The sequence below is a fragment of the Devosia sp. P1_H9 genome (assembly GCF_056405135.1).
Window position 1 is genome coordinate 56,204 of record NZ_JBFUCQ010000001.1, and the last position, 220,161, is coordinate 276,364.

Sequence of the window (220,161 nt, forward strand, 5' to 3'; positions counted from 1 at the left end):
CACCTTCTTGCCGCCGGCATAGGCCTTGGACATTCCGTGCATGTGATAGATGAACTGGCGCGCCATGAGGGCACTGCTCCCGCCGCTAAAGCTTGAAATCGAGCGCCGTATGTAGGGGAAGCGGTCCGCTGGGGCAACACCACCTTCGGCTCCTGCCCCGAGGCACCGCATTGGCCGTCGCGATTCCGGCTAGCCAGCTCGCTGCATTATCGTTAATACGATTCAGCGCCAGAAGAGCACTCCCGGGAGGATATCCGTGCCGTCGAGACCCAATTTCGCCCGCCGCGGCCGCAGCCTGCTGCCGGGCCAGGTGTCAGAGCTGACTGTCATCAACATCGATGGCAGCGGCCGAGAGGTGCTGTTCACCGCCGACGAGATCATCGAGGCACCGAACTGGACGCCAGACGGCAAGTCGCTGGTGTTCAACGCCGGCGGCGAGCTGTGGAAGATGGCCGCCGACGGGACCGGCGAGATCGAGAAGATCGACACCGGCGACCTCGACGACCTCAACAACGACCACGTGCTCTCGCCCGACGGACGGATGATCTATGTGAGCTCGGACGATGGCCACCTCTACGCGCTGCCGATCACCGGCGGCATGCCGCGGCGAGTGTCGAACACCTACCCGCACCGTCACCACTATTACCTCCACGGCATCTCGCCGGACGGCAAGACGCTGTCCTATGTCGGCGTCAACGCCGTGGGCGATAACCAGTGGGCCAAGGTGAACATCTGGACCATTCCTGCGGCCGGCGGCCCGGACACGCAGCTGACCGACGTGCTGGTGCCCAATGACGGCGCCGAGTACTCGCCCGATGGGCAGTGGATCTGGTTCAATTCCGAGCAGGCCTCGCCCGGTCACGCCCAGATCTTCAAGATGCGCACCGACGGCTCGGAGCTGACGCAGATCACCTTCGACGAGCGGGTGAACTGGTTCCCGCACTTCTCGCCAGATGGGAAATCGATCGCCTATCTGAGCTATCCACCTGGCACCAAAGGCCATCCCGCCGACAAGGACGTGATCCTGCGCTTCATGCACCCGGACGGCACCGGCACTCGCGACATCATCGGCTTCAACGGCGGCCAGGGGACGATCAACGTCAACTCCTGGGCCCCCGACAACAAGCGGTTCGCCTACGTGGCGTATCCGCTCGGCTAGAAATCAAGTGGCCGGTTGTCGGCCACTTCCTTCATCACGAAAAACGTCCGGGTCTGGCGCACGCCGGGCAGCGCGATCAGCTGCGTGCCGTGCAGGTGGTTGAAATGCGCCATGTCGCGCACCCGGATCTTGAGGAAGTAGTCGAAGTCGCCCGCCACTAGGTGGCAGTCGAGCACGAACTTCAGCTTGGTCACCGCCGCCTCGAATGCGGCAAAGCTCTCGGGCGTCGACCGATCGAGCACGACGCCGACCAGCACCAGTGCGCCGAGCTCGAGCTTGTGCGGATCGATCACGCCGCGTACGGCTGAGAGATAGCCCGCCTCGAGCAGCCGCTGAGTCCGGCGATGGCAGGTCGCGGCGCTGACACCGACCTCCTCGGCAAGATCGGCGTTGCTGATCCGTCCGTCGCGCTGGAGCGCACGCAGCATCTTCATGTCGATGCGGTCGAGATCGGCGTCGGAAGATTCTTTCATCAGGTGAGGTCTCGCTCAATCACTATCTGCACTCTCCACGACGTTTCCGCTGTTCTGGCGCAGCGTGAACATAGAGTTAGGAAGCACCTTTCGTGGCCGATTTGCTACCCTTTTGGTTGTGTTTCAACTCAAGGAGGGTACCCCGATGCTCGCCAAATTCCCCCGATACAAACTGACCTTCGGACCCACACCAATCGAGAAACTCGAGCGTCTCAGCGCCCATCTTGGTGGCGCCGTCGAGCTCTATGCCAAGCGCGAGGACTGCAACTCCGGCCTCGCTTTTGGTGGCAACAAGCTACGCAAGCTCGAGTACATCATCCCCGACGCGATCGCCTCCGGCGCCGATACACTGGTGTCTATCGGCGGCGTGCAGTCCAACCACACCCGCATGGTAGCGGCTGTCGCGGCCAAGATCGGCTTCAAGTGCCGGCTTGTGCAGGAAAGCTGGGTGCCGCACGAGGACGCGGTCTATGACCGGGTCGGCAACATCATGCTGAGCCGCATCATGGGTGCCGACGTGCGGCTCGTCGACGACGGCTTCGATATCGGCATCCGCGACAGCTGGAAGCAGGCGATCGCCGAGGTCGAGGCGGCGGGCGGCAAGCCCTACCCGATTCCGGCCGGCGCCTCGGTGCACAAGTTCGGCGGCCTCGGCTATGTCGGCTTTGCCGAAGAGGTGCGCGCGCAGGAGACCGAACTCGGGTTCAAGTTCGACTACATCGTGGTCTGCACCGTCACGGGCTCGACTCATGCGGGCATGCTGGTGGGCTTTGCGGCTGACGGCCGGGCCCGCAACGTCATTGGGATCGATGCCTCCTGCACGCCGCAGCAAACCCGCGCTCAAGTGCTGGAAATCGCCCAGCGCACGGCAGAACTGGTGGAACTCGGCCGGCCAATCACAGGGGACGACGTAGTCCTGCTCGAGGAATACGCCTACCCGGTCTACGGCGTTCCGTCCGCGGAGACCAAGGACGCCATTCGCCTGGTCGGACGGCTCGAAGGCATGATCACCGACCCGGTCTACGAGGGTAAATCCATGCAGGGGATGATCGATCTAGTCCAGACCGGCTACTTCCCTGGGGGATCGAAGGTGCTCTACGCCCACCTCGGCGGCGCCCCGGCGCTCAACGGCTACGGCTACGCTTTTCGCAACGGCTGATCAGCCCGCCACCTCGGCAATCAGCCAGCGGGTGATCGGGGCGGTGTTGGCGAAGTGCTCGATGCAGACGTCGGCGAAATCCGGCTGCGCGGCGGCGCTGGCTGGCAGCTCGATGCCGGCCGTCAGGCCCTCGTAGAGCAGGTATTCGGCACGGTCCGCGTCGGTTTCGAACCCCCGCGGCATCAGCTTGCGGGTCTTCTCGCCGATGCTGTAGGCGCCCTTCGCCTTCACTGCGGCCACCGCCGCGACCAGCGCCTTGCCGGAGCGCGGGTGGATCACCGACTGGCGGAAGCTCTCCAGCGTGTCCTTGTCGAAGCCGTACATGCCGGTCCCGAGGAACACCCGTTCGGCCTCGACGTGGACGTAGAAGCCGGGCCGATCCCAGCTGCGCCTGTCGCCGTGCCAGAACCATAGGGCGAGGTGCTGCTTGTAAGGCCGCTTGTCCTTCGAGAAGCGGATGTCGCGGTTGATGCGGGAGATCGAGCCGTTGACCTTGGGGTCGAACTGCACCTCGGGCGAGATCGCCTTGAGCCGCGGCCCGATCTCGGCGACGAAGACCTTTCCCGGCTCGACGTATCCGGCCTCGTAGAGCGGCCGGTTGGCGTCGAACCAGGCCTTCTCGTTGTGGGCCGCGATCCCCGCGAGGAACTCGAAGGTCTGCTTGGGGAAACCGCTCATTCGAAGGCTCCTACACGTGTGATGCGATATGCCTGCTTGGCTTCGAGGCCATCCAGCCAGGCATCGGACCAGCGCGGATGCCGAGCGAACTCCTCGGCTGCGATGGGTGCTATCGCAAAGCGGTCGCGGACGAAACTGCCGGGCGCAGCCTGTGCGGCAACCGTATCGAGGAACGCCGGATCGAAGACGATGGCGCCGTCGAAGTCGACGCTCTTGAGGTCGGCGCCGCTGAAGTCCGCCATGCCGAAGATGCTGCCGCGGAACGTGCTGCCAGCCATCGAGGTGCCGGCAAACGTCGAGTTGTGGACGATCCCGCCGTCGAAATTGATGCCGAAACCCCGGCTGCCGTCGAACGAGACGTGCTTGAGGATAGCCCCGGAGAAGTCGGTGCCTGAGAGCTGCGCTCCCTGCTTCAGCCCCTCGCCGCCGGTGATCGACGGCAGCTCGGCGGTGGTGAACTGAACGTAGTTGAGGTTGGCATTCCGGAACCGCGCGTGCTCGAGATACGCCCCGTCGAACTCCGCGCCGACGAGGAGCTGCCGGTCGAAATTCGCAAAGCGCAGCGACGCGAAGTGAAAGCGGAGGTTGCTGCCGGTGCTCGCGGCCCGCACCTCAGCGAAGCTGAAATCAGCCCCGTTGAGCTCCGAGAAGTCGGTGAGGCCGTTGGAGATCAGCAGCCCGACTATTTGGCCGCGCTCCGGTGAGAGCGGCCGATCCGACATCACGCCGCTCTGCTCGCCGGCGAACTGGACATTGCCATTCGCCGCATCTAGCTGCTGCCGGATCGTCGCGGACGCCGCCAGGTCCGTCCTGCGCAACAAGCCCGACGACATCAGCAGGTTCTCATCGAGATCGGTCAGCGGGTTGCGCAGGTACCGGTAGGGCCGCGCCGCGGTGGTCGCCGCGATGATGCGGGCGCGCAAACCCGGGCTGAGGCCGGCAATGGAGGGCTTGTCACCGGCGAAGGTGTTGAACCCCGCCACTTCCTGCGCCACCTGGGCGCCGATCTCTAGGATCTCCGGCACGATCGAGGTGGAACGCTGCGCCTCGCCTAGCTCGATCTGGCTCTGGATGAAGCGGTTCTGCTCGGCGATGCGCCCGTTCTGGTCCTGCATCAGGCCGATCTGGGTGCGCAGCAACTGGTTCTGCTGGAACAGCAGCGCCGAACCCGCTAGCGCTGCGATGGCCGCGATGAACGCCGTGATCGTCGCCATCAGCCAGCGACGGGTCGAGACCCAGGCGTAGCGCGCCAGCACCAGCTCGGCGAGATCGCGGGCGGACTCCGTCGCCTCGGCGACCTTCTGTAGCGCTGCGAAGCGCGCGACCTCGGAGAGCGGCCGGGCGAAGCGCTCCATCTCGACTTCGCCGCGTTTGAACAGGCTCTCCCAGATCTGGCGGCGGAAGATCATCAACACCGCGGTGACGACCAGCACCAGCACGAGGAAGCCGAACAGCAGGCCGAAGACCAGGCCGGAATTCGCCGTGATGAACTCCACCCCGAAGGTAGAGAGCGGGAAGCCGACAACGACGCCGATGATGAAGACGACGACCGCGATGCCCAGCATCGCCACGGCGGCGTTGAACGCCCGCGCCCGCTCGCCGGGGCGATCCACATCCCGCGGCGTTGCCTGTCCCTGCTTGTCGTCCGTCATCGCATCGCCCCCGCGCCCCGGGGAACATTATCCGAGTTCAGATAGCCGGCAATCCCGCCTGCTCACGCCTCGATCCAGATCGGTACTGACTTGAACGCCGGCGTCTTCGAGCGCGGGTCGACGGCGGTGCCGCAGAGCACATTGGCTTCGGGGTAATAGGCCAGCGCGGAGCCGCGCGGCAGGTCGAAGGCGGTGGCAGTGCCGGTCATCTTGCCGGTGTCGGACGCGATGGTGACGCGCTGGCCGTCGCTGACGCCGAACACTGCCATGTCCTCACGGTTGAGGAAGATGGCGTCGCGCCCGGCCTTGAAGCGGTAGCTGTCCTGCTCTTCGTAGATGATGGTGTTGAACTGGCCTTCCGAGCGCACCGTGGCGAGGGTGAGCGGTGCCGGAGCCTTGGGCAGCGGGGTGACGACGAAGTGCGCTTTGCCGTCCGCGGTGGCGAACTCGGGGGTGTGGAGCACGCGGTGCTTGATGTGGAACTCGCGCTTCGCCACGTCGATATCCGCCAGTTGCTCGAGGCCGGGGACGATCCGGGCAATTGCCTCGCGCACTTTCGAGTGCTGCTTGAAGCCGTTGAAATCAATTGGAGAATCCGGAACGAGGAGCTTGGCCAGATCGCAGAGGATCACCGTCTCCGGCCGCACATTGTCGAGCCGCTCGATGCCGCCGTCGGAGAGGCGGACGAAGTTGAACATCGATTCCTGGGTCGTCGGGGACCACTCCTCGTCGCGGGCGGTGACGGGGAGGATCAGCACCTCGCCCTCCCCTAACCCGTTGACGTGCCCGCGGTTTAGCGTGGTGGTGAGGAACAGCTTGAAGCCGATGGCGCCCATGGCGCGGCTGGCGAAATCGGTGTCCGGGGTCGCGCCCCACAGGTTCCCGCCCATGATCACGGCGCTGTCTATCTCGCCGCGGGCGGCCGCTTCGAGGCCGGCCATGGTATCGAAGCCCTTGGTGCGACTGAGTTTTATGCCGAACGCCTGCTCCATCGCGGCGAATACCTGCTCGGAGACGATGGGCTTGACGCCGATGGTGCCGATGCCCTGGACGTTGGAGTGGCCACGCAGCGGGAGCAGTCCGGAAAAGCGCTTGCCGATCATGCCTCTAAGCAGCGCGAGGTTGGCGATAGCCTCGACGTTTTCGACCCCGTGGAGGTGGTGGGTCATGCCCATGCCCCAGGCGAACACGACGTTCTGCCGGTTGGCATAGCGGGTGGCGACGCGCTCGATATCCGCCCTGGAAATCGATGTATTAGCCGCGATCTGTTCCCACGAAAGTTGGTCAAGATCTGCCTTTAGATCATGAACTTCTGCCGTGTGGTTTTCGATGAAGGTTTTGTCCTCGGCTCCCATTGCGAGGATCGCCTTCATCAGCCCTTTGAACAGCCAGATGTCAGAGCCGATCCGCGGCTGCAGGTAGTCGGACGCAATCTCGGTGCCACCAGACAGCATCGAGGTCGGCGACTTCGGCACCGCGAACTTCACCAGCCCCGGCTCCTTCGCCGGATTGATGACGATGACGTCCCCGCCGCGATCGCGGCAGTGCTTCAGCATATGAATGAAGCGCGGGTGGTTGGACGACGGGTTGGCGCCGATGACGAAGATCAGGTCGGCGCCGGTCAGGTCCTCGAGCTCGACTGTCGCGGTACCCTTGCCGATGGTGGTCGCCATCCCCTCGCTGGTCGCCTGGTGGCAATAGTAGGAGCAGTTGTTGACGTTGTTGGTGCCGAACACCCGGGCCAGCAGCTGGAACACGAAGCCAGCCTCGTTCGACGAGCGGCCTGAGGAATAAAAGAAGCTGCGGTTGGGGTTGGTGGCTTTCAGCTGCGCCGCCGCGTGGGCGATGGCGAAATCCCAGTTCACCGGCTCGAACCTGTCAGCGCCGACCGCTTTGAACAGTGGCGTGTTGAGCCGGCCGAGCCGCTCCATCTCGCGGCCGCTGAGCTGCTGCAGGTCGCTCACCGGATGGAGGAACGCCTCGTTCGGGATGGCCGGCTGGATATCGGTCGATTGCGCCTGGACAGACTTGTTGCAGACCGACGGAAACTCGCCGAGTTCATTGGTCATCCCGCCCTTCTGCCCGCCCATGCCATAGGCACAGGCCTTGCAGGTGTTCTTGGCCGTCAGGGCCTTCGCCGCCTTGCCGAGCCCGATCTTGCGGATGGTTTCGACGGTGTAGAGCAGCTTCTTGGGGCCGCCGCCAACGATCCGCGGCCTGTCGTCGATAGTCATGGGAACTCCTCGTTGTGGCGAGGTTAGCATGGCCGCGGGAACGCCAAAAGCGCCGGTGCTTGCCGACCCCCACCCCTGTCCCTTCCCCGCAAGGGGGAGGGAGACCAAAACACCGGCCTTTGTGCGGGCGTCTCCCTCCCTTTTGTGGGGAGGGGACAGCGGTGGGGGGCCACAGCCACCGAATGCAACCATGTCCTTTTCTGTCCGCTCCTTGACCTGTACGTGCCTTTCGCCGCAATCTGCGGCTCCGTACCTTCAGCCAATCACCACACCATGTGAGGCTAGAAATGTCCGACACCGCACTGCTCGTCATCGATGCCCAGGAATCGTTCCGGCAGCGCCAGAACTGGTTCGAGACCGACTACGCGACGTACTTTAGGAACCAGCAGGCGCTGATCGATGGGGCGCGGGCCAAGGGCTACGCCGTCGTCCGCGTGCTCCACGTCGAGCCCGAGGGGATCTTCTCGCTGGCGTCCGGCTTCGTGCGCCCGCTGGCCGAACTGCAGCTGACGCCCGATGCGGAGTTCCACAAGACCCGCCACTCGGCCCTTGTCGGCTCGGGGCTCGATGTCTGGCTGACCGAGAACGGCATCCGGCGGCTGATCGTGTCCGGCATCCGCACCGAGCAATGCTGCGAGACGACGACCCGGCATGCTTCCGATCTCGGCTGGCAGGTCGACTATGTCACCGAAGCGACCCACACCATGGCGCTGACCGACAAGACCGGCCGCACCTGGAGCGTCGAGGAACTGAAGGCCCGCACCGCCGCGGTGCTCGATGGCCGCTTCGCCCGCGTCTGCACTATCGCCGAGGCCCTCGCCGGGGCGCCCAAGGCCGCCGCCGCATGAGCCCTGCCCCGCGCCGGATCCCGGTCTATGTCGTGCTGCCGGCGCGGACGCTTCTGCTCGATGTCGCGGGGCCGATGGAGGCTCTGCGCAAGGCAAACCAGATGCAGTCGGAGGTGGCGTTCGATGTCCGCTATATCGGGGCGCTACCGACGATCACCAGTTCGATCGGGCTGACCGTCACCGGCATCGAGCCGCTACCCGCCAGTATCGAGGACGATGCGATGGTCGTCCTTTCCGGCGACACTGAACTCATCCTCGGTGCCGACCGGCTGGGGACGATAGAGGCGCCGCTCGAAGGTTCGGACGATGTGGTCGCATGGCTGCGCGCCAATATCCGGCCGGGCATCCGGCTGGTGTCGATCTGCTCGGGTGCCCTGCTTGCGGCTCGCGCCGGGCTGCTCGATGGTCGGGCCTGCACGACACACTTCACCGATTGCACGCTGCTCGCCGAAGCCGCGCCCACCGCCCGGGTGCTGGAGAACCGGCTCTATGTCGAGGATGGCGAGCGCTACACCAGCGCCGGCATCACCGCCGGCATCGACCTGATGCTGCACATCATCGGCCAGTTGACGAGCCCGGCAACGGCCGCGGCCGTGGCGCGCTACCTCGTCGTCTACCTGCGCCGCGCCGGCACCGACCCACAGCTGTCCCCGTGGCTCGAGGGCCGCAACCACATCCATCCGGCCATCCACCGCGTGCAGGACGCCATCACCGCCGATCCGGCCCGCGACTGGTCGCTGGAGACGCTGGCGCAAATCGCCATCGCCAGCCCGCGCCATGTCTCGCGCCTCTTCAACGACCACGCGGGCATGAGCATCCCAGACTACGTGAACCGGCTGCGCGTGGCCCTCGCCCAGCAACTGCTGAGCGAAACTCGCCTCGACATGGAGCGCATCGCCGAACGCTCCGGCTTCGCCTCTTCCCGCCAGCTCCGCCGCGCCTGGGGCAGGATTAACCCGACCCCGCCGAGCGCTGCGAGAACGCGAGAACCTGCATAAGCGTCTGCTCTGCGGCTGAATGGCCCGAGAAATTCTCTACTGCGCAGTCCTGCGCCGCCGCCCTGTGCCACAATATTGCTATCATGAACTATGAACTAGTATCGGCACTTGAGTACATGGGTACTTGGGGTACTGAGGGAAACATCCGTGAAAAATCTATTGCCGGCGGTGTTGATCGCCGTTGCGACGCTTGCTGCCACCGCCGCGGGCGCGGCCGAAGTGGGAACATTCGTCTCCGGCGCGACCGGGAGCGCCGTCGCCAAGCCCGACACCATGTTCTTCCAGATCGGCTTCAAGTCCGAGGGCAAGACACCGGAAGAGGCGGTTCACGAGGACGCCGTGCAGGCTCGAAAGGTGGTTGCGGTACTGCGCGAACAGGGTCTGCAGGACACCGACCTCGAGACCAACGGCTACGCTATCGAGGAAATCCTGGGGCCGGAGGGCTGCGGGCAGTCGTATCGCACCGACCAGCCGCTGGTTCCCTGCGAACTCGAAGGGTATCGCCTCAATAACAGCATCACAGTGCGCATCCGGAACCTCGACAATTATGCTGCGATCCTGACCGGCGCGATCGAGGCTGGCCTCAAGGACATCGGCCGCATCAGCTTCGCGGTCGCCGACGAGCAGCGCTACTATGACGAGGCCTTTGCCAAAGCCCTGCTGGCCGCAAAGGCCAAGGCGGAACTCACGGCGAAGACGCTCGGGTTCCGGCTGGGGAGGCTTGTCGACGTTGGAGCAAACATTGCGCCGGCGCAGTGGGACCACCAGTCGCCCGCCACGCTGGCCGACGGCCTCGAGGGGAGCTACGGCGAGGGTGGAGCCGCCGATCTCATGCTCGCCGCGCCGCTCATCAGCACCGGCGAGATGACCTTTACCCGAGAAGCCTCGGTTACTTTCGAGATCGTACCCGGATCTTGAGCCGCAAGGCGGCTAACCGCCTCTGTAGCGGCCATCCGGCAGCGCTGCTAGAACTGCGGCATGGCCACTCCCTCAGCGCTTCGCGCCGAAACCGCCGAGCGCCTTCACAGCATCGCTATCCGGCTGCTGCGCCGGGCTCGTGTAGTGGACCGCGAGGCTGGGGTTGGGCCGGCGCAGTTGTCCGCCCTGTCGGTCCTCTACTTCACCCCCGAGTTGCCCCTTACGGCGCTGGCCGAGGCCGAGCAGGTGGCGCAGCCGACCATGACGCGGATCGTCGCCTCACTGGAGGCGGCGAGCGCCGTCACCCGCGCCCGGTCCCAGACCGACCGGCGCGTGCAGATGGTCGCCATCAGCCCGGAGGGCAGGCGAATTTTCGAGGCAGCCCGGGCGCGGCGGCTCGAAGTCATCGAGGCCATGCTCGGCCCGCTGGACGACGCAACCATCGCCGCGCTCCGTCCGTTGCTCACCCCGCTGGTCGATGCGGTCAACCATCGCGACTAGTGGACAGCGTGCACCGGTTTTTGTATAGCAATGCTATGCAAATGGGAGGGGCGAATGACGGGCTTTTCTGACGGTGCTATGGTGCGATGATGAGCGCCACCGCGAACGATCCATTCGTATTGGTGACCAGCAACGATCTCGACCGCCTGCGAGCAGAGCTGTCGCATGATCCCGAGCTTGCGCGCGCCCGCCATCAGAGCGGCGCCTCGCTGGTGGCCTGGTGCGCATACATGGGCAATGTCGGCGCCATCGCCGCGGTGCGGGCGCTGATCACCGAGCTCGATCCGCACGAGGCCATCATTCTCAAGGATGGCGCACGGCTGGAAGCAGCGCTAGCCGGTGGCTGGGACCCCAATGAACTGTCGCGCGACGGCTTCACGCCGCTTGGGCTGGCGGCGTTCTTCGATAATGCCGAGGCCTTCGAGCTGCTGCTGCCGCTGACCCGCGACGTCAACGAGGCAGCACAGAACCCGCAGAAGGTCGCCGCGCTCCATGCGGCCACCGCCAAGCGCAACACCAAGATGGTGGAAAAGCTGCTCCGCGCCGGGGCCGACCCGAGCCAGCCGCAGGCCGACGGTTTCACCCCGCTGCATGTCGCGGCGATGCACGGCGACGCGGCGATCGTCGGGCTGCTGCTGCTGTTCGGGGCGGACCCGAGGCAGGCCAACGCGAAGGGCGAGGATGCCATCGCCCATGCGAATAATGGCGGGCATGCGTGGTTGGCAGAGCGGCTGGCGCGTTAGCTAGCGGCGAACGCCGGGGCTGGTTTTGCCGGCCTGCCACTCACCCCAACGTTACGGCGAGTTAATGTGCACCGGGGGATGGCGATGCTATCGTCCGGGCCGTTCTGCCCCTGATCCGGCTGGGGCATATCTCTTTGGGAATCGGTCGCTTGTTCAGGCAATTGCTGCTTTCGCTCGTCATTTTGGGAGCGGCCGCGGCCGCATACATCTTCCTTGTGCCCGGTGCGCCCCAGACGCTGGCCCGCTTCGGCATCACCCTGCCCTTCGGCGAGCCGGCTGAAGCCGCGACCAGCCCCGCCGGAGCACCGGCCCAGCAGCAGGCCAGCGGCCAGCGCGGCGGAGGTGGCGGCGGCGGACGCGGTGGCAACCGCACCATGGTGGTGGTGACCGCCCCGGTGCTGCTCGCGACCATCAACGACAAGCTGACCTCGATCGGCGAGGGCGCGGCGGCCCATTCGGTTACGGTGGTTTCGCCGGCGAGCGGCACGCTCACCGAGCTGCTGGTCAACCCGGGCGACGTGGTGGCGGCCAAGGCGGTGATCGGGCACCTCGATGCCGATGCCGAACAGATCGCCCAGGAGCGGGCCAAGCTCGCTTTCGACGACGCCCAGACAGCGCTCGATCGCACCAATGAGCTGGCCAAGGCCAGCACCACCACCACCGTGCAGGTCGCGGCGGCACAGCTGGCGTTCAACAATGCCCGGCTCGAGCTGCAGAATGCCGACCTGGCGCTGCAGAAGCGCACGATCTCCACCCCGATCGGCGGAACCGTCGGACTGTTCCAGGTCAGCCCCGGCAATACCGTCACGGCGCAGACCGTGGTGACCACCATCGAGGACACCTCGCATATCCTCGTCAGCTTCTGGGTACCGGAGCGCTACGCCTCGGCCATCGCCACCGGGATGCCGCTGACCGCTGCGGCCGTGGCGCTGCCCGGCCAGACCATCGCGGGCGAGGTCAGCGCCGTCGACAACCGCATCGATCCGGCAAGCCGGACGCTGAAGGTGGAAGCCGCGATCCCCAACGACGAGGGCCGGCTCAAGCCCGGTATGTCGTTCTCCGTGAGTATGAGCTTTCCGGGCGAGCAGTTCCCTTCGGTCGATCCGCTGGCCATCCAGTGGTCGAGCCAGGGGAGCTATCTGTGGAAGTTCGTCGACGGCAAGGTCGAACGCGTGCCGGTGGAGATCATCCAGCGCAACTCCGACGGGGTGCTGGTGAAGGCGGAACTCGCCGCGGGCGAGCAGGTGGTGACGCAGGGCGTGCAGCAGCTGACGGCTGGGGCCAGCGTGCGGCTGCTGGATGCGCCGGCGGACGGTGGTGGCGAGGGGCGGAAGCGGCAGAAGCCGGGCGAGGGGAACCCGTCGTGAGGCCGGTGGCTGTGGCCCCCCACCCCTGTCCCCTCCCCGCAAGGGGGAGGGAGACCCTCCCGATCAACTATCGTCCCTCACGCACCGAGCTTTCGGTTGGCGTCTCCCTCCCCCTTGCGGGACAGGGGTGGGGGCCGGCACGTGCCGGCGGCCGGGGGATACGCCAATGAGCATCCAATCCCAGAACGAGCGTGGTGGGGCCATTGCCGGGCTGTTCGTGCGGCGACCGGTGCTGGCGATCGTCGTCAGCTGCCTGATCATTGTGGCGGGGTTGGCGGCCTTCTTCGGCGTCGAGATCCGTGAGTTGCCGAGTGTCGAGCGCCCTACTCTCTCGATTTCCACCAACTTCCCCGGCGCCGCCGCCGAGACGGTCGACCGCGAAATCACCTCGGCCATCGAGGGCGTGGTGGCGCGGATCCAGGGCGTGGCGTCGATCTCGTCGGATTCGTCCTATGGCCGCAGCCGTGTGTCGATGACGTTCAACGACGGCACCAACCTCGACAACGCAACTTCCGATATCCGCGATGCGCTGGGCCGCATCACCAACCGGCTGCCCGATGGTGCCGAGACGCCGACCATCGTCAAGGCGGACTCGAATGCGCAGGCGATCATCCAGCTGGCCGTCACCTCCGACACCATGCCCAAGGATGAGCTGACGGCGCTGGTCGAGAACACCATCTCCGAGCGGCTGGCCGCCGTGCCGGGCGTTGCCGACGTGCAGATCAACGGCAGCCAGGACAAGAGCTTCGAGATCGATGTCGATCAGGTGAAACTCGCGAGTCTCGGGCTGACCGTCGGCGATATCCGCAACGCGCTCTCGACCATTGCTTTCGACAGCCCGGCCGGCTCGCTCAACGGCACCAACCAGAACATCGCCATCCGCGCCATTGCCGAGGTGAACACGCCCGAGCAGTTCGAGAACATCGTCATCAAGGGGACGACACGGCTCGGCGATGTGGCGAGCGTGGTGTTCTCACCCGGCGCCTCGAACTCGGGGCTGCGAGCGGACGGCAAGTCCGGCATCGGGCTCGGCATCGTCCGGCAGGCTCAATCGAACACGGTGCAGATTTCCGAGGGGGTGAAGAAGGCGGTCGCGGACCTGAAGAGCGCGCTCCCGCCGGGAGTGAACATCAACATCTCGTCCGACGAGTCGGTGTTCATTTCGGGCGCCATCCATGAGGTCGAACGCTCGCTGCTGATCGCCGTGTTCGGCGTCATCGTCATCATCTTCCTGTTCCTCCTGGATTGGCGGGCGACCATCATTCCGGCGATCACCATGCCGGTGGCGCTGATCGGCACCGTGGCCGGAATCTATGCGTTCGGATTCTCGCTCAACATCCTGACATTGCTGGCACTTGTGATCGCAACAGGCCTCGTCGTCGACGACGCTATCGTGGTGCTCGAGAACATCACGCGGCGGCGCGGCATGGGGCTTGGGCCCCGCGCCGCGGCGGTGCTGGGCACGCAAGAGGTGTTCTTCGCCGTCATCGCGACGACGCTGACATTGGCCGCCGTGTTCATACCGATCTCGTTCCTGCCGGGGCAGACGGGGCTGTTGTTCCGCGAGTTCGGCTTCACCCTCGCCATCTCGGTGGGGCTGTCGGCGGTGGTAGCGCTGTCGCTGGCGCCGATGATGGCGTCGCGGCTGCTGAAGCCGCATGTCGAGCGGCCGCCCAATGCGGTGCAGCGCTTCGGCGGCGTGCTGGCCGGGATTTACCGGCGCACCCTGCATCTGGCGCTCGACAATCCGCTGGTGGTGATCGTCATTGCGGTGCTGTTCGCTGGCGCCGCCTATGTGGCGTTCGGTACGCTGAAGCAGGAGCTGACGCCGCCCGAAGACCGGGCGTCCATCGCCATCAATGTCAGCGCCCCGGCGACGGTGAGCCTCGATTTCACCCGCACCCAGATGCAGAAGATCGAGGACCTCGTGGCGCCCTACAAGGCGAGCGGCGAGGCGACGAGCATCTTCTCGATTTCGGGTTTCGGCTCGAACACCAATTCCGGCTTCATCATCCTGACGCTGGCCGACTGGGAGCATCGCACCCGTTCGCAGCAGCAGATCGCCGCCGAGATCACCCAGTTGCTGACCCAGGTGCCAGGCGTCCGCGCCACCATCCGCCAGGGCAACAGCCTCGGCGTGCGCGGCGGCGGTGCGGGCCTGCAGTTCGCGCTGGTCGGCGACAACTACGCCACCCTCTCCGATGCCGCCAACAAGGTGAAGGCGGAGTTGGAGAAGGACGAGAAATGGGGCCGCGTCTCGGTCAACTACGAGACCACGCAGCCGCAGATGACGCTGACCATCGACCGCGAGAAAGCGGCGCAGCTGGGCATCGACATCAACGGCCTCGGCACCACCATGCAGGCCATGATCGACGGCTCGGATGTCGGCACGGTGTTCATCAACGACGCCAGCTTCTCGGTGCGCATGACCTCGACCTCGAGCCCGGTGAACGACCCCGGCGACCTCGAGTCGATCTTCTTGAAGACCACCGACGGCCGCTACGTGCCGATGTCGACCATCGCATCGCTGACCGAGGCGCCGATCGCGCCCTCGCTCGGCCGCGAGCAGCAGCGCCGGGCGGTCACCGTCACCGCGGCGTTGACCGATGGCTTTGCGCTCGGGGACGCCTATAACGAGGCGGTGACGATTGCCCAGCCGCTGCTGCCGGAGGGCGCGGCGATCATCCCGATGGCGGAGGCCAAGACGCTCGGCGAGAGCAATAACGGGCTGATCATCACCTTCGGCTTCGCGCTGATCGTCATCCTGCTGGTGCTGGCGGCGCAGTTCGAGAGCGTGTGGAGCGCCATCATCGTCATGGCAACGGTGCCGTTCGGGCTCGCCTGTGCGGTGTTCGCGATGCTGCTGACCGGGGTGACGCTCAACGTCTATAGCCAGATCGGGCTGGTGCTGGTGGTGGGCATCATGGCCAAGAACGGCATCCTGATCGTCGAGTTCGCCAACCAGTTGCGCGACCGCGGCCAGAACGTCCGCGAGGCGGTGGAGAACTCGGCCAACATCCGGCTGCGACCGGTGGTGATGACCATGATCGCCACGGTGCTCGGCGGCGTGCCGCTGATCATTGCGGGTGGCGCCGGATCGGAAGCGCGGGCGGCACTCGGCTGGATCATGGTGGGTGGGCTGAGCTTTGCCGCGGTTTCGACGCTGTACCTGACACCGGTGGCCTACCTGTTGCTGGCGCGGTTCTCGAAGCCCAAGGCGCTCGAGGAGGCCCGATTGCAGAGCGAACTGGCGGCTGCCGATGCGGCGGAGGGCGGAGCGCCCCCTGCCCCGGCGGAATAACCCTGCCAATAGGCGAAGGGCGCGGGGTTGCGGACCCGCGCCCTTCTTTCGAGTTCTGATCGTGGGGTCAGATCAGAACACGTACACCGTCAACTGACCGCCGCTGCGCGACACTGCGAAGACGTCGCCGGCGCTATAGCCCGAACCGCTGATGCGGGCTGAGAGGCTGGCGTTGCCGCTCACCGCGCGCTGCAGCAGTTGGACCTTGCTGCTCTTGCCGAACAGCTCTGCGATCTTGGCGCGTGTCGGCCCGCACAGCTGGACCGGCACGACCTTGACGGTGCCCACCCGCTCGAACAGGGCGCGGTTGAGCTGCATGTTGGATGCCAGAGATACGGCCTGACGGCCTTCCTGGATCGAGCAAGCCTGGCTGTTGATGAAGCCGCCGGCGCCGCCGTTGCTGGCTACGCGGACAATCGTTCCACCGCCGCCGTTGCCGCCGTTTCCACCGTTCCCGCCATTCCCGCCGTTACCGTTGCCGCCATTGCCATTGCCGTTGCCGTTGCCGCCACCGCCAATGGTGCCGAGGTCGATGTTGAGGTCGCCAAGGATGTCGCTCAGGTTGAGCAGATCGCCCAGGCCGAGATCGCCGACCAGGTTGCTGAGATCGAGACCACCCAGCCCGAGGTCGCCCAAGCCGCCGAGACCCAGGTCGCCGAGACCCAGATCACCCAGGTCGAGCAGGTCATCGCCAAGCCCGACGCCGCCCAGACCGACGTCGCCCAGGCCGAGGTCGCCTACACCGACATCGCCGAGGCCGAGGTCGCCGACGCCGAGGTCGTCCAGACCACCGAGATCACCCACCCCACCCAGATCGGCCAGGTTGCCGAGGCCAAGGCCACCGCCGAGCACGCCGTCTTCGCCGCCCAGATCTACGTCGCCGAGACCAACATCAAGATTGTCCAGGTCGATGCCACCGAGCAGATCGTCGCCCAGGCCGACGTCGATATCGTCCAGATCGAGGCCATCGAGGTCCACGCCGTCGAGATTCAGATCACCGAGCAGGCCGTCGTCACCACCCAGATCAAGGTCGAGGTCGTCGAGATCGACGTCGCCGATATCCAGGTTGCCGAGCAGCCCATCGCCGTCGTTGCCGCCCAGGTCGAGGTTCAGCAGGCTGTTATTGTCGTCGTCGTCCTCGCCGCCCAGATCGACATCGAGCACGCTGCCATCGTCATCGCCGCCGATGTCCACCAAGCCGCCGACGCCGCCAAGAAGGCCATCGTCGTCATCGTCGTCGTCGCCGCCAAGGTTGATTTCAAGGTTGGTGTCGCTGTCGGCGCCAAGGCCAACATTGACCAGCGAGTCATCGCTGGCGCCCCCGGTGTTGACGTCGACGAGGCCGCCGACGCTGACGTCGGAGTCGCTGTCGCCACTAAGTATCCCACCGAGAAGGCCAGCGGCCTGTACCGGGGCCACGTTGGTGCCCGCAACTAGTACAACTGCTGCCAATAGTGCAATCGCGCTGCTTTTCATGACTGTATCTCCCAGTTCGCAACTGAGCTGAACTTAGATACGTCAAGCTGACAGGACGCTGTCAGTTAAGCTTTCGCAAGGTTTGTCGCCGTCAATTTAGTTATCGCATTTCTCACGAGAACGACTCATTTTGAACAACTACACATTTTCACTTATCTCGACGTATCCATGTACTTACGCGAATGAAAAATGGCGCGGAGAGAGCTCCGCGCCATTCTCTAGGCCACGACCGAGAGGAGATCAGTACACGTAGACCACCAGCTGACCGCCCTTGCGCTGTACGGCGATCACGTCCCCGGCGTCGTAGCGTGTGCGACCGAGCGATGCGGTGATCAGCGCATCGGACATCACGGCCCGACGCAGCAGGTTGATCTTCTTGCTCTTGGCGAGGATCTGCGCGACCTGCTTCTTGGCCGCCGGGCAAAGCTTGATCGGGACCACCTGAACATTGGCGGCGCGCATCCATGCCTTGATCTCGGCACCGCTGAGCTTGCCGGCCGCCGCGATCTGCAGCAGCTGCCGCGTATTGTTGACGGCGCAGTTGATCACGAAGTTCTCGCCACCGAGGCTGCCGACCAGGATGCGGTTGCCATTGCCGCCCGCACCGTTGCCGCCGCCATTGCCATTACCGTTGCCGTTGCCGCCACCACCGCCACCGCCGATGACCTCAAGCAGCTCCAGGTTGACGCCGAGTTCGAGCTCGAGACCGGCAAGGTCGAGCGAAACCGTCGTGTTCTTCAGCAGCCCGTTGGTCGAGACATTGGCATTGACGAGCGGCTTGTTGCCGTTGCCGACCGCCGCGTTGAGGACATTGTTGCCGCCCCCCACATCGAGGTTGACCAGGGCATTGTTGCCTTGGTCGTTCAGCGACACCAGCCCGCCAACATTGGTGCCGCCACCGCCGCCGCCGGTTACTTCGTCGACCGTGTCGGTAACAGTGTCTACCGTATCGGTAACAGTGTCGGTGACGGTGTCGACAACCCCACCGAGCAGTCCGGCCGCACTAACGGGCGCAGCGCTCATCCCGACGACGACTGTGAACGTCGCCAAGGCCGCAACAACATTGCTTCTCATGACATACTCCCTGACATCCGCCGCCATTCTGCCGACGAATAGACACGTATGTGGACATGGCTAAGTTCCGCTCGAAAGGCCGTCAACTTGACCTTGGTTGTGTGATTCATTCCGATATTCAAGCAATTGCTCAAAATACGCACTCGCACTTACCAATGCATTTTGCGTAGCGCTTTGCGTACTAACGCGTAGGATATCGACAATTAGGTTGAACCTTGAGTTCAATGCGAATTGTCGCCGGGCATCGCGGGCGTGGATACTGGTCAGCACTTACCTCCAGATACATGTTTGAGACGACCTGCTCTGGGCCCAGGCGACGGGAAGGCCGGAATCCCATGGCGCCGGTCGCAGCCCGCGGGTGGCACTATTTACTTCTGGCGGCGAGCAACTCCAGTAAAGCGGGTACTATCGGAAGATGACAGACCGCTGACAGGTTTTCAGCACTTATGAACGCGGCCGAGTCGCCCCGACATTTACTCGACCAGGCTCGGGTAAATTGCCGCGAAGCCCTGCTCCGCGAGCAACTGCGTCCATGCCCAACGCGCCGTTGATGAGCGACTACGGATCACCACCGCACCACCCTCCAACAAATGCGTAGATTTGCGAGTTCGCCCACGGATGGAGGCAGAAAGAAGGCGCGAAGCCGAAGCTTCGCGCCCCACCGGCGTCAACGACAAGGGAGCGTCAGCCCTCACCGCATCGGCCGATATCTCTACCCACCGGCAAGTACCGGCGGCTCGTTCGGGTAACGGCAGGCGGGCGGAATGGTTGCGGGCTAAAGTGGCGATTGGCGAAGAAGCACTCGCCGGAGCGCAAAACCCCGCGCCGTTGCCGACGCGGGGCCGAGGGTGTGGTGCAAACAACCTCTGCCGGAAGCGAAACTTCCGGTGGAGGTTTTTTAGCAAGACTGCAAAGCGCGGTCATCCCAGGATGCATCGAGGTGGCTACAAGATGCACCGGTCAGTTCTGACGCCGCTCTCCGGGCTGCTCAAATCTTAAGCAGACACTAATTTGGCTGCTCAGAGAACCGGCAGCCAGACGCAGCCATTATGCAACGACCGGCTCGGGCAGACGCGGCGGCGCTCGGAAGATCCCAGCAGAGTCAGCGGCTTACCTGCGATTTTCACTGCTGGCACGGCGATTGCAACTTCCTCCCCGGTGCAAACAACCAAACTGTCGGAGGTAAGTATGACAGGTATCAATCGCATGATGGCCGGGATCGGCCTGGGGGTCGCGATGACTGCCGGGGCGCTCGCGCCCTTAGCTGCTTATGCTGAGGACACCATCAAGGTGGGCGTTCTCCACTCGCTGTCGGGCACGATGGCCATCTCGGAGACCACCCTGAAGGACACGATGCTCTTCCTCATCGACGAGCAGAACAAGAAGGGCGGCCTCCTCGGCAAGAAGCTCGAGCCGGTCGTGGTCGATCCGGCCTCCGACTGGCCGCTCTTTGCCGAGAAAGCCCGCGAGCTGATCGCCGTCGATAAGGTCGCCGCCGTGTTCGGCTGCTGGACCTCGTCGTCGCGCAAGTCGGTCCTGCCGGTGTTCAAGGAACTGAACTCGATCCTCTTCTACCCCGTGCAGTACGAGGGCGAAGAGTCCGAGAAGAACGTGATCTACACGGGCGCCGCCCCGAACCAGCAGGCCATTCCCGCCGTCGACTACCTGATGAGCGAAGAAGGCGGTTCGGTGAAGCGCTGGGTCCTCGAAGCCACCGACTACGTCTACCCGCGCACCACCAACAAGATCCTCGAGCAGTACCTCAAGGACAAGGGCGTGGCCGCGGAAGACATCAAGATCAACTACACCCCGTTCGGGTTCTCCGACTGGCAGACCGAAGTCGCCTCGATCAAGGAATTTGGCTCGGCCGGCAAGAAGACCGCCGTGGTCTCGACCATCAACGGCGACGCCAACGTGCCGTTCTACAAGGAACTGGGCAACCAGGGCATCTCGGCCGAGGACATCCCGGTCGTCGCCTTCTCGGTCGGTGAAGAAGAGCTCGCCGGCATGGACACTTCGGCTCTCGTCGGCCACCTCGCCGCCTGGAACTACTTCCAGTCCGTCGACAACCCGGCCAATGCCGAGTTCATCAAGAACTGGCACGCCTATATCGGCAACGACAAGCGCACCACGAACGACCCGATGGAAGCGGCCTATCTCGGCTTCAACCTCTGGGTCCAGGCGGTCGAAAAGGCCGGCACCACCGATACCGACGCGGTCCTCAAGGCCATCGTCGGGCTCGAAGTGCCGAACCTCACCGGCGGCACTGCCAAGGTCCTGCCGAACCACCACCTGACCAAGCCGGTGCTGATCGGCGAAATCCAGGCTGACGGCCAGTTCGAAACCGTGTGGCAGACCGAAGGCGACGTCCCGGGCGACGCCTGGTCGGACGTGCTGCCGGAAGACAAGGGCATCGAAGCCGACTGGACCGATCCGCTGACCGGTTGCGGCCACTTCGACACCGCCACCAAGACCTGCGGCGCTGCTCCGGCTGCGATGTAATCCGAACCTCCCGGCGACGGCGGCYCCCCGCCGTCGCCACCCACCTCGATTACGCCCCTCTTCTCTGGCGATAGAGCGACCACGATGGCCACCCGAATTCTCACTCTGATAGCCTTCCTGATCGCCGTAGCTTTCGCCCCCCTGCCCGCCCTGGCGCAGGACGACTTTGCCGCGCAGATCAATGCGCTCGGCCCCGGGAGCTTCGCCGATCGCACCAAGGCCATGGACGTTCTTGTCGCGACCGGCGACGAACGCGTGCCGCCGGTGCTGCAGGCGCTGAGCGACGGCAATCTCTACATCCGCGAGGCCGACCAGAAGGTGGTGATCGCCACGAAGGCCGGCGGCGACTTCGCGCTGGTTGACCCGGTCGACGGCACGGACCTCGGCACGGTGCCGAGTGGCGACCTCGATAAGATCAAGACCAACAATGGCCTCCGCGGCAAGATCCGCACCGCCATCGGCAAGATGACGCTGCTGAGCCCGGATCAGCCGACCCGGCTGTCGGCGGCGCAGAGCATCCTGAAGAACGCCGACCCGGCGATGCTGGAACTGCTCGATCAGGCGCTTGCAGCGGAAACCGACCCCGGCATCAAGAGCACGATGGAACTGGCCCGCGCCGTCATCGTGCTGAAGACCGAGGGGGCGCTGGAAGACAAGCGCGCCGCCGTCGAGACGGTGATTTCGCACAACGATCGCGCCGCGCAGAACGTGTTGGTCAACTCGCTGGCCGCGGCTCCGGACGAGCTGAAGCCGACCATCCAGGCCGGCATTGACTCGATCGGCCGGACGCTCGCCGTTTGGGATGTGGGTCAGAACCTCCTCTACGGCATCTCACTGAGCTCGGTGCTGCTGCTTGCCGCCATCGGCCTCGCCATCACCTTCGGCGTGATGGGCGTCATCAACATGGCGCATGGCGAGATGGTGATGCTCGGCGCCTACGTGACCTATGTCACGCAGCTGGTGATCCAGCAGGTGGCGCCGGGGCTGATGGAGTACTCCCTCGCCTTCGCGGTGCCCGCAGCGTTCCTGTTCACCGCGCTGGTCGGCGTCGGCATCGAGCGCGGCATCATCCGCTGGCTTTACGGCCGGCCGCTGGAGACGCTGCTCGCCACCTGGGGCCTGTCGCTGGTGCTGCAGCAGCTGGTGCGCTCGATCTTCGGGCCGACCAACAAGCTGGTGCAGCCGCCCAGCTGGATGAGCGGCACGTTCGATCTGTGGAACCTGAGCTTTACCTGGAATCGGCTCTGGATCATCGTCTTCGCCATCGCGGTGTTCATCGCCCTGCAGATCATCCTCAACCGCACGCCGCTGGGGCTCCAGATGCGCGCCGTGACGCAGAACCGGCGCATGGCCTCGGCCATGGGCATCCGCACCCCGTTCGTCGACGCCATGACCTTCGGGCTCGGCTCGGGCATTGCCGGCATGGCCGGCGTCGCGCTGAGCCAGATCGACAACGTCTCGCCCAACCTCGGCCAAGGCTACATCATCGACAGCTTCATGGTGGTGGTGTTCGGCGGCGTGGGGAACCTGTGGGGCACGCTGATCGGCGCGGTGTCGCTGGGCGTCGCCAACAAATTCCTCGAGCCCTATGCGGGAGCGGTGCTGGCGAAGATCGCCATCCTCATCCTCATCATCCTGTTCATCCAGCGCCGCCCGCGCGGGCTATTCGCCCTCAAGGGCCGGGCGATTGAATCATGATTACGCAAATGCTGTTCCGGGCCCTCGACAGGAAGGCCATCTGGCTCGTCGCGGCGCTTGTCTTCATCGCCATCGCGATTCCGGTCGCCAACCTCGTCATTCCCGAGGGCAACCCGCTCCACCTGCCGAACTACGCCGTGCCGCTGTTCGGCAAGTACCTGAACTACGCCATGCTGGCCTTGGCGCTCGACCTGGTCTGGGGCTATTGCGGCATTCTCTCGCTCGGCCACGCGGCGTTCTTCGCGCTCGGCGCCTACGCGATGGGCATGTACCTGATGCGCCAGATCGGGGCGCGCGGCGTCTACGCCAACCCGATCCTGCCCGACTTCATGGTGTTCCTGAACTATCACGACCTGCCGTGGTTCTGGCACGGGTTCGACCTGTGGTGGTTTGCCTTCCTGATGGTGCTGTTCGTGCCGGGGCTGCTCGCCTTCGCCTTCGGCTGGTTCGCCTTCCGCAGCCGCGTGACGGGCGTCTACCTGTCGATCATCACCCAGGCGATGACCTACGCCCTGCTGCTGGCGTTCTTCCGCAACGACCTCGGGCTCGGCGGCAATAACGGGCTCACCGACTTCAAGGACATTCTCGGCTTCAACGTGCAGGCGGCGACCACTCGAGCCGCGCTGTTCGCCGCGTCCGCCTTTGCGCTCGCCCTAGCGGTGATCATCTGCTCGGCCATCGTCAACTCGAAGCTCGGCAAGGTCATGGTGGCGGTGCGCGATGCCGAAAGCCGCACCCGCTTCCTCGGCTGGCGGCCGGAGAACGTCAAGCTCTTCGCCTTCGTCGTGTCGGCGGTGCTGGCCGGTATCGCTGGCGCGCTCTACACCCCGCAGGTCGGCATCATCAACCCGGGCGAGTTCGACCCCGCCAACTCGATCGAAGCGGTCATCTGGGTCGCGGTCGGCGGGCGCGGGACGATCATCGGGCCGATCATCGGCGCGGTGCTGGTCAATGCCGGCAAGTCGATCTTCACCGGCGCCTTCCCCGACTGGTGGCTCTACTGCCTCGGCGGCCTGTTCATCTTCGTCACCCTGTTCATGCCCAAGGGCATTGTCGGGCTGTTCCAGAAGTTGCGCACCCGCAAGGGCAAGGAAGCGAGCTCCGCCGCCGAAGCCGGCGAGGACCCATCCACCCTGCCCCAGACCAAGACCGCGCCGGAGCCCGCCGAATGACTCACGACAGCTCCGGCACCATGCTCTACTTCAACGGCGTCTCCGTCTCGTTCGACGGTTTCAAGGCGCTGAACCACCTGTCGATCATCGTCCACCCCAACGAGATGCTGGCGATCATCGGCCCGAACGGCGCCGGCAAGACCACCATGATGGACATCATCACCGGCAAGACCCGCCCCGACGATGGCGAGGTGTATTTCGACGGCCGCACCGACCTGACCAAGCTCGATGAGGCGCAGATCGCCAACCTCGGTATTGGCCGCAAGTTCCAGAAGCCCACGGTGTTCGAGAGCCACACCATCTGGGACAACCTGGTGCTGGCGCTGAAAAAGCCGCGCGGCGTGCTCTCGGCCCTGCTCAATTCCGAGAGCGCCGCCGACAAGGCCCGCATCGAGGAAATCCTCGAAACCGTCCGCCTCACCGCGAGGAAGGACGAACTCGCCGCCGACCTCAGCCACGGCCAGAAGCAATGGCTCGAGATTGGCATGCTGCTGGCGCAGGACCCGAAGCTGTTGCTCGTCGACGAGCCGGTGGCCGGCATGACCGACGCCGAAACGGTCGAGACGGCCAAGCTCCTCAAGGACATCGCCAAGACCCGCTCGGTGGTTGTCGTCGAACACGACATGAGCTTCGTCCGCGAACTCGGCACCCGCGTCACCTGCCTCGCCGAAGGCTCGGTACTGGCCGAAGGCACGCTGGACCAGGTCAGCGCCAACCCGATCGTCATCGAAAGGTATTTGGGCCGATGAGCACCGCTCTCTCGATCAAAGCCATCGACCTCCACTACGGCGCGGCGCAGGCGCTGCGTGGCATCACCATCGATGCCAAACCCGGCAAGATCACCGCCGTGCTGGGGCGCAATGGAGTGGGCAAATCGTCGACGTTGCGGGCGGTTACCGGCATCAACAATGTGTCGTCGGGCGAGATCGTCTTCAACGACGAGGTGTTGAAGAAGGCGCCGCCCTACAAGCGGGCTCGGCTCGGCATTGGCTATGTTCCGCAGGGCCGCGAGATCTTCGCGCTGCTGACGGTGAAGGAAAATCTCGAGACCGGCTACGCGCCGCTGAAAGCGGCGGACCGCAATATCCCGGATTACATCTTCGAGCTGTTCCCAATCCTCAAATCGATGCTCGGCCGGCGCGGCGGCGACCTCAGCGGCGGCCAGCAGCAACAGCTGGCGATCGGCCGGGCGCTTGTGACGCGGCCAAAGGTTCTCGTGCTGGACGAACCAACGGAGGGTATCCAGCCCTCGATCATCAAGGATATCGGCCGCGCGCTGCAGTTCCTGCGCGACCAGAAGGGCATGACCATCCTGCTGGTGGAGCAGTATCTGGACTTCTGCCGGGAAATCGCCGACGACATCTACATCATGGATCGCGGTGAAATCATGCATTCCGGCCCGGCCGCCGACCTCGACCTTCCCGAGGTACGCCGCCATTTGATGGTGTAGGCGTGTCGGCAGTTGAAGCCCTGCCCCGCCATCAGCGCGCTCGCGGCATTGGCCGTGTCGCGACGCAGGTGCTGGATGGCCGGACCCGGCTGACCACGCTGTTCCAGGAAGGCTGCGCCAAGATCCGGCTGCCGCATACGCATGACTCGGGCCTCCAGGCGGTGCTGATCAACACCGCAGGCGGGCTGACCGGTGGCGACGACGTTGCATGGGAGGCGAAGGCGGCGCCCGGGGCGAAGCTAGTGCTCACAACACAGGCCTGCGAACGCGTCTATCGCTCGCTCGGCGACGATGCACATGTGCGGACGCGGCTGGAGGTCGGGGCCGGCGCGCGTCTCGACTGGCTGCCGCAGGAGACCATCCTCTACGAGGGCGGCCGGCTGAACCGCAGCCTCGAGGTCGATCTCGCCCCGGACGCCAGCTTCTTCGCCATCGAGGCCATCATCCTCGGCCGCGAGGCCATGGGCGAAGCCGCCCGCGGCGCACAGCTCCGCGATAACTGGCGCATCCGCCGCGGCGGCCGGCTCATCCATGCCGAAGCGACGCGGCTGAGCGCCGATCCGCTGGAGCGGGACGGCCTGTCGCTGCTCGCCGGAGCCGGCTCCTTCGCCACCCTGCTCTACGTCGGCGCTGATGCGGAGCGAAAGCTCGAACCGACGAGAGCGCTGCTTAGCGGGCAATCCGGCGCCAGCGTCGTCGGCGAACGGCTGGTCGTGCGCGCCATCGCTGCATCCGGGCTTGCGCTTCGCAAGATCATCACGCCAATTATCGCCCAACTCTCCGGCGCCGGCGCTTTGCCGCGCCTCTGGCATCTCTAGGACAACTGATGAACCTGACGCCCCGTGAGAAAGACAAGCTCCTCATCTCCATGGCCGCCATGGTGGCGCGCCGCCGCCTCGAGCGCGGCGTGAAGCTAAACCATCCCGAGGCCATCGCGCTGATCACCGATTACGTCGTCGAAGGCGCCCGCGACGGACGTTCGGTCGCCGACCTGATGGAAGCCGGCGCACACGTGGTGAGCCGCGCCCAGGTGATGGAGGGCATCGCCGAGATGATCCACGACGTGCAGGTCGAAGCCACTTTCCCCGACGGCACCAAGCTCGTCACCGTCCACGAACCGATCAGGTGAGCCGATGGCCCTCATTCCAGGCGAAATCTACACCGTCCCCGGCGACATCGAGCTGAACGTCGGCGCCCCGCAGGTGACGATCGAGGTCGCCAATACCGGCGACCGCCCGATCCAGGTCGGCTCGCACTACCACTTCTATGAAACCAATGCCGGCCTGCGCTTCGATCGCGAGCAGGCTCGCGGCATGCGGCTCGATATCGCCGCCGGCACCGCCGTGCGGTTCGAACCGGGCCAGGCGCGCGAAGTTCGGTTGGTGCCGCTGTCTGGAAGCCGGACGGTGTACGGCTTCCAGCAGAAGATCATGGGCAAGCTCTAGCCCGGGGCTAACACAAGGGCGGGGCCGTCGAGCCTCGCCCTTTCCATTCCCGTCGATAATCGACGGCCGTTAGCCCAGCACGTAGATCGTCACGTCGGTCTCGTCCGTAGCAGTGAGGCCGACCACGTCATCGATCGTCGCGCCATAGCTCTGGAGTTGCGCCAGCAACTCTGGCTTCTGCTGGATGAGCGCCTTAAGCGCCTCGAGATCCACTGCGCCGTCACTATCGGCGCTCGTTACGATCTCCGAAGGGCTCGAGACAGTCTGGAAGCTCACGTGGCTAGCTGAAGTCAGCGCGTCAACGGCACTTTCAGCACCAATCGCCAAATTCGCGGTCGAGAGAGCGAGCGCCGTTGCGAGGGCAATTACCTTGAGATCAAACATCGTCCATCTCCATTGTCGTTAAACACAATGGGGATACGCCCCAGACGGGCAGAGGTTTCCTCCTGCCCGTTCACAGTATTTTGCGCGACCTGCGCGTAATTGTCTCGCTAAAGGTCGTTCGCGTAAAGCACGCCGCCGCCGTCGCCCGACACATCTAGTGAGACGATCTGGTCGAGCGTGACGCCGGAATTGCGGATCGCGCTCATTGCCATGGGGTTGATTATGAGGTTGCCCTGCAAGTAGTGCACGTCGCGCTCCTTGAGATCGATCGCCGCGTAGAGCCGCGACGCCGCCTGCTCGGAGCCAGCGAGGGTCGAGAGCCGCACGACGCGAAGGCCGGCCGCATCGCTGGCATGTTCCGCATCGCGCAGGAACTCCGAGCTGCCAATGCCGGCAATGATCGCGTTGATGTCCATGAACTGCGCATAGGCGAACTGCGGCGCCGCCATCAGCAAAGTTGCGGCGAGCGCGGCGACGAATCTCGATTTCATGTGAGCCTCCAAATGACTGGCGCGGATTAGAATATCGGGCTGTGGCGAAATCCCGGCCGAACCGCACACAGCTTTGGCAATCGCAGAAGATTTCGGTTAGGGATGCGCCGGTTTCAATGGGCAGGACGACGATGGCCACCAAGGAAGAAGACTTCAAAGACCGGTTCGTGGCCGTGCTGCAGGATCTGCGCGGCAATGGCGGCAAGGACCCCGAGGCGATGTTCCTGATCGGCAGCCTCGCCGCGCGCCTCGTCGACCGCGCCAGGCAGCCCGGCTGGGCCGCCTACAAGGCCAACATGACGCCGCCGGTCTATGCCAAGCTGCTGAGCGATTTCCAGCAGCAGGGCAACGACTTCCACAAGGAGGGCAAGGCCAAGCACGCCTACGCCATCCAGGTGCTCGCCATCTCGCTGATCGCCCGCAGCCAGAACGATGTTGATGTCCGTGCCGGCGACAGCCTGCTCGACGAAATCCTCGGCTTCCTCATCGCCGCCTATCGCAAGGCCAAGGCTGCCGATCCAAAGCTGAATTGAGCCAAACGTACTCGACTTCAATGCAATAGCGTCCGATCGAGCTTCCGCTTTCTTGAGGCATTCGCTGACGGCTTGGGGGCTCATCGGAGGCCGTTGCATGTGGAAATTCGTGCTCGTCCTGATCCTCGCGTTGTCGGCGCCGATCCCCGCATCGGCGCAGTTGGTTGGCCCCGGCTCGCCCCATATCGGGGGTAAGGTAACCGTCGCGCAGGTGGCCGAAATCCGGCCCGGCACTCGGGTGATCCTCACCGGCAATTTCGTCCAGCGCTATCGCGACGACGTCTATCGCTTCCGCGATGAAACCGGTGAAATCCTGGTCGAAGTCGACCGCCGGCTGTGGCGCAACCGATTGATCGAGCCGCATACATCGGTCCAGGTCACGGGCGAGGTCGAGCGCAGCCTGCTGCGTGCCAGACGGGTCGAGGCCGAACGGATCGTGGTGCTGGAGTAGCACTTCCCCGCCACCCCGCGCCTATCTGCGTAATTGCGCGCCAAATCGCTGGACAGCCTCAATCTTAGGCGGTTGAAATGGCGCCGTCGAGGCGGTCGAAACGACCGTCCTCAGCGTCGCCCGGAAGGACCATCATGCCCGCTCGCATCTCTCGCTCTACCTATGCCCAGATGTATGGGCCGACCACTGGCGACCGGGTGCGGCTGGCCGACACGGAGCTCTTCATCGAGGTGGAGAAGGACCTCACCACCTACGGCGAGGAGGTGAAGTTCGGCGGCGGCAAGGTGATTCGCGACGGCATGGGCCAGAGCCAGATCACCCGGGCGGCCGGCGCCGTCGACACCGTGATCACCAACGCACTGATCATCGACCACACCGGCATCTACAAGGCCGACATTGGCCTGCGCGACGGCAAGATCCACGGCATCGGCAAGGCCGGTAACCCCGACACCCAGCCCAATGTCGACATCATCATCGGGCCCTCGACCGAGGTGATCGCCTCGGAAGGCCGGATCATCACCGCCGGCGGCATGGATGCGCATATCCATTTCATCGCTCCGCAGCAGATCGAAGAAGCCCTGATGTCGGGCATCACCACCATGATCGGCGGCGGCACCGGCCCGGCGCACGGCACGCTGGCCACCACCTGCACCGGCGCCTGGCACATCCACCGGATGATCGAGAGCTTTGACGCCTTCCCGATGAACCTCGGCCTCGCCGGCAAGGGCAACGCCTCGCTCCCCGCCCCGCTCGAGGAGATGATCCTCGCAGGCGCATCGTCGCTGAAGCTGCACGAGGACTGGGGCACCACCCCCGCCACCATCGACAATTGCCTCGCTGTCGCCGACGCCTTCGACGTGCAGGTGATGATCCACACCGACACGCTGAACGAATCCGGCTTCGTCGAGGACACCGTGCGCGCCTTCAAGGGCCGCACCATCCACGCCTTCCACACCGAAGGTGCCGGCGGCGGCCACGCCCCCGATATCATCAAGGTGGCGAGCCTCCCCAACGTGCTCCCCTCCTCAACCAACCCGACCCGGCCCTACACGGTGAACACGCTGGCCGAGCACCTCGACATGCTGATGGTCTGCCATCATCTGTCGCCGTCGATCGCCGAGGACGTGGCCTTCGCCGAGAGCCGCATCCGCAAGGAAACCATCGCGGCGGAGGATATCCTCCACGATATCGGCGCGTTCTCGATGATCTCGTCCGACAGCCAGGCCATGGGCCGCGTCGGCGAGGTGATCATCCGCACCTGGCAAACCGCCGACAAGATGAAGCGCCAGCGCGGCCGCCTGCCCGAGGAAACCGGCGACAACGACAATTTCCGGGTGAAGCGCTTCATCGCCAAGTACACCATCAACCCGGCCATCGCGCAGGGCTTGAGCCGGCACATCGGCTCGGTCGAAGTGGGCAAGCGCGCCGACCTCGTGATGTGGTCGCCCGCCTTCTTCGGCGTGAAGCCCGAGATGGTGATCATGGGCGGCTCGATCGCCGCCGCCCCGATGGGCGACCCCAACGCCTCGATCCCCACCCCGCAGCCCATGCACTACCGCCCGATGTTCGGCGCCTACGGCAAGCTCCGCACCAACTCCTCGGTCACCTTCATCAGCCAGGCCGCCTACGACACCAACCTGCAGGCGACCCTCGGCGTCGCCAAAGGCATGCTGCCGGTCGAGAACACCCGCGGCGGCATCAGCAAGGCGTCGATGATCCACAACTCCGCCACGCCACATATCGACGTGGACCCCGAGACCTACGAGGTGCGGGCGGATGGCGAGTTGCTGACCTGCGAGCCGGCCACGGTGTTGCCGATGGCACAGCGGTATTTCCTGTTCTAGCGGCGGGGCGCTGCGCCGCCGTGAGCGCGCGCCGGTCTAGCCCGCCTGCCAACCTTGCGAGAGGATCAGGAGCACAACCGAGGCCACGAACGTCGTGATCGCCACGACGCCCACGGTGACCACGCTGCCCCTGTAGATCATGTCTGCCTGTTGGTGGTAAATCATTGGGACAACGATAAAAAACATCGCAAAGCAGCTGACGCAGGCCACCAGCAGAGTGATGACGGAGGCCATGAAGAGCTCAGGCCTTGCAGGCACCAGCAAGCCGCTAAACCGTAGATTGGTGGCAACCAAGAGGATTGAAACCGCGGTCGCCATCAGCGTCCTGAAGATCGCCAATAGTTCCTTGATCGACTCCTTGTCACCGTCGTTCATCGGAAGTAGGTCCTGAGCACGGCGACGACATCCACCTCTGCCGGCGACCACTTCCGGCGCCTCTTGTTTCGCTCGATCTTTGAGGACCTGACCGGCAGCGCCTGCGTTGCGCGCCGCTGTGTAACCGCCTCGACGCAGACCTCCTCGAGCCATGCGGCGCCGCTCATGGCCTCGGCGCACCGAATTGGTCGCGTCCAACTGATGGAGATCGAGAACGCATCGACTAACCGCGCCTGCATCTTCTGTAGTGCGTACGAGAATATTCTGGCTATTTCCTCTACGCACCAAGAAACCAGATCAGGAGCAGAATGATCATCGCCAGGATCGTTCAGTATCTGAACGATGACCTGAGTATAGTGCGAACCGACGTGACGAACCACGCCCGTCAGCAACTCATGAAAGTCCGAGCATTGGTCTCCGTCGACCTCGAACCCGTTCGCCCGGAGGGCATTTCGAACGACACCTTCGGAATACTGCTCGACGGTAGCAACTGCACGTCCACCTGGCCAAACCACGCTTCTTATTCCTCCGCGATAGCGCAATAGTACGCATCCCCAGGCGGCAATCAGCTTAGGAACAATGCGAATGTCTTCTCTCGAGTGGCAAACCTGGGATGCGGCCGGCACAGCGCACGCAAATAGGGAGTGCTGACCTGCGAACCGGCCGCGGTCCTGCCGATGGCGCAGCGGTATTTCTCGTTCTAGCGGCTACTTATCCCCGCATCTTTGTTCATGCTACGTTCTCATCGTTGAGTCGGGGAGGACAGCATGGCAGTCGATCTCACAGGCAAGGTATGCCTCGTTACCGGGGCGAGCCGTGGCGTTGGGCGGGGTGTGGCGCTGGGGCTGCTCGAGGCGGGTGCCATTGTGCACATAACGGGCCGGACCGTGCGGGATGGAGAGCACCCCGAGGGCCTTGATCGTGCCGGCTCGCTTGCCTCGGTGCTGAACGAATCTGCCCGCTATCCCGGCCGCTGCGTTGCGCATCGGGTCGACCATGCCCATGACGTGGAGACCGAGGGCGTCGTGCGGCGCGTGCTCGCCGATGAGGGGCGGCTCGACATCCTCGTGAACTCGGCCTGGCCCGGCTACGAGCGCATGGAGGAGGACAACCGCTTCACCTGGGTCGATCCCATCTGGCAGCAGCCGATGTGGCGGTGGGACGCGATGATCGGCGTCGGCGCGCGCTCCTCCTGGTGCGCTATCCGGGTCGCGACCGAGGCGATGGCACGGCAGCGCTCCGGGCTCATCGTCAACATCTCGTTCTGGGCAGCGCAGAAGTTCATGCAGAACGTCATCTACGGCGTCTCCAAGGCCGCCATGGACAAGATGGCAGCCGACGTCGCTCACCAGATGCGCGAGTTCGATGTGGCGGCCGTGGCACTCTACCCCGGCCTCGTCCGCACCGAGGAGGTACTGAAGCACGCCCAGTATTTCGACATGTCGAACTCGGAGAGCCCTGAGTTCCAGGGCCGCGCCGTGGCGCATCTCGCCGCCGATCCGGAGCTGATGGCCAAATCCGGCAAGGTCTTCACCAGCGCAGATCTTGCCCTCGAGTACGGCTATTCGGACATCGACGGTTATCAGCCGCGGCCGAACACGCTGGAGACGGCCTAGCCAGACGGGCCGGTTCTGCTACCCTTCGCTCCTCTGACTCGCGAGGAGGGATCGCCGATGGAAGAACTGGCTACAGCTGCGATGATGCAGAACGTCGACGTTTCCGCGCAGGTCGTTCTTTCGCTGCAGGGCAGCTTCGAGCGGAACATCGTCGAGTACCAGTGCGAGGGGCTCGAACCGTTCTCGGTGGACTTCGTCAATGCCAAGCCGAACTTCCTGGCCATCGTGCCGATCGGGCCCGAGCGGCTGGTGTTCGTCAACGTGATGTCCGGCTCGGGCGTGAAATACGTGTCCGGCCAGTATGAGTTCTGGACCAAGGGCACCGATGCGACGCTCACCGATCTGATGGCCGAGCCGCAGACGCCGGTGAACTGCTCGGAAGCCAACAACACCCCCTGAGTTGAACGATGGACACCAGCGTCGCCCACGATGTGTTCATCCACGTGCGCATCGTCATGGGGACGGTCGTAGGCCTCGGCCTCACCCGCCTGCTGATGGGCACCGCGGGTATCATCCAGCACCCGCAACGCGCCAAGCTGTCGCTCGTCCACCTGCTCTGGGTGCTATCGATCTCGATCGAACTCATCCTGTTCTGGTGGTGGGAGTACGAGCTCGCCGAACTCAAGGTCTGGTCGTTCGGCACCTTCGCCTTCCTGATCGGCTATTCGATTACGCTGTTCGGCCTCGCCGCCCTGCTCTTCCCCGATAGCCTGGCCGACTACGATGGATACGAGGACTTCTTCCTCAAGCGCCGCAAGTGGTTCTTCGCGCTGTTCGGCGCCACGTTTGTCCTCGATATCATCGACACCATCATCAAGGGCGAGCCCTATCTCGACTCCCTCGGCATCGGTTACCTGATCCAGGTGCCGTTCGGCGTCGCGCTCTGTGCCATCGCGGTCTGGACCACTAATCGCCGCTACCACTTGGCGCTGGTCCTGTCCCACCTCGCCTATCAATTCTGGTGGGGCGCCTTTCTCTTTGACGCGCGAGTCTAGGGTGCAGCGCATTCTCTTTGTCTGCAGTCGAAACCGCTTGCGCTCGCCAACGGCAGAGCGCGTCTTTGCCGACTATCCAGGCATCGAGGCTGCGTCCGCCGGCCTCGCTCCAGACGCCGAAGAGCGCCTGACGCCAGAGCATCTGGAGGGAGTCGATATCATCTTCGTGATGGAGCGCGCCCACCGGGCAAAGCTATCGCGTGAGTTTGGCAGGCGTATCAGGTCGGCGCGGATCATCTGCATCGATATCCCCGACGACTACACGTACATGCAACCGGAGCTGGTGGCTCTGCTGAAGGCGCGCGTGACACCGCATTTGCGATGACGGCCGTTGGTAGATAAGCTCGCGGCGAAGGTTGGGAAGCCTCGTTAGTCATTGTGAGTCCCCTATGCCGCAGACGTTCCGCGCGGTTGGCTATTTGCCGCCCGGTGAAGCCGGTACGCCCTTCGACCTCGCCATCCTGATGCACGATGAGCGCCGCGTGCGCCGTCGCATGCTGACGCTGGTGCATGGCGACACCGTGCTGGTCGATTTCCCCGAGCCGGTGACCCTGGCCGATCGCTCGTCGCTGAAGCTCGATGACGGCCGGCTGGTCGAGATCATCGCCGGCGAGGAGCAGCTTTACGACGTCCGCGGGCGGGACAAGGAACACCTGATGCGGCTCTGCTGGCACCTGGGCAACCGGCATTTGAAGACGCAGATCGAGGACGGCCGGGTGCTGATCCTCCGCGATCACGTCATCCGCGACATGCTGCGCGGCCTCGGCGCCACGGTGACCGACGTGACCGAGCCGTTCAGCCCCGAGGAAGGGGCCTATTCGCATAGCCATGAACCGGCCCATGCGCTGCTCAATCGATGACTGATCCCGCTGCGCTGCAGAAACTGGTGACCTGGCTGTCGCCGGCCTTCCCGGTTGGCTCGTTTGCCTGGTCGGCCGGACTTGAGACGGCGATTGCGGATCGTCGCGTAACCGATTCCGAACGCTTGCAGAACTGGATCGAGGGCGCGCTGGCGCATGGGGGCATCCGGACGGATGCGATCCTCTTGGCGCATGCGCATCGCTCCGCGAACGATGCGGCGCTGCTGAGCGAGTTGGCCGACCTGTCGTTGGCGCTCAACGGCTCGAAAGAGCGCTGGCTCGAAACCACCATCACCGGCGATTCCTATGCCCGGGCCATGAAATTCTGGCCGTCGCACGTGCTGGAGTTGCTGCCGCAGCCCTGCCCCTACCCGGTCGCCGTCGGCGCCCTTGCCGCCGGCCACGGGATCGACCTCGCCGACACGCTTCTCGCCTGGCTCACTGCCACCGTCCACGGCCAGATCTCGGTGGCCGTCCGCCTCGTGCCGCTCGGCCAGTCCGATGGCCTCCGTGTCCTCTCCACCCTCGAACCCCGCGTCGCCACGCTTGCGACGTCCGCGGCCACGGCGACCCTTGCCGATCTCGGGGCGATCGCCTACGCCGCCGATATCGCGCAGATGCGCCACGAGACGCTGGAACCGAGGATTTTCCGTTCATGAGCATGGTGATTGCCGCCCTGATCTTTGTCGTGCTGCTGGCGGTGGCGCTCGCGCATCTGCTCTGGTCGGTCGGCAGCCCCTGGCCGATCCGCGATCCGGAACTGCTGGCCCGCACTGTGATCGGCAAGCCCGGCGTCACCCGTGTGCCGCGTTTCGCCTCGCTGGTCGTCGCCATCCTGGTGCTCGCAGCGGGCGTCATCGCTCTGTCTCTCGCCGACCATGCGGCCGGCGGCGTCGGCCTGACGCTGATCGGCGTCGTGCTCGCCGCCGTGTTCCTCGGCCGCGGCGCCATCGGCTATACCGAGCGCTGGCGCACCGCCTTCCCGGTCGAGCCGTTCGCCACGCTCGACCGCAAGAACTATTCCCCGCTCTGCCTCGCGCTGGGCGCCGGCTACCTCCTCCTCGTCATCATGAGGCTCATATGAAATCGCTCAACGGTCCCCTCCGCGTCGGCATCGGCGGCCCCGTCGGCTCCGGCAAGACCACGCTTTGCGAAATGCTGCTGAAGGCGATGCGCGACCGCTACTCGATGGCGGTGGTCACCAACGACATCTACACCAAGGAAGACGCGCTGATCCTCAACCGGGTGCAGGCGATATCGGAAGATCGCATCGTCGGGGTCGAAACCGGCGGCTGCCCGCACACCGCCATCCGCGAGGATGCGTCGCTCAATCTCGCCGCGATTGCCGACCTCAATCGCAAGTTCCCCGACCTCGACATCATCCTGATCGAGTCCGGCGGCGACAATCTCGCCGCGACCTTCTCGCCCGACCTCGCCGACATCACGCTCTACGTGATCTCGGTGGCGCAGGGCGAAAAGATCCCGCGCAAAGGCGGCCCGGCCATCACTCGCTCGGACCTGCTGGTCGTCACCCACACGGACATCGCGCAATACGTGAACGCCAGCCTCGAGGTCATGGAAGCCGACACCAGGAAGGTGCGCGAAGGCCGGCCTTACGTCTTCGCCGACCTGCTGCGCCGCGAAAACCTCGACGAGATCATCAGCTTCATCGAACAGCAGGGTGGCCTAGCCCCAGCGCAGGCGGCGGAATAGCGGTTACGCGCCCACCGAGATCACGTGGGTGACGAGGTTACTGTCCTTGATGTGATGGACGAGCAGCCCCGGCGGATCGGTTGCCGGCATCTTCCGTCCACGCGCCGCGAGCCCGCCCATCGGCGCGATCGAGGGCGCCAAGGCCGCCGGCAGCCCGGCAAAGCGCGTGAACATCGGCCGGTGCAGGTGACCGCAGCCGATCCCGAGCACGGTGTCGCGGGCGTCCTCGATCACCGCAGCGAGCCCCTCCTTGTTGCGGCAGTCGATCGTCTCGTACTGATCCATGCCGCAATCGAACGGGTGCTGGTGGAGAAAGATCAGCGCCGGCGCGCCGCCCGAGTTGAGCCGTGCCTCGAGCCATCCGAGCACCGGTGTCGCATCGCCGTGTGCCGCGCCCGGCACGATCACATCGAGCCCGATCAGCCTGACTCTGTCGCCGACCTCGACGACGCGGTTGAGCGGTCCATCGGCCGGCCCGCCGAAAACCTCGCGCATTGCCTCGCGGCTGTCGACATTGCCCGGCACCACCAGCACCGGCGCGCCGAGCGCAATGAGGCGTGCTTTCACCAAGGCGTAGTTGGCGGGGTAAGAGTTGTTGGCGAGGTCGCCGCTGACCGCCACGGCATCAGGCCTGAGTTCGGCAACCCACCGCAGCACCCGGTCGAACCGCTCGAGCGAGGAGGTTCCGTCGAGATGAATATCGCTCAGCTGGGCGATGAGCATGTGCGGGACTCGCTGATGTTGCGGTGCGAACTTGGCCCGCGCTTCCCGCCAAGGCAAGCGAGCGCCGGGCGGTTGCCCGCCCGGCGTGCTGGATCAGTAGAGGAATATCTCCGGGTTCCCCTTGGGATCGGCCACCGCCACCACGCGGTTGATGTCGATGTTGTGGGTCTTGAACCAGCCAGTCAGCCCGGCATCACCCTGGATCGCAGCGCGGAACTTGGTGAGATCGGCGTTCTTGCTGGTCTCGGCGCTGGCGATCTTGGTCAGGTCGGCCGGCTGGTACAACTGCTTGGTGTCGAACACCTTGACGCTCGTCGCCTTGTCGAGGAAGGCGAGATCGCCCGCCGTCCACTCGCCGATCATGCTGACGAGGTTGCTCACCGGCAGCGCATCGGCTTTCGCCGCGCTGACCACGGTGGCACTGTCACTGGCGAGGGCCATCGCCGGCGCGGTCGAAACCAGCGCGGCGAGGACGAGGGCAATCGAGGTCTTGAGGTTGATGTGCATTTTAGTCTCCATACGGGTCTGTTTTGGGCCGCAGGGCTAGCTCATGCTGAGCGAGCGGTCATCGGCGTGATTAGCGCGTCGACGGCAGGGATATCGCTCCCCGACCGCGGCGGATGTTGGGGGGCATCGCGGAGTTATTTAGCCGGAACAACGACGAATTCTTGTTCGCCTTGAAATAGTCTAATCATTAACGATCGTTAATCTTCGTAAGCTTTATCACGAGAAGTAGAGTATGAGCGAGATAGCCGACTACATCTTGCTGCGCCGCGATCTCACGGCCTCCATCCCGCCCGCCCAGTGGCCAGCGGGCGTGACGCGCGTTGCCTTCGACGTGGCGGACGTAAAGGCCATCCACGTGCTGATGCAGCGGGCCTATAGCAGCGGTTTCGGTGGGGTCGTGCCGGACTGGCTCGACTGGTGGGAGACGCTGCGGGCGGACAGCGAGTTCGACCGCGGCCTCTGCTTCGTCGCCAAGGCCGACGACGAGGTGGCGGGTTTCTGCCTCTGCTGGACCTCGAGCTTCGTCAAGGACCTGGTCGTGGCGCCGGAATGGCAGGGACACGGGCTCGGCGCGGCGCTGCTGACGGACGCAATGTGCGCCCTACACGCCCGTGGCGCAACGGAGGTGCGGCTGAAGGTGGGCGACGGCAACGCCCGCGCACGACGGCTGTATGAGCGGATCGGATTTGCGAAGGCCTGACCGATAGTGACGGCCCCCTACTCCTTCGGCGTCTCTTCCGGCGGCACCTCGGGCGGCACCTCTTGCGGCGGAACGCCCGGGACCGTGTCCGGCTGTGGCGCCGGCTGCGGGGTTTCGGGCACTGGGGGCACTTCCTGGGGCGGCGGAGGCACTTCCGGCTTGGATGGCGGGATCTGGCCCTTCACCAGCGCTACGACCGAACGCGGCGGCAGCGTTGCGGCGCGATCTGCCAGCGGCAGCACCGCCTGATCGTCGGAAACCAGGCCCACGGTCCAGAAGCCTTCGGGCAACCGCGCCAATACCGGGTCGATACGGCGGTTGAACCACACGATGAGGTCCTCCTCTGCTGTCTGCAGCCGCATGCCCAACACCGAAGCGCCGGCATCGTTCCAGTCGCCCTCGTTCATCTCGCGGCCATCGGGGTGCAGCCAAGCTACGTCGCGTACGCCATGGCGGGTCTGGCCCGTGAGGAAATGGTCGTGCGTCAGCGCCGGGTGCATGCGGCGGAACTCGGCCAGCGCCGAGACGAAATCCACCAGCGCGCCGTCGGCGTTCTCCCAGTCGACCCAGGTGATCTCGTTGTCCTGCGCGTAGGCGTTGTTGTTGCCGTGCTGGGTGCGGCCGAACTCGTCGCCCTGCTGGATCAGCGGCAGGCCGCGGCTGAGGAACAGCGTCGCCAGCAGCGCCCGTACGTCGCGGCGGCGCGCGGCATTGATCGCCGGATCGTCGGTCGGGCCTTCGACGCCGCAGTTCCACGAGGCATTGTTGTTGTGCCCGTCGCGATTGTTCTCGCCGTTCGCCTCGTTGTGCTTGTCGAGATAGGAGACGAGGTCGGCCAGCGTGAAGCCGTCGTGCACGGCGAGGAGGTTCACCCCCGCGCTCGGCTTCCGCCCCGCGAAATCGAAGATCTCGGCCGAGCCGGCCACCTTGCCGGCCAGCGCCCCGATCTTCCCCTGGTCGCCGCGCCAGAACGAGCGCACGTCATCGCGATAGGTATCGTTCCACTCGCGGAATTCCTTGCCGAACTGCCCGAGCTGGTAGCCGCCCGGACCCGGATCCCACGGCTCGGCCACGAGGATGGATTTGCTGAGCACCGGATCGGACTTGATCATCTGCAGCATCCGGGCGTTCGGATTGAACCCCGGCTCGCGCCCAAGGATCGGCGCGAGGTCGAAGCGGAAGCCGGAGACCCCCATTTCCTCGACCCAGTAGCGTAGGGATTCGATCACCAGCCGCTGCGTCGCCGGATGGTCGCAGCGCAGCGTATTGCCGGTGCCGGCGTCGTTGACCAGGTGCTGCTTGCCGTCGACTTCGACGAACCGGTAATAGGTCCTGGCGTCGAGCCCCATCAGGCTCAGCATCGGGCCGTTCGCATCGCCCTCGCCGGTATGGTTGTAGACCACGTCGAGGATCACCGAGATGCCCGCCTTGCGGTAAACGTCGGTCATGTTGCGCAGTTCCTGCGGCCCCCGCGGTGCCAGCCGCGGATCGACCGCGAAATAGCTCACCGGGTTGTAGCCCCAGGCGTTGGTGAGGCCCATCGACGGCAGGTGGCCGTCATCGATGAAGGCCGCGATCGGCATCAGCTCGACCGTATCGACGCCGAGATAGCGCAGGTGATCGACCACCCTCTTGGTGGTGAGCCCGGCCAGCGTGCCGCGCAGCGGCCCCTGTACCGAGGGGTGGCGCATGGTGTAGCCGCGCACGTTGAGTTCGTAGAACAGCCCGGGAGCCTTGCGGCGCGGCGTGGCATTCTTGTTGTCGGCCGCGAGCACGATCGCCTTGGGGATCAGTGGCGCCGTGTCCACCGCCTCGTCGCGATTGAGGCGCAGCCGCGGCGAGCGCACGAAGGTGCGGTCGAGCCGGCGGGCATAGGGGTCGACCAACAGCTTCGCCGGATCGAAGAAATAGCCCTGGTCCGGATCGTAGCGGCCGTCGGCGCGCAGACCGTACTTGGCCCCTGCCCCGATATTGCCGATCAGCCCGAACCAGATGTGGTCCTTGTGCCCATCGAGCGCGATGCGCGCCGTTTCCCGATCGAGCTCGTCGTAGATCGAGACCCAGATCGCCGTCGCCGTCTCCGAATAGACGGCGAAATTCACACCCTCGGCGGCGATCGTGGCGCCGAGTTTCTCCGGGCTGCCTGCGCCCGGGATCAATACGGGTTTCACTGCAACCGGGCCTTCAAGTGATAACGCTGGGCGCGTCACGGCCGGTGCGAGCTTTGATGCCGGCAAGGCTTTCGGCGATGGAGATGAGGGGAGAAAGTGCGGACTGGGTGTCGAGATCGTGCTGTCCATGCGGGGGCTCATACCGTTCAAGGTACAGGCGCAACGTGGCGCCAACGGTCCCGGTTCCACTGAGCCTCACGACGATGCGGCTGCCATCGGTGAAGCCGATCCGCACCCCCTGTTTCCCGCTGGTCGAGCCATCCACCGGGTCGTGGTAGGTGAAGTCGTCGGCAAAGGCCACCGGACGTCCCTCGATCGACTGGCCGGCAAGGCCCGGCAGCCTGGCGCGAAGGTCGTCCATCAGCGCGTTGGCGGGCGCCGCGTCGACCTCCTCGTAATCGTGCCGGGTGTAGTAATTACGGCCGTAAGTGGCCCAGTGATCCTGTACGATCATATCGACGCTCTGCTGGCGCGCCGCGAGCACGTTGAGCCACAGCAGCACGGCCCATAGGCCATCCTTCTCGCGCACATGATTGGAGCCGGTGCCGGCCGATTCTTCGCCGCAGATGGTGACGCGGCCGGCGTCCAGCAGGTTGCCGAAGAACTTCCAGCCGGTCGGCGTCTCGTGCATTTCGATGCCGAGTTTCTCCGCCACGCGATCAGCAGCGGCGCTGGTCGGCATCGAACGGGCGATGCCCGCGATTCCTGCCGCATAGCCCGGTGCGCGCGGGGCATTGGCCGCGAGGATGGCGAGCGAGTCCGACGGGGTGACGAAGCGGTTGCGACCGATGATCAGGTTGCGATCGCCGTCGCCGTCCGATGCGGCGCCGAAATCCGGCGCCTGCTCGCTCATCATCAGGTCGTAGAGATCCTTGGCGTAGACGAGGTTCGGGTCGGGGTGCCCGCCGCCGAAATCCGGCGATGGCGTGCCGTTGACGACAGTGCCGGCGGGCGCGCCGAGGATGTCCTCGAAGATCTTGTGCGCGTAGGGCCCGGTCACCGCATGCATGGCGTCGAAGCGCATGGTGAAGCCCGCGGCGAACATCGCGCGGATCTTGTCGAAATCGAACAGCGTTTCCATCAGCTCGGCGTAATCGGCGACCGGATCGATCACCTCCACCACCATGCCGGCCGAATGCTGCGTGCCGATGCGGGAAAGGTCCACGTCGGGGGCGTCGACGATCAGGTAGCGGTCGATCTCCTTGGAGCGCGCAAACACTGCGTCGGTGATCTTCTCGGGCGCCGGGCCGCCATTCGACACATTGTACTTGATGCCGAAATCGCCATCCGGACCGCCCGGATTGTGGCTGGCCGACAGCACCAGGCCGCCGAATGCCTTGTGGTGGCGGATGACGTGGCTGGCGGCCGGTGTCGACAGGATCCCGCCCTGCCCGACCAGCACGGCGCCGAAGCCGTTGGCCGAGGCGATCTTGATGATCGTCTGGATGGCGACGTCGTTGTAGTAGCGGCCGTCGCCGCCGATCACGAGCGTCTTGCCCTTGATCCCCTCGAGGCTGTCGAAGATCGACTGCACGAAGTTCTCGACATAGTTGGGCTGGCTGAAGACGGTCACACGCTTGCGGAGCCCGGAGGTGCCGGGCTTCTGGTCCGCGAACGGTGTCGTCTCAATCGTCAGTATCGTCATCGAGTTTGTGCCCCAGGAGTGACGCGTAGAGGTCGGCATACTTTTCGGCGCTGAGTTCCCAGGAGACGTCCGACTTCATCCCCCGGCGCTGCATCTTGTGCCACACCTTTGGCCGCGCGTAGAGGGCGATCGTCCGGCGGATCGCCTCGCCCAGCGCTTCCTCGGTGGCAGGTGAGAATACCACACCCGTGGCGACGCCCGCCTCCACCGCGGCTTCGTTGGCATCGATGATCGTGTCGGCTAGCCCGCCCACCCGGCTCACCACCGGAATGCAGCCGTAGCGCAGGCCGTAGAGCTGGGTGAGGCCGCAAGGCTCGAACCGTGACGGGATCAGGATCGCGTCGGCGCCGGCCTGCACCAGATGGCTGAGGCCCTCGTCATAACCGATGATGGCGCCGACCTTGCCCGGATGGCGCAAGGCCGCGCGGGCAAAGCTGTCCTCGATCCACTTCTCGCCCGACCCGAGCACCACCAGCCGGCCGCCATGCCCGACGAGCCCGTCGATCAGCCCCGGCAGCATGTCGAGGCCCTTCTGCCCGGTGAGCCGGCTGACCACCGAAAAGATCGGCCCCGGTCCCGGCTCCAGCCCGAAGCGCTCCTCGAGCACCGCCTTGTTGGCGGCCCGCTGGAACACCGTGCTCGCCCCGTATGGCTGCGGCAGCACCGAGTCGGTCGCCGGGTTCCACTCGCCAGCATCGACGCCGTTGAGAATGCCCGTGACGGTATCGGAGCGCGACTGCAGCAATCCTTCGAGACCCATGCCGTAGGCGGCAGTCTTGATCTCATGCGCGTAGGTGGGGCTGACGGTCGTTACCTGATCAGCCAGCAGGAGGCCCGCCTTGAGGTAGCCGATATTGCCGAAATACTCGATCGAGCCGGTCCGCGCCGCCTCGTAGTCGAGCTTCAGCGCGTTGAACACGTCCCAGCCGAACACCCCCTGGAAAGCGATGTTGTGGACGGTGATCACCGTCTTTGCCGTGCTGCCGGGGTTGAACCGCACATAGGCCGGCACCAGTCCCGCCTGCCAGTCATGGCAGTGAAGAATGTCCGGCTGGTAGCCCTCGATCATGCCGCGCGAGATCTCGTAGGCGGCAAAGCTCAGCGCCGCAAAGCGCTGCCAGTTGTCCGCCCAGTCCTTGCCGTCCGGCCCGAGATAGGGATTGCCCGGCCGGTCGTAGAGGTGCGCTGCGTCGATGGCGATGACGTCGAGCCCGTTGGCCCGGCCGGCCACCAGCCGTGCGGTACCGCCGAACAAGTCCTCGAACCACAGCACCTGCCGGCCGCCCTCGAGCCCCGCCATCACCTTCGGATAGCCCGGCAGCAGCACGCGCATCGACACGCCATGTGGCGCCAGCGCCGCCGGCAGTGCGCCCACGACATCTGCGAGCCCGCCCGTCTTGATCAGCGGGTAAGCCTCCGAGGCGACGGACAGGACTTCGATCATGGGCGCCGCCAGTTACTTGCTCGCCAGGTACTTGTCGATCATCGGCTGGGTGACCAAGGTCACGCCCTCGGACGTGCGACGGAACCACTGCGCATCGAACTCCGGGTCCTCGCCGACGACGAGTCCCTCGGGCACGTGCACGCCGCGATCCACCACCACCTTCTTCAGCCGCGCGCCGCGTCCGATGGTGCAGTACGGCAGCACCACCGCCTCGTGCAGTTCGGAGTATGAGTGCACCCGGCTACCGGTGGAGAGCAGCGTCCGGTCCAGCGCACCGCCCGAGATGATGCAGTCACCGGAAACCAGCGAGTTCACCGCGGAGCCGCGCCGACCATCGAAATCGTGCACGAACTTGGCCGGCGGCGTGATCTCCGCGAAGGTCCAGATCGGCCAGTCGCGGTCGTAGAGGTCGAGCTGCGGGGTGACGTCGCAGAGGTCGATATTGGCCTTCCAGTACGCGTCCACGGTACCGACATCGCGCCAGTAGGCGACATCCTCGTTGGCCGAACGGACGCAGGAGCGCGGGAAGCGATGCGCCCAGGCCGAGCCGTTCTTGACGATGTAGGGAATGATGTCCTTGCCGAAGTCGCGCGACGAGCCTTCGGTGGCGGCGTCGCGGCGCAACTGCTCCATCAGGAAGCGCGTCTCGAACACGTAGATGCCCATCGAAGCGAGCGCCATTTCCGGCTTGTCGGGGATACCTGGCGGGTCCTTCGGTTTCTCGACGAAATCGACGATCCGGTCGCGCCCGTCCACATGCATCACGCCGAAGCCCGAGGCTTCCATGCGCGGCACTTCGAGGCAGCCGATGGTCACATCGGCTCCCGTGTCCACATGCTGCCGGAGCATGATTTCGTAGTCCATCTTGTAGATGTGGTCGCCGGCGAGCAGCACGATGTAGCGCGGGCCGTAATCCTCGATGATGTCCATGTTCTGGTACACGGCGTCCGCGGTGCCCTCGTACCACTGCGTCTCCGAGACGCGCTGGCTTGCCGGCAGCACGTCGAAACTCTCGTTTCGCTCAGTGCGGAGGAAGTTCCAGCCGCGCTGCAGGTGCCGGATCAATGAGTGCGCCTGATATTGCGTCGCCACCGAGATACGGCGAATGCCGGAGTTCAGCGCGTTCGACAACGCGAAATCGATGATGCGCGACTTGCCGCCGAAATACACCGCCGGCTTGGCACGCCGATCCGTCAGTTCGAACAGCCGGGTCCCCCGACCGCCCGCCAATACATACGCCATCGCCTCACGCGCCAGCGGCGACGGTGTCCGATAGTCAGCCATGCTTCCCTCCCTACACACCCAACTGGACGCCCCGCTTGGGCGGGGTCGTATTTCACCAACCCCGCCTAGGACGGGTCATACTTCAAGAACAGCGTCGACATCGGCGGCAGGTAGAGATCGGCATAGGGGCCGAGACCCTTCACCGTGCTCGCCTTGGCCACCACCCGACCCTGGTTTCCCTTGTTCGTGCCGCCGTACCAACCGGCATCGGTATTGAGCCGCTCGACCCAGTTGCCGACCAGCGGCATGGGCACGCGGTAGTTTTCCCGCGGCGCCGGTGTCATGTTCGAGATCACCACGACCGGCTGCTCGCCCGGCGCCTTGCGGGCCCAGGCAAACACAGAATTGCTCTGATCATTTCCGATCAGCCACTCGAAACCTTCCGGCTCATTGTCGCGGGCATGGAGCGCCGGCAACTCGCGGTAGAGCGCATTGAGGTCGGTAACGAGCCGCCGCATGCCCTCATGCGCCGGCGCTTCCAACAGCCACCAGTCGAGCCCCTTGGCCTCGTTCCATTCCTCGCGCTGCGCGTATTCCTGGCCCATGAACAACAGTTTCTTGCCCGGCCAGCCCCACATGAAGCCGTAATAGGCGCGCAGGCCCGCAAACTGCCCCCAGTCGTCGCCGCCCATCTTGGCCAACAGCGAGCCCTTCCCGTGCACCACCTCATCGTGGCTCAGAGGAAGGATGAAGTTCTCCGCGTAACCATAGAGCGCCGCAAAGGTCATGTCGTTGTGATGGTAGCGGCGATGGATCGGATTGCGGCTCATGTAACGCAACGTGTCGTTCATGAACCCCATGTTCCACTTGAAGCCGAAGCCCAACCCGCCGGCATCCACCGGCGCACTCACCCCGCTCCACGAGGTCGATTCCTCGGCGATCATCATTACGCCCGGATGCAGCCGGTAAGCCTCCTGGTTGACGCGCTTCAGGAACTCGACCGCCTCGAGGTTGTGATTGCCGCCGAACTGGTTCGGAATCCACTGCCCCGCCTGCCGCGAGTAATCGAGGTAGAGCATCGACGCCACGGCATCGACCCGCAGCCCATCGAGGTGGAACGCCTCGAGCCAGTAGAGGGCGTTGTTGACGAGGAAGCTCACCACTTCCTTCCGCCCGAAATTGTAGATCGCGGTGTTCCAGTCGGGGTGGTAGCCCTGCCGCGGGTCCGCATGCTCGTAGAGCGCCGTGCCGTCGAAAAGCGCCAGACCGTGCTCATCGGTGGGGAAATGCGCCGGCACCCAGTCGAGGATGACGCCGAGCCCGGCCTCATGCGCTTTGTCGACGAAGTGCGCAAAACCCGCCGGGTCGCCATGGCGGGCCGTGGGGGAATAGAGCCCGGTGGGCTGGTAGCCCCAGCTCGGATCGAACGGATGCTCGGTGATCGGCATCAGCTCGATATGGGTGAAGCCGCTGTCGGCGGCATAGGGGATCAGCTGCTCGGCCAGTTGCTCGTAGCTCATGAACGAGCCATCGGCCCGGCGGCGCCAGGAGCCCAGGTGCACCTCGTAGATCGACACGGGCTTCCGCCGCCAATCGGCCCTGGCGCGGTCCTTCATGTACTTGTCGTCGGTCCAGCTGAAGGGCTTGGGATCGGCAACCATCGAGGCCGTCTTCGGCCGCAGTTCCGATTGTCGCGCGAACGGATCGGCCTTGAGCGGCCGCAGTTGTCCGTCCGGCCCGACGATCTCGAACTTGTAGACCTCGCCCGGCCCGACATTGGGCACGAACACTTCCCATACGCCGGTATTGATCCGCACCCGCATCGGGTGCCTCCGGCCGTCCCACTCGTTGAACGGCCCCACCACGCTGACGCGCTTGGCGTTCGGCGCCCAGACGGCAAAGTGGGTGCCGTTGACGCCTTCGAACTCCATCGCATGGGCGCCGAGCTTGTCGAACAGCCTCAGGTGCGAGCCTTCGCCGATATAGTAATCGTCCATCGGCCCAAGCACTGGCCCGAAGCTGTAGGGATCGAGGACGTTCCACTCGCCGCCGTCATTGCGGGCGTGGTAGTTCACCGGCTGCAGCTTGGTAAGCTTCACCACCCCCTCGAAGAACCCGTCGCCGCGAGGCTCCAGCTCACCGAGAATGCGGTTGTCCATCGTGCGGGCCGACACCGATTCCGCATGCGGAATGAAGGTGCGCGCCACCCAGACGCCATCGATCTCGTGCAATCCGAGAATGCCGAATGGGTCGGAGTGACCACCCGCAACGATCGCGCGGACGTCTTTGTCGTCCGCTTGCCACTTGGACTTGGTCACGCACTACCCCCCGACAACCGGGACACCCCAGATTTCCTTGGCGTACTGGGAAATAGTACGATCCGAGGAAAACCAGCTGACGTGAGCAGTGTTCCGGATAGCCATCGAATACCATTTGCGAGGCTTGTTCCAGAGGTCATCGACGCCCCGCTGCGCCGCGGCATAGGCGTCGAAATCGCGCGCTACCATGAACCAGTCGTGGTCGTAGAGCCCGCCGATCAGGTCGCGATAGCGGTTCGGGTCATCGGGCGAGAACACCCCCGACGAAATCGCCTCCAGCGCCTCGCGCAATGCCGGTGATTTGTCGATGGCGGCACGCGGCACGTCGCTGCGCTGCCGGATCTCGGCCACCTTGTCGGCGGTGAGCCCGAAGATCACCATGTTCTCCGGCCCCACCTGCTCCAGCATCTCGACATTGGCGCCGTCGAGCGTGCCGATGGTGAGCGCGCCATTGGCCATGAACTTCATGTTGCCGGTGCCCGAGGCCTCCATCCCGGCCGTCGAAATCTGCTCGGACAGGTCGGCCGCCGGGATGATCGTCTCGGCGAGGCTCACATTGTAATTGGGCAGGAACACCACCTTGAGCAGGCCGCGCACGGCCGGGTCGTTGTTGATGACCTTGGCCACGTCGTTGATCAGCTTGATGATCAGCTTGGCATTCCAGTAGCCCGGCGCCGCCTTGCCGGCGAACACCTTGACCCGCGGGACCCAGTCCTTTTCGGGATGGGAACGGATCATCGAGTACTGCGCCACCGCCTCGATGACGTTGAGCAGCTGGCGCTTGTATTCGTGGATGCGCTTCACCTGCACATCGAACATGGCGTCGGGCGATACCGTGATCCCCAGCCGGTCCTTGATGACCTGCGCCAGCGCCACCTTGTTGGCCCGCTTCACCGCCTTGAACTGATCCTGGAAGGTCGGATCGTCCGCATGCTTGTCGAGCCCGGCGAGCAGCGAGAAATCGTCCTGGAACTCCGACCCGATCCGCTCCCCGATCAGCTTGGTGAGGCCCGGGTTGCACTGCAGCAGCCAGCGCCGCGGCGTCACGCCGTTGGTCTTGTTGTTGATCCGGTCCGGATAGAGCCGGTCGAGATCGGAGAACAGCGTCTTCTTGAGCAGTTCCGAATGGAGCGCCGAGACGCCGTTGATCGAGTGCGAGCCGACGAAGGCCAGTTGCCCCATGCGAACGCGGCGGCTGCCATGCTCGTCGATCAGCGACAGATTGGCGATCTGCCCGTCGGTGAAGCCACCCATCTTGCGGGCCTCGGTCAGCACCTCGGCGTTGATCGCGTAGATGATCTGCATCTGCCGCGGCAGCATCCGCTCGAGCAGCCCAACCGGCCAGGTCTCCAGCGCTTCGGGCAGGAGCGTATGGTTGGTGTAGCCGAACGTCGCCTTGGTCAGCTTCCACGCCTGGGCCCAGCCCATGCCGTGGATGTCGATCAGGATGCGCATCAGCTCGGCGATCGAGATCGCCGGATGCGTGTCGTTGAGCTGGATTGCCACCTTGTCCGAGAGCGAGCCGAGGTCGCCGTAGGCCTGCATGTGCCGACGCACGATGTCCTGCAGCGAAGCCGAGGAGAAGAAGAACTCCTGGCGCAGCCGCAGTTCCTGCCCGGACGGGGTTGAATCGGCAGGGTAGAGAACCCGCGTAACCGCAGCTGCCTTCGAGCTTTCTTCCAGCGCGCCGATATGGTCGCCGGCGTTGAACTTGTCGAGCAGGATCGGATCGATCGGCTGCGCCGACCAGAGCCGCAGCGTGTTCACTCGCTTGCCGCGCCAACCGACGATCGGGGTATCGAAGGCCACCGCCAGGAGGTGCTCGGCCGGGCGCCATTCGAGGCGGGTCGACCCATCGGGCTCCTGCACCGGCTCGACGTGGCCGCCAAAGCCGATTTCGTACGAACTCTCGCGCCGCTCGAACTCCCACGGGTTGCCATGGGCGAGCCAGTCCTCCGGCAGTTCGACCTGCCAGCCTTCGCTCATTTCCTGACGGAACAGGCCGTGGACGTAGCGAATGCCGTAGCCGTAGGCCGGGATGTTGACCGTCGCCATCGACTCCATGAAGCACGCGGCGAGGCGGCCGAGACCGCCATTGCCCAGCGCCGCATCGGGCTCGAGGTTGATCAGGTCGCCGAGGTCGACATTGAAGTTCTTGAGCGCGGCGCGCACCGGCTCCATCACCCCGATATTGCTCATCGCATCGCGCATCAGGCGGCCGATGAGGAACTCGAGGCTCAGGTAGTAGACGCGCTTGTTGGAGGTCCGCCAGGTCTCGCGGCTCGACTCCATCCACTGGTCGATGATCCGGTCGCGCACGGCGAGGATCGTCGCCTTCAGCCAGTCGTGCGGCCGGGCAACAATCGGATCCTTACCAACGGAGTAAGTGAGTTTTTCGAGGATCTCCGACTGCAGCGCTTCAGTGTCTAGCGCACGCCGTTCGGGAACCGGGGCATCCAATACGAGGGGTCTTTGCGGCATTGTCGCAATCCAGCATCATGGCGATGTATTCCCCTCTAGAGCGTCACCTTTGCATTGAATCGGACGCCTGGGAAGGCCTGTTGAGAACGCTTCTAAGGCAGCGTGCCTAAACCGTAGACGATTGTTGCTCGCAGGGTGGCCGGTTCCAGGTGACACTCTCCAACTACACCCCATGTCATCCCTGCGAAGGCAGGGACCCAACTCTCGGCTGGCGCGCGCTGCAGCATGGGTCCCAGCTTGCGCTGGGATGACATCGAGTCTGGGGGAGAGAATGGGGCTGAGCCCTATACCTTCGCCCCGTCCTGCTCGGGCGCGATGATCGGCTCGGAGGGGCCGGCGACGGTACCGCTTTCGCGGGCCTGATCCTCGGCGTTCGACCGTAGCAGGTCCCGCCCGGCCATCAGCCCGCCGACCATCTGGGCTGCGAAGCGCTGGCGATCGCGTTCGCGCACGGCCTCGATAATCTCACCGACCTCGACAACGTCCGAGCCGAGCTCACGGAGCGTCTCCGCCCCGAACTCCAGCGCGCTCTCGAACACTTCGCGCAGCTGGTAGTCGACGCCGGCTTTCACCAGTTCCAGCGAATGGCCGCGATCGAACGAGCGGGCGAAGACCCTCGCCAGCGGAAACTCCGACTTCACCAGCTCGACGATGCGCGTTGCCGATTCCTTCTTGTCGACGCAAACGAGGATCAGGTCCGACGTCCCTGCCCCGGCGGCGCGCAGGATGTCGAGCCGCGTGCCATCGCCATAGTAGATCTTGAACCCGAAGGTCTGGGCGACCTGAATCATCTCGACGTCGTTGTCGATGATGGAGATCGTGTGCTGGCCCTTGGCGATCAGCGGCTGGCTGGCGATCTGGCCGAAGCGGCCAAAGCCGATCATCAGCACGTTGCCGGTCAGCCCCTCCGGCTTTTCCACGCCCTCAAGCGACTGCACCGGCTTGGGAACGAACTTCAGCAGCATGGTCGAGAACGGCGTGAGCACCATCGAAATGATGACGGTCGCCGTGAAGATCGCATTGAGCTCGGCGTTGAGCAGCCCGCCCGCCGTTGCCGTGGTATAGAGCACGAAGGCGAACTCGCCGCCCTGCGCCATCAGAACGGCGCGCTCGAGCCCAGTCGCGTTGCTGCCCCCCAGCACGCGGCAGAGCGCGTAGATCGCGCCACCCTTGAGCAGCATGTAGCAAAGCACCGCCCCGGCGATGAACGGCCAGTTGGCGGCCACTACGGTCAGATCGAGCGACATGCCTACCGCGAGGAAGAACAGCCCCAGCAGCAGCCCGCGGAACGGCTCCACATCGGCCTCGAGCTGATGCCGGAACGTCGAGGTCGAAAGCAGCACGCCAGCCATGAAGGCACCCATGGCCATCGACAGCCCGCCGACCTCCATGATCAGAGCAGCCCCGAGGACCACCAGCAGCGCTGCCGCCGTCATCACCTCGCGCGCCTTCGACTCGGCGAGGATCTTGAACACCGGGTTCAGCACCCAGCGTCCGGCAAAGATCACCGCCACGATCGACGCCACTGCGACGCCGACGCTGATCCAGCGCTGCGTGGCGCTCGCGTCGGTATCGATGCCTGGCGAGAGAAACGCCACGACCGCCAGCAGCGGCACGATGGCGAGATCCTCGAGCAGCAGCACCGAGACGATCTTCTGGCCCGCCGGGCTCTGCAACTCGCCGCGCTCGGCGAGGATCTGCATGACGATGGCCGTGGAGGTGAGGACGAACCCCATGCCCGCGACGAACGCCACCGGCGGGGCCAGCCCCAGCACGAATATGCCGACCCCGGTCAGCAGCGCGCCGCAGAGCGCCACCTGCATGATGCCGAGCCCGAAGATCTCCTTGCGCAGGCCCCAGAGCTTGGCCGGTTCCATCTCCAACCCGACAATGAACAGGAACAGCACCACGCCCAGCTCGGCCGCGTGCAGCACCGCCTGGGGATCGTTGATCAGCCCGAGGCCGAACGGCCCGATCGCCAGCCCGGCCGCGAGATATCCCAGCACCGAGCCGAGCCCCAGCCGCCGGAATAGCGGTACGGCGATGACCCCAGCGCCGAGCAGTGCCACGACCTGCACCAGATCGACGCCGCCAAGTGCGGCTGCCTCCGCTGCATGCGCCACTGCTTCGCCGGCCATCGCTCACCTCTCGCAAATCGGAAAGAACGAACCGTGAGGCCTTGGGGCTGGAGCGTCAAGGCTACCTATGCGGGCAGGTGCAATGCACCGCCTAGGCTGCCCCCGCGGCCTTGGTCTTGCGTGGCGCCGGCTTGGGTTTGACCGGGGCTGCTGGAACCGTCTTGACCGTCGCCGGCACCGCAGCTGCTGTCGCGGCTTGGGACTCCACCGCATCCTGCGCGGCCTTCTGCTCCGCCTTCCGTCGCACCGCCAGTGGCGCGGGCATCCGCATCGGCAGGATATGCCTCGCCATCGAGGAGATCACCAGCAGCGACGGGACGGCGATGAAGCCGCCGACCGGTCCCCACGACCACAGCCAATAGGTGATGGCGATGAGGATCAGGAACGGGTTGATCAGCATCGTCCGGCCCAGCAGATGCGGCGTGACGAAATTGCCTTCGACGAAGTTGAGCAACAGATAAAGCCCGACCGGCAGCAGCGCGCCTTCCAGCCCGTTCAGCGTGCCCAGCCCCACCGCGAACAGGATGGCGACCATCACGGCCTGTCCGACGAACGGAATGAAGTTCAGCACCGCCGCCAGCGCCCCCCAGAGGATCGGGGTCGGCATGCCGATCAGCGCCATCAGGATCGCCACCCCGACGCCCATGCCGATATTGATGGCACTCACGGTGAGGAGGAACCGCGACACCTGCTCCTCGACATCGCGGAACACATGTGCCGTGCGCCACCGCATGCGGCGCGTCGCGCACAGTGACAGGACGAAAATGCGAATCTGGTCGCGCGTCGCCATGAAGAAATAGAGGCTCGCGAGGAAGATCAGGATCTGCGCCAGGAGGGCCGGCGCCGTGAACGCCACGTTCTGCACCGCACTGTCATCCTCGACGGTGACGGTGACGGTCGAGGGATCGGAGCCGAACACTTCCTTCACCTGCTCCTGCAGCGTGCCCACAGCCCCGAGCGGTTCCTTCCAGTTGGCCAGTTCCTGGCGGAACGCCTCCCAGATCACCGGGATGCGCTCGATGAGATCGCTCAGCGGCGCGGCAAACAGCAGTGCACTGAGCCCGATCAGCGCGAGGAACAACAGCACCACCACGCCCGCCGAAACGCTGTCCGCGATGCCGCGCTTGTCCATCATGTCGGCGATGGGACCGAACATCAGCCCCACGGTGACGGCGAGAAACACCGGCGCGAGCACTACTTCGCCCAGCTTCAGGGCGATGAGCATCGCCAAGAGGCCCATGAATACGAGGGCCAGTTGCGAGCTGTTGGACAGGATGCGTTCGAAATGGGTGTTCGAGATTTCCCTGAGCAGGCGGGGCGACGGACCGCGGCGCACTTTGTTAGGCATATGTTCCTCCGTCGCACTTAACTCGCAACGTCCCGGCCAGTTCCTCACATCGACGCAATGATGAACGCCCACTATCATGCCGGCGGAATCATTTTCTCAGGGGCTCGCGCTAAGCCAATGGCACGCAAGATCATTATCGACACCGACCCGGGTCAGGACGACGCCGTGGCGATCCTCATGGCGCTCGCCTCGCCCGCCGATTTCGACATCCTCGGCATCGTTGCCGTCGCCGGTAACGTCAGCCTGGCGCAGAACGCCCGCAACGCGCTGAAGGTCGTCGAGCTCTCGGGGCGTAAGGACATCGCCGTCTATGCCGGCTGCGAGCGTCCGATGCGCCGCACGCTGGTGACCGCCGAGCACGTACACGGCGAGACGGGCCTCGATGGCCCGGACCTGCCGCTTCCGAAGCTCCAGATCGAGGACCAGCACGGCGTCGACTTCATCATCGAGACGCTGCTGGCGCACGAGCCGGGCACGGTGACGCTCGCCACCCTCGGGCCGCTGACCAATGTCGCCATGGCGATGGTCAAGGAGCCGCGCATCATCGGCCGCATCCAGGAAATCGTCATGATGGGCGGCGGCTATTTCGAGGGCGGCAACATCACCCCCGTCGCCGAGTTCAACATCTATGTGGATCCCGACGCCGCCGATATCGTACTGCGCTCGGGTGTGCCGATCGCCATGCTGCCGCTCGACGTGACCCATATGATCCTGTCGACGCCCGACCGGCTTGCCCGCATCCGTGCGCTGGGCAACAAGGCCGGCGAGGCGGTCTACCAGATGCTCAGCTTCTCGGAGCGCTTCGATCTCACCAAATACGGCTCCAACGGCGCGCCGCTGCATGACCCCTGCGTCATCGCCTATATGCTGAAGCCCGATCTGTTCGTGGGCCGCCACATCAACGTGGTGATCGAGACCTCGGGCGAGCTCACGGTGGGCATGACCGTCGCCGATTACTGGGGCGTCACCGGGCGAGTGAAAAACGTCACCTACCTGCGCTCGGGCGACGCCGCCGGCTTCTATGAGCTGTTGACGGAGCGCCTGAGCCGCCTCCCGTAAACCTGCCGTTATGACGCCGAGGGCATCCTTGTCGGCGTTGTGGCGGTGGCAAGCGATGGGCAATAGCGCGCGACAGGCGAAGTACCCGGTTCTGAAACGCAAGCGCAGCCACGCCCCGGAGCGTCAGGCCGGGGCACCCGATGCCGCGCCCGTTGACGATGGGATCCGCCACTTCGTCATCGAGATGGGCTGGGCCTGCCGCCTCGTCGTTGCCGCCTTCGGCCTCCTTTACGCCATCGCGCTCATCTGGAAGGCGCTCAGCCTGATCAGCTGGCTCGGCGTCGCCGCGCCACTGCCCGGCGTCTTTCTCGTCGTCCTCGGCCTGCCCTGGACCCTCGCCGCCGCAACGGTGCCCGACCAGTGGCAACCTCTCGTCGCGGCCCTCGCGCCGGGCATCACTCTGCTCATTCTCCTCGCCCTCTGCCACCGCCGCCGCCATTCGCCCCGAGCATAAAAGATCCCCGGCTCCGTTACGGAAGCCGGGGCAAGTTCCCTCTTAGAGACGTGGCGTGTGCGAGGGAGGAGCTCTTGGCCGGGGCGCCAGGTCAGCGCGGCGCCCGTATGGCCTCATCTTGTGTGTTCGAGACGATCGGGCTTCCACACGCCGTCGAACCCCACGCGTGGAGATGGACCGACCGGCCCTGATCCGGGTGGCAAGCGCGTTGAGTAAGGGCTCGGCCGCCGCAACGACGTCGCCGGCTGCCGCGGATCGCGCGGGCTGCGCAATGGAAGGAAAGGGCTGCCTTGCGGCATGGTCGGCCTCCTCATGTCGAGCCCATCAATGCCTGGTCCAGGCATCGATCGTTGCGCGGCAAACGGGCCGAAGCCCGCTGTGAGGTGCCGTTTCGTGCCGCGAATCCGCAAGGGATCGGCGGCTGTTGAGCGACGCTAGCGCCGCCAGGATGTGGCGTCCGCTAAAACCGCCATCGCAATCCGCGGCAAGTTTTCCGACAATTGTCGCCGCTCGAACTGGGGCAACCGGTCCGCTTGCCGCCAAACTGCGACGGCGCTACACCCTTCCGCCACTCCGGAGTTCACGCCATGGACATCGTCACCCTCGTCGCCTTCACCATCGCCTACGCCATCGCGGTGATCGTTCCGGGTCCCGGCGTGGCGGCCGTGGTGGCGCGGGCCCTCGGCGGCGGCTTCCGGTCGGCCTTCCCGATGGTGCTCGGCATCCTCGCCGGCGATCTGGTTTACCTGGTCTTCGCGCTGTTCGGCCTCGCCGCCATCGCCACCTGGTTCGGCCCGGTGTTCGCCGTGGTGAAATGGGCCGGCGCGCTCTACCTGCTCTATGTCGCCTGGCAGTTCTGGAGCGCCAAACCCGGTTCCGAGCAGATCGGCGCCAAGCACGAAAAGAGCCGCTGGAAGACCTTCCTCTCCGGCTTCGCCCTTACCATGGGCAACCCCAAGACCATCGTCTTCTACCTGGCCCTGCTCCCCACCGTCATCCCGCTCGACAAGCCGATCACCCCTCTCGGCTTTGCCGAACTCACCGGCATCGTCATCGTGGTGCTGCTGCTCATCGGCTGCGCCTATGCCGGCCTCGCCGCAGCGGCACGAGATTTCTTCAGGAGCGCCAAGGCGCTCCGGTTCCTGAACCGCACGGCGGGCGTGATCATGGCAAGCGCGGCAGCGTTCGTGGTGGTGCGGGAGTAAGGCTCAGCTCAGGGCAAAGGCGGCATCGCGTACCGGCAGCTTCGCTGCTGGCACGGTCTTTGAGGCGGTGGAAACGGGCACACTCTTGACCTTCATCCGCACCTTGGCGCTCGTACCCTCATCTTTGCTCTCGAGGCAGGCAATCCGGTCGACCAGATCGCGCAGTTTCTTGCTGCCGTAGGTCGCGGGTTTGAAGCCTGGTTCAAGTTTCAGAGCTTGATGGTGTATCGTCTCGATTGCGACCCAACTCCCGCCAGCCCCCAACTCACCTAGCACGCGCAACAATAGGCGTTCGGCGTCGGCGACGGACGCTGCGGCCGCAACCTTCTTTGGGGCCGGCGCGGCCGGCTTCACGGCCTTGGCTACCGGCGCTGCTGGCTTGGCTGGAGGAGTCTTGACCAACGTCTCGATGTCGATGAACTCTCGACATGCCCGTCGAAAGCTCTCCGCCGTTTCCTTACGGCCGAAGCCGAAGACGTCCAGCCCGTTCTCTCGGATTCGCGTCGCCAACCGCGTGAAATCGCTGTCGGAAGACACGATACAGACCCCATCGAGTCCACCTCGATGCAGCCAATCCATCGCCCCGATCACCAGCGTGATGTCCGTCGCATTCTTGCCCGGCACATTCGGAAACTGCTGCTCCGGGACGATCGCGTGCTTGGCGAGCGCCGACTTCCACCCCTTCGCCTGCCCGCCGCTGAAGTCCCCATAGACGCGCCGTACGGTGGCGTTACCGAGTGTCGCAATCTTGGCGAACAGCCCATCGGCTATCTTGTAGGAGGCGTTGTCAGCGTCGATCAAGACCGCGAGACGAGGGAGTCCAGATAAGTTGGCCATCATCACTCCGGAAGCCAGGATAGGTAACCAGAACCGCATCTTGCGACGGGATGGAAGTAGATAGACCACCATTCCGAAGCAACGCGTTTCGATATTACTGACAAACGTACGCGGTTGAGTGCACGCGGGGATAAGTATGGCGAGGATGCCTGCGAACTTGGTCTGCCTTGGCCCGCCTCTGGGGTAGGTCAGGCCATCGCGCGCCTTACCAGGCGCTACCGCACCACCGCGCTCGCCGCCGCCAGTCCCCAGGCCAGCAGTTCCTTGGCCCGTTCCGGCGTCACGCCCTCGACATAGCACCTGAGTTCCGGCGCGTTGCCCGAGGCGCGGTAGTGCACTGTGTCGCCGGAGGTCAGCGCGAAGCGTGGGCCATCGATGGTCGAGACGCTTTCCACCTCGCCGACAGGGGCGAAGAACTCCTTGGCGTAGCCGGCCTGCTCGGTGAGGCCCTTCAGCAGCGCGGCGCTCCGCTCGTTGGCGACATGCGCCAGCCGGTCGCTGAGTGCGGCCCGAACTGGTAGGGTGCGGACCAGACCAGCGAGGCTTTCGCCAAGCTTCGCCGCTGTCCCCAATACCGCCAGCATCGGCAGCACCGCGTCGCGCGTCGGCAACGGGCTCAGCGTTCGGCCATTGATGCTCACCTCACTGCCCAGCAGCAGGCCGCCATTGGCCTCGAACCCGACCACGGCGCCAGGCGAGCCGGCCGCCGCGCTCTCCATGCCCGAAATCACATAGGGCGAGCCGACCTTGGTGCGCTCCACCTTGCCGAACCAGCCGACGCCTTCGATCGCTGAGTTCGAGGTCACCGGCGTCACCACGCGGTCGGCGCCGAGGAACCGCGCCGCCAGCATGCCCAGCACATCCCCGCGCACGAAATTGGCCTCGCCATCGACCACCAGCGGCCTGTCGCCATCCCCATCGGTCGAAACGATCGCATGGAGCTTGTGCTGCTCGATCCAGTCGAACCGGGGCTCGAACAGCACATCGGAGAACGCCTCGGTGTCGACCGCGACGAAGCTGTCCGAACGCCCAAGTCGCACCACATCGGCCCCTGCCCGCGTCAGGAACGACACGAGCATGTCGCGCGCCACCGACGAATGCTCGAACACGCCGATGCGCCAGTTCCGCAGTGTGCCCGCGTCGAGCAGTCCGCGATAGCGCTGGCGGTAGCGATCGGCTGCCGCCACGCTCCCATCCTCGGCCGTTCCCGTGCCCGTCGGCACTGCATCGCTCAACGCCGCGGCGATGCCCTGCTCGTCCGCTTTGGTGATTTCGCCCGATGCCGCGTAGAATTTCAGCCCGTTCCGGTCGGCCGGGATGTGGCTACCCGTTACCATGATCGCCGGCCCGCCCAGCGCCATCGCATGCAGCGCCAGTGCCGGCGTCGGCAGCACGCCGCAATCCACCGGCACTAGGCCCGCCGCGCGGATCGCTGCGGCACAATCGGCAGCGATCGCCGGGCTCGAGGCACGAAGATCGCGCCCCAGATACACCCGTCCACCCGGAACCGTGCCAAGATGGGCGATGAACGCCGCCGTGTAGCGCCGCGCCGCGCCGCCAGTGAGTTCCGTCGCCAGCCCCCGCAGGCCGCTGGTCCCGAATTTCAGTGTATCCGCCATGCCGCACTCCCGATGTGCAAGCTTTGTAGCGGCCTTATCGGCTTGGGCAAGCGTTCAGATGTCGTTAATGTTTCGTTCAGCAACGCGGTGCAGGTTGGTCAGCAATGCAGATCCAGAAGCGCTCCTTGAACTGGCTCCCGCGCGCCTCGCTGTTTGCCGAGGCCGAGGCGGCACGTCTGAAGCGCCGGGCCCAGGCGCAGTCCGATCTCGCCAGCACCGCCAACAACAACTCGGCGCTGATCTCCGGCGGCACCTCCAGTGTCGGCGAATCGATCAACCTCACCCTCCGCATCGCCGCCTCCCGCCTGCAAAACGGCACCACCAAGAAAGTCTAGCGGCTTGCATTCGCTGGGGATTTTCCCCAGTCTCGACCGATGTCCGCCGCCTTCGATCCCACCCGGTTCTTCAGCCGCGAAGTCACCCTCGTCGCCCGTGACCTGCTCGGCGCCGAGTTCTACGTCGATGGCGTCGGCGGCATCATCGCCGAAACCGAGGCCTATCACCCGACCGAGCCCGCCTCGCACGCCCATCGCGGCCAGACCGAGCGCAATTCCTCGATGTTCCTCGGCCCCGGCCACGTCTACGTCTACCGCTCCTACGGCATCCACTGGTGCCTCAACTTCGTCTGCGCCGACGCCTCCGCGATCTTGATCCGCGCCATCGAGCCCATGGCCGGCATTGAGAAAATGGCCGAACGCCGTGGCCTCGCCAACCAGCGCGCCCTCTGTTCCGGCCCCGGCAAGCTTGCCGAGGCGCTGGGCGTCACCAAGGCCCATGACGGGCTCACCGTCGATGCCCCGCCGTTCCGCTTCCGTCCCGCCGATTCGCCCCGCCCGGTGGTGATCGGCCCGCGCATCGGCATCACCAAGGCCGCCGACCTCCCCTGGCGGTTCGGCATCGCCGGCTCGGCCTTCCTCAGCAAGGCGTTCCGCAGCTGAAAGCCTCGAGGTGACCGGTTGGCGGGTTTCCCTTTGCGGTGGCTTTGGATAGGTTGCGCCCGAACTGAACAGGAGATGCCCGTGGCGGTCGATGCGCTGATCAAGGAATTGCTGGCAACCGGCAGCATGAACGAGGAAACCACCGCCGACCTGAACCGCTGGCAGGCGGAGTTCGCCGCGGGGACTCTCAATGCCGACGACGCGGCCTATATCGAGGCCCTGCACGCCAAGCTGACCGGCGCGCCCCTGCCCGAGATCGAGACCGCCGCCGCGGCCGAGCCCGTGCGCCTCGATGGCCTCACCATCGAGGACTGGCGCGACCGCGCGCTGCGCGCCGAAACCGAACTCGCCGCTCTCAAGGACAGCATCAGCACCACCAGCGCCTGAGCTGGCTCGCGCGCGTTTGACCGCCGATCGACTGGAGATCATCCAACAAGCGTGGGTGATAGCCGCCTGTTGCCACGGAGGAACCACATGCGCCTGCTGCTTGCCGCCTTGTTCTCCCTCGCCGTCGCCCCGGTCTTTGCTCAACCGGTGACGCTGACCACCCGGCTCGTCACCGATGCGCTCGATCAGCCGCTCTACGCTATCGCGCCGCCGGGCGATCCGCGGCTCTTCGTGGTCGAGCAGACCGGCCGCATTCGCATCCTCGTCGACGGGCAGTTGGCAGAAGCGCCGTTCCTCGATCTCAGCGGCAGCGTCAGCAGCGGCGGTGAGCGGGGCCTGCTCGGCCTCGCCTTCCACCCCGACTACGCTAGCAACGGCCGCTTCTTCGTGAACTACACCGACACCAGCGGCGACACCCGGATCGTGGCCTACCAGGTCTCCGCCGATCCTGCCGTTGCCGACTCGGCTTCGGCCACCGAGCTGCTCCGCATCGACCAGCCCTATGCCAACCACAATGGCGGCTGGCTCGGTTTCGGCCCGGATAGCTATCTCTACATCGGCATGGGCGATGGCGGCTCTCGCGGCGATCCGCAGCACCGGGCGCAGAACCCCGACGAACTGCTCGGCAAGATTCTGCGCATCGACGTCAATGGCGCCGCGCCATACGAGATCCCTGCTGGCAACCCCTTCGCCAAGGGTGGCGGGCGGCCGGAGATCTTCGCGCTGGGCCTCCGCAACCCCTGGCGTCCGGCCTTCGATGGCGACAACTTCTACATCGCCGATGTCGGGCAGAACGCCCACGAGGAGGTGACCGTCATCAGCGTCGATGACGCCGGCGCCAATCTAGGCTGGAAGATCATGGAAGGCTCCGCCTGCTACGGCGCCAAGAGCTGCGAGCAAACGGGCCTCGTGCCGCCGACCTACAGCTACTCCCACGATACCGGCGGCTGCTCGATCACGGGGGGCTACGTCTACCGCGGCAAGGCGATCCCCGAGATTGCCGGCCAGTATTTCTTCGCCGACTTCTGCGACAGCCGCGTGCACTCCTTCGCCTACACCAACGGCCGGGCCGGCGACATCACCGACTGGACCGAGCAACTCGGCGGCATCGGCTCCATTACCTCGTTCGGCGTAGACAGCGAAGGCGAGCTCTACATCACGACGATCGAGGGCAACCTGTTCGAGGTGGTGCAGGCGGAATGAGGGAAGTTGGTGGGCCCACCAGGAGCGCCTACCACAATCTGAGAGGCCCGGATTGCCTGGCTGCAGAGTGGAAAGGGCGGCGCAATGTCCCCCTTTGACGGCCCACCCGTATCATCGGCCAATGTGAAAACCAAGAGCACGGAGGTTTGGCCTGCCGATGGGGAAGACGGTGCCTGAAATCGGGGCCCGCGCACCATCTCGTACTTAGTAATGACCCGCCGAAGCACAGCGACGTGCGGCACTTGAGCGCATGACCGTAGCCGCGAGGTGCAAGAGCAGGTGAAGTCCGATGAAGCTAGACGTGTACGTTCACCACATCCGAGAGCTGCGCAATCAAATCAAGTCCAATATGTGCGTCGTCACAGCGACTACGGAGCATCTGAAATACGGCTCTGCGCAGGAAGGCTCGTTCCGAGATGCCCTCTGGTTCAAGCTGAGCAATGTACGTGTCCAGGAGGTATCGAATGTCTGCGCGAGCTTCATTTGACTGTGTGGTGGACCACCGTCCAAACTGATCGAGCCAGCCTTGATATTCCTGATCTAAGACGGCGTTTGCGTAGCGGTCCTTGATTTGAAAAACCGCGTCCCATGTGCGCAGCTCCTCACTGTCGGCGACTAGGTCGATCTGCCAAAGGGGCAATCGGCCACCTTCCCTTTGAAGCGGCATACTTGCCAGTAGACTGATGGATGCAACTGGACCGCCAAAGGGATCGGAGCACCTCCGTCTGTCTCCGTGGTCGGTGCAAAGCATATCGATGCGCTTCTTGTAGCTCTTGTTGCACCTGTCACCCATCGGAGCAAGATTGTTCAAATTTGATGCAGCGAATGGATAGATCGTCCTGGTCAGGTAGTGATCAAGGTCGTGGCGAGGTAATGGTGGCGGATCAAAGTATTCACACCCACAGAAAGGACAGACCCGCGCCTTCATCGTTTTGTACAATAGCTTGTACTGCGCATCTCTGATGCCAAAATCTGTAAGCAATTCGAACAATTTTGTGAACAGCGCCTCTGCCGGCTCCTGTATCCCTGCTGGCAACTTGTCCTTTCTTATGCAATCGATCGCGTTGCTAAACAGGTCCGTCAGCCGATTCTCATCATCAACAGCACCGCGGACCTCTGCGCGTTGCTCCACTGTGAGTGCCTCGTAAGCATCAAGGAAGGTCGACAGTCGATCTCTGACGCTGGTTCGGCTCCGCAATTTTAGCCTATGGAGTTCCGGTATAACGGTTGGCCAGGCCGTCTTGGGCGTCCCTGCGTCTATGCGGGGAAGCTGGTCATGCAGGATTTCCAGCATGCAATCATGCAGCCAATTATCTGCATTGGCCGCTCTGTCATAGTTGAACAACACTAGCTAGCCTCACCAGGCTTTCTCAGCTTGCGGAGGTGCTGCGCAACATAGGTCTTCTCAACCGACGCTCCCAAACGTTCAAGGCCCGCTTCTATTTCAGTCTCGTCAACGCTGCTCAGCAGAGAATTAATCTCACTGAGCGCTACATTAGAAATAGGCGGACTTACAGAAAAGCAATGTTCTAGAATGCGGTCGAACGTGCTGCCAAATGTCTCTATATCAGGCCTTCGTATTTCTATTCGACCTGATTTTGCTTTTGAGAACACCAGTACGTTGTCTCGCGACATGTCAGACGGGACGAATGGAGCATGAGTCGTTAGTAGGAGCTCCTGTCGTGCAGGCGCAGACCACTTCTGGCGAGTGCCGCTACTGGTAGGAACCTCCATCATCTTCTGTACGAATTTCACTCGCCATTGGGGATTGAAGTGGGACTCTGGTTCGTCGAGCAGGAATAGCGCGTTGGCAGCTCCGACCATTGCCAATGTCCCCAACACCTGCACGAACTGATGCTCGCCGTCTGAAAGGGACACATAGTCAACCGCCGACGAGCTGCCCTTTTTTCGAAACGTGACCCGCTCGAACCGGAAGACCTTGTCTAGGTCGGCTGGCTCCGGCATGCGGGTAGCAAACCTGCGCTTAGCCACATCCCTCTTGAAGGTTAGCTGCACGTACCTGGGCAACGCTAGGTCGTTGAGCATCGCCAATTTATGAAGGGATCGGTACAGGGTAAGAGAGTCCCCCCAGAAGTGCCGGAAAGCATCCTGGACAGAATGGTCAACGAAGAAGTCAAACGTGTAGGTCTGGCTGTCTTCAATGAGCTGCCAGGACGTGGCGCAGCGCTTTAGGTTCTCGAGGTGAAGCTTCAACTCATCGGTGAGCTGGACGCCACCCGAGGGCGCGGCGTTGTGTGCGAGCTGGACGGTACAGCGAAACGACCTGAGTTCCTTGAGCTGCGGCTCAGCCAATATTGTCCGTACCAGCGATGGACCACCTAGCAGCAGGTTGGCCACTAGCACTTCAAGGTGGGTAGTATAGTCAACCAGCAACAAGCGGGTGTTCGGAATCGGAGTGGCGTCAACCTCATCTTCCTTCGCCTGCTTTCCTACGCGTTCGGCATACTCCATCCTGGAGATTGCAAACGGCAAACTAAGTGTCTCATTCCCACCTGAAGTGTAGCCGACCACAAGGGATGGAAGGTAGTCGGTCTCCCCACTTGCAACTCTTGACCACCTTCCCTTCGTCAGGATGTCCATAACTATGATGGGGAGTCGCTGCCCGTTGCGAAGTCGGGATAGACGCACGTGGGTCGGTGCCTTTGCCCCTAACCAAATCAAGTACTCCAACTCGAACAGTACAGAGGAGTTGGCATCGGCAGCTTCTTCAGTCGGCGAAAACTGATGCCATGCACTGAGAAATATCTCAGCTAGTAGCTGGAGAAACTGAGATTTTCCTGACCCGTTCGAGCCAATGAGGCATAGCGGATCGAACTGGTCGCGTACCAGACTAGGACTCCGGAACTGGAAATCCATGCCATCTAATAGGCCGCCGCAAGTAGATGCCTCCACGATGTGCGCTCGCAGCAGCCTCATCGAGCAACACCAACTAAGCGTAGATGGCCAGACACTTTGTCGAACACCTGCGTAATCCCAGGTTTCTTAGCGCTTAGCAACTCGAAGATGATCTCTTGGAGGGTATCATAGTCCGCGCTAGGAATGACGGCCCGTAGTTCGCTAAAGGTTAATCCAGCTGGTCCAGAAGCCGTGATGGCACTCAAGATGTTGTCGCTTAGTTCGTTTTCCAGGTCTGAAGAGCGACCAGTCTTCGCTCGTACCTTCTTTGCCTGCGAGGGCGCTGGAGTTCGCACACTGATCACAACTTCACCTGCCGGTGGGTATGTCTTAGATGGGGTCAACGCCCCAGTGAAGGCAAGCTCAAGAACGGCTTGCTGAAGATACCTCACCCGGCCCTTTGCCCTTTCGACGTCGGACATGGACGCACGCGCGAGGTCACGAGCGCGCTCTACAGCATCAAGGGTACGCTCGCGTGTTTGAATATCTGGCATGGGGATGGAGCATCTTTGCAGCGACCTCTGCGGAATATTCAGCATGGAGGCCTGTCCCCCATGAGCCATGCTTTCCAGCTGTGCGCGTCCCTGGGGAGAGCGTAGATACCAATGAACCCACCGCTTCAAGCCAGCATCATTTAGCTCTAGCCTTAGAATTTTGTCGCTGAGATAGAGATTGTCTGGTGCGTCATCAACAATCACGCAAGCCCCGACTAGCTCGCGAGTATTTGCACGAGAGAAGAGCAGGTCACCGCTGCGTACTTGAGTCTCTGGGTTAGGTTCATAGTTGTCCGGTAGTGTCTTAGACTCCAGTGCATTAAACTCGCCCCAGGTAACGGCACTGACCTTTATCACGCCCCTCTCCGACGCAGTGGGGGGGCGCTCTCTGCATTTGAGGCTTTTTCCTGCTACTACACGGAACAGGAGATCATTCAGATGAACTGTTGGCCAGCTGGTTCGTGAGACGAAGCTTCCGTCGAAGGCCTCGCCCAGGGCGGTGGCTAACAATGTGGCGAGTAATTTTCGCGACTTCTCTAATGACGCCTGTGCCTCATTAAGGAGGTAGGTTAGAGTATCAAGTTCCCGTGCAACGTCACGCTGCTCCTCGACAGAGGGTACAAACATCGGAAACTGCTTGAGCGCTGAGAAATCGACGCTCTCCACTGTCACTCCCGTTTTTACTATCGCCCGTAGCATCTCCTTTGCGCGGGCATTGACCTGGTATCTAAAGAAGTCGGGAAGCAGGCCTTCGTAGAAAGTGAGTGCCTTTATATCTTGGTTGATCGCGACGGGAACCGTGTTCGATGAAACAGGAAGAGAGTGCTTCAATATTCCGCTGCGAGTCACGAACAGAAGAGAGTCAGTAGGAACAATCTTTGCGCTGGTGGTGTCGAGCGCTTCTGCTGTGATATAGTCAATCGTCGTATTGATGTGATCGACTTTTACGTCCTTGGGTGACACCCACGGTATCGTACCGTCGCTCCAGTAGCGCGGGTTGTTCTTCTTGGGTGTTGCGCCACCCGTCCATTCGCCAAGCTGACTCATTGTCAGAGTGAGCCATCGGTCCGGAGCTGACTTGTCGTTGGGCGGCATCCTACTCGACGATGCCCCTGTTACCCTGCGTCGAAGCGAGGACGTCATTGAAGTCGTCCAGTGCACCAAGGGCATTCTGAAGATGCTGTCGTGCTTCGTGTACGATTTCTGCTGATGTCGTCGGAGCCGATTCGTCCTGCTCGGCGCGGTAGAGCCACGTGAGGCCAGCCGCGGTACCGCGCTTGTCTATCTCAGCCCTGGTAAACCGCTTCCAGCGAGGGTCGTCCCGTTCGGGGCGGTCGCGACCGAGTGCGTCAGCTCCGAAGGCCAACTCGAAATCGCGGAGATCGGCAGCCGAAAGTGGTCGGCCACGCCCAAGCCTCGGCCGATCGCTTCGAAGGTCATAAACCCACGTGTCGCTGGGCGCGTTGTTTTCGTGCCTGGTACAGAAGAACAAAACGTTCGTCTTTACTCCCGCGGCGTAGAACACGCCCTCCGGCAACCGCAGAACAGTGTGGAGACGACACCGGTCCATTAGGTCATCAGTGACCCGCTTCGCCATGCCATCGTCTGAGATAACATTGTCTGGAACCACAACGGCTGCGCGGCCCCCAGCCCTTAGGCTTAGGTATATGTGCTGGAGGAATAGCAACTGCTTGTTGCTCGTGGGGAAGGGTAAGTCCTGACGGCGTGGTCGCGCACCTCCGGCGGTGGCTCCAAACGGGGGATTGGCGATGACGACATCGGCCCGCTCCAAGGCGCTAGCATCGTCAGTCAACGCGTCGCCGTGGATGATCTGTCCCTTCATCTCGTGCAAAAACATGTTCATCAGACAGAGGCGATAAGTGTCGTGCTCGATCTCCATTCCCGAGAAGATAGGAGGGTCTTGTGAGTACGCCCCAGGGTTGGACTTCCCGACGATGAACTCGTGGGCGGATATGAGAAATCCGCCAGTACCTGCCGACGGGTCTTGAACGGAATCACCCAGCGTCGGACTAAGGAGCCTAACCATGGAGTCCACCAACGCCCGAGGCGTAAAGTACTGGCCAGCTCCAGAGCGGGCCTCGGTAGCGTTTCGCTCAAGCAAGGCTTCGTATATGGCTCCGAGTCCGTCCTTCGCTGCCGAATGCCAATCCAGCGCTTGGATGCCCTGAATAACCTTGGCAAGGTTCTCGTCGTGGGAAAAAACAGTAGTTGGGAAAGAGAAGATCGCTCGTACGTTCTGATCGGTAGCATCTTCGCCAAGGGTGGTCAGCATCTTCCTATAGAAGCCAAGCAGGCCCTTTTCAGGGCTACCGATCAAGTCACTCCATCGACATCCTTTTGGTAGAGCTTTTTCTGCGCCTGTCTCGGCTGCTGTCTTTAGAAATATCAGATATGTTAGCTCGGATAGGTACTTGTGGTAGACGATGCCGTCGTCCCGGAGGACGTGACAGAGGCTCCAGATGCGATTTGCTATGTTTGTGTCGGTCATTGGTCATCAACAGGACGGTGACCCACAGATATCCCAAAGCCGTGCCATTGCGCCACCCCACCCAGAAGGGGTGTCAAGCGCTCATCGGCGCACACAAACTGCCACAGCAGGAATTTCCGACAGATTTTTTCGCGCGGGTATCTAACCAACGGCGGCACCCAAAGTCCCCCGTGGCCCGGCCCTCGGCTAATCCCCTGCATATGTGGAACAAAGACAGCTCTACAATGCCGCTCGATGTGTGCCTCAGGTAATGCCCTAAGCCCTCACCCTGCACCTACTGATACTACTGAAAGCTCCCTGGAGCCGACCCGGTATCAGTTTCACCGGTAATTACCCATCCTTACGATGGAAGAGGAACAAAGACAGATACATACCAACTCATGGAACCTAGGTAATACAATAGGTTATGCCATGGCGATGACGACAGATGTCCATATAGGTATACCCTAGAGTACATAACAGATGGCAGTGGCAGGTGTGTCCATAAGGGTTGACATCGCCTAACGTACAGACATACTAACGTACATAACCCATATGTACACCTAAGGTATGTACCATGCAGACGATCCTATATGCCCGTGTCTCCACAGCCGACCAGACGATAGAACACCAAGAGACACAAGCTCGGCAGGCTGGCTTCAAGATTGATCAGGTTGTAGCCGATCATGGCGTGTCCGGCCTTAGTACAAGGCTTAGGGACAGGACCGAAGGCAAGCGCTTGTTCGATATGCTCAGACGAGGCGACACGCTGGTTGTGCGCTGGGTTGATCGGCTGGGACGAAACTACCGGGATGTGTGCGACACTATTCAAGAGTTTCTGGCTAAAGGTGTCACCGTCCGGACTGTCATCAACAATATGACCTTTGACGGTGCGACAACCGACCCGATCCAGCAGGCAGTTCGAGATGCTTTGATCGCCTTCATGGCTGCCACGGCCCAAGCTCAGGCCGAAGCAACTAAGGAGGCGCAGAAGGCTGGCATCGAGCACGCCAAAGCCGTCTCCCAGGTCGACAAATACCGGGGCAGGAAGCCGAGCTACAGCCGTGAGCAGTTGCAACTGGTGCGGGATATGCTCGGCCAAGGAAAAGGCGCTTCCGACATATCGAAGGCCACGACCTTAACTCGGCAAACCATTATCCGGATTAGGGAACGTCCCGATCAGGCGGAGGCAGCTCTCGCCGCGTGGGGAGTGTAATCCTCTGCGCTAGATAGCGCCAAATCGCGCTACGCGACCGCTGAGGGGCGTTTGTAGTCAATCTGGACCAACCCAGTGCTGGAACGCAGTTTACGCGTCAGGCGATCCCCCTGGAGCTGCTGTGCCGGACGTGGGCGCGTGGTTCTCAGTCGCCTCGACGGGCGGACCGGCTAATCTCTGTGAGAATGCCCAGGCCTACCGCAAACAGGATCACCATTATCCCCTGATCAATGGCCTGACCGGAGGTTGCCGACCCAAGGTATCGAGGCCCGGTAACCTCAGGATTGTCGCTGAAGGAAACAAACAGCCCGATAGCAATCCGAAGGGCCCCAAAAACCAGCGCGACCCATGCCGCGACGGTTCCGATCCAAGTGAAGAACAATGCCACCTCCTGTTTGAAGGTGCACGGTACACAACCGCTGTGTTGCCCTCAACGCAGAGACAAGGAGTGGCCCTTGAAGCTGTGGTCATGCACCATTGCGGCAAGTATGAGCGGATCAACTTTGTCGGCGAACGCTAGCTCAACGTTGTCCTCTTCCATCAGTTCAACGGGGTGCAGATCGTCTGGTCCCAACTTTGCTAGGCGTTTCAGCTCGGCAACGTAGGCATCGTAGTACACGCGGTACGTCGTCCCACCCTTGGCTCCCGACATGCCTCCGCCAGTTGCAGATTGCGGGGCGATGGATGTGTTGCTGCCGGACTGTGTCCGTCCCGGGGTTGCGTTGCGCTCCCTGACACCAAAGAACTCACGTTCATAGCTGCTGAGCCTCGCGACAAGGCCAGCATCATATGAACTCTGGATCATCTCGGCGGGTTTGCCATGGAAGTCATGCAAGCAGTGTAGCTTTGCCAAGTTCCGGATACCCTTGGTAGAGGGCAAAGCCATCACGACCATCGCGTAGCTATTGGCTTCCTTCAGAGTTTCGCCGTTTGCCAGCGCCTCCATGAACACGTGAGCCCTTACCTGTTCCATGTTCCAGCGGCCTTTGCCCTTGATGAACAAGTAGGTGCCGCCGCCAATCATCAGGAGAAGAACTAGCTCCATTGTGTCCTCGCAATTGCTTGTCCAGATTCAACCGTCCGACCGGTGGCATCTGTCTGTTTTATAAGATTTTCTTATATTCGTAGGGGACGCTTACGCGACTGTTGAATCAGGTGTCAACAGCGCATGCCGAAGTCCCTCTACACGCAGCGGCATCGAGCCATCGCAAAGGCGATCGGTGCCCAGCGTCGTGCGAGCGGCCTGACGCAGATGGATGTGGCTGAGGCGATGGGTGGCACTTGGAGCCAACCCATCATTGCGAATATCGAGAGCGGCGGAAGGAGGGTCGACTTAGTCGAACTCCTGAGGATCGCCGCGATTGTCCGGCTGGATGTCGAGTCCCTAATCCGCGACTTGCGGAATGTGCCAGACGAGTAGTCGAGCCTGTTGGCGTTGGTATCTGTTTCTCGCTGCCGCTCGAGGCGAGCTACGTCCCGTAGTCCAGTCGCGAGATCGCCCGCTGGAGCTGCGCCACTGTGTAGCCCTGCTTGAAGTAATGCTGCTGCGTCACACCTTGCTGCTGATGACCAACAAGTGCCTTCACAATGGGTTCCTCTACGTTGGCCTGCATCAGCCGTGTGATCACGGTATGCCTCAAGCTGTGGAACACCAGGGACTTGCTCTTCATGTTCAGCTCCGGCAGCAAGCCTTCGTTGAACCACCGCCCCAAGGTTCGCCCCCAACCGTTGGACGGGTCATATGAGAAGTCAGGGAAGAGCTTCTGCTTTCCCGAATCCTGAAGGAGCCTGACGTGCTCCAGCAGGCCTAGCCTTAGCAGCTCCTCGTGGACCGGTACGAGCCTGCGAGCTGCGGTCGATTTCAAGTGCTTACCTTCGTCCTCCTCATTGAAGTCGAAGCACCAGACGCCACCCTCTGTCCTAATGTCCTTTAGGTGAATCTGCGCAATCTCGTTGAGGCGAGCACCGGAGTAGATCGCTATGAGTGGACCCCACTTTTGGTAGTCCTTGCGCACCAACCCTCGATCGTTGCCAACGATGACCTCAATGATGAGCCGGGCCTGTTCAGCGGTAAATGCGTCCCGCTCGGTCTGCCCACGCTTCTTGTTCTGCCGGATGGTTAGTCCAGCGAATAGGTTCGCCTCTATGTGACTGTTCCTGCGCGCCCACTCGAACATATCGTTGTAGGTTTGTAGGTACTTGTTGATCGTGGGCACGCTGATGATTTGGACACCATGGACCAGCAGGGCCTCCGACAGTTTCTTGCCCCTTGTCGCGGGGTTCTTTTCTCGGTTCTTTGGGTAGGAAAGCAGCGTGTCCTTGACCCGTTTTGCGTGGGCTGCCGTCAGAGTCTTGGCATCAAAATCACTGCCTAGCATTTCCTCTAGCAGCGCTATGTGGTCCGCCTTCTCCAACTTCGTCTTTGCAACCCAGTTATCGCCGACCTGCTTTTCCCGGGCGTAGCTGGCACCAAGCTCCTGAAGGGACATCCCCGATTGCTTCGGCGGAGAAACCGTCGGTGCGCGCCCATTAGAGGAAGCCGAGAAATCGTAAGCGTCGAAGGAGTCGTCATATGCCAACACCTCCTTCGCGTAGTCGCGATAAGAGCGCTTCATCTCATTGGAGAGCCAACCGAACTGCTCGCTACCCGGAGCGAAGCTGACGCCGTTCCTCTGCATGAAGGTGGCGAGGAAGGCACTATCATCGTCGACTAACGAGAGCGGGTGACCAGTCCTCAGCGCCTGCTTGGCTATCTGCACACTGGTCTTGAGGGTTTCACGGTCCAGGCTCGACAGCCGCCCCTTGGTGGCGATTGCGGCACGGCGCTGATCCAGCAACGCCTGGAAGTGCTCCTTGAGAAGTTGCCGTACCTGATCATACGGCATTCCGTCTGGCCTGTTATCCATGAGTTCGTCGCCTAGTAGTCCCAAAGTGCGCGACAAGCGCAGTGCCGTTCGTGGATTGCGTGTCCTCAAAGAGACCTTAAGGCTGGACGATCTTCTATCAGGATGAAGCTGCTTCGGCATCGGCCAACGAAGGTAAAAGACACCGTTTCGCGACTTCTGAAGGTAGGCCGGGTTCAGCAAGAAATGTCTCCCTTGGATGTCCCACTAGCGAACACCAAGGTCTAACCCGTTGATTTCAAAGAGAATGGTGGGCCCACCAGGACTCGAACCTGGAACCAGACCGTTATGAGCGGTCGGCTCTAACCATTGAGCTATGGGCCCCTGCCCCGAACGGAGCGCCGCCTCCTTAGCAAGCGGCGGCATCGAAGCAAAGCCGGTTGGGGGCAAAGCGCTGCCTTCGCCCACCATTCTCCCTCTCGTCACGATTTTTCTGCACGCTTGTGTCGATCGCGTCGAAAGCCGTTCGTCGTGTTGATGAACGGCCCATTGGCGGGCTGGCAACCAGGAGAAACGATATGCGCAAGATCACTGCAGGCTTCTTCCACTCGGTCGACGGCGTCGTCGAGTCGCCCAACCTCTGGCAGTTCGATGCCTTCGACGATGAGCTGGGCGCCCTGCTCGGCGAGATCATGCCGAAGGTCGATACGGTCCTGCTCGGCCGGGTCGGGTACCAGGAGTGGGCCGGCTATTGGCCGACCGCCAGCGCCGATGGGGACTTCGCGGACTTCATCAACAGCACGCCCAAGCTCGTCGCCTCGCGCACGCTGAAGCAGGACCAGCTGACCTGGCAGAACTCGACCCTGATCGAGGGCGACCTCATCGAGTTCGCAAAACAACTCAAGGCCAGGGATGGCGGCGAGATCGCCGTGATGGGCGGCATCTCACTGGCCCGCCAGCTGTTCTTTGCCGGGCTGCTTGAGGAACTGACGCTCATCACCCATCCGGTTGTGGCCGGGGCCGGCAAGCGCATGTTCGAGGCAAACGACCCCGTGACCCGGCTCGAACTCAAGAAATCCACCACCACCAGCAAGGGCAACGTGGTGTCCACCTACGGGCTCCGCCCCGCCTGACCGACCGGGCCCGCGCCGTGTCAGTGCGGGCCCATCCTCAGCCCGCCAGCGTGTCGACTTTCCTGAGGCCGGGGAACAGCCTGGCCCAGAGCAGCACGATGGCAATGGTGCCGAGGCCGCCGAACACGCAGGCGGCGACCGGCCCAATCAGGCCCGCGACCATGCCGGATTCGAACTCGCCGAGCTGGTTCGAGGTGCCGATGAACAGCGAGTTCACTGCATTCACCCGACCGCGCATCTCATCGGGCGTCAGGAGTTGCACCAGCGACGAGCGGATCACCACGCTCACAGTATCGGCCGCCCCGAGCACCAGCATTGCCGCGATCGAGAGCAGGATGTTGGTCGACAGCGCGAACACCAGCGTCGCCACACCGAATATGCCCACCGCCAGCAGCATCTTGTTGCCGACTCCGTGCCGCAACGGCCAGCGCGCCAGGACCAGTGACATTGCCACGGCGCCGGCAGCTGGTGCCGCCCTGAGAAACCCCAGTGCCCATGGACCGGCATGCAGGATGTCCTGCGCGAACATTGGCAGCAGCGCCGTGGCGCCGCCCAGCAGCACCGCGAACAGATCCAGCGAGATGGTGCCCAACATCACCGGCTTGCTGCGGATGAAGGCGATGCCGGCAAACACCGAACTCAGCGTCGGCTTGGAGCGTATCGGAACCCGCTCGCTCCTGGGGATGCTCACCACATTGATGCTGGCCACGAGGAACATCGCCGCCGCGACGAGAAACGGCGCCACCGGGTGCACGCCGTAGAGCAGACCGCCGAGCGCCGGGCCAATGATCAGCGCCGTCTGCATGAAGGAAGTCGAAATCGCGATCGCCTGCTGCAGCATGGTCGCCGGCACCAGCCCGGGCAGCAGCGCCGCCATGGTCGGCCGCTCGAACGCCTGCGCCGCGCCCAGCACGGCCACGGCGACGAAAATCCCCGGCGTGCTCAGCCAACCCTGCCAGACGCCGAGCGCGATGAACCCGCCGACCGCCGCCTCGACGACCTGGCAAACGAGGCCGATCCGCCGCCGGTCGAACTGATCGGCGACGTGCCCCACCACAAAGGTCAGCACCAGCATCGGCAGGAACTGGAACAGCCCGATCAAGCCGAGATCGAACGCGTTGTGCGTCCGATCATAGACCAGCCAGCCGATGGCAATGGCGGTCCCCTGGAACGCCATCGACGAGAGGACGCGGGAGGAGAGGAACCGCAGGAACGCCGGATGCTGCGAGAGCTTCAGCGCGTCCCGCGGGGCTCCATCTTCACTCATCGCACCCGATCCTCCGCGTTATCATGCGCCGCCAAAACAAGACCCGGTCCGCATGAGCGAACCGGGTCCCATTCTCAATTCTGCGACAGGGTCAGAAGCTCAGCTTCAGACCCGCCAGAACGGTACCCGTCGGAATGATCAAGCCGAAGTCGGCCGGACCATCGAAGTTGCTCTTGTCGAACGTGGTTTGGTAGCGGTACTCGGCCACGCCGGAAATGTTGTCGGTGAGCTTGGCGCCCACCCCTGCGATCACCTGGGCGCCGAAGCCGTTGTAGTCCGTGGTGTCGCCGGCGAAGTACTCGGTCCCCCAGACGTAGCCCACGCCAACCGCGCCGTAGACGCTGAACGTGTCGTTGAGGTCGACCGTGTACTTGAGGTTCGCCATCACGCTGGTGGTCGAATAGTAGTTGTTGTCGAAATCGGCGGCGTCGCGGGAGGTGTGCAGCACATCGCCTTCGATCGACAGGCCGTCCATGACGACAATGCCGACGGTGCCCGCGATCGCGTAGCCGAATTCGGTGTCGGCGTGGCCGTCATCGACGCCGCCATTGTAGTAGTCGACGGCCAGGTTCTGCACCGCGCCACCGAGCAGTTGCACGTACATGCTGCTGTTGACGAAGCTGGTATCGGATACGGCCGGCGCCTCGTCGACGATCAGATCGGCGGCATGAACCCCAATGGTGCCAGCCAATACCAACGCGCCGGCAATCATCAAATTACGCATCTTCAAAGTCCTAACTCAAATCAAGCTGGCAGCGCTTCTGCCGCACCTCGCCGCCCATTGCTAGGGCGACAAGGCAACATTTGCCAGATTATTTAAGGACTTGGCTCAGCCAGCCGCCGTGTAGGCCGTCTTCACCTGGGTGAAGAACTCGGCGGCGTACTTGCCCTGCTCCTTGGGGCCGTAGCTCGAGCCCTTGCGGCCGCCGAACGGCACGTGGAAGTCGACACCGGCGGTGGGGACGTTCACCATCACCATGCCGGCTTCGGCGTTGCGCTTGAAGTGCGTGGCGTACTTGAGCGACGTGGTGACGATACCGGCCGAGAGACCGAACTCCGTGTCGTTCGCGGTGGCCAGCGCTTCCTCGTAGTCCTTCACGCGGATCACCGCGGCCACCGGCCCGAAGATCTCTTCGCGGGAGATGCGCATCTGGTTGGTCGCCTCGGTGAACAGCGCCGGCTGCAGGAAGTAGCCCGGGTTTTCGCCCTTCACCAACGTGCCGCCGACGGCGAGCTTGGCGCCCTCGCCCTTGCCGATCTCGATGTAGTCGGTGTCCTGCTTCAGCTGGCCCGGATCGACCACCGGCCCGATCTGGGTTTCCGGCGCGATGGCGTCGCCGACCTTGAGATTGCGGATACGCTCGGTGAGCGCCGCGACGAACTGGTCGTGGATGCCTTCGGTGACGATCAGGCGCGACGAGGCCGTGCAACGCTGGCCGGTCGAGTAGAAGGCGCTCTGCGCAGTGGTCTCGACGGCCACCGCGAGGTCCGCGTCATCGAGCACGATGGTAGGGTTCTTGCCGCCCATTTCGAGCTGGAACTTGCGCATCACCTTGACGCTGGCTTCCGCCACGCGGCGGCCGGTGCCGACCGAGCCGGTGAAGGTCTGTGCCACGATGTCCCGGCTGTCGAGCATGGTCTGGCCGACCACCGAACCCTTGCCCATCACCAAGTTGAGCACGCCCTTGGGCAGCCCGTTGCGATTGAGCATCTCGACGATCGCCCAGGAGCAACCCGGCACCAGGTCGGCCGGCTTGAACACCACGGTGTTGCCGTAGGCCAGCGCCGGGGCTATCTTCCAGGCCGGGATGGCGATCGGGAAGTTCCACGGCGTGATGATGCCGACGACACCCATCGGCTCGCGCGTCATCTCGACGCCAACGCCCGGGCGCACCGACGGCACGCTCTCACCGGTGAGGCGCAGCACTTCGCCGGCGAAGAACTCGAAGATCTGCCCGGCGCGGGTAACCTCACCGATGCCTTCGGCGAGGGTCTTGCCCTCTTCGCGGCTCAGCAGTTCGCCGAGCTCGGCCTTGCGGGCGAATATCTCGTGAGCGGTCTTCGACAGTACCGCCCAGCGGTCCATGATGCCCGAGCGCGACCAGGCCGGGAACGCCGCCTTGGCTGCTGCGATGGCGGCCAGCGTGTCGTCCACCGTGGCGCGGGCATAGACGCCAACGACTTCGTTGGTGTTGGAGGGGTTGATGTTGTCTACCCCGTCCCCGCCGACCCATTCGCCGTTGATGAGATTCTGGTGCAGTTCGGTCATGGGAAGTTCCTTACTTAGAGGAGGTCGGCCTTGGCGAGATCGCGCAGCAGATGGCTCGTGCCATAGGTCCAGGGGGCGGCCTCGGTGGCGAGGCGCACGGTGTTAGATAGGGTGCCGAGCGACGGTGTCGAGATCGAAACGACGTCGCCAAGCTTGTGCGTGAAGCCTTTGCCGGCGCCGCCACGATCCTTCACCGGCGCGAACATGGTGCCGAGATAGACCACGAACCCATCCGGATACTGGTGATGCCGGCCGACGGTCGCCCCGACGATGGCCTCGGGCGAGCGTGAGATCTGGCTCATGTTGGAGACGCCGGTGAGCTCGAACCCGTCCTCTCCGATGACGTTGAGGGCGATATCCGCCGCCTTCACCGTCTCGATAGTGAACTTGCCGTCGAACAGCCGGATGAACGGCCCTAGCGAAGCGGAAGCGTTGTTGTCCTTGGCCTTGCCGAGCAGCAGCGCCGAGCGGCCTTCGACGTCGCGGAGGTTCACGTCATTGCCCAGCGTCGCGCCGACGATCGTGCCCCTGGAGTTCACCACCATCGCCACTTCCGGCTCCGGATTGTTCCACTCCGAGATCGGCAGGATGCCGACATCGGCGCCAAAACCCACCGAGGCCATCGGCTGGCACTTGGTGAAGATCTCGGCGTCCGGCCCGATGCCGACCTCGAGATACTGGCTCCACACGCCGCGCGCGATCAGCGTCTTCTTGACCTCCATCGCGGCGGGCGAGCCCGGCTCGAGCTGGCTGAGATCGGTGCCGACCAGCCCCAGGATATCCTTCCGCAGTTCGTCGGCCTTGGCTTTGTCGCCGCGCGCCTGCTCTTCGATTACACGCTCGAGCAGCGACACGACGAACGTTACGCCGGCGGCCTTCACCGCCTGCAGGTCGATCGGCGACAGCAGCAAGGGCGCGTTCAGGTCGGTCTTGCCCGACCACGAATTGGCGAGAATCTGGTGGAGGTTGCCGACCACCGGTCCCTTGGCCGCCGCGACATAAGCCGCCGGATCGTCGCGCTCTGCGACGTCGCGGGAGGTCGGCGCGGTCTTCGACGTGATATCGACGATATCCTCGCCGCGCACCGTGATCAGCCGCGGATGCTCGTGTCCCGGGAGCCTCGCGCGTCCGAGCAGCACGCCTTCGCTTGGTACGATCGGATTGGCCACGGCAGTCCCCCGGTTTTTGCCGGGCTACCTAACCCGCCGCCCCAAACCCTGTCCAGCGACGGGCGAGGCACGTAGCTCAAACTTTCGTCGACCGGCACCCAAGGATCTTTCGCGCCGCGGCGTCTTATCTCTCGGAAGCGGCGTTCAAAGTCCATTCAGGAACGCCGCACTAACACCCGGGTTGGCTGGGACATTTTTCCCTGTCAAAGGCCACATAGGAGAGACGCATGCGTCCGTTTACTGCCTTGTTCATTCCCCTGCTCTTCGCAACCGCACTGAGCGCCGCCCCGGCGCTGGCCCAGGAGACATCCGTGAGCGGCACCATTTCGATCGGCGGCATCGGCGAAGTCACCGCTTCCCCCGACACAGCCTTCGTCAACTCCGGCGTCACCAGCCAGGGCGCCACTGCCCGCGAGGCGCTCGACTCCAACACCAAGGCGATGGGCGAACTGATCGAGACGCTGAAAGCGGCCGGCATCGAGGCACGCGACATCCAGACCTCGGGCTTTTCGGTGAACCCGAACTACGTCTACTCCGACGCCCGCGACGCCAATGGCTACCAGTTGCCGCCCAAGATCAACGGCTACCAGGTGTTCAACAACGTCAACGTCCGCGTCCGCGAACTGGCCAAGCTCGGCTCGGTGCTCGACAAGGCCGTGACGGTCGGCGCCAACACCATCAACGGCGTCACCTTCTCGGTCGCAGATCCCTCCAAGCTCTATGACGAGGCCCGCAAGGCCGCTTTCGCCGACGCCAAGGCCAAGGCAGAGCTCTATGCCGGGGCTGCCGGCGAAGAGCTCGGCAGCATCCGCAACATCAACGAGAGCCAGGGCATGAGCCAGCCGCCGCAGCCCTACATGATGAAGGCCGTTGCCGATTCAGCTGGCGCCTCCGTGCCAATCGAGGGCGGCGAGCTCAGCTACTCGATCAACGTCCAGGTGACGTGGGACTTCGCGAACTAAGCAGCACTTCGGATGGGTGCGCCCGGCGCGCCCATCCACCCTACCCCGCGATCGCCTTCCAGATCATGTTCAGCCCGACCAGGGTCAGGAACACCGCGAAGGCGATCTTCAGCGTGCGCTGCTGCAGCTTATGGGCCAGCGCCGCGCCTAGCGGGGCGCAGAGTGCGGCGGTGACGCCGATCAGCACCAGCGCGACGAGGTTAATATAGCCAAGGCTCAGCGGCGGGCGTCCCTCGACGCTCCAGCCCGAAATGATGAAGCCCAGCGTGCCCGAGAGCGCGATGAACACGCCAATCGCTGCGCCGGTGCCCACTGCCTTGTGCATCGACGCGCCGAAGGCGTGGATCGTCGGCACGCTCAGCGATCCGCCCCCTACCCCCATCAGCGCCGAGATGTAGCCGACCACGGCCGCCGAGATGCGATGGGTGAGCGCCGAATCACGGAGGTGCCCCATGAGCCGCTCCTGGAACGGCAGCACGATATTGGCCGCGATGAACAACGCCACCACGCCGAACACGATGCGCAGCACGTCGCCGGTGTAGATTCCCGCCATCAGCCCGCCGACGAAGGTCGCGACCACAACCACCGGAGCCCAGAGCTTGAGGATGCGATGATCGACCGCGCCGCGCTTGTCATGCGCTCGGGCGCTGGCGATGCCGGTGGGGATGATGATCGCAAGCGAAGTGCCCACCGCCACGTGCTGCACCACGTCGCTATCGTAGCCGAGCAGCGCCAGGGCCGAGGCCAGCGCCGGCACGATGATGGCGCCGCCGCCGATTCCCAGCAGGCCAGCGGCGACGCCGGAAATCACGCCGGTGGCCAGCAGGCCAAGCACGAATGGCCAGTAGCTCAGAAGGTCGCCCACGTTTCACTCCAATTGATGAACCCCAACCGGATCGCACGAATTGGGCTGATCACCCTAGGCCGTCCCGGCCGAATCCGTCCATTGCATCAAGCGCAACGGCGGCCCAACTGGTGCCACGATTGCCCGGTCCTGTCGCGCGTACGGAACCGCACGTGGCTTGCAGCGTTCGGTCACCGATGGGGCAATTCATCACTGCAGAAGGTCCACCGGACGTTCAGGTTCGGTTCAGCAGGACTGCGTCACTTCTCGTACAACTGACTCCAAAACAAGGATAAAACCCATGCGCTTTCGAAACTGGCTCCTAACCGGCACCAGTCTCGCCGTTCTCGCATTGGTGCCGAGCGCCGCATATGCGCAGCAGGCCGAGTACCAGGCGCTGCTCGACGCGCAGGCGTCCGGTGATGCTGACGCGATTAGCACCGCACAGCAGGCTCTCACGGACACCTGCATCGTGAACGGCTATTCCAGCGTCGAAGAATGTATCGCCGCGATCACCGGCGGCCAGCCGGCTGCCCAGGCGCCGTCCGATGCCGACGCTCAGGCTGCTGAAGAGGCGAAGGCCGCTGAGGAAGCAAAGGCTGCTGAAGAAGCAGCGGCGGCAGCGGCCCAGGCCGAGGCTGACGCAAAGGCCGCCGAAGAAGCCAAGGCCGCTGAAGAAGCAGCCGCAGCAGCTGCTCAGGCCGAGGCTGACGCCAAAGCCGCCGAGGAAGCCAAGGCTGCCGAAGACGCGGCCGCGGCAGAGGCCCAGGCTGCAGCTGACGCAAAGGCCGCTGAAGAGGCGAAAGCCGCCGAAGAAGCAGCCGCCGCTGCGGCACAGGCCGAGGCTGATGCCAAGGCGGCTGAAGAAGCCAAAGCTACTGAGGATGCCAAGGCCGCTGAAGACGCGAAGGCTGCAGAGGATGCACAAGCGCAGTTCGTCGCCGACCTGCAGGCCGCGCTGGACCAGTATCAGGCAGCCCTGAACCAGGCCGCCGCCGGCGACTACGCAGGCGCCAAGCCCGCCGCCGACGCCGCTGCCGCCAAGATCCAGGAACTCTGCACCGCCAACGGCTATGTGGACATCAAGTCCTGCATCGGCCAGGACCTGCCGCCGCTGCCCGAGCCCCCGGCCGAGCAGCCCGCCGAAGCACCCGCGGCCGAGCAGCCTGCCGAACCTGCCGCCGAGCAACCTGCCGAGCAACCGGCTGCAGAACAGCCTGCAGAACAGCCTGCTGCAGAGCAGCCGGCGGAGCAACCCGCTGAGCAGCCTGCGGCTGAACAGCCAGCCGCTGAGCAGCCCGCCGAAGCCGGTCCGACCGATCAGCCGGCCGACGCCAATGCCGTCGACCCGGTTGTTGCGGCACAGGAGCAGCTTGGTACCGCGGTCGAACTCTACAATGTCGGTATTGGCCAGCTCGAAGCCGGCGACGCGTCCGGCCAGTCGACCATCGAGGCTGCCAACAAGCAGTTCGCCGACATCTGCGCTGCCCTGGGCGTCACCGACGTTGCCCAGTGCCTGACCCAGTACGGCATCACGCTGCCTCCGGTGCCGGAAGTGGCAGCCCCGGCTGAACCGGCGACCCCGCCGATCGCCGAACTGCCCGGCTCGCAGGAAGCCGTGACCCCGCAGGCCGTCGAAGTGCTGCCCGAGACCGTTGCCCCTGAAGAAGCAGCCCCGGTGCTCGACAGCGCCAAGGACTTCGCCACCCAAGTGGTCGACGGCCAGGCCCCGGCCGAACAGCCGGCAGCTCCGGAAGAGCCCGCCGCTCCGCCGCCGACCGACGACAAGGCCGCTCAGTCCGACATTGCGCCGATCGAGGTGCAGTCGCTGGCCAAGATGGAAGGCGAGAAGATCGCCGTCGACGCTTTGCCGCAGATGGAGGTGCCGCAGAACGTCACCATCATCAACAACATCACCAACGTGACGAACACCACCAACATCACGAACAACACGACGAACATCACCAACAACAATACGGTGATCAACAATAACACCGGTGGCGGTGGTGGCGGCGGCGGCAAGCCCGGCAACAACTTCACCAACTCGGGCTTCATCTTCCAGATCGGCGTCAATCTGGTGATTTCGAACCCGGCCCAGGATTTCGACCGCATCCGCGACAGCGATGAGGACGAGGTCTACTATCAGCGCCTGCCCGGCGGCCGCGTGAAGGAGACCATCGAGCGCCCGAACGGCGTGCAGATCGTCACCATCCGCGACAAGTGGGGCAACGTGCTGAAGCGTTCGCGCATCATGCCTGACGGCCGCGAGTACATCCTCGCCTACTACGACGAGGACGATTACGACGAGGATGAGGACTACTTCACCAACTGGCGTGACCCGGGCGACGACCTGCCCCCGCTGCGCCTGACGATCCCGATCCGCGACTACATTCTCGATGCCGACGATGCCGATGAGGAAGAGGTCGAACTCTTCTTCCGCGAGCCGCCGGTGGAGCAGGTCCGCAAGATCTACACCGTCGAGGACGTGAAGCGTTCGGCTCGTATCCGTGACTCGGTGCGTCGCGTCGAAGTCGGCGGCCTGACCTTCGACTCGGGTGCGGCGACCATCGCCCGCAGCCAGGTCGGGGCGCTCAGCAAGGTGGCCAACGCCATGCTGGCGCTGCTCGAGGACAACCCGGGCGAGACCTTCCTGATCGAAGGCCACACTGACGCCGTGGGCGGCGACCAGGCCAACCTGATCCTTTCGGACCAGCGTGCGTCCACCGTCGCCCGCATCCTGACGGACTTCTACGACGTGCCGCCCGAGAACCTGGTCACCCAGGGCTATGGCGAGCGCTACCTGAAGGTGAAGACGGAGAAGGCTGAAAAGCTGAACCGTCGCGTCTCGATCAAGCGCATCACCTCGCTGATCACGGTTGCCGACAAGAACTGAGGCAACCGCCTGAACTGATCGACGGGCCGGGGAGCAATCCCCGGCCTGTTTGGTTTGGGTGCTACCTCTATCGAGAGGCCGGCGCGGGAAGAATACCCCCACCCACGGCGCTCCCAACCACCCCCCACTGCGTCACCCCAACCCCTTGCCTCACCCTCAGAATCCGCTATCCCTCACCTGCCCACCTGACGGAGCCCACCATGCCCAAGCGTCTCGAACTCATCATCGAAGCGGTGATCCTCACCTCGCGCTGGCTGCTGGTGCTGTTCTATCTCGGGCTGGCGGTGGCGCTGGCGGTCTATGCCGCGACTTTCGGGGTGAAGCTGTTCGACTTCGTCAGCCACGTCTTCACCATCGAGGAGTCCGATGCGATCCTGAAGATGCTCGGCCTGATCGACGCCGCCCTGGTCGCCAGCCTCGTCGTCATGGTGATCATCTCGGGCTACGAGAACTACGTCTCGCGCTTCGACGACGACGGAGCCGTGCACTGGCTGGGCGAGATCGACGCCGGTTCGCTCAAGATCAAGGTGGCTTCGACCATCGTCGCCATTTCGTCGATCCACCTGCTGCAGGTGTTCCTCAACGTCTCCAGCTACGCCACCGAGCAGTTGATGTGGTTCACCCTCATCCACTTGGCCTTCGTCGCCTCGGCGCTGTTCCTCGCCTTCATCGATCGGGTCTCGGCGCAGACCAAGACCATCGGCAAGGCGAGCCGCGCATTCGACGAAAACGCTGCAAAATCGTCTGAAACCTGACCGGCCGACGACAGCCTTTCTTCATTCCTCGTGCGCTGAAATCGCCATATCTTCCAGCCGTTTGGGGGCCCTGGCTGATTCATTTCGGCAATTGCCAAGGTTTGCGGGAACATTTCCCGCGGCTCCTGCGTTCTTGGGCCTATACGGTACTCAAACAAAGGAGCTTGATCATGGCTGCACCCGAACGCGATACCGTTTATTCGAGCGACGACACCACTCGCACGACGTACACTCGTGAATCCAGCGCCACTGGCTGGTTCGTGGGCATCATCGTAGCGCTGGCGTTGCTCGCCATCGGCTACCTGGTCTTCTCGGCCAATAGCGGCCCGTCGACGACGTCGACGACCGTGAACAATACGCCAGCGGTTGAAGCGCCCGCCACTCCGGCGCCCGCTCCGATGACCGAGGCTCCGGCCACAGGTACCGAAACCACTCCGATGGCTCCGGCCACCGAACCGGCTCCGGCCGCACCGGCTGAAACCGCCCCGGCGACTGAGGCACCGGCTCCGGCGACTGAGGCACCGGCCGCTCCCGCGGCCCAATAACTACGAACACTCAATAGACGTCATTCAGCTTCGGTCCTCCCCCGAAGCTGCCTTAAACCCCGGCAGCCCCCTGCCGGGGTTGTTTCATTGCTGGTCGTAGAAATTGCCGTAGAGCACCCGCATGTCGCGGTCGGGCTCGAAGTTCCCGCCAGCCGAACTGCGTGGCGCCGATCTTTTTTGCCTCGAGCGGGCAGAACGCGCCGGTCAGATCCGCTTAACCGGCTGTCTGAGGATGGTCTTGAACTTCCCTGGCGGCACCCAGCGCGGATCGGACAGGTAGATCTCGTGATGGTGGCCGGTTTCCTTCAGCCGGTTCGCCGGCAGGAACTCCTGGTGCAGCCGCGCGAGGGTGGGCCCTTCGTCATCGTAGCTGCCGATGTGCAGGGTCTGCACCGAGAGGCCCTCATGATAGCTGTCGAGCCGCAGGCCCGGCGGCGGCGAGCCAAGCTTCTTGCCGGCCTTGTCGACCGCCTTGTCGAACTGCGGCGCAGCAACGAAATCCGGCTGCAGGATCATGATCGTCCAGCGCCAATCGGCCTTGGTGCGCGTGATGAAGGTGGACATGTCGTCGGCCCACCACAGCGCCTCCAGCGGCCCGACCACATAATCCCTGGCCAGTTCCGCCTTGGCGGCGAACTTCATCGCGTAGCTCACCGAGAAGAGCCATGCGACGCCCGTCTGGTATGCCTCCGCAGTGTTCGGATCGCCCTCGCCGTCGAGCTGGACATATTGCAGCGGCGGCACGTCGATGATCTCGAACTTGCCCTGGCGCGCGCTATACAGCGCCTTGTGCTGCTTCTTCAGGTCGAGTTTTTCCATGTCACACCGGTGTCTGCGGTGCCTCGACCCGGTTCGTTTCCTTTGGCGACGACAATACGATCAGCGTCTCGGTCCGCTGCACGCCCGGCACTTCCTTCAGCACCTGGGCGAAGAAACCCTCGAGGTCGCGGGTCGTCTTCAGCCGCACCTTCATCAGGTAGTTCCACGACCCGGTGACGTGGTGCGCCTCCTGCACCTCCGGCACCTTGGCGATCGCCGCAAGGAAGCGCTTCTCCGTCGCCGGATCGCTCCAGCCGACAAACACAAAGGCGAGGAGATCGAGCCCCACCTTCTCGGGGTCGACGCGCGCGTGAAAGCCGCTGATCACCCCCAGCTTGATCAGCCGCCTGATGCGGTCGTTCAGCGTCGAGGGTGCGACGCCCAGCGTCTTGCCCAGTTCGGCGACCGGCACCCGGTCATCGTCCTGCAGCAGGCCCAGCAGCTTGTGATCGATTTCGTCGAGACCAGTCGCCATCGCCTCCAGACCTCCCTCGTAGCCCGGCACAACCTAACCACCGAGGCGAGAAAGGCAACCTTCCGCCCTGCGTGAACTTGTCATCCTTGCGCAGCCGGAAGGCGGTACCTAACTGCATGGGGAACCAGAAAAAGCCGGGAGAGAGCCATGTTCAACATCGACGGTATCATCAAGGCCCTGCAGACAGATCCCAACACGCAGCGCTCGGCGATGACGGGCGCTGCTGGGCTCGCGGCCGGCATGCTGTTGTCGGGCGGCGGGCTCGGTAAGTTGGTCGGCAACGCCGCCAAGCTTGGCGCCGTCGCGGCCGTGGGCGGTCTCGCATACACCGCCTGGCAGCAATACCAGAAGAACCAGCAGCAGGCCGGCGCCCCCGCCGATGGCGCCCCTGCCCCCTCGCAGGACGCGTTCGTGCCGCCGCCGCAGGCCGCCTACCAGAACGAGGAATTGGGCAAGACCCTGGTGCGCGCCATGATCGCCGCCGCCAAGGCCGACGGCCAGATCGATTCCGACGAGAAAGAGCGCATCTTCAAGCGGCTCGAAACCATGCCGCTGTCAGCGGAGGAAAAGGCCTTCGTCTTCGACGAACTGGCGAGCCCGCTCGATATCGAAGCCGTGGTTGCCCGCGCCGACACCCCCGAGCATGACTCCGAGATCTACGCGGCCTCACTCGTCGCCATGCAGCCTGACACCGCCAGCGAGCGAACCTACCTGGAAGCTCTGGCCTTCAAGCTGAAGCTCCCGCCCGGGCTGGTTGCCGAAATCCATCGCCAGGCCGGCCACACGCCGCCCGCCGCCCCGACGACTGCGAGTTCCGCCTCCTACGTGCCCAGCAGCAGCGTCTGAGTTACAAGGCTGTGCGTTCTTGCGCCCGCGAGCGCGCACGGCCATCTAGGGCGCTCATCCTGAGGATCGCGCCATGGAAATCGGACTCTACTCCTTCGCCGAGAACACGCCGGACCCCTTGAACGGCGGCCATCTGCAATCACCGGCCGACCGCCTCAAGGACCTGCTCGAGGAGATCAAGCTCGCCGACGAAGTTGGCCTCGATTTCTACGGCCTCGGCGAGCACCACCGCCCAGACTTCGTTGCCTCGGCTCCGGTCACTATCCTCGCGGCGGCAGCGGCCGTCACCAAGCGCATCCGGCTCTCAACCGCCGTCACGGTGCTCAGCTCCGACGATCCGATCCGCGTCTGGCAGCAATTCGCCACCTTGGACCTTCTGTCCAACGGCCGCGCCGAGATCATGGCCGGCCGGGGTTCGTTCATCGAGAGCTTCCCGCTCTTCGGCTACGAGCTCGACGACTACGACGCGCTGTTCGAAGAGAAGCTCGCCGAGCTGATCAAAATCCGCGAGGGCGGCAAGGTGCAGTGGGAGGGCTCGGAGCACACCAAGCCGATCCCCGGCATCGCCATCTATCCCAAGCCGATCCAGGAGCCCCTGCCGCTCTGGGTCGCCGTCGGCGGCACTCCCAACTCGGTCGCCCGCGCCGCGTATTACGGCCTGCCGCTGATGCTCGCCATCATTGGCGGCAACCCAGAGGCGTTCCGCCAGTTCACCGAACTCTACCGCCGCACCGCCGAAAAGGTTGGTCACGACGTCAAGAAGCTCCCGATCGGCATCTCCTCGCACGGCTTCATCGCCGAAAACTCGCAGGATGCCCTCGACACGGCTTTCCCCGCTCACCACGAGGCCATGAGCCGCATCGGCCGCGAACGCGGCTGGCCCCCGACCACCCGCGCCCAGTTCGAAGCCGGCGCCAGCCCATCGGGCGCCTACTTCATGGGCTCTCCGCAACAGGTCATCGACAAGATCCTGATGCAGCACGAATGGTTCGAGCACGACCGTTTCGGCCTCCAACTGAGCGTCGGCACCCTGCCCCATGCCAAGGTCATGAAGGCGATCGAGCTGTTCGGCACGGTGGTGAAACCGGCGGTGAACAAGGCGTTGGGGCAGTGACCAGACTCGCCTGCACGCCCCTGGAAGACCTCGGCAGACAAATGGTGCTGCCGCGGTCGTGCGGAATCTGTGGACACGTGTTGCCACCTTGAGGCATGTCACGCCGATGCTGACTTCGCCTCAAACCCCGGTATTTTACATCAACTTGGCCTCTCGCCCGGACCGCCGGGCGTTCATGGAGGAGCAGTTCGATCGGCTAGGTATCAAGGCCGAGCGCATCGAGGCCGTTCGGAGAGACGAGGTCCCCGCTGATCTGCTGGCCTTTCATGCGAGCCCCAGGTGCCTGTGGAGGAGCAATCCCGGCGATCTTGCATGTGGCCTCAGTCATGAACGAGCATGGACCCACATTATTGAAGCCGGCCACAGCGAGGCGGTGATCTTTGAGGACGACGCCGTCCTGACCCCGCCGATCCTCGACTTCCTTCCCCTGGGACTGCTTGGTCAGCTCGGGGCCGACATCATCAAGCTGGAAACGTTCCGAAAGAACGTGCAGCTCGGATCCGCGAGCACGCAGGTTGGGAACACGACCCTGCGCGAGCTCTGCTCCTCACAAATGGGCGCAGCTGCTTACCTGATCAGCCGCGATGCGCTACTGACGTCGCTCAACACCCCATTGCTCCGCGAACTCAGCGTCGATCGGCTTCTGTTTGGTCGGGGCGGTCCCCATCTGCTGCGCAGCCGCATCCTTCAGGCATGGCCGAGCCCCTGCATCCAGCTGAACCGCATCGATCCGGCTGCAGATGTTGGGGCGAGCGACATCCACTTGACGAGAGCTGCGTCCGTCAGGCGATGGTACCCGCAAGATATGGCCGCCCGCTTGCTGGTGCACTTTGACCACGCGGCGCGACTGCTGCGGTTGGCATTTCGCGATCCGGGCGCCGCGTTCGGCGGTCGTATCAGGGTTCCGTTCGTGGGCGACGGCACCAGCAGTTCGCCGGCGCCCGTTCCCCGCTGATCGATTTGTCGCCGTTGGCGGAACGTGACCGCCCATAGCAATGGAAAGGTACGAGATGCTTCCAGCTTTCTTCGTCAACATGGCGTCTCGGCCGGATCGGCTGCAGCATGTGGAACACCAGTTGAGTTCCTGCGGCATTACCGCCATACGCATCGAAGCCGTCACGCCCGCTGATTTTCCTGCGGAACTGGAAGAGCGCCGCCGTGCAGGGGTGGTCACCCTCAACGCTGGCGAGATCGCCTGCAGCCTCAGCCACCGAAAGATATGGCGCATGATGGTCGAGCGGAACATTCCGGCGGCCCTCATCCTGGAGGATGACGTGCTGCTGTCTGCCGACCTGAAGACGGTGCTCAGCGATCCTCATCTGTTCGACCATGCTCCAGACGCCATCCAGCTTGAAACCCACGCCACGGCGGCGCTCGTCGGCCGTGCGGTTGCCACCGCAGTGCCAGGGGTGACGCAGAACCGACTGATGTCATCCAGTCTCGGCACGGCTGCCTACGTCATCACCAGCCGGCTAGCGCAACGTCTACTGGCGCGGGGCGATCTGGACACGATGTCCGTTGATAGTCTGCTGTTCGGACGGCCCGGCGGACTATTCTATGAGGCCCGCATCTTCCAGGTCGTTCCGGCCCTTGCCATTCAGCTCGACCAGACGGCGGAAGGCAAGCGGAGCGTCGCTCAAAGCGATCTGACGGGCCAGCGGCCACCGCACCGGCCCACCGGGCCGATGCCGTTCCGCCTTCGCTTGAAGCGCTCGGCCAAGCATTGGGGGCACCACCTTCGCATCCTCACCACGTTCGGCGCGAGCGGTGATCTATGGGGAGCGCGTCACCTGCGCCTCCCGGTCGCCCAGGATCTCCAGCCCTTGCTTTAGCAACGGATCGCGCCGCCAACGCCGTCAACGAGTGTCATGGGCATCCAATGACCACCTTTCCCGCCGGGCAGATCCCCGTCTACTACATCAACCTTGCCAGCCGTCCGGACCGCCGGCAGTTCATGGAAGAGCAGTTCGAGCGCCTGGGCATCGTCGCCGAACGGGTGGACGCCGTGACGCCGGCCGAGGTCGCGGAGGCACTGACTCCGCACGGTGACCCCCACAATCCCTGGGCAATGGCACGCGTCGAGGTCGCTTGCGTGATGAGCCACGAGCGGGCCTGGCGGCGGATCGTGGACACCGGCGACGCGCACGCGCTGTTTCTCGAGGATGACGTTGTGATGACCGAGGGCCTCAAGAGCTTCCTCGACCCGGCGTTCAACGCCGATCTCGGCGCCGACGTCCTGAAGCTTGAGACAACCTATGAGAGCGTACGGGTGGGGCGTACCGTACGTGTCGTCGCCGGGCGCTTTGCCGTGGGCAAGCTGCTTGCTTCTCACATGGGCGCAGCCGCTTACGTTTTGTCCGCGGAGATGGCGCGCCGCAGCCTCGCGGATCCTGCGCTACAGCTGATGTCGGTGGACCGCTACCTGTTCTCGCGCGGCGGTCCGGTGATCCCGTCGCAGGGCCTGTACCAAGTGATCCCCGCCCCGACCGTGCAGCTCGAGCACTTCCGAGGCGGCAAACCCGGCAGCGCCGAGAGGAGCGATCTCAAGCCAGATCGTGATCGACATCGGGCCAACGTACCCCTCACGCTTGGCTATCGCTGGCGCGATTTTCTCGCTCGGGCGTCGTATACGCTGCGCCTAGCCGCTCACATCCTGCCCGACCCCGAAGCTCGCCGGCAGAAGCGCCGAGCCATCCCCTTCGACGGCGATGCGTAAGCGCCGCCCTACTTCCCGCTGCGCTTCAGTGTCTTGATCGGCAGGGGCGGCAGGCCGGATTTTTCGGCGATCAGGCGGTCCTGTTCCATGATGGCGCCGCGCGCCGCTTCGTCGCCATCGAGGCCGCCGAGCAGGCTTGCGTCTACCTTGCGGTTCGAGCGCTGGCTGCCGTCTTCGTAGACCACGTCGAAGAATACGAACTCGGTCCGGGCGGTGGGCTTCTTGGCCATTTCTGGAACTCCTGGTAAGCGGCATTGCCGGCTGCGCAAATCTGCGCACGCGGCGATGTCGCGGGGATAACGCTTCGGCGCCCGAATGGGCGCCGTCAGCTGGTTTCTGTCGCGTGAGGCAGGCCTCGCACGGCTATGGGCGGTAGATGCCCTCGCCCTGCTCGTCGATGATCTGGCGGCCCTTGGCGAGCGCGAAGCTGACCACGTCCTCCTTGGACGAGAAGCGGTCGGCGCGCACGAACTTGTAGCTCTTCAGCTCGCCGTCGACTTCCTTTTCGATCAGCCCGGCGAGCTGATACTCGCTGCCCACCGGCATGATCAGCGACTTCACGGTGAAGCCCTTGTAGGCCTCCTCTGCCACCACTGCCGGCTCGATCGACTTCGACGCCGATCCACCGCCGCCACCACCGAAGAGGTTCTTCCAGAACGACATTTGGCTGACCTCTCCTCAGTTGTCGAGGAAGCTGCGGAGCTTCCGGCTGCGGCTTGGGTGCTTGAGCTTGCGCAGCGCCTTGGCCTCGATCTGGCGGATGCGTTCGCGCGTCACGCTGAACTGCTGACCCACTTCTTCGAGCGTATGGTCGGTGTTCATGCCGATGCCGAAGCGCATGCGAAGGACGCGCTCCTCACGCGGCGTCAGCGACGCCAGCACGCGGGTCGTGGTCTCACGCAGGTTCGACTGGATGGCCGCATCGATCGGCTGGATGGCGTTCGAATCCGGGATGAAATCGCCGAGGTTCGAATCCTCTTCGTCGCCGATCGGCGTTTCGAGGCTGATCGGCTCCTTGGCGATCTTCAGGACCTTGCGGACCTTGTCCAAGGGCATCTGCAGCTTCTCGCTGAGCTCCTCGGGGGTCGGCTCGCGGCCGATCTCGTGCAGCATCTGGCGCGAGGTGCGGACGATCTTGTTGATCGTCTCGATCATGTGCACCGGGATGCGTATGGTGCGGGCCTGGTCGGCGATCGAGCGGGTGATCGCCTGCCGGATCCACCAGGTCGCATACGTCGAGAACTTGTAGCCCCGGCGATACTCGAACTTGTCGACCGCCTTCATCAGGCCGATATTGCCTTCCTGAATGAGATCAAGGAACTGCAGGCCGCGGTTCGTGTACTTCTTGGCAATCGAGATCACCAGGCGAAGGTTGGCTTCCACCATCTCCTTCTTGGCGATGGCGGCTTCGCGTTCGCCCTTCTGCACCTTGTGGACGATCCGGCGGTACTCGGCGATATCGAGGCCGGTTTCCGTCGCCAGCGTCTGGATGTCGCCGCGCAACTCGTTCGCCGTGTCGACTTCGCGCTTGGCGAATTCCGCCCAGCCCTTGCCCGACAGCGTCGAAACCGTGGTCACCCAGTTCTGGTCGAGCTCGCTGCCATAATAGGCCTCGAGGAAGCTCTCGCGCTTCACGCCATAGCTCTCGGCGAGGCGCAGCAGGCGGCCCTCGAGACGCACCAGGCGCTTGTTGATGTCGTAAAGCTGCTCGACGAGGCTCTCGATACGGCTCTGGTTCAGCGACAGCGACTTCACGTCGGTGATCACTTCCGAGCGCAGGCCCTCGAGCTTCTTGAGGTCGGCGGCGGTCGCCGGCGCGTTGCCGGCCATGCGATCTTCGGTGTGCCGGTCCTGCATCTTGCGCATCTTGCCATAGGCATCGGCGATGCGATCGAAGGTCTCGACCACCTGCGGCTTCAGCTCGGCTTCCATCGCCGAAAGCGACAGCGAGTTCTCGAAGTCGTCGTCCTCGTCCTCGACCGGATCCTGGGGCGCCTGCGGCTCCTCGGGAACGTAGTCGTCCTCGTCGTCGCCGCCTGAACGGGCGCGCGGAGCGGGCTTGGCGGCCGGCTTCGGCTCTTCCCTGACCGACGACGGACGCTCGATCTCCGACGGCATCACGGGGGCCGCCTGCTTGGCGTCGGGGCCGGCGTAGGTGGCTTCGAGGTCGATGATGTCGCGCAGTAGGATTTCGGCGTTGGCGAGCTGGTCGCGCCAGATGATGATGGCCTGGAAGGTCAGCGGGCTCTCGCAGAGGCCCTCGATCATCGTCTCGCGGCCGGCTTCGATGCGCTTGGCGATGGCGATTTCGCCCTCGCGGCTGAGCAGTTCCACCGAGCCCATTTCGCGCAGGTACATGCGCACCGGATCATCGGTGCGGTCGCTGCCTTCGCGGGTGTTGGACTTCGATGCGACGGCCGTGCCGGTGCGTTCGGCGAGCTCGGTCGATTCCTCTTCCGGGGTATCGGGCTCGGCCTCTTCGACCTCGTCTTCGTCGACGACGTTAATGCCCATGTCCGAGAACATCGCCATGATGTCCTCGATCTGCTCGGAGTTGACCTCCTCCGAGGGCAGAACGGCGTTCAGCTCTTCATAGGTGACGTAGCCGCGCTTCTTGGCGGTCTTGATCAGCTTCTTTACGGCGGCATCGGATAGGTCGAGCAGCGGGCTATCTGGCGCCTCGCCACCGGCTGCACCGGCAACTTCCGGCTTTTCTGCGTCTTTGGGTTTGGTCTGGGTTGCTGCCTTGGTGGCCATCTAGCTTGCTGCTCCGGGGGCCCGATCGGGAGGGCGCCGATAGTCGTTAAGTGGTCACGGCTTGAGACATCGTAAAGGGAACGGCTGGCGCGACGGTTTCCGATATGCCGTCACTTGTTCGTCACCGGTAACTGATTCGCCCATAAGCGAAATCGCGCGTACTCGCAGCTTTTCTAAAAGCTCCGTGTCGCGCGCCCCGATAACGAACCAAACCCTTCGATCAATGCCTCTGTGCCATCGACGGTGGTGATCTGGTTCTGGATGTCCCGCAGCCGTTCGAATGTTTCCTCGCTCGGGTCGTCGCCCAGCGCCAATTCGGCTGCCTTCAGGGCCTTATTTAGCTCAACGGATTTGTAATGCAAGGCCAGGGCATGAGCTAATCCGATCTCGGCGTCCGGATCGGCGATCTCAACCGCGGTCTGCCATACCCCCTGACGGGCCAGTAAATCCCGCATTTTCTCGATCGCATCGCCGAACCCGCGCACCCCCAAAGCAGCATTTAGCGCCTCGGCACTGATTTCGTGATCGCGGGTAACGAGGTCGAGCATCGCCCCCAACAGGTTCCGCGACAGCGGCGAGGACAGCTCCAGCGACGCAAGTGATTCGAGCCGGCTGTCCGCCAGCGCCGGATGGTTGACCAGCGTGAGCAGGATTGCCGCCTCGCGCGGCGTCGCGTCGAGCCCCCTGCCCGGCTTCAGCAGCCGCGAGTTCCTCAGCGTATCCGACACCACCACTCGCGGGCTACCACGCCCCGCATACTGGTTGCCGCCGGCTCGCGGATTGCGCCGCTCGTAACCACCGCGCTGACCGTTATTGTCCCGCCGCTCCCAGCGCTGGTTGCGCACCGGCGCGAAGAAAGCCTGCAGCTTCTCGTCGAACGCCTGCATGTAGTGCCGCTTCACCGATGCCTCGCCGATGGCGTTGGCCCGCGCCTTGAGTCGCGCTTCGAGCGCCGCTCGCGCCTCCGGCGTCTCAGGCACGATCCCGCCGGTTTCGATGCTCCAGATCACGTCAGAGAGCGAGCGCGCCCGTTCGATCACGTCGGCGAACGCGCCGCGTCCCTCGGCCTTGATCAGGTCGTCCGGGTCCTGTCCTTCCGGCAAGGTCGCGATCCGCACCGTCCGGCCCGGCTGCAGGTGCGGCAAGACGATCTCGGTCGCCCGCGCCGCGGCCCGCTGCCCTGCCCCATCGCCGTCGAAGCACAGCACTGGCTCGTCGCTCATCCGCCACAGCAGCTGCAGATGCTCCTCGGTCAGCGCCGTACCGAGCGGCGCCACCGTGCCCTCGAAGCCCGCCGTCACCGCCGCGATCACGTCGAGATAGCCCTCGACCACGATTACCGACTTGCCAGCCCGCGCCGCCTCCCGAGCCGTCTGGCCGTTGTAGAGCGTCATCCGCTTTTTGAAGAGTTCGGTCTCGGGCGAGTTGAGGTACTTGGCCGGCACATCCGACGACATCGCCCGGCCGCCAAAGGCGATGACCTTGCCGCGGAAATCGGTGATCGGGAACATCACCCGGTTGCGGAACCGGTCGTAGGGTAGCGGCGACTCCTCGCGCACCACCACGAGCCCCGCATCCACCATCTCCTGCGCCGACACCCCGTTGGCCGCGAGGTGCTCCTTCAGCCCGTTGGCGCTGTCGGGCGAATAGCCGAGCCGGAACCTCGTCTGCGCCGCCGCGCTCACCCCTCGCTCGTTGAGATAGCCGCGGGCCCGCGCCCCGATATTGTGGCTCAGCGCTGCCTCGAAATACTGGGTGGCGATCTCCATCACATCGTAGAGAGTCCGCCGGCTTTCCTGCCGCGCCTCGTCGCGCTCGTCGCGGGCCGGCATCGGCACCCCGGCCATCCCGGCGAGCTTTTCCACCGCCTCGGGAAAGCTCATCCCGGCCTTCTCGGTCAGGAACCGGAAGTGATCCCCCGACACCCCGCAGCCGAAACAGTGATAGATGCCGCGCCGGTCGTCGGCATGAAAACTCGGGCTCTTTTCGCCATGGAACGGGCAGCAGGCCCACATATCGCCGCGCTGCGGCTGGCTCTTGCGCTTGTCCCAGATGACGTGCTCGCCCACCACCTGCGAGATCGGCAGGCGCTGCCGGATCTCATCGAGGAAGCCGTCGGAAAAGCGCATGGCCGATAAGTAAGCGCTGACTTACGCAAAAGCCACGGGTCGCCGCTGCCTTATCCCCGCTCACCAGAGCGCAACCTCGCTGCGCCAGGGTCGTTGATAGTCGAACAACACCGGGTCACCGCCATGGCTTCCATCGCCGCCGCCTCGGAGCATCCCAGCGCCTTCCAGCGCTGGAAGGAGATCGTTTTCGGCACGCTGAAGTCCTACTTCACCGATCCGGACACCTCGCCGCGCTGCGCTGCCGCGGCCTTCTTCGGCTTCTTGTCCTTCTTTCCAGCCATCGCCACGATCGCCTTGATCTACGGCATCGTCGCTGACCGTGCGCTGGTGGTCGAGACCATCGACAGCGTCCGCTACCTCGTCCCAGACATGGCGCTCGACATCGCTGCCGAGCAGCTGAAACTCCTCGCCGCCCAGCCGCCCACCACGCTCGGCTTGGGCCTGCTCATCTCGATTCCGTTGACCCTGTGGAGCAGTTCGCGCGGTGTGGACGCACTACTTTTCGCCATGTCACGCGTGCGGCGGGAGCGCGGCAAGCGCAGTTTCCTGACGTCCCTCTTCTATGCGGTGAGCCTCAGCATTGGCGGCGGCATCTTCATCGTGCTCGCCCTTCTGACGGTGGCGGGGCTGCCCGCCCTGATCCCGTGGCCGTCAGGTGAGGAGATCATCGTCCTGATGCTGCGCTGGCCGTTCATGCTGGTCCTTAGCGTGCTCGTCCTCGCCTGCCTCTACCGCTGGGGTCCCGACCGGCATCCACGCCAGTTCCGCTTCATCTGGCCGGGCGCGATTCTCGCTTCGATGTTGTGGTTGCTCGCGGGCGCGATCTTTTCGATCTACGTCGAGAACTGGGGCAATTACGAAGCAACCTTCGGCTCGGTATCGGCTGCGGTCGTGCTGTTGCTCTGGCTCTACAACTCAGCGCAAATTCTCGTCCTCGGCGCCGCCTTCAACGCCGAGATCGAGCTTCACGCATCCAAGCGACCGGACGTCGGGACCCGCTGACCGGTCACGCCAGCTTGCTGTCGATGCCCCGTAGCTGCCAGGCGATATAGAGCTGGAACAGCCCATAGAGGATCATCAGCACCCCGACGATACTGACCAGCACCAGCGCACTGGTAAGCGGCATCGCCAGGAGCAGCACGCCGAACAGCAGGTAGGCGCAGGCGCTCAGCACTTCCGGCCAGAACGTGCCTTGCCGCAGCAGCTCGCGCCCGGCGACCGTCACATAGAGAGCGAACGCTCCGACAAGGATGATCATGATCCCCACCAGGATCACCAGGGTCGAGATGCCGATCGCCGAGGCGATCACCGGGAACGCCACGATCAGGATGCCGGCGAGGATCGCGAGGATGTGCCGCGCGATCGCCACGCCGAGGCGCGTGCTGGTGCGGCCGCCGAACAGCAGGCCCCAGATGCCGAGCACCCCGTCGATGATGACGATGACGCCGCCCACCCACACCAGCGTCGCGAGCGCCAGTTGCGGCGAGAACAATGCGAACAGTCCGCCCGCCAGCATCAGGACGCCGCGGACGCCTGCGAAAATGCTCGGCCAGGGTAAGGTGCTTTCGGCTGCCATTCTGTCCTCCTCGAGATCACACAGGGTTGCTCTTGGTCGCATTCGCCGATTTGTTCATCCGCCATGCCAGACCGAACAGGCCGAAGGCGAAGATGATGGCGAGGATGCCCGCCAGCGTCACGAATACCAGCGCGCTGAACACCGGCCAGAACAGCAGCGCGATGCCGAACAGCACGTACAGCGCTCCGGACAGTAGCACCGGCCAGATGCGCGCATATTGCTCGCGCTCGCGGATGATTACCCAAATCTCCATGACGCCGACGAAGATCGACTGGAAAGCGACGAGATAGACGAGGAACGTCGCCGTCAGCAGCGTCGCAAGGAACGGCGACAGCAGGATCAGCACGCCGGTGATGATGGCCAGCACGTTGCGCACCACGTCGAACCAGAAGTTGCCGGTCTTGGCGCCTCCGAAGGTCAGGCTCCACAGCCCCAGCACCCCGTCGATGAGCAATAGTGCACCGCCGGCAATCACAAGTACCTGCAGGGCCGGCCCTGGGAAAAACACCGCATAGAGCCCCGCTAGCAACATCAGCAGGCCGCGTAGCCCGGTGATCCACGCCGATCTCTTCTTGGTGTCACTTGATACGGCCATCGGTCCGCCTCCAATGTTGTTGCCAAATTGGAGGTTAGCTGTTTTTGCGCCTTCGCCAAGTGCTCAGTCGGGCTTTGGCACCGGATGCTCATCCAAAGCTTGCGTCCGGCGAACCGACATGGTCTGAACCCAGCGGATATTTTGAGGATTGCCATGCCGATCGCCATCTACGCCTTGGCGCTGGCTGCGTTTGCAGTCGGCTCGGCCGAGTTCGTGATCTCGGGCATCTTGCCGCCGCTGGCCGAAGACCTGGCGGTGACGATCCCCGTCGCCGGCCTGCTGGTCAGCGCCTACGCCATCGGCGTCGCCATCGGTGGGCCGGTGATCACCGTCTTCACCTCGCGCTTCTCGCAGCGCAACGTGCTGATCTGCCTGATGATCGTCTTCTCGATCGCCCAGCTGCTCTGCGCCATGGCGCCCGATTACGGGCTGCTGTTGGTGGCCCGGCTGCTCTCCGCCTGCGCCCATGGCGTGTTCTTCGGCGCCGGCAACGTGGTCGTCACCGCGCTGGTGCCGCCGGAGCGGCGGGGCGCGGCCTTCTCGCTGTTCATTAGCGGCATCACCGTCGCCAACCTGCTGGGGCTGCCCGGCGGCAGCGCCATCGGCCTGCATTTCGGCTGGCGCGTGCCGTTCCTCGCTGTCGCCGCGCTCGGCGCCATCGCGGCGATCGTGCTGTTCCTGAAGTTGCCCGATACGCGGCAAGCCGGGGAACGGCACGCGACGTTCCGCGAGCAGCTGCGCGAACTGCGCCACCAGGAGGTCTGGCTCTCCTACCTCACCATCGCGCTCGTGATGATCGGGGCTCTTGCCTTCGGCACCTTCCAGGTGCCGATCATGCTCAACGTCACCGGCCTCCACCCCGACATCGTCCCGATCTACCTGCTGATCGGCGGCCTCGGCTCGGTACTAGGCATCTTTCTGGGCGGTCGCGGCACCGACTGGAAGCCGATGCCGACGCTACTCACTGTGCTGCTGCTGCAGGCGCTGCTCTACTCCACCATGCTGTTCGCCATGCACGACAAGGTGTGGATGACGGTGAACCTGCTCGCCACCTCGATCCTCGGCTTCGCCTTCTCAACGCCGCTGCAGGCCCGTGTCCTCGCCGCCGCGCACTCTGCGCCCAACCTCGCCTCGTCGCTGATCTCCACCGCCTTCAACATCGGCATCGCGGGCGGCGCCTTTATCGGCGCCATGCTGCTCAGCGCCGGTGTCAGCTATGCCGACATCCCGGCCGTCGGCGTCCTCACCAGCCTGCTGGCAGCAGGCGCTGCAAGCTTGTCATGGTGGCTCGAGCGGCGCCGGGGCGTAGAGGCGACCGCCTAGCTGGCCAGCGCCGTCTTGATCTTGGCCGAAGCCTTGCCGAAGTCGATCCGGCCCGGGTAGTCGGCTTTCAGCGAGGCGATCACCTTGCCCATGTCCTTGCCGCCCTCGGCACCGGTCTTCTTGATCGCGTCGATGATCGCAGCCTCGATCTCGGCCTCGCTCAGCCCCTGCGGCAGGAATTCGCTGAGGATCGCGATCTCCTCGCGCTCCACCACGGCGAGGTCGTCGCGCCCGGCCTTCTCGTAGATGCCGAGCGATTCCTCGCGCTGCTTCACCATCTTCTGCAGCAGCACCAGGACTTCCTGCTCGCCGAGCGGACCCTTGCCCTGCCCACGCGCCTCGATGTCCTTGTCCTTTATCGCGGCATTGACCGCGCGCAGCGTCGCCGTACGCCGCTTGTCGCCGGCCTTGAGCGCCGTCTTGTAGCCTTCGCTGATTGCATCACGCATTTGCTAGCTCCTTGGTGCAGGCGGCACGTCGGCCACCATCAACAGATTTCCGTCGGGGTCCTTGAAGGTGAAGAACACCCCGTCCGTCACCGGACCGACCTCAGGCGCGCCAAACGCCACCGCTTCGGCATGTGCGGCATGTATGTCGCTGGTATTGAAATGGAAGGCCGGCTTCTTGTCATGCGGACCGGCAAAGCCCTTGCTGTCGAGCACCAGGCCGCTGCCGGCCTGCATCGGTACGACGTGAAGGTGCCCGAACAGAATCTCACCGCCCGGTGCAAGCCCGAGCAGCTCGCGGTACCAGTCCCGCGCTGCTTCGATATCGCGCACGGGCACGAAAACCGTCCCGATCTCGCGGCCAATCGCGCTCGCCATCGTCGCTTGTTCCCCCGATTTGCCGGTCCCATATAGCGCAATAATCCCCGTGCGCCACTTGCGCTTGGGCCGGGCCCCTTCTAAGGAGAGCCCTCAACCGACACCGACCCGAACCCTTGGAGCCCCGCCATGACCGGCTGGCAGCAAAAACCTGCGACCGCCCTCCTGCTGCTCGAGGATGGTACGCGCCTCGAAGGTCACGGCATCGGCGCCATTGGGCATGCCGCCGGCGAGGTCTGCTTCAACACCGCGATGACCGGTTACCAGGAGATCCTCACCGATCCCTCCTATGCCGGGCAGATCATCACCTTCACCTTCCCGCACATCGGCAATGTCGGCACCAACGACGAGGATATCGAGACGGTCAACATGGCCGCGCTCTCGGGCATCCGGGGCTGCGTGCTGCGCGCCGACATCACCAATCCGTCGAACTACCGGGCCGTCGAAAAGCTCGACGCTTGGCTGAAGAAGCGCAACATCATTGGCATCGCTGGCGTCGACACCCGGGCGCTGACCGCCCGCATCCGTGAGAACGGCATGCCGAACGGCGTGATCGCCCACGCCCCCGACGGCTACTTCCACGAGCCCTCGATGCAGGCTGAGCTCAAGAACTTCCCCGGCCTCGAAGGCCTCGACCTCGCTCGCGAGGTCACCACGGCGCAGACCTACCACTGGGACCAGACCTCCTGGACCCGGACGGAGGGCTACGGTCGGCTGGACAATCCCGAGTTCCACGTCGTCGCCATCGACTACGGTGCGAAGCGCAATATCCTGCGCCAGCTCGCCGACCAGGGCGCACGGGTAACCGTCGTGCCGGCCACCGCCACCGCCAAGGATGTGATGTCGCACAACCCCGACGCGATCTTCCTGTCGAACGGCCCGGGCGATCCGGCGGCGACCGGCAAGTACGCCGTGCCGACGATCAAGACTTTGATGGAAACCGGCAAGCCGATGTTCGGCATCTGCCTCGGCCACCAACTGCTCGGCCTCGCCGTCGGTGGCAAGACCCAGAAGATGCATCAGGGCCACCACGGTGCCAATCACCCGGTCAAGGACCTGACCACCGGCAAGGTCGAGATCACCTCGATGAATCACGGCTTTGCCGTGGACACCGAGAGCCTCCCCGGCAACGTCAAGCAGACCCACATCTCACTGTTCGATGGCTCCAACGCCGGCCTCGAGGTCGAGGGCAAGCCGATCTTCTCGGTGCAGTACCATCCCGAAGCCAGCCCCGGCCCGCACGACAGCCACTACCTGTTCACCCGGTTCCTGAACCTGGTGCGCGCCCAGAAGGGCATGGCGCTGGAGGCCGAGCAAGTGAAGGCCGGCGAGTAAGTCTCGCCCAAAGAAAAGGGGCCGCCGGTGGCCAGGCGACCCCTCTCAGCCATGGCTGGCCGAAAGTTACTGCGCGGCGGGAGCCGGCAGCGTAGCCGCATAAGCGTCAAACTCAGCCTGGTCGAGCGAACCATCCTTGTTCGCATCGGCGGCGTCGAACGCCTCCTGGGTCAGATCGGGCCAGGCAACCTGTGCCTCGGCAATGCTCACCCCACCGCTGGTGTCCGCGTCGACGGACGTAAAGGTGACTGCCGCGGCCTGGGCGAAAGCCGCCGAGGAAAGGCCGATGGCTGCGATGGTGATCAGGAGCTTCTTCATGGAGTTTTGTCCTTCCATGTGAGGTTTAAAGCGGCACCGGTGGCCCGGGTCCGGCCAACAGCCTCAACGCTGTCGGCGAGGACAAAGACTAAGCCCGAATGTGATCGCAAACCGGCCGGATCACGGCTTGCTGGCGATCATTTGCTGGTCATTTCTAGGGCAGTTTGGAACAACCACGGAACGTGGAACCGATTGTCCCGCAGCGGCGTTACCCGATGTTTTGCCAGCTACATCCAGTGCGTTATCAGAGGTCCGGCGACGCCAGCGACGGGGTCGGAAGCCGGCTTCGGCACCCGCAGGATGTTCTGATCCGCCTTCGGCCGATCGCCCGATTCGCCCCTGAGCAGATCCCAGTCCTGCCCCGGCGGATAGCAACCGACCACCAGGAAATCGCTGCTCGAGTCGAGTCGCCGGTGCGCCACTCCCGCCGGGATCACGATCACATCGCCCGGCTCGGCATCGAACTCGCGTCCCTCCGGCCCGCCGAGCAACAGCCGGGCCGAACCGCGCGCGACCCCGAGCGTCTCGTGCGCCGTCGAGTGGTAGTGGTGGTAGGTGAACACCGGGGCCCGCCAGGCCGGCGGCCAGCCATTGGCGGCGAAAAGCGCCTCCATGGCCTCGGGATCGGCGTCGCCGCGCGGCAGGGCCTCTTCGTAGAACAACAGCGGTAGGCGGCTGTTGGGGTACGTGCCATCATCGAAGAACCGCTCTACTCGCAATCCGTCGAGACGTCCGCGCATGGTCACACCTGCCCTTCCTTGATGATCTTCTCGAGCTTGCAGCTACCTGGCGCCGGGATGGCGTAGCCCCGGTCGTACCAGGTCGCCCGCGCCTCTTTGCTGGCCGTCGCCAGCACCTCGGGCACCACCATGCCCAGCGGCAGGTTGATGATCGCGCGGTGGCGGTTTTCCTCAACGGCGTCGACAGCGGCCATCACCGCCGCGTTCCTGTCGAGCTCATCGATCCCCGCGGTGATCGTCCACATCGCTGCGTAGCAAGCGGCCTGCAGGTCGATGTGACGCTCCAGCGCCGCGGCCGCCTCGGTATCCTTCTGCGTCTGCAGCGTTACCAGGTCAGTGAACAACCCAAGTGCCCACTGCACGTGATGCCCGTAAGCCTCGGCGATGAGGTAGGCCATGGCGTAGTCGGCACCCAGCGGGAACTTCGCGCGCACCCGCTCGTACGCGCTGGTGTCGACATAGACCACGCGGTTCGCCGGGCAATACAGCACCGTCAGGTCCTTGCCCGCCATGCCGCAGCCGAACGAACTCGAACTCTCGACCACGCTGAGCGCGATCCGCGGATAGCGGATGGCCGTCTGATGAAAGAACCGCCTCCACATCAGTTCCGCCTCGCCGGCGACCACCGGCGGATAGGCGGCTATCTGCTCGAGCGTCGCCGAGCTGGCCGGTACGCCAGTGATCGAAGTCGGCGGCGGCGGTGGTGAAACCTTGCCGGTGATCAGCGTGATCGGGTTGATTCCCGCCAGCATGGCGATCACCACACCCAACGCCAGCGCGCCCGACCAGCCGAACCGCTTCACATGCGGCATCATACTGGCGGGTATCACACCCATCGGCCGTTCCCCCGCGTTAGCGCGGCATCATAGCTTGCATTGGCTGACATCGCCGGTATCCATGCCCTTCTTCAGCGAGGCCATGCGCTGCGCCGAAGTGCCATGCGTGAAGTTGCGCTCCGACACCTGGCCGCGGGTCAGCGTGTCATCACCGATCGCGTTGGCGGCGTTGATCGCCTCCTCGACATCGCCCTGCTCCAGGTAGTTCTGCCGGTTGGCGTAGTTCGCCCAAACGCCGGCATAGCAGTCGGCCTGCAGCTCGACCCGCACGGAATAGGCGTTCTGCTCTTCCTGGCTCATCGCACCGCGCCGCTGGTTGAACTCGGGCAGCACGCCCGTCTGGTCCTGCACCGCGTGCCCGATTTCATGGGCGATCACGTAGGCCTGGGCGAAATCGCCCGGCGCGCCGAACTGCCGGCGCAGCTGATCGTAGAACGCCAGGTCGATATAAACCTTCTTGTCGTTCGGACAGTAGAACGGCCCCGATGCCGACTGCGCCACGCCGCATGCCGATTGCGTCGCGTCGCTGAACAGCACCACCGTGGGTGGCTGGTAGGTCATGTTGTTCTGCTGGAACACCTCGCCCCAGAGGTTCTCGGTGTCCTTGACCACCACGCCGACGAAATCGGCAAGTTCGTCCTGCCCGGCGGTCGACGCCGGCGGTGACCACTGGCTCGATGACGTCGTCGTACCGCCGCCACCGCCCGTCAGGATGTCGATCGGGTTCTGCCCCGTGGCGAACCAGATGATGCCCAACACGACAATGATACCGATGAGCCCAAGCCCGCCGCCACCAGCGCGCCCCATCGGGATGCGGGAGCCGCCGAGCGGCCCGAAACCGCCGCCCGATCCGCCGAGTCCACCGCCGCCCTGGCCGCGCCGGTCCTCGATGTTCGAACTGCGCTCACGTCCTTGCCACTTCATCCGTTTTCTCCCTGGGACCGGCCCACAATAGTACTGCCAATCACGGCACGACAGCAAATTTGACCAGATGGTCCAGAAAGGCCACTGTCACAATCGCCGCCGTCATTGCAGCGTCACGTAGCGGCGGCATCTGAGGCCATCATCGCCATGCGGGATAACCGGCCAGCAGAGCCGACGTTCCGTCGGGTCACGCATTCTTCAAATGTTGTGGGAGACGTCCATGAACTACAATTACTCGATTTCCCGTCGCGCCTTCCTCGCCGGTTCGGCGACGCTCGGCGCCGCCGTGGTGCTGCACCCCTTCGCGGTGCAGGCAGCCGCCGGCCAGGCGCATCTTCGCCTGATGGAAACCACCGATCTGCATGTCGCGGTGTTCCCCTACGATTATTACGCCGATGCGCCGAACGACACGCTGGGCCTCGCCCGTACCGCCGCGATCATCGATTCGATCCGCGCCGAAGCCGGCAACTCGATTCTCATCGACAATGGCGACGTCATCCAGGGCAACCCGATGGGCGATTACATCGCCTACGAGAAGGGCCTGACCAACGAGCCGCATCCGATCATCGCCGCGATGAACACCCTCGGCTACGAGGTCGGCACGCTCGGCAACCACGAGTTCAACTACGGCCTCGAGTTCCTCGACGCCGCCATCGCCGCCGCCAATTTCCCGATCGTCTCGGCCAATCTGGCGAAGGGTGAGCTGGGCGCCGATCCGCTGTCGGACACGACCTATGTCGCGCCCTACAAGATCGTCGAAAAGGAACTGACCGACGGCGCCGGCGCCAAGCAGTCCATCAAGATCGGCTTCATCGGCTTCCTGCCGCCGCAGATCATGACCTGGGACAACACCCACCTCGCGGGCAAGGTCGATACCCGCGATATCGTCGAGACCGCCAAGGCCTACATCCCCAAGATGCGCGCCGAGGGCGCTGACCTCGTCGTCGCGCTGGCCCACACCGGCATCGCCGCGGATACCGGCCTGCCCAAGGCCGAGAACGCTGCGTTGCAGCTTGCGGCCGTTGAAGGCCTCGACGTCATCGTCACCGGCCACCAGCACCTGGTGTTTCCGAACTCCAAGGACTTCGAGGGCCTCGAAGGCGCCGACCTGACCGCCGGCACGCTCGCCGGCAAGCCCGCCGTTATGGCCGGTTTCTGGGGCTCGCACATGGGCCTCATCGACCTGCTGCTGGAGAAGGCCGCCGACGGCAAGTGGAGCGTCGTCTCCCACACTGCCGAAGCCCGTCCGATCTTCGAGCGCGTCGAAGGCAAACCGAAGGCGCTGGTCGAGAGCGTCGCGTCCATTCTCGCTGCCGCTCAGGATGACCACGACGAGACGCTCGCCTACATCCGCCGCCCGGTCGGCGAGACCGCTGCACCGCTCCACTCCTACTTCGCGCTCGTCGCCGACGATCCGTCCGTCCAGATCGTCAACATCGCCCAGAAATGGTACCTGGAGCAGATGATGAAGGGCACCGAGAACGAAGCCCTGCCCATCCTCTCCGCCGCCGCGCCGTTCAAGGCCGGTGGCCGCGGTGGCCCGGACTACTATACCGACGTCCCGGTGGGCCCGGTGGCGATCAAGAACGTCGCCGATCTCTACCTCTATCCCAACACTATCCAGGCCGTGGTGATCACCGGCCAGGATGTGCAGAACTGGCTCGATCGCTCGGCCGGCATCTTCAACCAGGTCACCGCCGGCGGCGCCGACCAGCCGCTGATCAACCTCGACTTCCCTGCCTACAACTTCGACGTCATCGACGGCGTCACCTACAAGATCGACGTCACCAAGCCCTCGAAATACGGCCCCAAGGGCGAGGACCTCGGCAACACCGAGAGCCGCATCATCGACCTGCAATTCGACGGCAAGCCGATCGATCCGGCGCAGAAGTTCGTCGTCGCGACGAACAACTACCGCGCCGGTGGCGGCGGCACCTTCCCGGGCATCGGGCCGGACAAGATCGTGTTCAAGGGCCCCGACACCAACCGCGACATCATCGTGCGCTACATCATCGACCAGAAGACCATCGAGCCCAAGGCAGACAGCAACTGGTCGCTCGCCCCGATCGGCGGCACCGTGCTGTTCGAAACGGGCCCGAAAGCCGCCGAACACCTCGCCGACGTCACCGCCGTGAAGATCGAAGCAACCGGCAAGACCAGCGAAGCCGGCTTCGGCGTCTACCGCATCACCCTATGACCGACCAAGGGCGGCAGCCCCGGCTGCCGCCCTTGACTTGCCTCTTCGAGGGGCATTGGCTTCCCGCGTTTGTCTAGTTGAACGAGCAGGGATTCGATGGGAGCCACCCCACAAATGGAAGTCCTCCTCAAGGAGGCAGATATCACCCTGAACGGGCCCAATCCGTGGGACCCTCAGATCCACTCAGAAGAATTCTGGAGACGACTTTACGGCCAGGGCACCCTCGGCCTCGGCGAAGCCTACATGGATGGCATCTGGGATGTCGCCGACATGGCGGAGTTCTTCAATCGCGTGCTGCGCTCGCGCGTTCCCGATGGCGTGCGCGTCACTACCAACCTCGTCTGGCAGGTGGTCCAGGCGCGCATCCTGAACATGCAGAACATCGCCCGTTCGCAGCGCGTCGCCGCCATGCACTACAACGAGACCGAGGCCTACAAGGCCTCGCTCGACAAGCGCATGACCGGCTCGTGCGGCTACTGGCCGGAGGGCGTCACCAATCTCGATGACGCGCAGGAAGCCAAGCTCGACATGGTGTGCCGCAAGATCGGCGTGCAACCCGGCCAGACCGTCTGGGACATCGGCTGCGGCTGGGGCGCCTTCATGGGCTTTGCCGCCGAAAAGTACGGCGCCAACTGCGTCGGCGTCACTGTCTCCCCCGATCAGGCCGCCTATGGCCGCGAGCGCTACAAGCACCTCCCCGTCGAGTTCCAGGTCAAGGACTACCGCCTGTTCGAGGGCAAGACTGACCATGTCGTCTCGATGGGCATGTTCGAGCATGTCGGGCACAAGAACTATCGCACCTACTTCGAGAAGGCGCGCAGCGTCATCAAGGACGATGGCCTGTTCATGATGCACACCATCGGCTCGCAATGGTCGACGGAAACCATCGAGGCGTGGCTCGAGAAGTACATCTTCCCCGGCGGCGTCATCCCCTCGATGGCCCAAATCGGCAAGGCCATTGACGGGCTGTTCAGCGTTATCGATGTCCACAATATCGGCCCACACTACGACAAGACGCTGGTCGCCTGGTACGAGAACTTCGACCGCAACTGGAAGAAAGATCGCAACCCGGAGGAGGAACGCTTCTACCGCTTGTGGAAGTACTACCTGCTCTGCTGCGCCGGCGGCTTCCGCGCCAAGGTGCTGCAGGTCTGGCAGTTCGTATTGTCGACGCGCGGTGTTCCGGATGGCTATGTGACGCAGCGCTGACACTCTGTCATTGACGTGACTTACTCAATCGTTACTCTCCCGGCTTCAGATTTCGCTGGGAGGGTGAAGATGAAGTTCGTATCGATACTTTCTGCTTTGGCTATCGCGTCGGTTTCGTCTCCAGCCGCGGCAGTACCGATCGACGGCTTTTTCATCGCACAGCAGGCCTGCCCGGCCTTTCAGTCGTTCCGCAACCAAACCAATCCTGGCGGCATTCTCGTCGAGCCAGGCCGTGCCTATGAACTCGTTGAGATCAACCGGCCGGATGGTCCGTCCCACTATCGAATGATCATTCCGGGCGTCGCGCCGCAGGAACGCTGGGTTGCCGTCGGCTGTGGCGTCAGGACCGTCGAGGCGCCCGACCAACCGACCCCGACCCCAGACGATGACGGCAATGTCGACGTCGGCGATGCTGGTCTGCCGGCCGGTTCGGACATCTACATGCTGGCCGCCAGTTGGCAGCCGGGCTTCTGCGAGACGCAGCCCGACAAGGTCGAATGCCTCAACCAGGGTGAGGACCGGTTCGACGCGAGCCATTTCGCGCTGCACGGCCTCTGGCCGCAGCCGCAAGGCCGCGAATATTGCGTCGGCGTCACCCCGGAGATGAAGGCCAACGACAAGCCGGCAACCTGGCGCCTGCTGCCGGCCGTGGTGATCCCGGCCGAACTGATGGATCGGCTGAAGGTCGTCATGCCGGGCACGGCGTCCTTCCTCGAACGCCACGAGTGGCTGGTCCACGGCACCTGCTACAAGGAGCCTATGGAGAGCTATTTCGCCGAAACCCTGGCGCTGATGGAAGATCTCAACGCATCTTCGCTCGTCGGCTTCATGGTCGACAACATCGACAATTCGGTTACCCCGGCGCAGATCCGGGCCGCGGTGGATGCCGCCTTCGGGCCCGGTGCTGGCGACCGTGTCGAGATCAACTGCAAGAAGGAGCAGGCGGGCAACCGCATGGTGCTCACCGAACTGCAGATCTCACTTGCCGGCGTGATCACTCCCGACAGCGACCTCGGGAGCCTCATTCACGACGGTGCGTCGCAAGGCGCCGGCAACTGCCCCAGCGTCATCATCGATCGCGCCGGACTCTGACGGAGGTGGGCGGCCTCAGCGCCGCCCATCCTCTTCGTGGGACCGCCATATCTTCCGCGCTCCGATCAATTGTTCTTAACCGAACCAGTTCACCTCGCCGCAAGGCGGCCGCACTAAGGTTCCGGCATCACGACCGGAGCCTCACGCATGCCAGCCGACCTTGCCCTCGACATTTCCGGGCTCAAGAAGAGCTTTGACCGGCCGGTCGTCATCGACCTGGAGCTCAAGGTGAAGGCCGGCGAGTTCTACGCCCTGCTCGGCCCCAACGGTGCCGGCAAGACCACCATCCTCCGCATGGTCGCCGGGCTACTGAAGCCGGAAGCAGGCTCCATCTCGGTCTATGGCATCGACGCCGCCAAGGACCCGATCGCCGCCAAATCGATCGTCGCCTGGGTCTCCGACGAGCCGATGGTGTACGACCGCCTTACCCCACTCGAATATCTCGAGTTCGTCGCTGGCCTCTGGCGCATCGATGCCCGCGAGGCCGAGCGTCATTCCAACGCGTTGATCGACTGGCTCGGCCTTCGCCCGCACGCCAATGAGCGCTGCGGCGGCTTCAGCAAGGGCATGCTGCAGAAGGTCGCCCTCGCCGGCGCACTGGTCCACGACCCGCGCCTGATCATCCTCGACGAGCCGCTCACCGGCCTCGACGCCGGCTCCGCCCGGCAGGTCAAGGACGTGCTGAAGCAGAAGGTGGCGTCCGGCGTAACCGTCATCATGACCACCCACATCCTCGAAGTCGCCGAGCGCATGGCCGAGCGGATCGGCGTCATCAACCACGGCCGCCTCGTCGCCGAAGGCACGCTCGCAGAACTGCGCGCCCGCATCGGCCGTGAGACCACGCTCGAAGAAATCTTCCTCGATCTGGTCGCCCAGAAGGAAGCCGACATGGCGGATGTCGCCGCCTGATGAGCACACCGGCCACGCTTTCCTGGTTCGCCGCCCACGAGTTCCGCCTCGCCTGGCGCGACTGGCTCGCCATGACCACCGGAGGCCGTAAAGTCCGCGGCGTCGTGCTGTTCGTCACGCTCGCCATGTTCTACCTCGGCCTGCACTGGCTCGCCTATGCGCTGCTCGCCCCCTGGATCGCCAAGGGCATCGTCGTCGACAAATCGACGCTGGTGCTGGTCACCGGCAGCGGCTTCCTGTTCTGGACCGTGATGCTGAGCCAGGCGCTGGAATCGGTGACCCGCGCCTATTACTCGCGCTCCGATCTCGACCTGATCCTCAGCTCCCCCGCATCCTCGGCCCGCGTCTTCGCCGTCCGCACCGGCGCCACCGCCTTCGGCACCGTGCTGCTTGCGTGCCTGCTCGCCAGCCCGATCATCAACGTGCTGGTCATCTACGGCGGTCCGAAGTGGCTCGCCGCCTATGGCGTATTGGCCGGCTTCGGCGCGATCTCGGCCGCCATCTCGGTGCTGGTCACCGTGGGCCTGTTCCGCAGCATCGGCCCCGCCCGCACCCGGCTGATCGCGCAGATCATTGCCGGTATCGTCGGCGCCGGCTTCGTCATCGGCATCCAGGCGGTCGCCATCCTCAGCTTCGGCAACATGAACCGCTTCTCGGTGCTGCAATCGCCCGAGTTCGTCGCCGGCACGCCGGAGCCGTCCAACCTCGTCTGGCTCCCCGCCAAAGCGGCGATGGGCGATCTCGGCGCCATGCTGCTGGTGTTGCTGCTCGGCCTCGGCGTCCTCGCCCTGATCATCCGCATGACCTCCGGTGGCTTCGCCCAGCACGCCATCGCCGCCGCTGGTGTCTCCGCCACCCGCGTGCAGCAGACCGCCTCCACGCGACCATTCCGCAAGGCCTCGCAACGCCACGCCCTGCGCGTCAAGGAGTGGCGCCTGCTGCTGCGCGATCCGTGGCTGCTGAGCCAGACGCTGATGCAGATCCTCTATCTGTTCCCGCCGGCGCTGTTCCTCTGGGTCTCGTACGGCCAGAGCGCCGGCACCTATGTCGTCGTCATCCCGGTGATCGTCATGGCGGCCGGCCAGCTCGCGGGCGGCCTCTCCTGGCTCGCCATCTCCGGCGAGGACGCGCACGACCTCGTGGTCACCGCGCCGATCCATCCGCGCGCCGTGCTCATCGCCAAGATCGAGGCGGTGCTCTGCTCCATTGCCGTGGTCTTTGCGCCCATCCTGCTGCTGGTCTGCATCGCCTCCATGGAACTCGCCTGGATCACCGCGATCTTCGTTGCCATCTCGGCCGGTTCCGCGACCGCCATCCAGCTGTGGTTCCGCGTGCCTATGCGCCGCGCCATGTTCCGCCGGCGCCAGGTCGCCTCGCGCACCGCCACCATCTCCGAGGCATTGAGCTCAATCATGTGGGCCGGCGCCGCCGTCCTTGCGGCGGGCAACCAGCTGCTGGCTATCCTGCCGGCCGGGCTTGCCGTCATCGTGCTGTTCGCCGCCTGGGGCCTCAGCCCCAAGGGTAAGCGGGTGGTCTAGACCGCTTCGCGATGGTCCGGCGCCAGGTAGGCAATCACCAGCGCCACCACCGCGGCGACAGCACCGATCGGCCCGAGATAGGCGATGCCGAGACGCTCGAGCACCAGCCCGCCGACAAGTGCCGACAGCGCCCCGCCGACATTCATTGCCGTGAGGTTCAGCGACGCCGAAAGGGGCACCGCCGCCGGTGCCAGAGTGGCGAGCCGGTGCAGCTGCGGCGGGAAGAACCCCCACGAGACGACGCCATAGAGCACCATGTGGACGAAGAACGCCGGCAACACCACCGCCCGTGGCAGCGTTGCCAGCACTGGAAGCGCAGCCAACAGCACGATCATCAAGCCGAGGATGACCAGCGTCGTCTGCTTGCCGCCGATCCGGTCAGCCATGCGCCCGCCAAAATAGTTGCCGAGCATCGCGCCGATCCCGAACGCGAACATCACCAAGGGCAGCAGCACCCGGTCGAGGCCAAGCAAGTCGGTGGTCACCGGCGCCAGGTAGTTGAAGAAGGTGAAGCTCGCCAGCACCGTTACGCCTGAGGTGAGCAGCGTCAGCGGCACCCCCGGCACCTTCAGCACGCTGAGGCGTTCGCGGATGGTCCGCCGGTCACCGTGAATGTCGTCCGGCAGCTTCAGCCACATCGTCGCCGAGGCGATGATCGCGAGCATCCCGAGCCCGATATAGGCAGCTCGCCAGCCCAGGAACTCCGCCACCAGCGCCGAGGCCGGAGCGCCGATTGCCGTCGCGATCGACCCGCCCATCACCACCGTGGATATCGCCGTGCCACGCTTGCCCGGCGCTGCCAGCGCTACGGCCGTGGCCTGCGCTGTGGAAGTGAACAGCCCCGCCCCGAGCGCCAGGAGCGTACGCGCCAGCACCAGCAGCAGGAACCCCGGCAGTACCCCGAGCAGAAGCGCCATCAGGCCGAACAGCAACTCCGCGCCGGCCACCACCGACCGCCGGTCGACATGCCCGAACACTGTCGAGAGCACCGGCGTGCCGATGCCGTAGGCGATGGAATAGCCGAAGATCAGATAGCCGGCTTGCGAGAGGCTGACGCCCGTCTCGGACGCGATGGCCGGCAACACGCTGACGATGAGCGAACTCTCGACGCTGCCGGCGAATGCGCCCAGCGCCAACCACAGCAGTCGCACGTCCATCGTCGAAGCCCCTCGCCCGACGATGGTTAGGAGGGCCCCCGGCACCGGTCAAGGCGCGGGGGCTAAGCCTTTCAGCCGAGCCGGGGCATCGGCTTCAGCCGAGCCGGGGCATCGGTACGACGCGTGGACGGCTCGCGACCAGGATGCCCAACGCAAGGGCCGGGAAGATCGCCGCTACCAACCCCAGGTCGCCGATAGGCAGGTGCTCGAGCACCACGCCGCCAACCAGCGCACCCAGCGCGGTCCCGAGATAGAGAAACGATGCATTGAGCGACAGCGCCAGCGGCGCCGAGGTCGGCGACAAGGCAACCACTCGGCTCACCTGTCCCGGAACGAACATCCAGCCAGCGATGCCCCAGGCCACCATGAAGGCGAAGTAGGCCGGCATGACCACCGGCTGCGGCAACAGCGGAATGGCGCCGAGCAGCACCAGGAACACGATGTTCAGCACCGCGGCGATGGTCACCGTCGCCTGCGCCCCGATCCGGTCGGACAACTGCCCGCCCAGTGGGTTGCCGAGCGCCGCGCCGAGGCCATAGGCCAGCATCACGAAGGGCAGCAGCCCGGCGTCGAGCCCCATCAGCTTGGTGGTCACCGGCCCGAGGTAGATGAATGCGGCAAACGGGCCGGCCATGTAGAGCAGGATCGTCAGCAGCGCAGGCAGCAGGCCGGGCACGCTGAGCACCCCCAGCCGCTCGCCAAGCCCGCGCCGGTCGCCCTGTATGCCCTTGGGCAACATCATCCAGATCGCTGCCGCAGTCAGCACACCCACACCGGCAATGGCGAAATAGGTGCCGCGCCAGCCGGCAAAGCCTGAGAGGAACGCTCCGATCGGCGCGCCCAGCGCCACCGCCATCGTCGTGCCCGCAACCACCGTCGCCACCGCCCGCGCCCGCCGCTCGGGCGGAGCCAGTGTCACCGCCGCTGCTTGAGCCGTAGCGGCATAAAGGCCGGCCGATGCCGCGATGATCAATCGCGCGATCAACAGCATCGCATAGCCCTGCGAGATCGCCGCCAGCAGCGCGCCTGTCGCGAACACCAGCGCCACCACAGCGAGCAGCGGCCGCCGGTCGAACTTACCGGTGAACGCCGAAAGCACCGGCGCTCCCACCGCGTAGGCAATGGCATAGGCGAAGACCAGATAACCCGCTTGCGTGATCGTCACGCCGCTATCGGCCGCGATGGCCGGCAGGAGCGTAGCGATGACGAAACCCTCGACGCCGACGGCAAAGGTGCCGAGCGCGAGCCAGATAAGCCGCGTGTCCATGTGACTTCCCTTAGTTCAATGATTGTTGAACAAATGAACCTCGGCCGGCCCCACGTCAACCCCTAGTTCAACGATCATTGAACTTTGACAGGAAATGGCATAGTTAAACGGCATGAGCACACAGCCGACTTTGCCGCATCCCGATGCCGATCAGATCACCCTTCCCAACGTGCTCACCGCACTGGGCGATGAGACGCGGCTCGCCATCATCGGCCATTTGTCGCGCTGCGAAGGCATCGGCATGACCTGCGGTCAGTTTACCGATCTCGCCAGCAAGACGTCGATTACCTACCACGTAGGCAAGCTGCGCGAGGCCGGCGTGGTCAATGTCACCCCCGAGGGTACGCGCCGCCGCGTCACCCTGCGCCGCACCGATCTCGACGCGCGCTTCCCCGGCTTCCTCGACTCGATCATCACCAGTACCCGTGATCTGCACATCGATGGATTCGAGGACGAACCGAATGAGCCGGCTGAGCTTTCGCGACGCGACCCCTGACGATCTCGGCTTCATCGTCCGGCTGATTGTCGACGACAATGTCGCGCCCAGTGCTGACCTACCCGACCAGCCACACCACCCACGCTACATCGCCGCGTTCGATGCCATCGCAACCGACCCCAACCAGCAGTTGGTGATCGCCGAGTTCGAGGGACAAGTAGTCGGCACCATGCAGCTGACCTACATCCCTGGCATCAACCGCCTCGGCGAGCTCCGCAGCCTCATCGAGGCCGTGCACATCGCCCCGACACATCGCAACCTGGGGCTGGGTGGCGAGATGATCGGTTGGGCCATCGAACAGGCGCGGGCTCGCGGTTGCGGTCTCGTCCAGCTCACCTCGAACAAGAAGCGGCTCGATGCCCACCGCTTCTACGAGCGGCTGGGTTTTTCCAAGAGCCACGAAGGTTTCAAGCTAGCGCTTTAGCGCTCGGTCGACCGCAGCACAACGGCGACGAGGTCGGGCTGCGCCCCGTCATCAGGCACGTCGTGCGGTCCGAAGCCCTCGGCCGAATTGACGTTCAGCGCCACGCCGGTGGTGCGGAAGCCCAGTACTTCCTCAAAGCCACCGCTCTCGCCATGCACCATCACCGGCGCCGAAGGGTCGAACGTCTCCAGCATAGCGATGACGTCGCCGACAGTCAGTCCCGTGAGCTGCGGCGCTTTGGGTTTGGCGCGTTTTTCCAACAGGTCGAGCACGGCAGCCATCCATTTCGCAGCATCCAGGGCAAAGGATGCACATCACGCGCGACCCGCCGCACCCCACAAATGCGGGGGGCAGCCATCTATGGACAGCATTGCTTCTACAGATACTGCAGGCGCGCCACGAGGTGGCCGAGCTCCGACTGCTTCCTGATTCCGAGCTTGTCGTAGACGGTTTTGAGTGTCGACCGCGCCGTGTGCTCGGAGATGCTCAGTTCAGCGGCAGCGCCACGCGGCGGGTGGCCAATGCCTACCAAAGCGGCAAGCTTCGCTTCGGCGCCAGTTAGGCCAAACAACTGCAGCATCTGCACCGCATCGCGCCGCTCCGGCTCGCGTGTGTCGGCCAACAGCACCAGCGCACAATCCTTGCCGTGCTCACCATGCTCGAGCGGCAACACATAGGCCAGCAGGCGTCCGCCCCCAGCCCTCGTCAGCGCGATCGGCTCCGACACCCGCGGCCCTTTGCGCGCACAGCTCATCTTCAACGCATGGCCCAGTGCCTGCCGCTCCGCTGCCAGACCACTGAGCAGCGGCTCACCCGGCCGCGAACCATCCGGTCCGAGCAGGGCCCGTCCGCTGGCATTGGCCTCGATCAGCGTCCCATCCTGCCGCACCACTGCGGCGGCGCGGCCGGTATCCTCGATCAACCCCAGGAACACCGATGCCGCGTTGCCCGAGGTCGTGAGCCCCACCACCCGCGGCTCGCTCCAGATCGAGTTCACCCGCGATGCATCCAGCGCGAACACGTACTCAACCGGCCGCAGCGCCCGCATGTAGTCGGGCGCCGCATCGGTGATCTCCAGCGTCACGATCTCGGCATCCGCCAGATCCGCCACGGTCGAGTCGGCATGCTTGATCAAGCCGGCCTGCGTGATGCCTAGGAAGTTGTCGACACCCGACAGCCCCGGTCGAGTTTCACCCGGCCGGATCGTCGCCCGCAGCCAGTCGACACCGCCGACGGAAGCTACACCGTGCAGCAGGTCACCCTCCCGCCAGGTGCGCGCGGTGCCCTCCACCGTCGCGCCCGAATAGAACCGCCGCATCGTCGCGGCGCCCGGCTCATCCATGATGTTGCCCATCACGAACATGCCCTCGCCCACGTCGGAGCCGGCCAGCCCCTCTACCGACACGCCCACCAGCCCGCGCGTGTACGGCGCGATGCCATAGCCGGACGGCGCCTGGTAGATGCCGAGCACGCCGATACTGGCCGGCGATAGCACCAGCCCTTCGGGCAGGAACGGCCGCACCGCCTCCGGATCGATCCGGAACCCCGCCCAGATCACGTCGACGGCAAGCTTGTGGAAGGGCGGGACGATGTCGGCAGCCGGACGCAAGGCTGCGGATGGCGTATCCATGTCCCTGAGGGACTTGCGTACCTTATCGCCGAGCATCGGCGTTCCCGGGCCGTATCAAGACAACTCGATCCACGTGATCCAATCCGTACTTAACGTCCCGCACCGGCTTGGCATGTAATCGATCTCATAGATTCTAGTGAGATCGAAGTGCCGGATCAATCCGGTTCATTTCTCCACCGCGCCGAGCCGAACCAGCACCTCTTGCGGGATGCCGTAATGACGGATGGCGTCCCTTTGGTCGCGCATGCCGCAGGCTTCGCGCTGCACGAAGAACTTCCACACGTCTCGCGCCGCGGCCTTGACCAGAACCATGCGCTCATCCGCAGTGCCGGGAGCGGCGTCGAACGCCCTCAGCGCCGCCATGGCCTTCTCCACCTGCCGCCCATGGTGGCCCAGCGACGATGCCTTCTCGGCCAGCACCTCGCTCTCGATCGGACCAAATCCGCTGGTAAGGCGTTGGCGGAGTTCAAGAAGATCGGCTGCGCTGAGGCTCATCCCGCAAAGCTAGGAAACGCGACCGGCGGCTGCAACCCCCGCCCTTCCCCAAACCCGTCCGGCCACGCTAGAAGCAACGGATGACCAACCATCTCTCGCGCTCCACCGCCACCTTCATCGGCTTCGCCGCCGTGATGCTGTGGTCGCTGCTGGCCTTTTTCACCGCCGCCAGCGGCACCATGCCGGCCTTCCAGCTGACTGCCGTCACCTTCGCCATCGGCGGGCTGTCGCTGCTGGTGCTGCGCCCCGGCGCCATCAAAGCGATGCGCCAGCCGCTGCCGGTCTGGCTGCTCGGGGTGGTCGGCCTCTTCGGCTACCACTTCTGCTATTTCTTCGCGCTCAGGAACGCGCCGCCGGTCGAGGCCGGGCTGATCAACTACCTCTGGCCGCTGCTGATCGTGGTGTTCTCCGCCCTCCTCCCCGGTGAACGGCTGAAGTGGCAGCACGTCGCCGGCTGCGCCCTGGCGCTCAGCGGCGCGGTCCTCGTCGTCACCCGCGGCCAGGGCTTTGGCTTCGATCCGCAATATGCCGTCGGCTATGCCGCTGCGCTCTGCGCCGCCCTCATCTGGTCGGCCTATTCGGTGCTGTCGCGCCGCTTCGCCGCCGTCAGCAGCGATGCCATCGCCGGCTTCTGCCTCGTCACTGCCGTCCTCGCCGCCATTTGCCACCTGCTCCTCGAGCAGACCATCTGGCCCACCGACCTCTGGCAATGGGCTGCGCTGATCGGGCTCGGCCTCGGCCCGGTCGGGCTCGCCTTCTATGTCTGGGACATCGGGGTGAAGCGCGGCGACATCCAGGTGCTCGGCGCCGCCTCCTACTCCGCGCCCCTGCTCTCCACCCTGATCCTGATCCTCACCGGCTACGCGACCTACAGCCACATGATCCTGATCGCCTGCTTGCTGATCACCGCTGGCGCCGTCCTCGCCGCCAAGGACCTGCTGTTCCGCCGCCGCATCGCGGTTGCCGAATAGAAAAGGCCGGGATCGCTCCCGGCCTTCATGCTTCACACCAGCGCAGACTTCAGAACAGGAACGCCGCCGTCGCCGGGTCCGACCCGACGCGGCCGCTGCCCTTGTTCAGGCCATTGATCTTCGCCATGTCGTCGGCATCGAGCTCGAAGCCGAACACGTCGAAATTCTCCACGATGCGCTCCTTGTGCGTCGACTTCGGGATGACGATCAGCCCCTCCTGCAGGTGCCAGCGGATGATCGTCTGCGCGATCGACTTGCCGTGCTTCTTGGCGATCGTGCCCACCGTCGCATCGTCGAGCATGCGGCCCGAGCCCAGCGGGCTCCAGCTCTCGATGATGATGTTGTTGGCCTTGTGGAAGTCGCGCTTGTCGCGCTGCTGGAACCGCGGATGCAGTTCGATCTGGTTGACCACAGGGGTCTCGCCGGTTTCCCCGATGATGCGCTCGAGATGATCCTGGTTGAAGTTCGACACGCCGATCGAGCGGATCCGCCCCTGCGTCTTCAGCTCCACCAGTGTCTTCCAGGCTTCGACATATTTGTCCTGGCTGGGCACCGGCCAGTGGATCAGGAACAGGTCGAGCTGGTCGATCCCCAACGCATTCATTGTCGCATCGAAGCTCTTCAACGCCAGGTCGCGGGCATGTCCGCCGTTGCGAAGCTTCGACGTGATGAACAGCTGATCGCGTGGCACGCTGGAGCGCTTGATCGCCTCGCCCACGCCCTCTTCGTTGTTGTAGCCCTCGGCCGTGTCGATGGACCGGTAGCCGGCTTCTATCGCGTCCGTGACGACGCGCGCGGTGATCGCCGGGTCGACCTGCCACACACCCAGCCCCAGTTGCGGGATGGAATTGCCGTCGCGAAGTTTGATGGATGGAACCGATGCCATTTACTGCCTCCGAGTATTATCGATGAGACAAGCCGGCCGCAGGACGTGACGCTTAGGGCGGACGGCGATGTCTGGTGTGCGGCGGTACAATGCCGCCGGTGGGGAAAGGTTCAGGCGCCGCGGATCCACGCCCGAGCAGACGCCTTCATCGTTCATAGACGATATCGCCTCCAGCGTCATCTGCCGGTGCTTCCGGAAAGCTAAGAACGGGTCGTTTCGCCCGTTCGATCAAATGCGCTGTATCGCAGTTGACTCCCCGCCCGCCTTCAACGGTTAATTGCTCACGAGGGCAACCGTGATGGACGACGGAATTCGGAGCTTGCACACGTCTGACCAACCCGGCTCGGAGGGGTTAGGCCAGCGCCTGAACAGCTGGAAGGAGATCGCCGCCTTCTTCGGCAAGGACGAACGCACGGTGAAGCGCTGGGAAACCATCCGCGGCCTGCCGGTGCGCCGTGTGCCTGGCGGCACCAGAACGTCGGTCTTTGCCTATGTGAACGAACTCGAGGCCTGGCTGAGTGCCCCGCGTCCGATGGTCATCGCAGCAGGTCCCATCGAGGCCACGTCTGCGCCAACCCGCCGGCGGTTGTTCCTGCCCATCGCCGCAGTGATGGCGATCCTCGGCCTCATCACTATCGGCTTGGTCGCCACCGCCCCATCCCGGCCTGATGCAGCGCCACCCATCCCGTCCGAGGCCCGCGCCCTCTATGACGACGGCGTCATCGCCTGGACCAGCCGCACCGCTTCCGGCTTTGCCACCGCCATTGAGAAGTTCGATGCAGCGCTGGCGATCGCACCCGGCTATGCCCGCGCCGAGGTCGGCCTCGCCAACGTTTACAACCTCATCAGTCAGTACACCTCGGCGCCCGCGCCGGAGTCCTACGCCAAGGCCAAGGCCGCCGCCGAGCGTGCCATCACGCTCGATCCCGCTTTGGCCGAGGCCTATGCCGCCCTCGGCTTCAACGCCTTTTACGGGGAGCACCAATTCGCCCGTTCTGCCGAGCTGTTCGAAAAGTCGCTTGCGCTCATGCCGGACAACGCCCAGGCGCTGCACTGGTACGCACTGACCTCGATGCACATGGGCAAGTTCGAGCGCCCGCGCGAACTGATCGACCGCGCCCTTGCCCTGCAGCCGGACTCGCGCTCCGTCCGCGCCAATGCCGCGCTGATCCACTACTACGCCGGCGATACCCAGGCCGCGATCGCCATGCTCGAGCAGTTGCGCCAAGCCAATCCCGACTACCTCGCAGTCCCCGCCTATCTCGCTACCATCTATCTCGACCAGCATCGCTACGCGGAGTTCCTCGATAACTACGAGATCTCCGCCCAGGTCGAAGGCAGTGCCGCCCGGCAGTTGATCGCCAAAACCGCGCGCCAGGCCCTATCAGCCGGTGGCGAAGCCATGCTCACCGCGATGCTCGCCGAGCAGAAGCGCCAGTTCCAGGCCGAGCGCGAGCAGGCCTACAAGGTCGCCGCCACAGCCGCGCTGCTCGGCGACAAGGACCAGGCACTCAGCTACCTCGAGACCTCTGTCGAACGCGGCGAAACTATTGGCCTGCTGGTCGAGCCGGAATTCCGCAGCCTGCGCAACGAGCCACGTTTTGCCGCCCTGCTCGCCCGCCTTGGCCTGCCGCTCCCCTAGATCTTCACCAACGCCCCGGTGACATACATCACGGCGCCGCCGGCGATCAGGCCGCCGATCACCGCCGGGGTGAACCAGGTCCCCGCCTTGCCCGCATTGCTGCGCACCAGGTATGCGCCGACCTCGATGATCACCTGCAGGATCGCGCCCGCTCCCACACCAAGCGCCAGTGCCGTCCATTGCGGCGCCGTGGCCAGGCTGCCGATCCAGAGGCCGACCACCGCAGGCCCGCCCGCCAGCACCGCCAGCGCCGCGAACGACCACAGCGGGACCTTCTCCTTGAGGATCGGCGCAGCGATGCCGATACCTTCGGTGACGTTGTGCAACGTGAACCCGGCGATCAGGAACAGGCCCAGCCCGGCCGCGCCGGACGCGAATGCCGCCCCGATTGCAAGGCCTTCGCCAAAGTTGTGCAGCCCGATGCCGAGCGCGATGAAGAACGCCAGTTGCACCCCGCTCGGTGCCCCGCGCCAGCGCCCTGCGGCCATCAGCACCAGGAAGCTCGCTGCTCCGGCCAGCACCACCAGCGCCGGCCCCTGGAACATCGCCGCGGCCTCGCCGGCCACCTCCAGCGCCTCGCTGCTCATGTCGACCAGCAGGAACCCAAGCAACCCAACCGTGAGCGCCAGGAGGAAGTTCATGCCCTCGCGGCCGATGCCGCGCAGGGCGGGATAGAACATCAGCCCCACACTTACCGGCAGCAGCCCGACGATCAACCCGATGATCGCCTGTGCGCCCAGTGCCGTAGCAGTTGGCTGCGGCGTCGGCACCGCCACCGCGATCTCATGATCGAACGTCGCCCCGGTATCGGTAACGAACCGCACCGCGTGCGCCTCTCCCAGCACCCACGGATAGGCGAGCGATACCCACGCGGTGGTGCCGCGCGGCAGCGGTCCGGGCGGGTCCTGCGCAAACACCCAATAGGCGTCGTCCACTTGCACCTGCGCGATCCGCATGTCAGTCGAGCCGCCTGCCCGCACCTGCAGCTTGACCCCGCTGCTGTCCAGCACCGTCCGCTCCACGGTCAGCCCCTCGACCGGCGGCGCGCCGTTGTCGAAGCTCCTCAGTGGGTCGGCAACGAACACCCAGGCCAGCGCTGCCGTCAGCGCCAGCATTGGCAGCAACACCCACAGCAGCCGCGTCCAGCCGGACGGCTTCGGCACAACATCGACGGTCTGGGCAGCATCGCTCATCTCAGGCCTCCACCACGTCGAACATGCCCATCCAGCCGAGCTCCGTGAACTCGGTCTGGTGCGCATGGAACATGTATTGGCCGGGCTCGTGCCTGGCATAGCTGAACTCCAGAATGCCGCGCTGCGCCTGGCACTGCGTGATCAGGTCCACGGTCCTGAGCGTCGGCGAAAGGTTCGTGCCCGTATCGTAGTAGTCGAAGAAGTTCGCGTGCAGGTGGAACGAATTGATCGGGTCGAACTCGGTCACGTTGACCAGATAGATCCGCACCGGCCGGCTCTTCTCGATCCGGATCGGCACCTTGGCGTAGGCATGGGCGATCGAGTTGACGGCGTAGAACTCGTTCTCGCTATCGAAATTGGTGTCGAAGGCGTTCATCACCATCACCAGTTCCTGCCAGCGCGCGTTCTCCGGCGTCCCCAGTAAGCGCGACTTCGCCACTTCCGCCGCCTCCGGATGCAATGCCGGATCGGGGTCGATGACGAACGCTCCGTACATGCCTTTGTGCATGTGCCGCCGCAGCGGCAGGGCGTGACAGTGATAGAGGTGGCAGCCAAAGGGAAAAGCGTCGAACTCGTAGACGAAGGTCTCGCCGGGGTTGATCAGCCCAGCCCCGGGCACCCCATCCATCCGCGCCGAATGGATGCCGTGGAAGTGCATCGAGTGTGGGTGCGAGCCGAAATTCTTGAAGGTGATCTGCAGCCGATCGCCCTCCTTGGCCCGGATCGCCGGCCCCGGTACACGGCCATTGTAGGTCCAGGCCGGGAACTTCACGCCTGGCGCAATCTCGATCTCCCTGTCGATCGCCTCGATCACGAAGCTGCGCAGGGTCCGCCCGTCGGGCAACGTCGAGACGGTGCCGGTCTCCCACTCGGTCAGCAGCTGCGTTGCGGTGAAGCCATTGGCGCCTTCATCGACGTCGCCCACCGTCATCATGTCGCCATGCGCCGAGTGCGCCCCGCCATAGGCGGCGTCGCTAGGCTCGGGCGCCACATCGGGGGTCGCCATGCCGGCGTGCCCCGTGTGGTTTTCCTGCCCGAGCGCTCCCTTCAGCGCGACAGCCGTACCGCCGGCCGCCGCAAGGCTTGCCCACAACAAATCTCTGCGCCGCAGGGATGATTCCGACGCCAAGCCAGCCTCCAATTGCGAATGGTTCGCATTTGCGATGCTAGCAGAACGCCAGAACGCTGCAAGTGCATATCATTTGCAAGATCACGAGCCGTAAGTGGCGGGTGGAGACGGGTCTTAGTCCACCCCTCAGCTATCGGTCCGAAGAGCTAGCTCGTGAGCGCCAAGCGTCAGATCACTCGTCCGGCGGGATCACCGTCACGTCGGTAATGCCGATCGTCTCCAACTGCGGCAGGATGGACTGCGGATCGCCCGCGATGACCACCACCGCACGCTCCAGCGACGCCATCGACTGCGCTGCCGCCTGCACCGCCGGCAGCTTCAGCGCCACGATCTCATCGAGCTTGCCGTTCAGTTCCTCCGCCGTCAGCCCCATGCCGGCGGCACTCATCACGAGCCCGAACAGCCCGCCCGACGTCTCAACCGAACCGGCTGTGCCTGCCGCCGTCGCCATCACCGTCCGCGCCAACTCCGCATCGGCCACCGGCACCGACGCCAGGCTGCCGAATCCCGCGATGATATCAGCCAGCGCCGGCCCCACCTTGTCCGCCTGCACCGCCGACGAAACCGTCAGCATGCCGCCCGTCGGGATGTTCGACCACACCGACGCATCGACGCCGTACGAATAGCCATGCGTCTCGCGCAGCACCTGGTTCAGCCGGCTGGTGAAATCCCCACCCAGCAACCGCGCCACCGCAATGGTCTCCACCAGTCCCGGATCGTTGAACGCTGGCGCCGGCCGCGCCAGGTAGATGATCGCCTGGCTGTCGCCGACGCTCGGCGCGATATAGACCTTGAGCCCCTCAGCGAACGCCGCCGACGGATGCGGCACTGGCTTCAGCCCGGCACTGTCATTGCTCCACGCGCCGAACGCCCGCTCGAGCTCTGGCTTCACCGCATCGAGCCCGATCGCGCCGACGCTGTAGATCGTCATCGTCCTGGGCGTGAAGAGCCTGAGGTGCATGGCCCGGGCTTCGTTGACCGTAAGCGCATCCACCGTCGCCGGCGTGGTCTCCAGCGCCGCCCGCCCTTCCGGGATCGGGAATGCCAGTTCCTCCATCGCGTAATAGGCAAGGCTGCCCGGATCCATCTTGCGATAGGCCAGCCCTTGCTGCACCTCGGCGCGCAGCGCCCCCCACTCGCTCGGCTCGAACCGCGGCCGCAACACCGCATCTGCCAACAGGTCGACGCCCGCCCCGAAATCCTCGGGCGGCACCGCCAGCACCACTGCGGTCTGCTGCATGTCCGCCTGGCCCGATAGGTCAGCGCCAATATCCTTGGCCGCCTTGCTGAACGCCTCGAAGCCGCGCTCGCCCGCCCCACGCGACATCATCATGGCAGTCAGTTCGACCAGCCCTTCCTTGCCCGGCTCGTCGCTGCCGCTGCCGCCAGCCACCGATGCCGCGACCAGCACGCGTGGCGAGTCGTCCGTCTTGTAGTGCACCAGCCGGATGCCGTTCGACAGCGTCGCCGTCTCGATCGGCGGCAGCTCGGCTTGCCCAGGCTTACCCGCCGCCAGCATCGGCACACTGACCACGGGCCGCGGCGCCGCGGCGATCGGCTCAGCGGTGCCCGAACTCGCCTTCAGCACTGCCGGATAATCGCTGCGTGCACCTGGCGTGATGGTCAAGACGCTCAGCGCCTCCGGCACCACCAGCGCCCGAAACGCTGCTTCCACCTCCGCCGCCGTCAGCGTCAGCAGCTTCGGATCATCACCCAGCCCGGGCGAATCCGCGCCATAAAGGTCGAAGCGCGTGGCCAGCGCCCGCGCCCGATCCAGCATCGACTCTGCGCTGAGCTGCCGGCCAAGCCGCAGCGACCGCCGCGCCCGCTCGATATCCGCCGCATCGAGTGTCGAGGCTGCAAACCCGGCCACCGACTTGCGCAGCGCCGCCTCCAGCACATCCGGCGCGACGCCCGGCGCCGCCGTTGCCGAAATCAGCAGCCGCCCGCCGAAGCGCCCGGGATCCCAGCCGGCACTCGCATTGATCGCGATCCCAGTGTTCACCAGTTCGCGCCGCAGCACGCCGTACTCGTAATTGCCCAACAGGTCCGTCGCTACGGTCAGCGCCACGCTCTGCGGTGCATCCACCCCCGGCCCCGCTACAGCCAGCACCACGATCGGCGATGGCAGCCTGTCGGTGAAATCCAGCCGCAACGCCACTGGCTTCGGCGCGCTCGCCGTCGGTACCGTCACGTCGGCGCCTCGCGGCACCAGCCCGAACGTCTCGGCGATCATCGCCTTCACCGCCTCGACGTCGAAATCTCCAGCCAGCGACAGCACCGCATTGTTGGGCACGTAATACGCATCGAAGAATGCCTTCACGTCCTCGAGCTTGGCCGCATCGACGTCGGCGATCGAGCCAATCACCGATTCCGCGTAGGGGTGCGGCTTGGGGAACAGCGCCGCACGCAGCGCTTCCATCCCCGGCTGGCCGGCGCTGTCGAGCACAGTCTGCCGCATCTCGTTCTTCACCACGTCGCGCTGCAGGTCGAGCTCGCGCTGATCGACTGCGCGCCCGAGATTGGCCATCCGGTCGGCTTCCACCGACAGCAGCACCGGCAATGTCGAGGCCAGCGCATCATCGACATAGATCGTCCGGTCTTCCTCGGTGAAAGCGTTGTTCTGCACCCCGAGTGCCGAGTAGGTGTCGTCGATCCGCGGGTATTCCTCGGTGCCGCTGAACATCAGGTGCTCGAACAGATGCGCGAAGCCCGAGCGGCCTGCCGGCTCGTTCATGCCGCCGACCCCGTAGACCAGCGCCAGCCCCACCTTGGGCACCTTATGGTCCGGTGCCAGCAGCACTTCCAGCCCGTTGTCGAGCCGGTACTGCACCACCGGCGGCTGATCCTCGGCAGTTGAAGCTGCAGTCCCGGCCAGCACGAAACCGACAACAACGAGTAGCGAACCAATAAGGCGCATGCAGTAGATCCTGATGAAAAGCGCGCCATTCATGGCATCGCCGGCGGCCCCAGTCCACGCATACGTCTCGCATCGACGGGATGCGGCGCCCCCGAACGTGCACTATATTACCCCGACCATGGCCAACGACACCGACACCAAGCCGCGCACCAAGACCGTGCCCAAAGTGGCGCGTCCGCCGCTCTACAAGGTGATCCTGCTCAACGACGACTTCACCCCGCGCGACTTCGTCGTGCGCGTGCTGAAGGCCGAGTTCCGCATCACCGAGGACCAGGCCCACCGCATCATGATCACCGCTCACACCAAGGGGTCCTGCGTCGTCGCGGTATTCACCCAGGAGATCGCCGAGACCAAGGCGAACCGCGCCACCGAAATGGCGCGCAACGAGGGCTACCCGCTGCTTTTCACCACCGAACCCGAAGAATAGCGCCGGTTGACCGACAGCCGACCACGGACGGCAAGGCGGGCTGAACCAACAAGGCCGGCGGCAGTCGCCACCGGCCCAGCGCGGGCTCGGTCAGTTGGCCTTCAGCACTTCCTCGAGCTGGTCGGTGACCATGCCCCAGCCTTCGTGGAAGCCCATCTGCTCGTGCGCCGCCTTGTCCTCGGCGTTCCAGTGCTGGCAGCGCGCGATGTAGCGCGTCTTGCCGCCGATATCCTCGAACGTCAGGGTCACCGTCATGAACGGCTTCTCGCTCGCCTGCCAGTCGCCGGTATAGGCATCCGTGAACACCAGCTTCCGGTTCGGCACCACTTCCAGGTACTGGCCGGCATTGGGGTACTCGGTGCCATTCTCATCGACCATGGTGACGACGTTCCCGCCTCCGGGCCGCAGGTCGAGGCTCGCCTCCGATGTCGTCCACGGCCGCGGCGCGAACCACCTCTTCATCAGTTTGGGGTCGGTCCAGCCGCGGTACACCTGTTCCACCGGCGCATCGATGATCCGTGCCAGCACCAGCTGGTTGTCGTTCTCGGGGGCGATATCGAGCTTCGTTGTCATGTCGGTTTCCTCTGTTTTGAACTGCCTGTTCGACTTCACGACGAAGCACGCGCGCTGGAATCGACAGCCCCGGCGAAAAAACCTCGGAAAAAACGAAGGGGCCCGGAGAATGCTCCGGGCCCCTTGCATTGGTTAGTCAGGCGCTCAGTTCGCCCAGGTGGTGTACCCGAGCTTCATCGTCGTCCCGACAAAGCCGTTGACGCGGAACTGCGAGATGCGGCCCTGGTTGGTCTTGGCGCACACATAGGTGCCCGGCGGGACATCGGCGAGCGGGATGCTGTCGGACGAGAAGCTCTCTTCCGAGCACCCTTCATAGCCACGGTTCGAGCCGTCGCCGAGTGCGAGGCCGGCACCGGCCTGCGGCGTGATGTACTTCTCCACCGCAGTCACCGCCTGGTACCAGATGTCGGTCCCGCCACCGCCCACGTTGCCGTTGTCGAGGTTGGCCGTGTAGGTCTGCTGCAGATCGATCGGACCGGTCGAGAACGTATCCGGCACTTCCGGCGGCTCGGGCGGTTCCGGCATCGGCGGCGCACCGACATAGACCGTCAGCGACGACGCCTTGTTGTTGATCTGCGGCACCAGCGGCCCGGTGTCGGTGGTCACGATCTTGCAGACGCCACCAAGGTTGGTGTCCTCGCAGAGCTTGGCCTTGGCACCGCCGAACAGCTGCACCGACGAGATCTTGTTGTTGAACGTGGCGTTCAGCGCATTGCGCGTCCCCAACCCGACGCAAAGGTCGTCGCCGTTGAAATTGCTGCCGACATAGAAGCAGGCGCTCGGCTCTTCTTCCGGCTCAGGCGCTGGTCCGGGCCCGGGCGCCGGCCCGTCGCCGCAGTTGATCGACATGGTCGGGCCGCTCGGCGTCATGCTGAAACCGAAGCTGCAGTCCGGATTGGAACCGGAGCCTTCTTCGATTGCCTCCTCGTCGTCGTCGCCGGCCGTGGTCAGGTAGTTGGCGCTCACCCAACCGTCCGGGCCGGAATGCTCGACGAAACAGAAATTCGATGGCGCACACTCGGTGACGTTCACCACCTCGCCGGCCGTCAGTTGGTCGACGATACCGAATGTCTTTCCGGGTCCGGTGCGCACATTCACTGCCGATTTGGCTGCGGCTTCCACCGCAAACGCGCCGGCGGTACTTATCAGCATGCCGGCCGCGACCAGCGCGGCGGTCATGACGAGCCGATTGATGCTCATTTCCCTCATCCCTCTCCTCTGCAGGGAATGCATTTCCCCGCATACGATACGCAGACAACCACTTCCGCTGTGAACCGGCCGTGAATACTGGCGTTTCGCTCCGTTCATCCCCCCTTCATCCAGTTCTCGCGAAACTCTTATAGCCCTTCCCGCAACCAAGGCCCTCGCGCTACCGTTGCTCCACCGAACCCGCCCGATTCCGGAGATGCCCATGTTGCGCTTGCCGTCGAGCCTCAAGGTCCTGGCTCTAGCAACCGTCCTCGCCCTTCCCGTGGCGATACCCGCCGTCGCCGGCCCGGCCGAGAGCGCGCTGCTTGCCAAATATGACGGCAACTGGCGCGGCACCGGCAAGGTCGTCGGCCCCGATCCCGGCACCGTTGTCTGTCGGCTGACCTTCAAGGCGTCGACCGCCGGCAAGCTCACCTATTCCGGCCGCTGCTCGTTCGGCGGCTCCGGCGCTGCCAGCTTCCGCGGCACCATGGTCTACAACGACGCCAAGAACCGCTATGAGGCCTCGTCGTCAGCCCAGGGCGCCTCGACCACCACGGTCGGCAAGAAGGTCGGCAGCACCATCGTCTTCGCCTCCACCGGCATTAAGACCAGCTACGGCACTGCTTCCTCGGTGATGACGCTGAGCGGCAGCAGCATCAAGCTGGCCTTCACGCTGGTCGACAAGAAGGGCCAAACCACCGCCTCGGCCATCAGCTTCAAGAAGAGCTGATCTGTCAGGACTGTCGATCTGCGCAAAGCGCCGGCATCGCGGCAAGCATCCGCTAACCGCAACGGACGATCCTTTTGCCGCGGCCCGCGCAAAACGGCCACTGCGCGGTCTTTTGACGACGCTAGCCCGACGCAGCTTCTCGCAACGGCGTAAGCAGCCACGCGTTGTTCCTCCTCCTGAACCCAGGAGGAGCCAATGAGTGACGTCAAGGTTGGGTATTTCGTCGGCAGTCTGGCCAAGGCCTCCATCAATCGCAAACTGGCCAAGGCGCTGGTCCGCCTTGCGCCGGCCGAGATGAAGATGACCGAGATCGGCTTCGCCGACCTGCCGCTCTACAATTACGACTACGACGCCGATTTTTCCGCCGGTCGCCCGTGCCTTCAAGTCAGCCCTGGCCGCGGCGGAGGCGGTGCTGTTCGTCACCCCCGAGTACAATCGCTCGATTCCTGGCGGGTTGAAGAACGCCATCGACTGGGCGAGCCGCCCATGGGGACAGAACTCCTTCGCGCGAAAACCCACGGCCATCATCGGCACGTCACCGGGCGCCATTGGCACCGCCGTAGCGCAGCAGAACCTCCGCAGCGTCATGGCCTTCTGCGACTCGCCGCTGATGAACTCGATCGAGGCCTATATCCAGTTCAAGCCAGGCCTGATCACCGACGACGGCGACGTCACCAACGAAGGCACTGCCGAGTTCCTGCGCAACTACATGGTGGAGTTCTACGGCTTCATCGAGCGCGTCTATACCGCCATCCCGCGCCCTGCCTTGCAGTAGCGTCTGACCGGTTCCTAGGCCTCGACCCGGGCGTAGCGCAGCTTCGCCCGCTCCTTTGCCCTTGCCGCCAGCACCTCTCGATCGCGCTTCGGCGCGTCGGTTTCGAGTTCCTTGAGCAGGCGCTTGATTACCCTCTCGATGTCGTCGACGGCATCGTTGAAGGCGGCCTCATTGGCCTTCGATGGGTGCGTGTAGCCCGAGATCTTGCGCACGAACTGCAGCGACGCATCATGCACCTCGTTGCGTGTCGCCGGCGGCTCGAAGTTGAACAGGGGGCGGATGTTGCGGCACATGGCATGATCTCCGGATGCTCTGACAGATCGAAAACTCGCACCTCAGGCGAGCCCGGACAAGGCTTTGCCTCGCCTGGTCACTTAAGTATCTGGTTCAGCACTGACAAGTTTCGCCCTCCGTTGCGACCTCACGTCCCCGGAACTTCTGCAGCCTCGATGTCGATCCACCGCTCGACCTGCTCGAGCTGGACGCCCACCGCCTCGACGACCTCGGCATCACGCTTGCAGCCGTACGTGACGCGATCGACGCCCGCTGATGAGGTAACATCCACCCGAGAATCACGCCCGATCGGACCCGCTCTGGAAACCACCCTCTATCCACCCGTGAAGAGCTTCCTCGAAGCCGCAGGCTACTCCGTCAAGGGCGAGGTCGGTGGCTGCGATCTCGTTGGCCTCCTCGAGGGCGAGCCGCCGCTGGTCGTGATCTGCGAGCTCAAGCAGAGCTTCAATCTCGAGCTGGTGCTGCAGGCCGTCGACCGGCAGGCACAGAGCGACGAGGTCTGGATCGCTGCGCGCACCTCGGCGACCGGGAAGGGCCGCGAGCGCGACCGCCGCTTCCGCGATCTGTGCCGCCGGCTCGGCCTCGGCATGCTCGGCGTCAGCGCCAGCGACCACGTCGAGATCATCGTCAGCCCCATCGCACCGATGCCGAAGAAAAACACCCGCAAGCGCATCCGGCTGGTCGAGGAGCATCGGCGCCGGAAGGGCGATCCAACCGCCGGCGGCAGCACCCGCCAACCCATCATGACGGCGTACCGCCAGCAGGCTCTCGCCTGCGCGGCCGCGCTCCAGCAGGGCCCGCTCCGCCCCCGCGACCTCAAGGCCACAACGCCGATCGCCGCCAAGATCCTGCTCCACAATGTCTACGGCTGGTTCGACCGCATCGATCGCGGCCTCTACGGACTGACCGATGCCGGACAGCAAGCGCTGCAGCGCTGGCCGCTCGACGCATAGGGCCCGCGCTCCGCGACAACTTGCACCGGCTTCATTCGCGCCGGGGGTTCCCTTCCCCACCTGCTTCGGTTACAGGACCCGCTTAGCCCACAGAGTCTGCCGCCCAAGCCCGCGCCACCGCGCGTCTTTCCGCGCGCCCGAACATACGAGCCCCAGATGCCAAAACGCACCGACATCAAATCGATCCTCATCATCGGTGCGGGGCCGATCATCATCGGGCAGGCCTGCGAGTTCGATTACTCCGGCACCCAGGCGTGCAAGGCGCTCAAGGACGAGGGCTACCGGATCATCCTGGTGAACTCGAACCCGGCGACGATCATGACCGATCCGGATCTCGCCGACGCCACTTATGTCGAGCCTATCACCCCGGAAGTCGTCGCCAAGATCATCGAGCGGGAGCGTCCCGATGCGCTGCTCCCCACCATGGGCGGCCAGACAGCGCTCAACTGCGCGCTCAGCCTCAAGAAGATGGGCATCCTCGACAAGTTCAACGTCGAGATGATCGGCGCCGACGCCGAGGCCATCGACAAGGCCGAGGATCGCGAGCTGTTCCGCGATGCCATGAAGAAGATCGGGCTCGAAACCCCGCGCTCCATGCTGGCCCACAACACCATCGAGGCGCTGCAAGCCCTCGAGGTCATCGGCCTGCCCTGCATCATCCGCCCCAGCTTCACCCTTGGCGGCACCGGCGGCGGCATCGCCTACAACAAGGAAGAATACCTCGCCATCGTCGAAACCGGCGTCGACGCCTCGCCGACCGACGAGGTGCTGATCGAAGAATCCGTGCTCGGCTGGAAAGAGTACGAGATGGAAGTCGTCCGCGATCGCAACGACAACTGCATCATCATCTGCTCGATCGAGAACGTCGATCCGATGGGCGTCCACACCGGCGATTCCATCACCGTCGCGCCGGCCCTGACGCTGACGGACAAGGAATACCAGATCATGCGCGACGCCTCGATCGCGGTGCTCCGCGAGATCGGCGTCGAGACCGGTGGCTCCAACGTGCAGTTCGCCATCAACCCGGCCGACGGCCGCATGATCGTCATCGAGATGAACCCGCGCGTTTCGCGCTCCTCGGCCCTCGCGTCGAAGGCCACCGGCTTCCCGATCGCCAAGGTCGCCGCCCGCCTTGCCGTCGGCTACACCCTCGACGAACTCGAGAACGACATCACCGGCGGCGCTACCCCCGCCTCGTTCGAGCCGACCATCGACTACGTCGTCACCAAGATCCCTCGCTTCGCCTTCGAGAAGTTCCCCGGCGCCGACAAGCGCCTCACCACCTCGATGAAGTCGGTCGGCGAAGCCATGGCGATCGGCCGCACCTTCCAGGAATCGCTGCAGAAGGCCTTGCGCTCGCTCGAAACCGGCCTCACCGGGCTCAACGAGATCGGCATTCCCGGCTTCGTCTCCGGCGCCCCCGAGGACGACAACGAGAACGCGGTCTTTGCCGCCATCTCCACCCCGACGCCGGAACGCCTGCTGCACGTCGCCGAAGCGATGCGACTGGGCTACAGTCTCGACGACATCCACGACGCGTCCAAGATCGATCCGTGGTTCCTCGAGCAGATCCACGGCCTCATCGAAACCGAAAAGAAGGTCCGTGAACTGGGCCTGCCCGACACCGCTGGCGCGCTCCGCGGCCTCAAGGCCATGGGCTTCTCCGATCGCCGCCTCGCCGATCTCGCTGGCAAGCAGGCCAAGGACGTGCGCGCGCTCCGCAAGTCGCTCGGCGTCCGCCCGGTCTACAAGCGCATCGACACCTCTGCGGCCGAATTCGCGTCGCCCACCGCCTACATGTATTCGACCTACGAGGCGCCCTTTAACGGCCAGCCCGAGGACGAGGCGCGCCCCTCTGATAGAAAGAAGGTCGTCATTCTCGGTGGCGGCCCCAACCGCATCGGCCAGGGCATCGAGTTCGACTATTGCTGCTGCCACGCGGCCTTCGCGCTCGCCGACGCGGGCTACGAGACCATCATGGTCAACTGCAATCCCGAGACCGTTTCCACCGACTACGACACCTCCGATCGCCTATATTTCGAGCCGCTGACCGAGGAAGACGTCATCGAGATCCTCGAGACCGAAAAGCAGAACGGCACGCTGCACGGCGTCATCGTGCAGTTCGGGGGCCAGACTCCGCTGAACCTCGCCGACGCGGTCGAAAAGGCCGGCGTGCCGATCCTCGGCACCCAGCCGTCCTCGATCGACCTCGCCGAGGATCGCGACTTGTTCTCGAAACTGATCAGCCGCCTCGAGCTCACCCAGCCCAAGAACGGCATCGCCTACTCGCTGGAGCAGGCCCGCCTCGTCGCCGAGCGCCTCGGCTACCCGCTGGTGATCCGCCCATCCTACGTGCTGGGCGGCCGCGCCATGGCGATCGTCCACTCGCCCAGCGAGTTCGAGCGCTACGTGCAGGATACCCTCACCGGCCTCGTGCCGCCCGACATCCTGATCCGCTACCCCAACGACAAGACCGGCCAGATCAACTCGGTCCTCTCCGACAACCCGCTGCTGTTCGACGGCTACCTCAGCCGCGCCATCGAGATCGACGTCGATTGCCTCTCGGACGGCCAGGACGTGTTCGTCTGCGGCATCATGGAGCACATCGAGGAAGCCGGCATCCATTCCGGCGACAGCGCCTGCTCGCTTCCGCCGCAGCACCTTTCGGACGAAGTCATCGCCGAACTGAAGCGCCAGACCACCGAGCTCGCGCTCAGCCTCAAGGTTGGTGGCCTGATGAACGTCCAATACGCGCTGAAGGACGGCGTCATCCACATCCTCGAGGTGAACCCGCGCGCCTCGCGTACCGTGCCCTTCGTCGCCAAGGTCATCGGCCAGCCGATCGCCAAGATCGCCTCGCGCATCATGGCCGGCGAGAGCCTCGCGAGCTTCAACCTCGTTGAGAGGAAGCTCGACCATGTCGCGGTCAAGGAAGCAGTTTTCCCGTTCAACCGCTTCCCCGGCGTCGACACAGTGCTCGGCCCCGAGATGAAGTCGACCGGCGAAGTCATCGGCCTCGACTACAACTACCCGATGGCCTTCGCCAAGTCGCAGCTCGGCGCCGGCTCCAAGGTGCCGCGCGAGGGCACGGTGTTCGTCTCCGTCCGGGACGACGACAAGCCGCTGATCCTCGACTTCTGCCGCCACCTCGAGCACGCGGGCTTCAAGCTCGTCGCCACCTCGGGCACTCACAAATACCTGGTGGAAAACGGCATTCCCGCCACCAAGGTCAACAAGGTACTGGAAGGCCGCCCGCACGTCGTCGACTCGATGAAGAACGGCGGCGTGCAGCTGGTGATCAACACCACCGATGGCGCCAAGTCGATCTCCGACAGCCGCGACATCCGCCGCACCGCGCTGATGGGCAAGATTCCCTACTACACGACGATCCCCGGCGCCGTCGCCGCGGTGGAGGGCATCATCGCCTACCGTGAGGGCAACCTGACCGTACGGCCTCTACAGGATTACTTCGCGGCCTGATCCGGCTCACTCTCCGGGGTGAACCGCGCAGTGAACAGGCGAATAGAATGGGGGCGCCAGGATCGTCCCCATTCCCGTCTTGGGATCAAAGGCGAGAACCGCATCGTTCGGTTTGCCCGCAATCTGCACTACGGCGTTAGCAAACTGTCAGTCTCGATCCAATAAAACCGCGCCTCATGCAGTGGTGGATCGATCTCTTGAGCCCGTTCGTCGCGGGACTGGCCGGCGCGCTGGCGAGCGGCCTGCTGGTGCGCGCCCTGTTTCGCCCGCTGCCCGAGCGCCAGGGCTGGCGCAGTCTCCGCCCGAGCCGGATGCACTGGATCGGCATCATGGTGGGTACCGGCTTCGTCTGCCTGATGCTCTACGTCCGGCTCTTCGTCGGCTCGGCGCGGGCCGATGCGGCCTCCCAGATGCAGATCCTGACGCTTCTCATGCTGGTGTTCGCCCTGTGCGTACTGGTCGCAGTCGCGCAGGTCCGCGCCATCGTGCGCGCCGATGTTCGCTGGCGCGGCACGAGCCTCGACTATGCCGCGCCGGATGGCACGCGCATCACCAAGGACCTTTCGCAGGTGGTGGGGATGGAGCGGCGCTGGACCGGTCATGTCCTGATTGCATTTGCTGACAGCGACGTGCTCAAGCTCGACGGCAACGTCGCTGGCGTAGATGACCTTTGCAGCCGGATCATCGAGATCGACGAACGGCTCGCCGCGGACATGCCGCTATAGCGACCCCTGCTGCGAAGCTGTTCCTTCCGGGCGTAAAATCGACCGGCGTTGCCGACATCCAGCCGCATCGCGGATCTTCATGTATATTGGCGGACTGAAGTACTGACAAGATAAACGGAAGTCTGCTGGACCACCCAGCCCGATGCCGCCACTACTGGAGAAAACTAGAGGGAGCGGAAATATGGACCAGCAAACCGTCATCGCACGGGTCGTCGAAGCACTCGGGCCCGATCCGCGCATAAAGGCCCTGTTCCTCTCCGGCAGCTTTGGCACCGGAACCGCCGACCAGTTCAGCGACGTCGACCTCCTCGCCATAGCCGACCCCACAGACCACGAAGCCCTTGCCACCGGTTGGCGCGGGACGCTCGAAGCCATCGCCCCCATCGTCCACTACAACCGCCTGCCGCACGCGCTGGTGCTCAACGCCGTCACCGACGACTGGCTGCGCGTCGACCTCCACATCGCCAATCGCGATCACCTCGATCACACCGCACAGGACAGCCTGAAACCGCTCGTCGATCCTGCCGACCTCTACGCCACGCTCCGCCCCGAAACACCTGTCCCGGCACGCAACCCCGGGCGCCTCGGCTGGATGGTCGGCGAGTTCATCCGCATCCTCGGCCTGACCCCGGTGGCGCTCGGCCGCGGCGAGGTCGAGCTGATGACCGTCGGCAACACCTTCCTCCGCCGGTTCCTCACCGACCTGCTGACCATCGAGGTCAACCCGCGCATCCCCGGCGGCATACTGCATCTGAGTCGCGTCCTCGATCCCACCCGCATGGCGGTGCTTGCCGCCGTGCCCCTGCCCCAGCTCACCGTCGAATCCGCCATCGAGTCCAATCTCGCCCTCGCCCGCGCCTTCATCCCGCGCGCCAAAACCCTCTGTGCATCTTTGGGCGTAGACTGGCCCCACGCCTTCGAAACCGCCACCCGCAAGAACCTGCAACGGGCGCTCCCCACCCGCAGCATCGACTGGTAACTCAGACAGGCGCATAGTGGCGCCACCGCCCGCGGAACCGTCTCCGTGAAGATCGCCGTCCTCACCGCTGTCGCGATGCTGGCTTTCGCCGCCAACTCGGTGCTGGCCCGCCTGGCCTTCGCCACCGCCAATGCCGAGCCGCTGAGCTACACCGGCATCCGCCTCGCCGCGGGCGCCATCGTGCTGGCCGCGTTGCTGGCGCTGCGCCGCACGCCCGGTGCGCCGTTCACTGGCGGCGGCAGTTGGGCCGGTGCCGCCGCCCTCTTCGGCTACGCCTTTGCCTTTTCCGTCGCCTATATCCTGCTCGGCGCCGGCACCGGCGCGCTGATCCTCTTCGCCAGCGTGCAAATCGGCATCCTCGGCTGGGCAGTCTACCGGGGCGACCGGCCGGGCGCGCTCGAGTGGCTCGGCCTCGCCGTCGCCCTTGCCGCTTTCGCCTACCTCGTCTCCCCCGGCCTGGTCGCCCCGCATCCGCTCGGCACGCTGCTGATGATCGGCTCAGGCCTGTGCTGGGCCGCCTATACCTTGCTCGGCCGCGGCTCCAAAGCGCCGCTCGTCGATACCGCCGGCAACTTCATCCGCTGCCTCCCCGTTGCCGTGGCCATCATCATCGCCGGCCTGGTGCTCCACCCGGTCGATCCTGCCGCAGCAGCCTACGCCGCCGCTTCGGGCGCGGTGGCGTCCGGCCTCGGCTACGCCATCTGGTACGCGGTCCTCCCCAGCCTCGCCCGAACCCAGGCGGCCATCGTCCAGCTCACCGTCCCGGCCATTGCCGCCGCCGGCGGCGTGCTGCTGATTGCAGAGCCGCTGACCGTCCGCCTCGTCGTCGCCTCCATCGGAATCCTCGGGGGCGTCGCGCTCGCCCTCGTCGCGGCCGATCGCAGGCGCCGGGCCAAGCCGGCAACCTGAGCCACCAACGGGTTGACCTCGCCGCCTCGTCCGCTATGTTCCCACGCATCATGATGATGATCCGCAATTTCGCATCGGTGTTCCTCCTCGCCTGAGCGAGCCATAAGGCAACACCGCCGCGCCCCAGGGCGCCTTGCCAGCTCGTCCCGAGCAAATGCTCGTCGACTCCGTCGCGACACGTTGTTCGTCCCGCTGGCCCATGCGAATTCGGAAACAACCATGCCTGCTAACATTGCCGCGCTCACCGCAGCGCAGATCGACGCCTTCATCACCGATGGCTTCGTCCGCATCGACCATGCCTTTCCCGAGGACGTAGCCGCAAAAGGCCGCGATATCCTCTGGATGCTCACCGGCCTCGATCGGAACAACCCCGCCACCTGGACCCAGCCGGTCATTCGCCTCGGCGACAATCCAGCCGCACCGTTCCGTGAGGCGGCCAACACCCCGGTGCTGCACTCTGCCTTCGATCAGTTGGTAGGTCCGGGGCGCTGGCTGCCGCGCGGCAGCCTCGGCACCTTCCCGATCCGCTTCCCCTCGCCCGAGGATCCGGGCGATGCCGGCTGGCATATCGATGTCAGCTTCGGTTGGGACGAACACCCGACCGACTTCATGGCCTGGCGCGCCAATGTCAGCTCGAAGGGCCGGGCCCTGCTGATGCTGTTCCTCTTCTCCGAAGTCAGCGAAGAGGATGCCCCGACCCGCATCCGGGTCGGCTCGCACCTCGACATCGCCCSCCAGCTCGCGCCGGCGGGCGACGCGGGCCTGTCGCTGCGTGAGCTGGCCGCCAACAGCTTCGCGGAGACGGCGCACCTGCCCGAAATCCTCGCCACCGGAGGTCCGGGCACGGTCTACCTCTGTCATCCGTTCCTCGTGCATGCCGCCCAGCCGCACCACGGCACGGTACCGCGTTTCATGGCCCAGCCCCCGCTGATGCCACGCGAGCCACTGAGCCTCGACCGCTCCGACGGCGACTATTCCCCGGTGGAACGCGCCATCCGCCAGGCCATCGCCTGACCATCGCAGGGGCCGGCCGCCACGCCGGCCCCTGCACTCGACAAACCAAACCGATGCGCCGCCGCCCGATTTGCTAGTCGGATTTTGCCGCCGCGCCCGTCGTCACGCCAAATCCTGCTCCCCACAACGGTGGTCGCCGCTGTGCCGCCCCGTTAGTTTGCGCCACCATCATGCCGGGAGCGTGCATTTGATCTGGGGCATTGATCCGCTCTATTCGCTGTCGGGCTTCTTCGTGGGGCTCATCGTCGGGTTCACCGGCGTCGGCGGCGGCTCCCTGATGACCCCGCTGCTCATCCTGCTCCTCAACGTTCACCCGGCTACCGCCGTCGGCACCGACCTGCTGTTCGCCGCCGCCACCAAGACTGCCGGCACCGCCGTCCATGGTTTCAACCGCCATGTCGACTGGCTGATCGTCGGCAAGCTCGCCCTCGGTAGCGTCACCTCCGCCGCAATCACGCTCTACGTGCTGTCGCAGCTCGGCGGCTCCGATCCCGCCGTCGCTCGCGTCCTCGCCGTCGTGCTCGGCGTGATGCTGGTGCTGACCGCGCTGTCGCTGATCTTCCGCAACCGCCTGTTCGGCTTCGCCCGCCGTCACCGCGAACTCTCCCCGCCGGTGCAAACCGCCGTCACCATCGGCTTCGGCGCGCTGCTCGGCGTATTGGTGTCCATCTCGTCCGTCGGTGCCGGCGCCATCGGCGTCACCGTGCTGATGCTGCTCTATCCGCGGCTCTCGCTCGTCCGCATCGTCGCCAGCGACATCGCCCATGCCGTGCCGCTCACTCTCGTGGCCGGCCTTGGCCACTGGGCCATCGGCAATGTCGAGTGGGGCATGCTGATCTCGCTGCTGGTCGGCTCAATCCCCGGCATCCTGATCGCCAGCTTCTTTGCCGCAAAAATCCCGGAAAGCGTGGTGCGCTTGCTGCTCGCCGCCGTGCTGAGCGTCGTCGGCGTTCGCCTGCTGCTGGCCTAGGGCCGAACTGCCACGACGATCAGCCCCTCGACCGGCACGCCCCGGTCCATGCGAATGGTAACCGCCTCAGCCATCGCGATCTCGAGCCCCAGTGACCGGCATAGCGCCAGCGTCGGCTCCGCCCCATGCTGGAACCGCAGCGATGTACCAAGCCGCACAGCGTCCTCGCCGCCATGGGTCTCCAGCGAAAAGGCCAGCAGCCCACCCGGCGTCAACGCCCGGCTGGCCGCTGCCAGTGCCGGGTCCAGCGCCCCCACGTAGTTGAACACATCGGCGGCGACGATCAATCCGACGCTCGCCTCCTCGGCGGCGAGGAACGTCACCAGGTCAAGCTTCTCCAGCCGGTCGTAGACGCCCTTCCGCAGGGCCTCGACCAGCATCTTGGCCGACAGGTCGACGCCCTCCAGCCGCCCAACCCACGGCCTGAGTTGCACTCCCATCAGGCCCGTGCCGCAACCGAGATCCAGCGCCCGGGCCACGTTCGGAACGCCGCGCGCCGTCAAGACGGCACCGATCGCTGCCGCGAGCGCCTCCGGAATGCGGTACCCCAGCTTCGCCACCAGCGACTCTTCGAAGCGCGGCGCATAGTCGTCGAACAGCGCCTCGACATAAGCTGGAGCCGGCCCGCTCGTCCCAGCTCCGTGCGCCGCGAGCTTCAGCCCTGCCCCGAACAGCCCCTTGGCATCGAGCTGCCGCAGCTGCGTCCACGCGACTATTGCTCCGGCAATGTCGCCTGCCGCCTCGCGATATCCGCCAAGCAGGTTCCAGCCCGCCACCCATTGCGGCACCATCTCGAGCGCCTGTTCCATGAGGTCGGCGGCTTCAGCAAAAGCGCGCTCGGCGGCGAGCGCCGCGGCATAGCTCGCACGGCGATCGGCAACCAGGTCGCCGGACGAATACTGTATTTCGCGCAAGTTGTTTTGATACCGGGTGGGACGGCCATGCGTTTAGCGCGTCGCCTTGCCGCGGGGAAGATGGGCAAGCGCCGGAATTTCCACTTTGCTGTCACATTGGCAGGGCATAGAATGCGTTATGGGCATCCGGCGCGAGCTGGGCCCCGCCTTCCGGGCTGAGTCGCCTGGTATCTCTACGCCTTAGTGTCCCACTCCCTGGGCGCGAGGACTGCTAGTCAGATCGAATTTCAACCCGTCGCGCCACCTGCGCGCCGGGCAAAAGTCGTTTTGCCGCCCGTATTGATAGGCGGAAAATTTCGGTCTACAAGTTAATGGTCGAATATTGCGGCCGACACTTCGTGCCTGGCGTCTCAAACGCGCCTGCTGAGGTCATACCAAGAATTCGATTGGCGGAGTTTCCATTGGGGTGGGAACTGCCACGGCAGACTGCGAAAGGGACTTATATATGGCTACCGGCACTGTGAAATGGTTCAACGGCCAGAAGGGCTACGGCTTCATTCAGCCCGACGAGGGTGGGGCTGATGTGTTCGTGCATATCTCTGCTGTCCAGCGTTCGGGGCTTTCGGGCCTTGATGAAGGCCAGAAGGTGACGTACGAGATCGTCAAGGACAAGCGGACCGGCAAGAACGCCGCCGACAATCTCCAGGCGTCCTGATCCCGGATGCCGTCAGGCATCCAGGATCGGATGCTCTTTGCATGATCCAGGCGTCGACGTAGATCGCAGAGGCGCAGTCTCCGGGCTGCGCCTTCTGTTTTCGGCGGAGGTTCATACCCCGCCCGAGAAATCCTCGTAGCAGTCGTAGTTGACCTGGCGGATGATCCGCCCGTCCTTCAGTGTGATGACCATGCAGATATGCGCCACCATGGCATCGCCCGGCTGCAGCGACCCGAGCGGCACATTCAGGATCCCCTCCCACCGAGTCTCCACCGTCACCGTGTCGCCCGCCTCGAAGATCGCGCCGATCGGATAGCTCTGCTGCCGCAGCACCTTCGCTCCGCGCGGCAGATCGCGGGTCATCTCGGAGTAACCGCGAGTCTGCCCTTTGGCGTAGAGCTTATTGGGCCGCTCGATCTGCACTACGTCCGGATCCAGCAGCCGCCCCACCGCCTCCACGTCGAACCGCTCGATGGCCGCAATGTACTCCCGCACCACTCCGACGTTGCCCGCTTTCAGGCTCATGCGACACCTCCTAGAACATCGTTCTGATCACTTCTCTAGAACATCGTGGTAGTTTCATCTGAGGCGGCCTGGGCCGCCGTCCGCATCAGCCCTTGACCAGCGGGCTATCCGCAACGATATGCACCGCTCGCGCAGGGCGGACACCACCCCGCTTGACCGAAGCCTTCGCCGAAGGCAGTTTACGCACACGCTCCCCCTCAGGTCAGCATGCTGACGACGCCGAATGACTTTGGCAGGGGAGCCTTTCTTTGAGTTGGAGACGGCTATGGACAAGATTCCGATGACACCCAGCGGTCACCAGACCCTGTCGGAGGAATATCGTCGCCGCACAGCCGAGGACCGGCCGAGCATCATCGCCGCGATTTCGGAAGCGCGCGCCCACGGCGACCTCAGCGAAAACGCCGAGTACCATGCCGCCAAGGAGCAGCAGAGCCTGAACGAGGGCCGTATCAAGGAACTGGAGTCGTTGCTGGCGCTCGCCGACATCATCGACGTCACCAAGCTGAGCGGCTCGACCATCAAGTTCGGCGCGACGGTCAAGCTCGTCGACGAGGATACCGAGGCCGAGAAGTCCTACCAAATCGTCGGCGACGCCGAGGCCGATCTCTCCAAGGGTCGCATCTCGATCTCGTCGCCCATCGCCCGGGCGATGATCGGCAAGGAAGCCGGCGATTCGGTCGAAGTCACCGCCCCCGGCGGCGCCAAGACCTATGAAATCCTCGACGTGAAGTTCATCTGACGCGATTTCGGCTTGCCGCCCGTCACCTAAGCTGTGACTTTTCGGTGGTTCCGCGCGCTCCATCGTCCCAGGACGATGGCAGTGCCCTTGAAAGGTGCGCGCCGAACCTCCTATTTTGGTCTAGGGCTTAAGTCTCAGAGTAAGTGGAGCGTAAGGTGCACGCCAAAGTCGTCATCATCGGATCGGGTCCGGCCGGCTATACGGCCGCCATCTATGCGGCGCGCGCCATGCTCGAGCCCGTCATGATCGCCGGCATCCAGCCGGGCGGTCAGCTCACCATTACCACCGATGTCGAGAACTATCCCGGCTTCGCCGACGTCATCCAGGGCCCCTGGCTCATGGACCAGATGAAGGCCCAGGCCGAGCATGTCGGCACGAAGATGATCAACGACATCATCGTCGAGGTCGATTTCGACAAGCGCCCCTTCGTCCTCATCGGCGACGGCGGCACGCGCTACACCGCCGACTCGGTCATCATCGCCACCGGCGCCCAGGCCCGCTGGCTCGGCCTCGAGTCCGAAGAGAAGTTCCAGGGCTTCGGCGTCTCCGCCTGCGCCACCTGCGATGGCTTCTTCTATCGCGGCAAGGAAGTGATCGTCGTCGGCGGCGGCAACACCGCTGTCGAGGAAGCGCTGTTCCTCACCAATTTCGCCAGCAAGGTCACGGTCGTGCATCGCCGCGGCGAGTTCCGCGCCGAGCGCATCCTGCAGCAACGGCTGTTCAAGAACCCCAAGGTCGAAGTGATCTGGAACGCCGAGATCGAAGAGGTCTATGGCGACCAGATGCCCCGCTCGGTCAAGGGCGTGAAGATCCGCGACACCAAGACCGGCCACGTCACCGAGAAGAACGTCGACGGCGTGTTCATCGCCATCGGTCACTCCCCGGCCACCTCGATCTTCGCCGGCAAGCTCGACATGAAGCCCGGCGGCTACCTCGAGGTTCAGCCCGGCAGCACTGCCACCAACATCCGCGGCGTCTTTGCCGCCGGCGACGTCACCGACGACGTCTACCGGCAGGCTGTGACAGCTGCGGGCATGGGCTGCATGGCGGCCCTCGACGCGGAAGAATATCTGGCATCGCTCGAGCTCGCAGAAGCGGCGGAATAGCCGATGCTGGATTGGGACAAGCTCCGCATCTTCCACACCGCTGCTGAATCCGGGTCTTTCACCCACGCCGCCGAAAAGCTCAACATGAGCCAGTCTGCCGTCTCGCGGCAGATTTCGGCGCTCGAGGAAGATCTCGGCCTCAAGCTCTTCATCCGCCACGCCCGCGGCCTCGTGCTGACCGAAGTTGGCGAGCAGTTGTTCCGCACTGCGCACCGCATGCACTGGGAACTACAGCAGGTCGAAACCCAGATGTCCGAGAGCCAGGAGGTCCCCACCGGGCCCCTGCTCGTCACCACGACCGTCGGTATCGGCTCGACCTGGCTGTCGTCGCGCATCCACGAGTTCCTGATCCTCTATCCGGAAATCCAGATCGAGATTAAGCTCAACGACGCCGAGCTCGATCTCGCCATGCGCGAGGCCGACGTCGCCATCCGCCTGCACCGGCCGAACCAGTCCGAGATGATTCAGCGCAAGCTGTTCACCGTGCACAACCACTTCTACGCCTCGCAGAGCTATCTCGAAGAGTTCGGCGAGCCGCAGGCCGTGGAAGACCTCGACCGCCACCGCATCATTTCCTTCGGCGAGCCGGTCCCCTCCTACCTCGGCGACATCAACTATCTCGAGCGCCTCGGCCGCCCCGATTCCTCGCCGCGCCGCGCCTCGATGAAGGTCAACGCCATCTACGGCATGATGCAGGCGGCCCGCGCCGGCATCGGCATTGCCATGCTGCCGGCTTATGTCACCGAAAACGAGAACACGCTGGTGCGCGTCCTCGCTGGCATCGAACTGCCGGCCTACGAAGCCTACTTCGTCTATCCCCCTGCGCTGAAGAACTCCAAGCGCGTCGGTGTCTTCCGCGATTTCCTTGTCGGCAAGGCCCGGGAGTGGTCGTTCTAGAGGACATCGCCGGCATCGTCTGAGCCGGCGGAACCATCAGCCTCCACCTTGGTTGAGTGCGCGAACGCGATCCTGCGTCGCACACCCCTCCGGAGGAAGCAAATGGCTACCGAAAAGACCCTCGACGACCTGTTCCTTGATACCCTCAAGGACATCTACTACGCCGAAAAGCAGATCGTGAAGACGCTCCCGAAGATGGCCAAGGCAGCCACTGCCCCCGACCTCAAGGCCGGCTTCGAAAAGCACATCGAGGAGAGCGAAGGCCACGTCGAACGCCTGGAACAGGTCTTCGAACTGATCGGCAAACCGGCCCGTGGCAAGACCTGCGAAGCCATCCTCGGCATCATCGAGGAAGGCAAGTCGATCATGGACGAGTTCAAGGGCACGTCCGCCCTCGACGCCGGCCTGGTCTCTGCGGCGCAGGCCGTCGAGCACTATGAGATCGCCCGCTACGGCACCCTCAAGACCTGGGCCCGGCAGCTCGGCCTCAACGAGGCGGTCAGCCTGCTCGATGCGACCCTCAAGGAAGAAGTCGCAACCGACAAGAAGCTCACCCAGGTCGCCGAAAGCAACGTCAACCGCATGGCGGCCTGACCACAGCTCGAGTGGGGCCCAGCGCCCCACTCACCATTCTCGGCGCGGCCCGGCAAGTCCCAACTCCTTCCCGTTCATCGGCAATTCAGCGGCCTCGGCTAGAACGGGCCAATCTTGGGGACCACCATGAACCGCTTCGCCACCGCTGCCGCGCTCTGCCTCGTCGCCACGCCGTCATTCTCGCAGATGATCACCATCACACCGACGCAGATCGGTGAGATCTTCTGCATCTCTCGTACCGGCAACGACATGGCGCCGGTCGAGGGGCTCCTCACCGTCGAGCTGAAGGCCGCCATCGCCGAAGCCGAAGCCAAGAACGACGCCATCCAGAAAGCTCACCCCGACGAGAAGCCGCCGCTCGGCGACGGCATCCCGTGGCAGGCCTTCCCCGACTATGCCGCCGAGTGCAAGGTCGGCAAAGTCACCCTGGAGGCAGATCAGGCCACGGTCGATATCGCCTATGGCTTCCCCGAATACCCCGACGCCAACTTCACCGATCACCTGCAGCTGAGGCTGGTCTCATTCCCGATGGTCTCCGAGCCGCTCTGGCGTATTGACGACCTGACCTATGCCACGGAAGGCGATCTCCGCACCGTCCTCGTCAGCGTCTTCGAGAACTGATCGACACGGGGCACCTCCCCCTTGACGCCCCACCGCCAAAGGCGCATTGCGGCTCAGTTCCGGGCGCTTGCACCCGGACCTTCATCAAGGACTGAAAATGAACCCCGACAGTCGAAGTCGATCTTCGATCTTGCCGGCGCTCTAGGCTCCTCCCGGGCCGGCGCGCCGGTGCGGCTATCTCTTGGAGCCCCGCTATGCTGCGTGCCTATATCCGCGAAGGCGACCGCCTCGTTCCCACCGATTTCGATCCCGCCACCGGCACCCAGCTCGCCGGCGCCGTCTGGTACAGCCTGACCGATCCGACGCGCGAAGAGGACAAGTTCGTCGAGTCCTGCCTCGGCATCGATATCCCGACCCGCCGCGAAATGCAGGACATCGAGCCCTCCGCGCGCCTCTACAGCGAGGAGGGCGCCGAGTTCATGACCATCACCGCCCTGATCGATTCCGATACCGACCAGCCGGTGAAGACCCCCATCACTTTCGTGCTGCGCAACGACCAGTTGGTCACCGTGCGCTATGCCGACCCCAAGCCGTTCCGCCTCTACGAGCGCCTCGTCTCCCGCCCCACCATGGGCGAGATCGGCGGCGAGCGCGTGATGATCGGCTTGCTCGAGTCCTTCATCGATCGCCTGGCGCAACTGCTCGAGAACACCGGCGACGGCATCGACCAGATCTCGCGCGAGGTGTTCGGCAACAAGTCCACCAAGCCCACCCGCAAAACCCGGGATCTGCAATCGCTGATCGAGCGCATCGGCAAGAAGGGCGACGTCCTCACTCTCGCCCGCGAGAGTCTCGTCTCCATCAGCCGCCTCGTCAGCTTCCACCAGTCGAGCGGCTCGGAAGACCAGAAGGCCGCCCGCGACCGGAAGCAGGATCTGAAGGTGCTGCTGCGCGACGCCGCGGCACTCAGCGACCACGCCGCCTTCCTCTCCGACAAGATCACCTTCCTGCTCGACGCCACCCTCGGGCTGATCAATCTTGAGCAGAACCAGATCATCAAGATCTTCTCGGTCGCCGCCGTGGTGTTCCTGCCGCCCACCCTCGTCGCCTCGATCTACGGCATGAACTTCGAGTTCATGCCCGAGCTGCATTGGGCCGTGGGCTATCCGTTCGCGCTGGGGCTCATGGTCCTCTCCGCTGCGGTGCCTTACCTGTTCTTCAAGCGCAGCGGCTGGCTCTGACGCACAAGATTCGCGCGTCGAAACTGACAAAAAACTGTCACAATCAAGCACTTGGCGCCGCATTCGCATCCGCGTGCGACGCCGTGGCGCACGTCGGAAACCGCAATACACGAGCAAACTCATCGACTTAACAGCCATGCAAAAATTGCATGCCCCTCATTCAGCACTCTTCGGTTGATGGGTCAGCAGTCACGCCATATATCCCCGCTCGACAGCAGCTGAGCGCATCTCCCTCCTCCTCCTCGCGCTCGTTGTTTGTTCCTCCCTGTAGCCAGAAATGGCTGCTACTCGGCCCCGCTCTCCCCTCGAGCGGGGCCTTGTTTTTTCCGCATTCCGTTTCGCGCGGGCTATCCGTAGTTGACGCATACGTCACGGCAGCATGGCTGACCTTTACCTGCGCAAACTGCATAGCTGGCATGTAAAGCTCTGCATTGTGGACCAAACGGTCAAAGTGCATATTGTGAGTGTCGATGTGAGCCGCACCGTATCCTCCTCCCTCGGTCCTGCTCTGCGACACCGGTTTCAAGTCGTATCCTCCTCCCTCGACTTGGGGCCATCGGCAAATGGCGTATCCTCCTCCCTCGTCCATTTGCCACCACTTTAGATTTGGACTTCGGTCCTTTTCATTGGGCCCCATCTTCGGATGGGGCCTCTTTTTTTGCTTGCGCTGATCTGTGCCCACCTGCGGCAGCCTGCCGCACCCGATCGCCTCGCGCCCAGTGCATGGCTGACGTTCCGACTTGGCGATTGTTCCGACTCCGCCCCCGACCGATAGTTGTTCCGACGAATTGCAGCCGCTCCTCCTCCCTGGCTGCGTTCTGATGGGTCACCCGCTTCGGCGAGCCGGCCTTTGAAGGCCCCGCTCATCCCCTCGAGCGGGGCCTTTTTTCATCCAGCGCATTGTCTAGGATGAAATCCGGCCCATCCGAGACATCCCAATGGCATCACCAGTCCCCACCATCGACCTGCCCTCGGGCACCAGCCTGCCGATCCTCGGCCAGGGCACCTGGCGCATGGGCGAGGACCGGCGCAAATACGCCGACGAGGTTGCCGCCCTGCAGCGCGGCATCGATCTGGGGATGACACTGCTCGATACCGCCGAGATGTATGGCGATGCCGAGCTGGTCGTCGCCGAGGCGATCAAGGGCCGCCGCGGCGAAGTCCAGGTCGTCAGCAAGGTGCTCCCTTCCAACGCCAGCCGCACCGGCACCATTGCCGCCTGCGAGCGCAGCCTGAAGCGCCTCGGCACCGACCACCTCGATCTCTATCTCCTCCACTGGCGCGGCCGGCACCCGCTCGCCGAAACCGTTGCCGCCTTCGAGGAACTGAAACAGGCCGGCGTCATCCGGGAATGGGGCGTCTCCAATTTCGATGTCGACGACATGGAGGAGCTCTTCGGCGTCCCCGGCGGCAACCGCTGCGCCACCAACCAGGTGCTCTACCACCTCGACGCGCGTGGCATCGAGTTCGACCTCCTCCCCTGGTCCATCTCCCACCGCATGCCGATCATGGCCTACTCGCCGCTCGGCAACGACGGCCGCCTGCTGCGGCATCCGGAGTTGCAGCGCATCGCCCGCGCCCACGACGCTACCCCTGGCCAGATCGCGCTAGCCTTCGTCCTCGCCCGGCGTGGCGTCATCGCCATTCCCAAAGCCACCCAGCAGGCGCATGTGGTCGAGAACCGGGAGGCGCTGGATATCAAGCTCACCGAAGCCGATCGCGCCACGCTCGACGCCGCCTTCCCGCCGCCGCGCCGCAAGCAATCGCTGGATATGATCTAAGTCGTGGGCTCTTGGGAGGAACCACCACCGGCCTCGCGGTGATCCTCCCCCGCGTGGCGGGGGAGGGGCGACCAGCGAAGCCGGTGGAGTGGGCGGCTCTGAACCCCGGCGCCTCCCGCCACGCAGTCCTTGCCCGGCATTTCCTGCCGCCTGCCCCATCCTACCCCGCCCGAACGCCCGGAATCCCAGCCCTCCACGCTGGCACGCCACCTGCATGGTGGTGCGCGTACGCCCGGAGGCAATCATGACCAGCGTCGGCACGTCGACCAGCACCAGTTCCCTGACCTACGCGCAGATCATCGCCAACGCGCAGAAGACCCAGCAGCAGGCGCTGACCAACCCGCCTGCCACCACCTCGACCGAAACCGGCGCCACCAACGTCACCCTGTCCGACGCCGCCAAGGCCGCCCTCACCACCATCAAGGATTTCGCCACCGTCACCACCGACGCGCGCGCCACCCTCGACAAGCTCCTCGCCGACGCCAAGCTCACCACCCCGCTGAAGGATGGCAAGCTCGCCCTGGACCTCAGCAAGGTCGATCGCCGTGAGCTCTATGCCATGAGCACCAATTCCAACCAGCTGTTCACCCCCGACGAGCAGAAGGCCGCCGCCATCGAGCTGCAGAGCCGCTTCGACCAGGCAATGGCCGGCCCCACCGCCGTCGGTCGCGTCACCGGCAGCGTCAAGGGCCTCTACGTCGCCGCCCTCGCCTACTTCGACGCCATGGGCCCCGAGGAGAAAGCCTCCGCCGCCTATGTCGACCAGCGCGCTGCGCTCGAGGATATGCTGAAGCAGCTCGAAGCCGACCCATCCACCCTGCCCGGCACCGTCGCAAACGATCCGGTCAACGCCTACATGGAGCGCCTCGCCGGCGGCGAAACCGGCAAGCCGCGCGATATCGCCAACGTCGCCGCCGATGCCCGCACCACGCTCGACGCGCAATACAAGGTCAGCGGCAACAACAAGCCCGACTACTCCGAGTTCGACAGCCGCTCCCTCGCCTCCGTTGCGCTGAACTCGAACGGCAAGTTCAGCCCCACCGAAGTCCGCACCGCCTCGATGGAAATGCGCTCCCGCTCCGGTGCCGCACTGCTGCAGAGCCTCAAGTCCGCCGGCAACAGCGACCCTGCCGCCTTCGCGCAAAACGTCATCTCGCTTTACGGCGCCATGAGCAGCGAAGAACGCGCAGCCGCCGGCTGGTCCGAAAACCTCTACGCCGCCGCCGTCTCCAACTACCAGACCGCCAGCAAGCTGGGCTCGATCCTCGGCCAGGTCACGGGGTCATCGTCATTCGGCGGGAGTGGTGGCAGCGCGATGAGCCTGATGGACTACCTGTAGGCGATACCACCAAAAGCGCAGTCAGTGCCTTCTCCCCTTGTGGGAGAAGGCACTTCCCTCGTCCTCGCGGCAGCTACCGCCGCGCAAACCTGTCCAGCGCCGCGACCAGCGCCTCACCCATCCCGGCATCGCCGCTGGAGTGGCCGGCCCCGTCGATTACCACCAGCTCGCTGCCTGGCCAGGCCTTGGAGAGCTCCCACGCGGTCAGCAGCGGCCCCTGCAGGTCCACCCGGCCCTGCACCAGCACGCCCGGTATCTCCTTCAGCGCCCCCGCACCGCGCAGCAGCTGGCCCTCCTCCAGCCAGGCCAAATGCCGGAAATAGTGCGTGACGATGCGCCCGCGCGCCAGCATACGGGCAGAATCCACGCCGTCCGACGCCCGCCCAACCTGCACATTGGCCGATACCGTCACGTTGTCCCAATCATGAAAATCCCGCGCCGCCTTGGCCCGCACTTCCGGGTCGGCGTCGAACATCAGGTCGTTGTAGGCGTGGACCATCCGGTCGGGCGGCGTGTCCGGCGGCACGCCCGCACGGAACCGCTCCCACTGCTCGGGAAACAGCGGCGCCACGTCGCGATACATCCAGTCGATCTCCCGCTGCCGGGTCGACGTCACCCCGGCGAAGACCATCGCGGCAACCCGGTCCGAATGCAGCTGCGCGTAGGCGAGGCCCAGCGTCACGCCCCACGACATGCCGTAGATCACCCACCTGTCGACGCCGAAATACAGCCGCAGCCGCTCGATGTCGCGCAGCAGGTGCGCCGTCGTGTTCACCGAGAAATCGACGCCCTCGCCCGACGCATGAGGCGTACTCCGCCCACACCCCCGCTGGTCGAAACCGATGATCCGATATCGCGCCGGATCGAAGAACCGCCGCATCGATGGCGAAAACCCCGACCCCGGCCCACCATGCAGGATCAGCGCCGGCACCCCATCCGGATGGCCGGCCTCCTCCCAGTAGACCGCATTGCCCTCCCCCACCTCGAGCCAGCCGCTCGCGACGGGCTCGGTGACGGGGTAGAGCGCAGCCATCAGCTCACCCTGGCGCAGAAGTCCTGGATGCGGCTCACCGCATCCTCGAGCTGGGCATTCGACGCCGCGTAGCTCAGCCGCATATGCCCGGCGAGCCCGAACGCCGTGCCATGCACCAGCGCCACGCCGGTCTCTTCGAGCAGTGCCAAGACGAAATCCGCATCCGTCGCCAGCGCCCGGCCACCACCGGAGGTCCTCCCCAGCAGCCGCTTCACCGAAGGGAACACATAGAACGCCCCTTCCGGCGTCAGGCAATCAAGCCCGGTATTGGCGTTGAGCCCGCGCACCACCAGGTCGCGCCGGCCCTGGAACACCTCGCGCCAGCCCTTCAAGAACCCCTGCGGACCGTTCAGTGCTTCCACGGCCGCCCATTGCGAAATCGACGACGGGTTGGTGGTCGATTGGCTCTGCAGCTTGTTCATCGCCCCGAGCAGCGGCCGCGGCCCGGTGCAGTAGCCGATGCGCCAGCCGGTCATGGCGTGCGACTTCGACACGCCGTTCATCGTCAACGTCCGCTCCCGTAGCTGCGGCTCCACCCCGGCGATCGTCGCGAACGTGCCGCCGTCATAGACCAGCACTTCATAGATATCGTCGGTGAGGATGTGCACATGCGGATGCCGCAGCAGCACGTCCGCCAACCCGCGCAGTTCATCCCTCGTGTAGGCAGCCCCAGTCGGGTTCGACGGCGTGTTGAGGATCAGCCACTTGGTCTTGGGCGTGATCGCCGCTTCCAGCACCTCGGGCTTCAGCTTGAAGCCGGTCGAGGCATCGGCCACCGCGAACACCGGATCGGCGTCGCACAGCCGCACGATCTCGGGATAGCTCACCCAGTACGGCACCGGGATCACCACCTCGTCGCCGGGGTTCAGCGTGGCCATCAGCGCGTTGAAGATGATCTGCTTGCCGCCCGACGAGACGAAACAGTCCGCCGCCGTGACGTCCAGCCCGTTGTCGCGCTTGAACTTCGCGGCAACCGCTTCCTTCAGCTCGGGGATACCATCCACCGCCGTATAGCGCGTCTTGCCCGAGTTGATCGCCCGGATCGCCGCCTCGCGCACGTGCTCGGGCGTATCGAAATCCGGCTCGCCCGCTGCCAGCGAGATCACGTCCTCGCCCTGCCGCTTCATCTCCACGGCTTTGGAGTTGATCGCGACGGTGGCGGACGGCTGGATGCGGCTGAGCGCTTCAGACAGGAAAGCCAAGACAATCTCCCGGAAAATGGCCGGAAATCTCTACGGCCTCAAACCGCGGCACACAACCGGGACGTTGGTCACAAGGCTTGGCTCACAAGGCTTGGCTCACAAGGCTTGGGTCAAACAGCGCGCGCCGGGACCGGTACGCGAGCCGGCACTGCCACGGCGCCGCCGTCGGCTCGGGCCGTGCTGCTGCCGATCTCCATTGCCTGCTCGCCATCGGGCATCAGGCTGACAAGAATGGCGGCAAGTACGGCGGAAACGATCAGAGCCTTCAACGGAAGCATCCTGCACAACAACAACGGGAACGACGGCGCCCTTGTCGTGCCGCAGCTTTGAACGCCGACTGATACCGCCGTTCATCTGCCGCTCAGAATTCGTTCAGACGCCCATCCCAGCCTGCTTCAGCAGTTGCACGCCCTGCACCCGCCAGCCGTCCTTTTCCTCGGCCAACTGGTAGAACGCCTCGTAGAGGCTCTGGTCGTTGCCCACCAGCTTCACCTCCTGCACTACCGCCTTGTCGCCCATCTTCTCGAACTTGCCGAAGCTGTGCGAGCGCGACTCCATGATCGGCGCGTAGCCCGCCCCGACAATGGCGCTGAAGAATGCCTCGGCAGACGGAAACGCCACCTGGAACCCCGCCCCGGCATACTGAAACGCCCCCGGCGCATCCTTCGCCCGGAACGCCTCGATCTGGCTGGTGATCACGCTCTGCCACGGTTCGAGCGCCGTGCTCGGCGTCGTCGTCTCCTGCGCGCTCACCGCCGCCACGAGCAGCATAAAAGCGGCCAGCACGCCCGCCAGACTGGTCACGAAACGCTTCATCATCGCCTCCCTCCATCAGGTGCGCCGCGATCCCGCCACAGGATCGCCTTCAAATCGTACCCTCTTCACCGCGTTAGCAACGAAACATCCTCGCATTCGGGGGGCCTTTTCACCCCGTTGTGATCTGCCGAGTTAGCGAGTCCTCATGTCTCCCACCAAGCTCCCCCAGCCCCGCAAGACGAGGTTCAAGCCGCGCCGTCCGCTGTTCCGCAACGCGCTGAGCGCCGCGACCGCCATTTCGTTCTCCCTCACTTTCGTGGGCGCCGGCCTCGCCTTGCTCTTCGGCCTCATCCCCCCGCGCACCATCACCGGGGCCGGCGAGATCGATACCGCCGTCGTTCTGCTGTTCGTGCCGCTTTGCGCGCTGCTCTTCGCCATCCTCGTCGAGGTGGTGCGCGCGATCCTCCGCGAAGGGCTGCAGCCGGCCAAGCCGCGCCAGCCCAATCCCCTCTCCGCCTGGAAACCGGGACACGGCGAGAGCTGATACGGGCCACGTCGGAAAAGCATTGATTCAGCGCGTTTAGCGCCACGCCGTTCATCTTCCCGTTAGCTACGGTAATCTAGAACCGCGGTGGCGCTCGCTTCGGGCCGTACCCCGCGCTGTGTCCCCCTCGCCCCCAAGGCGAGCGCGGGACGCGGCGTCAAATCATTTTGCGACTGAGGAAACCGACATGATCCGTACCGCTCCCGCTCCGCTTGGCCGCCTGCGCCCGGTGCGCACCCTCCTGCTCGGCACCATCTTTGCCGGCTTCGCCATCACCGGCGCCTCCGCCGATACGCTGAGCGTCACCGGCATCACGTCGGCCGGCGCTGCCGGGATGTACCAGGTCTCGGTCCCCACGGTCGAAGTGGTCGACGGCAACATCAATGAAGGCGCGGTACGTGGCCTGTTCAGTGGCGCCCCCGGCGCGCTCGACGCATTGGCCACCCTCGACGCCAAGTCGGTCACCATCCCCGAAATCAAGATGACCTACCCCGGCTATGGCGATGGCGGCGCCCCGATGGTCGTCACCTATCGCGACGTCACCCTCACCGACGTCACCGACGGCGTCGCCGCTGCCGCCCATGTCGGCGGGGCCGATTTCACCGGCGCCGAAAAGACCACCGGCACCTTCGGCGAAATGTCGATCGGCCGCTTCGACCTTGCGGGCCTGCTCTCCTTCTACGGCCTCACCACCACCGTCACTGCCGGCACCGAGATGAAGGAGGTCTATTCTGACTTCAAGTTCTCCGGCGGCACGCTGTCGGGTGGCGACGTGTTCAAGTGCGAGTTCGGCACCGCCGCACTCGGCAGCTTCAGCGCCCGCCCGCTCAAGCAGAACTTCGCCGAGATCAATACCCTCATAATGGAAGCCGAGGCCGCGCAGAAAGCCGGCACCGAGGTCGCGCCGGCGACCGTCGACAAGCTCGTCCGCTTCTATGCCGATATATTCACCGCGTTCTCCTCGACGCCGATGACCTTCGATGGCTTCAGCTGCTCGGGCAAGGACGAGAAGGGCAACCCGCTCACCGTCGCCTCCGGCCCGATCACCGTCGGCGGCTTCCAGCCCGCCATCTACCCCGAGATATCGCTCAACGATTTCAACATGACCGTCGAGAACGACGGCTTCCTGAACTTCGGCAACTTCACCTGGAAGAAGATGGACTTCACCGCCGCCATCGCGGCGATCGAAGCGGCCACCACGCTCGATGAAGCCTACTTCGCCGCCAATTGGCGCAAGCTCGTCCCCTATCTCGACGGCCTGAGCCTCGCCAACCTCAACATCGACGTGCCCGATCCGGAATCCTCGGGCAAGCGCATCACCGGCACGATCGGCGCCTTCGACGCGACGCTCGGCAATTATGTCAACGGCATCCCGGCCGATATCGCACTCAGCCTCGGCAACTTCATACTGCCGATCACTGCCGAAATGACTGACCTCCCGGTCGCCGACCTGCTCGCCCGCGGCATCGACAAGCTCGATATCTCGCTCGGCACCAAGCTGGCCTGGGACAAGGACACCTCGACCATCAAGGTCAATGACGTGCTGATCGACCTGGGCACGCTCGGCCGCATCAACCTCTCGGGCACCTTCGGCAACGCCACCGAGGCGCTGTTCGCCGATAACACCGACCAGGCCACCATGGCGGCTATGCTGCTCACGCTGCTCGACGTCACCGTCGAGGTCGAGGACCGCGGCATCGGCTCCATCGCCTTCGCCGCCGGCGCCAAGGATGCCGGCCAGCCGGAAGCCGCGTTCCGCACCGCCGTCGCCGGCATGGCCCAGGGCATGACCCTCGCCTTCCTCGGCAACACCACCGAAGCCCTGACTGCGGCCCAGCAGCTCGGCACCTTCCTCAGCGGTGCTTCGCACCTCAAGCTGACGATCACCGCCAAGGACACTGCCGGCATCGGTCTCGCCGATCTCGCCGCCGCGGAAAAGGATCCGACCGCCCTCGCCGGCAAGCTCAACGTAGTCGCCGAAGCCAGCGGCGAGCCGGTCGCGCTCCCCCTCATCGAGACTCCCACCGAGTCCGTCCAGGACCAGAAGCGCGACCTCAAGGCCCCGGCTACGGCGCAGTAAGCCTGGTCTCTCCACACCCACCGAACGGCACCTCCCCCCTTGTGGGGGAGGCTGGGAGGGGGCGCCGCAAGCACCGGCCCCACATCTTCTGCACCTGCAACATAGGACTCTTGTCCCCTCCTCCCCTTAGGCGCACTATGGTGGCCTGAAAGGAGGACTGCCGATGCAAGTCGAGAATATCCTTCAATCCAAGGGCCACACCGTCCACACGGTGGAAGCTGGCGCGCCGCTCTCCGAGGCCCTGCGCATTCTCAATTCCAAGAAGATCGGTGCCGTGGTCGTCGTCGACGCCAAGGGCAAGGTCGCGGGCATCCTCAGCGAGCGTGACATCGTCCGTCACCTCGAAAAGGATCCCGTCGCGGTTCTCGCCGGTCCGGTGCGAAACGTCATGACCACCAAGGTCATCACCTGCACATCTGCGGGCTCGATCTCGGACCTCATGGAAACCATGACCCGCAACCGCATCCGCCACATCCCCATCGTCGAAAACGGCAAGCTCACGGGCATCGTCTCGATCGGCGACGTGGTTAAGCGCAAGATCGAAGAAGCCGAGCAGGAAGCCAACGCGCTGAAAGAATACATCGCGTCGTAGCGATCGGCGTCACCCAGCCGGATTCAGCCACAACCTCGATGCCCACCTCCCCCTTGACGGGGGAGGCAAGCGAAGCTTGGGAGCGAAGCGACCTAGCGCAGCTCTGAGGGGGGTGCCAAGGCCACGATGTTTGCCCACCCCACCTTTCCAACCTTTCCGCGATTTCACCTTGCCGCAACGCCCCGGCAAGCCGACGCACCGCATCCTCCCCTCATTGCCGCTCACCCGATGGGAGACCACGATGACCTCGACCCGTGCCACCGTCCTCGCCGCCCTTGTCGCCGCCCTCGGCCTCACCGCCATGAGTCCCGCTTTCGCCGCCGGCCCAGATCGCCACGGTGACGAAGGCCGCACTCTCGAGTTCCGTCGCGACGGCGGCGGCAACGCCTTCCGCTTCGCCGAGTTCTCCTGCAACGACCGCGCCGCCGATCGGCTGGAGCACCGCCTCGATCGCATGGCCGGCAAGCTCGAGCTGAGCAAGGACCAGGAGAAGCTGTTCGAGGACTTCCGCACCACCGTGCTCACCGCGCAGACCGATTTCGCCGACAAGTGCGACACCATTCGTCCCGCCGCCACCGCCAGCAAGAACGAGCGCCCGGACTTGATCCAGCGCCTCGAGCAGCGCCTCAAGTTCGACGAAGCCCGCCTCGCCGCGATGAGCGAACTGCTGCCGCAGTTCAAGAGCTTCTATGCCAGCCTCACCGACCAGCAGAAGCGCGAGCTTGCCCCACGCCGCCGCATGATCATGCAGGGCATGGAGATCCAGCACCCGGGCAAGCACCTGCCCCATCCCCCCGCCCCGCCCGCCGGCGCCGATTTGGACGGCTGACCCCAGTCCCCGCCGGTCCAGCCCCAACAAGACCGGCCGCGACGCCGTCCCCTGAGAAGCCCCGGTGTCCCCTCCCGCCGGGGCTTCTTCTTGCCTTGCCGACATCGACGCGTACCGACCCCAGCCTATCTTTCGCGCCGCACCGCCCATTTTTCCACACGCCGTGTTGCCGCCGTCATCGCCCTCCGCTAACCATCGATCTCCCTCCTGCGAGCGCCCCGATGACCGCCCTGCCCCTCGATACCGCCCTGATCCGTGCCGAGTTCCCCGCCTTCCGCGAACCGAGCCTCGAAGGCTGGGCCTTCTTCGAGAACGCCGGCGGCTCCTACACCAGCCAGCAGGTGCTCACCCGCCTCGATCACTATTATCGCGCCACCAAGGTGCAGCCCTACGGCTTCTATCCCGCCTCGCGCGAAGCCGGTGCCGCCATGGACCTCGCGCATCGCCGCATCGCGCAGGCGCTCAATGTCGGTATGGACTGGATCCATTTCGGCCCTTCGACTTCAGGCAACACCTACACGCTCGGCCACGCCTTCGCGGGCTGGCTGAAGCCCGGCGACGCCATCGTCGTCACCAACCAGGATCACGAGGCCAATGGCGGCGCCTGGCGGCGTCTTGCCGACCGCGGCATCGTCATCCGCGAGTGGCAGGTCGACCCCGAGACCGGCCACCTCGATCCCGCCGCGCTCGACAAGCTGCTCGACTCGAAGGTCCGCGCCGTCTGCTTCCCGCACGCCTCCAACATCGTCGGCGAAATCAACCCGGTCCACGAGATCGTCCAGAAGGCCAAGAGCTTTGGCGCGGTCACCGTCGTCGACGGCGTCTCCTACGCCCCGCACGGCCTGCCCGATCTGCTCGAGCTCGGGTGCGACATCTACCTGTTCTCCGCCTACAAGGTCTACGGCCCGCACCAGGGCGTCATGGCCATCCGCCCCTCGCTGGCGTCGGAACTCCCCAACCAGGGCCATTTTTTCAACGACACCCAGCCGCGCAAGCGCCTCGTCCCCGCCGGCCCCGACCACGCCCAGATCGCCGCCTCCGCCGGTGTCGCCGACTATCTCGAGCGCGTCGGCGAGCTCGCGGGTGACAGCGTCGAGGGGGCCAATCCGTTCCGCAAGGCCCACGCCGCGATGCGCCGCCAGGAGGAAATCCTCCTCGCCCCGCTGATGGAGTTCATCCGCACCCGCAACAACGTCCGCCTCATCGGCCCCACCGATCCGGCCAAGCGCGCGCCCACCATCTCGCTGGCGCTGAACGAGCTCGCCGTCGAAGCCGCTGATCGCCTGTCGCGCCACAAGGTCATGGCCTCGGGTGGCCATTTTTACGCCTACCGCCTGCTCGAAGCCCTCGGCCTCAACCCCGGCCACGGCGTCCTCCGCGTCTCCTTCACCCACTACACCTCCGAGGCCGAAGTGCAGCAATTGATCGAAGCGCTGGATGCGGAGCTGAAGTAGGCTGTCACGCTACTTCATAGAGATACGAGGGCCCCGAAGATGACTGACAAACCATCGACGCAGGGAGAACCAACCCTCACCGAAGTTCTGCTCGAGGCACTGAAGGGCGCGGCAAAGGCACACGGCGTGTACGAGGCAAAGGAACTGGCTGGCGTCTACGACGACAACTGGCCCCAATGGTACGCCGAACACATGACGCACGCCCTGGAGGAGGCCGGCTACCGCCTCACCAGGGCCGAGACGACCGGCAGGTAGCTAACCGGCCGCGAACACTGCTTCATGCCTTGGAGACTGCATTGGCTAAGTCGGTTTCCTACACCAAACAAACGATCGCCAATCCCAACCCGCTGGCCCGCTTCGCGCACCGGTCGCGGCACCAGCTCTCGCTGTCATTGATCGAAAGCCACTCGCCGCCCGGCGGGTTGATCGTGGATTTCGGCGCCGGCACCGGCGAGATGTTGCACCAGCTCGGCGAACGTCGGCCGGATCTGCGGCGCGTTGCGATCGAGCCGTACATGCAGGTGCACCACGCCGGCTTCCCGCACTTGGCGAACCTCGCCCAGGTCGAGCCCGGGACCGTCGATGTCCTTACGGCGTTCGAAGTCCTGGAGCACCTATCGGATCAGGATGTCGCCGGCTTCATCGCCGCCGCAGTTCGCGCCTGCAAGCCGGGCGCCGCCCTCATCCTCTCCGTGCCGATCATGCAGGGGCTCGCGCTGCCCTTGAAGGAACTGAACCGGCTCCTGCTGTTCCGCCGTCCCTCGGACCATTCGGTGCAGGAACTACTCCAGGGCCTCATCGGGAATCCGGTGCAACGGGCCTCCGATATCCGACGCTCACACAAGGGCTTCGAGCATCGCGCGCTGCGGGCCCTGATGCAGCGAACCTTCGACCTGCAATCGCATTTCAGCGCCCCCTTCACCGCGCTGCCGTGGTGGCTGAACTCCCAGTCGTTCCTGGTTTTCTCCGTCCGCGACCCGGGAACGACTGCCCGGTCCCATCACCAACCCTGATCGTCCCCATCGCCAAAATCCGTTCGACGCGCCCCAGCCACACCAGCTACACAGCGCCGATGTCTCGCCCGCTCGCTGTCCTGCTTCTGCTCATCGCCACCGCCATCTGGGGCTTCGCCTTCGTCGCGCAGAAATCCGCGATGGATCATATGGGGCCGATGACCTTTGCCGGCATCCGCTTCCTGCTCGGCGGCGTAGCGCTCCTGCCCTTCGCCATCTTCGAATTCCGCGCCAAGCGCGCCAGCGTCGCCGCACTCACCCGCCAGCAATGGCTGCTGATCGGCGCACTATCGCTGACCTTCTTCCTCGCCTCCGCCATCCAGCAATACGGGCTGATCTACACCAGCGTCACCAATTCCGGCTTCCTGACTGCGCTCTACGTGCTGTTCGTGCCGCTGATCGCTTGGCTCGCCATCCGTACCCGACCGCACCCGGTGATTTATCTCGGTGCGCCGCTGGCCCTCATCGGCATCTTCTATCTCAACGGCGGCCACCTCGCGGCCTTCAACGCCGGTGATGGGCTGATGGTGCTGAGCGCCGCGTTCTGGGGCGGGCAGGTGTTCCTCATCGGCTACCTGAGCCGCCAGACCGGCCTGCCGGTGGTGCTCTCCGCCCTCAGTTTCCTCGTGGTCGGCGTGCTGTCGCTGCTCGTCGCCTTCGGCTTCGAGGCGCCCGATTTCACCACCATCGGCAATGGCTGGCTCGAAATCCTCTATGCCGGCATCATGTCCACGGCCATCGCCTACACCCTGCAGGCCATCGGCCAGCAGCACGTGCCCGCCGCCAACGCGGCCATCATCCTCTCGGCCGAAAGCCTGTTCGCCGCGCTCGGCGGCGCTTTGCTACTGGGCGAACGCTTGCCCCCCGTCGGCTATGCCGGCGCGGCGCTCATCTTCTTTGCCATCATCATCGTGGAAGCTGTCCCGGCGCTGCTGCAGCGCCGGGTACCCGCCTAGCACTACTTCTGTCGCGTCATCGGGTACTCCTTGCAGAGCACCACGTAGATGCAGACCTTGACGTCGAGGTTGTTGGCGCTGCGCAGCGCTATGAACGCGTCGCCGGTCTGCCCGAACAGATGCAGCTTGCCCTTCCAGCGGTTCTTGCCGTTCAGCTTGGCGTGATCGAGGATCACCTTGTTGAGGTACGGCCGGTTCTTGTCGGTGTCCATGTGGTCGCGCAGGCCCACCACCGTGATGCACAGCTGTGTATTGTCGTCCCCGCACAGGCTCGCCAGCCAGTCTGAACTCTTGTCGGGATGCCACATCCCAGTCACGTCGGCGCTCTGCGCCAGGCTCGGCGTCGCCATCGCCGCCGCCATCAACAAACCCAGTCCGGCTTTCAGAAACCCAGTCATGTAGCTCTCCAGCAGCCCTGCCCGCAGACTATCCGCTATGGGCTGAAAATGTCGCCATTATGAAAGTCCGTCGTCATCTGCTTGTCACGTCGCCTCAATAGCTTGCGGGTGTCCCGGGGCGTCCCCCATTGCCCCGGCCTCTACCCAGTTGCACCCGCCATAATGGCAACTGGACGGTCTTTATGAGCAGGACATCGCCGCCAACTCGTATGTCCTGTGCCGAGCCCCAATTCGGCATTTTATCGGCCGCCCCCGCCAGGCGGCCGATTTTTTGTTGAGAGCTTCCGATTGGCCTCGCCGCCGCCGCCAGCCTGCGGCATGAACACCCGCATGGCCAAGCTCTACTTCTCCTACTCCACGATGAACGCCGGCAAGTCGACGCTGCTGCTCCAGGCGTCCTATAACTATGTCGAGCGCGGCATGCGCACGCTCCTTTTCACCTCCTCGCTCTACGCCGAGGGCGATGTCGGCCGCATCACCTCGCGCCTCGGCATCTCCGCCGACGCCGAGATGTTCGGCGGCGAGGACGATCTGTTCCAGCGCGTCAACGATCACCTGCAGGAATCGAAGGTCGATTGCGTCTTCGTCGACGAGGCGCAGTTCCTCACCTCAGATCAGGTCTGGCAGCTCGCCCGCGTCGCCGACCGGCTCGATGTCCCGGTGATGTGCTATGGCCTACGCACCGATTTCCAGGGCAAGCTCTTCGCCGGATCCGCCGAGCTCCTCGCTGTCGCTGACGAGCTGCGCGAAGTCCGCACCATCTGCTTTTGCGGCCGCAAGGCCACCATGGTGGTGCGCCGCGATGCCGAAGGCGGCGCCCTTCGCGAGGGCAATCAGGTCTCGATCGAGAAATCGGTCTATGTTTCCCTCTGCCGCCGCCACTGGGAAGAAGAAATCGGCCGCTGGCCCCCGAAAGGACCTCGCGCATGACCACCGAAGGCCCCGACCATAACGAGCCGCACGGCGGGCTCACTATCCGCACCCTCGCCATGCCGGCCGACACCAATCCGGCCGGCGACATCTTCGGCGGCTGGGTGATGAGCCAGATGGACATCGCCGGCGCCATCGCTGCAGTCGAGGTGGCGCGTGGCCGTGTCGTCACCGTGGCGGTCGAGGCGATGACCTTCATCGCGCCGGTCAAGGTCGGCGACATCCTTTGCGTCTACACCACCGTCGAACGCGTCGGGAACACCTCGATCACCATCGACGTGGAGTCCTGGGCCCGCCGCAATCGCCTCGCCGACCGGGTCAAGGTCACCGAGGGCCGCTTTGTCTACGTGGCGCTCGACGAAAACGGACAAAAGCGCGTCATCCCATGCTGATCCGACGCCAGTCTGAGCGCCCGGTTCAGCCCCCGTTCAGCCGCGAAGCGGCAATCTGCCCACCATCACGTCCCGGGATGGGTGGCCTCTACCCGGTGATGATGGGGGAGGCGCTGCGCGAGGGATTCCGCGCGGCGCCCTTCCTCCGCAAACTTTCCTCCACCCTGTTGCTGCTCCACCCTTCCAACCGTCATGCGCGGACGCTACGCTCACCTGAGTTGATCTTTCGGTTCGGGGCATTTCGATGAAGCAATTCTTGGCGAGCCTGACTGCACTGGCCGTTCTTGTTCTCGGCACTTTCGCCGCCACCGCGGCCCCGGTCGGCAGCCCGGCCTGGTCGGTCCGTCCCCTGGTGCTGTTCGAAGGGCCCGGCACTGCTTACGACGTCACCGGCGAGATCGACGGCAAGGTCCGCGTCTATGTCGATCGCTGCTCCAGGCAGTGGTGCCGCGTCCATTCCGGCCACGTCGCGGGCTGGACCAGCCTCTACGACATCGCCTTCGGCAAGGTCATCCGCCACCCGTGGCAACTCGCCCCTATCCCCTACAAGTCGGGCGGCCCGGGCCTCGTCTGCCTCTATGAAGGCCACAACTTCACCGGCGACGCGTTCTGCGCCAAGTCGGGCGCCCGCGTCCGCGATTTCCTGCTGCTGCATGCCGACAATCGCTATTCCTCCGTTTCCATCGAAGGCGATGTCTCGGTCGACCTTTGCCGCGATCGCGACTTCCACAGCTACTGCGAGCGCATCAACGACAGCGAAGGCGCACTGCACGGCTTCCTCGACAACAACGTGAGCTCGATGCGGGTCTACTGATCGCCCGCCTCGCGCTCCAGTACAAATGGTCCGCAGCCCCCCGGCGCGGGCCGTTTCTCCGTTGTAATTCAGTCGATTTCCTTTCGAATCGCGAATAATCCTGTGCTCGGCCGCATTGGCGTGCAGCACACCTGCCTGCACCGATCTGCGCCCGCGGAACCGGACCCGGCCCGCCAATCAGGGAACACATCATGAAGCGTCTCCACCTCGTCGCCGCCGCAGCGCTTGCCGCGCTCGCCGGCTTAGCCGTCGCGCCTGCCTTCGCCGCCCCCAACGCCCATGTGCTGCAGGACTCCAACGTCCGCAAGACCGCCAACCCCAACTCACCGGTGGTCAACTCGGTCGAGGCCGGCCAGCTGGTCACCGTCGTCGATTGCCAGGGCACCGTCTGCCTGATCCAGATCCCCGGCCCCGACGGCTGGGTGCGCCAGAACCGCCTCGGCGGCCTCAACAAGGGCAAGCCCGCCTCCAACGTGCCGTTCAGCTTCAGCTTCGGCGTCGGCGGTGACGGCAAGCCGTCCATCTCCATCGGCGTCGGCAACCAGCCCAAGCCCCAGCCGCTCCCCGAGCCGGTCGAGGAAGACCAGGTCTGCTTCTACAAGAACGCCAACTTCAACGGTCAGAGCTTCTGCGTCGAGCCCGGCGACAGCGATGACGCCCTCGGCGGCAGCTGGAACGACTCGATTTCGTCGATCGAAGTGTTCGGCGATGCCGACGTGTTGGTCTGCCGCGATTTCGATCTCGAAGGCATCTGCGCCGACATCAGCTCGTCGAAGTCTTCGCTGCCCAACCAGCTCAACAACAACATCTCGTCCTTCGAAGTTAACTGACCGTCGCCATGGTCGAAACCCGAACGCCGCCCTGCGGGGCGGCGTTTGCATTTTGGACGCATTCCCCACCAAGGATTGGAACTCACTTGGCGGCCGGCCGTTCTCGCCACGCGGCGACAACCGACCCAAGGCCTGCCCAAGGAACGCCCCACAGCGTCACAAAGAGAGGACTCCCCGAAATGTACCCCATCAAATTGGCAGGAGCAGCCGCGCTGCTGCTCGGCTCCCTGTTTTTCGCCAGCGCGGCCAATGCGGCCGTCGCCACCAGCACCGTCAACGTCCGCAGCGCACCAGTGAGTGGCGCCGTCGTCGACGTGCTCCGCCCCGGCCAGGAGGTCGAGATCGACCGCTGTTCCGGCGGCTGGTGCTACGTGCTCAAGTCCGGCCCCGATGGCTGGGTCTCCGCCAGCTATCTCAGCGACGATGATTCCGGCTATGACGACGGCTCCGGTTACGACGACGGTTCGGGCTACGATGACGAAGACGACATCGATACCCGCGTCATCGTTCCTGATCGCCCGGGCCCGGGCCGCCCCGACGTCGACGTCAGCATTGGCTTCGACGTCCCCGGCTTCAGCTTCCAGGTCGGCTCCGGCGGCTTCGACATTCGTCCCGGCCGTCCGGGCGGCACTCGTGATCGCGTCTGCTTCTACGAGCGCACAAACCTGCGCGGCGACAGCTTCTGCGCCCGCCCGGGCGAGCGTCTCGCTCGCCTCGGCCGCTGGGACGACACGATCTCGTCCATCGAAGTCCGCGGCGATGCCCAGGCTCTCATCTGCGAACGCCCCAACTTCAACGGTCGCTGCATCGTCATCTCGCGCACCGTCGGCAACCTCCGTGGCGCCACCGGCGAAATCAGCTCTATCCGCGTCCGCTAACCCGGCTCGCTTCGCCCCCCCGAACGCCGCCCCTCACAGGGCGGCGTTTTTCATCGTGCTAGCGCCGGAAGATCGCGTCGAGCAGCTGCCGCTCGATCCGCGCCAGGTCCTCGGCGCCACGCAGGCGCGGGCGCTCGTGTTCGACCAAGATGTCGAGCGCAATCTTCCCCTCGTCCAGCACGATCACCCGATCGGCCAGCGCGACCGCCTCGGCAACGTCGTGCGTCACGAACAATGCCGTAAACCCCTGCTCCTGCCACACCCGCTCGACCAGTCCCTGCATGGTGATGCGGGTCAGCGCATCGAGCGCTCCAAGCGGCTCGTCGAGCGCCAGGAAGTCCGGCCGGCTGACCAATGCCCGGGCCAGCGCCACGCGCTGCCGCTGCCCGCCCGACAGTTGCGACGGCCAATCGTCTGCCTTCTCGTCGAGCTGCACCTCGCGCAGCGCCGCCAGCGACTTGTCCCGCGCCGTGCGGCCGGTCTGACCCGGTCCCAGTCCCACCGCCACATTGCCGGCGACGCGTTCCCACGGCAGCAGCCGCGGCTCCTGGAACACGATCCGGGCATTCGGCGTCACCGTCTCGCCGGCCGAACCAATGAAGCTGATCCGTCCAGCGGTAGGCTCGTCGAGCCCAGATAGCAGCCGCAGCAAGGTGCTCTTGCCGCACCCACTCTTGCCGACGATGGCGAGAAACTGCCCGGCCGGCACCTCGAGATCGAGGCCGCGCAACACCGAGACATTGCCGAACGACTTATCCAGCCCCTCGATGCGGATGCCGACCGCGCCGCTGCGCTCTACCGCAGGGGACGGCGCCCGCGGGCCATACTCGGGCTCGATCGTCTTGCCCCACGCGTTGAACTTGCGTGCTGGTTCGATGTGGCTCATCGGATCACCCTTTCGCCGGAGTCTGGTATGCGGGATGCCATTGCAGCGTCCGCCGTTCGAGGAAGCGCGCCGTGGCGTCGGCCAGCTTGCCGAGCAGCGCGTAGATCACCAGCGCCAGCACCACCACGTCGGTCATCATGAATTCGCGCGCCGAGTTCGCCATGTGCCCGATGCCCGACGATGCATTCATCGTCTCGGCCACGATCAACGTCAGCCACATGATGCCGAGCGAGAACCGAAGCCCCACAAAGATCGAGGGCAGCGCGCCCGGGAAGATCACCTTGCGGAACAGCGTCCAGCCGCTCATCCCGTACACCCGCCCCATCTCGATCAGCTGCGGATCAACCGTCCGCACCCCGTGCAGCGTGTTGAGATAGATCGGGAAGAACACCCCGAGCGAGGTGAGGAACAGCTTCGCCTCCTCGCCGATCCCGAACCACAGGATCACCAGCGGAATCAGCGCCAGGTTGGGAATGGTGCGGAGCATCTGCAGCGTCGTATCGGTGAGCCGGTGCGACAGGCTCGAGACACCATTGGCGAGCCCGAGCAGAAAGCCGATCGAGCCGCCCACGAAAAGCCCCGATAGCGCCCGCTGCGCGCTGACCGCGATATTGACCCCGAGTTCACCCGAGACCGTCTTGTCCCAGAAGGCACGGAGGACGTCGAGCGGCGCCGGCATGAGCCGGTTGCCGATCAATCCCAGGCTCGACGCAACCTGCCATGCGACGACGATGGCCGTCGGCAGAAGCAGGGGGAGCGCGCCGCCCAGCCGGGACGAAATCCAGCGGCCGGCCTGGCGGAGGTTTGGCCCGCCCGGCAGGGCGGCCTGTTTGGGAAGATCGGCAACCAGGGTCATTTGGCCTCTCCTCAGAGTTCTGGCGTGAACCAGACGTCGGCGATCGAGAGCTTCTTGGGGATGATCCCCAGGCCGAAGAACTCGTCGGCGAGCGCCTGCTGATAGGCGAGGATGGTATCGTCGAGCGCCAGGATATTGCCGAGGTCGGCGCCCTTGCGGGTCAGGACGATCTTCTGGATCGGCTCGGGCACGCCGGTCGCCTGCGAGATCAGGCCGACAGTGGCGTCGAGATCGGCCTGCGCGGCCTTGCCCACCTTGGCGAGCTCGTCGATCACTTCGGCGACGATCGTCGGGTTTGCTTTGGAATAGGTGCCGTTACCCAGGTAGTAGCCCCACGAATCGACGAGCCCTTCGGTGGTCACCAGCACGCGGGTGTCGGGGTCCTGCTCGGCGATCGCGAAGTAGGGGTCCCAGATGATCCAGGCGTCGATCTGGTTGCTAGCAAAGGCCGGCGCCGCATCCGGCGGCCCGAGATCGAGCGCGTCGATGTCGCTGAGGCCCAGCCCCACCGAGCGCAGCGCCTTGACCGCAAAGTTGTGCGAACTGGAGCCGCGCTTGAACGCAACTTTCTTGCCCTTCAAATCGGCGATCGACTGGATCGGCGAGTCCCTCTTGACCAGAATTGCCGAGCCCGCGACGCTGCCCTTGGTGGCCGCGATGTAGACGAGATCACCGCCCGCCGACTGGGCGAAGAGCGGCGGGATGTCGCCGGTCGAGCCGAAGTCGATGGCGTTGGCGCCCAGGGCTTCGAGCAGCGGCGGACCGGAGGTGAACTCAGACCAGGTCACCTTGATGCCGCGGGCTTCGAGCCGCTTTTCGAGGGCGCCCGAGGTCTTGGCGAGCGCGAACACGCCGCCCTTCTGCCAGCCGATGCGGAATTCCTTGGCGCTGTCCTGCGCCCGCGCGGCGCCTGGTATAATCGCCAGCGCCGAAGCGGCGGCAAACAGTTTCAGTGTCGATCTGCGATCGATCATGGTCGTCTCCATCAGTAAGGGAAAAATCAGGCGATCGCCCGCAGCGGCCCCGCCGCCTCGGTACGCTTGCTCTGCAGCCGCCAGTTCAGCTCTTCGGCCACCCGCTCGATCCGGCCCAGCAGCAGCGAATTGTGCGGCTGGTGCTCGGCGAAGTCGGTCTCCGTCGCGTAGATCCCGGTGGCGATGATATCGGCCGAAAAGAACGCGAACAGCGGCCTCAGCCCATGGTCGATCACCAGCGCATGCCGCTCGCTGCCGCCGGTCGCCGACAACACGATCGGCTTGTCCTTCAGCGCCTTGGGCTCGATCAGGTCGAACAGGTGCTTGAACAGCCCGGTATACGTGCCCTTGTAGACCGGCGACCCGACGATCAGCGCATCCGCGGTGGTGATCTCCGCGATCAGCTCCTGCAGATCCTGCGGCGCCTGCCGCGGGTCCAGCGTCGAGCCCAGCGAGGGGTGGATCTCCGTCAGGTCATAGATCGACACCGCTGCGCCCGAACGCTTTGCAGCAGCGCCGGCTATGGCTTCGACCAGGTTGCGGGTACGCGAGGGTTGCGACGACGAGCCGGCAAAGCCGACAATCTTGAGGCTGTTGGTCATCAGGCGCTCCGCTCTTCCAGGGTTTCGGCACGCTCGACGAACCGATTGACCGGCCGCTTGAGCCCGAGGTTCTCCCTGAGCGTCGTGCCTTCGTATTCGGTCCGGAACCAGCCGCGCTTCTGCAACACCGGCACCACCTGGTCGACGAAGTCCGTCAATCCCGTCGGCAGCACCGGCGGCATGATATTGAACCCGTCCGCCGCCCCACCGTGGAACCACTCCCCGATCGCATCGGCCACCTGCTCGGGCGTCCCGACCACAGTCCGGTGCCCACGAGCCGTGGCGAGCGACAGATAGAGTTCCCGCAGTGTCAGCCCGCGCGCCGCGAGGTCCGACACCAGTTTCAGCCGGCTCTTGTTGAGCTCGGTATCGGTGGGCAGCGGCGGCGCCTTGTCGTCGAGCGAATAGCCCGAGAGATCGACCCCGACATAGTATTGCTTGAGGATCGACCAGGCGATCGTCGGGTGCACCAGCGACTGGATGAACTCGTAGTTCTCCTTCGCTTCCCTCTCCGTTCCCCCCAGCACCGGGAAGATCCCGGGCATGATCAGCAGCTGCTCCGGCCGGCGACCGAACTTGGCGAGCCGCCCCTTCACGTCGGAGTAGAACTCCTGCGCGTCGGCCAGCGTCTGGTTGGCGGTGAAAATCACCTCCGCCGTCCGCGCCGCCAGCTCACGGCCCGGCTCGGAAGCGCCGGCCTGCACCACCACCGGCCGGCCCTGCGGCGAGCGCGCCACGTTGAGCGGCCCGGCGACATCGAAGAACTTGCCGTGGTGGTTGACCTTGTGGACCTTGTTGGGGTCGAGAAAGATGCCGCTCTCTTTGTCGCGGATCAGCGCATCGTCCTCGTAGCTGTCCCAGAGGTCGAGGACGAGATCGACGACTTCCTCGGCGCGCTCATAGCGATTGGCGTGCGCCGGGTGGCCGGCAATGGAGAAGTTCTTCGACACATCGGCGCCAGTCGTCACCACGTTCCAGGCACCGCGGCCCTTCGAGACATGGTCCAGCGAGGCGAACTTGCGCGCCAGGAGGTACGGGTCCTCGTACGTCGTCGAAGCCGTCGCCACGAACCCGATGTGACTGGTCACCTGCGACAGCGCCGACCACAGCGTCACCGGCTCGAAATGCGCCGAATGGCTGACCCGGCTGCGTGTCTCGGGGTCCTTGTCGCCATCCCAACCCGCCGGGCTGTCGGCCACGAACACCAGGTCGAACTTGCCGGCTTCCGCCGTTTCGGCCAGCCCGCGATAATGGTCGATACTGTGCCCGGCGTCGGCGTCCGCATCGGGATGGCGCCAGGCCGCGATATGGTGCCCAGTCGCCATGATGAAGGCGCCGAGCTTGAGCTGTCTGTTCTCGGTGGTCATTTCGGCATCTGTCCCCGGTGCCGTGCTCCATGCCCGGCTTCGATGCCTATTAAACTACTAAATCACTATACATTGTCGACTGATGGCTTTGCGCCGATCTCGCGCTTCGAGAGCTTTTTTTGCCCTGTGGAACCGAATTCCCGGGAACGGCGAGCCCCGCGACTCAAAACTGAGTGGTTTCCGCAACCGACGTTCAGCGCCTTATCACCGCCATATGCTGCTCTGTCGCCGGCCGCACCACCCAGCACTCCACCAGCCCCCCTTCCCCACCCCCGAATACCGCGGCGGCCACGCCCGCACGGCATCCGCGTCGTCTGCCTCCGCTCCGAGGCCATGCCCGAGACCTGGCCCGTGGCCCCCGAGCACGCCGAAATGTTCAAGGAGTTCAAAGCCTACATGACCTCAGGCACCGTCCTCGGCCGCATGACGACCCTCGCCGAGCTCGCCAGCGCCGCCGCCTTCGCCGCCTCCGACCGCGCCACGGCCATCAGCGGCGCCATCCTCAACGCCACCTGTGGCTCGGTCATGGACGCGGATCGACCGCCAACAAACCGTCGTTCTGCACGCGATTTCCACTGCAACGATAAATACACGCTGCCCTGTTGCTTGTGACAATATCTACTGACATCATCCGCCATCAGTTATTCTGTCGGTATCTGAATATTCGGCTCGGGGGCGAATGCGATGAACGACAGGTGGCAGAATGTTGTGCTGCGGAACATGCATCCGAAGCTGCGGATGTTCTCTAATTGCGACCCGGACGTCAGTTCCGCCAAATCTGAGGTACAGCCGGCACTACGAGTAAAGACCCAGCAACTGGCCGCGGTCACGCCGCCCGTTGCCACGGCCATAGCGCCCGCCGACGCGCCGCGTCGCGGCACCGCCAAGAAGAGCGGCGTCGATGTGCAGGCGCAGCGCGAGGCCGTCGAAGTCAGCGTCTTCGTGCGTGCGACCGACACGCTGCCGCCGGTCGCCGGCCAGCAGACCCTGCGCGGCATGGGCACTCGGCGCATGTCGCTCGACGAGGCATATGATCTCGCCCGCGACGGCAGCACCATCTTCATCGAGCCGGCCGACGCACTGAAGCTGCCGCGCCCGTTCAAGGGCAGCGCTGGCGCCACCGCTCCCGCTGCCCGCGCGCCCGATGCCACCGCGGCTCAACTCGGCGACGGCAAGGGCATGATGATTGGCATCATCGATGTCGAGGGCTTCGACTGGGCCCATCCGGACTTCATCTCCGCCGGCAAGTCCCGCTTCGTCAGCATCTGGGACCAGGGCGCGAAGGAAGGGCGCGACCGCAAGGGCCTCAAGCGCGGCCGGGTTATCACCGCTGCGGCGATGGAGGCGGCGCTCGCCGACGCCGAGGCCATCCACGTCTCGCCACACGATCTCGAGCCGCAATCCCAGATGGTCGTCGGATCGCACGGCACCCATGTCGCCTCGATCGCCGCCGGCAACAGCGGCATCTGCAGCGGCGCCGAGATCGCGGCGGTGCTGATCGCGGTGCCCGAGGACGAGATGGATCGCCGCACCTCGTTCTACGATTCCACCACCCTGCTCGATGCCATCTATTACCTGCTCGATCTCGCCGGCGAGCGCCCTATCTCGATCAACATCAGCCTGGGCACCAACGGCCACGCCCATGACGGATCCAGCATCCTCGATCGCTGGATCGATGCATTGCTCACGGAACCGGGCCGCTCCATCTGCATCGCCGCCGGCAATGCCGGCCAGGAACGACCCGAGGCACCCGACGATCTCGGCTACATGATGGGCCGCATCCACGCGAGCGGCAGGATCGACGCCCAGGGCCTCGACCATATCCTCGAGTGGCAGGTGGTCGGCGACAAGATCAAGGACGCCTCGGAAAACGAACTCGAAATCTGGTACGAGCCGCAGGACCGTTTCGCTATCAGCATCCGCCCGCCCGATGGCGACTGGATCGGCCCGGTGCAGCCCGGCGAGTTCATCGAGAACCATCAGCTGCCCGACCGCACCCTGATCAGCGTCTATAACGAGCTGCACCACCCCACCAACGGCGCCAACTACATCGCCGTTTATCTCAGCCCATTCTTCGGCACTGACGTGATCGTCGGCATCCCCTCAGGCACCTGGGAGGTGAGGCTGCATGGCCGGGTCATCCGCGACGGCGCCTTTCACGCCTGGATCGAGCGCGACGATCCGGCGGATCTTGGCGACGGCAACTACTTCTGGCCCTCGTTCTTCACCGAAGCCTCGCATGTCGACACTTCGTCGGTCAGCGCCCTCGCCTGCGGCCAGCGCGTCGTTTCCGTCGCAAATCTCGATGAACTGAAGCGTCGCGCCCACATCACCTCAAGCCAGGGCCCTACCCGCGACGGCCGCCTGAAACCTGACATCACTGCCCCCGGCACCCGCATCGTCGCCGCCAACGGCTTTGGCGACCCGGACAACCTGTGGATCGAGATGACCGGCACCAGCATGGCCAGTCCCTATGTCGCGGGTGTCGTCGGCCTGATGCTCGCCGCCGAGCCGACGCTCACCGCCGCGCAGATCCTCGGCATCATCAAGGCCACGTCCCGCCCGCTGCCCGGCGCCACCTACAAATGGGCCAACGATCTCGGCTTCGGCGTCATCTCGCCGGCCGCCTGCGTCGCCGAGGCCTCACGCGCACTGGATCGCATCGAGCTCAAGAAGTCGGCTCCGGCAAAGCCGGCCATCGCCGCCGGCGCTGCCGCCGCCGGCCCGGCGCGTCGGCGCAACGCCCCTCCAAAAGCCGTTCCAACCCGCCGCCCCCCGACCGCCGAGGACAAGTCATGAAGATCACTCTCCTGCCCTCCGGCAAGGGCGATTGCCTGTTGCTCGAAGCCGGCGCCGTCAGCATCCTCGCCGACGGCGGCATGCCCGACGCCTATGCCGCCGAAGCACGGGGCTTCCTCGGCAAATGGGCCGAGGACACCGGCAAGCATTTGGATCTGGTCTACGTCTCGCATGTCGACCAGGACCATATCGCGGGCGTCCTGCAACTGCTTGAGGACACCGTGCTCTGGCGCGTCTACGACCACAAGCATGGCCACGGCCTGCCGGCCACCAAGCCGTCCTTCCGGAAGCCGCCCGAGGTCAAGCGCATCTGGCACAACGCCTTCAAGACCATGGTCGATGAGTCCGAGGCCATCGGCAGCGTGCTCGCCTCCCGCGCCAACAGCCTTTCCAGCTCTTCCACCCCGACCCTGCTTCGCCTCGCCGACGCCTTCCGCTCCGTCGCCAACTCCATCCCCGAAGCCATCAAGGTGTCGCGCCGCATCGCCGCCGACCAGTTGAACATCCCGCTGAACGCCGAATTCGGTCACTTGCTCGCCATGGTGCGCGGCCAGGAGGTGATCAGCCTCGCCCCCGGCAGCACCCTCGAAGTCCGCCTCATCGGCCCGTTCGAGAAGGATCTCGAAATCCTCCGCAAATACTGGAAGAACTGGCTCGCCGATGCCGGCAACGCCGGCAGCGTCGCCAAGCTCGAAGCCTGGCTCGAGGACAACGAAGGCCCGGTCCCGCCCGGCTTCGGCGTCTCGATCGATGACGAACTCGGTCACCGCCAGAGCGTCACCGAACCCAACCTCGCCTCGCTCATGCTGCTGCTCGAGGAGCCCAAGGCCGGCGGCGGCACCACCCGCGTCATCATGAGCGGCGACGGCCATTCCGAGGATATCCTCGCCGGCCTCACCCATCACGGCCGCCTCGCCGATGGCGGGGGGCTGCATGTCGACGTGCTGAAGCTCCAGCACCACGGTTCCGAGAACAATCTCGACCGCGCATTCGTCAAGCGCATCACCGCCGACAACTACCTGATCTGCGCCAATGGCGAGCACGAGAACCCCGACCTGCGCGTCCTCGAAGTTCTGCTCGACTCACGCCTCGGCCCGGCCGACAAGCTCTCGCCCAATCCGGAGGCTGGCCAGCCGTTCACTATCTGGCTCAACTGCAGCACGGCCTACCTGGAAAAGCAGCAGGCCGCGTTCATGGCCAAGAACAACAACAAGCCGTCCGACAAGCTGACCAAGTGCCTCGCCCAGTTCGCCGCTATCGAGCAGAAACTCGCCACGGCCAAGCAACAGAGCCACGGCCGCCTCAAGCTGAAATACCTGAAGAACAAACCGCTAGAGCTGGAGGTCTGAGCCGGGGCTGAAAATCCCCGGCGCCGCATGCTAGTCTCCGCCAATCCAGCGGAGCCCTCCTCATTCCTGACTCCATCCACATAGGCGGCGCCGTGCATCTCCCGCTTGCGGAGATCGGCATCGACTACATTCGCAGTCCCGGCCCCGGTGGCCAGAACGTCAACAAGGTGGCCAGCGCCGCTCAGCTCCGCTTCGACCTGATGGGCTCGCCATCGCTCCCCGAGCCGCTGAAGCACCGCGCCGCCGCCCTCGCCGGCAGCCGCCTCACCACCGACGGCGTCATCGTCATCACCGCCAATCGGTTCCGCAACCAGCCGCAGAACCGCGACGACGCCATCGACCGCCTGACGCAGATGCTTCGCGCCGCCCTCGTCCCGCCAAAACCGCGGCGACCCACCAAGCCGACCTTCGGCTCGAAGCAGCGCCGCCTCGAAGGCAAGACCCAGCGGGGAGCTGTCAAGAAGCTGCGAAGTTCGAGGAACTTCGACTGAGCTTTTGGCTACGCCGAGAGGCTGGCCCGCGCCGCCGCGCCCACTTCCGCCTCGCCAATGAACACCGGCGGGGGCATCTCATCGCGATGCTCCGCGTGGTCCGCCTCGATATGTGCCTTGAACGCATCCATGTCGTGCTGGAATTCCTTGGCCGACGACTTCAACCCCGCGTCCGCCATCATCCGCCCCACCAGCGGCCCGCTCGATTTGCTGAAGATCTGCGTCAGCCGAGTCCCCGTCGCCGTCTCCTCGAGCCGCAACTCCGTCAGCCCCGTCACCCCCTTGATGGGGATCGGCGGAATGTACTCCACCACCATCTGCTCGAACGGCTCCCACTCCAGCACCGTCAGCGGAATGATCGCATCCCCGTGGTAGCACTGGAACACGCTGCCGACCGCCACCCGGCCGCCGCTCTTTCGGTTCACGTCCAGGCGAGTCGCCGCCAGCAGCACCATGTAGTGCTCGGGCTGCACCAGATAGTCCCACACCCGCTCGCGCGGCAGGTCGATCTCGGCGCTCACCTGCATCAGCGTGCGATCCGGCGGAATCGTCACCCGCGTCAGCCGGCGCTTCTCCTCCCAAACCGGGTGCATGTCCTCGATCCAGACCTGCACGGTGCCGAAATTCTCGTAGCTCTCCTCATGCACCACCAGCCCCTCGGTCCCAAGCCCGAGCTTGTTGAGCGCCGCATCGGTGAACAGCGTATAGGCCCGGAACCCGGTCGCCTCGGTCACATGGTTCTTCAGCAGCCGATGGATCAGGATCACGTCCGAGCCCACCAGCTCGTCATGCGCATCGAGCTTCTGCACGGCGAACTCGCCGTGATGCACGAAGAACTTCAGGTCCAGCGACCCGATATTCCGGCACGCGTTGCACGGGCACGTCGTGTTGTGCACCATCCGCTCGATCGCCCTGCGGAAATCCACATAGGTGTCCTCGATCGTCTCGGCGAAGGTCTGCCCGGTGAGGAAGTTGTCGCTGAGCCCATAACTGATCACCGCATCCCCCGCGAGCCGCGAGATCACCAACGGCGGCCGCGTATCCCGGATCAGCAAATTCAGCAGCGCCGTCAGCGTCTGCTGCGCATGCTCCAACTCCGACGCGCTGAGGTACTGGGTGTAGCCGGTGATGTCGGCAATGAGGAAATAGCCAAGCCGAGTGGACACGATAACCCTCCCCCGCCGCGAGGGCAGTTTGCCACGGAATGCGGTGGAGGTGGTAGGGGGGCAACCGGATCAGGCCTCGCCCCAGGCCGCCCACTTCCAGAAACCCGCCTACAAACCAACCACCATCCCATACCTCTGCCTCAAATCCTCCCCAATTTGCACGCCAATCTACTTTGCATCGCAAACCGAGCCCACACCCATGCCCGATCTCGACAAAGCCCTGGCCGATATCGTTGAGATCAAATCCCGCCTCGCGCAATCCAGCGAGTTCCTCGGCCTCGGTCCCGCTGCCCTCGCCACCTCCGGCGCCCTCGCCTTCGCGGTTGCTGCGCTACAGTCGATCCTCCCCGGCGCCGCCGAACCCGCCGCCTACTTCGCCGCCTGGGTGCTCACCGCTATCCTCGCCGTCGCCCTCATCGGCGCCGAGATGCTGCGCCGCTCGCGCCGCCATCATGCCGGCCTCGCCGACCAGATGATCCGCGAAGCCGTGCTCAACTTCGTGCCTTCAGGCGTCGCCGGCGCCGCGCTCCTCGCCTTCTTCGCCCGTTTCGCGCCCGAGCAACTGTGGCTGGTGCCCGGCCTGTGGCTGATCCTCGTCAGCCTCGGCATCTTCGCCGCCGCCCGCTCGCTGCCCCGCGCCATTGCGCTGGCCGGCGCCTGGTACCTGCTCTCCGGCTTCGCCGTGCTGATGCTCGCCGCCGCCGACCACACTCTCTCGCCCTGGCACATGGGCCTGCCCTTCGCCGTCGGCCAGCTGCTCGTCGCCGCCATCGTCCACCGCGCCTCGGAGGCCGCCAATGTCCGCTGAGCCCGACGCCCCCTTCGCCTATGATGGGCTCGATCGCGTCATCCACGAGAAGGCCCGCCTCGGCATCCTCACCTCGCTCGTCAGCCGCCCCGACGGCCTCGCCTTCAACGACCTGCTGCGCCTCTGCGGCCTGACCCAGGGCAATCTCAGCCGCCACCTCGCCGTACTGCAGGAAGCCGGCCTCGTCGACATCCACAAGGGCTACACCGGTAACCGCCCGCTCACCGAAATCCGCCTCACCCCCGCCGGCCGCCAGCGCTTCCTCGATTACCTCGGTGTCCTCGAACGCGTCGTCCGCGATGCCTCTGCGCGGGCCAGCACTCCGAATGCCCAACCAAAGCTCCGCCCAACCTGACGGCCCCCTCTGATCCTCCCCCGCGTGGCGGGGGAGGAGGACCGGCGAAGCCGGTGGAGGGGGCGACCCAACCATCAGTCCCCGTCACCGAGCACAAATCATGCCTACCCCCAACGCTCACCCACGAGGTTTACAATGCAAACCACTCCCCACCACAAACTCCACGTCGCCATCATCATGGACGGCAATGGCCGCTGGGCCGAAGCGCGTGGCCTCCCCCGTCCCGCCGGCCATGAGGTCGGCGCCGATGCAGTCCGCGCCGCCGTCCGCACCGCCATCGCCAACGATGTCGGCGCCCTCACCCTCTACGCCTTCTCCACCTACAACTGGCGCCGCCCCGAGCCCGAAGTCGCCGGCCTCATGGCCTTGCTCCGCCACTTCCTCCTCGTCGAAGCCCGCCAGCTCCGCGACAACAATGTCCGCATTTCCATCCTCGGCCGCCGCGACCGCCTGCCGCTCGGCCTCGTGAAAGCCATCGCCGCCGCCGAACGCACCACCGCCGCCTGCACCGGTCTGCACCTGCGCATCGCCATCGATTATTCCGCCCGCGACGCCATCCTCGCCGCCGCAGGCCAGGGCCTCACGCCCGAAGCGCTTGCCGCGCAGCTCGGCACCGAGGATGTCGACTTCCTCATCCGCACCGGCGGCGACCAGCGCCTTTCCGATTTCCTGCTGTGGGAATGCGCCCAGGCCGAGCTCTATTTCACCAAGACCCGCTGGCCCGATTTCGGCCCCGCCGAGTTCGACTCTGCCCTCGCCGACTATACCAGCCGCACCCGCAGCTTCGGCGCCATCCCGGCATGAAGAGAGCGGCGGGTTCGGATGGAACGCGCCTCCACCCTTACCTCTTCCCCAACCCTTCCTCGACACCTCCCGATCGGCGTAATGCCGGTCACATCTTCGGGACCCGCCGTGATTGCGGCGACTTTGCAGCGCACTATTCTTCCAGCAAGCAGGGCCAGGGCACGAGCCGTTGGGCGCCTCGCGGGCCTAGCATCGGGCACACGGACACCAGCGGGGCAATTCGGCCAGCGGCCCCGCCTGTGCAAGCCCCGAGGAGGCCCCCATGAAGCACCAAACCCCCGAACAATTGCGCGAAGCTGCCGCCATCGTCGCGGCAAATCCCATCACTAGGATGACCCGTCGCGAGCGCCTCAGCCGTTGGGCCGATCTGCTCGATCGGCACGGCGGTCCGCTGGAAGCGCTGTATCGCATTGAGTATCTGCCCGAGGACGAGCGCCGCGCCTATCGTGGCGGCGATACCACCCCGCTCGCCCTCGCCTACCGCGACCCTGTCCTGCTCGGCGACGGCCTCACCGGCAACACGCTCGGCGACGCGATGGACTACTTCGAGATGACTGACGAGGACGCCCATCACCTGCTCTGCGATTGCCACTACATGGGCTCGCTCACCGGCCACAACCTGGCAGCACGGCTCCGCCGCTATGCCGGAGGCGGCGGCGTCATGGCGTGGGCCGGCAGCATCTTCGGCGCCCACTCCGGCTGAATAGCCGCCCACGCGCGAGTAGATGAGGCGGCTCTGGTGTACGGCCGCCTCTTCTTGCCCCACCACGAAGCGCCGCCGGCCGGCCCCCGCAGCGGCTGCCCTGGTCGGCCCCTAGGACATCCACGCCCTCTCGATCGGCGCAATGCCGGCCACCAGGTCCCGCGCGAAGAAGGCCTGCGTGTGCGGCGTCTGCATGTGCAGGTCCAGCGCCGCCTGGTCGGCGAAATCCTCGATCAGCAGGAACGAGTGCGCCCGGTCCAGCGCCTGGAAGAAGCCGAACTCATCGCAGCCCGCCTCAGCCGCCGTCGCCTGCTGCAGCGCCAGCAGCGCCTCGCGCATCTGCTCCGCCACTCCGGGCTTGGCCTCGATTCGCACCACGCGCCTGATCTTCGTCATTCTGCAGTCTCCGTTTTGTTGATGCGCACAGTTTGCATCGCGGCACGGATGTGCAAAATCTGGCAATTACGTGCACCGGCTGTGAGAAATTTCCCAATGCTCGACTGGCAGGATCTCCGCCATTTCGTCGCCCTGGCTGATGCCGGCACCCTGTTGGGGGCGGCGCGCGTCCTGCGCGTCGAGCACGGCACCGTGGCCCGCCGCGTTGCGGCGCTGGAATCGGGGCTCAACCAGAAGCTCGTCGACCGCCGCTCCGGCCGCTACATCCTCACGGGGGCCGGCGAGCGCGTCGCGGCGTCGGCGCGGCGCATGCTGACGGAAGCGCTGACGCTCGAGCGCTCGCTCTTCGCCGAAAGCGGGACCGCTGCAGTGGAGGTGGCCGTCAGTCTGCCACCGGTGATCGCCTCCCACCTCGTCGCGCCACGCCTCGACCGTTTCCGCGCCACGCATCCCGGTCTCCACCTGCAGCTGCTCGGCGAAACCCATGCCGCTTCGCTCACGCGGCGTGAGGCAGACATCGTCCTGCGCCTCTCCCGCCCCGACGATCACTCGCTTGTCGTCCGCCGCGTCGGCGAGGTGACGTACCGCGCCTATGCCGCGCCGGACTACCTCGCCACGCACCCCGTCGCCGACCGTGGCTTCATCGGCCTCAGCCATGAGCTCGACGAGGCGCCCAACCAGCAATGGTTGAAGCAGCTCGCCGGTGATCGCCCACTGCTACTCCGCAGCAACGACCTCGTCACGCAATGCGCCGCGGCGCAGGCCGGTGTCGGCGTCGCCGCGCTCCCGACTTTCCTTGCCCGAAGCATCGGGCCCGAGCTGGTCGAAGCCGACCCTGCATCGTTCCGCCGCGACGCCTGGATCGCCTTCCACCGCGACCTCCGCGGCGCTCCCCACGTCAGTGCCGTCGTGGCATTTCTTGCCGAGTGCATGCGCGGCGCGTAGCCTATGGCCGTTGGAAGGTCCGATATTCCGCCTCGCCCGCCCGCTCGAACACCTGGATATTGAGCCCACCCGGCGTCGTGTCGTTCCGCAACGCCCGCATCGCCGTGGCGACCCCGCCGTCGGCGAACAGCTTGTGGCCCGCACCAACGATCACCGGCGCCACGACCAACCGCAGCTCATCGACGATCCCGGCCGCCAGCAGCGACCCAGCAAGGCTTCCGCTACCGTGGACTTGCAGCTCGCCACCTTCACGGTCCTTCAGCTTTCCGACCTCATTGAGGATGTCGCCCCGCAAGATGGTCGCCGGCCCCCACGCGGTGGTCCCGAGCGTCGAGGACGCCACGTATTTCGGCAGGCTGTTCATCATCAAGCCGATCGCATCGTCCGGCTTGTTCATCTCCGGCCAGTCCCGCGAGAAACCCTCGTATGTCCGGCGGCCAAGCAGCAGGCCTCCCGCCTTCTGCAGCCACTCCCTCGCCTGGTCGAGAAACACCTGGTCGAGATACGGCACGAACCAGCCACCGCGAGAAAAGCCGTCGCTGCGATCCTCCTCCGGGCTCCCCGGCCCCTGATATACACCGTCCAGCGAACCGAACGTCATTACGACCAGTCTCATTTCGATCTCCAACACTTTGCCTTTCGGCTAACTATCAACGCAAGACAGTTAGCGCAACGGCTAAGTGATGCAGGCTCTAAAATACTTAGCCATTGCACTAAGCATACCCCGGTGCTAGGCGTCGGAAATGCACGCAGACACCGAGCAACTGAACGGCATCTTCCAGGCCCTCGCCGATCCGACGCGGCGAGCCATCCTGCGACGCCTGGGCTCTGGCTCAGCCGGCGTGGGCGAACTGGCGCAACCATTCGATATGGCCTTGCCCTCGTTCATGAAGCACATCACCGCCCTCGAGCAGAGCGGTCTGATCCGCACCTCCAAGTCCGGCCGGGTCCGCACCTGCACCATCGAGAAGGCAACCTTCGACGCAATCGAGGACTGGCTGAGCGACCAGCGCAAGCTGTGGGGCGAGCGCACCGATCGCCTCGAAGCCTTCGTCACCAGGGAACAGCAGCCGTGACTGAACCGATCGATCCGGAACGCGACCTCACCATCGAGCGCTTCATCCGCGCGCCAAAATCCGCGATCTGGGAGGCTTGGACCCAGCCCCGCAAGTTCGAGCAATGGTGGGTTCCGGAGCCCGCCAAGTGCCGCGCCGTCCGCTTCGAGGTGGTCCCCGGCGGCCCGCTGGTCACCGAAATCAGCGAAGCCGGCCAGCCCTTCGCGCCGCACATGAACGGCTGCTTCCTTCTCGTCGAACCGCAGCAGCGCCTCATCTTCACCGACGCTCTGCTCGGCGGCTGGCGCCCCGCCCCCAGCAGCTTCATCACGGCGGAAATCGCGCTGCACGCCGTCGACGGCGGCACCCAGTACAGCGCCCGTGTCATGCACAGCGACCGCGCCCACCGCGACAAGCACGCCGAACTCGGCTTCTACGACGGCTGGGGCACCGTCATCGGGCAGTTGGCAAAGTTCGTCGAAACGCCACTCAGCTGACCCGCACCCGTTCCCATTACGTTCCTCTCGTGCTAGCGTCTCCCCACGCCGCTACTGACAGAGTCTGACAGCGCACCTATCTATGGTGCTCGCTGCCGACGCCAGCTGTACGAGATCGCCATGCCCTCGCAGAAGAAGCCCGCCACCACCGAATTCTCCATCGACGACTTCCTCGGCGAGATCGAGAAGGCGGAGGATGAGCGCCTCAACAAGCGCCTCCCCCAGGAGCGGCTGAAGAACAAGCGTGCCCTCGACAATGCTGCCCGCCGCGCCGCAGAAGCCAGTGGCACGGGCATCCAGCCGCTCGTCCCCCAGCCACTCGAGCCCAAGCTAAAGAAGACCGCACGCTCTGCCGCCACCGGCATGCAGCTCAAGGCCCCCAAATCGAAGGCCAACTCCGTCGATCGCCCGGATTTCGGCGGCATGGGCGAGTCCGACCAGGCCGGCTTCGGCCATCTGCCCTCCCCAGCGGCGCGTAGCGCGCGAAACGAAGACTCTTCCCGCGTCACCGCTCGCGACATCTCCCGCCAGGCCGCCAAAGACCCCGAGGTCATGGAGCAGCTGCGCGAGGCGCTGGAGACCTCCAAGAAGAAGGTCAAAGCCAAGAACATGCCCGGCCAGTCGCTGGCCGGCGCCCAGACCGTCGGCATCTCCGCCACCGTGAAGGCCCTCGAGGACATCATCCTCCACGGCCGCAAGGAGGTCGAAGGCAACAAGGAGTGGAAGCCCCACCGCCCCGCCCCGCGCGACAAATCCGAAGGCGGCGTGCCGTTCAAGCTCGTCACCAGCTACGAGCCCCGCGGCGACCAGCCCACCGCCATCGCCGACCTCGTCGAAGGCGTGAACAACGGTGAAACCGACCAGGTGCTGCTCGGCGTCACCGGCTCCGGCAAGACCTTCACCGCCGCGCAGACCATCATGCGCACCCAGCGCCCCGCCCTCATCCTCGCCCCCAACAAGACGCTGGCCGCCCAGCTCTATGGCGAGATGAAGTCGTTCTTCCCCGACAACGCCGTCGAGTACTTCGTCTCCTACTACGACTACTACCAGCCCGAGGCCTACGTCCCGCGCACCGACACCTATATCGAGAAGGAATCGACCATCAACGAGCAGATCGACCGCATGCGCCACTCGGCGACACGCGCCCTGCTCGAACGCGACGACGTCATCATCGTCGCCTCGGTCTCCTGCATCTACGGTATCGGCTCGGTCGAAGACTACACCGCCATGACCTTCGACCTCAGGAAGGGCCAGAAGGTCGACCACCAGGAACTGCTCCGCTCCCTCACCCAGCTGCAATACAAGCGCGGCGACACCGGCTTCGTCCGCGGCACTTTTCGCGTCCGCGGCGACACCGTCGAGCTGTTCCCCGCCCACTATGAAGACGCAGCCTGGCGTATCACCCTGTTCGGCAACGAGATCGAGTCGATTGCCGAGTTCGACCCGCTCACCGGCAAGAAGAGCTCCGACCTGCTCTCCATCCGCATCTTCGCCAACAGCCACTACGTCACGCCGCGCGCCACCCTCACCGGCGCCATCAAGGAGATCCGCAAGGAACTCGCCGCCCGCCTGCAGGAGCTCAACGGCGCCGGCCGCTTCCTCGAGGCCCAGCGCCTCGAACAGCGCACCCTGTTCGATCTCGAGATGATGGAAGCCACCGGCTCCTGCGCCGGCATCGAGAACTATTCGCGCTACTTCTCCGGCCGCAAGCCCGGCGAGCCGCCCCCGACCCTGTTCGAGTACCTGCCCGACAACGCCCTCGTCTTCATCGACGAGTCCCACGTCACCGTCGGCCAGCTTGGCGCCATGTATCGCGGCGACCTGCGCCGCAAGGCCACCCTCGCCGAATACGGCTTCCGCCTGCCCTCCGCCATGGACAACCGCCCGCTCCGCTTCGAGGAGTGGAACGCCATGCGCCCCCAGACCGTCTACGTCTCCGCCACCCCCGGCGCCTGGGAAATGGAGCAGGCCGGCGGCGTCTTCGCCGAGCAGGTCATCCGCCCCACCGGCCTCATCGATCCTCCGGTCGAGATCCGCCCCGCCAAGACCCAGGTCGACGACGTCGTCGACGAGATCCGCCAGGTGGCGAAGGCCGGCTACCGCACCCTCGTCACCGTGCTCACCAAGCGCATGGCCGAGGATCTCACCGAATACATGCACGAGCAGGGCATCCGCGTCCGCTACATGCACTCCGACATCGACACCATCGAGCGCATCGAGATCATCCGCGACCTCCGCCTCGGCGCCTTCGACGTCCTCGTCGGCATCAACCTGCTGCGCGAAGGCCTCGACATCCCCGAATGCGCGCTCGTCGCCATCCTCGATGCCGACAAGGAAGGGTTCCTCCGCTCCGAGACCTCGCTGATCCAGACCATCGGCCGCGCCGCGCGCAACGTCGACGGCAAGGTCATCCTCTACGCCGACAACATCACCGGCTCCATGGAACGCGCCATGGCCGAAACCAACCGCCGCCGCGAAAAGCAGACCGCCTACAACGTCGCCAACGGCATCACCCCGCAATCGGTCAAGTCGAACATCAAGGAGATCGTCGACTCGATCTACGAGCAGGACCACGTCACCGTCTCGATCGGCAAGGGCAAGGACGGCAAGGAAAAGATCCAGGTCGGGGCAAACCTCGCCGCGGTCATCAAGGACCTCGAACGCGAGATGCGCGAAGCCGCCACCAACCTCGAATTCGAAAAAGCCGCTCGCCTCCGCGACGAAGTCAAACGCCTCCGCGAAATGGAACTCGACGCCCTCGACGCCAACCCCGCGGACTAGCGCCGGCCCCCTTCCTTCACCCTCCCCCTAGTGGGGAGGGTAGCGCAGCTAGGCGCAGCCGTCGCGAAGCTGGGAAGGGAGGAGCTTCCCGCGCCGCCCCCTCACCGACCGCCTCGCCGCCCTCGCGACCCCATACGCCCGCTCGGCCCACCGCACGAGCTCATCCGGATCATCGGCGATCTCCTCCGGCAGCGCGTAATAACTCGCGACCGTCACAGTCCCCGATCGCCCGCCATAGGTAAACGCCGTCGCGTCCAGCGCCTCGAATGCCGGGCGCGTCTCGTCATCCACCCGCAGATACAACGTCCCCTTCATCACAAACCCGAACTGCACCCCCTCGCATTTGAGCCCGGCGCCGCCGAAGAACCGGCCGACCTCGACCGGACCGATGCCAACCAGCTGCCCGGCCAGCTCGAGCGCCCGCTCCTGCGCCGATCCCGGGCTCACCGCAGCTCGTCTCCGCCGGATGAGTGAAAGAACCCGCTGATCGCCTGGAACTTGCCGTCCTCGGCCAGCGTGCTGAAGCTGGTGCCGGTCTGAAGCGCCGCGCCATCCGGCCCCTGCAGCGTCCAGTGCGAGATGCTGCGGCCGTGATGGTGCAGCACGGTGCGGATGTGGAACGCCCCGCCCGGCGCGCTCTGCTGGAAACCGCCCATATAGGCCGAGAGCGCCGCCTGCCCCTCGATCAGCCCGTTCGGGTCACAATAGGTCACGTCCTCGGCAAGGCATGCGGCCAGCTCGCTCCCCCGCGCCTCGGCGTCGAGCGACCAGATCGCGGCTTAGCGCCTCCAGAGAGTTTCAGGCGTCATGCGGCTTACCTTCCAGGTTGTCGAATTCATCATTGATCATGGCAGTCAGCGCCGCCTTGTCCGAGCCGGCGCGCACCAGGACGAGAATGCCCTGATAGAGCGCCAGCAGTTTCGCGCTCGCGGTCGCCGGTTTCACGCCGCTCGCCAACAACCCGGCGCCATGCGCGCTGGCCAGTCGATCGGTGAACGTGTCCGAGAGAATGCGCAGCCCTTCGGCGACGCCGGGATGCCCCATCCCGTTCCCGCCGAACTCGATGGCCGCATTGGTGATGAGGCACCCGAACGCTTCGCCATTGGCCTCGTGCAGCAGCGTCAGGAACAGCTTCCTGACCCCGCCGAGCCCCGCCGCTTCCGGGGCATATTGCGCGATGCGGCCGCCGAGCACCGCCCGGTTGTAGTGGGCAAACGCAGCGTCAAACAGCCCGGCCTTGTCGCCATAGCCGTGATAGATGCTGCCGCCCTTCAGCCCCGTCGCCTGTTCCAGCTCCTTGATCGAAACCCCGCCATAGCCGCGGCGCCGGAACGCCCCCATCGCGCCGGCCAGCACCGCGTCCTCGTCATACTCCCGGGACCGCCCCATGCTCGCAACCACCATTCTTGATTGATCATTCTAAAATGAACGATCAAGAATAGCCTGTCAAGCCGCCCTCCCCGCCCCCTGAACACCCACGTCACCCCCCATTCACCCCCGCTTCGCTACCCTCACACCCTCCAGCGATCCGGATGACCCCGCTGTCGACGGCTCGCGAAAAGCTGATCCACCAAGGAGGACCATCTGATGATCTCCCTGCAACGCCTTGGAACAGCCGCTCTGCTCGCCAGCGTGCTGCTCTCGATCGCCATGCCCGCGAACGCCGCGCTCAAGACCTGCTATGGGCCGATGGACGGCGTGGGGCGCGGCCCCACCGCCGCCATCGCCTTCAACAAGGCAAAGATAAACTGGCGCATCCACACCGAAGACGCCTACGGCATGTACTTCGCCGAGTGGACCAACGCCGAGGAGCACGGCCGGAGCTGCAAAGCGAACGGCGCCCTCACCTACTGCCGCGTCCACGCCAGGCCCTGCAACGCCGGGACCGGTTTCGACGGCGGCGTCAACAAAAACCCCGTCTACGACTGACCGGACGCGGCCGGCGCCGGCCTGGAGAGCCACGCTTGAATGGCTGGTAGCGCAGCCAGGCGCCAGCCGTAGCGAAGCTAGGAAGGGGGGGAGCGTCAGGCACGGAAGCTCACCAAGTCGCGCGCCATCAAGGCCACCGCCACCATGCTGGTCTGCCAGCTCACCATGCGCACCATCGAAGCCGGCGAGCCCAACATGTACAACGCCCACCACACGGTCTGGCTGGAGCCGAACGGGCAATGGCGGACGCGGTTCCAGCCGAATTATTAGGGGGTCTGAGCCGGCAATTACCCATGTCACATCGGGCCGTGGCTGAGAGATCCGAGCGAAGTTTTTCTCAGTCAGGACCAAATCCCTCCCAGTGCAGCCACAGCAGCAGGCGTGGCAGGAAGGCGAGTCTCTATGACCTTGGCCGCAACATGCCGTCCAACGAGCCTGCAACACTATCGAGCACTGGTGACAGGCAGGTACCGGGCCGATCCTACACGAGTGACGGCGATCGTTTTATTCACCGCAGGCACTGCCAGTCTTAAACCACCCCTTGGCTGTTCCTCCCCTGACCTAGCCTCAGTTCCTAGGGTCGCGATACCTGCGTACTCCTTCTGTTGCGCCCAAGGCTCCTTTGCGGCTACCACTTGCTGCGTCGCGATTTGAGAAGATGGCACCATGCCGGGTAACTTTCTAAACGAACCCCAATACCAGCTATTTCGTCGCGCGGTCAGCGAACGAATTGCACCACTTGTATTGGTGGCTGGGTCGGGTCTGAGTGCTCCTGCTGGATTACCAGATTGGAAGCGCCTACGAGCCGACCTACAAATACAACTTAACAACTACCAATCTTCACTTGAAGCAAATGGCGTCGAATACGATGCGTTTGCCTTTAAGGAGGCCGTAAAGACAGATGACTACTGGATTTTCTTCAAATCTGCCAAGAAATTGCTCAGCCCGGCCACATTCAACGAGCTGGTCCGCCAAGAGCTCGATCCTCCGGACCTAAAAGTACCTCCTGCATACGCGGCCCTCCTGGCTCTGAAGCCGAAGGGTCTGGTTACGCTCAACCTTGACCGAATTTCAAGCACTGCAATCGCCTCAGCATATCCTGGAAGGCCAATTCCTACAATAAATGGCACAGAACTGCAGTATAAATGGAATGTCCTTAAAGAAGAATCGCCATTTCTGGTTCATCTTCATGGCCATGTCATTGACAGTTCGACGTGGGTTCTTGATCAGGACGAATTGACCAATTTAACATCCAACGTCGCTCACAGCTTATTTTTGTCGTCGCTATACATGGACAACACCGTACTGCTAGTTGGTGTCAGCGCAGATGACATTGCACTGTCGGCGCCCCTCCTTAGGCTTCGCCAGGCCGGACTAGAGCCGCACCGCCTATTCTGGTTTACCAATCGTAGCGATGCGAAAACTACCCGATGGGCCGCAGACAATCACGTTCAGCTAATTCGTTACACTGCAACGACTCAGGCCGAGCACGAAGCAGCGATAGGCACCTTCGTCGCGAATGTTCGAGGCTTCAGGTCTCTGGACGATATACCTCCCCCCACCATCGCACCCCCAAAGGCATTCAACCCAACGCTGCAGCAAAAGACGCCGGACGAGATCGCCCTTCTCCCTCCCGACGAGGTGCGAAAATCACTGTCCGACTTACTGTGGAAATCGCTAGATGGCCTGCACGGGGACGCGCTCTACGATCGATTCGTGGAGTTCTGCGACGAATACAATTTTCCTATCTTTACTCGTGCGTTCTACAGGCACCGCAGCGGGCACAATGCATATTTCTTCGACTATAAGCTGCAGTTTCCGGAACTCGGCAGCGGAAACTTCGGCACGGTGTATGCTGCAAAATCTGCAACAGGCGCGGATGTTGCCATCAAGGTCATGCACGACAACATTCTTAATGCCAGGGAGATGCTTGGCGGCTTTCGCCGCGGCAGCAGATCGATGCGAATTCTGACTGATAGGTCGGTTGCTGGCATCGCAAAGATAATAGCAGCGTACGAGATGCCGCCCACAATAGTGATGGAACTTGTACCAGGAAACAGTCTTGAGGAATTGTTTTCTGAGGTTGCAAACATGCCGTGGCTGACGAAGGCCGCGATTGGGCGGGATATTTCTGTAATCGTAGATTCATGCCACAAATTGCCAGAGATGGTTCTTCATCGCGATATCAAGCCATCCAACGTAATTGTTTCTGGATATGATTACACCGACAAGACTTACGCTGACCTCGTGGTACTTGATTTTGACATGTCGTGGCACAAGGGGTCCAGCGAGAAGGATGTAGTGTTCGAATCTAGAGACGATTTTGGATACTTGGCACCAGAGCAGACTGATAGCCAACAGCTGGGGAACGCACGTTCGGCCAAGGTTGATAGCTATGGACTAGGCATGACCCTCTTCGCGTTGTTCGCCGGAAGGCATCCCATCCCGAATATGCCGATGGCTGACGGTTGGACGGATGCCGTCAATCGCGCCGTGAGAGTGTCATATATCGGCAGTTGGACCTGCTTACCTATGAGAATGGCGAGAACAATCTGTGAGGCAACCGCCGTCAGCCACTCCGATCGGCTTGAGTTCAGCAGCCTCGCTCACCGGCTTTTTAGGATCGCTGAGGCAATGACATCGTCCACTCAGGTTACTTCCGATGTATTCGCCGAGGAAATAGTGGCGCAGCTCGCGAGAAATGCCTGGCAGTATGAGTGGGACGATATTGCAGACAAAGGCGCGTTGATGCTTCCAGGTGGATTTCAGGTTCAGGTTGAAGCCGATATCGCTACTGGAAGAACTTCCCTCAGCGTAACGTTCCAGGACCCCGGAGGTGCTGCCTATAAGCGCCGTGATGAGATGCTTCGCTCCTGCCGAACGGAACTTGAGAAGGGTTTTCAACGAGACGGGGCCAAAATTGAGAACGCCACGGTGCGATCCGGGTTTTTGTCCTTTATTGCCAATCTTAGTCTCCCAAGGACGATTTCGTCCGCGCGGGAGGTAGCTGCGGTGGTGGAAAGCGCTATGCGACCGCTCCGTGAACAAGGATAAGCGCCTGATCCAGGGGCCCTCCGCGCGTGAACATCCCATCACGTCACAAAAATCTCCCCCTTGTCCCGGCGCTCTCCTCCCAGACGACTCTCGCCCGTCTTCCGCACGGGACGGGGTCACACGAACGGTGTACGCCGGAAGATGGTGGGTTGGAGCGGTGGTCTCGCCGCTCTAGCCTGAAGCCACGACGTCGCTCCCGTAAACGGCAGAAGCCGCTAGCACCCGCGACCCGCACCCCCCCTTATCCCCGCCCCCTCACCCTCCCGCATACTCCGCTGTTGTCCCACCACAGCAGGAACCCCCGATGCGCCTTCCCCCCATCGATCCGCCGCACCACGACACCGGCCCCGTGCCCCATCTCCACCGCCCGGCCCGCGAAACCATCCCGCACACCACGCACGACAAGGCCGCGCTCTATCTCGTCATCGCGCCCCACATCAGCGCGCTCGCCGATGAGCTCTGGGCCCTCACCATGAAATCCTCGGGCCTTGCCGCCGATCCGGCGGTGATCGCGCTCGCCGCCCGGCTGCTGCGCGAGGCCCAGCGGCTGCTGCGCGGCGAGCCCGGCGCCGGCCACATCGGCCTCGTCTTCGCCCCGCCCATGCTGCTCCACGCCCTCGCGCTCGGCATGCGCCAGCTGGCCCGCGCCGTCGCCGGTTTTCGCGAGCGCTACTACGGCCACAACCCGCTCACCGGCGGCGACGCCTGGGCCGTGTGCGACGCCTTCGGCAACCCCGACCCCCGCTGGCTCGGCCCCCGCGCCCTCACCAGCCTCGATGGCGAGATCAGCGACCTCAACCTGATGACCGCAGAAATCATCCGCACCCACCTGCTCCGCCTCGCCGGCCACAGCAAGACCCCGCTCCCACCCAACCTGCAACGCCCCAACCCCGAGGACGACCCGGAAGCAGCCGCCGCCAAGCCACCCGAACCGCCTCCGACGCCCACCAGTACCACCCGCTATGACAACCGCCGCCGCCAGGTCCGCCTCGTCCGCCAAACCGTCCGCCGCACCCTCCCGGCAGCCCCGCGGACCTGAGTCGGCACCGACGGCCGGAGCGGTTGGCTTAATCGCGTCCACTAACGGCACTCTTGCAGGTGTGAGCGTCTCCTCCCCCCTTGCGGGGGAGGGACAGGGTGGGGGGTACGTTTCCCGCACCAGCCCATCCCCAGCTCGGTTCAGTAGCCACAAACAAAACTTATCCCCGCTCCCGCCGCCCCCATTACCCTCCCCTCACCTGCTCGCGCCGGGACGGAATCGCGAACGAACGATGCGCGGGTGGGGATCGGGTGGAGTGCGGGTCGCCGTGCTCCAGGCCCAAATCCGGCCGGCCGGGCTGCACCACAGCCAAGCCGCCAGCAAACGCCGGGCGGGTCCTGTGACGGACCTGCCGATGGCCAGGCGCCCGGTCACACGGGAGCCCGGACCGGTCTGTCTGGAAACGTCCGGGGCTTGCCCCGAGGATCTGGATCGGCAGGCTCGGAGCCGAGGTCAGGCGATGCGGCATCGGGATGTCCCGAAGCCCGCCGGAGATAAGCCCAAAACCCCGATCGGCCGGCGAGGCGATGCCTCGCACTAGCATTGCGGACTACCGCCCGAGGCAAAGCCTCGCCGGCCCCGTCCCCCTGCCCGCATCCCCCGAGGCCCACGGCCGTCGGGCGCTCCGGCACGTCCTTCCCCCGCCCACGCTTCCGCGCTACCCTCCACTCGATCGAGGCGAAACCCTCAGCCATCGCCTCGCCGGGAGGCGCCGATGGGCACTGCAGAAGACGCGATCATCGCCGAAGTCGAGGCGTTCACGGCGGCCTGGAACCTCGCCGATCCGCAGCGCGCTGCCGCCTTCTTCACCGAGGACGGGGTTCGTGTCGGCGCCTTCGGCGATCAGCAGCGCGGCCGCGCCGAGCTCGCCGCCGCCTACAAGAAGCTGTTCGAGGGGCCGATGGCCGGCGCCGCCATTCACCAGCAGCGCGGCACGGTGCGGCTGCTGACCCCCGATCTCGCCATCTGGCAGGGCGGCATCGAAGTCACCGGCCCCGGCGGCGCCCCGCTCAAGGGCCATGTCGTCCAGGTGATGAAAAAGGTCGGCAACCGCTGGCTGGTGCTCGAGGCCCACCCAAAATTCTTCCCGCCCCGCCCAAGCTGACCGCTGCCGCTCAACTGAGGCGCCCCCTCACCCCTGCTCGATCGTCAGCGTCCCATGCGTCCGGTCCTCGATCGTCTGCAGCGGCAGGCTCAGCCGGAACTCCTCGCCTTCGGGATGATAGATGGCGAAGCGAAACCCCTTCTGCAGCAGCGCTTCCACCTCGTCCTGGGTGAATTTCGGGTGCCGCGTGGTGCGGCCGTTGAGGGCAATCGTGTGTCTGGGCATGGCGCGTCTCCGGCATATGTTCTCGTTTCGTTCTAGACATGAGGCCATTGCCGAGTCCACTCCCCTGCACCGGATTTTGCGCCCGCCGCTCCGGCCTTCACCACTCCGTGACTCCGCATTGCGTCGCCGCCCGCCGGCTCCTAGCCTTCGGCGCTCATCCAGAGAGGAGGCCCGCATGCGCAACCCGTTCGTCGTCGCCGCCCTGTCCCTGCCCCTGGTGCTGGGCGGGCTCGCCCTCGGCGCCCTGCCCGCCGACGCAGCCGGGCACACCGTCACCATAGCGGGGCACAAGTTCTCCCCCGCCAAGCTCACCGTCGCCGCGGGCGACACCATCACCTTCGTCAACAACGACAGCGCCCCGCACACCGCCACAGCCAAGGACGGCGCCTTCGACACCGGCCGCCTATCGACCGGCGAGAGCGCCACCGTCACGGTCGCCGCGGCCGGGGCACACGCCTACATCTGCAAGATCCACCCCTCGATGAAGGGAACCGTGACCGCGAAGTAACCGGCTCGTCGCCGCACCGCGCAACCATTCGAAATCTTCATCCCAGCCATCAACTCCACTCCGTTGACTGCCCGGGCGCCGCCGCCGATCATTGCGCAATGCTCGACGATGAACGCCCCGCACCCGATCCGCGCTCGAACGGCGGCCCGCCGCTCGACGACTCTCCGCGTCCCTGGGGCGCAAATGGCATCGGCAATTACTTCGAGTGGAAGGCCGCCAGCGAAAAGGCCTTCAACGACGTGCCCTACGACATCGCCGTGATGCGCGCCCGCCGCGCCGACGCCCTCGGCCTCACCTACCGCGAATACACGCTCGAAATCCTCGAGCGCGGCCGCTACCTCAGCGCCGAGGCCGACGCCGACCGCATCGCCGAAATCAAGCGCAAGCGCCCCATCCCGTACTGAGGCTCGGCGATGGCCTTCAGCGGCGCACGCCTTCGGCCGTCCCGCAGCAACCTCTTATTCCCGTCGCACCGCCGTCGGATACTCTCCCGACGTTCGACCCATCCCGAGAGCATCCATGCCTTCACCACCCTACCCCCTACCCCCCGGCAGTCTTGGCTCCTGCACGCAGCAGTTCTATGAGTGTGCCGCGATTTAGCCCGCTTTCCGGCGTTGCTGATCCTCAACAAGAACAACAAGGCCATCCGGAGCCCGCCCATGATGCGCACCGCCCTTCTCGCCCTCAGCCTGCTCGCCGCCAGCCTGGTGGCCATGCCCGCCCAGGCCGCCTCGCGCGGCACGGCCCGCGCCTCGGCCGATATTCCGGTGCGCAGCGGCCCCGGCGCCGGCTACCGCACCATCGGCACGCTCGAAAAGGGCGCCCGGGTCCAGCTGCTGCGCTGCACCCGTGAGTCCAACTGGTGCCTGTTCCTCGATGCCGACGGCGAACCCGGCGGCTGGGTCCGCGGCTCCTACCTCGTCGGCTCCGGCGCCAAGCTCGAGGTCACCCCGCACAGGTTCCTCGGCTTCGATCCGCTCGATCCGCTCGATCGCTGTGAGGGCAGCTTGTTCTGCCGGTGAGGCGTTTGCGGCCCGCCACAAAGATGAACGAATTGCGCTGACGGCGCCAAATAATTCTACCTAAACAAGGGTTTCAGCTTCGGTTCAGGCACTTCCTTCTAACTTCACGGTCAAGGCAGTGATGCCAACCCTGAAAAACGAAGGAAACCGAAGATGTCTTTCCGCGCTCTGAAGACCGCCGCCCTCGCCACCCTCGTCGTCGTCGCCACCGCCGGCGTTTCGATGGCTGCCCAGTACGCCTGGGTCGACAACAACGCCAAGGTGAAGAAGCATCACCAGCTGGCTTCCCAGACCGTCAACTGGGTCCAGGAAGGCCAGAAGGTCAAGATCATCGGCCAGTGGAACAACTGGTACAAGATCCAGATCCCGGGCCAGGATGGCTGGGTGAAGTCCGGCGTGCTCGATTTCAACCCCGGTCCGTTCCCGGGCCCGTTCCCCGGCTACGGCTATGGCTACGGCAGCTCGTTCTGCATCAACGGCCAGAACGCCTCGTTCTGCCTGAGCGGCGGGTACTAAGCCCCACGGACCATCGGGTCCATGCAGCGCGCCCCCGGTTTCCGGGGGCGCGTTTCTGTCAGGGGGTTTCAGGCTGCGTTCAGCTTGGCACTGTTAAACCTCATGACAAGGCAGCGATGCCGCAACAGACTCCAAAGGATCCCATCATGTTCATCAAGAGCATCAAGACTGCAGCCCTCGCCACCGCCATCGTGATTGCAACCGCCGGCGCCTCCCTGGCCGCCACCTGGGCCTATGTCGATCACGACGCCAACGTCCGGAAGAACCACAGCAACGGCTCCGTCGTGGTCAATAACGTCGATGAAGGCGATAAGGTCAAGGTCATCGGCCAGTGGAACAACTGGTACAAGCTGCAGATCCCGGGCCCGGACGGTTGGGTCCGCGCCAACGTGATCGATTTCGACTACTACGATGATGATGACTACTACCCGACCAAGCCCGGCTACGGCTTCGGCAGCAACTTCTGCGTCGAGGGCAAGAACGCCCAGTTCTGCCTCGGCACCAGCTACTGATCTTCATCCGACGCAAGTCGGGCCGATCCGAAGCGCTCTCGGGACCTCCCCCGGGGGCGCTTTCGTTTACCGGCCGTTAGACATACCCGAAGCTGGCGCCGCAGCTTTCCGCCAGATCGCGAGTTTCTACCCAAGGGAGGAACCCGAAATGTCCCTGCTTCGAGCCGCTCTGTGCCTTTCCGCGACGTTTGCCGCCCTCGCCTTCGCCCTCGTTCCCGCCGCTGCCGGTGGAGTCGTCGCGTCCGCTGCCGTCAACGTCCGCGTCGGCCCCGGCGGTGGCTATCCGGTCGTCGATGTGCTGGGCGCCGGTCAGCCGGTCCGCATCAACTACTGCCAGGGCCCGTGGTGCCTGATCCGGCAACCCGGTCCGGACGGCTGGGTCGATGCCAACTATCTCACCACCCCGCGCCACTACGCCAAGCACGGCTACGTGGAGAACGTCGATCACAAGAGCCCCTCCTATGCCGGTGGCTACTATGGCGGCGAACGCTTCTACGACGACTATTCCTTCCTCGAGCGGCCGCATAAGCGCTACCGCAGCTACGATTTCTACGGCGGCATCATCTGCATCCATGGTGACTACGCGAAAGTCTGCCCCCGTCGCTGATCGTCGCAGCGCCGCACATAGCTCGTCGATGCCAGCTCCCGCCGCCTCGACCTCGGGATCGCCGTTCATTTTCAGTTCAGGAAACCCGGCGCAGGTTCGCCGCGTTTGGGGACAGTTACGACAAAGATTTCTCCTGAAAGGAGCCCCCTCATGCCCCTCAATCGTCTGGCCCTCGGCGTCACCAGCGCCCTCTTTGCCCTGGCCGGTGGCATCACCGCTGCCAGCGCCGCCAGCGCCTATGCCTCAAGCACCGTCAACGTCCGCTCAGGCCCGGGCACGGGGTACTCGGTGGTGGACGTGCTGCGTCGCGGCCAGCGGGTCGAGGTCGACTACTGCAGGGGCTCCTGGTGCCGCATCGAGCAGCGCGGCGCCGATGGCTGGGTCAACGCCAATTTCCTCAACGCCGACCGCTACGACGACGACGATCGCTACTACGACGATTACGACGATGACTACTTCGATGATGGCTTCTATCTGGAGCGGCCGCGCTATCGCTACCGCTACCCATTCTATCGCAGCCAGGCCTGTTTCGGCGGCTCCAACGCGTCGTTCTGCTTCAGCAACTGACCCGCTTGCCGGGCGTCGTGGCGCGGCCTATCTAGGTCGCACCACACAGCGCCCGGTGCCCCATGGCTACGCAGCAGATGAAGCCTTACGTGAAGCTCGCCTCGACCCTCGCCAGCGTGGGCCTGGGCATCTTCTTCATCGAGCGCTTCGGCCTCTCCGAGCTGCAGAAGAACGGCACAATCCACATCGACGGCACGATCCTGTCGCTCATGGTGCTGGCGCCGATCGTGCTGGTCATCGCCGGCGCGATCGTCTTCATGGTCGGAAAAATGCGCCGCCTCTGATCCTCCCCCGCGTGGCGGGGGAGGGAGACCACCCGAAGGGTGGTGGAGGGGGCGACTGCAGATGCCGTCCCCCGGCTCTACTCGACCCTTAGCCGCTCAACGTCGATGCCACGCGCCAGCAGCGGCTCCCGCATGCGCCGCCCCAGGAACTCGTTGATCCCGTAGAGCGCCACGGCAGCCACCAACAGGACGATGCCGAAGCCGCGCGTGCCTTCCTCGGTGCCGATCGCAATAGCCGCCAGCACCGCCGCGGCGCCGCCACCCAACAGGATGTACCACTTGCGCTCCGCCTGCACCCTGAGATTTCGGGCGCTCGACAGCAGCAGGTCCTTGAGCTCCAGGTCACCCATCGCCGCCAGTTCCGAGCCGCCGCCCTCGCGCCGGATCGTCTGGATATAGGCCTCGACCCGCCGCTCGATCACCTCCTGCCGCTCGGCATCGCGCCGCCCACGGAAGAAGTAGCTGCCGACAATGCCGATCAGCCCCAAAACCAGCGCGATTTCCAGCAGCACAACCATGGCCAATCCCCTTCCCGGAGCGTCAGCGCCCATCGCTCATCAGATGTCCCCGGGGGTTCGACGATTCAAGAAGTTGCCCGGAAACTTGTCCCGACAATCGCCACATCCACAGAGCGACACCTCCCCCTCTGACGGGAGGATGGGTCGGTGGCCGGAGCCACGATGCCGCATCAAGCCGCCGCCCTCGCGCCCCTCGGCAGGTGCCCGCTCAATGCGGCGGCGTCTCCTCCTCTGCCGCCGTCGCCGCAGTCTTCCTCCCCACCTGGCTCAGGTGCCGCTCCCGCGCCATCACCACCAACCCGGCGCCGACGATCACCGCCGCGCCGACCAGCGAGATCGGGTCGATCAGGTGCCCGAACACCTGGTAGCTGAGGAAAATGCCCCATGGCAGCGAGAAGTAGCTGAATGGCTGCAGCGTGCTGGCCGGTGCCCGCGACAGCGCCACCATCATCAGCCCATGCGAGGCCGTCGAAGTCACCATCACCAGCGCCATCTGCAGCGTCGCCGTCAGATCCATCGGCTGCCAGAAGAACACGCCGGTCGCGGTCGTCAGCGCCAGTCCGATCACCCCGACATAGACCATGCTGGTCGCGGTCGTATCGACGCTCGACACCTTCCGCGTCAGCGCGATGTAGACCGCGTAACTCGTCGCCGACACCAGCGCGAACAACACCCCGCCGTCGATCGGCAACCCACCCGGCCGGATGATCACCAGCGCCCCGCAGAACCCGGCAAACACCGCAACGATCCGGAACACTCCAACCCGCTCACCGAGGATCGGGATCGCCACCAGCGTCGCCAGCAGCGGGTAAACCAGCGTGATCGCCTGCAGCTCCGCCAGCGGTACGGTTCGCAACGCCACTGCGAACGTCCAGATATCGACCACCAGCAGCAGCGCCCGCAGCCCTTGCAGCCATGGATATTTCGAGCGGAACGCCTGCTTCAGCGGCCCCTGCCGGCTCACCAGTACCAGGGAAAACGCCGCGAACGCCCAGAAGCGGAGCATGGCGATCTGAAACGGCGAATGCGTCTGCACCAGCGTCTTGGACACTGCGTCCTGCACGCCGAAGATCACGATGGCGAGGAGAGTAAGGCCGATAGCGAGCGCGACATTGTCGGCTCGGCGGCGGGGTTGCCCGGTTGTGGGCTCAGTCATGGAACGAACTCTGCAGAAGTCAAATGCCCCGGGCCTGCGGCTCGGGGCAAGAGGCGGGAACTAAGTGAGCAATCAGCTGCTGCTCTTCATCGTGGCGTTCTTGATCAGCCCGGCGATCGTGGTCAAGAGACCACCACCGACCAGACCGGTCAGGCCCTGCCCGGCGAGTGCGCCGATGTCCATCCCACCCGTACCGGCCGCCGCCGCAGCCGTACCGACGAGACCGGATAGCCCGGGGATCATGCCCGCCAGCCAGGTGCCGAGCCAGCCGCCGATCGCGCCCGCGATCGTATTGCCCACCGGCCCGAGATTAACCTGCTTCAGCACGGCCGCGATGCCGTTACCCCCCACGCCGCCGCCAATCAGTTGAACGAGAATCGGAATAATTGCTTCCATTTGGACGCTCCTCAGATCCAGCTTTTGGAAGCCGAGTGGCCCCCAACTCGCAATTGCGACGATACGCCCGATCGTGGAGAGTCGGTAGTCACCAACGCGCACCTACTTGAATGAATGGGGGAAATCTCGCCGGGCCAAAGTTCTCGCGGTTCAAACCTGCGGTTTTTGCTTGCCGTACGTCACTCATCATTGCCCTCAACTTGCCGATGCGGCACCGCAGCGCCATCAATTGAAGCGGGCCACGCGAAGCCCTATCTTTCGCCTCGACTCATGACATCAGCACCCGAACATTCCCCGGCCGATCTCAGCCGCGTCGCCCCAAAGATTGCGCTCGTCACCGGAGCTGCCGACCGGGTCGGCGCTGCCATCGCGCGCCGCCTCGCCCGCGACGGCTGGGCCGTGATCATCCACTACCGCTCATCGGCCGAAAAAGCCGAAGCCGTGGCCGCGGAAATCCGGGCCGCCGACATTCGCGCCGGCGGCGGCAAAGCAGCGACCATCGGCGCCGACCTCGCCGACCGCGCCCGCCGCGCTACACTCATCGCCGATGCTGCCAAACACTTCGGCCCACTCACCCTGCTGGTCAACAACGCCTCGAGCTTCGAGCGCGATTCCGTCGCCGATCTCGACGAGGCTCTTTGGGACGCGCACTTCGCCGTCCACGCCGAGGCACCGGCCTTCCTGTCGCGTGATTTCGCCGCCCAGCTTCCCGAGGGCGCCTCCGGCAACATCATCAACATCATCGACGAGCGCGTCCTCGACCTGTCGCCGGCCTTCTTCAGCTACACCCTGTCGAAGTCCGTGCTTTGGATCATGACCCGCACCCTAGCCCAGTCGCTCGCCCCCCGCATTCGCGTCAACGCCATCGGCCCCGGGCCCACGGTGCCGCCGCCGCATGTCTCGTCCGAAGCCCACCTTCGCCGCCTCACCGAACTGCCACTCGGCCGCGCCGCCGGCCCCGATGGCATCGCCGACGGCGTCGCCGCGATCCTCAGCCTCGATTCGATGACCGGCCAGATGATCGTCCTCGATGGCGGTGAGCATATCGAATGGCCGGCCCGCCGCGGACCGACCCCGAGGCGCAAATGACCGACACGTCTCCTCCGCTGCACGGCGCCGAAGTTATCAAGAGCTTCGTCAAGACCCTGCCCGCGTCGCCCGGCGTCTACCGGATGTTCGATGCGGCCGGCGAAGTCGTCTATGTCGGCAAGGCGCGCAACCTCAAGGCGCGCGTTACCAACTATACGCGCCCCGAAGGCCTCGATATCCGCATCCGCCGGATGATCGAAGCCACCGTCAACATGGAGTTCGTGCGCACCGAGACCGAGGCCGAGGCACTCCTGCTCGAAGCCAACCTGATCAAGCGCCTGAAGCCCCGCTTCAACGTGCTGCTGCGCGACGACAAGAGCTTCCCCTACATCCTCATCGCCACCGAGCACGAAGCCGCCGAGCTGAAGAAGCATCGCGGCTCCCGCCGCATCAAGGGCCACTATTTCGGCCCCTTCGCCTCGGCATTGGCGGTCAAGCGCACCATCACCGCGCTGCAGCGCGCATTCCTGCTCCGCACCTGTTCGGACAGCTTCTACAAGGCCCGCACCCGCCCTTGCATGCTGCACCAGATCAAGCGCTGCTCGGCCCCTTGCACCGGCGAAATCTCGATCACCGACTACAACGAACTGGTCGAGGAAGCCCGTCAGTTCCTCTCCGGCAAGTCGAAGTCCGTCCAGGACCACCTCGCGGCCGACATGAACGTCGCCGCGGAAGCCCTTGATTTCGAGCGCGCCGCCCTGCTCCGCGATCGCCTCTCGGCCCTGGCCCTCGTCCAATCGCAAGGCGACGTCGCCTCGAAATCCGTCGAGGAGGCCGACGTCTTCGCCATCGGCCACGAAGCCGGGCAATTCTGCGTGCAGGTGTTCTTCTTCCGCGCCTACCAGAACTGGGGCAACCACGCCTTCCGTCCGCGCGCCGACGCCTCGCTCTCCGATGCCGAAGTGCTCGAGGCCTTCATCAGCCAGTTCTACGAAGACCGCACCCCGCCCAAGCAGATCCTGCTCTCGCACGAACTCAGCGAGAAGGATCTGATGGAAGAGGCTCTCTCCGCCCGCGCCGGCTCAAAAGTCTCGATCCAGACCCCGCAGCGCGGCGAGAAAAAGGACCTGGTCCAGCACGCCCTCAACAATGCCCGCGAGGCACTCGGCCGTCAGTTGGCGGAAGGCGCGACACAGAAGACCCTGCTCGAAGGCGTCGCCACCCTCTTCGGCCTCGACGAGCCGCCGCGCCGCATCGAGGTCTACGACAACTCCCACATCTCCGGCACCAACGCCGTCGGCGCCATGATCGTCGCCGGCGAAGAGGGGCTGAACAAGAAGTACTATCGCACCTTCAACATCCGCTCGACCGACATCACCCCCGGCGACGATTTCGGCATGATGCGCGAGGTGCTGACCCGCCGCTTCACCCGCCTCGCCAACGAGAGCGAGCCCGAGGCCGAGGACGAAAACACCGGCATGCCGGATTGGCCCGACGTCGTCTTCATCGACGGCGGCGCCGGCCAGCTCAATGCAGTGCGCGAAGTGATCGCCCAGTTGAACCTCCAGAAGGAGGTCATCTTCATCGGCATCGCCAAAGGCGAGGAGCGCGACGCCGGCCGCGAAAAGTTCTTCATGGAAGGCCGCGAGGCCTTCATGCTCCCCCACCGAGATCCTGTCCTCTACTACGTCCAGCGCCTCCGCGACGAAGCCCACCGCTTCGCCATCGGCACCCACCGCGCCAAGCGCAAGAAGGACATCATCAAGAACCCGCTCGACGAAATCGAAGGCATCGGCCCGACGAGAAAGCGCGCCCTGCTCCAGCGCTTCGGCAGCGCCAAAGCGGTCGGCCGCGCCGCCCTCGCCGACCTCGCCGCCGTCCCGGGCGTCTCCACCCAACTCGCCCAACAGATCTACGACCACTTCAACGGAAGCTAGTGAACCACCGGCCCCATCTCCCCCATGCGGGGGAGAAAGCGAGTTCTTAGGCCCTTCGCCAAGTCTTAGAAATCGCCAGAGAGGGGACCGTTCGGGTTACGACTCAAGTAACTCGCGTACCCCCAAAAACAAAAGGCGCCCGATGGGCGCCTTCGTTCATCTCATCGCTGAGAACGCTGCTTAGTTGACCGCAGTACGGGCAACGACCTTGATGTCGTCGCGGGTGATGCCGAGGTCGCGGAGCTGGGTGTTGCTCAGCTGCGAGAGCTCACGGACGGTGCGGTTGTAGGCGGCGAACTGCGAAAGCTTCTGACGGATGTTCATTTGGTTTCCCCTTCTGTTTGGTGACGCTGATATATGCCCGCCAACCCGACCCAACCAGTAGGGTATTTCGCACCCGAGCTATGCACGTTGCGCATGGTCGATTAACTGCTGTTAAGTTTCCGTTCAGACTCATCCATCCAGCCCGCGCGCCGGGCATCTCCGGGTGGAAACCTGTTCAGACACCATTCACCATCATGGCGTTAGCAGGGCGCCAACGAGGCCTGGGGATCGAACCTGCCATGCGTCTGACGCTCATCGCATTGCTCGCCACCACCGCCGCGACCCCCGCCCCGGCCGACGCTATCACCTACAAAGGCACGCTCGGCACCCTCCCCATCATCGTCGAGTTCTCGTCCAATCCGGCCGAACCCGACGAGCTGTTCGTCGGCCGCTATGCCTACATGAACAAGGGCATCGACATCCCCCTCGATGCGGTCAACTTCGAGCCCGGCCGGTTTGATCTCGCCGAGGAACTGTCCTGCGACGAGACCAGTTGCGACAACACCGCCGACGACACGCCGCCCGCCCCGCGGCTCGGCGCCAAATGGCACCTCGAAACCGCCGGCACCCGCCTCACCGGTACCTGGGCCGGCAACGGCAGGACCCTCCCGATCAGCCTCGAAGCCGTTGGCTCCCGCTCGTTCGAGTACGACCCGCCGCTGACCGCCGACAGCCTCGCCAGTGTCTACTACGGCTTCTTCGCGTCCGACGCCCGCCTGACCGCGGAGACCGACCCCTATGACTGGGTCAAGCTCGATGTGCCACTCGAATACTCGGCCGAAACCACCTGGGGCGACTCGGCTTTCCACTACGCCACCGACCCCCGCACCATGTTCCCCTATCCCCGCGTTATCAGGGCCGGCGACACCGACGTCAGCCTCACTAACGCGCACCTCCGGTCGAACCACTTCGCCATGAGCGCCGACGCGCTGAACTGCCCGGCCCACGCCTATCTCGGCCTCGGCTGGGACCCAATAAGCGCCCACTCGATCGACACCCTTGCCGGCTACGAAGACGAGACCGTCACGGTCACTTACCTCTCGCCCAGCGTCATGACGTGGATCGAAGCCGGCAGCCTGTGGTGCGGCGGCGCCTACCCGGAGAACCACGCGCGCTACTACAACCTCGATGTCGCAACCGGTGAGTTCCTCGACCTGAGCCGCATCTTCAAGGGCTGGGTCTTCAATCAGGGCGCAGAGATCACCGCCGATCAGGAAGAGGCCAGCCACGATCCGCTCGACTACCGCTGGGGACCCGATGCGGCTCTCGCCGAGTTCATCCGCACCCATCACACCACGACTGAAGCTGACGCCGAGTGGGAAAAGGAATGCGGCATCGACGACGTGATCGCCACCAACCTCCGCATCAGCTTCGAGCAAGGCGACATGGTCCAGTTCCGGGTAGGCGACCTCCCCCATGTCGCCGGGGCCTGCGAAGGCACCGTCTACACCGCCCCGATCACCGAACTCCGCGAATTGCTGGCACCCCAGGCGGCCGACTACTTTCCGGTCCTCAGGAACTAGACCGCCGCGGCACACCGTCAGTAGCCCACAGGCGTTTCGTCACGGCGGGCACGCGCAACCCGGTGTTGCCCATCACCACTCATTTGTGCTTGTTCCTCCGCCAAGTCGCCCCGCCGACGTGAGACGAGGATACGATCTGATGCCTACGGAGGACCGCAAACTCCTGCTTCGCGACCTGACGCGGGACCTGCTGCTTGCCGGCCGCCTATGGCGCAAGATGGCGCGCGCCGCCGCCGCCAAGCACGGCGTCTCCGAAGCCGCCTCCGCGCCCCTGATCTGGATCGACCGCCTCGGCGAGAATGTCCGCCAGAACGCCCTAGCCGACGCCATCGGCATCGAGGGCGCCTCGCTAGTTCGCCTGATCGACGAGCTGCAGGCCTCCGGCCTCGTCACCCGCGAGCCCGACCCCAACGACCGCCGCGCCAACGCCGTCTCGCTCACCGCCCGCGGCCGCGAGGTCGTCGCCAAGGTCAACGAGGACGTCATGACCCTCCGCCGCCAGGTGTTTGCCGACCTCGACCAATCCGACTTCGAAGCCACCCTCCGCGTCTTCGCCGCCATCAAGGCGGCCGCAAAGGACGGCTCAGAGCAATAGTATTCGACGAACGGACTAACGCTCCCTCGTGACAAGTCGGAAAAGCTCGGCTACAAACCCGCCCATGAACCTTCGCGCCGCCTATTCGTATTGGTATTTTACCACCGGAAGCCGCTGGCAGCCGAAGGGGCGCGTTTGACGTAAAACACCAAACCGAGATTTCCCAAAAAGCCGCCAGATCACCTGGCGGCTTTTTTGTCGCCGGTGCCCAGAACCCCGAGGAGCCGACGAAATGCTGAAATCCACCGACGACCTGCGCATCAAACAGATCCGCGAACTCCGATCGCCCGAAGAGGTGATCGGCGAGTTCCCGCGTACAGATGCGGCCACCCGCACCGTGCTGAGCTCTCGCCACGCGCTCCACAACATCCTCCACGGCACTGACGATCGCCTCGCTGTCGTCGTCGGCCCCTGCTCGATCCATGATCCGAAGGCCGCGCTCGAATACGCCCGCCGCCTCGCCCCGGTCCGTGAGCGCCTCGCTGGCAGCCTCGAGATCGTCATGCGCGTCTATTTCGAGAAGCCCCGCACCACCGTCGGCTGGAAGGGCCTCATCAACGACCCCAACCTCGATGGCAGCTTCGACATCGACAACGGCCTGCGCCTTGCGCGTTCGGTGCTGCTCGAGATCAACAATCTCGGCCTGCCCGCCGGCTCCGAATTCCTCGATATGACCACCCCTCAATACTTCGCCGACCTCGTCTCCTGGGGCGCCATCGGGGCGCGCACCACCGAGAGCCAGGTGCACCGCGAGCTCGCCTCGGGGCTGAGCTGCCCGGTCGGCTTCAAGAACGGCACCGACGGCAATGTGCGCATAGCGCTCGACGCGGTGAAATCCGCAAGCCAGCCGCACCATTTCCTGGCAGTGACCAAGTCCGGCCACTCCGCCATCGCGGCGACCACCGGCAATGACGACTGCCACATCATCTTGCGCGGCGGCAAAGTGCCGAACTTCGGCGCCGAGAGCGTCAATGCGGCCTGCCTCGAGGCCGAGAAGGCCGGCATCCGCCCTGCTGTGATGATCGACGCCAGCCACGCCAACTCGTCGAAGAACCCGGAGAACCAGCCCTTGGTTCTGGCCGACGTCGGCGCGCAGATCGCCGCCGGCGACAAGCGCATCGTCGGTGTCATGGCTGAGTCGAACCTGGTCGCCGGCCGCCAGGACCTCGTCCCCGGCAAGGAACTGGTCTACGGCCAATCGATCACCGACGGCTGTATCGACTGGGACTCGACGGTCACGGTACTCGAAAAGCTCGCTGAAGCGGTGGAAACCCGCCGCCGCGTCACCGGCCAGTTGGTAGCGTAGCCCACTGAGACAGACGGCCCCCTCCCATCCTCCCCACAAGGGGGAGGCGCGGCATCCCGTGTTTGGCAGCCGCCTCGACCCTTCACCTCCCCCTTCATGGGGGAGGCCGGGAGGGGCCGTCTCTATCCGTAGCGCTCAATCGTCCCCTCAACCCTCTCCTTGACCCCGCCACGCCGATAGCGTCTTCTTCCGACATGCAAATTCCGCCGCAACTGATGACGCTTCCCAACCAGCTGACTATCGGCCGCATCCTGGCGATTCCGGTGATCTGCCTGTTCCTCGTCGCCGGCTGGGATTGGCTGCGCTGGATCGCCCTGCTGCTCTACATCGCCGCCGCCGTGACCGACTGGCTCGACGGCTTCCTCGCCCGGCAGATGAACCTCAACTCGGCGCTCGGCAAGATGCTCGACCCGATCGCCGACAAGCTGCTGGTCGGCGCGCTGCTCATCACCTTCGCCTGGACCCGCGATCTCAACGGCTGGGACCTGATCCCGGCCATCGCCATCATGCTGCGCGAGATCTTCGTCTCCGGCCTCCGCGAGTACCTGGGCAACCGCTCCATCTCGGTCCCAGTCACCTTCCTCGCCAAGTGGAAGACCACGGTCCAACTCGTTGCGCTCGGCCTGATCATTGCCGCCCCGATGCTGCTCGGACTGGGCTTCATCAGCCATCTGTTCCTGTGGATCGCCGGCGGACTCACGGTCTGGACCGGATGGGAGTATCTTCGCTCCACTTGGCCGCATCTCTCGGGACCCGAGCTATGAAGATCCGCTATTTCGCCTGGCTCCGCGAACGGCTGAATCGCGGCGAGGAAGATGTCTCGCCGCCGCCAGAGATCCTCACCGTAGGTGACCTGATTCAGTGGCTGAGAAGCCGCGACGAAGCCGCTGACCTGGCGATGCAAAAGCCGAACCTGATCAAGGCTGCCCTCGACACCGAAATCGTCCCGCATACCGCCCTGATCGCCAACGCCAAGGTCATTGCGCTCTTTCCCCCGATGACCGGCGGCTGATCATGTCGGTCCGGCTGCAGGAAGCGCTCTTCGATCCCGGCGCCGAAACCAACGCGTTCCTTGAAGCCGCAGCCGGTGCGGGCGCTGCCGTCACTTTCACCGGCCTCGTCCGTTCTCGCCCCGATGATCCCGTCAGCACCCTGACGCTCGAAAGCTACCCCGAACTGGCCGAAGCCCAGATCAGCAAGGCTATCGCCGAGGCCGTCACCCGCTTCGGCCTGATCAAGGTCTCGGTCATCCATCGCTACGGCCGCCTCGTCGTCGGCGAGCCGATCGTCCAGGTCATGACCCTCGCCCCGCACCGGCAGGCCGCCTTCGACGGCGCCTCGTTCCTGATGGACTACCTGAAAACCGACGCCCCCTTCTGGAAGAAGGAGGCGACACCCGACGGCGACCGCTGGGTCGAAGCAAAACAAGAAGACGATGCGGCACGCGATCGTTGGAGGAAGAATGACTGAAGCCCGCCCGCCCTTCTCGCTCGTCGGGATCGACCACGTTGTTTTCATCGTCGACGACCTCGCCAAGGCGACCAAATGGTACGCCGACGTGCTCGGCTGCCAGCCCGGCTATTCCTACCCCACGCTCGGCATGGAGCAGGTCTGGTGCGGCGCGGCGCTAATCGTCCTGTGGGACATCACCCACCCCGGCGCCGCTTCGGCCGTTCCGCCGATCAAGGGCGGCCGCAACGTCGACCATGTCTGCATCGCGCTCAGCCCCTTCGACGAGCACGAGATGCGCGCCCATCTGAGCAGCCACGGCGTCAAAATCGAGCGCGAGGCCCTGCACGGCGGCGCCCGCGGCATGGGCAACTCATTCTACGTGCTCGATCCATGGAGCAACAAGCTCGAGCTCAAGGGACCGGCGGTCTACCCGGATGGCCGCGATTGGGGAAAAGAGGCGAAATGATCAGCGATAGCGACCTGAGACACCTCGTCCGAGCCGTCGATCTTGCCGAAGCGGCGCTCGCAACCGACAACGATCCGTTCGGCTCGGTGCTGGTCTCCGCCGATGGACGTGTGCTGTTCGAGGACCACAATTGGGAATCGACAGGCGACGGCACCCGGCATCCCGAGATCGACATCGCCAAATGGGCAGCGGCCAACATGACCCCCGAGGATCGGGCCACCGCGACGGTCTACACGTCCGGGGAGCACTGCCCGATGTGCGCGGCGGCCCATGCCTGGGTGGGGTTGGGCCGCATCGTCTACGCCGGCTCATCCGAGCAGCTCGGCCACTGGCGAGCGGAAGTCGGAGCATCTGCCTCCCCGGTCGCGGCCCTGCCGATCAACGCCGTGGCGCCGGGCCTGCCTGTCGAAGGACCGGAACCGAGCCTGAGCGCACGCTTGCGGGAACTGCACCATCGCCGGGCGGCCGCGAAGGCCGGCCGGGCGGGCTAGCCACGGGCCCAAACAAAAAGGCCCGCTCAGCGAGCGGGCCTTTGAAATCACCTGAGCCGCGACCTCACTCGGCCGCAACCTTCTTTGGCGTCACCGCTTCGGTGTACGCATTGATCAGCGTCGTGCAGGCCTTGGCCGGCTTGAACTTGAACTCGCCAACTTCCGAAACCGGGGTCAGTTCGGCGGCGGTACCGGTCAGGAAGCACTCGTCGTAGTTCGCGAGCTCTTCCGGCTTCATGTGCCGCTCGATGACCTTGTAGCCGTTTTCCTTGGCCAGCCCGATCACCGTCTGCCGGGTGATGCCGTTGAGGAAGCAATCCGGGGTCGGCGTATGGATCTCGTCGCCCTTGACGAAGAACACGTTGGCGCCGGTCGCCTCGGCGACATAGCCGCGATAGTCGAGCATCAGCGCGTCGGCATAGCCATTGGCCATGGCCGCGTCCTTCGACAACGTGCAGATCATGTAGAGGCCGGCCGCCTTGGCCGACGACGGGATGGTCTCCGGGCTCGGGCGTTTCCAGCGGCTCCACTCGAGGCGGATGCCTTTCAGCTTCTCCTCGACGGAGAAATAGCTCGGCCACACCCACGAAGCGATCGCCAGGTGCACCTTGTTGTTGCGGCCGGGAACCGACAGTTCCTCGGAACCACGCCAGGCGATCGGCCGGACATAGGCATCGACCAGACCGTTCTTTTCGAGCACCAGACGCTTGGCCGCTTCGATCTCGTCGACCGAGTAGGGAATAGTGAAGTCGAGCGTCTTGCCGCTCTGGATCAGCCGCTCGGTGTGCAGGCGCGACTTGAAGATCTCGCCGCCATAGGCCCGCTCGCCTTCGAACACCGCGCTGGCATAGTGCAGCCCGTGCGTCAGCACGTGGATCTTGGCGTCCTTCCAGGGAACCATCTGACCATCAAACCAGATCCAGCCTTCGCGCTGGTCCATCGGCAAGCCTGCCATCTTCATCTCCCACTCGTCTGGTGCGGCCCTTGGGGTCCGCCGTGTTATTGCCTGTGATCCTGCCCCACCGGCTTGCTATTGGCAAACCGGAACGGCTTTGGGATAAGGCAAAGAGCTGTGTTTTCGATGGGGTGATGATGGCATCGGGCAAAATAAATGTCAACAAGGCTGACATAAATTTGGCGCAGGCCGACGATCCGGCCATGCCGCTCGACGTCATGGGTTTGTTTTTCTTTGCTTATCGGGACTTCGTTGGCGATGCTGATGCATTGCTTGAGCGACAGGGTTTCGGTCGCGCGCACCACCGGGTGCTCTATTTCGTCAATTTGAAGCCCGGCATGCCCGTCGCCGACCTGCTCGATATCCTCAAGATCACCAAGCAGAGTCTTGCCCGCGTGCTGCGCCAACTGGTCGACAACGGCTATGTCGAACAAAAAACCGGTGAAAGCGACCGCCGCCAGCGCCTGCTCTACGCCACCGAAAAAGGCCGCGCCTTGTTCGAAACCCTCTCCGCCACCCAAACCAGCCGCATCGAAGCCGCCATCGCCGCCCTCCCCCCGGAAGGCAAGCGCACCGTGCTCCGGTTCTTCGTCGGCATGGTGGAGCCGGATGACCGTGGATTGCTGGATCGGCTGAAGCTGACGGAAGAGCTTTAGCCCCCGACTAAGCTCCCGGCTGCCGGTACCCGACCGCTTGGGCACGTCCAAGCGCCGCCAAGGTCTCCTCGACCGTCAGCAACGGCGTCGTCTCGAACTCCGAACACGCACCGCCGCCCCCGATGGCGATGGCCACCGCCGCCATGGCGACGTTGTCGGGGGCTTCCCACAGGTTGTAGCCGTCATGTGGGCCGAACGCGTACCAGAATCCGTGCAGCTTACCGCCGACGGACCCGATGTACTTGCGCGCGGCCTCACGGCGATCCTCGGGATTCTTGGTCAGCCGCGCCCAAGTTTCAGGCGTGTAGCTGAAGCGTGTCAGATAGAGTGCCATGGCTGAGCTCCTCCGCTCTTCCCCAAAAACACCCCACCCTACAGCCGTTGGCAGGCCACGGGTATTGGCGAACTCAGCAGAGCCGCTGGCCGTTCGGCACGCCACGCTCGACGGCCGCCAGCACGATCGCGCCGTTCTCGTCCTCGAACCCCAGCGTCAGCACTTCGCTGCGCACCGGGCCGATCTGGCGCGGCGGGAAGTTGACAACGGCCATGACCTGGCGGCCGACCAGCGTCTCCGGCGTGTAGTGCACCGTGATCTGCGCTGAGCTTTTCTTCACCCCTATCTCCTGACCGAAATCGATCAGCAGAATATAGGCGGGCTTCCTGGCCTCGGGGAAAACTCGGGCTTCGATAATCGTGCCGACGCGGATGTCGACCTGCTCGAACTCCGCATAGGTGATCTCAGCCATCAGTTCGCACCGACCTTATTGGGAGCCGAGGCGGCCGTCAGGCCCGCCCGAGCTCTTCTGATCGCTGGCGCGCCGCACGAACGGCACGATCGAGCAGCGGCTCGAGCCCATCCGGCGCCATCAGCACCTGCAGCGCTGCGTAGGTAGTACCCTTGGGCGAGGTGACATTCTCGCGCAGCGTTCCGGCCGGTGTCGGATCGGCGTCCATGAGCGCTGCAGCGCCAGTCACGGTCGCCCGCGCCAGCTGCATCGCCTGCTCGTCGTCAAAACCCTGCCGGCGCGCCGCCGCGGCCAGGGCCTCAACCATATAGAATACGTAGGCCGGGCCCGACCCGGAGACGGCCGTAACGCCGTCGATCTTGGCTTCGTCGTCGAACCACATCACCTGCCCCGCCGCGCTCAGCAGCGCATCGGCGGTCAGCCGGTCCTCGTCGCTTATGGCGAGGCCAACTGCGCCGGTGATGCCGCGGCCGACCTGCGCCGGCGTATTCGGCATGGTGCGGATCACCCGGTCGGTCTGCAGTCCCTCGGACAGGCCGACCAGCGAAATCCCGGCTGCGATCGACAGCACCAGCGTATAGCTGCCCACCACCGGCTGGATCTCGGCCATCACCTCATAGATCACCTGCGGCTTGACCGCGATGACCAGCACATGGGTCAGGACGCCGATCGGGCTCGCCTGCAGGCGAACGCCGTGCTGCGCGGCAAACTGCGCTGCGTGCTCGGACGGCTGCGGATCGCACAATACCAACCGATCCGGCGGCAGCCCGCCGGCAATCCAGCCGCGGGCCAGCGCCAGGCCCATCTTGCCGGCCCCGACCAGAACGACGGGGCCGATATCTGATAAATTCAAGCTTCGCCTACCGTTTCGAACATGACCTGGCTGAGTGCCTCGGAGGCGCCCTTGCCAGCCCATATCACGAACTGGAACGCCTGATAGTAGAGATCGCAGCTGTCGGTAGCCGAGCGCAGCAGCGCCTCGCACTGCGCCGCGCTGACCTCCGCCCCGCCGGTCAACAGATGCGAATTGCGGAACAGCACCACGCCTTCGTGGTTCCACATGTCGAAATGCCCAATCCACAGCTGCTCGTTGATCAGCGAGATCAGCTGCTTCACTTCCGTCCGGCGCGTATCCGGCACCTTCAGGTCGAACGCCGCCGCAATGTGCAGCGACTCGAGGTCTTCCATCCAGTTGAAGGAGACGTGGTAGTCGGCCCAGTTCCCGCGCACCGAAATCGAGATCTCATCGGCGTCCTGCCGCTCGAAGTTCCAATCGTTGATCGAAGCAATGTGTTCGATAATGTCGACCGGATGCACCGTGCGGTCCGGTTCCAGTTCCAGAAGATGTGCCATTGGCTGAGCGTCCCATTGGGCGAAACGTATGAAGGCCGGCCGGTCATTCCCGGTCCTACGCGTTACTTGCAAAGAACTCGCACGCAGAAGGCCTACGAATCGTCCCTATGGAGGAACGCTACACTGGCGCCCCGATTCCGGGGATTGTGCCGCCAGAGCCATCCAAGGCTTTCTTCTGTGGATGATCCGGCTCGAAGGGTTAACAGGGTCTTAACTGCCCGAGTCTGTCCCCACCCGATTTGGCTGATTTTGGGACATCGCTGCTGGCGCGACTCGCGCTAGAATGCGCGGCCCGCATGACGAAGCTGTCATGTGCCGGAGTAGGCTCCGAAGCCTCAGAACAGCCCGTCAGCTCCAGCCCATCCCGTCCGGATCGGCTCAGCCCATCTCGGGAACCCGTTGGCAATCGCCTGCTGGGCCGCTGCCTCGAAGTCATAGGCAACTGCGCGCAGCGCCGCCGACCAATTGCCGCCGTGCCGCTCGAGCACCGCATAGCGCGCGTCCGGCGCTCCGTAGTTGATCTGCAGCCCGACCGAACCCGGATTGACCACCATCCGCCCGTCTCGCAGCCGCACGACCCGCGACACGTGTGTGTGGCCGCACAGCAGCACGGGGAAATCGAGCCCGTTGGCCTTCGCCGTGACCTCGGCCTCGCCGGGCATGGTCACGGTGCGGTCGGTCCACCATGCGTCGAGCCACGGCTCTTCATCGCTCCGTGCCGTGCCGTGGCACATGAAAACCTCGCCCTCGATGTCCATCGTTGCCGGCAGACTCTTTAGGTATTCGCGGTGGACAGGCTTCATCAGCTCGTCCGCGTAGACATCGACGGGCGCCCGCTTCCTGGAGCCGGGATCGATCATCCAGCGGTCGTGGTTGCCGACTACGGTCGGGTAGTTCCGCTCGATCAGCATGTCGCCGGTGCCGACCGGGTCCACCGGACCGGCCAGCAGGTCGCCGAGGTTGATGGTGACATCCACCCCGACCATGGCGATATCGGCTTCCACCGCCTCCAGCGCCGGACGGTTGCCGTGAATGTCGGAGATCACTGCGATTCTCATGCCACCACCGTCCCCAGCAATTGCGGCCTCGAAAAGACTAAAGCCCCAAAGACTACAGCCCCTTGGGGCTCGCCCACCCCCAGGTCAGCGCCTCCGCCCATTTCGGGTAGCCGCGATCCAGCGCCTGCTTTGCCGCCGTTGCGTGGTCATACGCAACCGCGCGCAACTCCGTATTCCACCCGCTACGACGCTTCTCGACGATGGCGTAGCGCGCATCCGGCGAGCCGATCTCGAACGGCAGCCCGACACTCCCCGGGTTCACCACCAGCCGGCCATCGGCGAGGCGCAGGCTGCGCGGCACATGTGTATGCCCGCACAGCAGCACCTCGTGTTCGAAGCCATTGGCCTCGGCCTCGATGTAATCCTTCGTCAGCAGCGACGATATTCCGCCCACCATGCCGTCCATGAACGAGGCGTTGTCGTCGCGCGGCGTGCCGTGGCAAAGGAACACGTCCTGCTCGAACACCCGCGTCGCCGGCACGGCAGCGAGCCACGCGTGCTGCCGCTCGTCCAGCATGCCGCGCACCAGCGCGTCGATGTGCCAATCCTTCTCGCGGCCATCGGTGATGTAACGGTCGTGATTGCCGCGCACCGCGGGCATATCGAGCTCGATGAAGCGATCGGCCACGCCGGTCGGATCGCTCGGGCCGCTGAGGAAATCGCCCAGCGCCACGGTCGCCTCGACGTTCTGCCGGGCGATATCGTCCAGCACGGCATCCAGCGCTTCGAGGTTGCCGTGGACGTCGGAAAGAACCGCGATCCTCACTTCGACTTGAGGCTCTCGACTGCCGCCTTCAGATCCTTGATCTCGGTGCTCTGGGCCTGCACCAGTTCGCGCAGCGCGTCGTAATCCTCGCGCTTGACCAGGTCCATGTCGGCCACCAGCCGCTCGAGCTGCGATTTCACGGCCGTCTCGATCTCGCGGCGCACCCCGTCAGCGACGCCGGCGGCGTTGTTCATCAGCTTGCCCAGCTCGTCGAATATCTTGCCACCCTGGATCATCGTGTATCCTCGCCTTCACGGTTTTCAGCTCGATATCTAGGCTGCCGTCCGCGCCTTGACCAGAGCATGGCGGAGGCTAAAAGGTCTCAGCCTGTCCACAGGAGCCGCGGCGCGTGCCCTTCCCCAATATCGATCCCATCGCCTTCGCCATCGGACCAGTCGTCGTCAGGTGGTATGCGCTGGCCTATCTCGTCGGCGTCCTAGGTGGCGCGGCCTACGCCACTACGCTGCTGCGCCGGCATGGCCTGTGGAAGGACAACCGCCCGCCCTTCGAGCCGGCCGCGATCTGGGATTTCGCCTTCTGGGCCGTCATCGGCATCATCATCGGCGGTCGCATTGGCTACGTGCTGTTCTACAACCTGAGCTTTTACGCCGCGAACCCGGGCGAGATCATCGCGCTGTGGGACGGAGGCATGAGCTTCCACGGCGGCCTCGTTGGCATCATGCTGGCCATGGCGCTGTTCGTGCGCTCGAAGGGCGGCAACATCCTCTCCGGCATGGACCTGCTCGGCGCCATCGGCACCATCGGGCTGTTCCTCGGCCGCGTCGCCAACTTCATCAATGCCGAGCTCTACGGCGCGCCGACCACCCTGCCCTGGGCCGTGGTGTTCCCCACCGATCCGGAGCAGCTGCCGCGCCACCCGAGCCAGCTCTACGAAGCCCTCCTCGAGGGCGTGCTGCTGTTCATCGTCATCCGCGTCGCCACCAACCATCTCGGCGCACTGAAGAAACCCGGCCTCGTCGCCGGCATCTTCGGCATCGGCTATGCGCTCAGCCGCATCTTCGTCGAATTCTTCCGCCTGCCCGACGCGCAGATCGGCTACCTCTATGGTGGCTGGCTCACCATGGGCATGGTGCTAAGCCTCCCTATCCTCGTCGCCGGCATCGCCCTCATCATCTACGCCATGAGGCCCGCCCGTGGCTGATACCCGCTCCCTCGGCGAAATCATCGACATGCAGCTGAGCCAGACCGGCCCGATGTCGCTCGCCACCTATATGAGCCTTGCGCTGACCCATCCGCGCTCCGGCTACTACACCGGCACCGATCCGCTGGGCGCCAAAGGCGACTTCATCACCGCTCCCGAGATCAGCCAGATGTTCGGCGAGCTGGTCGGCTTCTTCATCGTCAATCTCTGGCAGCAGCTCGACCAGCCGCGCAGCTTCACCCTGCTCGAACTCGGCCCCGGCCGCGGCACCCTGATGCAGGACGCCCTGCGCGTCGCCGCCAAGGCCGACGGGTTCCTCGATGCCTGCCACCTGCAGCTGTTCGAGACCAACCCGGCGCTCAAGGCGCAGCAGGCCGAACGCCTCAGCCAGTACAACCCGTACTGGGCCGATGAAGTCGATGCGGTGGCGGACGACCCGATCTTCGTCGTCGCCAACGAGTTCTTTGATGCCCTGCCGATCCGCCAGTTCGTCAAGGCGCCCGATGGCTGGCACGAACGCCAGATCGGCCTCCGCGACGGCAAGCGCGCCTTCGGCCTGTCACCCACGCCCATCCCCGACAGCGCCATGCCGCCCGAACTTGCCTCGGCCCAGCTTGGCGAAACCTACGAAGTCAGCCTCGCCGCCGCCGACATTGTGCAAAAGCTCGGCAAGCGCATCGCCGCGCAGAAGGGCGCCCTCCTCGCCATCGACTACGGCTACGCGGCCACCCAGACCGGCGAGACCCTGCAGGCCGTCCGCAAGCACGCCTTCGCCGATCCGCTCGATGCACCGGGCGAGATCGACCTCAGTGCCCATGTCGATTTCGGCGCCCTCGGCAAGGTCGCGGCGGAACTCGGCCTCACTGTTGAAAAGCTGTCCACCCAGCGCGATTTCCTCGGCGGCCTCGGCATCGTCGAGCGTGCGACGGCACTGGTGAAATCCAATCCCAACCAGGTCGACGCCATCGCCGCGGCCCTGCGCCGCCTTGTCGACAGCACCGAGATGGGCACCCTGTTCAAGGTGTTCTGCGCCCATTCCGGCAACATCGAGCCTATCGGTTTTCCGCAATGAGCATGCCCTTCGAAACCAGCCGCGCCCTCGAGCGCATCCCCGGCATCCGTCACGGCTTCTTCGGCCGGCGCGGGGGCGTGTCGACCGGCGAGTTCTCCTCGCTCAACGTCTCGCTCTCGGCTGGCGACAAGTTGAATCACGTCATGGAGAACCGCGCCCAGATCGCTGGTATCCTTGGCTTTTCACTGAGCCAGCTGGTGACGTTGAAGCAGGTCCACTCGGTCACCGTGCTTGAAGTCACCCGCCAGCCTAACCCCGACGACATCCCCGAGGCCGACGCGTTCGTCACGCGCGTCCACGGCCTGGCGCTCGGCATCCTCACCGCCGACTGCACCCCGATTCTCTTCGCCGACCCCGAGGCGCGCGTCATCGGTGCGGCGCACGCTGGGTGGAAGGGCGCCACCGGCGGCATCGCCGAGGCGACCGTCGCTGCCATGGTCGATCTCGGCGCCCGCCCCGATCGTATCGTCGCCGCCATCGGCCCCACCATCTCGGCCAAGAACTACGAAGTCGGCCCCGACTTCACCGCCGACCTGCTGCGCGATCATCGCGACGCCGAAAACCGCATCACCAAGCCGAACGGCGGCCGCGAGCACTTCGATCTCCCCGGCTTCGTCTTCGACCACCTCATCGCCGCCGGCGTTGGGCTGGTGGACGACCTCGGCATCTGCACCTACGCCGAGCCCAAGAAGTACTTCTCGCACCGCTATGCGACGCACAAGGCGATCACCACCGGCCGGCAGCTCAGCGTCATCGGCCTGGGCGGGCTCTGAGCAGGATTCCTTCACCGATCCGTCACAAGGCGCATTGCGCCTTGCCGCGCCCCAAGCTAAAGACCCGCGCATCAGGAGCCGGCAACTCCCCGGACCGGCCCGATACCGGAGCGCGCTCGTGAAACTTGTCACCGGCAATTCCAACCGCGCGCTTGCCGAAGCCGTCGCGAGCTATCTCGAAGTCCCGCTGACCGACTGCACGGTCAAGCGCTTCAACGACAAAGAGATCTTCGTCGAAATCCACGAGAACGTCCGCGGCGAGGATGTCTTCATCCTGCAGTCGACCTCGTATCCGGCCAACGACAACCTGATGGAGCTGCTGATCCTGTCGGATGCGCTGCGCCGCTCCTCGGCTCGCCGCATCACCGCGGTGATTCCGTATTTCGGCTATGCCCGGCAGGACCGTAAGTCCGCCTCGCGCACCCCGATCTCAGCCAAGCTGGTGGCGAACCTGATCACCGAAGCGGGCGTCAACCGCGTGGTGACGCTCGATCTCCACGCCGCGCAGATCCAGGGCTTCTTCGATATCCCGACCGACAACCTCTATGGCGCGCCCGTCATGGTCCGCGACATCCAGGAGCGCTACACCAACGGCAACGTCATGATCGTCTCGCCCGACGTCGGCGGCGTGGCCCGCGCCCGCGCTACCGCGCAGCGCATCGGCGCCGACCTCGCCATCGTCGACAAGCGCCGCCCCAAGGCCGGCGTCTCGGAAGTCATGAACATTATCGGTGACGTCGCCGGCCACGCCTGCATCCTCATCGACGACATCGTCGATTCCGGCGGCACCCTGGTGAACGCCGCCGAGGCCCTGCTGAAAGCCGGCGCCACCGAAGTTTCGGCCTACATCACCCACGGCGTGCTGTCGGATGGCGCCGCCGAGCGCATCGCCAAGAGCAAGCTGAAGGAACTGGTGATCACCGACTCGATCATCGCCACCGACGCCGCCAAGGCCGCCAAGAACATCCGCATCATCTCCATCGCCCCGCTGATGGGCGAGGCGATCGCCCGCACCGCCAGCGAGCAGAGCGTCTCGAGCTTGCTCGACTGACGTGTCGAAGCGCCCGACGGCCGTGGGCCTCGGGGTTTCCTGTCAGTCTTGCCGTTTCTTGCGAAGCGGCATGGGCGGGACTTCGTCCCTGTGCCGGTCGTCCGGCAAACTGTACAAGGGTTGGGACTCTCGCCCCGCCCATTGCGAACGGTCTTTTGGCCCGATGGTGCGCAAAGCGGACGCTTCCACCAAACCCTAGAAGCGGCGCCCCGCCCCTAGCCCGAACCCTCCCCGCGACGCCGCGTAGCGCCTCGCATCGGTGAGGTGGATGCAGATTACCACCGGAGATTCGCGCGGGGATAAGTCGGGGCAAGCGCCATATCGTCCACGCGCCAGCATCCAGTACAGGTTCGCTCTAATCACGAACTTAATATCGCCGCCGGGGAAATATTTCGGCTCCCCCGGTGTTAGTCAGCTGAGGGCTTTTCGGAGGAGATGCAAAATGAAGCTCACTCTGTTGCTCGTGGTTGGAGCCGCGCTCTGTCTGGGACCGGCTCTCGCCGATGACCACCTCGTTCAGGCCACCAGGTCCGGCGGATTGGTGTTCGACGCAGCCAACGACGTGATCATGAACAAGAAGGGCCACGTCATCCCGGATACGGCGCCCGGCCAGGGCAGCCCCTTCATCGGCGAGCACCAATGCACCCCGGCCACCGCCACTTCGGCCGCGCAGGACCACGCCCACGTCAAGGCAAAGGGTGCCGACGACGTAGCGGACTGCGCCGAAGAGGAGTAGCCGCCACCTTCCTGGAGCTCTCCCCACCGGGAGACGGCTCTGTGAGACAACGTCCCACCGCCCATCTCCCTTGGCCAAGGGAGATGGGCGCCAAGCGTGCTGTTTCTCCCCTTGGTTGCCCTCTACATGTCGAAATCGGCCCCCCTCGTCCGACATTGCCCTGAAGGGCTATGCTGCCGACCGAGGAGACACCGATGCGCTACATGCTGATGCTCTACGCCGACGAGAAAGCCGGCGCCCAGATCCCGCCCGACCAGATGCAGAAGGCGATGGAGACGCTCTACGCCTACCAGGAGGCGCTGACCAAGGCCGGCGCCTTCGTCATGACCGCCCCCCTCGCCCGCACCCACGACGCCAAGACCCTGCGCATGGAGGGCGGCGATGCTACCTTCCACCAGGATGCCAAGGGCGCCGCCTTCGTCAACGACACCGGCGAGCTGAAGGTACATGACGGCCCCTATGCAGAGACCCGCGAACAGTTCGGCGGCTTCTACATCATCGAGGCGGCGAACATGGACGAAGCCCTCACCTGGGCCAGGAAGTGCCCCGCGGCGCAGTGGGGGCCGGTCGAAGTCCGCGCCATGATTCCGGGCTTCTGAAAGCCATCGCTTTTTTTCGTCCGCGATTTGTAGAAGTTTTGTCGCCCCCTCCGTCATTGTCGTGCCGGGCGCGGTGTCCGGCACGAAACAGGAGACGAAAATGAAGTACATGCTGCTCATCCACGGCGACGAAACGCAGATGAATGCGGCCACGCCCGTCGACGACACCGGCATGAGCGCCGACTACGCTGCGTTCAACGAGGCGATGATCAAGGCCGGCGTCATGGTCGGTGGCGAGCGCCTGCGGCCAACCAGCGCCACCACCTCGATCCGCGTCCGCGACAAGAAGGCGGTTGTCCTCGCCGGGCCCTATGCCGAGACTCAGGAGCAGTTGGGCGGCTACTACCTGATCGATGTCCCCGACCTGGACCAAGCGATCGAGTGGGCCCAGCAATGTCCGGCCGCTCAGTTCGGCACCATCGAGGTCCGCCCGATCTGGCCGACGCGCGGCGCATGATCTGACAAAATCGGCTCGTCCCTGAAGTTTTTTCGGGGACGAGTCGAAATGGCCGGACCAGGCCCGTCATTGTTGCATCGGGGCACGGTGTCCCGACGTGACAAACGGAGAAAACCGATGAAGATCAAGCTGACCACCGTGTATGTCGACGACCAGGAGAAGGCGCTGCGCTTCTACACCGACGTGCTGGGCTTCACCCCCAAGGCCGACTTCGGCAACAGCGGCTTCCGCTGGCTGACCGTTGTTTCGCCCGATGACAAGGACGGCACCGAACTGCAGCTGGCGCTCAACAGCAACCCCGCCGCCAAGGCCTTCCAGCAGGCAATGTTCGAGCAGAGCCAGCCTGCCGTGATGTTCTACACCAGCGACGTGAAGGCCGATTACGAGCGGATCAAGGCCAAGGGCGGCGACTTCGCCATGCCCCCGACCGATGTCACCGCATCGACCATCGCCCAGATCAAGGACACTTGCGGCAACCTGCTGCAGATCACCCAGTTGAAGTGGTAAGCGGTCCGACAAGAAGGAGAACCACCATGGCAACCAAGCAGAGCACCGCCAAGCGCACCGACGCCGCCGCCGACAGTTTCACCGCCGAAGAAAAGGCCGCCATGAAGGAGCGCGCCAAGGAGCTGAAGCGCAACGCCAGCGCAGCCGAAGACGAGCAGGCCGTGGTGGAGAAGATTGCCGCGATGCCGGACGCCGATCGGGTCATGGCCGAGCGCATCCACGCCCTCGTCAAGGCCACCGCGCCGCATCTCACGGCCAAGCTCTGGTACGGCATGCCGGCCTACTACAAGGACGGCAAGAGCATCTGCTTCTTCCAGGATGCCAACAAGTTCAAGGCACGCTACGCCACCTTCGGCTTCAACGAGGCGGCGAAACTCGACGACGGCAGCATGTGGCCCACCAGCTACGCGCTGCTGAAGCTCACCGCGGCCGACGAAAAGCGGATCGCCGATCTCGTGAAACAGGCGGCAAGCTGAGGAACCCGGCCATGCGCTACATGATGCTGATCCACCACGACGAGGTCGCGCTCGCCAACGCTCCGCAGAAGGAGCTCTGGGCCGACTACGCCGCCTTCAACGAGGCGCTCGCCAAGGCGGGCGGCGGCATGAGCGCCGGGGAGCGGCTGCAGCCGGCCTCGGCGGCGACCACCGTGCGCTCGTCCGACGAAAAGACCGACGTGCTCGACGGCCCCTATGCCGATACCAAGGAGCAGTTGGCCGGCTACTTCATGATCGACGTCGCGGACCTCGATGAAGCCATCCGCTGGGCCAAGCGCTGCCCGAGTTCCCGGTACGGCTCGATCGAGATCCGTCCCCTCGCCCCGGAATACCCGAGGCCCGACCTGAGCCTGCGGCGCCAGGACTCGTAGCATGCGACATGAGGGTAACGAGGCGGCCCGCGCAGCCGAGCGGGTCGCCCGCGAAAGCTACGGCCGCCTCGTCGCCTTCCTCGCGGCCCGCACCCGCGACGTAGCGGGTGCCGAAGACGCGCTGGCCGAGGCCTTTGCCGCCGCGCTGCGCATGTGGCCCGCCGAGGGCGTGCCGCTCAATCCCGATGCCTGGCTGCTGACGGTCGCCCGCCGGCGCCAGACCGATGCGCTGCGCCGCCGCACCACGCGGCACGCGGGCGAGGAGCATCTGAAAATGATGGCCGATGAAATCGAAGCCGCCGCAGAAACCCCCGACGAGATCCCGGACCGCCGCCTCGCGCTGATGTTCGCCTGCGCCCATCCGGCGATCGAGCGGGGTATGCGGGCCCCGCTGATCCTGCAGACCATTCTCGGCCTCACCGCCATCGACATCGCCGCGGCCTTCCTGATCCCGCCCGCCACCATGGGCCAGCGCCTGGTGCGCGCCAAAACCCGCATCAAGGACGCCGGCATCCCGTTCGGCATTCCCGACAAGGAGGAACTGCCCGAGCGCCTCGATGCGGTGCTCGACGCCATCTACGCCGCCTACTCGAAGGGCTGGGCCGAGATCGGCGACAGTGCGTCCGCCCAACTCGCCGACGAGGCGATCTGGCTCGGCCGGCTGGTCGTGTCGCTGTTGCCCGAACAGCCCGAGGCCAAGGGTATGCTTGCGCTGATGCTCTACACCGAGGCCCGCCGCGCCGCCCGGCGCTCGCCCGGCGGCGCTTACGTGCCGCTCGAGGAACAGGACACAAGCCTCTGGGACGACTCGCTGATCGGCCTCGCCGAAGCGCTGTTGCGGTCTGCAAATGCCGGTGGCCCCTCCGGACGCTACCAGATCGAGGCCGCCATCCAGTCCGCCCATGTCGCCCGCCGTAACCTGGGCGCTAACACATGGCCCGCCATCCTCGCGCTCTACGATCACTTGCTCGCGCTCAGCGCCTCGCCGGTCGTGGCGCTCAACCGAGCCATGGCCATCGCCGAACTCGAAGGTCCCGACGCCGCGCTGGCCGCCATCGAGCCGCTCGGCACCGACAAGCGCATGGCCGACTACCAGCCCTACTGGGCCGCCCGCGGCCACCTCATGTCCAGTGCCGGCCGCAAACCCGAGGCCCGCGAGGCGCTCACCCTCGCCCTGGGCCTCACCACCGACACAGCCGTGAGGCATTACCTGCAGGGCCGGCTGGCGGCGCTAGCGGACGGCTGATCGACCTATCGGTGACCGCCTTCTTCCCTTGTGGGAGAAGGTAACCGGCTTCCGCGACGGCGCTACTTGCCCGAAACCCGCATTTCCCCTATACGCACCGCCCATGAAGCACCCGTCACCCCTGGAGGACGGGTGCGTGAGCTTTGACTTCTCAGAGTTCACACCAACCCATGAATGGATCATTCAATGGCTACTGCTGCTACGGAGCTCAAGGCTCAGGCGCGGAGCGGGGTGGGCAAGGGGGCCGCTCGTGCACTGCGTCGTGAGGGGCTCATCCCTGCTGTCATCTATGGCGACAAGAAGCCCCCGCTTCCGATCACCATCTCCTACAACGAAGCCATGAAGCGCATTTACGCCGGTGGTTTCCTCTCCCACATCGTCACCCTCGACGTTGATGGCGAGAAGCACCGCGTCATTCCGCGCGACTACCAGCTCGATCCCGTCAAGGACAAGGCGCTGCACGTCGACTTCCTGCGCGTCGGCAAGGGCACCAAGCTCAATGTCCAGGTGCACGTGAAGTTCATCAACGATGAACTGTCGCCCGGCATCAAGCGCGGCGGCGTGCTGAACATCGTCCACCACACGCTCGACCTGACCGTCGACGCCGACCACATCCCCGAGGAGATCGTCGTCGATCTCACCGGCATGGATGTCGGCGACAGCGTCCACATCTCGTCGATCAAGCTGCCGGCCGGCGCCACCGACCACAGCCATGAAGACGACCTGACCATCGCCACCATCGTCGCTCCGTCGGGCCTCAAGGCCGAGGAAGCCGAGGAAGGCGCCGCCGAGGGCGAAGCCGCTCCGGCCGCCAATGGCGAAGCCAAAGAGTAAGCACTTCGGGAGCGGGCTTGATGTCCGCTCCCACCCTGCCCTGCTGCCTGGAAGTTAGCCGATGCATCTCATCGTCGGCCTCGGCAATCCCGGGGACAAATACCGCAACAATCGCCACAATATTGGTTTCCTCGCGGTCGACGCCATCGCGCGCCGCCACAGCTTTCCCGCGTTCCGCGAGAAGTTCCAGGGGTTGATCTCCGAAGGCACCATCGATGGCGAAAAGGTGCTGCTGCTGAAGCCGCAGACTTTCATGAATTCCTCCGGCGACAGCGTCCAGAAGGCTGCAACCTTCTACAAGCTCGGGCCATCAGACATCTCCGTCCTCTATGACGAGATCGACCTCGCCCCCGGCAAGACTCGCATCAAGATCGGCGGCGGCAATGGCGGTCACAATGGCCTGCGCTCCATCGACCCGCAGATCGGGCTCGGCTACCGCCGCATCCGCCTCGGCGTCGGCCACCCAGGCCACAAGGACCTGGTGATGCCGCACGTGCTCGGCGACTTCTCCAAGGCCGAGCAGCAGGCTTGGCTGATCCCCCTTCTCGACGCCGTGGCCGACAACGCGGCGATGATCGTCAAGGGCGACGATAACGGCCTGATGAACAAGCTTGCCATCGCCACCCAGGGCGACGGCGCCGACCGCGCCCAGCGCCCCGAAACCGCCGACCCGACCCGCAAGAAGGCCCCGGCCCAGAGCCACATCCGAGCCGCCCGGCCGAGTGAGCCGCAGGCCAAGGTACCGGAGACCGGACCGATGGCCGATATGCTGAAGAAGCTGTTCGGGAAGGACTAGTGCGTGGAGCTCCTACGCACACCAAACCAATTGACTTCCGCGCCTCTTCAACCGATGTGAAGCGCAACAATTGGCGCGTCGCTTTCGCGCCTCCAATGACGAATTCCGGAGACTGTCATGGGTTTCAAGATGGGCATCGTCGGCCTGCCCAATGTGGGCAAGTCGACGCTCTTCAATGCGCTGACCCGCACCGCCAACGCCCAGGCCGCGAACTTCCCGTTCTGCACCATCGAGCCGAACACCGGCGAGGTGGCAGTGCCAGACGCGCGCCTCGACAAGCTCGCGACGATCGGCAAGTCGATCAACATCCTGCCGGCCAAGATGAGCTTCGTCGATATCGCGGGCCTCGTGAAGGGCGCATCGAAGGGCGAAGGCCTCGGCAACCAGTTCCTCGCCAATATCCGCGAGTGCGACGCCATCGCCTATGTGCTGCGCTGCTTCGAGGATGGCAACATCATCCACGTCGCCAACAAGGTTGACCCGCTCGCCGACGCCGAAGTGGTCGAGACCGAGCTGATGCTCGCCGACCTCGAAAGCCTCGAGAAGCGCCGCGCCGGCGTCGAGAAGAAAGCCAAAGGCGGCGACAAGGAAGCCAAGGCGACGCTCGATCTGATCGACCGCTCGCTGGTACTGCTGCGCGACGGCAAGTCGGCGCGCCTGGTGCAGCGTTCCGCCGAGGAAGAGAAGGCTTTCACCGAGCTGCAACTCCTCACGTCCAAGCCTGCGCTCTACGTCTGCAACGTCGATGAAGCCTCGGCTGCCACCGGCAACGCCATGACCAAGCAGGTCGAGGAATACGCCAAGCAGCACAACGCCGCCGTCATCGTCATCTCCGCCGAGATCGAGAGCCAGCTCGCCCAGCTTCCCGATGCCGAGCAGGCCGAGTATCTCGAGAGCCTCGGGCTGCACGAGCCCGGCCTCAATCGCCTGATCAGGGAAGCCTACCAACTGCTTGGTTTGCAGACCTATTTCACCGTTGGCCCGAAAGAGACGCGCGCCTGGACCATCCACAAGGGCGACCGCGCCCCGCAGGCCGCCGGCGTCATCCACACCGATTTCGAGCGCGGCTTTATCCGCGCCCAGACCATCGGCTACGAAGACTTCGTCACGCTGGGCGGTGAAGTCGCCGCCAAGGAAGCCGGCAAGGCGCGGGACGAAGGCAAGGAATATGTCGTCAAGGACGGCGACGTGATGTTGTTCAAGTTCAATACCTAAGCGATTTCAGCACTTTAACTCATAGCCCCTGAGCTCCGTCATGCTCGAACAGATCTTCGGCTCCTGGTGGCCGATGGTGTCGTCCTATTTCGCGGGCCCGCTGGCGCTCGCCGCCGGCACCGTCAGCCCCTTCACCATCGTCCCGACGGTCGGCTTCGCGCTTCTGGTGCTCGGCATGATCGTCGCCGTTCTCTGGCGCGAGAAGCAGGCCGTGTGGGTGATCGGGCCGGTCATCGCTTCTGCGCTGACCCCGGTGATCCTCGCCATCGCCAACATCCTCGGCGGCTGGTTCGTGGTGATCTTCGCGCTGGTCATCGGCGCCGTAGGCCTGCTGCTCTGGATCGGCGTCATCTCCGCCGACGCCACCCGACGCCTTCCGGTCTGGCTGCTCGGCCTCTTCGCGGTGAGCTTCGTCGTCTATTGCACCGTCGTCAGCGTGGCGATCATCTGGGGCCTCGCGTAAGGGAGCACCCGAGATCTCAGATCGCTACAAGAGCTTTGCCGAACTGACTGGCAGCCTCCGAGACGGAGGGCGTCAGCTACGCCATCCATCTGATCGATCGCCACTCGCCTGTCACCGTCATCGCTCCACACGGCGGCGCCATCGAGCCCGCCACCTCGCTCATCGCTTCCAGCATCGCCGCAATCCGTTACTCGCTCTATTGCTTCGAGGGCCTGCAACCGCACCGCCCCCACGCCGACCTGCACCTCACCTCCACCCACTTCGACGAACCCAGTGCCGTCGCGCTCGTCGAACGCTCCTCTTTCGCCGTCGCCATTCACGGCTATCTCGAGCCACAGTCCGCCGCGCCGATCCTGATCGGCGGCCTCGATACCGCGCTGATCGGGGCGATCTCCCGCGTACTCACCGCGGCCGGCCACCTGACCAGCACCGCCGGCCACGCCTTCCCGGCAACCGATCCCGCCAACATCTGCAACCGCACCATCCGCCGCGCCGGGGTCCAACTCGAACTGCCACGCGAACTGCGTGACCGCCTGAGCGCCGACAGTGCTGCGCTCGCGTCATTTTCGGCCGCCGTGGGCCGCGCGATCGAG

At 64.7% G+C, this 220,161-nt stretch carries 234 protein-coding genes, 1 tRNA gene and 1 pseudogene (2 of these 236 only partly in view); 144 read left to right on the forward strand and 92 right to left on the reverse strand.

Annotation, left to right across the window (positions count from 1 at the left end):
- Positions 1–66, reverse strand: the 5' end (the start) of a protein-coding gene (gene ettA / locus AC1DYL_RS00265; protein ID WP_477149002.1) for an energy-dependent translational throttle protein EttA. It extends 1,590 nt beyond the left edge of the window; the window shows 66 of its 1,656 coding nt (coding positions 1–66); the start codon lies at positions 64–66; the stop codon falls past the left edge of the window.
- A gap of 190 nt (positions 67–256) precedes the next feature.
- Here ettA and AC1DYL_RS00270 point away from each other — a divergent pair, with 190 nt between their 5' ends.
- The gene (locus tag AC1DYL_RS00270; protein ID WP_477171617.1) at positions 257–1,159 is read left to right on the forward strand and encodes a TolB family protein; all 903 of its coding nucleotides are present in this window, start codon (positions 257–259) and stop codon (positions 1,157–1,159) included.
- On the opposite strand, the gene AC1DYL_RS00275 is transcribed toward AC1DYL_RS00270, so the two are convergent.
- Positions 1,156–1,632 (reverse strand): Lrp/AsnC family transcriptional regulator, encoded by a 477-nt coding sequence (locus AC1DYL_RS00275; protein WP_477149000.1) that lies wholly within the window; start codon positions 1,630–1,632, stop codon positions 1,156–1,158. The genes AC1DYL_RS00270 and AC1DYL_RS00275 overlap by 4 nt on opposite strands.
- 145 nt (positions 1,633–1,777) lie before the next feature.
- On the opposite strand from AC1DYL_RS00275, the gene AC1DYL_RS00280 reads away from it, so the two are divergent.
- Positions 1,778–2,791 (forward strand): 1-aminocyclopropane-1-carboxylate deaminase, encoded by a 1,014-nt coding sequence (locus tag AC1DYL_RS00280; protein ID WP_477171618.1) that lies wholly within the window; start codon positions 1,778–1,780, stop codon positions 2,789–2,791.
- Here AC1DYL_RS00280 and AC1DYL_RS00285 read toward each other — a convergent pair whose 3' ends face one another.
- The 3 genes from AC1DYL_RS00285 to AC1DYL_RS00295 form a co-directional block, all read right to left on the reverse strand.
- A complete protein-coding gene (locus AC1DYL_RS00285; protein WP_477171619.1) occupies positions 2,792–3,469 on the reverse strand; it encodes a DUF2461 domain-containing protein in 678 nt (225 codons plus the stop codon). It lies immediately after the preceding gene.
- A complete protein-coding gene (locus AC1DYL_RS00290) occupies positions 3,466–5,121 on the reverse strand; it encodes a pentapeptide repeat-containing protein (RefSeq protein WP_477171620.1) in 1,656 nt (551 codons plus the stop codon). The genes AC1DYL_RS00285 and AC1DYL_RS00290 overlap by 4 nt, the downstream gene beginning before the upstream one ends.
- A 62-nt stretch (positions 5,122–5,183) precedes the next feature.
- Positions 5,184–7,355 carry an FdhF/YdeP family oxidoreductase gene (locus AC1DYL_RS00295; protein ID WP_477171621.1) on the reverse strand — a complete coding sequence of 724 codons (2,172 nt, stop codon included), beginning with the start codon at positions 7,353–7,355 and terminating at the stop codon, positions 5,184–5,186.
- A 287-nt stretch (positions 7,356–7,642) separates the two neighbouring features.
- On the opposite strand from AC1DYL_RS00295, the gene AC1DYL_RS00300 reads away from it, so the two are divergent.
- From AC1DYL_RS00300 to AC1DYL_RS00330, 7 genes are all read left to right on the forward strand, one after another.
- Complete coding sequence (locus AC1DYL_RS00300) at positions 7,643–8,203, forward strand: cysteine hydrolase family protein (RefSeq protein ID WP_477171622.1); 561 nt, start codon at positions 7,643–7,645, stop codon at positions 8,201–8,203.
- The gene (locus tag AC1DYL_RS00305; protein WP_477171623.1) at positions 8,200–9,201 is read left to right on the forward strand and encodes a GlxA family transcriptional regulator; all 1,002 of its coding nucleotides are present in this window, start codon (positions 8,200–8,202) and stop codon (positions 9,199–9,201) included. The genes AC1DYL_RS00300 and AC1DYL_RS00305 overlap by 4 nt, the downstream gene beginning before the upstream one ends.
- 147 nt (positions 9,202–9,348) lie before the next feature.
- Positions 9,349–10,119, forward strand: a complete 771-nt coding sequence (locus tag AC1DYL_RS00310) for an SIMPL domain-containing protein (RefSeq protein ID WP_477171624.1) — start codon at positions 9,349–9,351, stop codon at positions 10,117–10,119.
- A gap of 60 nt (positions 10,120–10,179) precedes the next feature.
- A complete protein-coding gene (locus AC1DYL_RS00315; RefSeq protein ID WP_477171625.1) occupies positions 10,180–10,620 on the forward strand; it encodes a MarR family winged helix-turn-helix transcriptional regulator in 441 nt (146 codons plus the stop codon).
- Between the two features lie 89 nt (positions 10,621–10,709).
- Positions 10,710–11,363, forward strand: coding sequence for an ankyrin repeat domain-containing protein (locus AC1DYL_RS00320; RefSeq protein ID WP_477148991.1), 654 nt, complete (start codon positions 10,710–10,712; stop codon positions 11,361–11,363).
- Positions 11,364–11,512: 149 nt separating this feature from the next.
- Positions 11,513–12,730 carry an efflux RND transporter periplasmic adaptor subunit gene (locus AC1DYL_RS00325; RefSeq protein WP_477171626.1) on the forward strand — a complete coding sequence of 406 codons (1,218 nt, stop codon included), beginning with the start codon at positions 11,513–11,515 and terminating at the stop codon, positions 12,728–12,730.
- A gap of 166 nt (positions 12,731–12,896) precedes the next feature.
- Positions 12,897–16,031: an efflux RND transporter permease subunit gene (locus tag AC1DYL_RS00330; RefSeq protein ID WP_477171627.1), complete on the forward strand. Its 3,135-nt coding sequence runs from the start codon at positions 12,897–12,899 to the stop codon at positions 16,029–16,031.
- Positions 16,032–16,103: 72 nt separating this feature from the next.
- Here the strand turns inward: AC1DYL_RS00330 and AC1DYL_RS00335 are convergent, their stop codons facing one another.
- Together AC1DYL_RS00335 and AC1DYL_RS00340 are read right to left on the reverse strand one after the other, a co-directional pair.
- A complete protein-coding gene (locus AC1DYL_RS00335) occupies positions 16,104–17,507 on the reverse strand; it encodes a hypothetical protein (protein WP_477171628.1) in 1,404 nt (467 codons plus the stop codon).
- Positions 17,508–17,747: 240 nt separating this feature from the next.
- A complete protein-coding gene (locus AC1DYL_RS00340) occupies positions 17,748–18,581 on the reverse strand; it encodes a hypothetical protein (protein WP_477171629.1) in 834 nt (277 codons plus the stop codon).
- A 1,236-nt stretch (positions 18,582–19,817) separates the two neighbouring features.
- Here AC1DYL_RS00340 and urtA point away from each other — a divergent pair.
- From urtA to AC1DYL_RS00380, 8 genes are all read left to right on the forward strand, one after another.
- On the forward strand, positions 19,818–21,083 hold the full coding sequence (urtA, locus tag AC1DYL_RS00345) for an urea ABC transporter substrate-binding protein (RefSeq protein ID WP_477172018.1): 1,266 nt from the start codon (positions 19,818–19,820) through the stop codon (positions 21,081–21,083).
- Between the two features lie 84 nt (positions 21,084–21,167).
- A complete protein-coding gene (gene urtB, locus AC1DYL_RS00350) occupies positions 21,168–22,781 on the forward strand; it encodes an urea ABC transporter permease subunit UrtB (protein ID WP_477171630.1) in 1,614 nt (537 codons plus the stop codon).
- Positions 22,778–23,953, forward strand: coding sequence for an urea ABC transporter permease subunit UrtC (urtC, locus tag AC1DYL_RS00355; RefSeq protein ID WP_477148985.1), 1,176 nt, complete (start codon positions 22,778–22,780; stop codon positions 23,951–23,953). Before urtB ends, urtC begins: the two co-directional genes overlap by 4 nt.
- On the forward strand, positions 23,950–24,702 hold the full coding sequence (gene urtD / locus AC1DYL_RS00360) for an urea ABC transporter ATP-binding protein UrtD (protein WP_477171631.1): 753 nt from the start codon (positions 23,950–23,952) through the stop codon (positions 24,700–24,702). The genes urtC and urtD overlap by 4 nt, the downstream gene beginning before the upstream one ends.
- Positions 24,699–25,403: an urea ABC transporter ATP-binding subunit UrtE gene (gene urtE, locus AC1DYL_RS00365; protein WP_477171632.1), complete on the forward strand. Its 705-nt coding sequence runs from the start codon at positions 24,699–24,701 to the stop codon at positions 25,401–25,403. The genes urtD and urtE overlap by 4 nt, the downstream gene beginning before the upstream one ends.
- Before the next feature lie 2 nt (positions 25,404–25,405).
- A complete protein-coding gene (locus AC1DYL_RS00370) occupies positions 25,406–26,221 on the forward strand; it encodes an urease accessory protein UreD (protein ID WP_477171633.1) in 816 nt (271 codons plus the stop codon).
- An 8-nt stretch (positions 26,222–26,229) separates the two neighbouring features.
- On the forward strand, positions 26,230–26,532 hold the full coding sequence (locus AC1DYL_RS00375) for an urease subunit gamma (protein ID WP_477148981.1): 303 nt from the start codon (positions 26,230–26,232) through the stop codon (positions 26,530–26,532).
- 4 nt (positions 26,533–26,536) lie between these two features.
- Positions 26,537–26,848, forward strand: a complete 312-nt coding sequence (locus AC1DYL_RS00380; protein ID WP_477148980.1) for an urease subunit beta — start codon at positions 26,537–26,539, stop codon at positions 26,846–26,848.
- 69 nt (positions 26,849–26,917) lie between these two features.
- Here the strand turns inward: AC1DYL_RS00380 and AC1DYL_RS00385 are convergent, their stop codons facing one another.
- Together AC1DYL_RS00385 and AC1DYL_RS00390 are read right to left on the reverse strand one after the other, a co-directional pair.
- Positions 26,918–27,232 carry a hypothetical protein gene (locus tag AC1DYL_RS00385; RefSeq protein ID WP_477171634.1) on the reverse strand — a complete coding sequence of 105 codons (315 nt, stop codon included), beginning with the start codon at positions 27,230–27,232 and terminating at the stop codon, positions 26,918–26,920.
- Positions 27,233–27,339: 107 nt separating this feature from the next.
- Positions 27,340–27,723: a hypothetical protein gene (locus AC1DYL_RS00390; RefSeq protein WP_477171635.1), complete on the reverse strand. Its 384-nt coding sequence runs from the start codon at positions 27,721–27,723 to the stop codon at positions 27,340–27,342.
- A gap of 131 nt (positions 27,724–27,854) precedes the next feature.
- Here AC1DYL_RS00390 and AC1DYL_RS00395 point away from each other — a divergent pair, with 131 nt between their 5' ends.
- The 3 genes from AC1DYL_RS00395 (at position 27,855) to ureC (ending at position 30,551) form a co-directional block, all read left to right on the forward strand.
- The gene (locus tag AC1DYL_RS00395) at positions 27,855–28,256 is read left to right on the forward strand and encodes a hypothetical protein (protein WP_477171636.1); all 402 of its coding nucleotides are present in this window, start codon (positions 27,855–27,857) and stop codon (positions 28,254–28,256) included.
- A gap of 97 nt (positions 28,257–28,353) precedes the next feature.
- The gene (locus AC1DYL_RS00400) at positions 28,354–28,707 is read left to right on the forward strand and encodes a YgiW/YdeI family stress tolerance OB fold protein (protein WP_477171637.1); all 354 of its coding nucleotides are present in this window, start codon (positions 28,354–28,356) and stop codon (positions 28,705–28,707) included.
- A 134-nt stretch (positions 28,708–28,841) separates the two neighbouring features.
- The gene (gene ureC / locus AC1DYL_RS00405; RefSeq protein WP_477171638.1) at positions 28,842–30,551 is read left to right on the forward strand and encodes an urease subunit alpha; all 1,710 of its coding nucleotides are present in this window, start codon (positions 28,842–28,844) and stop codon (positions 30,549–30,551) included.
- 36 nt (positions 30,552–30,587) lie between these two features.
- On the opposite strand, the gene AC1DYL_RS00410 is transcribed toward ureC, so the two are convergent.
- Positions 30,588–30,926 carry a hypothetical protein gene (locus tag AC1DYL_RS00410; RefSeq protein WP_477171639.1) on the reverse strand — a complete coding sequence of 113 codons (339 nt, stop codon included), beginning with the start codon at positions 30,924–30,926 and terminating at the stop codon, positions 30,588–30,590.
- Positions 30,927–31,693: 767 nt separating this feature from the next.
- Between AC1DYL_RS00410 and AC1DYL_RS00415 the strand changes: the two genes are divergently transcribed.
- The 8 genes from AC1DYL_RS00415 (at position 31,694) to ureG (ending at position 36,110) form a co-directional block, all read left to right on the forward strand.
- Positions 31,694–32,542, forward strand: coding sequence for an SDR family NAD(P)-dependent oxidoreductase (locus AC1DYL_RS00415; RefSeq protein ID WP_477171640.1), 849 nt, complete (start codon positions 31,694–31,696; stop codon positions 32,540–32,542).
- 57 nt (positions 32,543–32,599) lie between these two features.
- Positions 32,600–32,941 (forward strand): MliC family protein, encoded by a 342-nt coding sequence (locus tag AC1DYL_RS00420; RefSeq protein ID WP_477171641.1) that lies wholly within the window; start codon positions 32,600–32,602, stop codon positions 32,939–32,941.
- 8 nt (positions 32,942–32,949) lie between these two features.
- Complete coding sequence (locus AC1DYL_RS00425; RefSeq protein ID WP_477156707.1) at positions 32,950–33,537, forward strand: hypothetical protein; 588 nt, start codon at positions 32,950–32,952, stop codon at positions 33,535–33,537.
- A 1-nt stretch (position 33,538) separates the two neighbouring features.
- Positions 33,539–33,862: a low molecular weight protein tyrosine phosphatase family protein gene (locus AC1DYL_RS00430; protein WP_477171642.1), complete on the forward strand. Its 324-nt coding sequence runs from the start codon at positions 33,539–33,541 to the stop codon at positions 33,860–33,862.
- A 64-nt stretch (positions 33,863–33,926) separates the two neighbouring features.
- Complete coding sequence (locus AC1DYL_RS00435; protein WP_477171643.1) at positions 33,927–34,397, forward strand: urease accessory protein UreE; 471 nt, start codon at positions 33,927–33,929, stop codon at positions 34,395–34,397.
- A complete protein-coding gene (locus AC1DYL_RS00440; RefSeq protein ID WP_477171644.1) occupies positions 34,394–35,056 on the forward strand; it encodes an urease accessory protein UreF in 663 nt (220 codons plus the stop codon). Before AC1DYL_RS00435 ends, AC1DYL_RS00440 begins: the two co-directional genes overlap by 4 nt.
- Complete coding sequence (locus AC1DYL_RS00445) at positions 35,053–35,481, forward strand: DUF3995 domain-containing protein (RefSeq protein WP_477171645.1); 429 nt, start codon at positions 35,053–35,055, stop codon at positions 35,479–35,481. Before AC1DYL_RS00440 ends, AC1DYL_RS00445 begins: the two co-directional genes overlap by 4 nt.
- Positions 35,478–36,110: an urease accessory protein UreG gene (gene ureG / locus AC1DYL_RS00450; protein ID WP_477148965.1), complete on the forward strand. Its 633-nt coding sequence runs from the start codon at positions 35,478–35,480 to the stop codon at positions 36,108–36,110. The genes AC1DYL_RS00445 and ureG overlap by 4 nt, the downstream gene beginning before the upstream one ends.
- Before the next feature lie 3 nt (positions 36,111–36,113).
- Here the strand turns inward: ureG and AC1DYL_RS00455 are convergent, their stop codons facing one another.
- Both AC1DYL_RS00455 and AC1DYL_RS00460 read right to left on the reverse strand, forming a co-directional pair.
- A complete protein-coding gene (locus AC1DYL_RS00455; RefSeq protein WP_477171646.1) occupies positions 36,114–36,833 on the reverse strand; it encodes a metallophosphoesterase in 720 nt (239 codons plus the stop codon).
- 93 nt (positions 36,834–36,926) lie between these two features.
- Entirely contained in the window at positions 36,927–37,340 is a 414-nt protein-coding gene (locus AC1DYL_RS00460; RefSeq protein WP_477148963.1) for a hypothetical protein, read from the reverse strand.
- A 232-nt stretch (positions 37,341–37,572) separates the two neighbouring features.
- Here AC1DYL_RS00460 and AC1DYL_RS00465 point away from each other — a divergent pair, with 232 nt between their 5' ends.
- Positions 37,573–38,040, forward strand: a complete 468-nt coding sequence (locus AC1DYL_RS00465) for a GNAT family N-acetyltransferase (RefSeq protein ID WP_477148962.1) — start codon at positions 37,573–37,575, stop codon at positions 38,038–38,040.
- A gap of 17 nt (positions 38,041–38,057) precedes the next feature.
- Here the strand turns inward: AC1DYL_RS00465 and glgX are convergent, their stop codons facing one another.
- The 8 genes from glgX to AC1DYL_RS00505 all read right to left on the reverse strand — a co-directional run bounded on the left by glgX (position 38,058) and on the right by AC1DYL_RS00505 (position 52,809).
- Positions 38,058–40,211 carry a glycogen debranching protein GlgX gene (glgX, locus tag AC1DYL_RS00470; RefSeq protein WP_477171647.1) on the reverse strand — a complete coding sequence of 718 codons (2,154 nt, stop codon included), beginning with the start codon at positions 40,209–40,211 and terminating at the stop codon, positions 38,058–38,060.
- Between the two features lie 13 nt (positions 40,212–40,224).
- Positions 40,225–41,856 carry an alpha-D-glucose phosphate-specific phosphoglucomutase gene (locus AC1DYL_RS00475; RefSeq protein ID WP_477171648.1) on the reverse strand — a complete coding sequence of 544 codons (1,632 nt, stop codon included), beginning with the start codon at positions 41,854–41,856 and terminating at the stop codon, positions 40,225–40,227.
- On the reverse strand, positions 41,837–43,297 hold the full coding sequence (glgA, locus tag AC1DYL_RS00480; RefSeq protein WP_477172019.1) for a glycogen synthase GlgA: 1,461 nt from the start codon (positions 43,295–43,297) through the stop codon (positions 41,837–41,839). Before glgA ends, AC1DYL_RS00475 begins: the two co-directional genes overlap by 20 nt.
- A 15-nt stretch (positions 43,298–43,312) precedes the next feature.
- Positions 43,313–44,584 (reverse strand): glucose-1-phosphate adenylyltransferase, encoded by a 1,272-nt coding sequence (glgC, locus tag AC1DYL_RS00485; protein WP_477171649.1) that lies wholly within the window; start codon positions 44,582–44,584, stop codon positions 43,313–43,315.
- 65 nt (positions 44,585–44,649) lie between these two features.
- Positions 44,650–46,842 carry a 1,4-alpha-glucan branching protein GlgB gene (gene glgB / locus AC1DYL_RS00490; protein WP_477171650.1) on the reverse strand — a complete coding sequence of 731 codons (2,193 nt, stop codon included), beginning with the start codon at positions 46,840–46,842 and terminating at the stop codon, positions 44,650–44,652.
- Between the two features lie 3 nt (positions 46,843–46,845).
- Complete coding sequence (locus AC1DYL_RS00495) at positions 46,846–49,323, reverse strand: glycogen/starch/alpha-glucan phosphorylase (RefSeq protein ID WP_477171651.1); 2,478 nt, start codon at positions 49,321–49,323, stop codon at positions 46,846–46,848.
- A gap of 284 nt (positions 49,324–49,607) precedes the next feature.
- The gene (locus AC1DYL_RS00500; protein WP_477171652.1) at positions 49,608–51,461 is read right to left on the reverse strand and encodes a monovalent cation:proton antiporter-2 (CPA2) family protein; all 1,854 of its coding nucleotides are present in this window, start codon (positions 51,459–51,461) and stop codon (positions 49,608–49,610) included.
- 91 nt (positions 51,462–51,552) lie between these two features.
- Positions 51,553–52,809: an AI-2E family transporter gene (locus AC1DYL_RS00505; RefSeq protein ID WP_477171653.1), complete on the reverse strand. Its 1,257-nt coding sequence runs from the start codon at positions 52,807–52,809 to the stop codon at positions 51,553–51,555.
- A 117-nt stretch (positions 52,810–52,926) separates the two neighbouring features.
- Between AC1DYL_RS00505 and AC1DYL_RS00510 the strand changes: the two genes are divergently transcribed.
- The 3 genes from AC1DYL_RS00510 to AC1DYL_RS00520 all read left to right on the forward strand — a co-directional run bounded on the left by AC1DYL_RS00510 (position 52,927) and on the right by AC1DYL_RS00520 (position 55,527).
- Entirely contained in the window at positions 52,927–53,868 is a 942-nt protein-coding gene (locus tag AC1DYL_RS00510) for a nucleoside hydrolase (protein WP_477171654.1), read from the forward strand.
- 55 nt (positions 53,869–53,923) lie between these two features.
- Entirely contained in the window at positions 53,924–54,322 is a 399-nt protein-coding gene (locus AC1DYL_RS00515) for a hypothetical protein (RefSeq protein ID WP_477171655.1), read from the forward strand.
- Between the two features lie 587 nt (positions 54,323–54,909).
- Complete coding sequence (locus tag AC1DYL_RS00520) at positions 54,910–55,527, forward strand: LysE family translocator (protein ID WP_477156694.1); 618 nt, start codon at positions 54,910–54,912, stop codon at positions 55,525–55,527.
- A gap of 3 nt (positions 55,528–55,530) precedes the next feature.
- Here the strand turns inward: AC1DYL_RS00520 and AC1DYL_RS00525 are convergent, their stop codons facing one another.
- Both AC1DYL_RS00525 and AC1DYL_RS00530 read right to left on the reverse strand, forming a co-directional pair.
- Complete coding sequence (locus AC1DYL_RS00525) at positions 55,531–56,364, reverse strand: NYN domain-containing protein (protein ID WP_477171656.1); 834 nt, start codon at positions 56,362–56,364, stop codon at positions 55,531–55,533.
- Between the two features lie 215 nt (positions 56,365–56,579).
- Positions 56,580–57,983: a phosphohexomutase domain-containing protein gene (locus AC1DYL_RS00530; protein ID WP_477171657.1), complete on the reverse strand. Its 1,404-nt coding sequence runs from the start codon at positions 57,981–57,983 to the stop codon at positions 56,580–56,582.
- A gap of 125 nt (positions 57,984–58,108) precedes the next feature.
- On the opposite strand from AC1DYL_RS00530, the gene AC1DYL_RS00535 reads away from it, so the two are divergent.
- The 4 genes from AC1DYL_RS00535 to AC1DYL_RS00550 all read left to right on the forward strand — a co-directional run bounded on the left by AC1DYL_RS00535 (position 58,109) and on the right by AC1DYL_RS00550 (position 60,511).
- Complete coding sequence (locus AC1DYL_RS00535) at positions 58,109–58,318, forward strand: hypothetical protein (RefSeq protein ID WP_477148950.1); 210 nt, start codon at positions 58,109–58,111, stop codon at positions 58,316–58,318.
- Between the two features lie 39 nt (positions 58,319–58,357).
- Positions 58,358–58,921, forward strand: a complete 564-nt coding sequence (locus tag AC1DYL_RS00540; RefSeq protein WP_477148949.1) for a DNA-3-methyladenine glycosylase — start codon at positions 58,358–58,360, stop codon at positions 58,919–58,921.
- An 81-nt stretch (positions 58,922–59,002) separates the two neighbouring features.
- Positions 59,003–59,308: a hypothetical protein gene (locus AC1DYL_RS00545; protein WP_477171658.1), complete on the forward strand. Its 306-nt coding sequence runs from the start codon at positions 59,003–59,005 to the stop codon at positions 59,306–59,308.
- A gap of 87 nt (positions 59,309–59,395) precedes the next feature.
- The gene (locus AC1DYL_RS00550; RefSeq protein WP_477171659.1) at positions 59,396–60,511 is read left to right on the forward strand and encodes a PQQ-dependent sugar dehydrogenase; all 1,116 of its coding nucleotides are present in this window, start codon (positions 59,396–59,398) and stop codon (positions 60,509–60,511) included.
- A 295-nt stretch (positions 60,512–60,806) separates the two neighbouring features.
- On the opposite strand, the gene AC1DYL_RS00555 is transcribed toward AC1DYL_RS00550, so the two are convergent.
- The 4 genes from AC1DYL_RS00555 to AC1DYL_RS00570 are packed head-to-tail and all read right to left on the reverse strand — an operon-like array spanning position 60,807 to position 66,430.
- Complete coding sequence (locus AC1DYL_RS00555) at positions 60,807–61,856, reverse strand: hypothetical protein (RefSeq protein WP_477171660.1); 1,050 nt, start codon at positions 61,854–61,856, stop codon at positions 60,807–60,809.
- A 2-nt stretch (positions 61,857–61,858) separates the two neighbouring features.
- Complete coding sequence (locus tag AC1DYL_RS00560) at positions 61,859–63,448, reverse strand: restriction system-associated AAA family ATPase (protein WP_477171661.1); 1,590 nt, start codon at positions 63,446–63,448, stop codon at positions 61,859–61,861.
- Positions 63,445–65,091 carry a restriction endonuclease subunit S gene (locus tag AC1DYL_RS00565; RefSeq protein ID WP_477171662.1) on the reverse strand — a complete coding sequence of 549 codons (1,647 nt, stop codon included), beginning with the start codon at positions 65,089–65,091 and terminating at the stop codon, positions 63,445–63,447. The genes AC1DYL_RS00560 and AC1DYL_RS00565 overlap by 4 nt, the downstream gene beginning before the upstream one ends.
- A complete protein-coding gene (locus AC1DYL_RS00570; RefSeq protein ID WP_477171663.1) occupies positions 65,018–66,430 on the reverse strand; it encodes a class I SAM-dependent DNA methyltransferase in 1,413 nt (470 codons plus the stop codon). The genes AC1DYL_RS00565 and AC1DYL_RS00570 overlap by 74 nt, the downstream gene beginning before the upstream one ends.
- 556 nt (positions 66,431–66,986) lie before the next feature.
- On the opposite strand from AC1DYL_RS00570, the gene AC1DYL_RS00575 reads away from it, so the two are divergent.
- Entirely contained in the window at positions 66,987–67,625 is a 639-nt protein-coding gene (locus AC1DYL_RS00575) for a recombinase family protein (RefSeq protein WP_477171664.1), read from the forward strand.
- Positions 67,626–68,055: 430 nt separating this feature from the next.
- On the opposite strand, the gene AC1DYL_RS00580 is transcribed toward AC1DYL_RS00575, so the two are convergent.
- Positions 68,056–68,670 (reverse strand): hypothetical protein, encoded by a 615-nt coding sequence (locus AC1DYL_RS00580; protein ID WP_477171665.1) that lies wholly within the window; start codon positions 68,668–68,670, stop codon positions 68,056–68,058.
- Between the two features lie 123 nt (positions 68,671–68,793).
- Between AC1DYL_RS00580 and AC1DYL_RS00585 the strand changes: the two genes are divergently transcribed.
- Entirely contained in the window at positions 68,794–69,045 is a 252-nt protein-coding gene (locus AC1DYL_RS00585; RefSeq protein ID WP_477171666.1) for a helix-turn-helix domain-containing protein, read from the forward strand.
- A gap of 49 nt (positions 69,046–69,094) precedes the next feature.
- Here AC1DYL_RS00585 and AC1DYL_RS00590 read toward each other — a convergent pair whose 3' ends face one another.
- Entirely contained in the window at positions 69,095–70,711 is a 1,617-nt protein-coding gene (locus AC1DYL_RS00590; RefSeq protein ID WP_477171667.1) for a tyrosine-type recombinase/integrase, read from the reverse strand.
- 65 nt (positions 70,712–70,776) lie between these two features.
- Positions 70,777–70,852, reverse strand: a tRNA-Ile gene (locus tag AC1DYL_RS00595).
- Between the two features lie 194 nt (positions 70,853–71,046).
- Between AC1DYL_RS00595 and AC1DYL_RS00600 the strand changes: the two genes are divergently transcribed.
- Entirely contained in the window at positions 71,047–71,601 is a 555-nt protein-coding gene (locus AC1DYL_RS00600; RefSeq protein WP_477148946.1) for a dihydrofolate reductase family protein, read from the forward strand.
- 37 nt (positions 71,602–71,638) lie between these two features.
- Here AC1DYL_RS00600 and AC1DYL_RS00605 read toward each other — a convergent pair whose 3' ends face one another.
- The 4 genes from AC1DYL_RS00605 to AC1DYL_RS00620 all read right to left on the reverse strand — a co-directional run bounded on the left by AC1DYL_RS00605 (position 71,639) and on the right by AC1DYL_RS00620 (position 76,306).
- On the reverse strand, positions 71,639–72,868 hold the full coding sequence (locus AC1DYL_RS00605) for an MFS transporter (protein WP_477171668.1): 1,230 nt from the start codon (positions 72,866–72,868) through the stop codon (positions 71,639–71,641).
- 91 nt (positions 72,869–72,959) lie between these two features.
- Positions 72,960–73,592 carry an outer membrane protein gene (locus tag AC1DYL_RS00610; RefSeq protein WP_477171669.1) on the reverse strand — a complete coding sequence of 211 codons (633 nt, stop codon included), beginning with the start codon at positions 73,590–73,592 and terminating at the stop codon, positions 72,960–72,962.
- Between the two features lie 105 nt (positions 73,593–73,697).
- Complete coding sequence (locus tag AC1DYL_RS00615) at positions 73,698–75,137, reverse strand: aldehyde dehydrogenase family protein (RefSeq protein WP_477171670.1); 1,440 nt, start codon at positions 75,135–75,137, stop codon at positions 73,698–73,700.
- Positions 75,138–75,151: 14 nt separating this feature from the next.
- Positions 75,152–76,306 (reverse strand): fumarylacetoacetate hydrolase family protein, encoded by a 1,155-nt coding sequence (locus AC1DYL_RS00620; protein ID WP_477171671.1) that lies wholly within the window; start codon positions 76,304–76,306, stop codon positions 75,152–75,154.
- 227 nt (positions 76,307–76,533) lie between these two features.
- On the opposite strand from AC1DYL_RS00620, the gene AC1DYL_RS00625 reads away from it, so the two are divergent.
- Entirely contained in the window at positions 76,534–77,268 is a 735-nt protein-coding gene (locus AC1DYL_RS00625) for an SIMPL domain-containing protein (protein ID WP_477171672.1), read from the forward strand.
- Positions 77,269–77,308: 40 nt separating this feature from the next.
- Here the strand turns inward: AC1DYL_RS00625 and AC1DYL_RS00630 are convergent, their stop codons facing one another.
- Entirely contained in the window at positions 77,309–78,133 is an 825-nt protein-coding gene (locus tag AC1DYL_RS00630) for a sulfite exporter TauE/SafE family protein (RefSeq protein ID WP_477148942.1), read from the reverse strand.
- Between the two features lie 280 nt (positions 78,134–78,413).
- Between AC1DYL_RS00630 and AC1DYL_RS00635 the strand changes: the two genes are divergently transcribed.
- From AC1DYL_RS00635 to AC1DYL_RS00645, 3 genes are all read left to right on the forward strand, one after another.
- Entirely contained in the window at positions 78,414–81,005 is a 2,592-nt protein-coding gene (locus tag AC1DYL_RS00635) for an OmpA family protein (protein ID WP_477171673.1), read from the forward strand.
- 200 nt (positions 81,006–81,205) lie between these two features.
- Complete coding sequence (locus tag AC1DYL_RS00640) at positions 81,206–81,760, forward strand: TIGR00645 family protein (RefSeq protein ID WP_477171674.1); 555 nt, start codon at positions 81,206–81,208, stop codon at positions 81,758–81,760.
- A gap of 170 nt (positions 81,761–81,930) precedes the next feature.
- Positions 81,931–82,305 (forward strand): hypothetical protein, encoded by a 375-nt coding sequence (locus AC1DYL_RS00645; RefSeq protein ID WP_477156687.1) that lies wholly within the window; start codon positions 81,931–81,933, stop codon positions 82,303–82,305.
- A 204-nt stretch (positions 82,306–82,509) separates the two neighbouring features.
- On the opposite strand, the gene AC1DYL_RS00650 is transcribed toward AC1DYL_RS00645, so the two are convergent.
- Together AC1DYL_RS00650 and AC1DYL_RS00655 are read right to left on the reverse strand one after the other, a co-directional pair.
- Complete coding sequence (locus tag AC1DYL_RS00650) at positions 82,510–83,124, reverse strand: GyrI-like domain-containing protein (RefSeq protein ID WP_477171675.1); 615 nt, start codon at positions 83,122–83,124, stop codon at positions 82,510–82,512.
- A gap of 1 nt (position 83,125) precedes the next feature.
- Positions 83,126–83,599, reverse strand: coding sequence for an Lrp/AsnC family transcriptional regulator (locus AC1DYL_RS00655; RefSeq protein ID WP_477148937.1), 474 nt, complete (start codon positions 83,597–83,599; stop codon positions 83,126–83,128).
- Between the two features lie 147 nt (positions 83,600–83,746).
- Here AC1DYL_RS00655 and AC1DYL_RS00660 point away from each other — a divergent pair, with 147 nt between their 5' ends.
- From AC1DYL_RS00660 to AC1DYL_RS00680, 5 genes are all read left to right on the forward strand, one after another.
- Entirely contained in the window at positions 83,747–84,445 is a 699-nt protein-coding gene (locus AC1DYL_RS00660; RefSeq protein ID WP_477171676.1) for a tellurite resistance TerB family protein, read from the forward strand.
- 73 nt (positions 84,446–84,518) lie between these two features.
- Positions 84,519–85,559, forward strand: coding sequence for an LLM class flavin-dependent oxidoreductase (locus tag AC1DYL_RS00665; RefSeq protein ID WP_477171677.1), 1,041 nt, complete (start codon positions 84,519–84,521; stop codon positions 85,557–85,559).
- A 106-nt stretch (positions 85,560–85,665) separates the two neighbouring features.
- Positions 85,666–86,514 (forward strand): glycosyltransferase family 25 protein, encoded by an 849-nt coding sequence (locus tag AC1DYL_RS00670; RefSeq protein WP_477171678.1) that lies wholly within the window; start codon positions 85,666–85,668, stop codon positions 86,512–86,514.
- 55 nt (positions 86,515–86,569) lie between these two features.
- Positions 86,570–87,391 carry a glycosyltransferase family 25 protein gene (locus AC1DYL_RS00675; RefSeq protein ID WP_477171679.1) on the forward strand — a complete coding sequence of 274 codons (822 nt, stop codon included), beginning with the start codon at positions 86,570–86,572 and terminating at the stop codon, positions 87,389–87,391.
- 47 nt (positions 87,392–87,438) lie between these two features.
- Positions 87,439–88,275, forward strand: coding sequence for a glycosyltransferase family 25 protein (locus AC1DYL_RS00680; RefSeq protein ID WP_477171680.1), 837 nt, complete (start codon positions 87,439–87,441; stop codon positions 88,273–88,275).
- Between the two features lie 8 nt (positions 88,276–88,283).
- On the opposite strand, the gene AC1DYL_RS00685 is transcribed toward AC1DYL_RS00680, so the two are convergent.
- The 4 genes from AC1DYL_RS00685 to dnaG form a co-directional block, all read right to left on the reverse strand.
- Positions 88,284–88,505, reverse strand: a complete 222-nt coding sequence (locus tag AC1DYL_RS00685; RefSeq protein WP_477148931.1) for a hypothetical protein — start codon at positions 88,503–88,505, stop codon at positions 88,284–88,286.
- 133 nt (positions 88,506–88,638) lie between these two features.
- Positions 88,639–88,938 carry an HlyU family transcriptional regulator gene (locus tag AC1DYL_RS00690; RefSeq protein WP_477148930.1) on the reverse strand — a complete coding sequence of 100 codons (300 nt, stop codon included), beginning with the start codon at positions 88,936–88,938 and terminating at the stop codon, positions 88,639–88,641.
- A gap of 15 nt (positions 88,939–88,953) precedes the next feature.
- On the reverse strand, positions 88,954–91,032 hold the full coding sequence (gene rpoD / locus AC1DYL_RS00695) for an RNA polymerase sigma factor RpoD (protein ID WP_477156680.1): 2,079 nt from the start codon (positions 91,030–91,032) through the stop codon (positions 88,954–88,956).
- A 173-nt stretch (positions 91,033–91,205) separates the two neighbouring features.
- Positions 91,206–93,161, reverse strand: coding sequence for a DNA primase (gene dnaG / locus AC1DYL_RS00700; RefSeq protein ID WP_477171681.1), 1,956 nt, complete (start codon positions 93,159–93,161; stop codon positions 91,206–91,208).
- Between the two features lie 123 nt (positions 93,162–93,284).
- Here dnaG and AC1DYL_RS00705 point away from each other — a divergent pair, with 123 nt between their 5' ends.
- Complete coding sequence (locus tag AC1DYL_RS00705; RefSeq protein ID WP_477171682.1) at positions 93,285–94,163, forward strand: YihY/virulence factor BrkB family protein; 879 nt, start codon at positions 93,285–93,287, stop codon at positions 94,161–94,163.
- A 4-nt stretch (positions 94,164–94,167) separates the two neighbouring features.
- Here the strand turns inward: AC1DYL_RS00705 and AC1DYL_RS00710 are convergent, their stop codons facing one another.
- Together AC1DYL_RS00710 and AC1DYL_RS00715 are read right to left on the reverse strand one after the other, a co-directional pair.
- Complete coding sequence (locus tag AC1DYL_RS00710) at positions 94,168–94,737, reverse strand: HdeD family acid-resistance protein (RefSeq protein WP_477171683.1); 570 nt, start codon at positions 94,735–94,737, stop codon at positions 94,168–94,170.
- Between the two features lie 16 nt (positions 94,738–94,753).
- Entirely contained in the window at positions 94,754–95,332 is a 579-nt protein-coding gene (locus AC1DYL_RS00715; RefSeq protein WP_477171684.1) for an HdeD family acid-resistance protein, read from the reverse strand.
- Positions 95,333–95,485: 153 nt separating this feature from the next.
- On the opposite strand from AC1DYL_RS00715, the gene AC1DYL_RS00720 reads away from it, so the two are divergent.
- Positions 95,486–96,655 (forward strand): MFS transporter, encoded by a 1,170-nt coding sequence (locus AC1DYL_RS00720; RefSeq protein ID WP_477171685.1) that lies wholly within the window; start codon positions 95,486–95,488, stop codon positions 96,653–96,655.
- Here AC1DYL_RS00720 and AC1DYL_RS00725 read toward each other — a convergent pair.
- Positions 96,652–97,104, reverse strand: coding sequence for a GatB/YqeY domain-containing protein (locus tag AC1DYL_RS00725; RefSeq protein WP_477171686.1), 453 nt, complete (start codon positions 97,102–97,104; stop codon positions 96,652–96,654). The two genes, AC1DYL_RS00720 and AC1DYL_RS00725, sit on opposite strands and share 4 nt — an antisense overlap.
- A 3-nt stretch (positions 97,105–97,107) precedes the next feature.
- On the reverse strand, positions 97,108–97,479 hold the full coding sequence (locus AC1DYL_RS00730) for a VOC family protein (RefSeq protein ID WP_477171687.1): 372 nt from the start codon (positions 97,477–97,479) through the stop codon (positions 97,108–97,110).
- 129 nt (positions 97,480–97,608) lie between these two features.
- On the opposite strand from AC1DYL_RS00730, the gene carA reads away from it, so the two are divergent.
- Positions 97,609–98,814: a glutamine-hydrolyzing carbamoyl-phosphate synthase small subunit gene (carA, locus tag AC1DYL_RS00735; RefSeq protein WP_477148921.1), complete on the forward strand. Its 1,206-nt coding sequence runs from the start codon at positions 97,609–97,611 to the stop codon at positions 98,812–98,814.
- A 66-nt stretch (positions 98,815–98,880) separates the two neighbouring features.
- Here carA and AC1DYL_RS00740 read toward each other — a convergent pair whose 3' ends face one another.
- The 4 genes from AC1DYL_RS00740 to ypfJ form a co-directional block, all read right to left on the reverse strand.
- Complete coding sequence (locus AC1DYL_RS00740) at positions 98,881–99,132, reverse strand: EF-hand domain-containing protein (RefSeq protein ID WP_477148920.1); 252 nt, start codon at positions 99,130–99,132, stop codon at positions 98,881–98,883.
- Between the two features lie 227 nt (positions 99,133–99,359).
- Complete coding sequence (locus tag AC1DYL_RS00745; protein ID WP_477156672.1) at positions 99,360–99,872, reverse strand: cupin domain-containing protein; 513 nt, start codon at positions 99,870–99,872, stop codon at positions 99,360–99,362.
- A gap of 2 nt (positions 99,873–99,874) precedes the next feature.
- Positions 99,875–100,708 carry a neutral zinc metallopeptidase gene (locus AC1DYL_RS00750; RefSeq protein WP_477171688.1) on the reverse strand — a complete coding sequence of 278 codons (834 nt, stop codon included), beginning with the start codon at positions 100,706–100,708 and terminating at the stop codon, positions 99,875–99,877.
- Positions 100,709–100,735: 27 nt separating this feature from the next.
- Positions 100,736–101,632, reverse strand: coding sequence for a KPN_02809 family neutral zinc metallopeptidase (gene ypfJ, locus AC1DYL_RS00755; protein WP_477171689.1), 897 nt, complete (start codon positions 101,630–101,632; stop codon positions 100,736–100,738).
- A gap of 220 nt (positions 101,633–101,852) precedes the next feature.
- On the opposite strand from ypfJ, the gene AC1DYL_RS00760 reads away from it, so the two are divergent.
- The 5 genes from AC1DYL_RS00760 to AC1DYL_RS00780 all read left to right on the forward strand — a co-directional run bounded on the left by AC1DYL_RS00760 (position 101,853) and on the right by AC1DYL_RS00780 (position 108,577).
- Complete coding sequence (locus AC1DYL_RS00760; protein WP_477171690.1) at positions 101,853–103,829, forward strand: bifunctional 2',3'-cyclic-nucleotide 2'-phosphodiesterase/3'-nucleotidase; 1,977 nt, start codon at positions 101,853–101,855, stop codon at positions 103,827–103,829.
- A gap of 114 nt (positions 103,830–103,943) precedes the next feature.
- Positions 103,944–105,038, forward strand: coding sequence for a cyclopropane fatty acyl phospholipid synthase (cfa, locus tag AC1DYL_RS00765; protein WP_477171691.1), 1,095 nt, complete (start codon positions 103,944–103,946; stop codon positions 105,036–105,038).
- 69 nt (positions 105,039–105,107) lie between these two features.
- Positions 105,108–106,130, forward strand: coding sequence for a ribonuclease T2 family protein (locus AC1DYL_RS00770; protein WP_477171692.1), 1,023 nt, complete (start codon positions 105,108–105,110; stop codon positions 106,128–106,130).
- Positions 106,131–106,277: 147 nt separating this feature from the next.
- Positions 106,278–107,039 carry an ABC transporter ATP-binding protein gene (locus AC1DYL_RS00775; RefSeq protein ID WP_477156667.1) on the forward strand — a complete coding sequence of 254 codons (762 nt, stop codon included), beginning with the start codon at positions 106,278–106,280 and terminating at the stop codon, positions 107,037–107,039.
- Positions 107,039–108,577 carry a permease gene (locus tag AC1DYL_RS00780; RefSeq protein ID WP_477171693.1) on the forward strand — a complete coding sequence of 513 codons (1,539 nt, stop codon included), beginning with the start codon at positions 107,039–107,041 and terminating at the stop codon, positions 108,575–108,577. The genes AC1DYL_RS00775 and AC1DYL_RS00780 overlap by 1 nt, the downstream gene beginning before the upstream one ends.
- On the opposite strand, the gene AC1DYL_RS00785 is transcribed toward AC1DYL_RS00780, so the two are convergent.
- Together AC1DYL_RS00785 and AC1DYL_RS00790 are read right to left on the reverse strand one after the other, a co-directional pair.
- Positions 108,574–109,734: an MFS transporter gene (locus tag AC1DYL_RS00785; RefSeq protein ID WP_477171694.1), complete on the reverse strand. Its 1,161-nt coding sequence runs from the start codon at positions 109,732–109,734 to the stop codon at positions 108,574–108,576. The genes AC1DYL_RS00780 and AC1DYL_RS00785 overlap by 4 nt on opposite strands.
- A gap of 94 nt (positions 109,735–109,828) precedes the next feature.
- Positions 109,829–111,001, reverse strand: a complete 1,173-nt coding sequence (locus AC1DYL_RS00790) for an MFS transporter (RefSeq protein WP_477156664.1) — start codon at positions 110,999–111,001, stop codon at positions 109,829–109,831.
- A gap of 112 nt (positions 111,002–111,113) precedes the next feature.
- Here AC1DYL_RS00790 and AC1DYL_RS00795 point away from each other — a divergent pair, with 112 nt between their 5' ends.
- Positions 111,114–111,497, forward strand: a complete 384-nt coding sequence (locus tag AC1DYL_RS00795) for an ArsR/SmtB family transcription factor (RefSeq protein WP_477148909.1) — start codon at positions 111,114–111,116, stop codon at positions 111,495–111,497.
- Entirely contained in the window at positions 111,463–111,921 is a 459-nt protein-coding gene (locus AC1DYL_RS00800) for a GNAT family N-acetyltransferase (RefSeq protein ID WP_477156663.1), read from the forward strand. Before AC1DYL_RS00795 ends, AC1DYL_RS00800 begins: the two co-directional genes overlap by 35 nt.
- On the opposite strand, the gene AC1DYL_RS00805 is transcribed toward AC1DYL_RS00800, so the two are convergent.
- The 3 genes from AC1DYL_RS00805 to AC1DYL_RS00815 all read right to left on the reverse strand — a co-directional run bounded on the left by AC1DYL_RS00805 (position 111,918) and on the right by AC1DYL_RS00815 (position 114,046).
- Complete coding sequence (locus tag AC1DYL_RS00805; RefSeq protein WP_477156662.1) at positions 111,918–112,193, reverse strand: hypothetical protein; 276 nt, start codon at positions 112,191–112,193, stop codon at positions 111,918–111,920. The genes AC1DYL_RS00800 and AC1DYL_RS00805 overlap by 4 nt on opposite strands.
- 104 nt (positions 112,194–112,297) lie before the next feature.
- A complete protein-coding gene (locus AC1DYL_RS00810; RefSeq protein ID WP_477171695.1) occupies positions 112,298–113,587 on the reverse strand; it encodes an acetoacetate decarboxylase family protein in 1,290 nt (429 codons plus the stop codon).
- Between the two features lie 129 nt (positions 113,588–113,716).
- Complete coding sequence (locus tag AC1DYL_RS00815; RefSeq protein WP_477171696.1) at positions 113,717–114,046, reverse strand: DUF6665 family protein; 330 nt, start codon at positions 114,044–114,046, stop codon at positions 113,717–113,719.
- Between the two features lie 80 nt (positions 114,047–114,126).
- On the opposite strand from AC1DYL_RS00815, the gene yddG reads away from it, so the two are divergent.
- Positions 114,127–115,017 (forward strand): aromatic amino acid exporter YddG, encoded by an 891-nt coding sequence (yddG, locus tag AC1DYL_RS00820; RefSeq protein WP_477171697.1) that lies wholly within the window; start codon positions 114,127–114,129, stop codon positions 115,015–115,017.
- 49 nt (positions 115,018–115,066) lie between these two features.
- Here yddG and AC1DYL_RS00825 read toward each other — a convergent pair whose 3' ends face one another.
- The gene (locus tag AC1DYL_RS00825) at positions 115,067–115,903 is read right to left on the reverse strand and encodes an aldo/keto reductase (protein WP_477171698.1); all 837 of its coding nucleotides are present in this window, start codon (positions 115,901–115,903) and stop codon (positions 115,067–115,069) included.
- A gap of 319 nt (positions 115,904–116,222) precedes the next feature.
- Here AC1DYL_RS00825 and AC1DYL_RS00830 point away from each other — a divergent pair, with 319 nt between their 5' ends.
- Complete coding sequence (locus AC1DYL_RS00830) at positions 116,223–117,545, forward strand: tetratricopeptide repeat protein (protein ID WP_477171699.1); 1,323 nt, start codon at positions 116,223–116,225, stop codon at positions 117,543–117,545.
- On the opposite strand, the gene AC1DYL_RS00835 is transcribed toward AC1DYL_RS00830, so the two are convergent.
- The 3 genes from AC1DYL_RS00835 to AC1DYL_RS00845 all read right to left on the reverse strand — a co-directional run bounded on the left by AC1DYL_RS00835 (position 117,542) and on the right by AC1DYL_RS00845 (position 122,787).
- Entirely contained in the window at positions 117,542–118,738 is a 1,197-nt protein-coding gene (locus AC1DYL_RS00835; RefSeq protein WP_477156658.1) for a ZIP family metal transporter, read from the reverse strand. The genes AC1DYL_RS00830 and AC1DYL_RS00835 overlap by 4 nt on opposite strands.
- A 1-nt stretch (position 118,739) precedes the next feature.
- Entirely contained in the window at positions 118,740–119,831 is a 1,092-nt protein-coding gene (locus tag AC1DYL_RS00840; protein WP_477171700.1) for a multicopper oxidase domain-containing protein, read from the reverse strand.
- 208 nt (positions 119,832–120,039) lie between these two features.
- The gene (locus AC1DYL_RS00845) at positions 120,040–122,787 is read right to left on the reverse strand and encodes a M16 family metallopeptidase (protein ID WP_477171701.1); all 2,748 of its coding nucleotides are present in this window, start codon (positions 122,785–122,787) and stop codon (positions 120,040–120,042) included.
- A gap of 118 nt (positions 122,788–122,905) precedes the next feature.
- Here AC1DYL_RS00845 and clpS point away from each other — a divergent pair, with 118 nt between their 5' ends.
- Positions 122,906–123,214: an ATP-dependent Clp protease adapter ClpS gene (gene clpS, locus AC1DYL_RS00850; RefSeq protein WP_477149066.1), complete on the forward strand. Its 309-nt coding sequence runs from the start codon at positions 122,906–122,908 to the stop codon at positions 123,212–123,214.
- A gap of 90 nt (positions 123,215–123,304) precedes the next feature.
- On the opposite strand, the gene AC1DYL_RS00855 is transcribed toward clpS, so the two are convergent.
- Together AC1DYL_RS00855 and AC1DYL_RS00860 are read right to left on the reverse strand one after the other, a co-directional pair.
- Positions 123,305–123,787, reverse strand: a complete 483-nt coding sequence (locus AC1DYL_RS00855; protein ID WP_477156655.1) for an SRPBCC family protein — start codon at positions 123,785–123,787, stop codon at positions 123,305–123,307.
- A gap of 144 nt (positions 123,788–123,931) precedes the next feature.
- Positions 123,932–124,987 (reverse strand): SH3 domain-containing protein, encoded by a 1,056-nt coding sequence (locus tag AC1DYL_RS00860; RefSeq protein WP_477148897.1) that lies wholly within the window; start codon positions 124,985–124,987, stop codon positions 123,932–123,934.
- A gap of 211 nt (positions 124,988–125,198) precedes the next feature.
- On the opposite strand from AC1DYL_RS00860, the gene AC1DYL_RS00865 reads away from it, so the two are divergent.
- Together AC1DYL_RS00865 and AC1DYL_RS00870 are read left to right on the forward strand one after the other, a co-directional pair.
- Positions 125,199–125,708 carry a hypothetical protein gene (locus tag AC1DYL_RS00865; protein WP_477171702.1) on the forward strand — a complete coding sequence of 170 codons (510 nt, stop codon included), beginning with the start codon at positions 125,199–125,201 and terminating at the stop codon, positions 125,706–125,708.
- A gap of 195 nt (positions 125,709–125,903) precedes the next feature.
- Positions 125,904–126,483 (forward strand): annotated as a pseudogene (locus AC1DYL_RS00870) (NADPH-dependent FMN reductase).
- Positions 126,484–126,497: 14 nt separating this feature from the next.
- Here the strand turns inward: AC1DYL_RS00870 and AC1DYL_RS00875 are convergent.
- Together AC1DYL_RS00875 and AC1DYL_RS00880 are read right to left on the reverse strand one after the other, a co-directional pair.
- Positions 126,498–126,776 (reverse strand): DUF2277 domain-containing protein, encoded by a 279-nt coding sequence (locus AC1DYL_RS00875; RefSeq protein ID WP_477156652.1) that lies wholly within the window; start codon positions 126,774–126,776, stop codon positions 126,498–126,500.
- 128 nt (positions 126,777–126,904) lie between these two features.
- Positions 126,905–127,048 carry a hypothetical protein gene (locus AC1DYL_RS00880; protein WP_477149071.1) on the reverse strand — a complete coding sequence of 48 codons (144 nt, stop codon included), beginning with the start codon at positions 127,046–127,048 and terminating at the stop codon, positions 126,905–126,907.
- Between the two features lie 28 nt (positions 127,049–127,076).
- Here AC1DYL_RS00880 and AC1DYL_RS00885 point away from each other — a divergent pair, with 28 nt between their 5' ends.
- The 7 genes from AC1DYL_RS00885 to AC1DYL_RS00915 all read left to right on the forward strand — a co-directional run bounded on the left by AC1DYL_RS00885 (position 127,077) and on the right by AC1DYL_RS00915 (position 135,807).
- The gene (locus tag AC1DYL_RS00885) at positions 127,077–127,730 is read left to right on the forward strand and encodes a DUF2161 domain-containing phosphodiesterase (RefSeq protein ID WP_477149065.1); all 654 of its coding nucleotides are present in this window, start codon (positions 127,077–127,079) and stop codon (positions 127,728–127,730) included.
- Positions 127,731–127,886: 156 nt separating this feature from the next.
- Positions 127,887–131,210, forward strand: coding sequence for a carbamoyl-phosphate synthase large subunit (gene carB / locus AC1DYL_RS00890; protein WP_477171703.1), 3,324 nt, complete (start codon positions 127,887–127,889; stop codon positions 131,208–131,210).
- Between the two features lie 197 nt (positions 131,211–131,407).
- Positions 131,408–131,935 carry a hypothetical protein gene (locus AC1DYL_RS00895; RefSeq protein ID WP_477171704.1) on the forward strand — a complete coding sequence of 176 codons (528 nt, stop codon included), beginning with the start codon at positions 131,408–131,410 and terminating at the stop codon, positions 131,933–131,935.
- Between the two features lie 181 nt (positions 131,936–132,116).
- Positions 132,117–132,914 carry a nucleotidyltransferase domain-containing protein gene (locus AC1DYL_RS00900; protein WP_477171705.1) on the forward strand — a complete coding sequence of 266 codons (798 nt, stop codon included), beginning with the start codon at positions 132,117–132,119 and terminating at the stop codon, positions 132,912–132,914.
- Between the two features lie 45 nt (positions 132,915–132,959).
- Entirely contained in the window at positions 132,960–133,823 is an 864-nt protein-coding gene (locus AC1DYL_RS00905; protein WP_477171706.1) for a DMT family transporter, read from the forward strand.
- A 219-nt stretch (positions 133,824–134,042) separates the two neighbouring features.
- Positions 134,043–134,837 (forward strand): phytanoyl-CoA dioxygenase family protein, encoded by a 795-nt coding sequence (locus AC1DYL_RS00910; protein ID WP_477171707.1) that lies wholly within the window; start codon positions 134,043–134,045, stop codon positions 134,835–134,837.
- Between the two features lie 187 nt (positions 134,838–135,024).
- On the forward strand, positions 135,025–135,807 hold the full coding sequence (locus AC1DYL_RS00915) for a sulfite exporter TauE/SafE family protein (protein ID WP_477171708.1): 783 nt from the start codon (positions 135,025–135,027) through the stop codon (positions 135,805–135,807).
- On the opposite strand, the gene AC1DYL_RS00920 is transcribed toward AC1DYL_RS00915, so the two are convergent.
- Positions 135,804–136,721 carry a class I SAM-dependent DNA methyltransferase gene (locus AC1DYL_RS00920; protein ID WP_477171709.1) on the reverse strand — a complete coding sequence of 306 codons (918 nt, stop codon included), beginning with the start codon at positions 136,719–136,721 and terminating at the stop codon, positions 135,804–135,806. The genes AC1DYL_RS00915 and AC1DYL_RS00920 overlap by 4 nt on opposite strands.
- Positions 136,722–137,166: 445 nt before the next feature.
- Here AC1DYL_RS00920 and AC1DYL_RS00925 point away from each other — a divergent pair, with 445 nt between their 5' ends.
- The gene (locus AC1DYL_RS00925; RefSeq protein ID WP_055045318.1) at positions 137,167–137,376 is read left to right on the forward strand and encodes a cold-shock protein; all 210 of its coding nucleotides are present in this window, start codon (positions 137,167–137,169) and stop codon (positions 137,374–137,376) included.
- 111 nt (positions 137,377–137,487) lie between these two features.
- On the opposite strand, the gene AC1DYL_RS00930 is transcribed toward AC1DYL_RS00925, so the two are convergent.
- The gene (locus AC1DYL_RS00930; RefSeq protein ID WP_477171710.1) at positions 137,488–137,901 is read right to left on the reverse strand and encodes a nuclear transport factor 2 family protein; all 414 of its coding nucleotides are present in this window, start codon (positions 137,899–137,901) and stop codon (positions 137,488–137,490) included.
- A 265-nt stretch (positions 137,902–138,166) separates the two neighbouring features.
- Here AC1DYL_RS00930 and greA point away from each other — a divergent pair, with 265 nt between their 5' ends.
- From greA to AC1DYL_RS00970, 8 genes are all read left to right on the forward strand, one after another.
- Positions 138,167–138,640, forward strand: a complete 474-nt coding sequence (greA, locus tag AC1DYL_RS00935) for a transcription elongation factor GreA (protein WP_477148884.1) — start codon at positions 138,167–138,169, stop codon at positions 138,638–138,640.
- Positions 138,641–138,783: 143 nt separating this feature from the next.
- The gene (trxB, locus tag AC1DYL_RS00940) at positions 138,784–139,746 is read left to right on the forward strand and encodes a thioredoxin-disulfide reductase (RefSeq protein WP_477148883.1); all 963 of its coding nucleotides are present in this window, start codon (positions 138,784–138,786) and stop codon (positions 139,744–139,746) included.
- A 3-nt stretch (positions 139,747–139,749) separates the two neighbouring features.
- Entirely contained in the window at positions 139,750–140,643 is an 894-nt protein-coding gene (locus AC1DYL_RS00945; RefSeq protein WP_477148882.1) for a LysR family transcriptional regulator, read from the forward strand.
- A 102-nt stretch (positions 140,644–140,745) separates the two neighbouring features.
- On the forward strand, positions 140,746–141,237 hold the full coding sequence (locus AC1DYL_RS00950) for a YciE/YciF ferroxidase family protein (protein WP_477171711.1): 492 nt from the start codon (positions 140,746–140,748) through the stop codon (positions 141,235–141,237).
- Between the two features lie 126 nt (positions 141,238–141,363).
- A complete protein-coding gene (locus AC1DYL_RS00955) occupies positions 141,364–141,858 on the forward strand; it encodes a hypothetical protein (protein WP_477156643.1) in 495 nt (164 codons plus the stop codon).
- A 194-nt stretch (positions 141,859–142,052) separates the two neighbouring features.
- Positions 142,053–143,039 carry a magnesium/cobalt transporter CorA gene (gene corA / locus AC1DYL_RS00960; protein WP_477171712.1) on the forward strand — a complete coding sequence of 329 codons (987 nt, stop codon included), beginning with the start codon at positions 142,053–142,055 and terminating at the stop codon, positions 143,037–143,039.
- A gap of 938 nt (positions 143,040–143,977) precedes the next feature.
- Positions 143,978–144,820, forward strand: coding sequence for an aldo/keto reductase (locus AC1DYL_RS00965; protein ID WP_477171713.1), 843 nt, complete (start codon positions 143,978–143,980; stop codon positions 144,818–144,820).
- 244 nt (positions 144,821–145,064) lie between these two features.
- A complete protein-coding gene (locus AC1DYL_RS00970) occupies positions 145,065–146,159 on the forward strand; it encodes a hypothetical protein (RefSeq protein WP_477171714.1) in 1,095 nt (364 codons plus the stop codon).
- 73 nt (positions 146,160–146,232) lie between these two features.
- On the opposite strand, the gene pip is transcribed toward AC1DYL_RS00970, so the two are convergent.
- The 4 genes from pip to AC1DYL_RS00990 all read right to left on the reverse strand — a co-directional run bounded on the left by pip (position 146,233) and on the right by AC1DYL_RS00990 (position 149,213).
- A complete protein-coding gene (gene pip / locus AC1DYL_RS00975; protein ID WP_477171715.1) occupies positions 146,233–147,192 on the reverse strand; it encodes a prolyl aminopeptidase in 960 nt (319 codons plus the stop codon).
- Positions 147,192–148,394 carry a pyridoxal phosphate-dependent aminotransferase gene (locus AC1DYL_RS00980; RefSeq protein WP_477171716.1) on the reverse strand — a complete coding sequence of 401 codons (1,203 nt, stop codon included), beginning with the start codon at positions 148,392–148,394 and terminating at the stop codon, positions 147,192–147,194. The genes pip and AC1DYL_RS00980 overlap by 1 nt, the downstream gene beginning before the upstream one ends.
- 110 nt (positions 148,395–148,504) lie before the next feature.
- Positions 148,505–148,663: a hypothetical protein gene (locus AC1DYL_RS00985; protein ID WP_477171717.1), complete on the reverse strand. Its 159-nt coding sequence runs from the start codon at positions 148,661–148,663 to the stop codon at positions 148,505–148,507.
- A gap of 103 nt (positions 148,664–148,766) precedes the next feature.
- Positions 148,767–149,213, reverse strand: coding sequence for a DUF4864 domain-containing protein (locus AC1DYL_RS00990; RefSeq protein WP_477171718.1), 447 nt, complete (start codon positions 149,211–149,213; stop codon positions 148,767–148,769).
- 142 nt (positions 149,214–149,355) lie between these two features.
- Here AC1DYL_RS00990 and AC1DYL_RS00995 point away from each other — a divergent pair, with 142 nt between their 5' ends.
- The 8 genes from AC1DYL_RS00995 to AC1DYL_RS01030 all read left to right on the forward strand — a co-directional run bounded on the left by AC1DYL_RS00995 (position 149,356) and on the right by AC1DYL_RS01030 (position 156,618).
- Entirely contained in the window at positions 149,356–149,694 is a 339-nt protein-coding gene (locus AC1DYL_RS00995; RefSeq protein WP_477148872.1) for a hypothetical protein, read from the forward strand.
- 187 nt (positions 149,695–149,881) lie between these two features.
- On the forward strand, positions 149,882–151,774 hold the full coding sequence (locus AC1DYL_RS01000) for a hypothetical protein (protein WP_477171719.1): 1,893 nt from the start codon (positions 149,882–149,884) through the stop codon (positions 151,772–151,774).
- 163 nt (positions 151,775–151,937) lie between these two features.
- The gene (locus AC1DYL_RS01005; protein ID WP_477148870.1) at positions 151,938–152,366 is read left to right on the forward strand and encodes a CBS domain-containing protein; all 429 of its coding nucleotides are present in this window, start codon (positions 151,938–151,940) and stop codon (positions 152,364–152,366) included.
- 241 nt (positions 152,367–152,607) lie between these two features.
- Positions 152,608–153,195, forward strand: coding sequence for a Spy/CpxP family protein refolding chaperone (locus tag AC1DYL_RS01010; RefSeq protein WP_477171720.1), 588 nt, complete (start codon positions 152,608–152,610; stop codon positions 153,193–153,195).
- A 221-nt stretch (positions 153,196–153,416) separates the two neighbouring features.
- On the forward strand, positions 153,417–154,649 hold the full coding sequence (locus tag AC1DYL_RS01015) for an aminotransferase class V-fold PLP-dependent enzyme (protein ID WP_477171721.1): 1,233 nt from the start codon (positions 153,417–153,419) through the stop codon (positions 154,647–154,649).
- Between the two features lie 39 nt (positions 154,650–154,688).
- Positions 154,689–154,904: a hypothetical protein gene (locus AC1DYL_RS01020; protein WP_477171722.1), complete on the forward strand. Its 216-nt coding sequence runs from the start codon at positions 154,689–154,691 to the stop codon at positions 154,902–154,904.
- 41 nt (positions 154,905–154,945) lie between these two features.
- The gene (locus AC1DYL_RS01025; RefSeq protein WP_477171723.1) at positions 154,946–155,662 is read left to right on the forward strand and encodes a class I SAM-dependent methyltransferase; all 717 of its coding nucleotides are present in this window, start codon (positions 154,946–154,948) and stop codon (positions 155,660–155,662) included.
- Between the two features lie 59 nt (positions 155,663–155,721).
- A complete protein-coding gene (locus AC1DYL_RS01030; RefSeq protein WP_477171724.1) occupies positions 155,722–156,618 on the forward strand; it encodes a DMT family transporter in 897 nt (298 codons plus the stop codon).
- A gap of 2 nt (positions 156,619–156,620) precedes the next feature.
- On the opposite strand, the gene AC1DYL_RS01035 is transcribed toward AC1DYL_RS01030, so the two are convergent.
- On the reverse strand, positions 156,621–157,016 hold the full coding sequence (locus AC1DYL_RS01035) for a DUF2147 domain-containing protein (RefSeq protein WP_477148864.1): 396 nt from the start codon (positions 157,014–157,016) through the stop codon (positions 156,621–156,623).
- A 330-nt stretch (positions 157,017–157,346) separates the two neighbouring features.
- Between AC1DYL_RS01035 and AC1DYL_RS01040 the strand changes: the two genes are divergently transcribed.
- The 5 genes from AC1DYL_RS01040 to AC1DYL_RS01060 all read left to right on the forward strand — a co-directional run bounded on the left by AC1DYL_RS01040 (position 157,347) and on the right by AC1DYL_RS01060 (position 160,860).
- Positions 157,347–157,946 carry a thymidine kinase gene (locus AC1DYL_RS01040; protein ID WP_477148863.1) on the forward strand — a complete coding sequence of 200 codons (600 nt, stop codon included), beginning with the start codon at positions 157,347–157,349 and terminating at the stop codon, positions 157,944–157,946.
- Complete coding sequence (locus tag AC1DYL_RS01045; protein ID WP_477171725.1) at positions 157,943–158,338, forward strand: acyl-CoA thioesterase; 396 nt, start codon at positions 157,943–157,945, stop codon at positions 158,336–158,338. Before AC1DYL_RS01040 ends, AC1DYL_RS01045 begins: the two co-directional genes overlap by 4 nt.
- A 244-nt stretch (positions 158,339–158,582) precedes the next feature.
- Complete coding sequence (locus AC1DYL_RS01050; protein WP_477171726.1) at positions 158,583–159,152, forward strand: peptidase inhibitor family I36 protein; 570 nt, start codon at positions 158,583–158,585, stop codon at positions 159,150–159,152.
- A gap of 191 nt (positions 159,153–159,343) precedes the next feature.
- Complete coding sequence (locus AC1DYL_RS01055) at positions 159,344–159,982, forward strand: peptidase inhibitor family I36 protein (RefSeq protein ID WP_477148860.1); 639 nt, start codon at positions 159,344–159,346, stop codon at positions 159,980–159,982.
- Between the two features lie 179 nt (positions 159,983–160,161).
- Positions 160,162–160,860 carry an SH3 domain-containing protein gene (locus tag AC1DYL_RS01060; RefSeq protein WP_477171727.1) on the forward strand — a complete coding sequence of 233 codons (699 nt, stop codon included), beginning with the start codon at positions 160,162–160,164 and terminating at the stop codon, positions 160,858–160,860.
- A gap of 58 nt (positions 160,861–160,918) precedes the next feature.
- Here the strand turns inward: AC1DYL_RS01060 and AC1DYL_RS01065 are convergent, their stop codons facing one another.
- From AC1DYL_RS01065 to AC1DYL_RS01085, 5 genes are read right to left on the reverse strand one after another with little or no spacing between them, the layout of a single operon-like run.
- Positions 160,919–161,746 carry an ABC transporter ATP-binding protein gene (locus AC1DYL_RS01065; RefSeq protein ID WP_477148858.1) on the reverse strand — a complete coding sequence of 276 codons (828 nt, stop codon included), beginning with the start codon at positions 161,744–161,746 and terminating at the stop codon, positions 160,919–160,921.
- 4 nt (positions 161,747–161,750) lie between these two features.
- Complete coding sequence (locus AC1DYL_RS01070) at positions 161,751–162,602, reverse strand: ABC transporter permease subunit (protein WP_477171728.1); 852 nt, start codon at positions 162,600–162,602, stop codon at positions 161,751–161,753.
- 11 nt (positions 162,603–162,613) lie between these two features.
- Complete coding sequence (locus AC1DYL_RS01075; protein WP_477171729.1) at positions 162,614–163,576, reverse strand: aliphatic sulfonate ABC transporter substrate-binding protein; 963 nt, start codon at positions 163,574–163,576, stop codon at positions 162,614–162,616.
- Between the two features lie 26 nt (positions 163,577–163,602).
- On the reverse strand, positions 163,603–164,178 hold the full coding sequence (gene msuE / locus AC1DYL_RS01080; protein WP_477171730.1) for an FMN reductase: 576 nt from the start codon (positions 164,176–164,178) through the stop codon (positions 163,603–163,605).
- Positions 164,178–165,545 carry an LLM class flavin-dependent oxidoreductase gene (locus AC1DYL_RS01085; protein WP_477171731.1) on the reverse strand — a complete coding sequence of 456 codons (1,368 nt, stop codon included), beginning with the start codon at positions 165,543–165,545 and terminating at the stop codon, positions 164,178–164,180. Before AC1DYL_RS01085 ends, msuE begins: the two co-directional genes overlap by 1 nt.
- Before the next feature lie 333 nt (positions 165,546–165,878).
- Here AC1DYL_RS01085 and AC1DYL_RS01090 point away from each other — a divergent pair, with 333 nt between their 5' ends.
- The 4 genes from AC1DYL_RS01090 to arfB all read left to right on the forward strand — a co-directional run bounded on the left by AC1DYL_RS01090 (position 165,879) and on the right by arfB (position 170,184).
- On the forward strand, positions 165,879–166,157 hold the full coding sequence (locus AC1DYL_RS01090) for a hypothetical protein (protein WP_477171732.1): 279 nt from the start codon (positions 165,879–165,881) through the stop codon (positions 166,155–166,157).
- A 72-nt stretch (positions 166,158–166,229) separates the two neighbouring features.
- Entirely contained in the window at positions 166,230–168,344 is a 2,115-nt protein-coding gene (locus tag AC1DYL_RS01095) for a S8 family serine peptidase (protein ID WP_477171733.1), read from the forward strand.
- Positions 168,341–169,693 (forward strand): MBL fold metallo-hydrolase, encoded by a 1,353-nt coding sequence (locus AC1DYL_RS01100; RefSeq protein WP_477171734.1) that lies wholly within the window; start codon positions 168,341–168,343, stop codon positions 169,691–169,693. Before AC1DYL_RS01095 ends, AC1DYL_RS01100 begins: the two co-directional genes overlap by 4 nt.
- An 80-nt stretch (positions 169,694–169,773) precedes the next feature.
- Positions 169,774–170,184: an alternative ribosome rescue aminoacyl-tRNA hydrolase ArfB gene (gene arfB / locus AC1DYL_RS01105; RefSeq protein WP_477172020.1), complete on the forward strand. Its 411-nt coding sequence runs from the start codon at positions 169,774–169,776 to the stop codon at positions 170,182–170,184.
- An 8-nt stretch (positions 170,185–170,192) separates the two neighbouring features.
- Here the strand turns inward: arfB and AC1DYL_RS01110 are convergent, their stop codons facing one another.
- The gene (locus AC1DYL_RS01110) at positions 170,193–171,350 is read right to left on the reverse strand and encodes a DUF2652 domain-containing protein (protein ID WP_477171735.1); all 1,158 of its coding nucleotides are present in this window, start codon (positions 171,348–171,350) and stop codon (positions 170,193–170,195) included.
- Positions 171,351–171,549: 199 nt separating this feature from the next.
- Between AC1DYL_RS01110 and AC1DYL_RS01115 the strand changes: the two genes are divergently transcribed.
- The 4 genes from AC1DYL_RS01115 (at position 171,550) to AC1DYL_RS01130 (ending at position 174,020) form a co-directional block, all read left to right on the forward strand.
- Positions 171,550–172,158 (forward strand): hypothetical protein, encoded by a 609-nt coding sequence (locus AC1DYL_RS01115; protein WP_477171736.1) that lies wholly within the window; start codon positions 171,550–171,552, stop codon positions 172,156–172,158.
- Positions 172,148–172,513, forward strand: a complete 366-nt coding sequence (locus AC1DYL_RS01120) for a transcriptional regulator (protein WP_477171737.1) — start codon at positions 172,148–172,150, stop codon at positions 172,511–172,513. The genes AC1DYL_RS01115 and AC1DYL_RS01120 overlap by 11 nt, the downstream gene beginning before the upstream one ends.
- Before the next feature lie 135 nt (positions 172,514–172,648).
- Complete coding sequence (gene uppS / locus AC1DYL_RS01125; RefSeq protein WP_477171738.1) at positions 172,649–173,317, forward strand: polyprenyl diphosphate synthase; 669 nt, start codon at positions 172,649–172,651, stop codon at positions 173,315–173,317.
- 262 nt (positions 173,318–173,579) lie between these two features.
- A complete protein-coding gene (locus AC1DYL_RS01130) occupies positions 173,580–174,020 on the forward strand; it encodes a hypothetical protein (RefSeq protein WP_477148846.1) in 441 nt (146 codons plus the stop codon).
- A 111-nt stretch (positions 174,021–174,131) separates the two neighbouring features.
- On the opposite strand, the gene AC1DYL_RS01135 is transcribed toward AC1DYL_RS01130, so the two are convergent.
- Positions 174,132–174,416: a putative quinol monooxygenase gene (locus AC1DYL_RS01135; RefSeq protein ID WP_477148845.1), complete on the reverse strand. Its 285-nt coding sequence runs from the start codon at positions 174,414–174,416 to the stop codon at positions 174,132–174,134.
- Positions 174,417–174,512: 96 nt separating this feature from the next.
- Here AC1DYL_RS01135 and AC1DYL_RS01140 point away from each other — a divergent pair, with 96 nt between their 5' ends.
- Positions 174,513–175,361 carry a LysR family transcriptional regulator gene (locus tag AC1DYL_RS01140; protein WP_477171739.1) on the forward strand — a complete coding sequence of 283 codons (849 nt, stop codon included), beginning with the start codon at positions 174,513–174,515 and terminating at the stop codon, positions 175,359–175,361.
- Position 175,362: 1 nt separating this feature from the next.
- Here the strand turns inward: AC1DYL_RS01140 and AC1DYL_RS01145 are convergent, their stop codons facing one another.
- Positions 175,363–175,977 carry a dihydrofolate reductase family protein gene (locus AC1DYL_RS01145; RefSeq protein ID WP_477171740.1) on the reverse strand — a complete coding sequence of 205 codons (615 nt, stop codon included), beginning with the start codon at positions 175,975–175,977 and terminating at the stop codon, positions 175,363–175,365.
- Positions 175,978–176,104: 127 nt separating this feature from the next.
- Between AC1DYL_RS01145 and AC1DYL_RS01150 the strand changes: the two genes are divergently transcribed.
- The 3 genes from AC1DYL_RS01150 (at position 176,105) to uvrB (ending at position 179,694) form a co-directional block, all read left to right on the forward strand.
- Positions 176,105–176,437, forward strand: coding sequence for an ArsR/SmtB family transcription factor (locus AC1DYL_RS01150; RefSeq protein ID WP_477171741.1), 333 nt, complete (start codon positions 176,105–176,107; stop codon positions 176,435–176,437).
- Positions 176,434–176,913 carry an SRPBCC domain-containing protein gene (locus AC1DYL_RS01155; protein WP_477171742.1) on the forward strand — a complete coding sequence of 160 codons (480 nt, stop codon included), beginning with the start codon at positions 176,434–176,436 and terminating at the stop codon, positions 176,911–176,913. Before AC1DYL_RS01150 ends, AC1DYL_RS01155 begins: the two co-directional genes overlap by 4 nt.
- 120 nt (positions 176,914–177,033) lie before the next feature.
- Positions 177,034–179,694: an excinuclease ABC subunit UvrB gene (uvrB, locus tag AC1DYL_RS01160; RefSeq protein WP_477171743.1), complete on the forward strand. Its 2,661-nt coding sequence runs from the start codon at positions 177,034–177,036 to the stop codon at positions 179,692–179,694.
- A 48-nt stretch (positions 179,695–179,742) separates the two neighbouring features.
- Here the strand turns inward: uvrB and AC1DYL_RS01165 are convergent, their stop codons facing one another.
- The 3 genes from AC1DYL_RS01165 to AC1DYL_RS01175 are packed head-to-tail and all read right to left on the reverse strand — an operon-like array spanning position 179,743 to position 181,083.
- A complete protein-coding gene (locus AC1DYL_RS01165) occupies positions 179,743–180,141 on the reverse strand; it encodes a TfoX/Sxy family protein (RefSeq protein WP_477171744.1) in 399 nt (132 codons plus the stop codon).
- A complete protein-coding gene (locus tag AC1DYL_RS01170) occupies positions 180,138–180,467 on the reverse strand; it encodes a nuclear transport factor 2 family protein (protein ID WP_477172021.1) in 330 nt (109 codons plus the stop codon). Before AC1DYL_RS01170 ends, AC1DYL_RS01165 begins: the two co-directional genes overlap by 4 nt.
- Before the next feature lie 25 nt (positions 180,468–180,492).
- Positions 180,493–181,083: a TetR/AcrR family transcriptional regulator gene (locus AC1DYL_RS01175; protein ID WP_477171745.1), complete on the reverse strand. Its 591-nt coding sequence runs from the start codon at positions 181,081–181,083 to the stop codon at positions 180,493–180,495.
- 198 nt (positions 181,084–181,281) lie between these two features.
- Here AC1DYL_RS01175 and AC1DYL_RS01180 point away from each other — a divergent pair, with 198 nt between their 5' ends.
- The 5 genes from AC1DYL_RS01180 to AC1DYL_RS01200 all read left to right on the forward strand — a co-directional run bounded on the left by AC1DYL_RS01180 (position 181,282) and on the right by AC1DYL_RS01200 (position 186,821).
- Positions 181,282–181,623, forward strand: a complete 342-nt coding sequence (locus AC1DYL_RS01180; protein WP_477171746.1) for a hypothetical protein — start codon at positions 181,282–181,284, stop codon at positions 181,621–181,623.
- A gap of 144 nt (positions 181,624–181,767) precedes the next feature.
- Positions 181,768–181,893, forward strand: coding sequence for a hypothetical protein (locus tag AC1DYL_RS01185; protein ID WP_477171747.1), 126 nt, complete (start codon positions 181,768–181,770; stop codon positions 181,891–181,893).
- 396 nt (positions 181,894–182,289) lie between these two features.
- Entirely contained in the window at positions 182,290–184,677 is a 2,388-nt protein-coding gene (locus AC1DYL_RS01190) for a protein kinase domain-containing protein (RefSeq protein WP_477171748.1), read from the forward strand.
- Positions 184,678–184,981: 304 nt separating this feature from the next.
- The gene (locus tag AC1DYL_RS01195; RefSeq protein WP_477171749.1) at positions 184,982–185,716 is read left to right on the forward strand and encodes a hypothetical protein; all 735 of its coding nucleotides are present in this window, start codon (positions 184,982–184,984) and stop codon (positions 185,714–185,716) included.
- Positions 185,717–186,431: 715 nt separating this feature from the next.
- Positions 186,432–186,821, forward strand: coding sequence for an SgcJ/EcaC family oxidoreductase (locus AC1DYL_RS01200; protein ID WP_477171750.1), 390 nt, complete (start codon positions 186,432–186,434; stop codon positions 186,819–186,821).
- 27 nt (positions 186,822–186,848) lie between these two features.
- Here the strand turns inward: AC1DYL_RS01200 and AC1DYL_RS01205 are convergent, their stop codons facing one another.
- On the reverse strand, positions 186,849–187,046 hold the full coding sequence (locus tag AC1DYL_RS01205; protein ID WP_477171751.1) for a hypothetical protein: 198 nt from the start codon (positions 187,044–187,046) through the stop codon (positions 186,849–186,851).
- A gap of 175 nt (positions 187,047–187,221) precedes the next feature.
- Here AC1DYL_RS01205 and AC1DYL_RS01210 point away from each other — a divergent pair, with 175 nt between their 5' ends.
- The 8 genes from AC1DYL_RS01210 (at position 187,222) to AC1DYL_RS01245 (ending at position 191,062) form a co-directional block, all read left to right on the forward strand.
- Positions 187,222–187,554, forward strand: a complete 333-nt coding sequence (locus AC1DYL_RS01210; protein WP_477171752.1) for a cupredoxin domain-containing protein — start codon at positions 187,222–187,224, stop codon at positions 187,552–187,554.
- A gap of 98 nt (positions 187,555–187,652) precedes the next feature.
- Entirely contained in the window at positions 187,653–187,958 is a 306-nt protein-coding gene (locus tag AC1DYL_RS01215; RefSeq protein ID WP_477171753.1) for a hypothetical protein, read from the forward strand.
- A gap of 255 nt (positions 187,959–188,213) precedes the next feature.
- Positions 188,214–188,576 carry an SH3 domain-containing protein gene (locus AC1DYL_RS01220; RefSeq protein WP_477171754.1) on the forward strand — a complete coding sequence of 121 codons (363 nt, stop codon included), beginning with the start codon at positions 188,214–188,216 and terminating at the stop codon, positions 188,574–188,576.
- Positions 188,577–188,729: 153 nt separating this feature from the next.
- Complete coding sequence (locus tag AC1DYL_RS01225; protein WP_477148829.1) at positions 188,730–189,092, forward strand: SH3 domain-containing protein; 363 nt, start codon at positions 188,730–188,732, stop codon at positions 189,090–189,092.
- Positions 189,093–189,238: 146 nt separating this feature from the next.
- A complete protein-coding gene (locus tag AC1DYL_RS01230) occupies positions 189,239–189,604 on the forward strand; it encodes an SH3 domain-containing protein (RefSeq protein ID WP_477171755.1) in 366 nt (121 codons plus the stop codon).
- 148 nt (positions 189,605–189,752) lie between these two features.
- Entirely contained in the window at positions 189,753–190,211 is a 459-nt protein-coding gene (locus AC1DYL_RS01235) for an SH3 domain-containing protein (RefSeq protein WP_477171756.1), read from the forward strand.
- Positions 190,212–190,361: 150 nt separating this feature from the next.
- Positions 190,362–190,778, forward strand: a complete 417-nt coding sequence (locus tag AC1DYL_RS01240; RefSeq protein ID WP_477171757.1) for an SH3 domain-containing protein — start codon at positions 190,362–190,364, stop codon at positions 190,776–190,778.
- Positions 190,779–190,840: 62 nt separating this feature from the next.
- Positions 190,841–191,062, forward strand: a complete 222-nt coding sequence (locus AC1DYL_RS01245) for a hypothetical protein (RefSeq protein ID WP_477148825.1) — start codon at positions 190,841–190,843, stop codon at positions 191,060–191,062.
- Positions 191,063–191,139: 77 nt separating this feature from the next.
- Here AC1DYL_RS01245 and AC1DYL_RS01250 read toward each other — a convergent pair whose 3' ends face one another.
- From AC1DYL_RS01250 to AC1DYL_RS01260, 3 genes are all read right to left on the reverse strand, one after another.
- Positions 191,140–191,580: a hypothetical protein gene (locus AC1DYL_RS01250; RefSeq protein WP_477171758.1), complete on the reverse strand. Its 441-nt coding sequence runs from the start codon at positions 191,578–191,580 to the stop codon at positions 191,140–191,142.
- 208 nt (positions 191,581–191,788) lie between these two features.
- A complete protein-coding gene (locus AC1DYL_RS01255) occupies positions 191,789–192,736 on the reverse strand; it encodes a DMT family transporter (RefSeq protein ID WP_477171759.1) in 948 nt (315 codons plus the stop codon).
- Positions 192,737–192,808: 72 nt separating this feature from the next.
- On the reverse strand, positions 192,809–193,132 hold the full coding sequence (locus AC1DYL_RS01260; RefSeq protein WP_055880671.1) for a hypothetical protein: 324 nt from the start codon (positions 193,130–193,132) through the stop codon (positions 192,809–192,811).
- A gap of 270 nt (positions 193,133–193,402) precedes the next feature.
- Here AC1DYL_RS01260 and AC1DYL_RS01265 point away from each other — a divergent pair, with 270 nt between their 5' ends.
- Positions 193,403–194,221: an SDR family oxidoreductase gene (locus tag AC1DYL_RS01265; protein WP_477171760.1), complete on the forward strand. Its 819-nt coding sequence runs from the start codon at positions 193,403–193,405 to the stop codon at positions 194,219–194,221.
- Positions 194,182–196,098, forward strand: coding sequence for an excinuclease ABC subunit UvrC (gene uvrC / locus AC1DYL_RS01270; RefSeq protein WP_477171761.1), 1,917 nt, complete (start codon positions 194,182–194,184; stop codon positions 196,096–196,098). The genes AC1DYL_RS01265 and uvrC overlap by 40 nt, the downstream gene beginning before the upstream one ends.
- Before the next feature lie 180 nt (positions 196,099–196,278).
- Here uvrC and AC1DYL_RS01275 read toward each other — a convergent pair whose 3' ends face one another.
- Positions 196,279–196,422, reverse strand: coding sequence for a DUF1127 domain-containing protein (locus AC1DYL_RS01275; protein ID WP_477148820.1), 144 nt, complete (start codon positions 196,420–196,422; stop codon positions 196,279–196,281).
- A gap of 239 nt (positions 196,423–196,661) precedes the next feature.
- Here AC1DYL_RS01275 and AC1DYL_RS01280 point away from each other — a divergent pair, with 239 nt between their 5' ends.
- The 8 genes from AC1DYL_RS01280 (at position 196,662) to AC1DYL_RS01315 (ending at position 202,255) form a co-directional block, all read left to right on the forward strand.
- A complete protein-coding gene (locus AC1DYL_RS01280; RefSeq protein WP_477171762.1) occupies positions 196,662–197,945 on the forward strand; it encodes a hypothetical protein in 1,284 nt (427 codons plus the stop codon).
- Between the two features lie 139 nt (positions 197,946–198,084).
- The gene (locus AC1DYL_RS01285; RefSeq protein ID WP_477148818.1) at positions 198,085–198,540 is read left to right on the forward strand and encodes a MarR family winged helix-turn-helix transcriptional regulator; all 456 of its coding nucleotides are present in this window, start codon (positions 198,085–198,087) and stop codon (positions 198,538–198,540) included.
- A gap of 232 nt (positions 198,541–198,772) precedes the next feature.
- The gene (locus AC1DYL_RS01290; protein WP_477171763.1) at positions 198,773–199,846 is read left to right on the forward strand and encodes a 3-deoxy-7-phosphoheptulonate synthase; all 1,074 of its coding nucleotides are present in this window, start codon (positions 198,773–198,775) and stop codon (positions 199,844–199,846) included.
- Positions 199,847–200,061: 215 nt separating this feature from the next.
- On the forward strand, positions 200,062–200,610 hold the full coding sequence (pgsA, locus tag AC1DYL_RS01295) for a CDP-diacylglycerol--glycerol-3-phosphate 3-phosphatidyltransferase (protein ID WP_477148816.1): 549 nt from the start codon (positions 200,062–200,064) through the stop codon (positions 200,608–200,610).
- Positions 200,607–200,858: a MoaD/ThiS family protein gene (locus AC1DYL_RS01300; protein WP_477148815.1), complete on the forward strand. Its 252-nt coding sequence runs from the start codon at positions 200,607–200,609 to the stop codon at positions 200,856–200,858. The genes pgsA and AC1DYL_RS01300 overlap by 4 nt, the downstream gene beginning before the upstream one ends.
- A gap of 2 nt (positions 200,859–200,860) precedes the next feature.
- Positions 200,861–201,316 (forward strand): molybdenum cofactor biosynthesis protein MoaE, encoded by a 456-nt coding sequence (locus AC1DYL_RS01305; protein WP_477171764.1) that lies wholly within the window; start codon positions 200,861–200,863, stop codon positions 201,314–201,316.
- On the forward strand, positions 201,309–201,764 hold the full coding sequence (locus AC1DYL_RS01310; protein WP_477148813.1) for a VOC family protein: 456 nt from the start codon (positions 201,309–201,311) through the stop codon (positions 201,762–201,764). The genes AC1DYL_RS01305 and AC1DYL_RS01310 overlap by 8 nt, the downstream gene beginning before the upstream one ends.
- On the forward strand, positions 201,761–202,255 hold the full coding sequence (locus AC1DYL_RS01315; protein ID WP_477171765.1) for a nucleoside deaminase: 495 nt from the start codon (positions 201,761–201,763) through the stop codon (positions 202,253–202,255). The genes AC1DYL_RS01310 and AC1DYL_RS01315 overlap by 4 nt, the downstream gene beginning before the upstream one ends.
- Positions 202,256–202,319: 64 nt before the next feature.
- Here AC1DYL_RS01315 and AC1DYL_RS01320 read toward each other — a convergent pair whose 3' ends face one another.
- The gene (locus tag AC1DYL_RS01320) at positions 202,320–203,210 is read right to left on the reverse strand and encodes a branched-chain amino acid aminotransferase (protein WP_477171766.1); all 891 of its coding nucleotides are present in this window, start codon (positions 203,208–203,210) and stop codon (positions 202,320–202,322) included.
- Between the two features lie 41 nt (positions 203,211–203,251).
- Between AC1DYL_RS01320 and AC1DYL_RS01325 the strand changes: the two genes are divergently transcribed.
- Positions 203,252–203,866, forward strand: a complete 615-nt coding sequence (locus tag AC1DYL_RS01325) for a MarR family winged helix-turn-helix transcriptional regulator (protein ID WP_477156591.1) — start codon at positions 203,252–203,254, stop codon at positions 203,864–203,866.
- Between the two features lie 7 nt (positions 203,867–203,873).
- On the opposite strand, the gene AC1DYL_RS01330 is transcribed toward AC1DYL_RS01325, so the two are convergent.
- The 7 genes from AC1DYL_RS01330 to AC1DYL_RS01360 form a co-directional block, all read right to left on the reverse strand.
- Positions 203,874–204,200: a GYD domain-containing protein gene (locus AC1DYL_RS01330; protein WP_477171767.1), complete on the reverse strand. Its 327-nt coding sequence runs from the start codon at positions 204,198–204,200 to the stop codon at positions 203,874–203,876.
- Positions 204,201–204,273: 73 nt separating this feature from the next.
- Entirely contained in the window at positions 204,274–204,615 is a 342-nt protein-coding gene (locus AC1DYL_RS01335; protein ID WP_477172022.1) for a tRNA-binding protein, read from the reverse strand.
- A gap of 34 nt (positions 204,616–204,649) precedes the next feature.
- A complete protein-coding gene (gene proC / locus AC1DYL_RS01340) occupies positions 204,650–205,465 on the reverse strand; it encodes a pyrroline-5-carboxylate reductase (RefSeq protein ID WP_477148808.1) in 816 nt (271 codons plus the stop codon).
- Positions 205,462–205,965 carry a type III secretion system chaperone family protein gene (locus tag AC1DYL_RS01345; RefSeq protein WP_477148807.1) on the reverse strand — a complete coding sequence of 168 codons (504 nt, stop codon included), beginning with the start codon at positions 205,963–205,965 and terminating at the stop codon, positions 205,462–205,464. The genes proC and AC1DYL_RS01345 overlap by 4 nt, the downstream gene beginning before the upstream one ends.
- Positions 205,966–206,300: 335 nt before the next feature.
- Positions 206,301–207,023 (reverse strand): metallophosphoesterase family protein, encoded by a 723-nt coding sequence (locus AC1DYL_RS01350; protein ID WP_477171768.1) that lies wholly within the window; start codon positions 207,021–207,023, stop codon positions 206,301–206,303.
- 52 nt (positions 207,024–207,075) lie between these two features.
- Positions 207,076–207,789, reverse strand: a complete 714-nt coding sequence (locus AC1DYL_RS01355; RefSeq protein ID WP_477171769.1) for a metallophosphoesterase family protein — start codon at positions 207,787–207,789, stop codon at positions 207,076–207,078.
- The gene (locus AC1DYL_RS01360; protein WP_477171770.1) at positions 207,786–208,025 is read right to left on the reverse strand and encodes an accessory factor UbiK family protein; all 240 of its coding nucleotides are present in this window, start codon (positions 208,023–208,025) and stop codon (positions 207,786–207,788) included. The genes AC1DYL_RS01355 and AC1DYL_RS01360 overlap by 4 nt, the downstream gene beginning before the upstream one ends.
- A 113-nt stretch (positions 208,026–208,138) precedes the next feature.
- On the opposite strand from AC1DYL_RS01360, the gene lgt reads away from it, so the two are divergent.
- From lgt to AC1DYL_RS01440, 16 genes are all read left to right on the forward strand, one after another.
- On the forward strand, positions 208,139–208,951 hold the full coding sequence (gene lgt / locus AC1DYL_RS01365; RefSeq protein WP_477156588.1) for a prolipoprotein diacylglyceryl transferase: 813 nt from the start codon (positions 208,139–208,141) through the stop codon (positions 208,949–208,951).
- On the forward strand, positions 208,944–210,023 hold the full coding sequence (locus AC1DYL_RS01370) for a class I SAM-dependent methyltransferase (protein WP_477171771.1): 1,080 nt from the start codon (positions 208,944–208,946) through the stop codon (positions 210,021–210,023). The genes lgt and AC1DYL_RS01370 overlap by 8 nt, the downstream gene beginning before the upstream one ends.
- A complete protein-coding gene (gene pgeF, locus AC1DYL_RS01375) occupies positions 210,020–210,796 on the forward strand; it encodes a peptidoglycan editing factor PgeF (RefSeq protein ID WP_477171772.1) in 777 nt (258 codons plus the stop codon). The genes AC1DYL_RS01370 and pgeF overlap by 4 nt, the downstream gene beginning before the upstream one ends.
- A 118-nt stretch (positions 210,797–210,914) precedes the next feature.
- A complete protein-coding gene (locus AC1DYL_RS01380) occupies positions 210,915–211,847 on the forward strand; it encodes a ribose-phosphate pyrophosphokinase (protein WP_477148800.1) in 933 nt (310 codons plus the stop codon).
- A 442-nt stretch (positions 211,848–212,289) separates the two neighbouring features.
- A complete protein-coding gene (locus tag AC1DYL_RS01385; protein WP_477148799.1) occupies positions 212,290–212,583 on the forward strand; it encodes a hypothetical protein in 294 nt (97 codons plus the stop codon).
- A 194-nt stretch (positions 212,584–212,777) separates the two neighbouring features.
- Complete coding sequence (locus AC1DYL_RS01390) at positions 212,778–213,182, forward strand: YciI family protein (RefSeq protein WP_477171773.1); 405 nt, start codon at positions 212,778–212,780, stop codon at positions 213,180–213,182.
- Between the two features lie 100 nt (positions 213,183–213,282).
- On the forward strand, positions 213,283–213,639 hold the full coding sequence (locus AC1DYL_RS01395) for a YciI family protein (protein ID WP_477171774.1): 357 nt from the start codon (positions 213,283–213,285) through the stop codon (positions 213,637–213,639).
- 117 nt (positions 213,640–213,756) lie between these two features.
- Positions 213,757–214,146, forward strand: coding sequence for a VOC family protein (locus AC1DYL_RS01400; RefSeq protein ID WP_477171775.1), 390 nt, complete (start codon positions 213,757–213,759; stop codon positions 214,144–214,146).
- 26 nt (positions 214,147–214,172) lie between these two features.
- A complete protein-coding gene (locus AC1DYL_RS01405; RefSeq protein WP_477148795.1) occupies positions 214,173–214,622 on the forward strand; it encodes an iron chaperone in 450 nt (149 codons plus the stop codon).
- 11 nt (positions 214,623–214,633) lie between these two features.
- Positions 214,634–215,014, forward strand: a complete 381-nt coding sequence (locus AC1DYL_RS01410) for a YciI family protein (RefSeq protein ID WP_477156583.1) — start codon at positions 214,634–214,636, stop codon at positions 215,012–215,014.
- 1 nt (position 215,015) lies between these two features.
- Entirely contained in the window at positions 215,016–216,260 is a 1,245-nt protein-coding gene (locus AC1DYL_RS01415) for an RNA polymerase sigma factor (RefSeq protein WP_477156582.1), read from the forward strand.
- Positions 216,261–216,446: 186 nt separating this feature from the next.
- Positions 216,447–217,094 carry a 50S ribosomal protein L25/general stress protein Ctc gene (locus tag AC1DYL_RS01420; protein WP_477148792.1) on the forward strand — a complete coding sequence of 216 codons (648 nt, stop codon included), beginning with the start codon at positions 216,447–216,449 and terminating at the stop codon, positions 217,092–217,094.
- 61 nt (positions 217,095–217,155) lie between these two features.
- The gene (pth, locus tag AC1DYL_RS01425) at positions 217,156–217,890 is read left to right on the forward strand and encodes an aminoacyl-tRNA hydrolase (RefSeq protein WP_477171776.1); all 735 of its coding nucleotides are present in this window, start codon (positions 217,156–217,158) and stop codon (positions 217,888–217,890) included.
- 117 nt (positions 217,891–218,007) lie between these two features.
- Positions 218,008–219,105: a redox-regulated ATPase YchF gene (gene ychF, locus AC1DYL_RS01430; protein ID WP_477148790.1), complete on the forward strand. Its 1,098-nt coding sequence runs from the start codon at positions 218,008–218,010 to the stop codon at positions 219,103–219,105.
- A 40-nt stretch (positions 219,106–219,145) separates the two neighbouring features.
- Positions 219,146–219,568 (forward strand): hypothetical protein, encoded by a 423-nt coding sequence (locus AC1DYL_RS01435; RefSeq protein ID WP_477171777.1) that lies wholly within the window; start codon positions 219,146–219,148, stop codon positions 219,566–219,568.
- Between the two features lie 92 nt (positions 219,569–219,660).
- Positions 219,661–220,161: the 5' portion of a poly-gamma-glutamate hydrolase family protein gene (locus AC1DYL_RS01440; protein ID WP_477172023.1), read on the forward strand. The gene runs 24 nt beyond the window's last position; only the first 501 of its 525 coding nucleotides appear in the window; its start codon is at positions 219,661–219,663; its stop codon lies beyond the right edge, outside the window.

Coding starts and splice junctions, on each gene's coding strand:
- AC1DYL_RS00435 (WP_477171643.1), top strand. CDS start 33,927: ATGCCGCAGACGTTCCGCGCGGTTGGCTATTTGCCGCCCGGTGAAGCC.
- AC1DYL_RS00730 (WP_477171687.1), bottom strand. CDS start 97,479: ATGGCGAGCGCGATTGGCCGCGAGATCGGGACGGTTTTCGTGCCCGTG.
- AC1DYL_RS01010 (WP_477171720.1), top strand. CDS start 152,608: ATGACCTCGACCCGTGCCACCGTCCTCGCCGCCCTTGTCGCCGCCCTC.
- AC1DYL_RS00520 (WP_477156694.1), top strand. CDS start 54,910: ATGGACATCGTCACCCTCGTCGCCTTCACCATCGCCTACGCCATCGCG.
- AC1DYL_RS01070 (WP_477171728.1), bottom strand. CDS start 162,602: ATGACCCTGGTTGCCGATCTTCCCAAACAGGCCGCCCTGCCGGGCGGG.
- AC1DYL_RS00560 (WP_477171661.1), bottom strand. CDS start 63,448: ATGAGGCTGCTGCGAGCGCACATCGTGGAGGCATCTACTTGCGGCGGC.
- AC1DYL_RS01130 (WP_477148846.1), top strand. CDS start 173,580: ATGAAGCACCAAACCCCCGAACAATTGCGCGAAGCTGCCGCCATCGTC.
- AC1DYL_RS01285 (WP_477148818.1), top strand. CDS start 198,085: ATGCCTACGGAGGACCGCAAACTCCTGCTTCGCGACCTGACGCGGGAC.
- AC1DYL_RS00615 (WP_477171670.1), bottom strand. CDS start 75,137: ATGACCGAACTGCACCAGAATCTCATCAACGGCGAATGGGTCGGCGGG.
- AC1DYL_RS01090 (WP_477171732.1), top strand. CDS start 165,879: ATGCCCGAGACCTGGCCCGTGGCCCCCGAGCACGCCGAAATGTTCAAG.
- AC1DYL_RS01240 (WP_477171757.1), top strand. CDS start 190,362: ATGCCCCTCAATCGTCTGGCCCTCGGCGTCACCAGCGCCCTCTTTGCC.
- AC1DYL_RS00865 (WP_477171702.1), top strand. CDS start 125,199: ATGTTGCGCTTGCCGTCGAGCCTCAAGGTCCTGGCTCTAGCAACCGTC.
- AC1DYL_RS00740 (WP_477148920.1), bottom strand. CDS start 99,132: ATGAAGAAGCTCCTGATCACCATCGCAGCCATCGGCCTTTCCTCGGCG.
- AC1DYL_RS01305 (WP_477171764.1), top strand. CDS start 200,861: ATGTCGGTCCGGCTGCAGGAAGCGCTCTTCGATCCCGGCGCCGAAACC.
- AC1DYL_RS00415 (WP_477171640.1), top strand. CDS start 31,694: ATGGCAGTCGATCTCACAGGCAAGGTATGCCTCGTTACCGGGGCGAGC.
- urtC (WP_477148985.1), top strand. CDS start 22,778: ATGATTACGCAAATGCTGTTCCGGGCCCTCGACAGGAAGGCCATCTGG.
- AC1DYL_RS00280 (WP_477171618.1), top strand. CDS start 1,778: ATGCTCGCCAAATTCCCCCGATACAAACTGACCTTCGGACCCACACCA.
- AC1DYL_RS00715 (WP_477171684.1), bottom strand. CDS start 95,332: ATGGCCGTATCAAGTGACACCAAGAAGAGATCGGCGTGGATCACCGGG.
- AC1DYL_RS00965 (WP_477171713.1), top strand. CDS start 143,978: ATGGCATCACCAGTCCCCACCATCGACCTGCCCTCGGGCACCAGCCTG.
- AC1DYL_RS01400 (WP_477171775.1), top strand. CDS start 213,757: ATGAAGATCAAGCTGACCACCGTGTATGTCGACGACCAGGAGAAGGCG.
- AC1DYL_RS00750 (WP_477171688.1), bottom strand. CDS start 100,708: ATGGGTGTGATACCCGCCAGTATGATGCCGCATGTGAAGCGGTTCGGC.
- AC1DYL_RS00605 (WP_477171668.1), bottom strand. CDS start 72,868: ATGAGTGAAGATGGAGCCCCGCGGGACGCGCTGAAGCTCTCGCAGCAT.
- AC1DYL_RS00950 (WP_477171711.1), top strand. CDS start 140,746: ATGGCTACCGAAAAGACCCTCGACGACCTGTTCCTTGATACCCTCAAG.
- AC1DYL_RS01145 (WP_477171740.1), bottom strand. CDS start 175,977: ATGAGACTGGTCGTAATGACGTTCGGTTCGCTGGACGGTGTATATCAG.
- AC1DYL_RS01095 (WP_477171733.1), top strand. CDS start 166,230: ATGAACGACAGGTGGCAGAATGTTGTGCTGCGGAACATGCATCCGAAG.
- AC1DYL_RS00855 (WP_477156655.1), bottom strand. CDS start 123,787: ATGACAACGAAGCTCGATATCGCCCCCGAGAACGACAACCAGCTGGTG.
- AC1DYL_RS00340 (WP_477171629.1), bottom strand. CDS start 18,581: ATGAGAAGCAATGTTGTTGCGGCCTTGGCGACGTTCACAGTCGTCGTC.
- AC1DYL_RS00315 (WP_477171625.1), top strand. CDS start 10,180: ATGGCCACTCCCTCAGCGCTTCGCGCCGAAACCGCCGAGCGCCTTCAC.
- AC1DYL_RS01395 (WP_477171774.1), top strand. CDS start 213,283: ATGAAGTACATGCTGCTCATCCACGGCGACGAAACGCAGATGAATGCG.
- AC1DYL_RS00860 (WP_477148897.1), bottom strand. CDS start 124,987: ATGAGCATCAATCGGCTCGTCATGACCGCCGCGCTGGTCGCGGCCGGC.
- AC1DYL_RS00925 (WP_055045318.1), top strand. CDS start 137,167: ATGGCTACCGGCACTGTGAAATGGTTCAACGGCCAGAAGGGCTACGGC.
- AC1DYL_RS00780 (WP_477171693.1), top strand. CDS start 107,039: ATGAGCACACCGGCCACGCTTTCCTGGTTCGCCGCCCACGAGTTCCGC.
- AC1DYL_RS00375 (WP_477148981.1), top strand. CDS start 26,230: ATGAACCTGACGCCCCGTGAGAAAGACAAGCTCCTCATCTCCATGGCC.
- AC1DYL_RS00440 (WP_477171644.1), top strand. CDS start 34,394: ATGACTGATCCCGCTGCGCTGCAGAAACTGGTGACCTGGCTGTCGCCG.
- AC1DYL_RS00305 (WP_477171623.1), top strand. CDS start 8,200: ATGAGCCCTGCCCCGCGCCGGATCCCGGTCTATGTCGTGCTGCCGGCG.
- AC1DYL_RS01020 (WP_477171722.1), top strand. CDS start 154,689: ATGACTGACAAACCATCGACGCAGGGAGAACCAACCCTCACCGAAGTT.
- AC1DYL_RS00645 (WP_477156687.1), top strand. CDS start 81,931: ATGGCTGCACCCGAACGCGATACCGTTTATTCGAGCGACGACACCACT.
- AC1DYL_RS00670 (WP_477171678.1), top strand. CDS start 85,666: ATGCTGACTTCGCCTCAAACCCCGGTATTTTACATCAACTTGGCCTCT.
- AC1DYL_RS01345 (WP_477148807.1), bottom strand. CDS start 205,965: ATGGCACATCTTCTGGAACTGGAACCGGACCGCACGGTGCATCCGGTC.
- AC1DYL_RS01220 (WP_477171754.1), top strand. CDS start 188,214: ATGATGCGCACCGCCCTTCTCGCCCTCAGCCTGCTCGCCGCCAGCCTG.
- AC1DYL_RS00495 (WP_477171651.1), bottom strand. CDS start 49,323: ATGCCGCAAAGACCCCTCGTATTGGATGCCCCGGTTCCCGAACGGCGT.
- AC1DYL_RS00640 (WP_477171674.1), top strand. CDS start 81,206: ATGCCCAAGCGTCTCGAACTCATCATCGAAGCGGTGATCCTCACCTCG.
- AC1DYL_RS00475 (WP_477171648.1), bottom strand. CDS start 41,856: ATGACGATACTGACGATTGAGACGACACCGTTCGCGGACCAGAAGCCC.
- greA (WP_477148884.1), top strand. CDS start 138,167: ATGGACAAGATTCCGATGACACCCAGCGGTCACCAGACCCTGTCGGAG.
- AC1DYL_RS00300 (WP_477171622.1), top strand. CDS start 7,643: ATGTCCGACACCGCACTGCTCGTCATCGATGCCCAGGAATCGTTCCGG.
- msuE (WP_477171730.1), bottom strand. CDS start 164,178: ATGACCAACAGCCTCAAGATTGTCGGCTTTGCCGGCTCGTCGTCGCAA.
- AC1DYL_RS00770 (WP_477171692.1), top strand. CDS start 105,108: ATGAAGTTCGTATCGATACTTTCTGCTTTGGCTATCGCGTCGGTTTCG.
- AC1DYL_RS01035 (WP_477148864.1), bottom strand. CDS start 157,016: ATGACTGGGTTTCTGAAAGCCGGACTGGGTTTGTTGATGGCGGCGGCG.
- AC1DYL_RS01150 (WP_477171741.1), top strand. CDS start 176,105: ATGCACGCAGACACCGAGCAACTGAACGGCATCTTCCAGGCCCTCGCC.
- clpS (WP_477149066.1), top strand. CDS start 122,906: ATGGCCAACGACACCGACACCAAGCCGCGCACCAAGACCGTGCCCAAA.
- AC1DYL_RS01330 (WP_477171767.1), bottom strand. CDS start 204,200: ATGGCACTCTATCTGACACGCTTCAGCTACACGCCTGAAACTTGGGCG.
- pgsA (WP_477148816.1), top strand. CDS start 200,062: ATGACGCTTCCCAACCAGCTGACTATCGGCCGCATCCTGGCGATTCCG.
- AC1DYL_RS00385 (WP_477171634.1), bottom strand. CDS start 27,232: ATGTTTGATCTCAAGGTAATTGCCCTCGCAACGGCGCTCGCTCTCTCG.
- AC1DYL_RS00580 (WP_477171665.1), bottom strand. CDS start 68,670: ATGGAGCTAGTTCTTCTCCTGATGATTGGCGGCGGCACCTACTTGTTC.
- AC1DYL_RS01015 (WP_477171721.1), top strand. CDS start 153,417: ATGACCGCCCTGCCCCTCGATACCGCCCTGATCCGTGCCGAGTTCCCC.
- AC1DYL_RS00725 (WP_477171686.1), bottom strand. CDS start 97,104: ATGCGTGATGCAATCAGCGAAGGCTACAAGACGGCGCTCAAGGCCGGC.
- AC1DYL_RS01000 (WP_477171719.1), top strand. CDS start 149,882: ATGATCCGTACCGCTCCCGCTCCGCTTGGCCGCCTGCGCCCGGTGCGC.
- AC1DYL_RS00680 (WP_477171680.1), top strand. CDS start 87,439: ATGACCACCTTTCCCGCCGGGCAGATCCCCGTCTACTACATCAACCTT.
- AC1DYL_RS01060 (WP_477171727.1), top strand. CDS start 160,162: ATGTACCCCATCAAATTGGCAGGAGCAGCCGCGCTGCTGCTCGGCTCC.
- AC1DYL_RS00335 (WP_477171628.1), bottom strand. CDS start 17,507: ATGAAAAGCAGCGCGATTGCACTATTGGCAGCAGTTGTACTAGTTGCG.
- AC1DYL_RS01385 (WP_477148799.1), top strand. CDS start 212,290: ATGAAGCTCACTCTGTTGCTCGTGGTTGGAGCCGCGCTCTGTCTGGGA.
- AC1DYL_RS00600 (WP_477148946.1), top strand. CDS start 71,047: ATGCGCAAGATCACTGCAGGCTTCTTCCACTCGGTCGACGGCGTCGTC.
- AC1DYL_RS00530 (WP_477171657.1), bottom strand. CDS start 57,983: ATGGCGGATACACTGAAATTCGGGACCAGCGGCCTGCGGGGGCTGGCG.
- AC1DYL_RS01195 (WP_477171749.1), top strand. CDS start 184,982: ATGCGCCTTCCCCCCATCGATCCGCCGCACCACGACACCGGCCCCGTG.
- pth (WP_477171776.1), top strand. CDS start 217,156: ATGCATCTCATCGTCGGCCTCGGCAATCCCGGGGACAAATACCGCAAC.
- AC1DYL_RS00825 (WP_477171698.1), bottom strand. CDS start 115,903: ATGGCATCGGTTCCATCCATCAAACTTCGCGACGGCAATTCCATCCCG.
- AC1DYL_RS01215 (WP_477171753.1), top strand. CDS start 187,653: ATGCTCGACGATGAACGCCCCGCACCCGATCCGCGCTCGAACGGCGGC.
- AC1DYL_RS00690 (WP_477148930.1), bottom strand. CDS start 88,938: ATGTCGTTCTGGAAGAACCTCTTCGGTGGTGGCGGCGGTGGATCGGCG.
- AC1DYL_RS00505 (WP_477171653.1), bottom strand. CDS start 52,809: ATGCCTAACAAAGTGCGCCGCGGTCCGTCGCCCCGCCTGCTCAGGGAA.
- AC1DYL_RS01030 (WP_477171724.1), top strand. CDS start 155,722: ATGTCTCGCCCGCTCGCTGTCCTGCTTCTGCTCATCGCCACCGCCATC.
- AC1DYL_RS01410 (WP_477156583.1), top strand. CDS start 214,634: ATGCGCTACATGATGCTGATCCACCACGACGAGGTCGCGCTCGCCAAC.
- urtD (WP_477171631.1), top strand. CDS start 23,950: ATGACTCACGACAGCTCCGGCACCATGCTCTACTTCAACGGCGTCTCC.
- AC1DYL_RS00900 (WP_477171705.1), top strand. CDS start 132,117: ATGGACCAGCAAACCGTCATCGCACGGGTCGTCGAAGCACTCGGGCCC.
- AC1DYL_RS01230 (WP_477171755.1), top strand. CDS start 189,239: ATGTTCATCAAGAGCATCAAGACTGCAGCCCTCGCCACCGCCATCGTG.
- AC1DYL_RS00845 (WP_477171701.1), bottom strand. CDS start 122,787: ATGCGCCTTATTGGTTCGCTACTCGTTGTTGTCGGTTTCGTGCTGGCC.
- ychF (WP_477148790.1), top strand. CDS start 218,008: ATGGGTTTCAAGATGGGCATCGTCGGCCTGCCCAATGTGGGCAAGTCG.
- AC1DYL_RS00875 (WP_477156652.1), bottom strand. CDS start 126,776: ATGTGCCGCAACATCCGCCCCCTGTTCAACTTCGAGCCGCCGGCGACA.
- AC1DYL_RS01115 (WP_477171736.1), top strand. CDS start 171,550: ATGCCCGATCTCGACAAAGCCCTGGCCGATATCGTTGAGATCAAATCC.
- AC1DYL_RS00510 (WP_477171654.1), top strand. CDS start 52,927: ATGGCACGCAAGATCATTATCGACACCGACCCGGGTCAGGACGACGCC.
- AC1DYL_RS01265 (WP_477171760.1), top strand. CDS start 193,403: ATGACATCAGCACCCGAACATTCCCCGGCCGATCTCAGCCGCGTCGCC.
- AC1DYL_RS00570 (WP_477171663.1), bottom strand. CDS start 66,430: ATGACCGACACAAACATAGCAAATCGCATCTGGAGCCTCTGTCACGTC.
- corA (WP_477171712.1), top strand. CDS start 142,053: ATGCTGCGTGCCTATATCCGCGAAGGCGACCGCCTCGTTCCCACCGAT.
- AC1DYL_RS00795 (WP_477148909.1), top strand. CDS start 111,114: ATGAGCACACAGCCGACTTTGCCGCATCCCGATGCCGATCAGATCACC.
- AC1DYL_RS00585 (WP_477171666.1), top strand. CDS start 68,794: ATGCCGAAGTCCCTCTACACGCAGCGGCATCGAGCCATCGCAAAGGCG.
- AC1DYL_RS00455 (WP_477171646.1), bottom strand. CDS start 36,833: ATGCTCATCGCCCAGCTGAGCGATATTCATCTCGACGGAACCTCCTCG.
- AC1DYL_RS00425 (WP_477156707.1), top strand. CDS start 32,950: ATGGACACCAGCGTCGCCCACGATGTGTTCATCCACGTGCGCATCGTC.
- AC1DYL_RS00515 (WP_477171655.1), top strand. CDS start 53,924: ATGGGCAATAGCGCGCGACAGGCGAAGTACCCGGTTCTGAAACGCAAG.
- glgC (WP_477171649.1), bottom strand. CDS start 44,584: ATGGCTGACTATCGGACACCGTCGCCGCTGGCGCGTGAGGCGATGGCG.
- AC1DYL_RS00745 (WP_477156672.1), bottom strand. CDS start 99,872: ATGCGCGGACGTCTCGACGGATTGCGAGTAGAGCGGTTCTTCGATGAT.
- AC1DYL_RS00760 (WP_477171690.1), top strand. CDS start 101,853: ATGAACTACAATTACTCGATTTCCCGTCGCGCCTTCCTCGCCGGTTCG.
- AC1DYL_RS00525 (WP_477171656.1), bottom strand. CDS start 56,364: ATGGCCAACTTATCTGGACTCCCTCGTCTCGCGGTCTTGATCGACGCT.
- AC1DYL_RS00705 (WP_477171682.1), top strand. CDS start 93,285: ATGGCTTCCATCGCCGCCGCCTCGGAGCATCCCAGCGCCTTCCAGCGC.
- AC1DYL_RS00540 (WP_477148949.1), top strand. CDS start 58,358: ATGTCCGCCGCCTTCGATCCCACCCGGTTCTTCAGCCGCGAAGTCACC.
- AC1DYL_RS00655 (WP_477148937.1), bottom strand. CDS start 83,599: ATGGCGACTGGTCTCGACGAAATCGATCACAAGCTGCTGGGCCTGCTG.
- yddG (WP_477171697.1), top strand. CDS start 114,127: ATGACCAACCATCTCTCGCGCTCCACCGCCACCTTCATCGGCTTCGCC.
- AC1DYL_RS00815 (WP_477171696.1), bottom strand. CDS start 114,046: ATGAGCCTCAGCGCAGCCGATCTTCTTGAACTCCGCCAACGCCTTACC.
- urtE (WP_477171632.1), top strand. CDS start 24,699: ATGAGCACCGCTCTCTCGATCAAAGCCATCGACCTCCACTACGGCGCG.
- AC1DYL_RS01435 (WP_477171777.1), top strand. CDS start 219,146: ATGCTCGAACAGATCTTCGGCTCCTGGTGGCCGATGGTGTCGTCCTAT.
- uvrC (WP_477171761.1), top strand. CDS start 194,182: ATGGCCGGCCCGCCGCGGACCGACCCCGAGGCGCAAATGACCGACACG.
- AC1DYL_RS00660 (WP_477171676.1), top strand. CDS start 83,747: ATGTTCAACATCGACGGTATCATCAAGGCCCTGCAGACAGATCCCAAC.
- AC1DYL_RS00565 (WP_477171662.1), bottom strand. CDS start 65,091: ATGCCCTTGGTGCACTGGACGACTTCAATGACGTCCTCGCTTCGACGC.
- AC1DYL_RS00465 (WP_477148962.1), top strand. CDS start 37,573: ATGAGCGAGATAGCCGACTACATCTTGCTGCGCCGCGATCTCACGGCC.
- AC1DYL_RS00625 (WP_477171672.1), top strand. CDS start 76,534: ATGCGTCCGTTTACTGCCTTGTTCATTCCCCTGCTCTTCGCAACCGCA.
- AC1DYL_RS01055 (WP_477148860.1), top strand. CDS start 159,344: ATGAAGCGTCTCCACCTCGTCGCCGCCGCAGCGCTTGCCGCGCTCGCC.
- AC1DYL_RS01405 (WP_477148795.1), top strand. CDS start 214,173: ATGGCAACCAAGCAGAGCACCGCCAAGCGCACCGACGCCGCCGCCGAC.
- AC1DYL_RS01185 (WP_477171747.1), top strand. CDS start 181,768: ATGCTGGTCTGCCAGCTCACCATGCGCACCATCGAAGCCGGCGAGCCC.
- carB (WP_477171703.1), top strand. CDS start 127,887: ATGCCAAAACGCACCGACATCAAATCGATCCTCATCATCGGTGCGGGG.
- AC1DYL_RS00955 (WP_477156643.1), top strand. CDS start 141,364: ATGAACCGCTTCGCCACCGCTGCCGCGCTCTGCCTCGTCGCCACGCCG.
- cfa (WP_477171691.1), top strand. CDS start 103,944: ATGGAAGTCCTCCTCAAGGAGGCAGATATCACCCTGAACGGGCCCAAT.
- AC1DYL_RS00995 (WP_477148872.1), top strand. CDS start 149,356: ATGTCTCCCACCAAGCTCCCCCAGCCCCGCAAGACGAGGTTCAAGCCG.
- urtB (WP_477171630.1), top strand. CDS start 21,168: ATGGCCACCCGAATTCTCACTCTGATAGCCTTCCTGATCGCCGTAGCT.
- AC1DYL_RS00320 (WP_477148991.1), top strand. CDS start 10,710: ATGAGCGCCACCGCGAACGATCCATTCGTATTGGTGACCAGCAACGAT.
- AC1DYL_RS01210 (WP_477171752.1), top strand. CDS start 187,222: ATGCGCAACCCGTTCGTCGTCGCCGCCCTGTCCCTGCCCCTGGTGCTG.
- AC1DYL_RS01415 (WP_477156582.1), top strand. CDS start 215,016: ATGCGACATGAGGGTAACGAGGCGGCCCGCGCAGCCGAGCGGGTCGCC.
- AC1DYL_RS01180 (WP_477171746.1), top strand. CDS start 181,282: ATGATCTCCCTGCAACGCCTTGGAACAGCCGCTCTGCTCGCCAGCGTG.
- AC1DYL_RS00945 (WP_477148882.1), top strand. CDS start 139,750: ATGCTGGATTGGGACAAGCTCCGCATCTTCCACACCGCTGCTGAATCC.
- AC1DYL_RS01320 (WP_477171766.1), bottom strand. CDS start 203,210: ATGGCAGGCTTGCCGATGGACCAGCGCGAAGGCTGGATCTGGTTTGAT.
- AC1DYL_RS00380 (WP_477148980.1), top strand. CDS start 26,537: ATGGCCCTCATTCCAGGCGAAATCTACACCGTCCCCGGCGACATCGAG.
- AC1DYL_RS01005 (WP_477148870.1), top strand. CDS start 151,938: ATGCAAGTCGAGAATATCCTTCAATCCAAGGGCCACACCGTCCACACG.
- AC1DYL_RS00500 (WP_477171652.1), bottom strand. CDS start 51,461: ATGGCCGGCGAAGCAGTGGCGCATGCAGCGGAGGCAGCCGCACTTGGC.
- AC1DYL_RS01205 (WP_477171751.1), bottom strand. CDS start 187,046: ATGCCCAGACACACGATTGCCCTCAACGGCCGCACCACGCGGCACCCG.
- AC1DYL_RS00330 (WP_477171627.1), top strand. CDS start 12,897: ATGAGCATCCAATCCCAGAACGAGCGTGGTGGGGCCATTGCCGGGCTG.
- AC1DYL_RS00810 (WP_477171695.1), bottom strand. CDS start 113,587: ATGCTCGGCGATAAGGTACGCAAGTCCCTCAGGGACATGGATACGCCA.
- AC1DYL_RS00400 (WP_477171637.1), top strand. CDS start 28,354: ATGTGGAAATTCGTGCTCGTCCTGATCCTCGCGTTGTCGGCGCCGATC.
- AC1DYL_RS00295 (WP_477171621.1), bottom strand. CDS start 7,355: ATGACTATCGACGACAGGCCGCGGATCGTTGGCGGCGGCCCCAAGAAG.
- dnaG (WP_477171681.1), bottom strand. CDS start 93,161: ATGCGCTTTTCCGACGGCTTCCTCGATGAGATCCGGCAGCGCCTGCCG.
- urtA (WP_477172018.1), top strand. CDS start 19,818: ATGACTGCCGGGGCGCTCGCGCCCTTAGCTGCTTATGCTGAGGACACC.
- AC1DYL_RS01250 (WP_477171758.1), bottom strand. CDS start 191,580: ATGGTTGTGCTGCTGGAAATCGCGCTGGTTTTGGGGCTGATCGGCATT.
- AC1DYL_RS01275 (WP_477148820.1), bottom strand. CDS start 196,422: ATGAACATCCGTCAGAAGCTTTCGCAGTTCGCCGCCTACAACCGCACC.
- AC1DYL_RS00775 (WP_477156667.1), top strand. CDS start 106,278: ATGCCAGCCGACCTTGCCCTCGACATTTCCGGGCTCAAGAAGAGCTTT.
- AC1DYL_RS01100 (WP_477171734.1), top strand. CDS start 168,341: ATGAAGATCACTCTCCTGCCCTCCGGCAAGGGCGATTGCCTGTTGCTC.
- carA (WP_477148921.1), top strand. CDS start 97,609: ATGACCGGCTGGCAGCAAAAACCTGCGACCGCCCTCCTGCTGCTCGAG.
- pgeF (WP_477171772.1), top strand. CDS start 210,020: ATGAGCATGCCCTTCGAAACCAGCCGCGCCCTCGAGCGCATCCCCGGC.
- AC1DYL_RS00835 (WP_477156658.1), bottom strand. CDS start 118,738: ATGAGCGATGCTGCCCAGACCGTCGATGTTGTGCCGAAGCCGTCCGGC.
- AC1DYL_RS01075 (WP_477171729.1), bottom strand. CDS start 163,576: ATGATCGATCGCAGATCGACACTGAAACTGTTTGCCGCCGCTTCGGCG.
- AC1DYL_RS00635 (WP_477171673.1), top strand. CDS start 78,414: ATGCGCTTTCGAAACTGGCTCCTAACCGGCACCAGTCTCGCCGTTCTC.
- AC1DYL_RS00930 (WP_477171710.1), bottom strand. CDS start 137,901: ATGAGCCTGAAAGCGGGCAACGTCGGAGTGGTGCGGGAGTACATTGCG.
- AC1DYL_RS00410 (WP_477171639.1), bottom strand. CDS start 30,926: ATGAACGACGGTGACAAGGAGTCGATCAAGGAACTATTGGCGATCTTC.
- AC1DYL_RS01135 (WP_477148845.1), bottom strand. CDS start 174,416: ATGACGAAGATCAGGCGCGTGGTGCGAATCGAGGCCAAGCCCGGAGTG.
- AC1DYL_RS01045 (WP_477171725.1), top strand. CDS start 157,943: ATGACCACCGAAGGCCCCGACCATAACGAGCCGCACGGCGGGCTCACT.
- AC1DYL_RS01420 (WP_477148792.1), top strand. CDS start 216,447: ATGGCTACTGCTGCTACGGAGCTCAAGGCTCAGGCGCGGAGCGGGGTG.
- AC1DYL_RS00665 (WP_477171677.1), top strand. CDS start 84,519: ATGGAAATCGGACTCTACTCCTTCGCCGAGAACACGCCGGACCCCTTG.
- AC1DYL_RS01300 (WP_477148815.1), top strand. CDS start 200,607: ATGAAGATCCGCTATTTCGCCTGGCTCCGCGAACGGCTGAATCGCGGC.
- AC1DYL_RS00445 (WP_477171645.1), top strand. CDS start 35,053: ATGAGCATGGTGATTGCCGCCCTGATCTTTGTCGTGCTGCTGGCGGTG.
- AC1DYL_RS00675 (WP_477171679.1), top strand. CDS start 86,570: ATGCTTCCAGCTTTCTTCGTCAACATGGCGTCTCGGCCGGATCGGCTG.
- AC1DYL_RS01050 (WP_477171726.1), top strand. CDS start 158,583: ATGAAGCAATTCTTGGCGAGCCTGACTGCACTGGCCGTTCTTGTTCTC.
- AC1DYL_RS01390 (WP_477171773.1), top strand. CDS start 212,778: ATGCGCTACATGCTGATGCTCTACGCCGACGAGAAAGCCGGCGCCCAG.
- AC1DYL_RS01235 (WP_477171756.1), top strand. CDS start 189,753: ATGTCCCTGCTTCGAGCCGCTCTGTGCCTTTCCGCGACGTTTGCCGCC.
- AC1DYL_RS01245 (WP_477148825.1), top strand. CDS start 190,841: ATGGCTACGCAGCAGATGAAGCCTTACGTGAAGCTCGCCTCGACCCTC.
- AC1DYL_RS00460 (WP_477148963.1), bottom strand. CDS start 37,340: ATGCACATCAACCTCAAGACCTCGATTGCCCTCGTCCTCGCCGCGCTG.
- ureG (WP_477148965.1), top strand. CDS start 35,478: ATGAAATCGCTCAACGGTCCCCTCCGCGTCGGCATCGGCGGCCCCGTC.
- AC1DYL_RS00420 (WP_477171641.1), top strand. CDS start 32,600: ATGGAAGAACTGGCTACAGCTGCGATGATGCAGAACGTCGACGTTTCC.
- rpoD (WP_477156680.1), bottom strand. CDS start 91,032: ATGGCCACCAAGGCAGCAACCCAGACCAAACCCAAAGACGCAGAAAAG.
- AC1DYL_RS01255 (WP_477171759.1), bottom strand. CDS start 192,736: ATGACTGAGCCCACAACCGGGCAACCCCGCCGCCGAGCCGACAATGTC.
- AC1DYL_RS00285 (WP_477171619.1), bottom strand. CDS start 3,469: ATGAGCGGTTTCCCCAAGCAGACCTTCGAGTTCCTCGCGGGGATCGCG.
- AC1DYL_RS01065 (WP_477148858.1), bottom strand. CDS start 161,746: ATGAGCCACATCGAACCAGCACGCAAGTTCAACGCGTGGGGCAAGACG.
- AC1DYL_RS00395 (WP_477171636.1), top strand. CDS start 27,855: ATGGCCACCAAGGAAGAAGACTTCAAAGACCGGTTCGTGGCCGTGCTG.
- AC1DYL_RS00720 (WP_477171685.1), top strand. CDS start 95,486: ATGCCGATCGCCATCTACGCCTTGGCGCTGGCTGCGTTTGCAGTCGGC.
- AC1DYL_RS00550 (WP_477171659.1), top strand. CDS start 59,396: ATGCGCCTGCTGCTTGCCGCCTTGTTCTCCCTCGCCGTCGCCCCGGTC.
- AC1DYL_RS01190 (WP_477171748.1), top strand. CDS start 182,290: ATGCCGGGTAACTTTCTAAACGAACCCCAATACCAGCTATTTCGTCGC.
- AC1DYL_RS00710 (WP_477171683.1), bottom strand. CDS start 94,737: ATGGCAGCCGAAAGCACCTTACCCTGGCCGAGCATTTTCGCAGGCGTC.
- AC1DYL_RS00685 (WP_477148931.1), bottom strand. CDS start 88,505: ATGGCCAAGAAGCCCACCGCCCGGACCGAGTTCGTATTCTTCGACGTG.
- AC1DYL_RS00800 (WP_477156663.1), top strand. CDS start 111,463: ATGAGCCGGCTGAGCTTTCGCGACGCGACCCCTGACGATCTCGGCTTC.
- AC1DYL_RS00970 (WP_477171714.1), top strand. CDS start 145,065: ATGACCAGCGTCGGCACGTCGACCAGCACCAGTTCCCTGACCTACGCG.
- AC1DYL_RS00785 (WP_477171694.1), bottom strand. CDS start 109,734: ATGGACGTGCGACTGCTGTGGTTGGCGCTGGGCGCATTCGCCGGCAGC.
- AC1DYL_RS00275 (WP_477149000.1), bottom strand. CDS start 1,632: ATGAAAGAATCTTCCGACGCCGATCTCGACCGCATCGACATGAAGATG.
- AC1DYL_RS01225 (WP_477148829.1), top strand. CDS start 188,730: ATGTCTTTCCGCGCTCTGAAGACCGCCGCCCTCGCCACCCTCGTCGTC.
- AC1DYL_RS01290 (WP_477171763.1), top strand. CDS start 198,773: ATGCTGAAATCCACCGACGACCTGCGCATCAAACAGATCCGCGAACTC.
- ypfJ (WP_477171689.1), bottom strand. CDS start 101,632: ATGAAGTGGCAAGGACGTGAGCGCAGTTCGAACATCGAGGACCGGCGC.
- AC1DYL_RS01280 (WP_477171762.1), top strand. CDS start 196,662: ATGCGTCTGACGCTCATCGCATTGCTCGCCACCACCGCCGCGACCCCC.
- AC1DYL_RS00990 (WP_477171718.1), bottom strand. CDS start 149,213: ATGATGAAGCGTTTCGTGACCAGTCTGGCGGGCGTGCTGGCCGCTTTT.
- AC1DYL_RS00610 (WP_477171669.1), bottom strand. CDS start 73,592: ATGCGTAATTTGATGATTGCCGGCGCGTTGGTATTGGCTGGCACCATT.
- AC1DYL_RS01120 (WP_477171737.1), top strand. CDS start 172,148: ATGTCCGCTGAGCCCGACGCCCCCTTCGCCTATGATGGGCTCGATCGC.
- AC1DYL_RS01260 (WP_055880671.1), bottom strand. CDS start 193,132: ATGGAAGCAATTATTCCGATTCTCGTTCAACTGATTGGCGGCGGCGTG.
- AC1DYL_RS00650 (WP_477171675.1), bottom strand. CDS start 83,124: ATGGAAAAACTCGACCTGAAGAAGCAGCACAAGGCGCTGTATAGCGCG.
- AC1DYL_RS01350 (WP_477171768.1), bottom strand. CDS start 207,023: ATGAGAATCGCAGTGATCTCCGACATTCACGGCAACCGTCCGGCGCTG.
- AC1DYL_RS00790 (WP_477156664.1), bottom strand. CDS start 111,001: ATGGACACGCGGCTTATCTGGCTCGCGCTCGGCACCTTTGCCGTCGGC.
- AC1DYL_RS01140 (WP_477171739.1), top strand. CDS start 174,513: ATGCTCGACTGGCAGGATCTCCGCCATTTCGTCGCCCTGGCTGATGCC.
- AC1DYL_RS00290 (WP_477171620.1), bottom strand. CDS start 5,121: ATGACGGACGACAAGCAGGGACAGGCAACGCCGCGGGATGTGGATCGC.
- AC1DYL_RS00575 (WP_477171664.1), top strand. CDS start 66,987: ATGCAGACGATCCTATATGCCCGTGTCTCCACAGCCGACCAGACGATA.
- AC1DYL_RS01085 (WP_477171731.1), bottom strand. CDS start 165,545: ATGACCACCGAGAACAGACAGCTCAAGCTCGGCGCCTTCATCATGGCG.
- AC1DYL_RS00390 (WP_477171635.1), bottom strand. CDS start 27,723: ATGAAATCGAGATTCGTCGCCGCGCTCGCCGCAACTTTGCTGATGGCG.
- uvrB (WP_477171743.1), top strand. CDS start 177,034: ATGCCCTCGCAGAAGAAGCCCGCCACCACCGAATTCTCCATCGACGAC.
- AC1DYL_RS01175 (WP_477171745.1), bottom strand. CDS start 181,083: ATGGGGCGGTCCCGGGAGTATGACGAGGACGCGGTGCTGGCCGGCGCG.
- AC1DYL_RS01315 (WP_477171765.1), top strand. CDS start 201,761: ATGATCAGCGATAGCGACCTGAGACACCTCGTCCGAGCCGTCGATCTT.
- uppS (WP_477171738.1), top strand. CDS start 172,649: ATGCAAACCACTCCCCACCACAAACTCCACGTCGCCATCATCATGGAC.
- AC1DYL_RS01040 (WP_477148863.1), top strand. CDS start 157,347: ATGGCCAAGCTCTACTTCTCCTACTCCACGATGAACGCCGGCAAGTCG.
- ureC (WP_477171638.1), top strand. CDS start 28,842: ATGCCCGCTCGCATCTCTCGCTCTACCTATGCCCAGATGTATGGGCCG.
- pip (WP_477171715.1), bottom strand. CDS start 147,192: ATGGCTGCGCTCTACCCCGTCACCGAGCCCGTCGCGAGCGGCTGGCTC.
- AC1DYL_RS01200 (WP_477171750.1), top strand. CDS start 186,432: ATGGGCACTGCAGAAGACGCGATCATCGCCGAAGTCGAGGCGTTCACG.
- AC1DYL_RS01360 (WP_477171770.1), bottom strand. CDS start 208,025: ATGATCCAGGGTGGCAAGATATTCGACGAGCTGGGCAAGCTGATGAAC.
- AC1DYL_RS01310 (WP_477148813.1), top strand. CDS start 201,309: ATGACTGAAGCCCGCCCGCCCTTCTCGCTCGTCGGGATCGACCACGTT.